We start from the raw sequence: 228891 nt of genomic DNA on the forward strand, positions 1-228891 counted from the left end.
CGCCTGCGCGGACCATGACGATCGGGGTGTGGACGGGGGCTTAGGCTCGGCGGTCGGGGTGGACGGTTTTGGTGAGGATGGTGGTGTCGCGGCCGATGACGTGGGAGGAGTGGCCGACGATGAGGGGGTCGGGGCCGATTACCACATGCTCGTCCTTGTTGGGGTAGGGCAAGGTCGACAGGAAGTGCTGCATGCAGTTGAGCCGGCCGCGCTTCTTGTCGTCGGACTTGATGATGACCCAGGGGGCGTCGGCGGTGTCGGTGTAGAAGAACATCGCCTCCTTGGCTTCCGTGTAGGCGTCCCACTTGTCGAGCGACGCGAGGTCGATGGGCGAGAGTTTCCACTGCTTCAGCGGATCGTTGCGCCGGTCCATGAAGCGGCGGCGCTGCTCGTCGCGGGTGACGGAAAACCAGAATTTGAAGAGGCGGATGCCGGAGCGGGCGAACATCTGCTCCAGCATGGGGCACTCGCGCATGAACTCCAGGTATTCGGTCGGCGAGCAGAAGTTCATCACGCGTTCCACGCCGGCGCGGTTGTACCAGGACCGGTCGAAGAAGACGATCTCGCCCGCTGCCGGCAGGTGCTGGATGTAGCGCTGGAAATACCACTGGGTGCGCTCGCGCTCGGACGGCTTTTCCAGGGCGACGACGCGGGCGCCGCGCGGGTTGAGGTGTTCCATGAAGCGCTTGATGGTGCCGCCCTTGCCGGCGGCGTCGCGGCCCTCGAACAGGATGACGACCCGCTCGCCGGTGTCGCGCACCCAGTTCTGCACCTTCAGGAGTTCCACCTGCAGGCGCTCCATCTCGCGCGCGTAGACCTTTTCGGTGAGCCGGTCGTCGTAGGGGTAGGCGCCGGTCTCGAAGGCGCGGCGGATGGCATCCGGATCGACCTTTACGCGGCGGAGGGCCTCCATGCGCTCGGTGCGCATGCCCTTGCGGGTCTGGGGCGGTTGGCTCGCGAGATCGGCCGCGGCGCCGGCGATCGACCGCGCGCCATCGGCCTCGACCGGCGCGACGGGCTCGGCGCCCGGGGGAATGAGGATCTCGGTGTCGACGGTGTCCATGGCGGCCTCCCAGATGGGCGATCGCGCTGGCTTGCCGGGCTGATCGGCCCAGGGCGTCGGATCGCTGTTGCCGCATGATGGCGCGCAACCGTTATCTTAGCGGTAAATTTCGGGATGCCGATCGTCCGGGCGAATGCTTAGGCGGCAAGGGATGTGTGATAGGTTGTGCACCGCGCGGGGGTGAAGGGATGAGCGGCGCACCACACTCCGCCGTCATGGTCCGCGAAGGCGGACCACCCACGCTTTGGAACGGGGCGGGAAGGGGATGCGTGGGTGGTCCGCCTGCGCGGACCATGACGATCGATGCGGGAGATCGGCGCTGGAGATGGCTCCGGCAACGTGGCAACGGCTTTTCGTCCGGCCCCACCTCTCAGGGCGCGCCCTGCTCCAGCACCTTGACCACGCGCATGGCGTCGCCCTGTTGGCAGATGGAGACGAAGAGGGGCTCCATCTCGGCCTTGAGGCGGGTGCCGACGGGGGCGGCGGCGTGGGTGAGGCCTTCCAGAGCGAAGAGGTGGCCGTCGCTGGCCTGGAAGAGCGGGCATTCGATGCCGCCCTCCACGATCTCGCCCGTCAGGACCTGGGTGTCGGCCGGCTGGTCCATGGAAATCTCCGCGGTGATGCGGCCGGCATGGTGCGCCCCGAAGCGTTGACGGACCGTTGGCGTTCTGGCCGCCGTTGCGGGCGGGCGGCGCTCAAGGGCGGCGGACAGGCGGGCGGCGGGTCAGATCGGCTGGTCCAGCAGGCCGGCGACGAAGGACTCGGTGCCGGCGGCGATGCGCTCGCGCCGCTTACGCTCGGCCCGCAGGATGGACTGGAGGTCGGCGAAGGCGCCCTGGAGGTCGTCGTTGACGACGATGTAGTCGAAGTTCGGCCACTGCTGGATCTCGGTGCGGGCGTTCCGGAGCCGCTTCTCGATGACGTCGGCGGCGTCCTCGGCGCGGCGCATCAGGCGCGCCTTCAGCTCCGCCATGGTGGGCGGCAGGATGAAGATGGAGACGACGTCGGTCGGCATCTTCTCGCGGAGCTGGGCGGCGCCCTGCCAGTCGATGTCGAAGAGCACGTCGCGGCCGGAGGCGAGCGCCTGCTCCACCGGCGGGCGGGGCGTGGCGTAGAGGTTGCCGTGCACCTCCGCCCATTCCAGGAGCTCGCCGCCCTCGCGCATGGCGTGGAAATGGGAGGGCTTGATGAAGGTGTAGTGCACCCCGTCGACCTCGCTCGGCCGCCGGTCGCGGGTGGTGACCGAGATGGAGAGGGTGATGTCCCGGTCGGTGTCGAGGAGGAGGCGCGAGAGCGTGCCCTTGCCGGCGCCGGACGGCGAGGAGATGACCAGCATCACCCCGCGCCGGGCCATGGGCACCCGCTGGAAGTCGGACATGGACCCGGAAGACGGACTGGCGGTCATGGGCTTACTCGATGTTCTGCACCTGCTCCTTGAACTGGTCCACCGTCGCCTTGAGGGCGAGCCCGATGCGGGTCAGCTCGGTGTCGTTCGACTTGGAGCAAAGCGTGTTGGTTTCGCGGTTGAATTCCTGGGCGAGGAAATCGAGCCGGCGGCCGACCGCGCCGCCGGCGCCGAGAAGCGCGCGGGCCTGGGCGACGTGCGCGGCGAGGCGGTCGAGTTCCTCGCGCACGTCGGCGCGGGTGGCGAGCAGCGCGGCCTCCTGGTGGAGGCGCGCCGGGTCGATCTCCTCGCGGGCAAGGAGCACGGCGAGCTGGTCGAGGAGGCGCGCCTTGATGGCTTCCGGCGTGCGGGCCGGCAGCGCTTCGGCCTCTGCGGCGAGCGCCGCGATCGTGTCCACCTGGGCGCCGAGCACCCGGCCGAGCGCGGCGCCCTCCTGGCGGCGGGCCTCGACGAAGTCGGCGAGGGTCTCCTCGAAGAGGGCGAGCGCGGCGTCGGCGAGCGCCTTCAGGCCATCGTCGTCCGGCGCGGCGGCTTCGACCACCTCCACGACGCCCCGCACGTTGAGGAGGCCGTCGAGGGACGCGGGCGCGACGCCGGGCGTGTCGGCGTAGAATTGCGCGGTGCGGATGAGGGTGTCGAGGAGCGCGGTGTCGATCTGGTAGGCCCGCCCGCCCCCGTCCCGCGCGACGGTGAGGCCGGCCGTCACCGAGCCGCGGGCGAGGCGCTCGCCGGCAAGGGCGCGGGCGCGGGCCTCCACGGCGTCGAAGCCGGGCGGGACGCGGAAGCGCAGGTCGAGGCCGCGTCCGTTGACGGAGCGGATCTCCCAGGCGATCCGCCACGGCTCCAGGCGTCCGTCCCGTCGGGCGAAGCCGGTCATGCTGGTGAGCGCCATGGTCGGGGCCAATCGTCTAGGGTGGCGGCGTGGAGGTCCCTGTGGTGCCCGTCCATGTGCCACAGGCGCGGCCAACCGGCAAGGCACCGGTGAACACGCGCCGCGCCGCCCGCGCGGATCAGCGCCCGCGCGAGACCCGCTCGATCTCGGCCCGGACCAGGCGCTCCACGATGCCGGGCAGGTTCTCGTCCAGCCAGGACTTCAGCATGGGGCGCAGCATCTCCTTGACGAGATCGTCGAGGGTCTTGGCGTTGTTGGAGAGGATGGTGTGGGTGAGCGAGCCGAACGCGGCGTTGACCGACGCGCCGGTCTGGCGAGAGACCAGCGGCTCGGCCGGCTCGTCCAGGTCGTCGGACGCCATGGCGGGCTGCGGCTGGGGACGCTGGCGCGGCGGCGGGGCGACGGGGGGCTCGGGCTCCACGTCCATGTCGAAGGGCTCGGGATCGACCATCCCGGCCATGTCCATGTCCATGGCTTCGGCCTCTGGCTCCTCCTCCGGATCGGCCGGCGGATCGACGAAGGAGACGTCGGCCTCGTCGGGCATCAGGCCCTCGACGAGTTCCAGCGGGTCGTCGTTGGCGGACGAGGGCTCCGGCTCGGATTCCACGAGCTCCAGCACGTCCTCGTCGTCCTCGGCGTCGAGCTCGAGCACCGGCTCGTCGCTGTCGTCCTCCTCGGAGAAGAGCTTGTCGAGGTCCTCCTCGGAGATCACCTCGCCGCCATCGTCCGGCAGGGTGTCGGGCAGCGTATCGGGCGGAGGAACCGGCTTGGCGGCGGCCTTGGACTGAGGCGCGGCGGCCTTCCCGGCCGGCGCGGCGGCGGCAGCCGGTGTCTCGTCCGAGATGATCCGACGGATCGAGGCCAGGATCTCTTCCATCGAGGGTTCCTGGGACGTGTTCGCCTTCGCCATGCCGCTATCTCCACACACCGCAACAGACCGAACCGCCTGTTCCGGCTGCCCGCCCACTGGTCGCGCGCCGATCAGCGGGCCTCCGCGATGATTCGGCTCACTCCTGAAGTATATCAATTCCTTAAGGAACTTGATGCGCCCATGTGCGGACGTGCGGCGTTATCCCCGGCGGTCAGCGACCGTCGGGGGTGCGCAGGCCGATCCACTTGTCGCGCACCTGCTGGTAGTGCGCCTCCGGCTTGTAGGTGGCGACCTGCAGGCCGAGCGACTGGCTGGACAGCCGGCCGATGGAGGCCAGCACCGAGTAGCTCGCCACCACCTGATCGCGCTCCGCCTGCACCTGGGTGATGCGGGCGGAGATGACCTCGGCCTGGGCGTTCAGCACGTCGAGCGTGGTGCGCTGGCCGACGCGCTGCTCCTCCACGACGCCTTCGAGGGCAAGACGCGCGGCCTCCACCTGGCTGCGGGCGGCGACCGACTGGGAGCGGGCCGATTCAAGGCCCGACCAGGCGCCGACGAGCGCGGCCTGGACCTGGTCGCGGGCGCTGTCGATCTCGATCTTGCGCTGGCCGAGGGTCTCCTTGGCCTGACGCACCCGGGAGTAGACCTGACCGCCCTCGTAGATCGGGATGGACAGGCGGCCGAACACCTGGGCGCTGTTGCCGGTCGACGCCTGGAAGCCGTCCTCCCAGTCGCGCTGGGCAGTGGCCTCCAGCGAGACGGACGGCAGCAGCTCGCCCTCGATGATCTTCACGTTGAAGGACGCGGTGTCGGCATTGTAGACGGCGGCCAGGATGGCCGGATGGTCGGTGCGCGACGCCCCGATGGCGGCGTCCAGCGACCGTGGCAGCAGCTTGTCGACGGCCTTGGCGGGCTTCAGGTTCTTCGGCGCGCGGCCGATCACCTGGATGTAGACGCCGCGCGAGGACTCAAGGTTGGCGAGCGCGGCCGACACGTCGGCGCTCGCCGAGGCGAGGCGCGCCTCCGACTGGGCGACGTCGGTCCGGGTGCCCTCGCCCACCTGGAAGCGATCGCGCGAGGCGCGGACCTGTTCCTCCAGGAAGCTGACGTTCTCGCGCAGCAGGCTGAGGATGGCGCCGTCGCGCACCACGTTCATGTAGGCCTCGACCGCGTCGAGCAGGGTGTTCTGCTCGGTATTGCGGAGCGATTCCCGCGAGGCCTTCACCGACGCCTCGGCGGCCTTGGTGCCGTTGACGGTGCGAAAGCCGGAGAAGATCGGCTGGGTGATGGTGATGCCGGCCGACGCGGAGCGCTGCTCGAAGCCCCGGCTGTTGGACGCCCCGAGGTTGGCGAAGGCGTTGATGGACGGCCGGTAGCCGGACAGCGCCTGCGGCACCTCCTCGTCGACGGCGCGCGTGGCGGCACGCTGGGCGTTGAGCGTGGGGTTGTTGGCGTAGGCGGCGGCGAGCGCTTCCGACAGCGTATCGGCGCGGAGCGGGGACGCCGTCAACATAGCGACCAGCGCGGCGGAGACGAGCAGAATTCTCTTCGACACGGCAGACCTCTCGGGACGTCGGGCCCCCCAATCGGTCCCGACCTTCGCGCACCGGACGTCGACAGGGCGGCGCACGCGGATTCGTCAGTCTGAGAAGAGCCCGGATTGCCGGTGAAGTTCAAGCGCGGAGCGATTAATCAATGCTGCGGTTCCGATGAAAGCGGCCGGATGCGGCACTGCGGCCACATCGTCAGGGCGTGTGCGGGGGGCGCGGACAAGTGCAAGCCGGGCGCAGTTAAAAGCGGGTCCGTGCGGCGAATCGCACCGAGCGCACGCGCGACGGCCGGGATGGTTCCACCGGTCGGGCGATGCGCACGGGTTCGCGCCGCCGCAGCCACCGGGCCGGCGCGGTGGGCCTCGGCCCGCATCTGCGGACGGGGCCGGTCGCAGGGTCTGTCGCCGCCCGGTGGGACCGGGCGCGCCGGGCGATCGGCCTTCAGAACTCGAAGGCCGGCTCGCGCTGGAAGCCGGGGAGGAGCGGCACGGCGGCGTTCATGAGGACGCGACCGCTGACTTCGGGTCCGCTGCGGGTGTAGAGCATAGCCCGCGCGGCCTGGCCGAGGCCGACCGTCACCAGAAGACGGCCGCCGTCGGCGAGCTGGTCCGCGAGCGCGTCGGGAAGCACTTCCACGGCGCCGCTGACGAGGATCACGTCATAGGGCGCGCGGGGCGCCCAGCCGGCGGCGAGCGGGCCGGTGACGACCTCCACGGTGTGGATCCCCTGGCCGGCGAGCGCGGTGCGGGCGGCGGCGGCGAGCGCCGCGCCATCCTCCAGCGCGACCACGGCCTTGGCGAGGCGGGCGAGCAGCGCGGCCGTGTAGCCGGTGGTGGCGCCCACTTCCAGGACGGTGTCGGTGGCGCGGATGTCGGCCTGCTGCAGAAGGCGCGCGGTGACCATGGGCTGCAGCATGTAGCGCGGCACCGGATCGGTGCCGACGAGCAGGTTCTGGTCGATGTAGGCGAGTTTCTGGAGGGCTTCCGGCACGAAGGCCTCGCGCGGGACGCCCAGCATGGCGTCGATGATCCGGTGGTCGGTCACGTCGTTGGGCCGAACCTGGCCATCGACCATCTTCGTACGCAACGTGGCTGTGTCGACCATCGCCGATGTCCTCAAGGTGAGCGCGCGCTGCCGATCCCTTAGCCCTCTCGCAGGCGCGAGACAAGAGGCTCGGCGGCCAGGAGAAGGCCGCCGACCGCGCGTTCAGCCCCCTTGCCTCCCCACCCGTTCTCGCCTAATAGGTCGAACTTGTGAGGCCACGTGGCGGAGTGGTTACGCAGCGGATTGCAAATCCGTCTACGGGGGTTCGATTCCCTCCGTGGCCTCCAGCACTCCTTCCCGACATTGCCCGCGAATTTCACCTAGGCTTCCCTGCGGCATAGCTGGGCAAGTGGCGGTGCGCCCCCTCCCCTCGTCGTGTTCTGTAAAGCGCAAAATTGATTTGCACTGCGCGCAATTTCAGATGGCAGCAACAACCAAAGTTTGAAATTGCATCGAACGGTGCTTTCATCGGGTTGGGTAGATGACCTGTGAGAGTGGTGATGAACAACGACGAACGTTATGTCAGAGAAAAGCTGGTTGAGCGGTACATTCGGCTTAAGGACGCTAGCACGGAAGCGCAGGTTGGTTGGGGACGCTGGCTCGTCGGCTCACTAATCCTCGTGCACGGTGGCGCTTTGGTAGCGCTCTCGCAAGGAGAGCGGGTGACCACGGCGATGATGAAGGACGGCGGCATATGTTTCGCTGTTGGGATCGTTTTGGCGCTCGCCAGCGGTTTCGCCGCTTGGATGAATTTCACCTTCTCCATCGATCTTGCGGACGATTGGTCGGATCCGCGCCTAGTCACAGATGCGACTCGCGAGTTCTCCATCAAAGGGCACAACGTTAAACTTATAACTACACTTTGGGCGTCGGCGCTTTGCGGTGTTGGCTCTGTTGCTTCATTCGCAATAGGTGGTTATCGAGTTTACAGTCTGATCAGTCCGTAGTCGTAAAGAGGCTCAGCTCTGCCGGTCGCCTCCGCGTCCAATGACGATGTGTTTCCCCGCCGAGGCTCGGCTGTGCAATAGTACGTTGAGTTCTGATCGGCGTGTTTGTCGCCGTGCATGCCCGCAATCTCCACTCCTAGTCGGAGCCTCGTGCATGCCCGTTTCTGTCGACACTGTTCCAGTCCTTGTTGTCGTTCTGATCGCAGGATTCGGCCTCATCCTCCTTGCCGCCCCCATCCTCCTTGCCAACTGGCGTCATGCGCCGGAGGTCGCCTGGCTCGTCCTTCTGATGGCCGCGTTATGCGCCGTCGTCGGTTCCCTCACGGCGCCCGCCTGGCGGGACATCATCCTCGTCGTCGGGTGGGGCTTCTGTGCGCTGATCGCGTCCGTCTCGCACGTCGCAGGCCCCCTTCGCCTCATTGCCGCGGCCCGCACTCGCGTCCCCGTGGACGACACCCGCCGCGACCCGCTGCCCTGATAGGGCGCCCGCGCCTGACCTCTAGCCAACGAGAAAGGCTGCATTTACGTCCGTTCGGCGCCTCGCTGCGTAAGGACGGGGGACGAAGAGGAGATGGTGTGACCTATCTGGCAGCCTATGGGGCCGCGGCGGCGGTGTTTCTGGTGGTGGACGGGCTGTGGCTCGGGGTCGTGGCGCGGCGATTCTATGCGGATCAGTATGGCGAGATGCTGCGGCCGAAGCCGCGGCTGGGCGCGGCGGCGGCCTTCTATCTGGGCTATCTGGCGGCGCTCATCTGGTTCGCGGTGCTGCCCTCAGAGGGACTCGGAGCCGGCGCGGCGGCGCTGCAGGGGGCGCTGTTCGGGGCGGCCTGCTATGGCACCTATCATTTCACCAACCGCGCCACCCTGCACCGCTGGCCGATCCCCGTGATGGTGGTGGACATCGCCTGGGGTGCCGCGGTGAGCGCGGCGGCGAGCGCCGCCGCGGCGGTCGCGGCGGCGGCTGTCGGCTGAAGGGTTCAGGCGGCCGTCAGGGGCGCGGAGGGCCGCTTTCCGGCTCGCCGCGGGAGTGGAGGTGCCCCATCCGGCGCGAGGCCTTGCGGTTGCGCCACCAGCGGACGATCCACACCTCGCTGCGGCGCCGGACCCGGCGGGCGATGGCGAAGTCGATGGAGAGGATCAGGAGGCCGACCGGCACCATCCAGAAGCCGAGAATCGGCAGAAAGCCGACGAAACCGCCGATGAGGAAGAGAATTCCGATGGCGATGCGGAGCGGCCGATACCGAGGGACCGGAAACGAGCGACCATTCAATTTCACACGAGGCATGGAGTTTCCCAAGCAAACCGCCATGCCCCATATGGGCGTGCGCCGGCTCCGCTTCCAGTGCCCCTGGCTGGGGCCGGTTCATCACCCGAAAAGGGGTTTGCAAATCCGAACCCCTCTGCTATACGCACCGCCACAGCTGATCCGCGATAGCTCAGTTGGTAGAGCGTTCGACTGTTAATCGAATGGTCGCAGGTTCGAGTCCTGCTCGCGGAGCCACCTTTTTCGAGAAAAGACCCGGCCGCCCTTGAGGGGCGACCGGGTCTTTTCCTTTGCGGGATCTGGTGCTGTTGCGGCCCTGGTCTTCATGATGCGCCTATCGGACCACGGCGGATCCTCGCTGCCTTTCAGGGCGCGCGCGGAACTACGATGCGGGTGGGCCGCGGCAAGTGCGCACGATCCGCCCTCCCGCCCGCCTCAGGAGCGGCCAGTTCCGCGGAAGGCCGCCGCGAGGCCGCCGAGCGCCGGCGGGGCGTAGAGCCAGCCGCCGCCGCGCCGTTCCGCCAGCTGCCGGAGCGCCAGCGAGGCCGCGATGGAGCCGAACACCAACGCCGGGAGCAGGAGGTAGCCTGCGCCGCGCGGCAGCGCCTCGGACGGAAGACCGAGGAGCGCCAGGGAGAGGACGAAGGGGTGGGCGAGATAGATCGGCAGCGTGTGGCGGCCGAGGAAGCCGACCACCGCCTGGACGGGCGCCAGACGGGTGACCAGTTCGGCCACCCGGCAGCCGATCACCAGCCCGATCAGACAGAGCGTGACCCGGACGAGCCCGAGCGGGAGGCCATCCAGGTCGAAGCGGATGCCGATCAGGATCCCGTAAAGGACGCCGAGGCCGGCGATCAGCGCCAGCGGCACGTCCGTCACCCGGGCGGCGATCCGGCTGCCGTAGAAGCAGCCGACGAGGAAGAAGACGTAGTACTGCAAGGTGCCGAGGTAGGCCTGGCTCGTGACCGGCGCGAAGCCGCCGAGGGTCGCGATGGAGACCACGAGGGCGGTTCCGATCACCAGCGGGCGCGGCACGCCGGCGAGCGCCTTCGTGGCGACCACATAGAGGCCGAGCGCCAGGATGAACCAGATCTCCGAGGCGGGCTCCACGAGGTTGGCGGCGAATTCGGTCATCACGGGGCTGTCGGTCACCCCCAGGCTGCGACGGTGCAGCGCATGGAGGATCGACCAGGTGACGAACAGATAGGCGAGCAGCCAGACCCGGCGGGAGAGCACGGCGCGCCAGTCCTGGGTGATCAGGCGCTGGGCCAGGAAGCCCGAGATGGCGAAGAAGACGGGCATGCGGATCGGCCCGAACAGGTTGTTGACGAGCCAGAAATGGTGGTTGCCGAGGTCTGCCTTCTCCAGCTGGATCGTCGCGTGGAAGAAGACGACAAGAATGATGGACCCGCCGCGCGCAACGTCGAGCCAGGCCAAACGCCCGGAATCAGCCATACGCAATAAACTCCTGAACAACGCACACCGGACCCGGTCGGCAGGACGGGGTCGGCGGCAGCCATGCCCGCCGGCCGAGCGACAGCCGCCCAACGGCGGCCGCAGCCGTCGCTGTCGACGGCCGACCGATCCGGGCGCGCCCGCCACCCCGATCCTGAAAACCACGACGCCCGAAAAGGAGCACCGTGTTGCAAACGGCCGGTCCGGTGTGTTGTTCCCGATTTTTCACTTGGAGTCGGATCGGCGGCCGGCGGCCGGGGCCGCCGAAAGGGGCGCCTGAAACGACGAAGGGCGCGTCCTTGCGGAACGCGCCCCTTGGCAAGAGTGGGATCAGGAAGCCTGTCGAGGGCCGCGCCGTGGGCCGGTCAGCCGACCTTGGCGAAGGTGTCGTCGAACGAGTAGCCGGCGCCTCGGACGGTGCGGATCGGGTCGCGCTTGGCGGACCGGTTCAGCACCTTGCGCAGGCGGCCCACGTGGACGTCGACGGTGCGCTCGTCCACGTAGACGTCGTGGCCCCAGACGCCGTCGAGCAGCTGCTCGCGGGAGAATACGCGGCCCGGCGAGCGCATCAGGAATTCCAGGAGCTTGAACTCGGTGGGGCCGAGATGCAGCTCGCGGCCGCTCCGCCGCACCCGGTGTGTCTCGCGGTCGAGCTCCAGGTCGCCGAGCGACAGGACGGACGACAAAACCTCCGGCTTGGCGCGGCGCAGGATGGCGCGGATGCGCGCCACCACTTCCGGCACCGAGAAGGGCTTGACGATATAGTCGTCGGCGCCGGTGCCGAGGCCCCTCACCCGCTCGGATTCCTCGCCGCGGGCGGTGAGCATGATGATGGGCACCCGCTCGGTTTCCGGCCGGGCGCGGAGGCGGCGGCAGAGCTCGATGCCGGAGAGGCCGGGCAGCATCCAGTCCAGGAGCACCAGATCCGGCGTCACCTCGCGCAGACGGATCTCCGCGTCGTCACCTCGGAAGGCTTGCTCCACCTCGTAGCCTTCGGCCTCCAGGTTGTAGCGCAGCAGGAGGCTGACAGGCTCCTCGTCCTCGACGATCAACACCTTCGGCATCGAGATGGTCTCTCCCAGGATCGGGCTTGCGCCCGACAGGCTCTCTCAGGACCGGGCGCACGCCCGACAGGTAGTCTCAGGACCGGGCACGCGCCCGGCCGGCTTTTCTCAACGAAGGGCACCGGGACGGCGGACGCCCGTCAGGGCGCCACGCTCTCCATGCTGGTGTTGTCCGACTTCGGGCGCTCGTCCTCGAACGCGTGGCCGGTGACGGCGTAGTGCACGGTTTCGGCGATGTTGGTGGCGTGGTCGCCGATGCGCTCGATGTTCTTGGCGCAGAACAACAGATGCGTGCACTGGGAGATGTTGCGCGGATCCTCCATCATGTAGGTGAGGAGCTCGCGGAACAGGGACGTGTAGAGCGCGTCGATCTCCTCGTCGCGCTCGCGCACGACGGAGGCCTTGGCGTCGTCGCGGGTGGTGAAGGCGTCGAGCACGTCCTTCAGCTGCTCCAGGGCGATCTCGGCCAGGTGCTCCACGCCGACGATCAGGCGCTTGTGCACCACGGCGCCGTTGATGGCGACCACGCGCTTGGCGATGTTCTTGGCGAGGTCGCCGACGCGCTCCAGGTCGGAGGAGATGCGCATGGCGGCGACGATCTCGCGCAGGTCCGACGCCATCGGCTGGCGGCGGGCGATGATCAGGATGGCCTGTTCCTCGGCGGCGCGCTGCATGGCGTCGAGCCGCATGTCTTCGGCGATGATGCGGTGGGCGAGCGACTCGTCCAGCCGGGTCAGGGCGCGGATGCTGTCGGTGACCAGGTGCTCGGCGAGACCGCCCATCTGGGCGATGCGGCTGGCGAGGTCGCGCAGCTCGTGCTCGTAGGCGGAGATCGTATGTTCCATGACTGTCCCCTTCCGGGATCCTGAACGGGTGGGGCGGGTCAGCCGAAGCGGCCGGTGATGTAGTCCTGGGTCCGCTTCTCGATCGGGTTGGTGAAGATGTGGTCGGTCGGACCCTCCTCCACCAGGACACCCAGATGGAAGAAGGCGGTGCGCTGGGACACGCGGGCGGCCTGCTGCATGGAATGGGTGACGATGATGATGGTGTAGTTGGCGCGCAGCTCGTCGATCAGCTCCTCCACCTTGGCGGTGGCGATCGGGTCGAGGGCCGAGCACGGCTCGTCCATCAGGATGACGTCGGGAGACACCGCGATGGCGCGGGCGATGCAGAGGCGCTGCTGCTGGCCGCCGGAAAGGCCGGTGCCGGGCTCCTGCAGGCGGTCCTTCACCTCGTTCCAGAGCGATGCCTTCTGAAGCGACGAGGAGACGATCTCCTCAAGGTCGGCCTTGGACTTGGCAAGGCCGTGGATCTTGGGACCGTAGGCCACGTTGTCGAAGATCGACTTCGGGAACGGGTTCGGCTTCTGGAACACCATGCCGACGCGGGCGCGGAGCTCCACCACGTCGAGGTCGGGATCGTAGATGTCCCGGTTGTCGAGGGTGATCTTGCCCTCCACCCGGGCGCCCGCGATGGTGTCGTTCATGCGGTTGATGCAGCGCAGGAAGGTGGACTTGCCGCAGCCCGACGGGCCGATGAAGGCTGTCACGGCGCGGTCCGGGATGTCGATCGACACCCCGAAGAGCGCCTGCTTGGCGCCGTAGAAGACCTTCACGTCCTCGCCTTTCACCTTGACCGGACGCGGGGCGGCGTCGGGGGTGCGGACGGTCTTGAAGGTCTGGGTTTCGCGCGGCAGTTCAGCGACGGTAGCCATGGATCTTTACCTCTTGAATGAGGAGTTCGGTGTGCGGCGAGCGGATTACCAGGTCCGCTCCAGCCGCTGGCGGAGGAAGACGGCGATGCCGTTCATGACGATCAGGAAGCCGAGCAGCACCAGGATGGCCGCGGACGTCCGCGAGACGAAGCCGCGTTCCGGGCTGTCGGCCCAGATGAAGATCTGGGTCGGCAGCGCCGTGGAAGCCTCCAGGAGACCGCCCGGCGGAGAGGTGATGAAGGCGTTCATGCCGATGAGGAGCAAGGGGGCGGTTTCGCCGAGCGCCTGGGCGAGGCCGATGATGGTGCCGGTCAGGATGCCCGGCAGCGCCAAGGGCAGCACGTGGTGCATGATCACCTGGTGCTTGGAGGCCCCCATGCCGAGCGCCGCCTCGCGGATCGACGGCGGCACCGCCTTCAGCGACGCGCGGGTGACGATGATCATCGTCGGCAGCGTCATGAGGGCGAGCACCATGCCGCCGACGAGCGGGGCCGAGCGCGGCAGGCCGAAGAAGTTGAGGAAGACCGCCAGACCGAGGAGGCCGAACACGATGGACGGCACGGCCGCGAGGTTGTTGATGTTCACCTCGATAAGGTCGGTCCACCGGTTCTTCGGCGCGAACTCCTCCAGATAGATGGCCGCCGCGATGCCGATCGGGAAGCTCAGCACGAAGCAGACGAGCAGCGCGTAGAAGGAGCCAGTGATGGCGCCGGCGAGGCCGGCAAGCTCGGGGAAGCGGCTGTCGGCGTTGGTGACGAGCTCCCAGTTGAACGGAGCCGCCACCCGGTCCTGCTCCACGAGGCGGTCGAACCAGGCGATCTGCTGGTCGGTCACCCGGCGCTGGTTCTCCGGCACGTCGCGGGAGATGGCGCCCTTGTTGAGCTGGTCGAAGGGGTCCGACGACGGGACCGTGAGGGTCAGCGTGCCGCCGATCACCGACGGGTTGGCCAGCACCGCGTCACGCACCATGAACTGGGCGTTGTTCGTGATGATCTCGCCAAGCTTGCGCTGGTCCGGCGGCGTGGTGACCTCCGGGAAGATGTCCAGGAGCGCCTGCCGCACCACGTTGCGGTAGTTGCCGGCGGCCGGATCCTCGGCCTTGACCCACTCGGCGCGGATCGGGAAGTCGAGGGTGACCTTGGTCTGCACGAAGGCCAGGTAGCCGGTGCTCGCCAGGGAGACGATCAGAAGGCCGAGAAGGCCGATGGCAGTGGTGATCGCCGCGATCCCGTAGAACTGGAGGCGACGATCGGCGGCGTAGCGGCTCTTGCGACGAGCGACCGCGGTTTCGGAGGACCACTCGACGGGTCCGCGCAGGGAGATGTCCGACATGATGGCCTCCGTCTCACTCGTACTGTTCGCGGTACTTGCGGACAATGCGCAGCGCAACGATGTTGAGAACTAGGGTGATCAGGAAGAGCACCAGGCCGAGTGCGAAGGCCGCGAGGGTCTTGGGGCTGTCGAACTCGGTGTCGCCGATGAGCAGGGTGACGATCTGCACGGTGACGGTGGTCACGCTGTCGAGCGGGTTGAAGGTGAGCGAGGCGATAAGGCCCGCCGCCATCACGACGATCATGGTCTCGCCGATGGCGCGGCTGACGCCGAGGAGGATGCCGCCGACGATGCCCGGCAGGGCGGCCGGGAGCAGCACCTTGGTGATCGTCTCGCCGGGCGTCGCGCCAAGGGCGAGCGAGCCGTCGCGCATGGAGCGGGGCACCGCCTTCAGGGCGTCGTCGGAGAGCGACGAGATGAAGGGCAGGATCATGATGCCCATGACCGCGCCGGCCGCGAAGGCGCTGTTCGGCGAGATCGGAATGCCGACGAGGCCGCCGGCCTCACGCACGGCCGGGGCGACCACCAGGATGGCGAAGAAGCCGAACACCACAGTCGGCACGCCAGCGAGGATCTCCATGATCGGCTTCACCACCGCGCGGACGCCGTCACCGGCGTACTCGACGAGATAGATGGCCGTGAAGAGGCCGATCGGGGTGGCGACGGCCATGGCAATCAACGAGATCAGCAACGTGCCGGCAAAGACCGGGACCGCGCCGAAGGCGCCGGCGCCGGCGATCTGGTCCGGCCGAAGGGCGATCTGCGGCTCCCACTTCAGGCCGAAGAGGAATTCGGTGATCGGCACAAGACGAAAGAAGGCCGCGGCTTCGTAGACGAGCGAGGCGACGATCCCGGCCGTGGTGAGGATCGCCAGCGTGGAGCAGAAGATCATCAGCCCGGACACCACGCGCTCGAAGTTGTTGCGCGACCGGAACCGTGCCGAGAGCTGGTTGCGCGTGAACGTGAGCGCGGCGACCATCAACGCGAGAAGGACGACGACGAGCGCCCAGTCGGCGATCACATCCAGACGGGTGAGCGTGGCCGCGGCCTCGACGATCTCCGGCGAGGGTTCCGAGAACATGCGACCGCTCGCCACGTTCTTGATCTCGGAGAGGTAGAGGCTCATCTGCGCGGTGCTGGCGCCGGCCGTCATGCTTTCCGGCAGTCCACCGAGAACCATGCTTTCGACCACCTGGCTCTGCAGCGAGACCCATATCAGGACCAGGATGAAGGCCGGAACGCCCACCCAGGCCGCCACGTAGGCGCCGTGGTATCCGGGAAGCGAGTGCACCTTGGGGCCGCCGGCGGTGATGAAGGACGCACCCTTGGCACGCCCCATCCAGAAGCCGACCAGCGTCACTGCAATGATTAGAAGGAACGCATATCCGATCATGGTGCGTCATCACCTCGGAAGGGGGGCGTATGTCAAGACGACAAACCCGCCCCGGCGAGCCGGGGCGGGTCGAACCGCCTGGATGGCGGATTACTTGGCCGGAGCGGCCATCGCGGTGGCGTTGGCCACGGCCTGACGGATCTCTTCGCGCTTGGTCTCGTCGAGCGGGATGAGGCCGCGCTCGGCGAGGTAGCCGCCCTCACCGAAGGACGCCTCGGAGACGTACTCGTTGAGGAAGTCCTCAAGACCCGGGATCACGCCGCGGTGCGCGTTCTTCACGTAGATGAAGAGCGGACGGGACACGGCATAGGAACCGTCGGCGATGGTCTCGGTCGACGGGGCGACGCCGTCGATCGGGGTGCCGACCAGCTTGTCCTGGTTTTCATAGAGGAAGGAGTAGCCGAAGATGCCGAGCGAGTTCGGATCGGCCTCGAGGCGCTGAACGATCAGGTTGTCGTTCTCACCGGCTTCGATGAACGGGCCGTCCTGGCGCATGCGCTCGCAGACTTCCTTCTTGGCGTCGGCCTCGAGGGCCTTGATCGCCGGGAAGGCGTCGCAGCCCGGGTGCATGACGAGTTCGACAAAGGCGTCGCGGGTGCCCGAGGTCGGCGGCGGGCCGAACACGGTGATCTGGGTGGCCGGGAGCGACGCGTCGATCTCGTTCCACATCTTGTACGGGTTGTCGACGATCTGGCCGTCCTTCTCGACCTTCGAGGCGAGCGCCTGGAAGATCTGAGCCTTGGTCAGGCTGACCTCGGTGCCCGACCGGGCGTGAGCGATCGACAGGCCGTCGTAGCCGAGGAGGATCTCGGTCACGCTCTCGACGCCGCCGGCCTGGCAGGCTTCGAACTCGGACTTCTTCATGGCGCGCGAGGCACCGGTCACGTCCGGATGGTCGACGCCGACGCCGCCGCAGAAGATCTTGAAGCCGCCACCGGTGCCGGTGGACTCCACGACCGGCGCGGTCTTGCCGGTGGCGTTGGCGAACTGCTCGGCGACAGCCTGGGTGTAGGGGAACACCGTGGAGGAACCGACAATGCGGATCTGGTCACGAGCCTGAGCGGCGGAGGCGACCGTCAGGGCCGCAGCGGCAAGCGCGATCGCGCTGGCGGTGTTGATGAGCTTCACGGGACAACTCCCTGTCTTTGTACTCGGCGCGATCCCTGCGGCCACGCCTGTTGCATGGGTGTCCTAGGAGGGGCAGGAAACACGACGATGAAGCTTCGATGACATTTCCATGACACCCGTCGGCCCCGCCTTCGGGCGCGCGGAGGCCCTCTGGCGCAAGGGCTTGTAGCCGGCGCAGCGTTTCGGCGGCGGACTGGCGAGCCGTCTTTGCGGGAAACCGCCGGGTGCCAAGCGGGTTGGCCGCGCCGGGACGATGCGCGGTCGCGGCGGGCAGTGCGCCGGCGTTCCGGCGTCAGGGGGACGGGAGCGCGAGCGCCTTCCGCGGTCCGGCGGCGGCGGACCGGTGCGTCACGAAGGGCAACGCGGAGGCGAGCCAGGCCGGGCGCACCTCGTGGCCGCCGTCGTGGCGGCAGAAGGTGACCGGGCCGCGTCCGCACGGCGCCGAGACCACGCAGGCGATGCCGGCGAGCGTGACGGGCGGCGCGGGATCGGCTTGGCAGTGGGCGCGCGCCTTCAGGACGTCGAGGCTCTCGGCGGTGTCGCCCTGGTGCCAGCGGCTGCCGATCGCCCGTCCGGCGAGCGGAAAGGTGCGGTCGGCGGTGCCGTGGAAATGGACGAGTGGCGGCGGCATGGCCGGACAATCCGCCGCGGCCGGCAGCGGATCCCAGAACACGCCCGCGAAGGTGACCGCGCCGGCCACCCGGTCCCCCAGGCGGCAGACCGCGTACCAGGCCATGGAAGCGCCCTGGGAGAAGCCGCCGACGACCACCGCCTCGGGGCCGAACGCGAACCGGGCCTGAAGGTCATCGAGCACGGCGGCGGTGACGGCGAACTCGTCGCGGGCGTCCGAGGGCGCGTTCGGGTGCGCCCAGGTGCCCTCGGCGCCGTCGACGGCGGCGAAGGCGAAGCCGGCGTCGTGCGCAGCGTTCACCAGGTCGCGGTGGCGCATCTGCGCCTCGGCGGAGCCCTTGTAGCCGTGGAAGAACAGGTAGACGCCAGCCGCCCTCCCCTCCGACGGCAGTTCGATGCGGTAGGTGGCGCTTCCCTTCACCGCGCACGGAACCGGGCCGCCGCAGGGGGGGCGGGGTTCTTCGGCGGCAGTCGCGGTCGTGAGCCCGGCGAGAAGGAGCGGGGCGAGCAGGCGGGCGATCCGGATCAGTCCCATGGCGTTTCCCCTTCCGCGCGGGCGCGGCATGACGACGGCGGCGACGGCCTCAGCCCTTCCAGGGCGAGGCCTTGAACCAGCGGACCGCGTAGGCGACCGCCACGAGGACGGCCATGCCGGCGAGGTTGCCGGCCGCGACGGTGAGGCCGGTGCGGCCGGTATGGTCGAGCGCGATGCCGATGACCTGCGCGGTCACCATGCCGGCGACGAACACCGCCAGGGACTGCTGGCCGACCACCGAGATCACGGTGACCGCCGGCCCCTTCAGGCGCCGCCCGCCCTCCCCCACGAGGTGCACGGCCAGATAGGCGAGCGCCAGGAAATGGACGAGACGGAGGAGGCCGAAGGTGGTCTTGTCGGTGAGCGGGCGAAGGGTATTCGCCGCCTCGGCCAGGACCGGCACCGCGTTCAGCGCCACGTACCACGCGAAGGGCACCGTGGCGATGACGATGACCGCTGCGAGCGCCATCAGGGCGGGCGTGCGGGGCGGCGGCACCAGGGTGCGGCGCATCAGGAAGAAGCCGAGGAAGAAAAGGAGCTGCCAGCCGAACGGGTTGAAGTACCAGGGCCGGTCCGACCAGGGCTCGGCGGGGAGGTTCACGCCGGCCTGCGCCATTAGCCAGATCGCCCCCATGGCGACGAAGGGCGCCGCCCGGTGCAAACGCTCGAGGCCGAGCATCACCGGCATCAGGGCGAGGATGACCAGGTACATGGGCAGGATGTCGAAATAGTTGGGCACGTAGCTGAGCGTCAGCAGGCCGAGGAGCTGCGGACCCGGATCGTCAAGGAAGGGCATGAGGTTGAGGCTGGACGGGTAGCCGGTGCCGTCCGGCTTGGTGCCCGCGGCGACCATCAGGGCCACCACGACGACGAAGACGAGCACGTGGGTCCAGTAGACCTGCCAGATGCGGTGGGCCGTCCGGCCGATGCCCATCAGGAAGCCGTCGCGGTCGTAGATGCGGCCGAAGGCGAGCGCCGACGCCATGCCGGAAAGGAAGACGAACATCTCCGTCGCGTCGGAGAAGCCGAAGCGGGCGGGAATCCACAGGATCCACGGGTTGTTCGGCACATGGGCGATGAGGATGATCATCATGCCGATGCCGCGGAAGACGTCGAGGCGCGGGTCGCGCGGGCGCTTGGCCGTGGGCGCGGCGGGCGGCCGGGCGGCCTTGAGGTCAGAAGGCGTCTTGGTAAGCATCGGCATCGAACCGGCAGGCGATCAGGGTGAAGCGGTCGCGCGTCGGCGCGGCGGCGAGGGCATCGCGAAGGGCGACGGTGGTGTCGACGGTGACGCCGTGGCCGCCGAAGCCCTCCGCGACCTTGGCGAAATCGGTGGCGCCGAGCGTCACGCCGGCACTGGCAAGCCCCGCCGCGCCCTGCTTCAGGGCGATGAGGGCGAGGCTGAGATCCTGGAAGAGCACGATGGTGAGGGGCAGCTTGAGGTCGCGGAGCGTGGCGAGCTCGCCGATGCCCATCTCCAGGCCGCCGTCGCCCATGACGGCGAACACCGGCCGGGACGGGTCCGCCACCTTGGCGCCGATGGCGAGCGGCAGGGCGGCCGCCATGGTGCAGAAGCCGGCGGACTGGAGGAGCGCGAGCGGCCGCGTCGCCACCCACTTCTGCGACAGGAGGATGCGGTGGGCGCCGCTGTCCACCGTCACCACGGCGTCCGGGCCGGCGGCGGCGTTGAGGGCGTCCACTATGGCGTGCGGGCCGAAGCCGGCGGGGGTGGCGAAGCGCTCGGCGAGCATCCGCCGCGCCGCCGCCGGCTCGCCGCCGGGCCAGCCGGCGCGCGGCTTCACACGGGCGGCGAGCGCCGGCAAAGCGGCGCCGGGGCGGGCGGCGAGGCGCAGGCCCGCGTGGTGCATGGCGTGGTCGGCGGGGGTGCCGGTGATCTCCACGATCCGATCGGCCGGCGCCGGGTCGAGCCAGCCGAGCCGCATCTCGATGGGGTCGTAGCCGACGAGGAGGACGAGGTCCGCGTCCCGGATCAGGCCGAGGAGGATGCGGTCGGCGATGGGCGAGAGGCCCGCGCCGCCAAGGGCGAGCGGGTGGTGCTCCGGCACGAGGCCCTTGGCCTTGTAGGTGGTGAGGATGGGCGCGCCGACCGCCTCGGCGAGCGCGAGGAGCGCGCCGCCGGCGCCATCGCGGGCGGCTTCGAGGCCGGCGAGGATGACCGGGCGCGACGCCGCCGCGATGCGGTCGGCGATGCGGCCGATGGCCGGGTCGTCAGCCGCGACGGCGGGGCGGACGACGGCCGGCGGGGCGACGGGTCCGCCGCCCATCTCGGCCATCGCCGCGACGGCGGGCGAGAGGTCGAGGTGCACCGGGCCCATGGGCTCGGCGAGCGCGAGGGCGAGGGCGCGGGCGACGGTCGCGCCGACGCTCTCCGGCTCGATCTCGAAGCTCGCCTTGACGAGCGGGCGGAGCATGGCCGCCTGGTCGATCACCTGGTGGGTGTAGCGGGCGCGGGTCGAACGGTCGACGACGCCGGAGATCACGACCAGCGGCACGTGCTCCTGGGCGGCGTCGGCGATGCCGTTGACCGCGTTGGCAAGCCCCGGGCCGACCGTGGTGACGAGAAGGCCCGGCGCGCCGGTGGCCGAGAAGGCCCCGGCCGCCATCAGGGCGGCCGCGGTCTCGTGGCGGGCAAGGTGGAAGGGGATGCCGGCCTGCTGCAGCCCGTCCACCAGGGTCACCACCTCGCCGCCGGGCATGCCGAAGGCGTGGGCGACCCCGTGGGCCTTCAGCGTGGCCGCGACCGTGTCGGCAATCCTGGTCATGTGGTTCCCCCCTCCCCCTCGTCGGCGTCAGCCGGCGGTCGATTCGCGCCAGCGGACCACGTAGGCGACCGTCAGGCCGAAGATGACATGGCCGACGAGCGAGGCCCAGGTCAGCGGGATGAAGCCGAGGAAGGCCGGCAGGCCGGCGATCAGGTGCGCCATCACGTAGAGGGCGAAGATCCAGAGGCCGATGCCGAAGCCGATGCCGGTGAGCACCAGCGGCAGCGAGGGGAAGATCATCCGCTGAAGCGGCCGGGCGATGAAGAGATAGCCGATCGGATAGAACACGACGCCGACCACGAAGTGGATGAGTTCGGCGACGAAGCGGCTGGAGAGCCCGAACACCGACTGGACGAGGCCGGCCGGCTCCAGCGGACCGCCGACGAGCAGGGGCGTGACGCCGCGGGCCCAGACCTCCCAGGCGATGTCGGCGGCAAGGCCGGCGGCCAGGATGGTGATGACGAGCGACGAATTGAAGGCAGGCAGAAGCGGGCGCGAAGGCGCCATGGGCATGGTGTTCATGGTGGTTCCCCGATTTTTTGGCTTAGGTCGTCAGGCGTGCCGGGCGGTTTCCATGGCCCGGCGGTCGATCGCGGCGATCAGATGGTCCTCGGCCTTCAGCTTCCGTCTCGCCGCGCGGATGCGGAGCCGGGCCGTGTCGTCCCCGCACCGGCAGGCGACTTCCGCCAGGGCCAGCACGAAGAGATCCCGTTGGGCGTTGCTGCCGCCGAGGCGGGGCAGCGCCAGGGCCAGACGGTCGAGCGACACCCGGTCGCCCCACGCGTCCATGCCGAGAATGATGCGGGCGAAGGGCACGCCCACCTCGCGGGCGACCGTCGCCTGGTCGCCGGTGCCGGCGGCCTTCGCCTCCAGCGCGGCCACCACGTCGGCGGCGGCGCGGTCCTCGCCGAGCGCCACGAGGGCGATCAGCGTGTGGAGCGCCGCGAAAACCAGGGTGGAGTCCGTGCGCCGCTTCAGCGCGATGTCGGCAAGGTCCTGCCAGCGCTCGCCCACGTCGACGCCGCGGCGGTCGAGCCGCCAGAGGAGCGAGACCGCGTTGGCAACGTCGCGGAAGTCGTCGGTCGGCGTCGGCCGCACCGCCTCGTCGTAGAGCGCGAGCACACCGTCGTGGTCGCCTTCCTCCAGGCGCAGAAGCGCCAGATGCCAGGCCATGTGGAAGGAGAAGTTGTTGCAGCGGGTCCAGTTGGGCCGCCCCTCCTCCAGCCAGGCGATGCCGGCGGCGGTGTCGCCGCGCATCTCGTGCACGTGGCTGACGGCGTGAAGCCCCCAGGCGTCGTCCGGCTGCAGGGCGACGGCGCGCCGGCCGAAGCTCTCGGCCGCGTCGTAGAGGCCGTGCTCTTCAAGGCCGAAGGCGTGGCAGCCGAGGAGGAAGCCGGCCGCCGGGTCGTCCGGGCGCCAGGCGGTGAGCATGCGGTCGCTCGCCGCCAGCATGCCGGCGGCGTCGCCCAGCATGAAGCGGAGCGCGTTGGCGATCTTGAACGGCAGGAAGGTGGCGGGCCGGTCGGCGAAGCCCTGGTCCAGGCGATCCGCCGCAGCGGCAAACCGCCCGGCTTCGGCGAGCGCCAGAGCCTCGACGAGCACGCGCTCGTCCGCGGTGCCGCCGTCCTTGGCGGCGAGCGCGCCGCGGGCGTCCTTGAGGGCGGCGCCGGCCGCCGGCACCAGTTCCTCGCGGGCGAGGATGAGATTGGCGAAACCCTTCAGCACGTGGGCGGGCACGTGGTTCGGGTCCGCCGCCAACGTGCGCCCGACCGCCGCTCCGGTGGACGGCCGGTGCGCGCCGAGACCGTGCACCGCCTCTTCGAACGCGGCAGTGGCCGCGCCGGCGGCGCTGCTGGTCTGGAGAGCATAGCTGTCGGTGATCATCTGCGGCGGTCCTTCCCAAGCGGTTGCGGATCCTCGTCCGTCAATCCCAGCGCGGCCGCCACGGTCGCCGGCACCTCGGCCCGAAAGCTCGTGGCGACGAGGTGGCGCGTCGTCCTCAGCCCCTGCACGTAGGTGCGGCACTCCCGGCAGATCGTCAGGTGGCCGGCGACGGCGAGGCGGCCGGATATCGGCATCTCCCCGTCGATGTAGGCGCTGGCGACCTCGGGAATGTCTCGGCACTTCGGCACGGGAGCGGTGTCCTTCACCAGGATCGGATCAGGATCGATCCACCCGTAAGTCTCTGGCGAAGGCCCATCCGTTACGAAGCCGGCGATCACGCTTCTGCGAGCCGGCCGTCATCCGCCGCGGGCGAGATCCTCGATGGCGGAGCGCACGCGGGCGCGGGCCCGGTGCAGCAGGATGCGCTGGTTCTCGGCGGTGAGGCCGAGGAGGTCGCAGGTCTCGCCGGCGTCGCGGCCCTCCACGTCGCGCATGATCATGACGCTGCGCTGGGCCGGCGGGAGGGTTTCGATAACCGCGCCCACGTGGCGCCAGAGCTCGCGCCCGGCGACGATGCGCTCCGGGTCGAGCCCGTCGAAGGAGACCGGCGGCTGCACCCAGTGGCCGTCGGCGGCGAACCGGTCGGCGGAGACGGCCGGTCCGAACTCCTCCTCGGCGTCGACGCTGTCGGCGAACGGCACGTAGCGACCTTCGCGGCGGGCGTGGGTGCGGGCCTTGTTGAGGAGGATGGCGATGATCCAGGTGGAGAGCGCCGAGCGGCCGTCGAAGGCCGCGATGCTGTTGACCACGGCGATCCAGGTCTCCTGCGCCACATCCTCGGCCGTCGCCCGGCTGCCGACGATGGTCTGGGCGAGACCGACGAGCGCCGCATGGTGGCGCGACACGAGCCGGCGGAGGCTTTCCTTGTCCCCCCGCTTCAGCGCCTCCAGCATGGCGCCGTCCGCGTGGATGCGGACGGCGAAGCCGGCGGCGGCAATCCAGAACACAATCGTCATCGGCGAGCCCCCTCGCACCCAACCACACGGACGTCGGCGCCGGGCCGGGACCGCTTCTCGGATTCGTGCCGTCATCGTTGCGAAGAAGTGTGACACGTTTCAGGACGCCGCCGCGTCACAAGGCTGCGACGCCGGCCGGGCGTCCCGGTGCCGTCGCCGTCATCGGCGCGTGTGCGACGGGTGTGGCCGGAACGGGCGTGCGGATCCGGCGTTCGCCGTCGAGACCCGCCTCTCGCCGACAAGGATCCCCGCCCTGATGTCCGACGTGCCCCTCCGCCTCGGTTTTCCCGTCAAGGTCATGGCGCGGCCGGATCTGAAGTCCAACGACAGCCGGCGGGCGGCCAACGACCCGCATCTCAGGACCTCGCTGGAGCACGTGAACGCGATCCTCGACCACCTCGCCCGGCACCGCATCTCCATGTACCGGATGTCGTCGGACCTGGCGCCCTACGCCACCCATCCGGACATGCCGCGCTTTCACGGCATGGTGCGGGAGAGCGCCGCGGAGCTCTCCGCGGTCGGCCGCAAGGCGCGCGACCTCGGCATCCGGCTCTCCTTCCATCCGTCGCAGTATGTGGTGCTGAACAGCCCGGACCCGGACCTTGTCGCCAAGAGCGCCTGGGACCTCCTCTCCCAGGCGGAGATGCTGGACCTGATGGAGCAGCCGCCGGAGGCCGTGCTGGTGATCCACGTGGGCGGCACCTACGGCGACCGGCAGGCCGCCAACGTACGCTGGGTGGAGACCTTCAAGGGCCTGCCGGAGCCGGTGCGCCGGCGTCTGGTGCTGGAGCACGACGACCTGCGCTTCAGCGCGTCCGACACCTTGTGGATCCACCAGCATACGGGCGTGCGGCTGATCTTCGACCACCAGCACTTCCTCTGCCTGAACCCGGACGGCCTCGACATGCGCGAGACGCTGGCGGCCATGCTGGCGACCTGGCCGGCGGACGTGCGGCCGAAGGTGCACTTCTCCTCGCCACGGACGGAGCTGCGCGCGTTGAAGCGCAAGGATCCCAAGACCCGCAAGGTGACGACGCGGCTGGTGGCGCCGGTCTGGACCGGGCACGCGGACTTCTGCCAGCCGTTCGAGTTCATCGCCTTCATGCGCCGCGCCGAAGGGCTGACGTTCGACGTGATGCTGGAGGCCAAGGCTAAGGACCTCGCCCTGATCCGCCTGCGCCCGGATCTCCTGCGCTATGCGCCCGACGTCGCCGCCCGCTTCGGTCTGGTGCCTGCGGAGGCGGAAGTGCTCGCGGCCGAAGAGGCGAGCGTGCTCGGCAACGGCGAGGACGACGAGGCGGCGGCCTGACGGAACGGCGGCGGGGCGGCGCCGTTCTGGGTATTCTGACGACGGAAGGACGATCCGATGACCAAGACCTTCAAGCCCGGCGACAAGGTGGAGTGGGACTCCTCCGGCGGCCACAGCGTCGGCACGGTGGTGAAGAAGCAGACCACGCCGACGAAGATCAAGTCGCACACGGTGGCGGCCTCGAAGGACAATCCGGAGTATATCGTGAAGAGTGACAAATCCGGAAAGAAGGCGGCCCACAAGCCGGAGGCGCTGAAGCGCCACTGAAGGATTCGGCGTTTGCGATCTTCACGCACGCGTTGAGGACGACCATGCCGCCGCCGCTGCCGGCGACCCGGACGGCCTCTTGGTCGAACCGGCGCCGCCAGGGCTCTCAGCCATCTTCTGAAAAGAGAGTGCCGGACGGCGCCCGGGGGCGTCGTCCGGCCGATCGATCAGGCGGCGTCGAGCGCCTGGGCGAGGTCGGCGACGATGTCGTCCGGGTGCTCGATGCCGATCGACAGGCGCACGTAGCCCGGCGTCACGCCGGAGGCCGCCTGCTCGGTCTCGGTCAGCTGCGAGTGGGTGGTGGAGGCCGGGTGGATGGCGAGCGAGCGCGCGTCACCGATGTTCGCCACGTGATAGAACATCTTGAGCGCGTTGATGAACCGCCGCCCGGCGTCCTTGCCGCCGGCAAGCTCGAAGCCGAGCAGCGCGCCGTAGCCGCCCTTCAGGAGCGCGTCCGCCCGCCGCCGCCGCTCGCCGTCCTGCAGGCTCGGGTGGATGACCGCCGTCACCTTCGGATGGGTGGAGAGGAAGGCGGCGACCGCCTCCGCGTTGCTGTTGTGCTGGCGGATGCGCAGCGGCAGCGTCTCCAGGCCCTGGATGATCTGGAAGGCGTTGAACGGGGAGATCGCCGCGCCGAGATCGCGCAGGAGCCGGACGCGCGCCCGGAGAATGTAGGCGATCGGCCCGAGCGGCTTGGCGGCCTCGGTCCAGACGGCGCCGTGGTAGCTGCTGTCGGGCTGGTTGAGGAGCGGGAAGCGGTCCGGATGCTGGTCCCAGGGGAAGGTGCCGCCGTCCACGATGATGCCGCCGATGGAGGTGCCGTGGCCGCCGATGTACTTGGTGGTGGAGTGCATCACGATGGCCGCGCCGTGGTCGAGCGGGCGGGCGATGATCGGGGCGGCGGTGTTGTCCATGATCAGCGGCACGCCGAGTTCGCGGCCGATCTTCGCCACCTCGGCGACCGGGAAGACGTTGAGCTTCGGGTTGGGCAGCGTCTCGGCGTAGTAGGCGCGGGTGCGCGCGTCGGTGGCGCGGCGGAAGTTCTCCGGGTCGGATGGGTCGACGAAGCGCGCCTCGATGCCGAACTGGCGGAAGGTGGCGGCGAACAGCGTCCAGGTGCCGCCGTAGAGGTCGGTGGAGCAGACGAAATTGTCGCCCGTCTCGGCGACGTTCAGGATGGCGAACGTGGACGCCGCCTGGCCCGACGCGAGGGCAAGCGCCGCGACGCCCCCTTCGAGCGCAGCGATGCGCTGCTCCAGCACGTCGACCGTCGGGTTCATGATGCGGGTGTAGATATTGCCGAGCTCCTGCAGGGCGAACAGCCGGGCCGCGTGGTCGGCGTCCTGGAACTGGTAGGACGTGGTCTGGTAGATCGGCACCGCGACGGCGCCCGTGGTGGGATCGGCGCGGTAGGTGCCCCCGTGAAGGGCGAGCGTTTCCGGGTGGGACGTGGTGCTTTCGGCCATTGGTCGGGCTCTCGTACTCGGGCGTCGCGACGCGGTCGGCCCGAAGGGCAAAGCCGCGGGGCATGGACGCCGGTGGCGCATCCGGCCGGACGGCCGGACGCAGGCCGCGCAGTCTGCTGAGACCGGCCCGGTTCGAACAGATCGAATCTTCCATTTGTGCCAGTGCCAGCGAGATTTCATTCCAGGGCCGGACAGCAGGGTCTTCGCACCGGGGCTTCGCTCCCCCTTGGCGACGTCAAGCTATGCAGGATACATGTCAGGCTTATCAATTGTGCGGCGGCGTAGTTAGATTATCGCGTAGAACTTCCACGTTAACGCCTTTGCCCGCCTCGATTAAGACGTCATTAAGCAACCCCTGACAGGCTCACCATCAGGTCTCTTCACCGTTTCAGTATCCGGCAAGGGTCGGACCGGCGATCGGACCGCCTCCGAAGGACCGATGAGCGAGGGCGTCGTGCATGCGTGATCACCGGCTCGACATCGTGAGGGGCGTTGCGATCGTCATCATCACGCTCAACCACATCACCGGTCTGTTCACGCTGCTGGCGGACCTCGACGTGGTCCTGCCGTCGCTCACCGACGTGGGCTATACGTCCGCGGCGGAGATCTTCGTGGCGCTGTCCGGCTACATGGTGGGCCTTGCCTACATCGGCCGGCCGGACATGGTGCGGAAGGTTCTCTCCCGCGCCGGAAAGCTCTACATCGTCAATCTCCTGCTGTTCGCCGCATCGGCCGCGATCGTCTATTCCAGCACCCGCGAGCTGCAGGAGGTCACGCGCTTCCTCTACGTGTTCGAGACGGAGGCCTGGAAGGCGGCCGTCCGCGCCGTGGTGATGTTCGCGCCGCCGGCCTTTCTCGACGTGCTGCCGCTCTACACGCTGCTCCTTCTGGCGGTGCCCCTGATGGCGCTGCTCCTGGCGCGCTCCACGCGCCTGTTCGCGGCGGTCTCGGTCACCGTCTACGCCATCACGCAGGTCATCCTGCATCTGGACGGCGCGGTGTTCCCGTTCCACCGGTTCGACTGGTACTTCAACATCTTCGCCTGGCAGTTCCTGTTCTTCGGCTTCATGGCCCTCGGCCACCGGCGGCTCCACACCGCGGCGCTCGACTGGTTCGCGCAGGACCGCTGGCGGTCCTTGGGCGCGCTCGCCGTCTTCGCCCTGATGGGCGTCCTCTATCGCCTCAACGCCGGCGGCGACGTGGAGGTCATGCCGATGACCGACAAGACCGACCTGGAGCCGCTCCGCCTCCTCCACAACGCCCTGACGATCACCGCCATCCTGGCGCTGGTCGCCCTCATTCCGCGGCAGGCGGAAAACGCCGCGCTCCGCGCCCTGGTGATGGTCGGGCGGCAGTCGCTGAACGCCTATGCGGCAAGCGTCGTCCTCACCTATGCGGCGGCCGTGGTGTGGCTGGCGGCGGCGCCGCACACGGTCGGCTACACGGTCGGCTATCTCATGGCGTCCGCCACCGTGCTGGCGCTGGTGATCGCGGTTGCAATGCAGCGCTCCGGCACGTCGCTCGCCGTCCTCTGGGACGGTCCGCCCACGCCGGATCTGGTGCACCGGCCCGCCGAGGCGCGGCCGCTCCGACGCCACCTCGGCGCCCCTCTTCCCGTGCACGCCGCCAAGCGCCGGGACCGGGACGAGACGTCGCGCCACTTAGGTCCCGGCCGGGGCGCCTGAGCCCCCGGCCCGCGGCCGATCTCTCCCCGCGTTAACCACGTCCGACGAAGCACCGGTCTATCATGCGGCCGCGCTTGATCTCGCTTTCCGCTGAGCAGAAAATGATAACTATGATATGCTTCAAGGCTGCGGGTCCGCGCGCCCGAACCATCGCGCCCACGCCGCTCACGATCGACAGCTCTCTTTCGTCATGGAGCGAGAACGGCCATGGCGCCTGCGTCTGAGGCTCTCCGGGCTGTGGCCCTCTCCTGGCAGGCGAATTGGCGGCCGGCGCTGATGGTGCTCGTCCCGCTCATCGCGACGGCCGCGGTCTGGCTGCCGGACATCTTCTCTCTTTTCGGCATCGTTCCCTTCGTGGTGCTGGTGATCGGCCTCGCCTTCCTTCTCGGCCACTTCGCCGAGGAGCGCGGCCGTCTCCTGGAGGCGAAGGTGCTGCGCGCGTCCGGCGACTGGCACGGCGTGCTCCTCCTCCGCCACCGCGACGGCACGATCGAGCCGGAGACCAAGGCCCGCTACCATGCCTTCCTGTCGAGCCGGGGCTTCGTCATCCCGACGCCGCAGGTGGAGGCCGCCGGGCACCTGCAGGCGGACCGGGCCTATCTGGAGGCGATCGGCTGGCTGCAGCGGCGCATCGAGGACCCCCTGGTCTTCCCGGACGTAACGGCGCACCGGGAAGCCTATCGCTACCGGCTGCATCTCTATGCCCTGAAGTCGATCGGCTTCGGCGTCGCCGCATCGTGCGTGGCGATCAACGCGGCGCTCATGTACCGCTATTTCTTCGTCGAAGGCCTGGAGTTCTGGGCCGCGTTCGGCCTGGCCCTCGCCTGCTTCCTGGTCGCCTCCGGCTGGCGGTCGGCGGTGCGGCGGCGCATCGTGGAGCACGCCTCCCAGGCGCTGGCGCTGACGGTGCTGGCCCAGTGCGACGTCCTCGCCGGCTCGATCGCGGCACAGCCCAGCGAAGCGATCGACGAGGACTACTATCAGACCTACGGCAGCATGGTCGACGTCTGATCGGCGCCGGTGCCGGGCTTGACTGCCGCGGCGCCCGCTCCCGGTGCCCTGCCTAAAAAGCGGCGCATCGCCGGGGTTTTGCCGTTTTTCCAGTCTTTGGTCGGTGTTCGTCAACCCGTACGCGCGGCTGCGTGTGGCGCCGCGGCCGTCCTCGTGCGAGGGATCCGGTCGGCGTCGGCACAAAGCCCAGAAAATCCGAACCGGAGCAGAATGACGAACGCGAGGGGCAGACACGACCCCGATCAACCGCCTGTCATTCGTGCGCGGCTTCTGGCTTATGCGGCCGCGCTGGCCGTGTTCGTGCTGTCCGCCTACATGGCCGCATCCATCCGTGCCGCCGACGCGATCCAGCGCGAGACCGAGCTTGCCCGGGCGGCGAGCCGGATCGAGGGCCGCGTCCGCGACCACGTCAACCTCCTGCACGCGGTGGCGGGCCTGTTCCGGGTGGAGAACAACCTGGTCAGCCGCGAGATGCTGCTTCGCTATCTGGACGCGATCGACGTGGAGGGACGCATGCCCGGCATCCAGGGCATCGGCTTCGCCATGGCGATGAACCCTGCCGTCCCCGGACCCGCCAGCCGGGCGATCGCCGACGCCTACGGCGTGACCGTGGCGCCCTGGCCGCCGACCGATCTCGCCGTCCGCTTCCCGATCGTGCTCCTGGAGCCGTTCGACGACCGCAATCGGGCGGCCCTCGGCTTCGACATGTGGAGCGAGCCGGTTCGGCGCGAGGCCATGCGAACGGCCTGGATCGAGCGGGCCGCGCGCGCCTCCGCGCCGGTGGAACTGGTGCAGGAGATCGACGAGGAGAAGCAGGTCGGCTTCCTCATCTACATTCCGGTGTTCCAGGACCGGGCGCTCCGCGCGCACCCGGATCCGGAGATCCTCGGCTTCGTCTATGCGCCGTTCCGAGCCGGCGACCTCCTCACGCGCATCCTTTCCGCCGGCCCGCTCGGCGTGCGGGTGCGCGCGCGCGACGCCGGCGCGGGACCCGGCGGCGACCAGACTCTGCTCTTCTCCAACGTGGAGCCGGACGCGCTCGACACCGCCGTGTCGCGGATCATCAACGTCGCCGGCCGGACCTGGCTTCTGGACCTCACCGAGGAGCCCGGCGAGGGTCCGGGCACGTTCGACCCGCCGCTCATCGTGCTGGCGCTCGGAGGCGCGCTGTCCCTGGTGGTGCTCTGGTCCGCCCGGGCCCAGGCGCGGCAGGTGGCGGCCTCCGAGGCGCTCGCCCGGAAAGTGCGCGAGGCGGCGGACGAGAAGGACCTGATCCTCCAGGAGATGCGCCACCGGCTGAAGAACGCCATCACGCGCATCCACGGCATCGCCCGGCTGACGGCCCGCGGGGCGAGCGACGTGCGCGACTTCCTGGACGTGTTCGGCGGGCGCATGCAGGCGATGGCGGCGGCGCAGGATCTGCTCGGCCAGTCCCAGTGGCAGCGGACGACGCTGCACGACCTCGTTGAGAGCGAGCTCGCCCAGATCGGCGCGGTGGAGCCCGACCGCATCCTGGTGGACGGACCGCCGGTCGACCTCGACGAGAGCGCGGCCCAGGCGGTGGGGCTCGTCGTGCACGAACTTGCCACCAACTCCACCAAGCACGGCGCGCTGGCCGGCGACGGCCGGCTGGACGTCCGCTGGCGCGCGACCGCCGCCGGCGTGGAGATCCTCTGGACGGAGCACGGCACCGCGACCATCGCGACGGCCGCGCCGAGCGGCTTCGGCTCGCGGCTGATCGACACGCTGGTGAGGGCGCAACTCGGCGGCCGCTGGTCGCGCGTGGCGGACGGGCCGGTGCTGACCGTCACCATCGACTTCCCGCTGGCCCATGCCGGCGTGAGCCGGGAGCGGCCGTCCCCCGGCCAGGCGTCCGCATCCCTCAGCGCCGCGTCGCCACCTGCCCGGCCGCCGACAGCACCAGGATGATGATGAGGCCCTGCACGATGTCCTGAAGCCCGGGCGGCAGGCCGGCGATCTGCATGGTGGTGACGATGAGGATGAGGAACACCGCGCCCAGCAGCGTGCCGAAGGCCGTGGCGCTGCCGCCGGCGATGAGCGTCCCGCCGAGGACGACCGCGCCGACGGACTGCAGCAGGTAGCGCTCGCCGAGTTCCAGGAAGGCGCCGCCCGAATAGGCGGAGAGCAGCATGCCGCAGGCGGCCGACAGGATGGCGCTCCACAGAAAGGCGATGGTGATGGTGCGCCCGGTGCGGATGCCGGCGAGGCGCGCGGCGTCGAGGCTCTGGCCGACGGCGGCGAGGCGCCGGCCGTAGGCGGCCCGCGCGACCGTGTAGCCGGCGATCAGCGCGACGGCCCCGGTGATGAGCAGCACCACCGGGATGCCGGCGATCCTGCCCGTCGCCAGGTAAGCGAGCGTGTCGGCGGTGCCGGACGTCTTTACCTGCCGGTTCGCGAGGAGGGTTGCGGTGGCGAGGATGTAGCCGGTCGCGAGCGTCGCAATCATGGCCGGGATGCGGACCACGACGACCAGGAAGGCGTTCGCCGCGCCGGCCGCAAGGGCGGTGCCGAGCACGGCCGCGAGCGTCAGTGGCAACCGCGCCTCGTCGCCGCCGGAGACCGTGACGGTCACGTAGGCGGCGAGGGTGACCACGCTCGGGATGGAAAGGTCGATGTTGCCTCGCCCGGTGGTGACGACGAGCATCTGCCCGAGCGCCGGCAGGAGCAGGAAGGACGCCGACACTGCCACCCCGGCGAGGCTGTGCAGGCTGAACCGGTCGGTCATGCCGGCGAGCAGCGCCCAGAGGACGGCGATCCCGATCAGCGGCCAGATCCATCGCCGCTCGGCGGTGAAGCGGTTGACGCTAGCCAGCATGGCCGGACCGTCCCGCCGCGAGGCCGCGCAAGGTGAGGATGAGGATCAGGAGGCCGCCTTGGACGGCAGCGTTGAAGTCCGTGCTGATGCCGAGCGAGGCAAGGAAGGCGCCGATCAGCGACAGCGCCACGGCGCCCGCCACCACGCCCGCCGGCGCGATCACGCCGCCGATGAGCTGGCAGCCGCCGATGACGATGGCGGCGATGCTGAGAAGGGTGAAGGACGAACCCGCGTTGATGTCGCTGGACCCGTTGGTGGCCGTGAGGAACAGGCCGGCCGCGGTGGCGAAACCGCCGGCGATCAGGTAGCGCACCATGGCGTAGCGGCGCGGCTGCCAGCCGCCGCGCGCCAGGGCCTCCGGGTTGCTGCCGAAGGCCCTGAGCACGGTGCCGAGGGGCGCCCGGTCGATGGCCACCGCCACGGCGCCGGCAAGGAGGATCAGGACCAACGGCGTCGGCACGCCGGGCACGGAGACGGACGCGACGGCGGCAAGCCAGGGCGGTGCCGCGCCGCCCGGCGACGGCTGCAGGGTGAGGCCGAGCCCGGCCCAGATGAAGGAGGCGCCGAGGGTGACGACGATCGCCGGGATGGCGCGCGCCTGGATCAGCCAGCCCATCAGCGCGTAGCCGACGAGGCCGCCGGCGAGCCCTGCCCAACCGATCGCCGGCGAGACGACCAGGAGCGTGGCGCTCACCACGTTGACGAGGCCCGCGAATGCCCCGGCGCCGAGGTCGATCTCGCTGCCGCCGACCACGAACATCTGGGCGAGCGCGATCAGCACGAGGGCGACCGCGGGGGTCAGCAGGAGGTCGATGCCGAAGCTGGAGGCGACCAGCGGATTGATCGACGCCATCACGGCGAAGATGCCGGCGAGCGCCACGAAGGGCACGGTCTGGAACAGGAAGGCGATGGGCCGCGGTCCGGGCCGGTTCCGCGCGTCGCCGGCGACGGCCTCCGCCGGCGTGAAGGAGGCGGCGATGAGCGCCTCCTCGGTGATCTCCGCGCCGACGAGTTCGCGGACGATGCGGCCGTGGGCGAACACCAGCACCCGGTCGCATTCGAGGAATTCGGCATCCTCGGTGGAGTGCCAGACGACGAGCCGCGCGGCGGCGGCGGTCTCCGCCGCGACCACGTAGAAGTCGCGCTTGGCGCCGATGTCGACGCCGCGGGTCGGGTCGTCGAGGAGCACGATGTCGGCGTCGTCGACGAGGGCGCGGGCGAGCAGCGCCTTCTGCTGGTTGCCGCCCGACAGGTCGAGGATGCCGTTGTCGAGGCGGCCGGCGTCGAGGCCGAGCCGGTCCGTCCACGGCCGCACCCGGGCCTTCAGCTCCGGGCGCGAGACCGGCTTCAGCGCCGGCCAATGGGCCACCCGGCCGATGGCCGCGTTGTCGAGGACGCTCCAGAGCGCGAACACGCCCTCCCGCCGCCGGTCGCCGGAGACGAAGCTGGCATCGCCAAAGCGCTTTACCGGGCCGTTCTTGTCCGGCTCGAAGATGGCGTGGAGGAGCGGACGCTGGCCCGACCCTTCCAGCCCCGCGAGGCCCACGATCTCGCCGGCCCGCAGATCCACCGGCCGGCCGAGCGGCGCGGTGACGTCTCCGTCGATCCGCACCCGCACCGTGGCCCCGGCAAGGGCCGGCGCGCGTGTCCGGCGCGCGGCCGCGGCGGCGCCCGGATCACCCATGGCCTCCACGAGGCGCGCCACCGACGCGTCGGCGGCCCGGTCGTCGCGGACGAGACGGCCGTTGCGCATCACCAGGATGCGGTCCGCCACGTCGACGATCTCGCCGAGCTTGTGGCTGATGAAGACGACCGCGAGGCCATCCGCGGCCCGCCGGCGCACATAGGCCTGGAGCTGACGGCTGCGTTCCGCGTCGAGCGAGGAGGTGGGCTCGTCCAAGATGAGGAGCTTCAGGGCCGGGTCGCTGGCGGCGCGGACGATCTCCACCATCTGCCGCTGGCCGAGGCTGAGGCCGGCGACCTGACGGCCCGGATCGATGCCAGCGTCAGGGAAGACGGCGGCGAGCCCCTCGGCGGCGAGCCGGCGGTAGATCGTCCGCCAGCCGGGTCGGGTCCGGGTGAGGCCCGGCTGCTCGATGAAGAAGTTCTCCGCCACGCTGAGGTTCTGGCAGAGCGACAGCTCCTGCCAGACGATGCGGATGCCGGCCGCATGGGCGGCGCGGGGCGTGTAGGCGGAGAAGTCCACCGGGCGGCCCTCGATGGCGAGCGTGCCGGTGTCCGGTTCCGTCGCGCCGCAGAGGATGCGCATCAGCGTGCTCTTGCCGGCGCCGTTGGCGCCGACGAGGCCAATCACCTCGCCGGGGCGGATGGCGACCGACACGTCGGCGTTCGCCCTTGTGCTGCCGTAGGTCTTGCCGATGCCCGAGAGGGCAACAAGGGCCGGTGCATCGGACAAGGCCGGCGCGGCGCGCGGCGAAGAGACGGGCGCCGACTGGGGCGGCGTGGTCAGTTGCATGCGACGGAGGTCCTGCGGTCGTGGGTCGACCGCCGCGAGAGGCGGCGGTCGGGGTCCAGGGATCGGGGTGACCGGCGGTCACGCTCGGCGCGTGCCGTTCGGACCGGTCCGACCATCACGGGCGGACGGCCTGATCGGCCGGCGCCCGTGCGGGCTCGGTGTCAGTTCCCGGCTGCGGTCAGCAGGTTCTCCTGCACCCACTCCTGGCTGTAGGAGGGGCTGATGATGAAGCCGGGCTGCAAGTCCTTGGCGGACTCGGCCAGGTTGGCCGGATCCACCACGGCCACCGGCATGGTCATGGTGTTCGGCGGCGTGGCGCCCTTGACGATCTCGTAGGCGAGCCAGAAGGCGGCGCCGCCGATGCCCGGCGTGGTGTTCATCGAGGTGGTCTTGTAGCCGCTCTTCTCGGCCTCGCCCGCCCACCAGAGCACGAAATCGGAGCTGCCGCCGCCCTCGATGACCGGCAGCTTGTCCGCGTAGGGCCCGCCGTACTGAACGAAGGCCTGGGCGATGCCGTAGTCGTCGCTGCCGCCCTGCCCGAGCACGGCGTCGACCGTGTCGAGGCTCGGCAGCACGTTGGCGATGGCCGACTGGGCGACCGAGGCCGTCGCCTGGCCGTAGACGGTGGCGACCACCTTCACGTCCGGATGGGCCTCAAGGACCGCCATCTGGGCGTCGTACATCAGGTTGTCCGGCCCGGAGCCCTTCACGCCCCGCACCACGATCACGTTACCCTTGTTGCCGATCAGGTCGAGGGTCGCCTCGGCCTGCTGTGTCTTGTAGGCGGTGAAGTCGAAGCTGAGCTTGTAGGCGCAGTCGGCGGTGAGCAGGCTGTCGAAGGCGATCACCTTGATGCCGGCCGCGCAGGCCTTCTCGGCAAGGCCGTTGAGCGCGGTCTCGGAGGCGGCGTTGATGGCGATGGCGTCGACGCCGCGCAGGATGAGTTCGGCAAGCTGGCTGTTCTGCTGGTTGACGCTGCCGTCGCCGTTGAGAACCACATAGTCGGCGATCTTGCCGTCCTTCTTGGCGGCCTCGGCGGCCTCCTCGAAAGCCTCCACCATCTGCCGGCGCCAGGTGTTGCCGTAGAAGGAGTTGGAGAGGGCAATCACCGGCTGGTCGGGTGAGGCTTCGACCGCCGTGGGGCCGCTGGCGGCAAGCGCGGCCAGGATGGCGAGAGCGGACAGTCCTTGCTTGGTCATGGTGTTTCCTCCCGAAAGGAAAGGCCGGCGGTCTTCGCCGCGCTTGGGCCTGGTTGGTTCAGAACCAACGAAACTGGTTATACCAGTTTGCGCTTGGTTTGCCAGCTGTGATGGCAAGAAAACAATGTTTCGGCCATATTCTGCATCCTTCCCGCCGACAACTGGTATGAACTCACCGCCCGGTTTCGGCGGTGTTGGCAGCGGCGAGGATCGCCGAGAAATAGTCGTCGTCGCCCACCTGCCCGCCCTTGAAGGCGATCTCCAGCCCGTCGACGGCGGCATCGTCGCTGTGGGCGCGGCAGAGCGGCGAGCCGGGGGACTGGGGCAGCGGGACGGCGAGTTCCAGAGCGTAGAGGCCGAGTTCCTGGAGCGCGTGGCTGGAGGTGTCACCCCCGGCCACCATGGCGCGGCCGAGGCCGGCGCGGCGGACGAGGGCCGCCAGGATGCGGCCGAGCGCGCGGCCGACCGCGTGTCCGGCCGACGGATCCGCCGATCCGCTGTCGCGCGCGTGGTCCGGCGCCCCGAGGGCCGTGTAGGCGACGACGCTGCGGCCGCGCGCCAGGATGGCTTCGCCCGCCCGGATCGCCGCCTCCACGACGGCGCCGGCATCCGGACCGGCCAGAAGGGCATGGTCCAGCGGCAGGCCTTCGAAGCCGTGGGCGAGGGCGTGGCGGATCTGGCGCTCGGTCGTGGGCGAACAACTGCCCGACACCACCGCCATCCGCGCCGCCGGCCGCGTGTCCGTCGCCGGCACCACCAGGGCGTCCGGGTCGTCGCTCCAGACGTGGTTGAGGGCGTACTCCACCCCGGAGGAGCCGACCACCAGGCGCGCCCGGTCGCGCAGGCGCCAGAGGTGATGGCCGACCCGCGCCTGGGTGACGGCATCGAGCACGTCGAAGAGCACGATTCCGGCGGTCGCCGCGATGGCGTCGACGGGCGCGTCCGCGGCGGCCGGCTGCAGCCGCGTCGGGTCGACGAGGCCGACGGACCGCTCGGTCTGGCCGGCAAGGTGCAACCGGAGGTCCGCCTCGTCCATGGGGGTGACCGGGTGACGGCGCATCACCGGGTGCCGGTCGATCCGGAAAGTCTCGCCCCGGAAGCCGGCGAACAGGGTGCCGAAGGCGGTGTAGCGCTTCAGCTGCGGCGCGCCGACCACCACCGGCACCATAGGCTGGTCGAACACCGCCGCGCCGATGTCGATCGCCCGGCCGATGCTGCCGATCGTGGGGCTGCTGTCGAACGTGGAGCAGATCTTGTAGTGGCAGATCTCCGCGCCCGTGTCGCGCATCCATCGGAAGACGTCCGGCAGGTGGGCGTCCATCCAGGCGGGGGACTCGCTGCGGCTGGTGCCGGCGACGCCGACCGCCGGCCGATCGCCGAAGCGGGCGGCTTCCTCGGCGGTCGGCAGGCGGGTGAAGAGGACGGTCGGCAGCCCCCTGGTGGCGAGCGCCTCCATCACGTCCGTAGAGCCGGTGAGGTCGTCGCCGTAGAAGGCCAGACGCGGGCGGCCGGTCATGGGCGAAGCATCCCCGGACCGGCGAGACCGAGGCCGTACGGGCCGATCGCGACGGTGCCGTCGTGTGGGTGGGGGGCCGGCAGGGCGCCGGTTCGCCAAATCTCGACGGTGGTCTCGTCGATCACCGCCACGAGGCCGAGGGCGGGATCGAGGGCGACCACGGCGGGCTCCGGCGTGAGGTTGGCGAGGACGACCGCCCTCCCCTCCGCCGTCTCGGCCCCCACGGCGGCGACCCGGCCCGGCGCGGCCGACACGACCTTCAGGCGCGGCGCGCCACCGAACGCCGCCAGCGCACGGACCGCGTGGTAGACCGGGCGGACGGACGGCGTAGGCGTTGCGCCAGCCTCGACGACAAGGCCGAACGGCCCGGTGAGGGCGGAGAGGGTCAGCCCCTCCAGGCCCGCGTCGGCGGTGGCGGCGGCATAGCCGATGGCCCAGGCGGCAGCGAAAAGGCCGTCCTGGCGCGGATCCGCCTTCGCCATGGTCAGGCGGCGGCGCACCGGATTGTCGGCCGTCCGGGAGCCGTAGGGGTTTTGGCGCATGCCGATGGTGGACGGGCCGATCCGATAAGGCGCACTGCCGATGAAGGCGCGCGTGGAGCGGGTGACGAAGGGCAGTGCCTCCAGCGTCTCCATCACGCTGCGGTCGTCGGCCGCGTGGACGATGGCGACCGTCGTGTGGGTGACGAAGTCGAGCCGGTCGACCGGCGGGCGCTTGCGGTTGAGCTCGGTGAAGGTGCTGATCATGCCGCCGCCGAGGCGAAGTCCCGGAAAGGCTCGGCGGGCGGCAGCGTAGACGTCCGCGAGCGGCGGGCAGTCGGGCCAGCGGCTGCCGGGCGGCGTGCTCTTCAGGTCGACCGCCGGCGAAACCACGACGGCGGAGAGCGCGAGACCGGCTTCGCGCACCCAGGCGGCGACGGCACCGAGTTCGGCGTCGAGGTCGCCCAGGCAGGGCACGACGCATTCCAGCGTGAGCATCGCCCCACTGTCGCCGACCGCGCGCTTCAGGGCGGCGGCGGCGGCGCGGTCATGACCGGCGGACGGATCGAAGTGAAGGAGCAGGTGCTGGGGCGCGATCGCCTGCAGGAGGTCCGCGTGGGCGCGCGTGGCGGCGGCCTCCTCCGGCGTCAGCACGAGGCCGATGGCCGGCACCGTGCCGTCGACCGCGCCGAGCGAGATCGACACGGCCGCCGTCTTGGTGTCCCCCGGCGCGGGCCGAACGGCGTTGGCCGCCGAGCGAGCCGTGTCGCGCCGGACGGTGAGGGTGATGGTCTGGCGGTTCGGGGCGTTGGGCTCGACGGTGTAGGGCCACGGCAGCGCCAGCGGACGGACGTAGGTCTTGTAGGAGGCGTCGGTCCAGTTGCGCTGGTCCTCCATCTCGAAGGTGTCGCCCTCCATCCGCGTGGTGGCGGAGAGGCCCTCGGTCACCCGGTGGGTGATGGCCCGCATGGACAGGAAAGGTTGGGCCGGATCGATCAGGTCGGGAAAGACCGCGTGCTCGACCGAGCCGTCCACGTGCTCGACGGTGACCGGCGTGCCGGCCACCCCGACGATCGGGTGGAGGATGTTGAAGCCGCAGCGGTTGGTGGCGAACGGCCGGTCGGTGGTGGCGACCGCGTCGAACACCAGCGTGCCGTCGGCGGTGCCCTCGATGCGGACGGCGACCGTGAGGACGGCGCCGGACCGGCCGGTGCAGACCGCCCGGTAGCGCACGTCGAAGCGGTCGGCTCCCTCCTCCACGGCGAGATCGTCGAGGCTCGGCTGGTAGGTGCCCCAGTCCTCGTCGCGGACCAGATAGGCGATGGCGCGCAGCACCTCGTGGCCGTCGTAGCGGATGGCCCGCAGGTTGCCGGCCGAGAATTCCGCCGAGAGCGGACCGGCGGCAAGCACGCGGAGCAGCGGTTCCGGCTCGGCGGTTCCGGTGCGAAGGCGGAGGAGGTCGGCTTGGGTCACGCCGTCACCTCCGAAAGGGCGACCGGGCGGCCGGTGCGGGCGCCGAGATAGGCGGCCTCCACCAGGGCGAAGGTCTTCAGGTTGTCGCGTCCGGAGGTGTCCGGCTCCCGGCCGCTCGCCAGGCAGTCCGCCCAGTGCGCCTCGATCCGGTAGACGCTCTCCTGGATGACGTGCCAGGGCTTGGCGGCGAACGGCAGCACCGGCGGGGCCGCGTCGGTCACCGTGCTGCCGTCCGCGGTGGTGACGACGAGGCGGTAGTCGCGTTCCAGGCGGATGGTGCCGGCGCTGCCGTCCACCTCCACCAGCGTCTGGGGAAAGAGTTCCTCCTCCAGGCGCGAGGCATAGCTGCAGTCGACCACGCTGGTGACGCCGCTTGCGTGGTCGAGGAGCATGGTGGCCACGTCTTCGCCGCGGATGCGCGGGTTGATCCGCCGAGTGCGGGCGGTGACGCTTGTGGCGTCGCCGAACAGGTAGCGGGCGATGTCGAGGATGTGGATGCCGAGGTCCTCGATGATGAAGCGCTCCCCCTCGGCGAGATAGGGCTGGCCGGCGAAGACGTCGTAGGCGGACCGGAACGAGACCCGGCCGAAGAAGGGCGTGCCGATCCGCCCCGCGTCGATCGCCGCGCGTACCGCCCGGATGGGCGACTGCCAGCGGAAGTTCTCGTGGATCATCAGCGGCACGCCGGCGGCCTCGCAGGCTTCCACCATGGCGCGCGCATCCGCGTAGGTCGGCGCGATGGGCTTCTGGCAGATCACCGGAATGCGCGCGGCCGCCGCCATCTCCACCAGCGCCCGGTGGCTTGCGACGGTGGTGGCGACGTCCACGAAGTCGAGCCGCTCGGCGGACAGGAGCGCGGCGGCATCGGCGTAGCGGCGGGCGATGCCGAAGCTGTCGCCGACGGCGGCGAGTCGGGCCGGATCCCGGTCGCAAATCGCCACGATCTCGACCGCGTCGATCATCCGCCAGGCATGGAGCTGGTTGACGGCGAAGAAGCCGCAGCCGATCAGGGCACCCTTGAGCCGGGCCATGGAACCGCCCTCCCCGCTCAGGTGATCCGCCGGATCGACGCGGCGATCTCGTCGGGCTCGAACACCCGTCGCCAGTCGTCGCGCATCAGCACCGGCTTGCCGAACTCGATCGCCTTGTTGCAGGCATCGGAGAAGACGCCGTCCACCTCGCCGAAGATGACCGCGCCGAGCACGTTCATGTGGCCGAGGAGGAAATCGCGGGCAGCCTCGCGCGGAACGCCGCGGGCGACCACTTCGTCCATGGCCTCGCGCATGACGACGAGCAGGCTGGCGCAGACGGTTTCGGAAAGGCCGGGCTCCAGGAGCGCCATCTGCTCCACCGTGATCCGGTGCGAGCGCATGACCGGCGCCCAGATGATCTGGGCGATCTCCTCGCCGAGGGCGTAGGCCTCCTCCGGACCCTGCATCAGGGCGCTGACGATGTGCTGGCGGGCGGCGACGCCGCCGAAAAAGTCGCGCTTGGCGGCCATCTCGGTCTCGTCGTTGAAGATCGGCGGATGGCACGGGTGGGTGACGAAATAGGTGAGGTCGCTCCGCGCCGGCAGATGGCCGGCGAAGGGAGCCGCCGCGTCGAGCACCACCACCATGGTGCCGGCGCGCATCGACGGCTCCAGGCGCGTGGAGACGGCCCGGATGGCGGTGTCCGGCACGGCGAGGATCACCACGTCGGCGCCGATGACGGCGGCGGGGCCGTCGGTGCAGGCAAGTCCGTAGGCGTCCGCCAGCCGGGCCCGGCCGGCGTCGCTGATCTCCACATAGCGGACGTCGAAGTGACTGTCCTTCAGCTTGCCGGCCAGCCGGAACCCCATCTTTCCGCCGGCGCCGATGAGCGCGATCGTGGTCATGTCGTGTCGACCTTCCTGGTGTTCTCGTGTGGTGCGGCGCCGCTCGGGGCGCCGCGTCAGGCCTCCGAGAGAGGCCGGATGGTGCGCTGTTCCAGCCGCTCCAGGATGCGCGTGCGCAGCCCGTCGATGGCGACGGCGAGGAAGATGATGGCGGCGGTGACGAGCGGATAGATGTACGGATCCGCATTGATGATGTTGAGGCCGTTCTGCACCGTCTTGATCAGGATGGCGCCGAACACGGTGCCGGCGACGCTGCCGCGCCCGCCGAAGAGGGACACGCCGCCGAGCACGGACGCCGCGATGGCGGCGAACTCCACCTGGTCGCCGTACTTGGGGCCGACCGCGCCGATCTGGCTGATGGTGACGAAGCCGCCGATGCCGGCGCAGAGCCCGGCGATGACGAAGCAGGCGAGCGTGATGCGCTCCACCGGCAGGCCGGCCTTGCGGGCGGCCTCTGGATCCTCCCCGACCGCGTAGACCTGACGGCCGAACGGCGTCTGGTGGAGCACCACCCAGGCGAGCGCGAACACCACCAGGAAGGCGAGGATCGCCGACGGGATACCCAGCAGGGCGGTCCGGTTGAGGTCCGTGATGGCGTCCGGGAACATCAGCATGCGGGTGTTCGACAGCCACATGGCGATGCCGCGCAGGATGAACAGCATGGCGAGGGTGACGATGAAGGACGCGACCCCCAGGCGCGTCACCACGAGGCCGTTGACGAGGCCGATCATGGCGCCGCCGACCGCGACCGCCGCAAGGCCCACCGGCCAGGGCACGCCGGTGAAGTAGAGGGCGAGCACGCTCGCCGTCAGGTACATGCTGGCGCCGACGGACAGGTCGATGTGGGCGATCAGGAGCACGAAGGTCATGCCGATGGCGAGGATCGCGATCGGGGCGGCCTGGATGATGATGTTGCGGAAGTTGGCGACGGCCAGGAAGCGGTCGGACATCAGCCCGAAGGCGACGAGGAGCACCACGAACAGCACGTAGGGGGCGTTCTGGAGCAGGAGGAGGAGCAGTCGGCTGCCGATCTTCATCACGCCACGTCCCTTGTGCCGGTCCGGGTGCGGGCGACGGCGACGCCGGTCGCCGCCGTCATGATGGCCTCGCGGTCGAAGCCGGGGCCAGGGCCCGGAGACCGTTCGAACCCGCCGGTGAGTTCGCCCCGGCAGAGGGTGAGGATGCGGTCGGAAAGGCCGATCAGCTCCTCGATCTCCGAGGAGATGAGGAGGACTGCGCTGCCGCGCTCCACCAGCTGGTTGATGATCCGGTAGACCTCCTGCTTGGCCCCCACGTCGATGCCGCGGGTCGGCTCGTCCAGGATGAAGACGGCGGGCTGGCGGAGCAGCCACTTGCCGATCACCACCTTCTGCTGGTTGCCGCCCGAGAGGTGCTTGACCAGCGTGTCGGAGACCTTCTCGGTCGACAGGTGCACCGTGCGGGCCATGCTGACGGCGGTGTCCACCACCTTGCGGCCGTCGACGAGCCCAAGGGCGCCGGCGACGGCGGGCAGCGACGTCAGCACCATGTTCTCGGCGACGGAAAAGCCCATGAGGAGGCCCTCCGACCGGCGGTCCTCGGTGAGAAAGGCGATGCCGGCCTCCATGGCGGTGATCGGCGTCGGGTTCTCCAGCGGCCGGCCCGCCACCGAGATGCGGCCGCGGGCGAAGCGGTCTAGGCCGAAGATCATGCGGGCGAGTTCGGACCGGCCGGACCCCATCAGGCCGGCAAGGCCCAGCACCTCGCCCGCCCGGATCGAAAAGCTGATCGCCTCCGCGACGCCCGGTTGACTGAGGTCCTCCACCACGAGGGCCTCCTCGGCGCGGGGCCGGACGGTGCGCGGCGGAAACACGGTGTCGATCGACCGGCCCACCATCATGGCGATGATGGCCGGGACCGACAGGTCCTGCCGCCGCCCGCCGCCGGCGAGCGCGCCGTCGCGCAGCACCGTCACGTGGTCGCAGACCGTCATCACGTCTTCCAGGGCGTGGCTGATGTAGATGATGCCGATGCCGCGCGCCTTCAGCCGCGCGATGATGGCGAACAGCCGGTCCACCTCACGGCGGGTCAGGGAGGTGGTGGGCTCGTCGAAGATGATGACCTTGGGGCTGCGGCCGAGGGCCTTGGCGATCTCCACCAGTTGCCGCTCGCCCTGGGAGAGACGGGCAACGGGGGTGCCGGGCTTCAGGTCGAGGTTCACCTGGGCGAGCAGGTCCTCGGTGCGCCGGCGGATCGCCGCCCGGTCGATCAGCGGGATCAGGCGCGAACGGCGGGGGAAGCCGTCGATGAAGAGGTTTTCCTCGATGGTGAGGTTGGGAAAGAGATTGAGCTCCTGGTGGATGAAGGCGATGCCCGCCCGGATGGCTTCGCCCGGCCCGGCGGGCGCGTAAGGCGCGCTGTCCAGCAGCATGGCGCCACCGTCCGGCTGGTGGACGCCGCCGAGGATGTTCATCGTGGTCGACTTGCCGGAGCCGTTCTCGCCGACCAGCCCGAGCGCCTCCCCGGCGCGAAGGCTGTAGCCGATGCCGTGGAGCACGCGCACGCCGAAGAAGCTTTTGGTGAGGCCGGCGACCTCCAGGAGCGGCGGCGTCCTTGCGGGATGGGAATCCGTCACGGCCGGTCTCCTCAGCGGGTCGCCATCAGGCGGTGGCGCAGGGTGTCGATCATGGCGGCGAGGAGGATCACCCCGCCCTTGATGATGAAGATGGCGAAGAGCGATGCGCCGAGGAGCTTCATCGAGGTGTCGAGCAGGACCAGAAAGAGGACGCCGAACACCGTCCAGAGCACCTTGCCCTTGCCGCCGAAGAGGCTGGTGCCGCCGATGACCACGGCGCCGATCACGTCGAGGAGGATGTTCTCCCCGACGATGGGCGAGCCGGTCTGCATGCGGCTGACGTACATGACGGACGTGATGGCCGCGCAGGCGCCGGAGATCATGAAGGTGATCAGGATGGTGCGGGCGACCGGCACGCCGGAGATGCGGGCGGCCTTCGGATTGGCGCCGACCGCGTAGATGTGCCGCCCGAGCCGGCTGCGCGACAAGGTGAGGTGCGCGGCCACCGCGACGGCGACGGCGATCAGGACCGTGACCGGGACGCCGAGGACGTCGCCCTCGGCGATTGCCGTGAAGCCGGCGGGCAGGTCCGCGATGGACGACGAGGCGGAGTGGAAGGTGGTGTACCAGATCGCCGCGCCGGCGAAGAACATGCGCGTCGCCAGCGTGACGATGAAGGACGGCATGTTGAGCCGCGTCACCGACAGGCCGTTGATCGCCCCGATGGCGAGGCCGACCAGCAGCATGGCGAGGATCGCGCCCGGCACCGCGAGGGGCGAGCCGGCCAGATAGCCGCCGGTGCCGGTCATCACCGACGCGCCGACGACGGCCGCCATGGAGATGATTGCCGTGACAGAGAGGTCGATGCCGGCGATCACCAGCACGAAGGTCTGGCCGATCGCCACCACCAGCAGCGGCATCATGTCGGAGAGCACGTTGGCCGCCACCTCGGCGGTCAGCATCTCCGGCACGAACGGATAGACGGCCGCAAGATAGAGCGCGCACAAGACGAGGGTGAAGTATTCCGACAGGACGAGCCGCGCGAGGCGCAGGTGTCCGGTCGGCCGGGCGCGGGCGCGCTCCACGTCCACGGGCGGGACTGCCGTCATCCTGGATCTCCGTCCGATCAACCGAAGGCACCGGCCTGAAGGGCCGGTGGCGCCCCGCACGGTTCAGGCGCGCGGGGGCCGCCGGGCCGGCCCTGCCCTCGGAACGAAGGCGGGCCGAGCCCGGGTCAGGGAGATCCGGTCAGCCGGCGTTCTCCTTCTTCCAGAGAACGTAGCCCCACATCTCCTCCTTCTTCTCCTCCAGGTTGTCCTGGGTGATGGCGAAGCCCGGATCGAGCAGCAGCTTCTCGACGGTCTTGCCGGCCTGGAGATCGAGGATGGCCTGGATGGCGAGTTCGGTCTCGTAGAAGAGGTTCTGCACGCCGCAGGCGTCCATGAGCTTGTCGTTCATCAGGCCGTAGGCGGCGGGAAAGCCGTCGAAGCCGGTGAAGATCACATGGTTTTCCGCCCCGATCGGCGCCCACTTGTCGGCGGCCTTGAGGGCCTGGGTGATCTGCGGGATCAGGAAGTCCGACGAGGTGAACACGAAGGAGATGTCCGGGTTCGCCTGCAGGGCGTTGGTCAGGCCCGCGAAGGCGGTGTCGGCGTTCCACTCGGTCGGCACCCGGGCGACCACCTCGACGGCGTCCGGAAACTGGCCGACCGCCTCCTCGAAGCCGTCGCGGCGCTGGATCGCGTTCGGGTCGCCGAGGTCGCCGATCAGGATGGCGGCCTGGTGCTTGCGGCCGCTTTCCTTGGCCACCTTGCACGAATGCAGTACGGCCTCGCGCGCGATCTTCTGGTTGTCGGCCTGGATGGCCACCGAGAAGGCATCCGACGGGGCCGGCGGACGGTTGAAGTGGACCATCGGGATATTGGCGGCGTTGGCGGCCTTGATGGCCGGAATGACGGCATTGCTGTCCGTCTGCACGATGATGATGCCGTCCACCTTTTTGGCGATGGCGGCCCGCACCTGCTCGAACTGCTTGTTATCGTCCTGGTCGGAGATGGCTTCCATGATCTGGAAGCCGCGCTTCTCCAGGTCGTCGCGGATGATCTGGATGCCGGCAACCCAGAACTCCGAGTAGAGCCCGTCGAACAGGACGGCGATCGTCTTGGTGCCCTGCGCCTTCACGGCGACGGTCAACCCGCTCATGGCGGCGACGCCCATCAGCGAGGCCACGGTGAATTCGCGTCTCGTCAAAGCCATTGGTGATTCCTCCCTGGGAACGGAGCGGAGCCGTTTGGTCGGCCCCCGGCGCCTGCGTCCCTCCCGGAGCGGGCACTCTCTTCCGGCGCTCACGAGCGCAAGACGGACGTTAGGTCATCACATATGTATGGTCAAGAGAGCAGCGCGGACTTATGGTGGTGCGATCAACTGACCGCGGTCATTGTGCGCTCCCTCACTGCCAATTATGAGTAGGGCTGGTGCCGCCAGGACGAGGGGAGACAGGACTTTGGAACCGATCCGCAAGCGCAAGCTCTATCAGGACGTTTTGGATCGGCTGATCCTCGCCATCTCGACCAAGGAGTTTCCGCCGGGCTCCAAGCTTCCGTCCGAGCGCGAACTGATGATGCTGATCGGCGTCGGCCGGCCGGCGATCCGGGAAGCCATGCTGTCGTTGCAGCAGATGGGGCTGATCAAGATCTCCCACGGAGAGCGGGCGCGGGTGATCAACCCCACGCCGGAGGCCATCATCGACCAGATCTCCAGTGCCATGATCATGATGCTGGCGACGAATTCGCGCGGCCTGGAGGACCTGAAGGAAGCCCGGGTGCTGCTGGAGACCGGACTGGTGCGCCAGGCCACCCGCAACGCCACCGCCCACGACCTTGACCGCCTGGCCGCCGCCCTCCGCACGCTGCAGGACGCCCGCGGCGATCACCAGCGCTTCGTCGCCGCCGACATGGCCTTCCACGGCATCATCGCCGACATGGCCGGCAACCCGCTGATCGCGGCCGTCGCCAAGGGCATGCTGGAGTGGCTGTCGCGCTTCAAGCGGGACATGGTCTCCGTGCGCGGCGCCGAACGGGTGACCGTCGACGAGCACGAAAAGCTCTACAAGGCGATCGCCGGCGGCGACGCGGATGCCGCCGCGCAGATCATGACCGACCATCTCACCCGCGCGAGCGCGCTCTACAGCCAACTCGGCGTCGACTTCGGCAAGGACCGGGACACCTGAGCCGGCCGTCGGACCGCAACAGCGATATGGAGACGCTTCTCCACCGCAGGGTCTCAACTGGTCTGATGACATCACGTGTTTGTCGTGCTAGACAGCGAAGGTCTTCGAGCGCGGACGGATGAGTGCCTTGTCGGATCGTATTGTCGCCACGTACCGGATCGAAACGCGCTACCCCCTCGCCGAAGCCGCGGCCGCGCTGGCGGGAGAGCAGTCGAGCGGGACCTTCCGCCCCATTGCGGGCGAGACGCCCGACCTCCAGGCGCGGTACGGCGCCCGGGTGGAGTCCATCGAGGACCTCGGTACCGTGGCGGCCCCGTCCCTCCCCCATGCGCGCGGACCGAAGGCAAGGCATCCGGCCGCCGCGCCAGGACCGGGTCCGGTCGGCGTCGAGGCGGGCGACTTGCCGCGCGTCGGCGAGGTTCGGGTGTCCTGGAACCTGGAGAACACCGGCACGAACCTGTCCGCCGTGTGGGCGACCGTGCTCGGCAACCTGTTCGAACTTCACCATTTCTCCGGCCTGAAGCTTCTCGACCTCGCGCTCCCGCCTGCCTTCTCGCACGCCTATCCGGGGCCACGGCACGGGGTGACGGGCACGCGCGCCCTCACCGGCGTGCCGGGCGGAGCGGACGGGCGGCCGGTGCTCGGCACCATCGTCAAGCCGAGCGTCGGGCTCAGCCCGGACGAGACGGCGGCGCTGGTGGACCAGCTGCTCGCCGCCGGGCTCGATTTCGTCAAGGACGACGAGCTGATGGCCGATCCGCCCCATTCGCCCTTCGCGGAGCGGTTCGAGAAGGTGATGCGCGTGATCGATCGCCATGCGGACCGGACCGGCCGCAAGGCCATGTACGCGGTGAACATCTCCGGCGACCTCGACGGCATGCTGCGCCAATTGGAGACCGTGGAGCGGCGCGGCGGCACGTGCGTGATGCTGGTGCTGAACGCGGTCGGCCTTGCCGGCGTGACCGCCGTGCGGCGGCAGACGACCGGCGTCGCCATCCACGGCCACCGGGCCGGCTGGGGGCTCTACGACCGGTCGCCGGCGCTCGGCATGAGCTACCCGGCGTTCCAGACCTTCTGGCGCCTTGCCGGGGTGGACCACCTGCACGTGAACGGCCTCGGCAACAAGTTCTGCGAGCCGGACGACAGCGTGATCGCCTCCGCGCGCGCCTGCCTGACGCCGCTCATCCCGCCGCCGGGCCGGCCCGACATCGTGATGCCGGTGTTCTCGTCGGCGCAGACGGCCGTGCAGGCGGAGGAGACCTATCGCCGGCTCGGCTCCAACGACCTCATCTTCTGCTGCGGCGGCGGCATCATGGCCCATCCGGGCGGCCCGGCCGCGGGTGTCCGCAGCCTGGTGGAGGCCTGGGACGCCGCCAAGGCGGGCATTCCGGCGCGCACCTATGCGGCGACTCATCCGGATCTTGCCGCCGCGCTCGACGCCTTCAGTTGACCGTCGCACGGCGCGACAGACGCCGGCGACACCGATCCAGTGGGAGGAAACCAGTCATGACACTCTCGATCGCCGTTCTCGGGTCCGGCGGCAAGATGGGCTTCCGGGTGACCAGGAAGCTGGTGGACGCCGGCTACGACGTGCGGGCGGTGGAGATCGGCGAGGCCGGCCGCGCCCGCCTGGAGACCGCCGGGATCCGGGCCGTGTCGGCCGAGGAGGGGGTTCCGGGTGCCGCGGTCGTGGTGCTCGCCTTGCCGGACAACATCATCGGCAAGGTGTCGCGGGAGCTTTCGCCCATGCTCGCCGCCGGCACCATGCTGCTGATCCTCGACGCCGCCGCGCCCTATGCGGACGACCTGCCGAAGGACCGACCCGACCTCACCTATTTTGTCGGCCACCCCTGCCATCCTCCGCTCTTCAATGACGAAACCGAGTGGGACGCGCGGCACGACTACCACGGCGGCATCGCCAAGCAGTCGATCGTCTGCGCCCTGATGCAGGGGCCGGAGGCGCACTATGCGCTGGGCGAGGAGGTCTGCCGGGCCATGTGGTCGCCGATCATCCGGGCCCACCGGGTGAGCGTGGAGCAGCTCGCCATCCTGGAGCCGGGGCTCAGCGAAATGGTCGCCATGCCGTTCGTCGACACCATGGTGGAGGCCGTGGAGGAGTGCGCGCGCAAGTACGACATCCCGCGCGAAGCCGCCATGGACTTCCTGATCGGCCACCTGAACGTGGAGATCGCCATGTGGTTCGGCTTCTCGCCGAAGGTGCCCTCCGACGCCGCGCTCCGGCTCATGCGCTTCGCCAAGGGCGTGGTGGTGAAGGAGGACTGGCGCGACGCCCTCACGCCCGCCAAGGTGCGGGAAGCCTCCGAACTCATCGTGCGGAGCTGACCGGCGCCACGCGCGCCGGAGCGGCGGCGAGGCGGGCTGCGATGACGAGCCGACCCTTCCCGGTGTCCACGGCCCTCTTCGACGGGCATCCGATGGCGCTGGCGATCGACGAGATCGCCCGCGCCGGCGCCACCCACGTGGAGCCTGCCTTCATCCACGGCTACGTGGACTTCGACGAAACCGCCTTCGCCGACCCGGCCGCCGATACCCTTGCCCGGCGCGTGTGCGACGCGGGCCTCGCGGTGGCAGGCGTTTCGGCGCACATCGACCTCGGCGAACCGGACGCCGGGGCCCTCCTCGCCCGGCGGATCCGCTTCGCGTCGCGGCTCGGCGCGCGGGTGCTGATCACCAACGGCGGCCGGACCGACCGGCAGGGTGCGGTGCTTGCCACCATCGCGGACGCCTTGCCGGCGCTCCAGGCGGCCGGCGTGGTGCTGGCCCTCGAGAACCCCGGCCATGGCAGCGGCGCGCTGATCGGCTGTGGCCGCGACGGCGCAGCTCTCGTCGCCGAGATCGGCGATCCCCTGGTGCGAATGAATCTCGACGTCGGCAATGCGGTGACCTACGCGGGCGGCCGTCTGGATCTCGCGGCGGACGTGACGGCGGCGCTGCCGGCGATCGCCCACGTCCACCTGAAGGATGTGGCGACGGCCGGCCCAGACTACGTCTTCACCGCCCTTGGCGACGGCGACGTCGGCTACGGCCGCCTCTGGCCGCTGCTCCAGACGCTGCCGTCCCACGTGCCCTTCGCCCTGGAACTCCCGCTTCGCCTGGACCGGCCCGGTCGGGCCGACCCGGTGCGCCGCGCGCGCGCCCTGCCGATCGATGCCATCCGGGCCGCGCTGGCGCTCTCGCTGGCGCGGGTGGCGGCCTGGAACGACGCGGCGGACGGCTGACGGCCTGGACCTTCCGACGCGGGCCGCTCATTCTCGGTGGACGAACGGGCTGCGGCTCATCTCTTGCCCGCGCCCGCCTGCCCTCCTGTCCGGATCGCCCGCCCTTGATGAGGACCAGCGTCCCCCGCCCCGCCGTCGCCTCCCTCTATGCGGACACCGCGCCCCCTGCCCCGCCGACCGCGCCGCTGGCCGGCCGGACGACGGCGGCGGTCGCCATCGTGGGTGGCGGCTTTACGGGGCTTTCGGCCGCGCTGCATCTGGCCGAGGCCGGTGTCGACGCGGTGGTGGTGGAGGCAAGCACCATCGGCTGGGGCGCCTCCGGGCGGAACGGCGGGCAGGTGAACCCGGGCCTCAAGTGGGATCCGGACGCGCTGGAGGCGCGGTTCGGGCCGGACCTCGGACAACGCATGGTGCGGCTCGGGGATGGCGCGCCGGACCTCGTGTTCGACCTCGTCGCCCGGCACGGCATCGCCTGCGGCGCCCGGCGCGGCGGCACGGTGCGGGCGGCGGTGTCGCGGCGCTCCGAGGCGGACGTGCGGGGCTACCAGCGCCAGTGGGCCGCGCGCGGCGCCGACGTGGCGCTCGCCGACGCCGACGCCATGGCGGCGCTGACCGGGACGACCGCCTACCCGCTCGGCGCCCACGACCGGCGCGGCGGGCAGGTGGATCCGCTCGCCTACGCGCGCGGCCTCGCCACGGCGGCCATCGGGGCCGGCGCGCGGGTGTTCACCGGCACGCCGGCGACCGGCCTTGCCCGGCGCGGCGACGGCTGGACGCTGGCAACGCCCGGCGGCACGGTCGAGGCCGGCCGCGTGATCCTCGCCACCAACGGCTACAGCGACGACCTCTGGCCGGGGCTGCGGCGGAGCGTGATCCCGGTCCACTCCTCCATCACCGCCACGGCGCCCCTGCCGGCGGACGTGGCGGCGGCGATCCTGCCGGGCGGCGCGGTGCTCTACGAACTGTCGGCCGCCTACGCCTACTACCGGGTGGACGGCGCCGGGCGTTTCCTGATGGGCGGGCGGAGCGTTCTGAAGGAGACCGCCGACCCGCGCGACTATCGCGGGCTGCGGGCGCATGCCGTGCGGCTCTTCCCGGCGCTCGGCGACGCGACCTGGACGCACCAGTGGAACGGGCAGGTGGCCGTCACCCGCGATCATCTGCCCCATGTGCACGAGCCGTCGTCGGGCCTCATCGCCGGCCTCGGCTACAACGGCCGCGGCGTCGCCATGGCGACCGCCATGGGCCGCATGCTCGCCCGCCGCGCGGCGGGCGGAGGGCCGGAGACGATCGACCTGCCGGTCACCCCTATCGCGCCCATTGCCCTCCACAGGGCCTGGCCGCTCGCCGTGAAGGCGCGGCTCCTGCTGGACGGCGCGCGGGAGCGGCTGGGGGTGTGAGGCCACATGGGGGCAGCCGGGAGACCATCCACGGCTTGTGCGGCGCGAAAAGCGTGGCATAAGGGCGCCGAACGCCGCCCTCTCCCGTTCCGCATCGTCGAGCCGCCATGATCCGCCTGGAAAGCATCTCCAAGTCGAACAGCCACCGCATCCTCTTCATCGAGGCCTCGGCGACGCTCCAACGCGGCGAGAAGGTGGGGCTGGTCGGCCCGAACGGGGCCGGCAAGACCACGCTCTTCCGCATGATCACCGGCGAGGAGCAGCCGGACGAGGGGCAGGTGTCGGTCGACCGGGGCACCACCGTCGGCTACTTCAGCCAGGACGTGGGCGAGATGGCCGGCCGCAGCGCCGTCGCCGAGGTGATGGAGGGGGCCGGCCCCGTCAGCGCCATCGCGGCCGAGATGCGCGCGCTGGAAGCCGCCATGGTGGACCCGGACCGGGCCGACGAGATGGACGCCGTGATCGAGCGCTACGGCGAGGTGCAGGCGCGCTACGAGGAGCTCGACGGCTATTCGCTGGAGGGCCGCGCCCGCGAGGTGCTGGCCGGCCTCGGCTTTTCCGAGGAGATGATGGACGGCGACGTGGGCGGCCTCTCCGGCGGCTGGAAGATGCGCGTCGCCCTCGGCCGCATCCTCCTGATGCGCCCGGACGTGATGCTGCTCGACGAACCGAGCAACCACCTGGACATCGAGAGCCTGATCTGGCTGGAAGGCTTCCTGAAAGGCTTCGACGGCGCCCTGATGCTGACCTCCCACGACCGGGCCTTCATGAACCGCATCGTGGACAAGATCGTGGAGATCGACGCCGGGTCGCTCACTACCTATTCGGGCAACTACGAGTTCTACGAGCAGCAGCGCGCGCTCGCCGAAAAGCAGCAGCAGGCCCAGTTCGAGCGCCAGCAGGCCATGCTGGCCAAGGAGATCAAGTTCATCGAGCGCTTCAAGGCGCGCGCCTCCCACGCCGCCCAGGTGCAGAGCCGGGTGAAGAAGCTCGACAAGATCGAGCGGGTGGAGCCGCCGCGCCGCCGTCAGGCGGTGAGCTTCGATTTCCCGCCCGCGCCCCGCTCCGGCGAGGACGTGGTGGCGCTGAAGCGCGTGCACAAGCGCTACGGCAGCCGCACCATCTACGAGGGGCTGGACTTCATGGTGCGCCGGCGCGAACGCTGGGCCGTGATGGGCGTCAACGGCGCCGGCAAGTCCACCCTCCTGAAGCTCGTCGCCGGCACGACGGAGCCGGACGAAGGCACGGTGGCGGTCGGCGGCAGCGTGAAGATGGGCTATTTCGCCCAGCACGCCATGGAGGTGCTGGACGGCGACCGCACCGTCTTCCAGTCCCTGGAAGACGCCTTCCCGACCGCCGGCCAGGGGTCGCTCCGCACCCTCGCCGGCTGCTTCGGCTTTTCCGGCGACGACGCGGAGAAGAAGTGCCGGGTGCTCTCCGGCGGCGAGAAGGCGCGGCTCGTCATGGCCAAGCTCCTCTACGACCCGCCGAACTTCCTGGTGCTGGACGAGCCCACCAACCACCTGGACATGGCCACCAAGGAAATGCTCGTGGCGGCGCTCGCCGCCTACGAGGGCACCATGCTCTTCGTCAGCCACGACCGCCACTTCCTCGCCGCCCTCTCCAACCGCGTGCTGGAACTGACGCCCGACGGCATCCACCAGTACGGCGGCGGCTACCTGGAATACGTGGCCCGGACCGGCCAGGAGGCGCCGGGGTTGAGGGCGTGAGCCCTCACGCCCCCGTCACCCGCCAGATCACGTCCCCCACGTCGTCGGCGACCAGGAGCGCGCCGTCCTTGCCGATCGCGACGCCGACCGGGCGGCCGTAGGAGAAGCGTTCGTCGGGGGCGAGGAAGCCGGTGAGGATGTCGCGCGGGGGGCCGGACGGGCGGCCGTTCTGGAAGGGCACGAAGATCACCTGGTAGCCGCTGAGCGTGCTGCGGTTCCAGGAGCCGTGCTGGCCGATGATCATGCCGTCGCCGAAGCCCGGCAAAGTGCCGGCCGGGTGCCAGCAGAGGCCGAGCGAGGCGGTGTGGCCGCCGAGCGCGTAGTCGGGCGTCAGCGCGGTGGCGACGAGGGCGGTATCCTGCGGCACCCGGTCGTCGACGATGCGGTTCCAGTAGCAGTAGGGCCAGCCGTAGAAGCCGCCGTCCACCACGGAGGTCAGGTAGTCCGGCGGGGTCTCGTCGCCGAGGCCGTCGCGCTCGTTGACGACGGTCCAGAGCGTGCCCGTGGAGGGCTCGAAGGCGAGGCCGACGGGGTTGCGCAGGCCGGACGCGAAGATCCGGACCGTACCGGACGAAAGATCGTGCTCGTAGATGGCGGCGCGGCCCTCCTCGGCCTCTCTGCCGTCCTCGCCGATGTTGCCGAGCGAGCCGACGCCGGCGTAGAGCCGCGTGCCGTCCGGGCTGACGATGAGGCTCCGCGTCCAGTGGCCGCCCGGCTTGAAGGTGGAGATCCGGCGGGCCGGGCCAGTCGGCCGGTCGGCGCCCTCGGAGAAGGCGTAGGCCATCACGCCGTCGGTGTTGCCGACGTAGAAGGTGTCGCCGACGCGGGCCATGCCGAACGGCTGGTTGAGACCGTCGAGGAAGGTGTCGCGCCGCTCCGCCCGGCCGTCGCCGTCCGCGTCCCGCAGGCGCGTGATCCGGTTCGGGCTGCGGCCGACGGCGGCGGCGCGCTTCATGGTGCTGATCATGGCGTAGTCGAAGAGGCTCTCCGCCCGCCCCTCCTCCTGCAATGCTTCGGCGACGAGCACGCTGCCGTCCGCCATCACCTCGATCCAGCGCGGGTGCTTCAGGCCGGCCGCGAAGGCGTTGACCTTGAGGCCGGGCGCCGCGACGGGCGCCTCGTCGCCCTTCCAGCCGCGCGCGGTCGGCATCTTCAGGGTCGGCAGCATGCCCTGGGATTTCGCCGCCGGGATGGTCGGAGCGGTGCCGACGGCCTGCAGCGAGGGCACGCCGGAGAGGCGGCGGACGTGGAGCATGGCGCCGCCCACGAGGGCGACCACGCGGGCGAAGGGTCCGGACAAATCCATCAGGCAAGACCTCGGGGGACAGGACGCGAATCGGCGGGCGCGGACGATGCGGCGGCCGACCCCGCGGAAAACCCGCGCCATCGGCCCGCCTCGGCCGATCGTCCACGGGCCGGCAGGGTCGCGACGCTGAAAGATCCGGCCGCGCGCGTCAAGGCCAGCGGATGCATGACGGACGGCAGGCGGAACCGGGTGACCGGCGCCGCCTGCCCTGTGCTTGATCAGTCCCCGTGCCTATCGGCCCCCGGGCGGGTCAGCCCTTGTGGTGCACCGGCTGCAGGCCGTAGACCGGCGTCGGGATGCCTTCCATGCGGGCCTTCAGCTGCAGCGACAGGAACTGCGAGTAGTGGCGCGACTGGTGCAGGTTGCCGCCGTGGAACCAGAGCCCCTCCTGCTGGGTGGGCTTCCACATGTTGCGCTGCTCGCCCTCCCACGGGCCCGGGTCCTTCGGCGTGTCGGAGCCGAGGCCCCAGACCTTGCCCACCTTGTCGGCGGTCTCCCGGTCGACGAGGTCGGCGACCCAGCCGTTCATGGAGCCGTAGCCGGTGGCGTAGACGATCACGTCGGCCGGGACCTCGCGGCCGTCGGTCAGCTTGACGCCCGTCTCGGTGATCTCCTCCACCTGGCCGCCGACGAGCTTGATCTTGCCGTCGATGATGAGCTGGCTCGCCCCGATGTCGATGTAGTAGCCGGAGCCGCGGCGGAGGTACTTCATGAAGAGGCCGCTGTCGTCGGCGCCGAAGTCGAGCTGGAAGCCGGCCTTCTCGAGCGCCGCGTAGAAGTCGGCGTCGATCTCGCGGATCTTGTCGTAGACCGGCTTCTGGAAGGTGTGGAGGATCCGATAGGGCACAGAGGCGAAGACGAGGTCCGCCTTGGCGGTGGTCATGCCCGCCTGGAGCGCCCGCTCCGAATAGAGGTCGCCGAGGCCGATCTCCATCAGCGGGTCGGATCGCACGATGTGGGTGGACGAACGCTGCACCATGGTGACGTCGACGCCGTTCTCCCAGAGGGCGGCGCAGATGTCGTGGGCGGAGTTGTTGGACCCGATCACCACCACCTTCTTGTCCTTGTAGCGGTCCGGACCCGGATGCTGGGACGAGTGGTGCTGCTCGCCCTTGAACCGCTCCATGCCCTTGAAGGACGGGACGTTGGCCTTGCCGGACATGCCGGTGGCGAACACGAGCTGCTTCGGCTTCAGGACGATCTCGCGCCCGTCCCGCTCCACGACGACGGTCCACTCCTTGGCTTCGTCATCCCACTTGGCGCTCTTGGCGACGGTGCTGGTCCAGTAGTTCAGCTCCATCACCTTGGTGTACATCTCCAGCCAGTCGCCGATCTTGTCCTTCGGGGCGAACACCGGCCAGTTCTTCGGGAAGTCGATGTAGGGCAGGTGGTCGTACCAGACCGGATCGTGCAGGCAGAGCGACTTGTAGCGCTTGCGCCAGCTGTCGCCCGGCCGCTCGTTCTTCTCCACGATGATCGTCGGCACGCCGAGCTGGCGCAGGCGTGCCCCAAGGGCGATGCCGCCCTGGCCGCCGCCGATGATGAGCACATAGGGCTGCGTCGTGAAGCCGAGGGTGGCGGCCTCGTCCTCCCGCTCCTCCTTCCAGGTCTTGGCGCCGACGTTGATGCCGTGCCTTGCGCCGAGCGGACGGGTGAAGCCGGCCTTCTCCTCAAAGCCTTTCAGCTCCACCATGGTGGTGAGCAGCGTCCAGATCAGGCCGTCCTTCAGGCGGATCAGCCCGTAGCCGCGGGCGACCTCCGTCTCGAACGTGATCCAGGCCTCGGTGACGCCGCCGCCCTCCGTCGCCTCGGTGCCGTCCGCCACCTGCCAGCCGCGCGGCTTCACCGTCGGCAGACAGTGGACCAGCATGTCGCGGACCTGATCCGGGCCCTCCACGGTCTTGATGTTCCAGGTGAAGGTGACGAGGTCGCGCCAGTAGCATTCGGCGGCGAACAGGCTCACCGCCTCGTCGATGGCGCCAGCCTCCAGGGCACTGCCGAAGCGCTCCAGGAAGGCGTTCACCCGGGATGTGGGCGTGGTGTCGAGCATGGATGTCCTCCCGTTTTGGTCTTGGCGGCAGCTCCTCCAAGCCGCCTCAAGACCCGAGATGGCAACCGCCGTGCCAACCGGCGCGAATTCGATTTTCGTTCTGGACGAACAGCTTAGACGACCGGGTGAATGTCCGGGCCGTGGCGCGCGCCACGGCGTTCGCCACAGGTGTGGCGCCACAGGTGGGCACCGTCCGGCCTGATCGCGTCAGGCCCCGCGGGCCTTCCGCAGGCGGCGGTGGACCGTCGTGCGGTCAACGCCGAGGCGGCGGGCGAGTTCGGAGACGTTGCCGCCGCAGGCGGCGAGTTGGGCGTGGAGACCATCCGGCGCCGCCGTCACCCGCGCGCCGGGCCGGGCGGGCGGCGGCGCGGGGGCAAGGCCCTGAAGCTGGTCCGGCAGCACGGCGACGGTGATCTCCTCGCCGTCGGCGAGGGCGGCGGCGACCCGGAGGGCGTTCGCGAGTTCGCGGAGGTTGCCCGGCCAGCCGTGGGCGCGGAGCGCGCGCAGCGCCGGAGCCGACAGGTGGCGCACCTCGCCGGTCTCGCGACCGATGCGGGCGAGCACGTGCTCGGCGAGCCGGTCGAAGTCCAGGCGCTCGCGGAGCGGCGGCAGGCGGAGGGTGGCGGCGGCGAGGCGGAAGTAGAGATCCTCGCGGAAGCGGCCATCCGCCACCAGCGTCTCCAGCGCGTGGTGGGAGGCGGAGATGAGGCGGAGCCGCACCGGCACCGGCTTGTGCGCGCCGACCGGCACCACCTCCCCTTCGGAGAGGACGCGGAGGAGCCGGCTCTGCAGCCCATAGGGCATGTCGCCGATCTCGTCGAGGAAGAGCGTGCCGCCGTCCGCCGCCTCGATCAGGCCCATCCGCCCGCGCGGGGCGGCGCCGGTGAAGGCGCCCGGCGCGTAGCCGAACAGCTCGGATTCGATCAGGTGCTCCGGGATGGCGGCGCAGTTGACGGCGACGAAGCGGCCCGGGCTCGGCCGGCTGTCGTGGATGGCGCGGGCCAGATACTCCTTGCCGCTGCCGGTCTCGCCCTGGATCAGGATGGGGATGTCGCGGGCGGCGAGCTTGGCCGCCTTGGTCTGCACCGCCTCCATGGCGGGATCGCCGAAGCTGAGGTCGCGGAGCGCCTTCGGCATGGCCGGGCGGGCGGACGGCAGGCCGCGGAAGCTCGCAACCGGGGCGACGGCGCTGGCAAAGAGCGCCAGACCCGACCGGGTGCGCACCAGCCGCTCCCGGTCCGGCCGACCGCGCATGAGGCGCGGCAGATCGTTGACGTCGAGGTCCATGAAGCGGTCCACCGGCTGACCGACGAGGGCGGGCGTCTTCAGGCCGTCGAGGCCGAGATAGCCGGCGAGCGCCCGGAAGCCGCCGTGCGTCATGCCGGTGATCCGGCCGCTCCCGTCGAGGGAGAGCGCGCAGTCCGGGTCCACGTCGAGGAAATCCGGCGAGCGGGACAGGCGCAGCACCCAGTCGTTGCGGGTGCGCGCCATAAGGTTGGCGAGTTCGATCCGCCGCGCCGTGGCGGAGACGAGGTGCAGCGCCAGCTTCTGGCTGGCCTTGGCGGTGGGCGAGCGGAGCTGGGAGATGTCCAGCACGGCGGTGAGGTCGCCGAGCGTGTCGAAGATGGGCGCGGCCGTGCAGGTGAGGCCGATGTGCGTGGTGTCGAAGTGGTCGTCCTGGTGGATGATCACCGGCTTGCCCGAGACGATGCAGGCACCGACCGCGCACGTGCCGGCGCGCTGCTCCGACCATTCGGAGCCGAGATAGAGGCCGGCCTTGCGCAACTGGTTGTCGAAGGTCGGATCGCCCATGAAGTCGACCGTGACGCCGCGCGCGTCGGAGAGCAGCAGCACGTAGTTCTGGCTCGCCACGTGGCCGAACAGAGCCTCCAGGCCCGAGCGGCCGATGCGGATCAGCTCCTCGGCCTGTTCCCGGTGCTCCTTCAGGGTGGTCTCCGGCACGATGTAGGCCTCCTGCCCCCGTGCCGGATCCAGCTGGTAGTCGTTCACGCAGCGCAGCCACGACTGGACGACCGGCTCGTCGCGCCGGCTCTCGCTTCCCATGGCCACGCGCGCGATCTCCTCGATGTGCGAACGGGTCGACACCATCGCGCGCTCCTCCCGGTGCGAGTGTGGCACCAAGGCGCTGCGCCGGCAAACGGCGCGTAGGCGGATGCGCATGGAACGAGCGGCGCCGGCTTGATCTCTGTCAAATCGACTGGACAGACGAATTGTTAACTTGTCTGGACAGTTGATGGGAGGCCCTGATGCGCATCGTCTTCATCCACCCGAATTACCGCTCCGGCGGCGCCGAGATCGCCGGCAGCTGGCCGCCAGCCTGGGTCGCCTATCTGACGGGATCGTTGCGCCGGGCGGGCTTCGACGACATCCACTTCATCGACGCCATGACCAACGACCTCGACGATGCGGCCATCACCGAGCGGCTCGGCGCGCTGAAGCCGGACGTGGTGGGGGTGACGGCCATCACGCCCTCCATCTACGCGGCCGAGCGGATCCTGGAGATCGCCCGCGACCGGGTGCCGGGGGCGCTCCGCGTGCTCGGCGGCATCCACGCCACCTTCATGTACCGGCAGGTGCTCTTGGAGGCGCCGTGGGTGGACGTGATCGTGCGCGGCGAGGGCGAGGAGATCCTGGTGGCCCTGATGCAGGCGGCGGCGGCGGGACGCTGGCCGGCCGACCAGCGCGCCATCAAGGGCATCGCCTTCCGGGTCGGCGACGAGATCGTGGCGACCGAGGCGGCCCCGACCATCAAGGACCTGGACGGCATCGACCCGGACTGGTCTATCCTGGAATGGCCGAAGTACACCTACATCCCCCTCGGCGTGCGCGTCGCCATCCCCAACATGGCGCGCGGCTGCCCGTTCACCTGTTCCTTCTGCAGCCAGTGGAAGTTCTGGCGCGACTACCGGGTGCGCGACCCGAAGAAGGTGGTGGACGAGATTGAGCGGCTGGTGAACGACTACCAGGTCGGCTTCTTCATCCTGGCCGACGAGGAACCCACCATCAACCGCAAGAAGTTCGTGGAGTTCTGCGAGGAGCTGATCGCCCGCGACCTGCCGCGCCGGGTGCAATGGGGCATCAACACCCGCGTCACCGACATCTACCGCGACCGCGAGCTCCTGCCCTTCTACCGCAAGGCCGGCCTCGTCCACGTCAGCCTAGGCACCGAGGCGGCGGCGCAGATGAAGCTGGACCGCTTCAACAAGGAAACCACCGTCGCGCAGAATAAGGAGGCCATCCGGCTGCTGCGCGAGGCCGACATCCTGGTGGAGGCGCAGTTCATCGTCGGGCTCGACAACGAGACCGCCGAGACCCTGGAGGAGACCTTCCAGATGGCCTGGGACTGGCAGCCGGACCTTGCCAACTGGGCGATGTACACCCCCTGGCCGTTCACGCCCCTGTTCCAGGAGATGCGCGAAAAGGTCGAGAACTTCGATTTCTCCAAGTACAACTTCGTCACGCCCATCCTGAAGCCGCAGGCGCTGACGCGCGGCGAACTGCTCGACGGGGTGATGAAGAACTACCGGCGCTTCTACATGCGCAAGGCGCTGTTCCACTATCCCTGGCGCGGCACCGGCTACCGGCGGCGCTACCTGCTCGGGTGCCTGCGCGCCTTCCTGAAGGCCGGCGTGCAGCGCACCTTCTACGACCTCGGCAAGACCGGCTACTGGGGTCCGCAGACCAAGGGGTCCGCCCACTTCGACTATGACGCCAGCCGCACCCTCGCGGAAGCCGAGACCGACGACTGGGAGGCCGCCGCCGACCGGGCCGCGCGGGCGGCCGAGCGGCGCGAGGCGATCCGCCAGCAGGGCAAGGCCCGGGCACAGGAGCGGGCCGCAGCGGCACGCCAACCCGAGGGCGACGTGCTCGCGGCCGGGGCGATCGAGGCCGTGGCCGTCCGGGCCTGCGGCGGCGGCACCCGCCAGATGGACGAGATCTGACATGGCCGGCGACACGACCGGCCGGACGACCTTCCGGCCGGGCGAGCCCACGGACGCGCGAACGGGCCGGATCGGCCCGAACGCGATCCTCCAGCTCCTTCCCGTGCTGGAAGCACGGGGGGGTGACGCGCTTTCGCGCGCCGTCCTGGCCGACGCTGGCCTCGACAGAGCGCCTGCAGCGGACGCGATGGTGGACGAGCGGGTGGTGGCCGCCGTCCACCACGCGGTGCGCGCGCGCCTTGCCGGGGACGCGCGCGCCGTCGCCGTGGAGGCCGGCCGGCGGACGGCCGACTATATCCTCGTCCACCGCATCCCACGGCTCGCCCAGGCGGTGATCCGCATCCTGCCGCGGGCCGTCGCGGCCCGCATCCTCGCCCGGGCGATCGCCGCCCACGCCTGGACCTTCGCCGGAACCGGCCGCTTCCGCATCGCCGGCACCCGGCCGCTCGCCTTCGAGATCGCCGACAACCCGCTGATCCGGGGCGAGACGGCCGCCGCGCCGCTCTGTGACTGGCACGCCGCCGTGCTGGAGCGCCTCTTCGGCGCCCTCGTCGATCCGGACGCCCGCGTGGTCGAAACCGCTTGCGCCGCCGCCGGCGCCTCGGCCTGCCGCTTCGAGCTGCGGACCGCGCCGGGCCGGCGCAAGCGCCCGGCACGCGCAGCGACGTCACGGTCCGCCCCGGTCAGCACGCCGTTTACCAGCGGGTGATACCATCCGCGCGGAGGGCGCTTTTCGCCAATCCCCAGACCGGGCCCCCGCATGACATCGGACGCTGCCACCCCAACTGCACGCCGCCCCAATCGGCTCGCCCTCCTCGGCGCGGCGACCTCCGGGCTTCTCCTCCTCCTCGCCGGGGTGGCCCTGGCGCAGGACCACGCGGAGGTCTCTTCCGACGTCCTCGGCGGTCTGTTGCACGGGACCACGCGAGCGATCGAGATCGCCGGCATCGCCGTCATCCTGATCGGCGGGATCGCGGCCACCGGCCTCTACCTTAAGCGCCTGATGGCCGGCGACGGCGGACCGGACAGCTTCAAGGCCTACCGGTCGAGCGTCGGTCAGGCCATCCTGCTCGGTCTGGAGTTCCTGGTGGCCGCCGACATCATCGGCACGGTCGCCATCGAGCCGACCCTCGACAGCCTAGCGGTGCTCGCCGGCATCGTCCTGATCCGCACCTTCCTCAGCTTCTCGCTGGAGGTGGAGATCGACGGCCGCCTGCCCTGGCGCAAGGCTGACGCGGAGAAGGCGGCGTCGTAGCGAAGGGGCGACGCCCGATACCCGAAGCGGAACGATGCCGGGACAGGTCGGTTCGACAGGCAGCGGCCTTGCCGCACTGACCCGAACCCCGGAGCCGCCGATGAGCTACGTCCGCTTCGCCGCCATGATCACGACGTCCACCGTCGTGATGTACGGGCTCATGTACCTCAACACCTATGCGTTCGAGCACGTGCGCTTCAGCGAAACGCGGCTCTACATGGCGCTGGTGATGGGCGCGGCGATGGCGGTGATCATGCTGGCCTTCATGCTCGGCATGTACCGGCGCCGCGCCCTCAACGCCGGCATCTTCGTGGGCGCCGCCGCGGTGTTCGTCCTGGCGCTCTGGCTGGTGCGCAGCCAGACCACGGTGGAGGACGAGGCCTACATGCGGGCGATGATCCCGCACCACTCGATCGCCATCCTCACGAGCGAGCGGGCGAACATCCGCGACCCGCGCGTCCGTGAACTCGCCGACCAGATCATCAAGGCCCAGCGCCGCGAGATCGGCGAAATGGAGGATCTTCTGAACGCGCTCTCCGCCGAGCCCGTGCCGGCGGACGCGCCGATCCTGCCCGCGCGCCCATGACGGACGCGCGGCCGGCGGCGGTGTCAGGCGGCGGCGCGGGACATCCGCGCGGCCTTGGCGCGGCGCACGGCCTCACGGAAGGCTTCCGGCGTCTGGAAGCTGCCCGCGAAGCGCATGTCGAAGATGCGCTGGATCTCGGCGGGTACGGCACGCTCGAATTCGGTCGTCACGGCTTCGGCGGAAGAAATCCGGGCATCCATGGACGCTGTCCTCCCCATCCTCGTCCCTCTGAGGACCCGCAAAATCGTAGCCGGCTTCGATTCTTGCAAGCGCTGAATCGAGTTCTCCACGATTGTCTTAACAAATTTTCCTCATCGGCCGCCGAAAGGCCGGCCGCCGGCCGAGCGCCGGCAGCCGTTCGGGCCTTGCTCAGCCTCCAATTCATCCCTGCAGGCGCTCGAACAGGATGGCGACGGCCTCCGCGCCGGGGTCGGCATGGCCGCGCAGCTGTTCGGCGTTGATGTAGGTGGAGCGGCCCGCCTTGGCGCGCACCATCTGGGCGGTGGCGTTGGCCCCCTCGCGGGCTGCCCGGGCCGCCGCCGGCAGGCCGCCCTCGGCGAGACTGGCGAGGGCCGGGTGGAGGGCGTCCACCATGGTGCGGTCGCCGAGCTGGGCGCCGCCGATCTCCTGCATGCGCTGCAGGCCGGCCTTCAGCGCCTCGGTGAGCGACAGGCCGCTGGAGGCGGCGTCGCCCGCCGCGGCGAAGAAGATCGCCAGGAGCACGCCGGACGAGCCGCCCATGGTCTGGCTGAGCTCCAGGCCGATGGCCCGGCAGAGCTGGGTGTGGTCGGCGAGCGGCAGGTCGTCCATCACAGAGAGCAGCGAGCGGGCGGCGCCGGCGAGCGTCGACCCGGTGTCGCCGTCGCCGGCCTTGGCGTCGAGCTGGTTGAGGAGGGCTTCCGCGCCGATCAGGATCTCGCAGCAGCGGGTGAGGAAGGCACGGGTCGGCGCGTGGGCGGAGGGCAGCGGCTTGATGGGCTTCAGCCCGTCCGGCAGGTTGACGACCTCCACCGGCGTCAGCCGGCTGATGCCCGGCCAGGCGGCGGGCCCGCAGGGCGCTTCCAGGGCGGCCAGATGGGTGCCGTCGGCCGGGTAGACCGACACCGAGAAGCCGCGCATGTCGAGCGACGTCATCATGGCGGCCGGGCCGATCACGTGGCCGATGCGGTCGGCGATGGGCGAGCGGGCCAGCTCGTAGAGCAGCACCTGCATCTCCAGCACCGAGGCGCCGCCGAGATTGTTGATGAGGACGGTGTGGGGAACGCCCGGCCGCATGAAGGGCGAGAGCTTCTCCGCCACCATGGCGACGGCGCCGCGCGCGTCCACATAGTCGACCTGCTCGACGCCCGCCTCGCCGTGGATGCCGAGGCCGAGCTCCGCCTTGCCGGCCGGGATGCGGTCCTCCTTCGGGGCGCCCGGCACCGTGCAGGTGTCTAGCGACATGCCGATGGAGTGGATGCCGGCGATCACCTGTTCGGCCGCCGCCGTGACGGTGGCAAGGTCCGCCCCGCTGTCGGCGAGCGCGCCGGCGATCTTGTGGACGAACAGGGTGCCGGCGACGCCGCGCGCCTGCGGCAGGTCGGGCAGGGCCACGTCGTCGTCGACGATGACGACCCGCACGTTGAGCCCGAAGGCGCGGGCGCGCTCGGCGGCGAGGCCGAAGTTCAGCCGGTCGCCGGTGTAGTTCTTCACGATCAGGAGGCAGCCCGCGCGACCGGTGACGGCCAGGATGCCGGCGAGTACCGCGTCCACCGACGGGCTGGCGAACACGTCGCCGCACACCGCCGCCGTCAGCATGCCCGGTCCGACAAAGCCGGCGTGCGCCGGCTCGTGCCCGGCGCCGCCACCGGAGACGAGCGCCACCTTGGAGCGGTCCCAGTCGGCGCGCACGACGACGCGGATGTGCGGGAAGCCGTCCAGCCGGGCAAGTCGGCCACCGGAGGCCGCCACCAGCCCGTCGATCGCCTCGGCGACGATGTCTTCCTTCTTGTTGATGAACTGGGTCATTTGTCCCCCCTTCTTTTGCTTGGCTCATGGCGTTCGGACGTGTCCGACCGTCATGAGCGTAACGGCCTGACCGGCCGGCGCCCGGTCGGGCTTGCCTGCGCTCGTCACGTCCCGACAGGTCGGGACGTGACGAGCTTGGTTTCATGGCACCCTGGCGCCGGAGGCGTCGAAGTAGAACGGCCGCTCGGGCCGGATCCTGACGATGTCACCCGTGGCGAGCGGCGTGTGCGGTTCGGTGACCGTCACGATGGCGTGGCTGCGGAAATCGAGGTGGAGCCGGGTCTGGTCGCCGAGGCGTTCCACCCGGGTGACCACGCTCTCCTCCCCCTCCCCCTGGCGGATCTGCTCCGGCCGAAGGCCGATGGTGCGCGCGGCGGGCGGCGCCCCGGCGAAGAGATCGGCCGGCAGGAGGTTGATGCGCGGCTGGCCGAGCCGGCTCGCTGCGTAGACGCTGACCGGATTCTCGTAGATCTCGCGCGGGCTGCCGACCTGCACGAGGACGCCCTCGTCCAGCACGCCGACGCGGGTCGCCATGGTCATGGCCTCGATCTGGTCGTGCGTCACGTAGAGGAAGGTCGCGCCCGTGTCCGCCTGGATGCGCTTCAGCTCGATGCGAAGGTCCGCCCGAAGCTTCGCGTCGAGCGAGCTCAGCGGCTCGTCCATCAGGTAGACCGCCGGATTGCGCACCAGCGCCCGGCCGATGGAGACGCGCTGCATCTCGCCGCCGGAGAGCGCCGTCGCCCGGTTGTCGAGCTTGTGGGCGATCTGCAGCGTCTCGGCCACCTGCCGCACCTTGCGCTCGATCTCGGCGGGCGGCGTGCGCAGGATCGGCGACTTCAGCGGAAAGGCGAGGTTCTCCCGCACGGTGAGGTGCGGGTAGAGCGAATACTGCTGGAACACCATGGCGACGTTCCGCTCGGCGGGCGACAGGTCCGTCACCCGTCGGCCGCCGATGTGGATGTCGCCCGCGTCCGGCCGGTCGAGGCCGGAGACCATGCGCAGCACCGTCGTCTTGCCGGCGCCAGTCGGCCCGAGCAGCACCACGAACCCGCCGTCCGGCACGGTCAGCGACACCTGGTCGAGGGCCGTCACCGCGCCGAACGTCCTGGTGACCGCGTTGAGGACCACGTCAGCCATGACCGAGCACCCTTTCGTTGGCGGCGGAGCGGAGGGCGGCGCCGTCCGTGCCGCGGAACACCGTCAGGGTGCGCGCGTCGAAGCCGAGGCCCGTGGTCTCGCCGGGGCGCACCACCCGGTCGGAGGCAAGGCGCGCCTTCACCTCGCCGTGGGGCGTGCGAAGCGTCACGATCTGCGTGGTGCCGAGATATTCCGCGGCGATCACCTCGCCCCGGTATTGCGCCCCGTCGTCGAGGCGCACGTGCTCCGGCCGGACGCCGAGCACCAGGTCGCCGGACGCGCCCTCCCGCGTCACCGGCACGTCCACAGGCACGCCGCCGAGGTCGATCCGGCTGTCTCCGGCCGCCACCGTGCCGGGGAAGCGCAGCACGTTCATGGGCGGCGAGCCGATGAAGTTGGCGACGAACAGCGTCGCCGGCCAGTCGTAGATGTCCTGCGGCACGCCGAACTGCTCCACCACGCCGTGGTTCATGACGACGATCTTGTCGCCCATCTGCATGGCTTCCAACTGGTCGTGGGTGACGTAGACCGTGGTGGCGCCCATGCGGTCGTGGAGCGCCCGCAGCTCCTCCGCCATGTGCTCGCGGAACTCCGCGTCGAGCGCGCCGAGCGGCTCGTCCATGAAGAAGGCCTTCGGCCGCCGCACGATGGCCCGGCCGAGCGCCACCCGCTGGCGGTCGCCGCTGGAAAGGCCGCCGACGGGCTTGGCCAGCATAGTCTCGATGCCGAGGATCTTCGCCACCTCCATCACGCGCGCCTTCGTGTCGGCGCGGCTCATGCCCTGCGAGCGGAGCGGATAGCCGATGTTGCCGCCGACGGTCATGTGCGGATAGAGCGCGAACATCTGGAACACGAAGGCGATGTCACGCTGGCTCGCGCGCTTCTGCGCCACCTCCTCGCCGTCGATGTAGATCTCGCCCGCGGTCGGCAGTTCCAAACCCGCCATCATCCGGAGCGTCGTGGTCTTGCCGCAGCCGGAGGGGCCGAGGAGCATGAAGAACTCGCCGTCCTCGATGGTGAAGGTCGACGACCGGACCGCCGTGAAGGCGCCGAACTCCTTGCGGAGGTTGTTGATTCTGATCTGCGCCATCGGTCACTCCGGGAACTTGCCGACGATCATGAAAAGGATCGTGCCGGTCAGCGTGACCGTGAAGGACCAGCTGTAGGCGGCCATCAGAAAGGGCTGCATCATCATGAAGACGCCAAGGGCGATGAGGAGCGAGGCCACCATCTCCCATTGGCCGCGGCGGAAGCGGACGAGGCCGGTGAGGAAGGTCGTCATTTGCGCACCGCTCCGAAGGTGATGCCACGCAGGAGGTGCTTGCGCAGCAGGATGGTGAACACCATCACGGGCAGCAGGAAAAGCGTCGCGCCCGCCGCCACCGCCGGCCAGTCCTGGCCGCCGATGCCGATGATGGTGGGGATGAAGGGCGGCGCGGTCTGCGCCTGGCCGGAGGTGAGGAGCACCGCGAAGGCGTACTCGTTCCAGGCGAAGATCAGGCAGAAGATGGCGGTCGAGGCGATGCCCGTGGCCGCCTGCGGCAGCACCACCTTCCAGAACGCCTGGAAGCGGGTGTAGCCGTCGATCAGCGCCGCCTCCTCGTACTCCACCGGGATCTCGTCGATGAAGCCCTTCAGAAGCCAGACCGAGAGCGAGAGGTTGACGGCGGTGTAGAGCAGGATCATGCCCGCGTGGGTGTCGGAGAGCCCGGCCGCCCGGTACATGAGGAAGATCGGGATGGCGACCGCGATCGGCGGCATCATGCGGGTGGAGAGGATGAAGAAGAGGAGATCGTCCTTCAGCGGGATCTTGAAGCGCGAGAAGGCGTAGGCCGCGAAGGTGCCGAGGAAGACCGACAGGAAGGTGGAGCCGAAGCCGATGATGACCGAGTTGAGGAAGCGCTCGCCGAACCGCGACGGCCCGACGATGGTCTGGTTGTTCTCCGCCACGATCCGCTCGTACCAGGTCTCTGGCGGGTTCGCCGCCAAGGCCTCCGGCGTCGCCCGGGTCTGCGTGGTGAAGAGGTTGACGTAGCCCTCCACCGTCGGCTCGAACAAAAGCTTCGGCGGATAGGCGATGGCGTCCGACGGCGACTTGAAGCCGGTCGCGATGATCCACACCAGCGGCATCAGGGCGACGAGGGCATAGAGCGCCACGAGCGTGCCGGCCACCCACTTCTGCGTGGGCGAGGGTTCGGTGACGGAAAAGCTGCTCATCTCTGCTTCACCCTGTTGAGCGCCTTCACGTAGATCGCCGCGAGGCCGTAGACCGTGACGAAGAGGATGATGGCGTAGGCGGACGAATAGCCCGTGCGCCACTTCTCGAACGCCTCGCGCTTCAGGTTGATGGAGGTCACCTCCGTGAGGGAGCCGGGGCCGCCGCCGGTCAGCTGCACCACGAGGTCGAACATCTTGAAGTTCTCGATGCCGCGGAAGAGCACCGCCAGCATCAGGAAGGGCAGCACCATCGGCACCGTGATGGTCCAGAACTGCCGAAACGGGGACGCCCGATCGCACTCGGCCGCCTCGTAGATGCTGTCCGGAATGGACCTGAGGCCCGCCAGGCAGATCAGCATCACGAAGGGCGTCCACATCCAGGTGTCGACGATCACGATCGACCAGGGCGCCAGCGAGACGTCGGCGATCATGGAGAAGCTCGACGGATCCTGCCCGGTGAGGAAGCCGACCGCGTAGTTGAAGAGGCCGATCTGCGGCTGGTAGAGAAAGGTCCAGAAGTTGCCCACCACCGCCGGCGACAGCATCATCGGCAGCACGATGATGGTGGTCCAAAGATCGTTGCCGCGGAACTTGCGGTTGATCAGCCAGGCGAGCCAGAAGCCGATCACGATCTGCAGGAAGAGCGTCCAGAACAGGAAGTGCGCGGTCGCCTGCATGGACAGCCAGATGTCGGTGTCCGTCAGGATGCGCGTGTAGTTCTGGGTGCCGACGAAGCGGATGTCCTCGTTCGGCCGGTTGACCCGGAAGTTCGTGAAGCTGAGCCCGATCGTCCAGATGAGCGGGAAGATGTTGATGGCAAGCAGGAGGACGATCGTCGGCCCGACGAAGATCCAGGCCAGCGCCCGGTCCGACAAGCCTCTCACGCCACGGGCGAGCCTCTGCGGAGTCGCCTCTGCCAGGCGATCCATCGCTACCTTGGACATCGGAGGTCCTTTTCCACATCACGCTTGGTCGGAAAACGCGCGGGACCGGGCTGGCTCCAGCCCCGCGCGGCTCTGACGCGCGCCCCCATGGGAGCGCGCACCCGTCGGTTGCCTGCGCCGCTGATGCGGCGGGGGATCACCCGCGCCGCACCCGCGGCGGGGCGGCGGGATCAGAGCTTGCCTTCGTCCTCGAAGACTTCCGTCCAGTCCTCCACGAGGCCGTCGAGGGCCTCCTGGGCGGTGCCGTTGCCGGCCACCACATAGTCGTGGACGCGCCGCTGCATGGGCTGCAGCAGGGAGGCGTAGGCCGGCTCGGCCCAGAAGTCCTTCACGATGGCCATGCTGTCGAGGAAGGTCTGGGCGTAGGGCTGGCTGGTGGCGAAGCTCGGGTCTTCGACCACCGAGCGGAGCGCCGAGTAGCCGCCGACCGACCACCACTTCTTCTGGACGTCCGGCTGCGCGAACCACTGGATGTAGGCGAGCGCGGCGTCCTTCTCGTCGGTGTTGGCGACGACCGAGATGCCCTGGCCGCCGAGCTGGGCGAAGTGCCCGTTCGGGCCCGGCGGGTTGGGGAAGTAGCCCGACTTGTCGCCGCCGACGGTCGGGTCGGCGTGCACGCCCGGCCAGATGAAGGCGAAGTTCATCTGCATGGCCACCTGGCCCGACTTGTAGGCGTCGATGTTCTCCGACATGTACCAGTCGGAGGCGCCCGGCGGGGTGCAGCAGTCGTAGAGCGCCTTGTAGAACTCCAGGCCCTTGGCGGCATCCGGCGAGTTGACGAAGCCGGCGAGGTCGTACGGCTTGTCCGGGTTCTCGTACTTGAAGCCGTAGTTGTAGAGGATGTTGGTCACCCCCATGGTGATGCCTTCCGAGCCGCGCTCCGTGTAGAGGGCGGCGCCGTAGACCGTCTTGCCGTCGATCTCGCGGCCCTGGAAGAACTCGGCGATGTCCTTCAGCTCGTCGAGGTTGGCCGGCACGCCGAGGTCGCGGCCGTACTTGGTCTTGAACTCTTCCTGAAGCTCCGGACGGGAGAACCAGTCCTTGCGGTAGGTCCAACCCACCACGTCGCCGAACGCCGGCAGCGCCCAGTAGTTGGGCGTGTTCTTCGGCCACTGCGCGTAGCCGACCACGGTGGCCGGAATGAAGTCGTCCATCTTGATGCCGTTGGCATCGAAGAACTCGTTCAGCTTCAGGTACTGGCCGTTCTCAGCCGCGCCGCCGATCCACTGGCTGTCGCCGATCAACAGGTCGCAGAGCTTACCGCCAGAGTTGAGCTCGTTGAGCATGCGGTCGGCGAAGTTCGGCCAGGGCACGAACTCGAAGCTCATCTTGTGGCCGGACTCCTTCTCGAAGTCCTTGGAAAGCTCCACGAGCGCGTTGGCAGGGTCCCAGGCGGCCCAGCAGAGCGTCAGGTCCGCGGCGCTGGCCGAGGCCGTGGAAAGCCCGATGCCGGCCAGGCACGTGCCGGCGGCTGCCAATGTGGCGAGATGTCCTCTCATCACGTACGTCCTCCCCTTTTGCGTTCCGCGTCTCCTCGCGCGGATGGTCACCGCAACAGTCTTAAATGAGGTACGAGCCTCAGTGCAATAAAATTCTGAGGCACGTACGTCAAAGACCGTTGCGGTCGGCGTGGAAAACCGACAAAAAAGGCAGATGGAACGAACGGAAAGCGCAATGCGGCCCACCACGAAGGATCTTGCGAAAGCCGCGGGCGTCAGCCTTGCCACGGTGGACAGAGTGCTGAACGGACGGGCTGGCGTGCGCCGGGAGACGGTGGCCGCCGTGAACGACGCCATCGAGAAGCTGGGCTTCGTGCGCAACCTCTCGGCCGCCAATCTGGCGCGCGGCCGCACCTACCGCTTCCGCTTCCTGCTGCCGAAGTCCGGCGACCTCTTCATGGACAGCATGATCGCCCACATCGAGGAGGCCCGGCATGCCTTCGCGGCGGAGTTCGTGGACGTCGGCTACCGCCGCGAGATCGGCAGCGACCCGCACCAGATAGCCCGGGTGCTCGCCCAGATCGACCCGGACACCCTCGACGGCGTCGCCCTGATGGCGCCGGAAGCGCCCCAGGTGCGCGACGCCACCTCGCGGTTGCGCGAACGCGGGGTGCACGTGGTGCAGTTCGTCTCCGGGCAGCCCGGCGTGCGCGAGGCGGATTTCGTCGGCGTCGACAACCGCGCCGCCGGCGCCACGGCGGGCCGAATCATGGGCCGCTTCTGCGGCGGGCGGACGGGCGCGATCCTGATCGTCAGCGAGACCATGAACGCCCGCGACAGCCTGGAGCGCCGACACGGCTTCGACTTCGTCGTCGCCCGCGACTTCCCCATGCTCACCGCCCTCCCCACCCTGGAGACACACGGCGACGCGGAGCGGGCCCGCGCCATCATCGCCAAGGCCTACGCCACCCACGGCGCCATTATCGGCGCCTACGTGCTGAGTTCGGAGGCCCGGCTGGCGCTGGAGGCCATCGCCGACGTCAGCGATCCCTTGAAGCAGGTGATCATCGCCCACGAGCGCACGCGATTCTCCGAGGCGCTGCTCCGCAACGGCCAGCTCGACGCGGTCATCGCCCAGAACCCCGGCCACCTCATCCGCAGCGCCCTTCGCGTCCTTCGCGCCCGCTGCGACGAACGCGAACCGATCGCCTCCCAAGAGGACATCCGCATCGAGATCCTCCTGCGCGAAAACCTCGGCGACTGGTCGGAAGAGACCGACCGGGCGAGGCACCCGTCTTAACCGGCTCGTGAAGATAGGACCTGTCCGACCTTCACGAGCCCGCCCTCACCCCACCGGCGCGCTGTCGGCGACGATGCGGCCGTCCTCCAGCGTCACGATGCGGTCGGCGCGGTCGAGGATGCGGTTGTCGTGGGTGACCATCAGGGTGGTGGTGCCGCGGGTCTGGCCGAGCCGCTTCAGGACGTCCACCACGTTGAGGCCGCTCTCCCGGTCGAGGGCGGCGGTCGGCTCGTCGGCGAGGATCAGGTCCGGGTTGCCCACGAGGGCGCGGGCGATGGCGACGCGCTGCTTCTGGCCGCCGGAGAGGTTGGCCGGCAGGTAGTCCATCCGATCGGCAAGGCCGAACAGCGTCAGCGCGTGGGCGGCCGCGGCCCGCTCCGTCGGCCCATCGGCGCGGCCGTGCACCATCAGGCCCATCAGCACATTCTCAATGGCCGTCAGGCTTTCGTGGAGGTTGTGCGCCTGGAAGATGAAGCCGAGCCGTCGCCTGAGGGCGATCAGCGCGTCGGACCGCGCGCCCTTCAGCTCGTGGCCGAGCAGGCGCACCGACCCGTCCTGCACCTCGCGCAGGCACCCCACCAGGGTGAGCACCGTCGTCTTGCCCGACCCCGACGGCCCGACGAGCGCGGTGAAGCTGCCGCGCGGGATGGTCAGCGTCACGTCGTGGAGCGCCTGCTTGCGCACCTCCCCCGCGCCGAACCAGTGGTTAACGCCGCGAGCGACCACCGGAGCGTCCTCTGTCATCGCGGCCTCCCTCAGAACAGGTCGGCGGGATCGGCCGCCGCCAGGCGACGGGTCGCGATGGCGCCCGACAGGGTGCTGAACACGATGGTGCCGATGAAGACCGTGATCGCCATGCTGGCCGTCATCTGCAGCGGCAGCGTGGTGACGCGCCCCATGACGGTCAGGATCGTGGTCCCGACGACGAAGCCGGGCACGAAGCCGAGCACCCCGAGGATCAGCGCCTCCTCCAGCACCACACCGAGGAAGAAGGTCTGCGGATAGCCCATGGCCTTGAAGGTCGCGTATTCGCGCAGGTGATCGGCCACGTCCGTGGAGAGCACCTGATAGACGATGACGAGCCCGACGAGCACCCCGATCACCACGCCGAAGCCGAAGATGATGCCCGTCGGCCGCTTGGTCTGCTGGTAGGTGAGGTCCTCGTCGGCCGCCGCCTCGAACGTGCGGATGCGCAGGCTCTTGTCGGAGATGAGGGCACCGAGCCGCGTGACCACCCGCTCCGGATCGGCCCCTGGCGCGATCTTCAGGAGGATGTGGTCCGGCGCCGCCGAGCGCCGGGCTGGAAAGAGCGTCAGGAAGGTCTGGTCGGAGACCATCATGTAGCCGTCGCCGCCGAACCCGCCGCCGCCTGCGAACGTGTCGTGGAGGGTGACCGTATCGCCCGAGACCTCGAACGTCAGTGGCGTCTGCGGCCGGATGGCGGCGGCCTCGTCGCGCGGCAGCCCCCGGGTGAAGCGGTCGAGAAGCCCGGCGTTCTGAAGCTCCAGCACCTGCGCCTTCGCGGCAATGGCCGGGTCGAGGAAGCCGGGCAGCGCCGGGTCGATGCCGAAGGTCGTCAGCACCAGCGCCTTGTCGGCCCGCTGCCATGTGACGTTGGCGATGAAGAGCCCCATGCCGGCCGTCACCTCCGGGTCGGCCAGCGCCTGCAGCAGCCATTGTCGCGCTACGTTGCCGCCTTCGGTCAGCGTGTTGGCGTCCGGCGCCGAGATCATGATGTCGGCCTGGAAGAAGGCGTAGGGCCGGAGCGTCGCCGACGCCATGGAGTTCATGATGCCGAGCTGCACGAACACGAGCACGTTGGCGAAGGCGACGCCGGCGATCGCCGAGGCGAAGCGCGTCTTCGAATGGGTGAGCTGCAGCCAGCCGATCGGCAGGCGCCCGAAGAGGCGCGACAGGAGCCGGCTCAAGGGCTCGCCTCCGCGCCGGCGGAGACCTTCGTCCCCGCCCCGGCCCCGGTGTCGATCCTTGCGATGACCTCCAGGTTCACATAGCGGGACGCCGCCTCCGACACCGCCGGATCGAGCGCCACGATCACCCGCACCACGCGGGCGTCCGTGTTGGCGGCGGTGTCGTCGGAGACGAGACCCTGCCGCCCGACCGTCAGGCCGATCGACTGTACCTTGCCTTGGAAGGTCCGGCCGAGGGCCGTCGCCACCAGCTCCACCGGCTGGCCGGGCGCGACCTGACCGATGCGGTCCTGCCAGATCTCCGCCTCGGCGGTCATCCGGTCGGTGAAGCCCATCTCCATGATGCCTTCCGCCGGCGGGCGCTCGCCGGGTGTGGCGTGGATGTCCAGGATGGTGCCGGTGATCGGCGCCACCACGGCCGCGCGGGCGAGGTCCCGCTTGGCGCGGGCAAGCTCCGCTTCAGCGGCGTCGCGGTTGCGGGCGGCCACGATCACGTCCGGCTGCTCGTCGAGCGCCACGGACGTGTAGCGGGCGAGCGTCGCCTCGGTCTTGCGCACCGCCGCCGTCGCCTGAAGCTCAGCGGCCGCGGCCGCGTCGAGAGTGGCGCGGCTGGCGACGGCGCGGGCGAACAGCTCCTCCGTCCGCGCCCGGTTGGCCTTCGCTTCCGCCTCGGCGGAGAGCGCCTGGTCGAGCAGCGCCTGCGTCTCGTCCCGGCTGTTGCGGACGGCGGCCACCGTCTGGGCGAGCGCGGCATCCTTGACCGCGAGGTTGGCCTCGGCGAGGAGCACGGCGCTTTCCAGCACGTCGGCGTTGTCGAGATGGGCGACCGGTGCTCCCTTCTCCACCCGGTCGCCGACCGCCACCAGGATCTCGGCGATTCGCGCGTCGCCAGCCCCGTAGGGCGCCGCCACGATGGAGACGTCCCCCTCCGGCATCAGCCGGGCGAGCCCCACCACGTCGGTCGCCCGCATGGTCTCCACCATGTCGCGCGGGATCTCGATGTCGGGCGGCAGGGCGATCGGGGACGCGGAGCCGGCGCCCGGCGTCAGGCCGGTCAGCTCGTAGAAGCGCTTCAGCCCGGGCGGCTGAAAGTACATGCCGAGCACCGCACCGGTGAACATGAACAGCGGGATGAGCAGCACCAGGAGAAAGCGCTTGCGGAACAGCCGCCGCCTTCCGTGCGCCGAGGCCCCGCCCGCGTCGTGGTTCACCACCACCAACGGCAGGTCGTCGTCAGGCATGCGATCCATGGCCCCAATCCCCCTCGCCGTCCGGACCTTTCGGCATCCATAGCGGAAGCCAGCCCGAACCATATGCCGAAGCGGTCGCGGATTGTATCAAGCGGTCGCACGGATGCGATCTCTTCCAGGTCTGCGCAATGCGATCCGCCAGCAGACCCGGAGGGCGTGTTCTTGGAAGCCTGCCCGGAGGACGTGCAGGTGCTCAACAATGCGATCTGGACCAACCTGAAGAAATGAGGCGCGCCGGCTCAGCGCCGGCGCAGGATGGCGGCGGCGAGCGCCGCAGGGTCGGCGGTTCCGCCGGTCCGCCCGAAGAGCGCCGCGTCGAGCGCCGCCGTCTCCCGCCCGGTCGTCGGCAGGCCGAGGTCGCGGCGGCGGCGAAGGTGGCGCTCCGCAGCCCGGCGCAGCGCCACGAGGTCGCCGGACCGGGCGGCCCGGCGCACCGCCCACCGGGTCGGATCGACCGGCGAGAGCCGCCGCAGCGCGCGGACGACGTCGCCCCACCGCCGCCGGGTCCGCCCCGTGGCGGCACCGGCGACGCCGACGAGAAGCCCGAGGCCGACCGCGATCGTGGCCGCTCGGACCTGGCTGTCCGGCAGGCTGTCCGCGCCGCCGAGGTTCTCGCCGAAGCTCACATAGCCGAACGGGATGGCGGGGATCTCGGCGCGGCGCATCTGGCGCGCGACGGTGTCGAACCAGGGGATTTCCACGGCGGGGAGCACGCCCGGCTCGCCGGTGCGCGGCCTGAGGTTCCATTCCCAGGTGACGGTGGTGACGGGCCCGTCCGGCGTCGGCCGCGTCTCGCGGATCTCCGGGGCGGCGAAGGTGATGAGCCAGGGCTCGCGCATGGACGGGCGCGGCGGGAGCTGCTGCGGCAGCGCGCCCTCGGCCCGGATCACCACCCGCCGCACCAGGGTCTCGCCGTCTCTCAGCTCGCCGGGCAAGGCCGACAGGCTGTCCTCAACGGTGAGATTGCGGGCGGCGAGTGGGGGATGCTCGGCCGGGAACGGCGCCACCGTCAGCGTGACCGCCTCCGCCGTCACCGGCCGCGGCTCCCGGCCCTTCGGCCCGCCCATGACCGTAAGTTCGTGCACCACGGGGCCGATTGTCAGCGCCCCGGCGCGGCGGGGGTAGACCGCGACCCGCCGCTCGAACACCCGAACAGTGCGGCCGTCGATCCTTTCCTCGCGCCACTGGTCGCGCGCGACCTGGATCCAGTCGTACGCGTCCGAAGACGGAAACGTGAGCTTCTCCAGCGTGATGAAGCTGGTGTACTCGCCCCGGACGGTGACCATCACCATCTCGCCGGCCACCGGCGCGACGTCCGGCACCAGGATGCGCAGCGTCTCGGCGCGGGCGGCGCCGGCCAGCAGCAGGAAGAGTATCGCAAGCCGGATCACCATGGGTCACCCTCCTCGGGGCGGAGGAGCCCGAGCGCGGCGCGGCGCTCGTGTTCCTTTTCCAGACGCAGGCGCAGGAACTCTCCCGGATCGTCCGCGATCGTGTCGAGCCAGGCGTCGGTCGCCACATAGCCCCGCGCCTCGATCGGCTTCTTCCATTCCGGGTCCGGTGTGCTCGGCAGGGCCGCGCCCGTCACCGCGCCGGTGAGGCCGCCAACAGCCGCGAGCCGCCCCGGCGCGACGCTGTCGCCGCGAACCTTGACCACCATCGCGTCCACCAGATCGCGGACGCGGCGGGCTTCCGCGTCGGCCGGGTTGGCGAAGAGGACCGCGTCCAGGTAGGCGACCGACAGGGCGTGCTGGCCCGTGGCGGCGAGCGTCAGCGCGCGGTTGAAGGTCTGGCCGCGCCCGGCGCCGGCAAGCACCGCGTCGGCCGCCGCGTAGTCGCCGTCCCGGTAGAGCGCCAGCCCCTTCGCAGCCGGATCCTGGATCAGCCCGGCGGCGCCCGGAACGCCCGCAAAGAGCGCGAGCCGGCCGAGGGCCGCCGGGCCGCCGAGCGCCATCAGGGCAAGGCCGGCCGCCGCCATGAGAGCCACGCGCTTCATCGGCGCCTCCGGAACAGGGCGAGGAGGGGCAGGACGGCGAAGCCGGCGACGGCTGGGCCGAAGTCGCGGAACCTGAGGGCCGACAGCGCGGGATCATCGCCGAGCGACCCCGAACCGGCGAGGGCCGCGAGCACCGGGCCCGACGCGCGCGCCGGCGCCGCGGTGGCGGCGATGTCCGCCAGCGCCGCCGGATCGCCGCCGCCGCTGGCCGATCCGTCGAGCGTCAGGGCGAGCAGGCGAACGCCGTCGCCGGTGAGGCGCTGCGCTTCCGCCACGGCCGCCGCATCCAGCCCGCCGCCGTCGGAGATCAGCACCACGGCGGCGTCGCGGCTGCCGTCGAGCATGCGCCGGGCGAGCGCGAGGGCGCTGGCCGGCCGGCTGCCCTTGTCGGGCATGATCCCTGGGCCGAGCACGGCGATCTGGCTTTCCAGAGTGGTCGGATCGGCCGTCGGGGCGGCCACGTCGTAGGCCTCGCCGGCGTAGAGAATGAGGCCGACCGGCCGCCCCTCCACCGCCGACAGGATCTCGGCCGCCGCCGCCTTCGCGTCGGCGAGCGCCGGGCCGTCCGTCACCGACGGCGACATGTCGAGGGCGATCAGCACGGCGCCGGTTCCGGCGAGTAGCGGCGCGTCGGACCGCGGCAACGCCGGGCCGGCAAGGCCCGCGGCGATGAGGGCGGCGGCCGCAACGGCAGCGAGGCCGCGATGGCCGCCGCCGGCCTGGAGGTGGCCGAGCGCGCGCATCGCCGCCAGCATGGCCGGCGGCATCACGCGCTCCCAACCGCCCGCCGACGGGCCGCGCCGCCACAGCCAGATCGCCAGGACGGCGAGCACCGGCAGGACCGCGAGCCACCAGGGCCGGAGGATCACGAACTCGCTCATGGCGACCGCCGTACCGCGAGGGCGAAGACGAAGGCGAGCGCCGCGCCGCCCGGCCACATCCAGAGGTCGCGCCAGACTTGAGTGGGCGGTCGGCGCATGGGGTTGGGCTCCAGCCGGTCGAGGGTCCGGGCCATCGCCTCCAGGTCGGCCATGGTCCGGACACGGAAGCTCTCGCCGCCGCCGGCCTCGGCCACCGCCCGCAGCGTCGCCGCGTCCACCGCGTCACGCGATTGCGGCTGGCTCTCCAGGTCCTCCGGGCCGAGCGCGATGGTATGCACCCGGATGCCGTGGCGGCCGGCGAGCGCCGCCGCGTCGGTCGCCCGCACCTTGCCGGACGTGTCGACCCCGTCGGAAAGGAGAACCACCACCTTGGCGGTCGCCTCGCTCGCTGTCAGACGCTTGGCGGCGAGACCGAGCCCGTCCGAAATGGCGGTGGAGCGGCCGGAGATGCCGATCTGGGCCGTCTCGATGGCGGTCGCGACGGAGTTGACGTCGAAGGTCGGCGGCTGCGCCACATAGGCCCGGTCGCCGAAGACCACGAGGCCGATCCGGTCGCCCCGCCGCGACCGGACGAAGCCGGCGGCGACGCGCTTGACCGCGTCGAGGCGCATGAGCGGCTTGCCGTCGAGCATGAAGTCCTCCGCCACCATGCTGCCGGAGAGGTCGATCGCCAGGATGATCTCGCGGCCGGACGCGGTGACGAGGTCCGTCGTGGTGGCAACGCGCGGACCGGACAGCGCAACGACGAGGGCCGTCCAGGCAGCGACCAGCAGCAGCGTGCCGATCCGGTCGTCGCGCGCACCGGCCGGGGCGGACGCCGCGAAGGTGCCGGACGGCACGGCGAGCGACGCCGGCGCGTCCGCCATGGCGCCAAGGAGACGCTGGACCAGGAAGGGCAGCGGCAGCAGGAGGAGCGCCAACGGAAACGCGAGGCTCATCGGCGCACCCGCCGGGCCGCGAGCGCGATCCGCTCGATCTCCGCGTCGGACACCGTTGGCCCCGCTCGGTAGGCGGTCGACCGCAGTTCCTTCGGCAGGTGGCCGAGCACCCGCGCGACGGCGAGCGCGCGCTCCTCGGCCGGCAGCCCGCGCGAGGCGCGGATCCGGGCGCGGCGGGAGGGGGCGCGGACAAGGAAGGGCGCGATCAGCCAGACCAGAAGGGCGCCGAGCACCAGTCCGGCGCCGAACAGCGCCAGCAGATCGGAGGGCTGCAACAGCAGCATGGACGGGGGCAGACGGCCGGCCGGGAGAGCGGCGATCAGGTCAGCTTGCGTCGGCGTCATCGGCGGTCACCTGGAGGACGACGTTGAGGGTGCGGAACCGCGCCGAAAGGGCAGCCGTATCGAGTGCGGCCAGCCGGGCCACGCGCCCTGCCCCGCCGAAGCGGATCGGGAAGGCGCCGGCCGGCGGGCCGATCTCGATGGGATCGAGCGGCAGGACGATCGCCACCCGCCGGCGGCGGGCGAGGCGGGCGAGCGCCGCCTCGTCGTCCGCCGCGACGCCGTCCGGCCCGGTGGCGAACAGGATCTCGGCGCCCGGCGGCGCGAGGCGGGCCGCCCGGACGAGGGCACCGGTGAGCGCAGGAACGGCCGGACCCGGGTCGACGTCGCGCCCGGCACCCGGCCCGTCGAGCGCGCGGTCGTGCAGGGTGGCCAGCATGTGGGCGATCCGCCCCATCTGGTTGGCCCCGGCGGCGAACGGCAGGCTGCTGGCGCCGTGGGCGTCGACGACCATGGCCGACACGGCGGCGCCGCGCGCCACCGCGCGCCAGCCGCGCCGCGCCAGGGCGCGGGCGGCGCGCACGGACCGGAGGTCGGGCCCGGTGCCCCAGAGCATCGACGGCCGGAAGTCGGCGATCAGCAGAACCGTGTCGTCCCGGTCCTCGTGGAAGGTGCGGATGTGCGGCTGGCCGGTTCGCGCCGTCGCCGCCGGGTCGATCCGGCGGGCGTCGTCGCCCTCCACGAAGGCGCGGATCTCGCGAAGGTCCATGCCGGCGCCGGGCGGCTTGCCCGGTACGGCGCCCGGCCGCCGGGTCGCCGGGCGGTGCCGGCCCCGATCGGGCGCGACGTCACGAAGGGCCATGAGGTCCGCGGCCGTCACGCGAAGGCCCGGCGCATGGGCGACGGCGCTCACCATGGCTCCACCGCGGTCAGGATCTCGGCGACCAGCGACCGGCCCGTCCGCCCTTCGCCGATCGCCGCCCAGGTGGGGACGAGCCGGTGGGCGAGCGCGTCCGGCGCCAGCGCCGTCACGTCCTCCGGCAGCGCGTAGTCGCGGCCCTTCAGGAAGGCGCGGGCCTGGGCGGCGGCGGCGAGCGCAAGCGTGCCACGCGGCGAGATCGCGTGCTCCACATACGCGGCGACCACGCCGCCCGGCCGCGAGGCCATCACCAGCCGCACGATATAGTCCTTGAGCGCCGGCGACAGGTGCACCTCCGCCGCCTCGGCGCGCGCCTTGTGCAGCGTCTCGGCGGTGACCTGCACGGCATCGAGCACCGGCGGCGAGGCCCGCTCCGCCGACACGAGGTCCAGGATGGCGCGCTCCTGCTCGGCTTCCGGCAGGCCGAGCGAGAGATGGAGGAGGAAGCGGTCCATCTGGGCTTCGGGCAGCGGGAAGGTGCCCTCGTGCTCGATCGGGTTCTGGGTCGCCACCACCATGAAAGGGTCCGGCAGCCGCCGGGACACCCCCGCCGTGGTCACCTGGCTTTCCGCCATCGCCTCCAGAAGGGCCGACTGGACCTTCGGCGGCGCTCGGTTGATCTCGTCGACGAGCACCAGCGCGTGGAAGAGCGGGCCGGGCATGAACTCGAACGAACCGGTTTCCGGCCGGAACACCTGGGTGCCGGTGAGGTCGGCCGGCAACAGGTCGGGCGTGCACTGGATGCGCGCGTGGCTGCCCGGCAAGTGGGCGGCGAGCCGCTTCACCGCGCGGGTCTTGGCGATGCCCGGTGGCCCCTCGATCAGCACGTGGCCGCCCGCCAGCAGGGCGACGAGCAGCCGTTCGACCATCTCCTCGTGGCCGATCAGGCCGGTGGCGACATCGGCCCCGAGGCTGGCGATCGGGTGAATCATCGTGTTCATGCGGGCGGTCTCCCTTTCCGGCGGAGAATGGGCCGGCGCGCGCGGCGTGGCCAGAGACGCCCTCCCGGGCGATCCGGGAAGATCGCCCGGACGCGGCGGGACAAGGCGGCTCGAGGGCTCAGGTGGGCACCCGGGCGGTGGCGCGCATGCCGCCCTCGGCCGGCTCCAGCGCGAAACGCCCGCCGAGCGCGCCGACCCGCTCCTGGATGCCGAGGAGGCCGAAGCCGTCGCCGATCGGCACGTCGGCGCGCATGCCGCCGTCATCGGCGACCACCAGCACGATCTCCCGCCCCACCGCGACCGAGAGGGCGATGCGCGTCGGCGCGCCGTGGCGGATCGCGTTGGTCAGGCATTCCTGCGCGATCCGGTAGAGGCTGAGGGCAAGGTCGTCGGGCACCCCGTCGAGATCGCCCTTGGTGTCCATGACGAACCGCACGGCCGGCACGCGGGTGCGCCAGTTCGCCACCAGCCGCTCCAGCGCCGGCCGCAGCCCGAGTTCGTCGAGATCGGGCGGGCGCAGGCGCGACAGTTCGGCCTTCAGGCTGTCCATCATCTGGCCGGTGATCTCGGCGATCCGCTCGCCCTCCCCGGCCGTGCTCTCGCCGGATTGGGCGACGGCGGCTGCCAGCGACCGGGTCGCGGTCAGGCACTGGCCGAATTCGTCGTGGAGTTCCCGTGCCAGCGCCCGGCGCTCGTTCTCCTGCACGGTGAACAGCCGGCGCGTCAGGTCCGTGCGGGCGTCGCGGGCTTCCTGAAGCGCCTCGGCCGTGTCGTTCAGCGCGAGGCTCAGGCTGTCGAACTCGGCGACGCGCAGGCGCGGCTGGCGGGTGGAGAAGTCGCCGCGCTGCAGCCCCTCGATGCCGCGGAGGATGGTGCGGAAGGGGGCGAGCAGGCGGGCGATGACGACCCCGGTGAGGAGCGCGCCGCCGACCGCCATGCCGATGGCGACCCGCATCAGGTCGCCGGCCCGCTCCCAGGCGCGGGTGGTGATCACCGCCGGATCGGCGAAGGCCGTCACCCGGCCCTCGGCAATGGTGCGCGTGCGCACCGGCACCGTGACCGGCTCCGGCACGAGGCCGGTGCGGTCCGCGAGCCACACGAACCAGCCCGGCGCCGCGGCGTCCGCCACCAGATAGGGGCCGCAGCGGCGATGGGTCGGCTGGTCCTCGGACCCGAACTCCACGCAGATGCCGGGCGCGATCAGCGTCCAGGCGGGAAACTGCTGCCAGTCGCGGAAGACGGGTGTCGGCGCGACGCCGCCGAAGGCGAGGCCGACGAAATCCGGCCGGGCGTCGATGGCGACCGCGACCCGGTTGGCCGTCTGGTCGGCGTCCCGATGGGCCGCCTCGGCCGTATCCCAGAGCACCCAGCCAGCCGCCGCCACGACGGTCACCAGGCCGGCGGCCAACATGCGGAGCACCAGTTGAGGCAGGAGCCCGCGGATCATGGCGCTTCGGTCAGCCCGGCCCGCTGCGCTTTCAGCACCAGGTCGGCATCGCCCGACGCGTTCAGCTTCAGCCGGATCTGCGAGAGGTTGTTCTGCACCGTCTTCGACGAGAGGCCGAGCCGGTCGGCGATCGAGCGGCCGTTCATGCCGCGCGCCAGCATCGTCAGGATCTCGCGTTCACGCGGGGTCAGCGACGCCATGTCGTCGCCGCCGAGCGAGGTGTGTGCGATCTCCTGCGCCATGTCCGACGACAGCACCCGCCGCCCCGTCATGACGGCCTTGATGGCGCGGACGAGTTCCTCCGGGGGGCTGCTCTTCGACACGAACCCGCGGGCGCCGGCCGCCATCGCCCGCTGGGCGAACACCGCACCCTGGTGCATGGAAACGACGATGATCCGCGCGTCGGGATCGCGCGAAAGGATCGCCTGGACGGCCGGCAAGCCGCCGGCGCCCGGCATCGACAGGTCCATCAGGACCACGTCCGGCCGATAGTCCCTGAACGCCTCCACCGCCGTCTCGCCATCGCCGGCCTCCGACACCACGGCCATGCCGACCTGGCGCTCCAGCAGCCGGCGAAATCCCTCCCGCACGATGGGATGGTCGTCGACGAGAAGTATGCGGATCAAGGACATATATGAACGATACAGGGGTTCGCCGCCGGCACAACGGGGTGAATTGATGCAGCCGCGGCCGCTTCAGCGCCAGGAGAGGCGGCGCGCGATCAGCGGCGTCGCGATCGCCATGGCGGCCGCCGAAAACAGGCAGGCCGGCAGGAGGCCGAACACGTCCACCACCGGGGCTACGAGAGCCACTCCGGCGGACTGCGCAACGAAAAGGCACGTGGCGAAGAAGGCGACCCCGGTTCCCCGCGCGTCCGGCATGATCTGCGTCGCGTGGAACTGCAGCGGGTTGTGAACGAGGTAGAAGCCGAACCCCATCAGGGCGATGGCCAGCGGCATCGACCAGAGCGCGGGCGAGAGGCCGAGGGCGAGAAAGCCGACCGCCATCACCGGGCCGCCGACGGCCATCAGCCGGGCCGGGCGGAAGCGTCGGATCAGCCGGCCGACGAGGCTGGTGTAGACGATCCCGCCGAGCGCGAAGAAGGCGAGGATCAGGCCCACGGTGCCGAGGTCGATGCCGAAGCGGTCGTGGAGACTGGCGCCCGCGAAGGCCAGGACCCCGAACACCGCGACGCCCTCCAGGACGACCGCGCCGAGCACCAGATACGCATAGCGGTTGCCGACCAGCTTCAGCACCTGCGCGAGCGGATTGCGCGGCGGCGCGGCGGCCGGCGCGTCGACCCCCGTGAACCGCGCGCCCCAGGCGAGCGCGCCGGCGACCACCAGGAAGCAGGCCGCGAAGGCGAGGAGCGCGGCCCGCCAGCCGAAGTGCTCGGTCAGAATACCGCCGATCACCTGCCCCATCAGTCCGCCGGTGATGGTGCCCATCATGTAGCGGGCCATCACCGTCTGCCGCTCCGCGACCGGCACCTTGTCGCCGATCCACGCCAGGGCGAGCGGCACGATGCCCGCCGCCGCCGCGCCCGCGAAGAGACGTGCGGCGGTCAGTTGTCCGAGCGTCACCGCGAGGCTGGCGACGGCGCTGGCGAACGCGCTGAGAAGGCAGAGCGCGAAGATCAGGCGGTACTTGCCGAACCGATCGCCGACAAGGCCGATCGCCAGCTGACAACACCCGTAGCCGAGCGCGTAGGCGGTGATGACGGCCGACGCCTGCCCCACCGTCACGCCGAAATCGTCGGCGAGACCGGGCAAGAGGGTGTCCATCGCGCGCAGGTTCACGCTGGCGGCGAAGCCGGACGCGGAGAGGATCAGGACGGCCCGCCCATGGTCGACGGTCGACGCGGCGGCCGTCACGGACGGATCGCCCTTGAGGGAACCGGCGAACGGCCGAGCCGCCCGGATGGAGAGCGGGAGACCTGCCGCGAAACTGCGTGACGGATGGTCATTCTGCACACGTTCCGAGCATGGACAAAAGCAATCCAATCTTCAGCGTCCGCCCTTTGACTTCGCGCCAGTCGGACGATTTATAAAATAGTTTATAAAATCCAGGAAGCGACGGCGTGGCCGAGTGCAGTCCTGATTTGCAAAGCATGTCTCGTCTTTTGCCGATGCGCAGTCCCCGCACGGCGGCTGGCGAGGTCCTGTCGAAAAGGAACCGTCCATGCGCAGCCATCGTCCTCTCGCGCTTCTCGGCGTGATCAGCCGCCGCACCGTTCTCCTTGCAGGAATCGCGCTTGCGGCGGCCTTTACGCCGGCTGCCGCCGTTGCCGCCGACAAGGCCGCGACGATCGTCCTCAGCACCACCGACCAGGACGTCAGCTACCAGCCCTACGGGCCCCTCGCGGCCCAGCTCGGCTATTTCGCCGAGGAAGGCCTCGACGTCACGATCGAGACCGCCGGCACCAGCGGCCAGGTTCTGCAGCTGGTCCTGTCCGGCAAGGCGCAGTTCGGCATGGTGGGTCCCGACAGCGTCCTCCTCGCCGCCGCCAAGGGCGACGTGCCGATCAAGATGATCTACGTGCTCATCCGCAAGAGCATCTACACGGCGGCGGTGAAGCCGGACTCGCCCATCCAGGACTTCAGCGGCCTTGCCGGCAAGGTGGTCGGCATGCCGGCCCTCTCCACCACGCTGGAGGCCTTCACCAAGATCCGCATGACCGACGACGGCGCCCCCGGGCCGGCCGCCAGCATCATCGAGACGGGCTATGGCGTGACCTCTATGGAGGCGCTGAAGTCCGGCACCATCGACGCCTTCATCGCCTGGCCGGGCCTCTTCGCGGCCTACCAGAACGCGGGCTACGACATCCGCCTGCTGCCCTACGGCGACTGGCAGAACGACTACTACGGCATCGGCCTTGCCGCCCGCGAGGACTACATCGCCGCCAACCCGGACGTGATCGACACCATCGCGCGCGGTCTCGCCAAGTCGGCCGTCTTCATCAAGACCAACCCGGAGAAGGTGGTCGAGACCTTCTGGGCCACCTACCCGACCCGCGCGCCGCTGCCGGGCGAGGACGTGGAGGAGGCGATGACGAAGGAGATGCGCATTCTCGGCGCGACCATCGGCCAGATGCGCATCGACGAATTCCCGCTCGACTTCATGTGGGGCTCGCAGGACGCCGCCACCTGGCAGCGCCACTACGACCTCCTGAAGAAGACCGGCCAGATCACGACGGATTTCGATCCGACGAAGTTCTTCACGAACGACTTCAACGAGAAAGCCAACGCCTTCGACCGCGCGCCCATCGTCGCGTCGGCGGCCGAATGAGCGCGCCCTCTCCGGCGTCTGCGCAAGGTCAGGCCGCGAAGGCGAGCCCCATCCATGTCTCGGCGGTGACCAAGGTCTTCAAGACCCGCACCGGCGACGAGGTGCTGGCGCTCGCCGACACGACCTTCAAGATCGCGAGCGGCGAGTTCGTGTCGATCGTCGGGCCGTCCGGCTGCGGCAAGTCCACGGTGATGCGCATCATCGCGGGGCTGATGGAAGCCTCCAAGGGCGCCGTACTGCTCGGATCGAAGGTGGTCACCACGCCATCGCCCGAGATCGGCATCGCCTTCCAGAAGGCCGTGCTCCTGCCCTGGCTTCCGGTCGCCCGCAACATCGCCCTGCCGGCCGAGTTGGAAGGCCGGATGGCCAAGGCCGAAATCGACGCGCGGGTGGACCGGCTGCTGGAGATGGTGCGCCTCAAGGGCGCCGGGGGCCGCTACCCCGGCGAACTCTCCGGCGGCATGCAGCAGCGCGTCTCGATCGCCCGCGCGCTGATGACGGAACCGTCCGTTCTTCTCATGGACGAACCGTTCGGCGCCCTCGACGCGCTGACGCGCGAGCATATGCACGACGAGTTGCTGGCCATCTGGGCGGCGAACCGTCCGACCGTGGTCTTCATCACCCACGACATCGCCGAGGCCGTCTACCTGTCGGACCGGGTGCTGGTGATGGCGTCGCGCCCCGGCCGCGTCATCGCCGACGTGCCGATCGACCTGCCGCGGCCCCGCACGCCCGACATCCGCGGCGAGGCCCGTTTCGCCAAGCTCGGCGCCGAGATCCGCGCCCTCATTCCCCACTGACCTCGCCCCACGACCCTCGGAGGGAGCCATGGCCATGACAGGACAGAAGAGCGGGCGCATGTCTCAGCTCTCGGCGACGCTCGCCGACCTGCAGACATCCCGACTCGCCGGCGTGCTCCACGTGGTCGGCGTGCGCATGGTCCAGCTTCTCGGCGGATTGCTCGTCTGGGATCTGCTCGTGCGCGGGTTCCAGGTCGACCCGCGGATCGTGCCCTCGCCGCTGGACGTCCTTGAATCCCTCTGGAACCTGACGATCTCCGGCATCCTCTTCGATGCCATCCGGATCACCATGCTGCAGACGGTGATCGGCTTCGTCATCGGCGCCGGCCTCGGCATCGTGCTCGCCGTGACCCTGTCCGAGGTCAAGATCCTGAAGCTGATCCTGCAGCCCTACATCGTCGCGCTGCAGGCGGTCCCGAAGGTGGCGGTCGCCCCGCTCTTCCTCATCTGGTTCGGCTTCGGCATGGAATCGAAGATCGCGCTCGTGGTCAGCATCCTGTTCTTTCCCGTGCTGGTGAACACGATGGCGGGCCTCGACGCCACCACCGAGGAGCAGTTGGAACTGATGCGGGCCTATCGGGCGACCCGGTGGCAGACGCTCGTCCGCCTGAAGGCCTATGTGGCCCTTCCCTTCGTGTTCGCCGCCTTCGAGGTCTCCCTGGTCCTCGCCCTGACGGCGTCCGTGGTGGCGGAGCTCCTCGGATCCGGCACCCTCGTCGGCCTCGGCACGCTCATCAAGATCTTCGACGCGCGCATGAACTCGGCCGGCATCTTCGCCGTGCTGATCGTGCTCTCCGTCCTCGGCGTCGCCCTCCACGCCCTGGTCATCGCCGCCTCGCACCGCTTCCTTGCCTGGAGCCGCCCGCTCTGAGGCGGTCCCGCTCGACACCAGGCTTCCCCGTCGCACACAGGAAAGGACCTCCGGCATGTGCCAGTCCGAAACCATGCATCTGGCTGTCGACTGCTCCTTCATCCACACGGACCATCTCTGGGCGCAGCCGGGATCATGGGTCGGCTACCACTACTACGGCCCGGACTTCTACGAGGACGTCGCCCGCACCGCCCAGCGCGGCTGTTTCGACATGATCTTCTTCGGCGACGCGGCAGAGACGCCGGAGAACTTCGGCGGCAACTACGACGTGCCGCTCCGGCAGGGCATCCGCTGGCCCAAGCACGACATGATGCCGATGATCCCCTACATGGCCAAAGCCGCACCCAACCTCGGCTTCGGCATCACCATGTCGACCACCTACCACCACCCGTTCCACGTGGCGCGGCTCTACTCCTCCCTCGACCACGTCACCGGCGGGCGGATCGCCTGGAACGCCGTCACCTCCGCCTACAAGAACGAGGCGGCGAACTGGGGCTATGACGTGATGATGCCGGCCGCCGAGCGCTACGAGCGGGCGCGCGAACACATGGCCGTCGTGCTGGCGCTCTGGAACAGCGTGGAGGCGGACGCCATCGTGATGGACCGGGAGAAGGGCATCTTCGCGGACCCTTCCAAGGTCCACCTCATCAATCACGAGGGCAAGCACTTCCGGGTTCGCGGGCCGCTGCCGGTGCTGCCCTCGCCGCAGGGCCGCCCCGTGGTCATCCAGGCCGGGCAGTCGCAGGACGGCATGAACCTCGCCTCCCTCCATGCCGACATGCAGTTCGTCTCCCGCCGCACCCTGAAGAGCATCGGCGAGCACCGGGCTGTTCTCGACGATCTCACGGTCAAGCACGGCCGCAGCCCGCGCGACCTCGGCGTGTTCTGGTCGGTCCGCGTCCAGGTCGGCGACACCCGGGAGGACGCTATCCGCAAGGAGCGGCGCTTCCTCGATCATCTGCCGGACAACGCCGGCCTCATCGAGCTCTCCTTCCTCTACGGACTCGACTTCGCGAAGTTCGACGGCAAGATGCGGCTCGGCGATCTCCTGGAGGTCGTGCAGCAGCAGCAGGTTCACTGGGGCACCTTCCAGGAGCTCGTGAAGACCGAAGGGGCGGAGACCACCCTGGAGGAGGTCGGCCGCCGCTACATCGCGGAGCGCTCCAACTACGTCGTCGGTTCTGTGAAGGACGTCGCCGACCATCTGGAGGCTGTTCACGAGGCAGGTGGGCGCAACGGCGGCATCATCCTGGCGAAGAGCTTCGACGCGCCGGGCATGCTGCGCGACTTCGTCGAGATGGTGGTGCCGGAACTCCAGCGTCGCGGCCTCATGCGCAAGCGCTATAGAGAGACGACCCTGAGGGGGAATCTCAACAGCTAGACCGGTCGCCCCAGGCCGGCGAAGGGGGGACGATGGCCAGCAACAGCCGCATCGCGGGCCTGGACGACCGTGGCGCCAGCCTTGCCGATCTCAACACGCCCGTCGCGCGTCTGCGCGGCGACGGCATGCGGCGGCAGACCCTCAAGCAGTTCGCCCGCGAAGGCATCCTGGCGGCGATCCTGCGCGGCGAGGTGAAGCCCGGCGAGAAGCTGCTCCAGAAGGAGCTGGCGGATCGCCTCGGCATCAGCATCACGCCGGTCCGCGAGGCCCTGAACGAATTGAGCGCGGAGGGCTTCGTGCATCTCGATCCGCACCGCGGGGCGGTGGTGCGCAAGATGAGCGAGGCCGAGATGGTGGAGATGTCGAGCATCCTCTCGGCGTTGATCCCGCTCTCGGCGAAGCTCATCGCGGAGAACATCACCGACGCGGAGCTGGAACACGCGACCGCGTTGCAGGACGAACTGGAACAGGTGACGGACGTGACCGAGTTCGTGCGGCTCAACCGGGTCTTCCACAACTTCCTGACCGACTGCGCCCGGGCCCCTCGCCTCGCCGGCATCATCAACCCTTTGCGCGACTCGCTCTCGGTCATGCTGAACATCACGGTCCGCCGCATCGACGACCGGCTCAACCAAGCGAACAGGGAGCATCGCGATCTTCTCGCCGCGCTCGCCGCCCGCGACGTTGACGCCACCATCGCGGCGATGACCGAACACATGCGACCGAATCGCCAGGCGATCCGAACCTTCTTCGAGGACCAGGCCCGCCCGTTCGCGCGCTGACAACCCCGGCGCGCGAGGGCTTTACCAGACGGAATGCGGCGGACACGAAACGCCGCGCGATTCATCCAAAGACCCTCACCGCACCGGAGCGCGCCTGACCATGTGCTTATCGGAAAGCCTTCACTTGGCCATCGACTCGTCCTTCATCCACACCGACCATCTCTGGTGCACGCCGGGCTCCTGGCACGGCTACGACTATTATGGACCGAGCTTATACGAGGACCTCGCCCGCATCGCGCAGCGCGGCTGCTTCGACATGATCTTCTTCGGCGATGCGGCCGAGACGCCGGAGAACTTCGGGGACGGCTACGCCACGCCCCTCCGGGAGGGCTATCGCTGGCCGAAGCACGACATGATGCCGATGATCCCCTACATGGCCATGGCAGCCCCGAACCTCGGCTTCGGCATCACCACGTCGACCACCTACCACCACCCCTTCCACGTGGCGCGGCTCTACGCCTCGCTCGACCACGTCACCGGCGGCCGAGTCGCCTGGAACGCGGTGACGTCGGCCTACAAGAACGAGGCCGCGAACTGGGGCCACGACGTGATGATGCCGCCCGCGGAGCGTTACGAGCGGGCGCGCGAGCACCTGAAGGTGGTGACCGACCTCTGGGCCAGCGTGGAGGCCGACGCCATTCTGATGGACCGGGAGAGCGGCGTCTTCGCCGACCCGGCGAAGGTTCACCTCGTCAACCACGAGGGCAAGTATTTCAAGGTCCGCGGCCCGCTGCCCTGCCTGCCCTCCCGCCAGGGCCGCCCGGTGCTGATCCAGGCCGGCCAGTCCGAGGACGGCATGAATCTCGCCGCCAAGTATGCCGACATGCAGTTCGTCTCGCGCCGCACCACCCGGAGCATCGCCGACCATCGGGCACATCTGGACGCCCTGACGGTCCAGCACGGCCGGACCCCGCGCGACCTCGGCGTGTTCTGGACCGTCCGCGTCGTCGCCGGCGACACCCGCGAGGACGCGATCCGCAAGGAGCGCCGCTTCCTGGAGACGCTGCCCGACAATGCCGGCCTCATCGAGCTCTCCTTCCAGTTCGGCTTCGACTTCTCCAAGCTCGACGGCCGGATGAAGCTCGTCGACATGGTCGACCTGATCCGGTCGCAGCGCACCTACTGGGGGCCGTTCCAGGAGCTCCTGAACACCGAGGACCCGAACACTGAGATCGAGGATCTCGGCCGCCGCTGGATCACCGAGCGGTCCAACTTCGTGGTCGGCAGCGTCAAGGAGGTGGCCGATCACCTGGAGGAGGTGCACGAGGCCGGCGGCCGCAACGGCGGCATCATCCTGACCAAGAGCTACGCCGCCCCGGGCGCCCTTCGCGACTTCGTGGAACTCGTGGTCCCCGAACTCCAGCGCCGCGGCCTCGTGCGCAAGCGCTACACCCACGACACGCTGCGCGGCAACCTGAACAGCTGAAGCGGACTGCCGGACGACGAAGCCCGGCACCCACCCGGCAAACCCTCCCCGATCGGGGAACCCGCGGACACGGCCCATCGACCCCATACGCAGGCCCACGCCAGCTCACTTGATCCTGCAATGTTATAACGTTACGTTGCTGCCGAACAACGACCCACGAACCAGCGCCGTCGGGTGCCGATTCGAAACCGAGGGTCGGTCCGGCGATGGAGCGGAGCGTGACGGGGCTGCAGTCTGGGCTGGTGCGGCATGCCGGGGAGGCGCCCGAACGCATCCCGGTGCTCGTCGTCACCGGCTTCCTCGGGGCCGGCAAGACGACCCTCGTCAACCGCGTCCTCGCCGATCCGGCCTTTGCCGACACCGCGGTGATCGTCAACGAGTTCGGCGATGTGGATGTGGACGGCGATCTGGTGCGCACCGCGCGCGGTGACCTTCTGGTCTCCACGACGGGATGCATCTGCTGCACCGCGTCCTCCGACATCCGCGCCACCCTGTTCGACCTCCACGAGACGGCACGGGCGAGGCTGTCGCGACCGTTCGCGCGGGTGATCGTGGAGACCACGGGCCTTGCCGACCCCGCCGCCGTCATCAACGCCCTGACGCCGGGCGCCCTCCCCGCCCATGGACTGCGCGACCACACGGTCGCCCGCCGCTTCCGGCTTTCCGCCGTGCTCACCCTGGTGGACGGCGTGACCGGCGACCTGGCGCTCGACCGGCACCTGGAAGCGGTCAAGCAGATCGCCTTCGCCGACACGGTGCTGGTCACCAAGACCGATCTCCTCCGGGATCCTGCGAGCCGCCGCGACCGCGACGCCCTGTTGGCGAGGATCGGCGAGATGAACCCGTCCGCCACCCTGGCGACGTCGTTTGACGCGGCGGACCTCGCCGCGCTGTTCGACCGTCACTATGCGCCGGATCGGCTCGGCGGCGACGCGGAAGGCTGGCTTGCCATCGACCGGCTGACGCGCCCCGATTCCGGACCGGGCGCGCAGGCGGCGCGGCCAGATCCGGACGGCCCGGGCATCCCCGGCCGCCACGCCGACGACATCGCGGCCGTGGTGCTTCGCCATCCCGGCGTCCTTTCGCGCACGACGCTCGACGTCTTCCTGACGCTGCTCCAGAGCATCGCCGGCGCCGAGGTTCTGAGGGTCAAGGGCCTCGTGGCACTCGTTGACAACCCGGAGCGGCCGATCGTCGTCCACATAGTTCGCCATGTGATCCATCCGCCAGTCCGCCTCGATCGATGGCCCTCCGTGGATCGGACCAGCCGCCTCGTGGTCATCGGACGGGGCATTGATCCGGACGGCTTGACGCGCGTGTTCGCCACCCTCGCCGAAAGAGCGCCCCGGCCCCACGCGGTCCCGGGCGGCCGCCTCGGCCTTGCCCTCGCCGGTCTCGCGGCGGCGGCGGGTCTGGCCGTCGCCATCCCATCCTTTTCAACCGCTTCCGCCGATCCGTCAGGCACGCCCGCATCCCTGGAGATCCAGAAATGACCGACAGCATTCCCGTCACCGTCCTCACCGGCTACCTCGGCGCCGGCAAGACCACGCTCCTCAACCGCATCCTCACGGAGACCCACGGCAAGCGCTACGCCGTGATCGTCGACGAGTTCGGCGAGGTCGGCATCGACAACGACCTCGTCGTGGACGCCGACGAGGAGATCTTCGAGATGAACAACGGGTGCATCTGCTGCACCGTGCGCGGCGACCTCATCCGCATCATTGAGGGCCTGATGAAGCGCAAGGGCGCCTTCGACGGCATCCTGATCGAGACCACCGGCCTCGCCGACCCGGCGCCGGTGGCCCAGACCTTCTTCGTCGACGAGGACGTGCGCCGGAACACCCGTCTCGACGCCATCGTGACCGTGGTCGACGCCCGCCATCTCCTGCAGGAACTCGACGAGGCCCACGAGGCGCAGGAGCAGATCGCCTTCGCCGACACGCTGATCCTCAACAAGACCGACCTCGTGTCCGCGGACGACCTCGCCGCCGTCCGGGCCCGCATCCGCGCCATCAACCCCACCGCCACCATCCGCGAGACGACCCGCTGCGACGTGCCGCTCGACGCGGTGCTCGGCCGCGGCGCTTTCAGCCTGGACCGCATCCTGGAGGTGGAGCCGGAGTTCCTCACCGAGGAGCACGCCCACGCGCACGACGACCACGTCACCAGCCTGTCGCTGACGTCGGACGCCCCGCTCGATCCGGACGTCTTCCTGCCGTGGATGCAAGAGGTGGCGGCCAAGCTCGGCACCGACATCCTGCGCATGAAGGGCATCATCGCCTTCCAGAACGATCCGGACCGTTTCGTCATCCAGGGCGTCCACATGCTCCTCGAAGGCGATCACCAGCGCCCCTGGAAGGACGGCGAGCCGCGCGTCTCCCGCCTCGTCTTCATCGGCCGCGACCTGCCGAAGGACGTTCTCGCCGACGGCTTCGCCAAGGCGGTGGTGAAGGAGCCGGCGGTTCATTGAGCTTCGCCAATCCCTTCGCGCCGAAGCCGCGCGGCGTCCTCGGCGACGTCGCGCGGGTGAAGGCTCTGGTGCGCGACGTCCTCGGTCTTCCCGAGGCCGTCGGCGTCACCGTGTCCGAGATCGTCTGCCGCGATCCGGTCTGCCCGGGGCTGGAGACCGTGATCCTGATCATGCCGCCCGGCGCGCCGACGCGGCACATCCGGATTCCCGGCCCCCTTGCGGCGGTGACGCGGGATGCCCTGGCCGAGGCCCGCGCGACGCCTGAGGGCTCCTGACAGCTATCTGCCCGCCGTGATCGCCCCCCGTCACGCGGCCGCCGAGGTCCCGAGCGCCAGAACGGCGTAGCGGGCCACCTTGCCCGCCGCCACCAGCGGCACGAAGGTCCGCAGCGGCTCGCGCAAAGTCCCGGCCACCACGGTGAGCGGGTCGCCGATGACTGGCATCCAGGCAAGAAGAAGGCTCCAGCGTCCCCAGCGCCGGTACCAGCCCTCCGCCCGCGCCAACGCGCCCGGCGACACCGGGAACCAGCGACGATCCTTGAAGCGCTCCAGGCCGCGTCCGAGGACCCAGTTGATTACCGATCCCATCACGTTGCCGACGCTCGCCACCGCCACCAGCAGCCAGGGCGCGACATCCCCGGCAACGATCAGCGCCACCAGGAGCGCCTCCGACTGAGCCGGCACGATGGTGGCCGCCAGGAGCGCGGCCGCGAACAGACCGGCGAGCGAGGCGACCTCCGTCACGGCGCACCGTCGAAAGGTGGCCGGTAAAGCCCGTCCCCGCATCGCCGCATCACCGGTCCCGGGACCGTCACGCCGGGTGATCTATGTCTCAAGCGAATTTTCATACGCAGCCTTGAGGCCATGTCAGATCCAGTTCCCGGCAAGCAGGGGGTTGGTTGACCCGAAGGGCCGGCTCCCCTTGAGCGAAAGAAAGCGGGTGTCTCGGCCTGAAGCCTCCGCTGCGGCGACCGTAGCAAAAGAACGATGTCAGTCATGTCAGGTGCACCAAACTGATTTATTAAATGTCCAGCCTGTGGTTACGCTTCGGCATGGGCCTTCGCCGCGCGTCGCCATCATTCAAAGCGGGACACCGTCCATGCGTTTCCTCACGATCGCACTCGCGTCCGCGTTGGCCTTGACCGGCGGCCTCCAGGTCGGGGCGGCCTTGGCGGAGGGTCTTGATCCCGCCCAGCCGCTCTGGATGCGCACGCCGGCGATCTCGCCGGACGGCAGCACCCTCGCCTTCACCTATCGGGGCCGGATCCACACGGTCGATGCCGCCGGCGGCGAGGCGAAGCCGCTCACCGATCCGCAATTCCGCTCCACCGATCCCGTCTGGGCGCCGGACGGCAAGTCCATCGCCTTCTCCGCCGACGTGTTCAACGCGGGCGACGTCTACACGGTCCCGCTGGACGGTGGGGAGATCCGGCGGCTGACCTACGGCGGATTGCTGGACCTTCCGCTCGCCTTCACCCCGGACGGTTCGGACGTCATCGTTTTCGCGTCGGGGACCGCCCCGATGAACGCGAACTTCATGGACGGGATCAGCCGCTTCTTTCCGGGCAAGGTGATGTCGGTGCCGGCGAAGGGCGGGCGGGAGCGTCCGTTCATGCCGGTTCCGACCCGCCAGGCTTCGCTGTCGAACGACGGCAAGCTCCTCGCCTATGCCTCCGTCGGCTCGCTGGAGGTCACGGTCCGAAAGCGCCAGATCTCGGACGGGACGTCGGACATCTGGATCTTCGACCGAACGACCGGCCGCCACCGCCAGCTCACCCACCACCGCTCCAACGAGAAGAGCCCAGTCTTCTCCGCGGACGGACGGTTCGTCTACTACACCGCCGAGATGCCGGCGAACGGCGAGGTCGACGTCGACGCCCAGCCCGTCAGCACCAACGTGTGGCGGATCCCGGTCGACGGCGCGGCGGCGCCGGAGCAGCTGACCTTCCACGACACGCTGCCCGTGCGCGGTCTTTCGATCAGCCGCGACGGCACCCTCGCCTACGGCTACGACGGCGAGATCTGGACCTTGGCGCCCGGCGGCAAGCCCGCGAAGGTGGCCGTCAGGATCGCCCAGGGCACGCTGGCGACGGGCCGCGAGCCGGTGGACGCGAACGATCAGGTCACCGAGGTGGCCGTGTCGCCCGACGGGTCCGAACTCGCCCTAATCGCCCGCGGCGACGTCTTCGTCGTCCAAGCCGCGACCGGCAAGACCCGCCGGATCACCGACACGCCTCAGGCGGAGCGCTCGGTGGGGTTCTCGCCGGACGGCCGCAAGCTTCTCTACGCCTCCGATCGCCAGATCGACTGGGACCTGTTCGAAAGCCGCATCGTGCGCGCATCGGACGCCGGCTTCGTCGAGGCGGCGGAGATCGAGGAGACCGTTCTCCTTGACACCGAGACCGATCTCCTTCAGCCGCTCTATTCGCCGAAGGGCGACAAGGTGGCCTACCGCGACGGCCGGAACGCGCTGCACGTCCTCGACATCGAGAGCGGGCAGACCAGCGAGGCCCTCCCCGACAGCGCGTCCTATTCCTACAGCGAGGGCGACCTCAGCCATGCCTGGTCGCCGGACGGCCACTATCTGACGACGTTCACCGGCCTGGAGATCGGCAACTCGGAGGTCGAGGTGATCGAGGTCGCAACGGGCCTTCGGCACGACATCTCGCGGAACGGCTTTGCCGACAAACGGCCGCTCTTCAGCCGCGACGGCGCGATGGTCTACTGGACGTCGGACCGGTTCACCACGCGTCAGCTGGACGACCAGACCGCGACCGGCGACGTGGTCGGCACCTTCCTCTCGCGCGAGGCCGCCAAGGCCTTCGCCGACCGCAAGCCGATCGTCCCGGGAGCACCGGACTTTGCGGGCGCGCCGGACCGCACCCTGCGCCTCACGGGCCTGTCGCAGACCGTTCTCTTCACCGATCTCGGCGCCGACGGGGAGACGCTGACCGTCGTGTCGACGCTGACTGGCGCGGACCTCTTCGGCTACGCCTTCGACATCCGCACCGGAGCCGCCAAGCCACTTTTCCAGGCCGCCGCCACCGGCACGGAGGCCTTCGCGGTCGATCGGGACGGCAGGACGCTCTACGTGACCGGGGCCGGCAAGGTCGACGCCTACGATCTCGCCACCGGCGCCGCCAGCGCCATCCCCTTCGACACCACGGCCCCGCGCGACCTTCGCGAAGAGATGGCCTACCTGTTCGACCACCAGTGGCGGCTCGTGCAATCCAAGTTCTACGACAAGGCCATGCACGGCGTGGACTGGCCGAAGATGCGCGGCCTCTACGCCAAGCATCTGCCCCACATCTCCCATTGGGAAGACTTGGCCGAACTGGTGGCCGAGATGCAGGGCGAGCTCAACGCCTCGCACATGTTCTCCAGCTTCAAGCCGGACGAGCCACGCTGGGACCGGATCGGGATGCTCGGTCTCTACTACGACCGGGACCACGCCGGACCGGGCTTCAAGGTCGCCGGCGTGCTCGACGGCGGGCCGGCCGACGCGCCGGGCAGCCTGCTGGTGCCGGGCGCCGTTATCATGGCGGTGGACGGCGTGACCATCGGGCCGGACGCCGAGATCGGGCCGCTCCTCAACGGCAAGATCGGCAAGACCGTGCTGCTCGGCGTGGCCGCGCCGGGATCGGGCTTGAACTCGATGGCCGAACAGACGGTCACGCCCATCGACGCCGACGCGGAGGCGCATCTTGCCTATCTCCGCTGGGTGAAGCAGCGGCGCGCGATCGTGGAGACGCTCTCCGGCGGCCGGCTCGGCTACGTCCACGTCGCCGCCATGAACGACTTGGAGATGCGCAAGGTCTTCGGCGAACTGCTGGGCCGCTATGACAAGGCGGAGGCCGCCGTGATCGACGTCCGCTTCAACACCGGCGGCTTCCTGCACGACCAGCTCGTCACCTTCGTGACCGGGCGGCGGCACTCCGGGCTGTTCACCCGCAACGGCGCGGATCTCGGCCTCTCGCCCTACGACCGATGGGCAAGGCCAACCGCGATGGTGCAGAACGCGTTCAGCTACTCCGACGGATCGATCTTCCCGGCCTACTACAAGATCGAGGGGCTCGGTCCCATCGCGGGCGACCGCGTTCCGGGAACCGGGACGGCGGTCTACGGCATCCCGCAGCTGGAACCGCGCCTGGAGTTCGCCGTCGCCCAGCTCGGCTTCCGCACCAAGGAGGGCCGGTTCTTCGAGAACAGCGAGATCGTCCCGGACATCCTCGTGCCGACCGACCCGAATGCCCTCGCCCCGGACCACGACCCCCAGTTGGAGGCCGCGGTGAAGGCGCTCTTGGAGACGCTCGATCGCAAGTGAGAGCAGCACGTTGGGCGCGTCTGCCCACGCCGAGTGTGAGACCCTGGAACCGCCCGGAAGGTCGATCACCGCACCGGTGTCCCGCTTCTGGCGGACCATGGACTGGTGACCGGCGGCAGCCTCGATCAGCCACTCGCGCCTGGCCGCCGACCGCGCGTCGGTTAAAGGGGCGCTGTGCGTGCCAACGCCGAAGGTCTGGGCGACCATCTGGGCGCAGTCTTGGTTGGCCACCGAAGGTGCGCGCGAATCGGCGATGATCCGCCGTTCAGCTTTCGCATTCGGGGTCACCGACCTGATGATCCTCCATATAGTCGCAGCCCAACACCGGAACGGCGACGCCGGCCTCAGCTTGGCTGTGCGCACCGATCACGCGCAGGACACGGCCGGCGTAGCCCACGAAGGCGGGTCATACGGAGGCTTAACGAACTGTGGCCGGTTGCACGATCACGGTGGACCGCTAGGGTTGCGTGCCGGTGCACGCATCTGGGCTCAAGGCGCTGAACTAATTGGCAGAAAGAAGATTGGCTGGGGGACCTGGATTCTAATCCTAGGCGTCCTAAGTCACTGACAACGCTAAAACCTATTGCCTTTCAGCCCCTTACAAGCCACAACTGTTACGGCTGACTGTTACGGCTTGCAGGAACAGACGGGGCACACATGGCACTCGCGACCAACCTCACCCGGCGATCCGGATCGAAGAACTACTACGTGCGCCGAGAGGTGCCGAAGGAGCTTCAGCCGATCATCGGCAAGCGCGAGGTTTGGGTGTCGACCGGCACGTCGGACCCCCGTGAGGCCAAGCGCAAGGCCCGCGCCATCCACGACCGCCTGGAGGCCGAATGGGATGCTGCCCGGCCCCGGACCACCTTGACCGACGACGATATCGAGCACGCCGTGTGGACCCGGTATCTCGCCATCCTGGAGACCGACGAACGCTTCCGGACCGAACTGCCGACCGACGAAGACCTGGATGACGTATGGGCCGAGCTGACCAAGGACTATGACGACGACGACCTGGAGGCCTTCCGCATCCTCCGGTCGCTTCGTGACGCCGCCACCGAAGACCGCGACCGGCGCCTCGCCCGTCTCCGGACCCTGAACACGGCCTTGACCACCAACGAGACACGCCCCGTCCGCGACGTGGTCGACGCCGTGCTCGCCGAGCAGCGCGTCGAGATCCACCGATCGGACCCGGCACACAAGAAGCTCTCGCACCACCTGATGCGGGCCGAGCGGGAAGCCCTCGCCCGCACCTTCGAACGCGACAAGAACGTGTTCCACGGCAAGCCCAAGGACCCCGTCGTCAAGCCGCCGTCGCGGCCACACATCGCGGCCTCGCCCGACGAAACCGTAATGGCGATGTTCGAACGCTACGCCCGTGAGAACCCGAACAACGTCAAGCCCGACACCCTCGCCCAGGCCCGCGCCGCCGTGCAGATGTTCGCCGACTTCGTTGGACCGAAGTTCGCCGCGACGGCAATCGACAAGAAGGCAGTCCGCGACTGGAAAGCCCTCCTACTCGACTACCCGGTGAAGGCCAGCGAGACCAAGGCGTTTCGAGGCCTCGGCCTCCGTGAGATCATCGAAGCCAACAAGACGGAGGGAAAGCCCGCCATCACCCCGCGCACCGTCAACCGCTACCTCTCCGGCCTGTCGGCCTTCTGCGACTGGTTGCGGGTGAACGACTACATCCCCGCCAACCCGTGCGACGACCTACTTCTCAAGGTCGACAAGAGATCCAAGCGCCGCCCGTTCACGACGGACGAACTCAACAAGCTATTCCGCGCGCCCCTCTTCACCGGCTGCATGTCGGAAGACCGGCTGCACGTGCCCGGCAACCTCGTTATCGATGAACACGAATATTGGCTTCCGCTCGTCATGCTCTTCAGCGGCGCCCGCCCCGCCGAGATCGCCCAGCTTCTCGTCACAGACGTTCGGCAAGAGCATGACCACTGGATCATGCACATAACCACCACGGCCGACGAAGACGACGACCGCAGCGTGAAGACCGCAGGCAGCATGCGCGTGGTGCCGGTTCACTCCGAACTGGTGCGGCTTGGCTTCATCGGCTTCCGGAACCGGCAAGCGGACAAGGGCGAGAAGCGGTTGTTCCCCCGCGCCGAGCGCAACAAGCGCGGCCAGATCGCCGCCGACTTCTCCCGCGCCTTCACCCGGCAAGTGCTGAAGGGAATAGACCTGGAGGACCCAGGCCGCTTGTCGCTCTACAGCTTCCGCCACGGCTTCATTGACGCCATCCGCCGCGCCGGCCTCCTGGATGAGGCCTTCGGTTTCATCGTCGGCCACACCAAGGCAACGACCACCGGCATCTATGGCACCCTGCCTCAAGGCATGCTGACGCAGCGCATCGAGATTGTGGAGAAGGTCGCCTATCCCGGCCTAGACCTAGCTCATCTTTATAGATGATTCTTACAATGTAAGTATTGAGCATGCATGCGTTGCCTGATATCCTATTGGCAGTTTCGTCAATAGGATGCAGGCGTTGGACCTCAAGGACTTCAAAAACCGAATTCTCGGCCGCGCCGCGCCTCCGGTTGAGGAAAAGGCCGCGCCGGCGTCGTTCGGCTTCGAACAGTTCGCCTTTCCGGCGGTTGCGTCTGGCGTGTCCGTTGGTCCGCAGAACGCGATGCGCGTTCCCGCCGTGCTCCAGGCCGTGCGTCTCATTTCCTCGACCGTCGCCTCGCTTCCGGCCCGCGTCTTCGTTGGCGGCACCAATGGCGTGAAGACTGAGGACGCCACGCACCCCGTCTTCGACCTCCTGCATTCCCAGGCGAACCCCTGGACCCCGGCGCCGCGCTTCTTCGAAGTCCTCACGGTCGACGCCCTTCTTCATGGCAACGCCTACGCCCTGGTGAACCGAGTCAACGGTCGCGCCGTGGAGCTGCACCGCCTCGCCCCTGGCACCGTGTCGCTTGAGCTGGACCTCTACAGCGGCGAACCGCGCTACCGTGTCGGCGACAACCGCGCCCAGCGTGTCTATGCCTGGTCCGACATCATCCACGTCGCCGCCCCCACGCCGGCCTATGATGGCGTGCAGGGTGTCAGCCCCGTGCAGCTCGCCCGCGAAGCCATCGGCCTCGCCCTCGCCTTGGAAGCGCACGCCGCCCGACTGTTCGCCAATGGCGGACGCCCGTCTGGCGTCTTGACCGTGCCGAAAAAGCTGGACCCGGAGACAGTGGAACGCATGGGCGCCTCGTGGCGTGCCACTCACGGCAACGGCAACAGCGGCGGAACCGTTCTTCTAGAGCACGGCACCACCTTTCAGCCGCTCGCCTTCAAGTCTGTTGATGCCGAATACATGCTTCAGCGCGAATTCGCGGTCACTGAGATCGCCCGCGCCTTCGGCATTCCGCCGACGATGCTTTTCCAGCTTCAGCGCGGCACGCACCACAACACCGAAGAGCTGCACCGGCAGTTCGTCGCCCAGACCCTCGCCCCATGGCTCCGCGCTTGGGAAGGCGCCCTTGAGCGCGTCCTTCTCACGGACGCCGAGCGCCCCACCACGAACATCGAATTCGACACCGCCGTGCTGGTGGAAGCGACGCAGACGCAGCGCGCCGAGATCGCTTCGACCTACCGCGCCGCTGGCGTCATGACCGGCAACGAGATCCGCCGCACCCTCAACCTTCCCCCGCACGCCGAGGGCGACACCCTCGTTTCGCCGCACGTCGCCACCGCCGCGCCCAAGGCCGAGGCAGACGAGCCGGCGCCCACCGAAGAGACCACCAACGATGAATGACGACGACAGCACCGCCGTGACGCTGTTCTTCGGCGACGGCACCCGCCGCTTCAACCTCTCGGCCGACGTCATGCCGGAGCTTGAAGCCCAGTGCGGCGGTATCGGCGCCCTGGTCTACCGCTTCCACGCCCGGCCGAACGTCTCCTTCACGTTCGCCGACCTTCTGACCGTGCTTCGCCTCGGCCTCATCGGCGGTGGCACACCGCCCCAGGTCGCCGCCCGGATTGTGGACACCTACGCCGCCCGCCGGCCCGTCGTGGAAAGCTTCCCGGTCGCCCTCGCAGTGCTCAACAGCAAGTGGTTCGGAGCCGCAGCAACCGAGGCCGACATCGCCCAGGCCGAGGCCGACGCCAAGACCGACGACGCCCTTTCCAACTCGATTGCCGAAGGCAACTGACGTGACCAACTTCCTGGAGCTGAAGACCTCCATCACCGTTGACGACGAAGGCCTGGTTGCCGGCATCGCATGGCCGTTCGGCACGCCCGACCGTGTCGGCGACGTCATCACGCCCGGCGCCTTCAAGGGCGCCCGCGCCCCGCTTCCGATCCTCTTCGGCCACGACCCCAACGACCCTGTCGGCACATGGACCGAGATCACCGAGACCGGCGCCGGCCTCCAGGTGAAGGGCCGTCTCCTGATTGACGACGTCGCCCGCGCCCGCGAAGTCCGCGCCCTGGTGCGTGCTGGCGCTGTTGGTGGCCTGTCGATCGGCTTCTCTACCAAGAAGGCCGCCCCCCGTCGTGGCGGTGGCCGAACCATCACGGACCTAGAACTTGTCGAGATTTCGCTTGTGACGGTCCCATGTCATCCAGGCGCCCGCATCACGGCCGCCAAGGACGCCGCAGCTACGATCAAGATCGCTGAGGCTATTCAACGCGCTGCGGCGCAAATCAAGGGAACCTGAATACTATGTCGTTCGCTTACAAGCCGGACCACTTCGGCGCCATCGCACTCAAGTCGGCCGAGGATGACTCGGACATCATCACCAAGGCCCTCGGCGATCTTCAGGCGTCCGTCACGGACAAGCTTGCCGCCGCCCAGGCCCGTATGGATAAGCTTGAGGCCAAGCTCAACCGCCCGGCGATCGTCACGGACACCAAGGCCGGCGACGACCTGGAGCTGAAGGCGTTCGCCTCCTACCTCCGGACCGGCCGCGTCGAGCACGACCTCAAGGCCCTCATGGTCTCCGCCGGCTCCGGCGGCATCCTCGCCCCGGACGCCTACCGCGCCACGGTGCTCCAGAAGGTGGCCGAATTCTCGCCGATCCGTGGTCTCGCCCAGACGGTGCAGATGAGCGGCGCCCTCCTGGAGATCCCGCGCCTTGTGGATGAAGTGCCGGTCGGCGAAGTCGCCGAGGGCGGCACCAAGCCGGAGGCCGAGCCGAGCTTCGAGTCGATCGACGTCAAGCCGTTCGAGAACGCCGTCATCGTGCCGGTTTCCCAGCACCTCGTGGAAGACGCCGCCATCGACATCCTGTCGTTCGTCGCCAACCACCTCGGCACCAAGTTCGGCCAGCGCGAGTCCCGGAACTTCGTTCTCGGCAACGGCACCACCCAGGCCGAAGGCGTGCTCACCTCGGCCGAGATTGGCGTGTTCAACGCCGCCGACGTCACGATCACCGCCGACGACCTGATCGACACCTTCTATTCGATCAAGTCGCCCTATGCGGCCCGTGGCGCTTGGCTCATGAGCCGGGGCACCATGGCCGCCGTGCGCAAGCTGAAGGACACGGACGGCGCCTACCTCTGGCAGCCGGCGCTTGCCTCTGGTCAGCCGCCGACCCTTCTCGGCCGCCCGGTCTATGAGGCCGTGGACATGCCCGCCGTCGCCGCCAACGCCACCCCGATCGTCTTCGGCGACTTCGCGTCCGGCTACCTCATCGCCGATCGTATCGACCTCCAGATGGTCACCGACGCCCTCACCGGCTTCAACACTGGTGTCGTGAAGATCGGCGCCCGCCGCCGTGTCGGTGGCCGCGTCATCCTCGGCGAAGCCCTCACCAAGCTGAAGCTCGCCGCTTCCTAATCAAACCCAACCAGATGAGGCCCTGCACAAAGCAGGGTCTCACTCTATGGAGCGAATTCAGTGGCTAACACGACTGCAAATTCCAAGTTCTACATCGGCCCGGTGAACAGCACCGCCGATGACGCGACCACCTATGCCGCGCTGACCTATACCGAAGTCGGCGAAATCATGGACCTCGGCGAACTCGGCGACGAAGTCGAGATCGTCGAATACGAAACCATCGGCGACGCCCGCAAGAAGAAGCTCTCCGGCACCTTCGACGGCGGCACCCACGAAATCACCGTCGCCAAGACCGCCGACGACGAAGGTCAGCTTGCCGTCACCCAGGCGCAGACGACCCGTGGGAACTACGCCTTCAAGCTCACCGAGCCCTCCGGCGAGACGACCTATTTCCGGGGCATCGTTGCCACCGTGAAGAACGTCTATGGCGAGGCGAATTCCGTCGTGCAGCGGAAGATCACGATCGCGGTCAACTCCCGCCTTGTCGTGGTGGAGCCGGCCTGATGGCACGGTTGGCGGCAGACGAGTTTGTCATCAAGTGGGGCACCGAGACGGTGCGCCTCCGGCCGACCTTGCGTGCCGCCACCATCCTCTGTCGGCGCCACGGTGGCGACTTCCGCGCCATCGTCGCCGGCGTCCTCGCCGGTAACGTGACCATCATCGCCGACGTCATCCGCACCACGGTCACGAAGCCCACGACCATCCCGGACGTCTGCCTTTCGCTGCCCAAGCGCGCCATCGAACTCTGCACGGCGCCTGTCTTGGAAGTCGTGCTTGCCATGGCTGGAATCGATCCCGCCGCCAAGGACACCACCCCGGCCGAGAAGCACACCAAGGCCGAGGCCGTCTCATACGAAAACCACTTCCGGCGCCTCTACCAGATCGGCACCGGCTGGCTTGGATGGACCCCGGAAACCACCTGGAGCGCCACGCCCGCAGAGCTTGAGGAAGCCTTCCTCGGCAAGGCCGAGATGCTTCGCGCGATCCACGGCGGCGAAGACCCCACGGCACCCCAACCCAAGCTTACGGTCGCCGACAAGTTGGCCCGGTTCAAGGCCGGCGCCGTTCGCGAGAAGCCCGCCCGCACCCCCACCGGACCGGCCATGCACCGGCCCGCGACCGTCTGAAAGAGAACCACCCATGGCCGACCGCTACGCCAACCGCCTGCCCTCGCCGACCTTTCCGGCCCGTCGTATTCGCCCGGTGACCTTCTCGGACACTGAAGACTTTCCGCACGGCCCGGCCCGCCTTCTCTGCACCGAAGGCAGCGTCATCACGTTCCTGCCCGTCGACAACCCGGACGACGAGCCGATTACCATGTCAGTGACCTACCGGAATTCGCATCGAATTCTGCCGATCATTGTCCGTCGCGTCTTCGAAACCGGCACCGATCCTTTCATGGTCGGGCACGTCTACGCCGTGGAGGAATGAACGTGCCGACGCGCCCGCCTAGAATCTGTTCGTGCGGCAAGCGCGTCCCGTCCGACGTTCGGTGCCGCTGCGAGATCGAACGCGACAAGGACCGCCGCGCCCGCGCCGAAGCCTCCAGGCCGAGCGCCCGCGAACGCGGCTACACGTCGAAATGGGAAACAGCGCGCGCCGGCTTTCTTGCCAAGCATCCGAAATGCTTCCGCTGCAACGACCCGGCGACCGTTGTCCATCATTCCGTTCCGCACCGTGGGGACAAGGCCCTTTTCTGGGATCGCTCCCTATGGCGCCCGGCTTGCCGCGCCTGCCACGACGGTCCGCTCCAGTCGATCGAAAAGGGAGGCCGAGGCTAATGCTCCAGACCTTCAACCCGCCCGTCGCCCCGTCTGTCGGCGGCACCGTCAAGCCCAAGGTCAAGGTGCTCAAGTCCGAATTCGGCGACGGCTACACCCAGCGCACCCGCGACGGCCTCAACCACATCCGGCAGACCGTGGAACTCGTCTGGTCCGTCCTCACCCGCGACGAAGCCAACCAGATCATCGGCTTCCTACACGAGCACGGCGGCACGACGCCGTTCCTATGGAGCTATTTCGGCGACACCGAACGCAAGTGGACCTGCGACGACTGGAGCACCACGCCCATCTCCGGCGGCTATTGGTCCGTCACCGCCAAGCTCGAACAAGATTTCAGCCTGCAATCATGACAGCCCACGCCCTTCCCGACAGCTTCATCAACTATCCAACCAACGATATCAACCCGGCTGAAGCCGAGCGCGCCAAGAACCTATGGTGTGCCGTCATCGCTCAAGCGCTGTTGGATGCTACTTCTACACTGACACCCAGCAGCGGCGGACAAGAAATACTTCAAATCAGAGAAGCGCAAAGCTGGTTCCTACACGCCGGCAAAGATTTCAGAACTGTCTGTGATCTTGCGGACCTAGACTGGCGGCAAGTCCAGAAGCACGCCATTCAGCAAATGAACGAAGCGCCGGCAAAAAGTCAGATACGGAACGAGAAGATAGAACACGACGGCAAGTATCATACCCTCAGAGAATGGTCCCAGATTACCGGCCTGCCAATCAAAATCATTCGCTCAAGACTTAAAGCCAAATGGCCGATTGAGCGTGCTCTTACTGAGCAGTTAAACAAAGAACGCCAGGAAATCACTTACAACGGCGCATCGCGCACCTACACAGAGTGGTCACAGGTCACCGGAATTCGTAACCACACGCTTCGAAATCGGATCAGAGCTGGTTGGACCGTCGGCCAAGCCCTTGGATACGAACCTCGCTGAACACCAACAAACATTGTCAAAAACCGCATGACACTGCTATTTTTGACATGTAGAATAGATGCATATGAGAACAAACCCCGGGGGTAGTCGACAATTCTACCTAGGGGTGTCCGGACCGGCGGGGACCCGTCGCACAAGTTTTTCTCAGTTTGAGTTTTTCAACGGTAAGGGAATACCACATTGATCGTGACCAAGGCAGACCTTGAAGGACACATGCGTTGGGCAGGCGCGGACCCCGATCCGTCGCACGCGCTCTTCCTGGAGGCCGCGCACGACCTTCTGGACCCCTATTTGGTCACGAAGCTCGCCACCTACCGGCAGACGGACGCCGAGCCCGGCGACACCTCGCCCGAGGCACCCGCGCACTTGAAGCTCGCCCTTCTCATGACCGCCGCGCACCTCGCCGAGAACCGCGAAGCCGGCACCGTTCCCGACGAAGCAATCCTGTTGATCACGAACCTTCGGAACTGGAGCTTCTAATGGCACGTGGTCGCGACCTCGCCCGCCTCAGTGCCAAGTTGGACCGCATCCCGCAGCGCGTCCGCGAAGCCCTGGAGCCGGCCCTTCTGAAGAGCGCCGATGAGATCGCCTCGGCGATGCGCCGTGTCGCGCCGGAGGACGAAGGCGACCTGATTGAGTCGATCACCGTCACGCCGCCCGGCTCCACCACGCCGCCCAACGCCATGGGTGGAGCGCAGCTTGTGCCGGAAGGCGCCGTCGCGGTCACCGCCGGCAACACCGCCGTTCGCTATGCGCACCTTCAGGAATTCGGCACCGAGCGCATGGACCCCAACGCCTACTTCTTCCCGACCTATCGCCTTTACCGCATCCGCGCCGCGCGCCGCATCACCCGCGCAATGCGCAAAGCCATCAAAGAGGAATTCAACAAGTGACCGAAGACACCACCCACGTAGAGGCCCGTGTCGCCGAGATCATGGCGGCATACGACGCTTTCGCCGAAGAGGCCTACACCCTCAAGCCGGGCGAAGAGCACGGCAAGCTCATCCCGGTGACGACCGATGACGAAGGCGCCCCGCTGGTGTCGCTCTACGCAGTCGCGCTTCGCCGCCGGACCGGCGATCTTCTCATGCAGGGTTACCGCGTGGCGCACTACGGCGACCGCTCGCCCCTGATCACCCGCATCGCTGATACGACCATTCCGGCTGAATACCTGGAGGCCGCCGCGTGACCATCGCCGCGTTCGCCCTCCAGAAAGCCGTGCGCGCCGCCCTGGTGAACAGCCCGGCCGTGTCCGCCCTGGTGCCGGCGAGCGCCATCATGGACAAGGGCGCCCGCCCTGAAGTCTTCCCGGCCATCGTATTCGGCCTCGCCGACACCATCGCCGAAGACCTTACGCTTAACCGCAACCATTTCCGCGTCGTCCTCGCCCTGCACGTTTGGTGCAGGGAAGAAGGCCGCGAACAGCTCTACGCCATCCTTCAGGCCATCCAGGAGGCGCTTACCCAAGGAATCGAGATCGATGACTTTCAGCTTGTGGACCTTCCCCCTGCATCCGTTCGTGCATCACATGGTGCATCTGGCGATTACTCTCACGGCCTCGTGACGGTCGAAGCCTTGCTTGAGAAGCGCCCATGAAAGCCGCCCGCCTGGACCGATCCGTCACCATCGGCCGCCCCACCGTCGCCCTGACTGATTCCGGCGCCACCGTTGCCGGCGCCCTTGAGGACGTGCGCACCCTTTGGTGCGAGCTGGTCAGCAAGGAAGCCGCCGAGGCACAGCGCGAGCACGGCGCTTCTACCGAACGCACCATCACCATCCGGACCCGGTTCGTCGCCGGCCTCGCCCCCGGCTGGAGCCTGACCTTCGACGGTAACGAATACAACGTTACGGCAGTCCGCGAACTCGGCCGCCGCGAGCTTCTGGAGATCGTCGCCGAGAGGACCGGCCCATGAGGGGCGAGCGTCCGCACCAGATCGTTGACGGTGGCGCCAGCACGTTCACCACCGTGCCGAAGCCGCCGGCCTGGCTGTCGAAGGACGCTAAGGCCGAGTGGAAGCGCGTGGCGCCGATCCTGGTCAACGAGCGTAAGGTGCTCACCGTCGCCGACCTCGTGTGCTTTCAGAATTACTGCCTCGCCGCTGGAGAAGTGGCCGAGGCCTCCAGGATCATTGCGGCCGAGGGACTGACCATCGGCGGCAAGAAGCACCCAGCCGTGACGATCCGCAAAGACGCCATGAACCAAGCCCGGCTTCTCGCCAACGAACTCGGCTTGACGCCCGTCTCCAGGTCGCGCGCCCCGATGCGCGAAGCCGCCGACGACGGTCTAAGCGACGCCCTCGGCCTATGACGACAGATCCGTATCCGCATTGGCTCTTCGATAACTCGCCGATCCCGGACCCCCTCGGCCACGGCGAGCGCGCCGTGCAGTTTCTCAAGTCCCTGATCCACCCCAAAACCGGGCGACCGTTCGAACTGCACTTGTGGCAAGAGCGGATCGTGCGACGCATCTACGGCCCCGTGCACACCGCCGACGTGATCGACGCCGATGGCGTTCTGATCCACCGTGCCGGCGAGCGCGAAGTTCGGAACGTCGTCATGTGCGTGCCGCGTGGCGCCCGCAAGACCACCCTCGGCGCCGGCCTCGCCCTCTACCACGCCGTCTCTCACGCCCGCGTCCCTGGTGGACAAGTCATCCTCGCCGCCTACGACCGCGCCCAGGCCCGCATTGCCTATGACGAAGCGCTCGGACTGGTGCACGCCTGTCCGCCGCTCCAGGCCGCAACCCGCATTCGCGGATCGACGCACGAAATTCTGCACCCGAAATCCCGCTCCGTCCTCAAGGCCGTGTCGTCCGACGCCAACGCCCAGAACGGCAAGACGCCGAACTTCGTGCTCTTCGATGAGATCCACGCCTGGAACAAGCGTGACCTCTACGACATCCTTCGGACCGGCCTCGGCAAGACCGCGAACACCCTTTCTCTGGTCATTTCCCAAGCCGGTCGCGGACAAGACACCCTCGCCCACGAAGTGTTCGACTACGCCCGCCGTGTCGCCCGTGGCGAGATCGACGACCCCGGCACCTTGCCAATCCTTTTCGAGACGGCACCCGACGCCGATTGGCTTGACGAGAAGGTGTGGTTCCGCGCCAACCCCGGCCTAAAGCTTGGCTATCCGAATCTTGCTTCACTTCGGCAAGAGGCCCGTGAAGCCCAGCACCGGCCCGCGCTCCGCGACAAGTTCAAGAATGACCATCTCTGCATCTGGTTGGATCGCAGTTCGTCGCCCTTCGTGGAAATGTCCGTCTACGACGAAGGCGCCGACCCGTTCGACCTCGCCGACATGGAAGGGCGCCCGTGCTGGATTGGTGTCGACCTGTCGTCTTCCCGCGACCTGACTTCGATTGTTGCCGCATGGCCGCGTGACGACGGCGGCTTCTACGTGCATCCGTGGTTCTTCTGCCCTGACGACAACGTCGCCGATCGAGAGAACCTTTCCGGCGCACCCTATCGGCGGTGGCGTGAGCAAGGCGCCATCATCACCACGCCCGGCACCACCATTGACCTCGCCACCGTCAAGCAGACGATCCGCGACATCGCCAAGCGCTTCGACGTGCGTGACATCGGCTTCGACCCCTACTTGTCGCACGGCATTCTCGGCGAGCTTCAGGACGAAGGCTTGCCGGTCCGCGAATTCCATCAACGCCCGTCGACCATGATGCCGGCGATTGCCACCCTGGACCGCGTCGTCAACGCCAAGCAGCTACAGCACGGCGGACATGAAATCCTCCGGTGGAACTTCGCGAACGTCGAAGTCGAAACGAACACCATGGGGCACAAGGTGCGCTTCAGCAAAGGAACGCGCCGCGACCTCTGTATTGACGGCGCCGTCGCAACGGCAATGGCCGTTCAACTCGCCCATACCGGCGACGACGGACGCATGATCTATCTGGACAAGAAAGCACGGCCGAACGGCTTCATCGTATTCTAAGGGGAAATCATGGCTACGGAACAGGAACAGCTTGTTGTCTTGCTTGAGGCACGCGTCAACAACTTTGAAAAGCAGCTTCAGCGGGCGAACAAGGCCGCGAACTCCAATTTCGGTGCCGTGGAAGACCGCGCCGCCCGCATGGGCAAGCGCCTGGAGCAGACCATGGGCGACGCCGCCAAGCGCACCCAGGACCACATGCGTCAAGCTCTCCGGCCCGATGAAATCAAGAACCTTCAGTTTCAGTTGAACGACATCTTCACGTCGCTTGGCTCCGGTTCTAGCATCCAGCAAGTCCTTATGCAGCAGGGAGGCCAGATCACCCAGGCACTCGGCAATCAGGGCGCTGCTGGTGCCGTGAAAGGACTTGGCACCGCGCTTCTTGGCATGATCAACCCGGCAACGCTGGCGATCTTCGCCATCGGCGGACTTGCCACGGCTGCAACCTCCTACTTCTCTTCTTCGACCACAGACACCGCCGCCTTGAATGCGCTTCTCCAGGAGCACGGCGAACTCATTGGGCAGATCAAGCAGCGCTACGGGGAAGCCGCCGCCGGCCTCCAGGATTACAGCGCCGCGTCCGTCACGACCATGATTGCCCAGGCCACGATCCAGCTTGAGGCGTTCAAGGGCATGGTCGCCGACACCGCGTCCGACGTCTCCGACTTCGTTTTCCAGAAGTCGTTCTCGCAAATCGACCTCGGCGCGATGCAGGAGAACCTGAATATCTTCAACCGCTTCCGGGACGCGTCCGAAGCGTTCAAGGCGTCGATCGCAGCCGGTGAACCGAACGTGCGGCGCTACGCCGACGCGATCGCGCGGCTCTATGTCGATCCGGCGACGACGGAGAGTCAGAAGGCTATCCTCAAGACCCTTATGGACATGATCCAGCCGGCTACCGAGGCCGACGCCAAGGTCCGCGCCGTGTCCGACGCCCTGGACCTGATGCGCGGCGCCGCATCGAACGTTCCTGGTGCCATGTCCGGCGCCGCCGGAGGCATCTATCAGGTAGGCAACGCAGCGTCCGACGTCGTCGGACAGGTCGCCGCGCTCACCCAGGCACTCGCCAACCTGTCGCGGATGGGATTGCCCGACCTCGGCGCCGAGGCCAAGGCCCTCCAGGAGTATCGGACCGCCGTCGCCAACGCGGGCGGCACCGAAGACATGCTCGCCGCCCGGCAGCAGTATGACGCCGCCGTCAAGCGTCTCCGTGACCGTGAGCTTGAGCGCACCACGCCCAAGCCGACCGTGAACCCGACCCGCGACCTCCGATCCGACCGCATCCCCGGCCTGGACCCGGAACCCGCCCGTGGTGGCGGTGGCGGTGGCCGTGGTGCCTCGGCCGCGTCCGCCGATCGCGAGCGCGCCGCCGTGGAGCGCGTGCTTGAGGCCCTGGAGCACGAACGGCAGACCCTCGGCATGACCAACACCGAGCGCCGCGTCGCCAACGAACTCCGTGCAGCCGGCAAGGGCGCCACTGAAGCCGAGCGGGAAGCGATCCAGCGGAAGGTCGAAGCCCTGGAGGCCGAGAAGGCAGCCACCGAGCAGGCGAGCGCCGCCCAGGAAGAAATGGGCGCCCTCGCCAAGAGCGTCTTCAGTGGAATGATCCAGGACATGCGCAACGGCGCCTCGGCAGGCGAGATCCTGACCAACGCCTTGAACAAGATCGCCGATAAGCTCTTGGACATGGCAACCAACACGCTGTTCGACGGCCTCTTCGCCGGTCTCTTCGGCGGCTTCGGTCTCCCCATGTCTCCGTTCGGCGCCGGTATCCCGCTCTTCGCCGAGGGCGGCTTCACCGGCTCCGGTGGCAAGCACGAACCCAAGGGTGTCGTGCACGGCGGGGAGTATGTCTTCTCCAAAGAGGCGACCAACCGCCTAGGCGTTGGTAACCTGGAGTCCCTTCACAAGCGCGCCAAGGGTTACGCCTCCGGCGGCTACGTCGGCACACCGGCCTTCGGTTCCGGCAACGTAGTCGGCCGCGCCGGCCTGTCTGGCAACCGCGCCACCGGCACCACGAACTTCGCCCCCGTCGTGAACGTGAAGGTCGAAGGCGGCTCCCGTGGTCCGGAGGCCGACGCCTCGCTCGCCCAGCAGATCGGCGCACAGGTGCAGCACCAGATGCGCGCGTTGGTGATCGACACCATGCTTCACGAAAGCCGCCCCGGCGGACTTCTCTCCCGGCGATAAACCGCTTGCGCCATCCGTATATATAGCATATGCTATTTCTGTCGATGGGCTGGCAAATCCCTTCGATGAGCAACAAGGCCGGCACCGATGCAAAAGGGGTGTCGGCCTTTTTTTCACCCCCAGCTTGTGACGCTGGCTAATGTGTTTCCACAGGGTGATTTCTACATACACATCTTGCAATCGGCCCCAGGCCATGCGAGCATTATGACGCCGCAAGACACCGGCACGCACCCAACGAGGTGCACCGCACACACAGATCCCTGAAGGACGCGCTTTGGCCCTCTACGGTCAAACCGCGTGTGTGCGTGTGTCTAATTCCGACACACACAGAGGACGCCGTCGAAACACAATAAAAAAGCCCCGCAGTTGACGCTGCGGGGCGGGGTAGTCTTACTTGGTTAGCAACGATTATACTAATGATTCCGCGCCGCAAACGCAAGCGGAAACAGCTAAAAACATCACCGCATCGCTCGCCGATCTTTCCCGGTCGATCGCCGCCGATCGCCCGATGGTTGCCGACGCTATCGACGCCGAGCTTGACGCCCTAGTGGTGGAGCTGAAGGCCGAGGCACCCGTCGACGACATCGACGCCATGCTCGCCGACCTCGACATGACGAGCGAGGCCGTTCACGTCCCGGCTGAAACCCCGATCGAGCCGGACGACCTCTCCGACGAGGAACTGAAGCGTCTCCTGGATGACCTCTACATGGGTCCGCCCGGCACCCATTACCCCACTTGGGATGAAGAGCAGGCCGCGTCCGAAGAGCCCGTTCCGGCGCCCGTGGAGCCCTCCAAGCCGCTGGACAATTTCCCGACAAAGGCACGTCGGCGCCGTCGTCGCTCACAGATCCGCAGCCGCGAAGACCGCAGGATTCTCCCGGATTTCAACGCCGGCAAGAAGGCGTCGAAGTTCGTCGCCTCGGCGCGTTCAGTGCACGAAGTTTCCTCTCATCACACCGCCCCCTCTACCACCCTCCCAAGCACCACAAGCACCACAAGCACCACAAGCACCCCAAGCACCCACCCCACACCCACCAACGAGAAGACCAACACCACGGGCGGGCCGACAGGCCCGACCGAAAAGCCTTCCCGCTTACCTGCCTCTTGGCGTCACCAGACCGATGACCTCAAGGTGCTTGCCTTCAACCGTGCCCTGGACACCGCCGACACCAAGCCCCACGCCTTCACCATCAACATCAACCCGGGCATTGAAGCCCGCCTCCGTGCCGCCCCAGACGTTGAGCGTGGCAAGCTGCAAGAACGCCTCGGCCTCTATCTGAAGCGTGTCCTCGGCGCCCCGCGTCCCTTCTGGTTCGCCCTGGAGCTTACCAAGGCAGGCAGGCTTCACGTGCACGGCGCCGTTGGTCTCCGGCCCGACGACCTCCACGACAACGTCGCCGCCGCCCTCGCCCAGGCAGGCGGCAAGTGGGCACACAAGGCCGGCGCCGAGCACCAAGTGCACCTTGCGGCCGAATGGTGCCTGGATGGATGGGCGATCTACTCCCTCAAGGATGCCGCCCGTGCCCGGCGCACCCTCGGCCTTTCCTCCGTCGTCTCATGCACCCAGGACGCCCGCCGCCGTGGCCGCGACCTTTGGGAGGCAGTCCGCGCCGACGTGCTCGCCAAATCCACACAGAAGCCCGCCCGCGCCCGCAAGCCTTCCCCGGCCACCAATACCGCAGCAAAGCCGAACGCCCGCCTACAGTCTTCTAAATCAAAACCTGCACCATCAACGCTTATCCGGCGCCACGCACAGACCTTCACCCCAACCCTACACGTTAACGATTCAGTCAATACTGACTTACAACCTAAGCGCTTGCCAAATCACCCGAACGCAGTCTATCCAGGAACTGTTCCAACCATGGGGGCACACCATGCACACCGCACTGATTACCGTATCCGAACTGACCGATGTTCTCGCCGGCCTCTCTCAGATGACGCAGCTTCGGAGCAACGGCTTCTGGATCACTACCGGCACGCACGACACCTTCGGCGCCGTGGTGGCGACGCTTGGCTTTACCGGCACCACCGCTTGTCTGGTCTCGGCCAAGCCCTTCCGGCCCCCGCTGCCCGACAGCATCACGCGGCTTCTCCAGACCCAGCGCGACGCCCTGGAGGGCGACAGCCACTAAGGGGACGACCCGGTAACGAAAGTCCCGTTACCGGGTTGACCACCACATGCGCAGCGCATACAAGACGGTAACGTGATAACCGTTACCAAGGAAGCAAGCCATGCCACTGACACCGGCCGAGAAGCAGAAGCGCTATCGCGACAGGCAGCGCGCCAAGACCACTACCGTTGCGGACCTTGAAAGCCGCGTCGCCACCCTGGAGGCCGAGCTTGCGTCCCTCAAGGCCGAGTTGGTGAAGGTCGCCGCCCTGGTATCGGGCGCCACCGTTCCGGCCCCGGCTTCCATCGGCGCCGCCGTCGTCAATGCCCTGGTAACGTCACCGGAGGCGCCGCCCGCCGCCGCAACCGCAACCGCCGTTCTAGATGCACCGATTGAAAAGATTCTAGATACACCGATTGAACAAGATGAGTTTCCAAACGAGCTGCATCTTGAAAAGCTTAGAGATGTATCCGTTCAGATTGAAGAAATGCTCGCTGGCGAAGAGGTTCGTGGAGTAAATTTGGCGTTATCCAGGCTGAAAAAGATGTTTGGGCATCTGCCGAGCGATCAAATGCTTGAGGAAGCAAATAATTATGTCGATGGTTTAGGTTCTGGATCAATCGGAGAATTTGAGCAATATTGGGAGGAAGCTTTTTATACGCTGGAAAAAGAACATGCAAAAGAGAAGAAACGAGCTGCCGCAAATCTTAAGCGCAAGCTTGAGAAGGAGGAAGCCGCCCGTAAGAAGGAGGAAGCCGCCGCCGTCAAGAAAGAAGAGCGCGCAGCGAAGAAGGCAGCTTCCGCCAAGCCCAAGCCCGCACCGGAGCCGGTCGCCGAGCCTACCACCCAGGCCGACGCCACCCGCTACGACACGGACGACAAGTGGGGCATGTTCTGACTAACGCTACGACGCAATGCCAAAGCATAGGGCGCCCCACCGGGCGCCCTTCCTTGTTGGTGCGGCGAGCCACCCGCCCGGCGCATCGCCTAGCAGCAAGCGCTGGAGCCGTGACACCCGGCTGACTGTTACGGCCTCTTCAACCACCCTAGGTGTAAGCCATTGATTTTAAATCGGAAATTGGAATTGGCTGGGGGACCTGGATTCGAACCAAGACTAACGGAGTCAGAGTCCGCTGTTCTACCATTAAACTATCCCCCAGCGGGATCCGCGGCGTAGCCGGGACCGGTGGAGCCCTCAGGGCTCGCCGGCAGCGCCGTTCTGGTACTCCATCGACTTCTGGCTGTCAACGCACCATCGGCCGCTTCATGACGGTCCGGCGACAGGCCGCCGGGAGCGGCACGGGGATGGCCGGAGCAGCAGTCCGGCGGGTCGGCGGCGGGTGTTCGATCGCGTTCATCCATCTTTAACCCAGGGCTTCAAAGAAACGCCCGAACGTCCCTGCGCGCCGTACCGAAACGGCTGCCCGGGACTTATCATGCTGTCTCGTTCACGCGCCAAGACGCTCTTCCACCCCATTGCCCGGAAGAGCCAACGAACACCAAAGCGTCGACCTCAAGAGACGATCCTCGTTCTGTTTCGAACCTGCGGGACACGCATTCATGCCGCGCGTCGATTTTCCTGACCAACTTTCTCTTCTTCCTCACCTGGAGGGCCCGCACGGAACCGATCTCCTGCGCGTCCTTCGCCTCCTCCTCACCGCCGTGGAACTCTCCGGCGACGAAGGCTTGCGGTTGACAAAGGACTCGCCGCTTGTTGGTTTGGCCCGAACCCTGGTCGGCGGCAGCGGTGCCGGCCATCACACCACGCGGACTGCCATCATGGCGCTGCGCGATCTGGTCTGGCGCGTCGACAGCGCCCGATCGCTTCTGGAGCAGCGGCTGGACGCCGCCGGCCGGGTCGAGCTCGCAGCCCTGTTGACGACCGACGACATTCACGTGTTCCTCAACCAGGAGCCCTGACCGCCCTCGCCCCGACGGGTGCGCCGGGCGATCGGCCCGGCGGAACCCGACTTCGGAGACGATGGACATCATGACGAGCGTAACGGCCGGCGCCGCCGACACGATGCACACCGAGGTGGCGCGGCGACGCACCTTCGCGATCATCTCACATCCGGACGCCGGCAAGACGACCCTGACCGAGAAGCTGCTCCTGTTCGGCGGTGCCATCCAGCTCGCCGGACAGGTGCGCGCGCGCGGCGAGAACCGGCGCACCCGGTCGGACTGGATGAAGATCGAGCGCGACCGCGGCATCTCGGTGGTGACTTCGGTCATGACGTTCGAATATGGCGGCAACGTCTTCAATCTGTTGGACACGCCGGGTCACGAGGACTTCTCCGAGGACACCTACCGCACGCTGACGGCGGTCGATTCGGCCGTCATGGTGATCGACGCGGCGAAGGGCATCGAGGCGCGCACGCGCAAGCTCTTCGAGGTCTGCCGCATGCGCGACATCCCGATCGTCACCTTCATCAACAAGCTTGACCGCGAGGCGCGCGACCCGTTCGAGACCCTCGACGAGATCGAGAAGACCCTCGCGCTCGACACCGCGCCCATCACCTGGCCGGTCGGCTCGGGCCGCGACTTCATCGGCACCTACGACCTGCGCTCCGCCCGCACCCGGCTGATGAACGACAAGTCCGACGACCATTCGGACGAGATCGGCGACAACGCCCTCAATGCTCTCCTCGCCGACCGCCACCTGTCGGGCCTTCGCGAGGAGATCGACCTTGCCCGCGAGGGGACTGCGCCGTTCGACCTGAAGGCCTTCCGGGAAGGACACCTGACACCGGTGTTCTGGGGCTCGGCGCTGCGCAACTTCGGCATCAAGGACCTGCTCGACGGCCTTGCGTCCTTCGCGCCGCCACCGCGCGATCAGGCCGCGGACGTCCGGACCGTGAAGGCCGAGGAGGACCGGATGACGGCCTTCGTGTTCAAGATCCAGGCGAACATGGATCCCAACCACCGCGACCGCATCGCCTTCATCCGCCTCTGCTCGGGCAAGCTCACGCGCGGCATGAAGGTGCGCCACGCCCGCACGGGCAAGACCATGGGCCTGCACACGCCGCAGTTCTTCTTCGCCCAGGAGCGCCAGCTCGCCGAGACCGCCTATGCGGGCGACGTGGTCGGGATCCCGAACCACGGTACCTTGCGGATCGGCGACACGCTGACCGAGGGGGAGGATCTGACCTTCATCGGCGTGCCGAGCTTTGCCCCGGAAATCCTGCGCCGCGTCCGCCTGGAGGACGCCATGAAGGCCAAGAAGCTGAAGCAGGCGCTGCAGGAGCTCGCCGAGGAAGGGGTCGTGCAGGTGTTCCGCCCGGTCGACGGTTCGCCCGCGCTCGTCGGCTTCGTCGGTGCGCTGCAGCTCGACGTGCTGCAGAACCGGCTCGACCAGGAATACGGCCTTCAGGTCGGCTTCGAGGCGAGCCAGTACAACATGGCCCGCTGGGTCGCGGGGGCGGAGAAGGATCTGGCGGACTTCCTCGCCTCCAACCGCTCGTCGCTGGCCGAGGACGTGGACCTCGACCCGGTCCTTCTGGCCACATCCGGCTATGCGTTCAACTACATCAAGGACAAGTGGACGAAGATCCGGTTCACCGACGTCAAGGAGGTCCAGGCCCGTCGGACCGCGGCCTGAGGCCCCTCTCCCGCCTGCGGCTCGAATGCAACACAAGGCAGGCAAGCGATAGGCTCAGCCTTCGTTGTGGCTTGAACCGCCGGAGTCTGTGACGGATTCTGAACGCCTGACCCTACCGCGTCGCATCACCATCGGGTGCGCCGCAATACAGGTTGCGGATTGGCGCCGCGGGACGTAATCCGATCGGGGGCGAAGCTTTGTGAACGCTGGTCGATCCGGGTTGATCAGCTTAGGACCAGTCGCGGCGGGCAGGGTGTTCGTCGACCGAATGGCATACCTTCCGAACGGGGTTCCATGACGAGCGTACTGCGCGACATTGCGATTGTTGGCTATGCCTGCCGTCTCCCGCAGGCCGACACGGCTGGCGACTTCTGGTCCATCCTGGAACGCGGTGCCTGCGTCGTCTCCGAGATCCAGCCCGATCGCTGGTCGCTGAACCGATTCGGCCATCGGGACCGCAAGGAGGCCGGCAAGAGCTACACTTGGCGCGCGGGCCAACTCGACGATCCGTTCGGCTTCGATCCCACCTTCTTCGGCATCTCCCCGCGCGAGGCGATCCAGATGGATCCGCAGCAGCGCATCCTGCTGCAGGTCGTCTGGGAGGCGCTGGAGCACGCGGGCCTGCCCGCCGCCAAGCTCGCCGGCAGCGAGACTGGCGTCTATGTGGGCGCATCCAGCGTGGACTATTCCAACCACTTCGTGGTCGATCCGTCGGCCATGGACATCCAGATGATGACGGGCAACACCCTGTCGATCGTCTCCAACCGCATCTCCTACATCTTCGACCTGAAGGGCCCGAGCTTCACCGTCGACACCGCCTGTTCGTCCTCCGTTGTGGCGCTGCACGAAGCGCTGGAGGCGATGCGGTCCGGCCGGATCGACACCGCCATCGTGGGCGGCGTCAACATGCTGCTGTCGCCCTTCGCCTTCGTGGGCTTCTCGCGCGCGTCCATGCTGTCGCCGACCGGTCTCTGCCGGGCGTTCGACGCGGACGGGGACGGCTATGTGCGCTCCGAAGGCGCAGTCGCGTTCGTGCTGAAGACGGTTGAGGCGGCCCGGGCCGCCGGCGATCCGATCCGCGGCGTGCTCGTCGGCTCCGGCATCAACTCCGACGGCCGGACGGTGGGGCTCTCCCTGCCGTCGACCGACCAGCAGGCGGCGCTGCTTCGCCACGTCTACGACCGCTTCGAGATCGACCCGACCGCCCTCGCCTACATCGAGGCGCACGGCACCGGCACCCGCGTCGGCGATCCCGCCGAGGCGGAGGCGCTCGGCGCCATCCTCGGGCGGCGGCGCGGCGACCGGCTGCCGATCGGCTCGGTGAAGACCAACATCGGCCACCTGGAGGCGGCCTCCGGCATGGCGGGCCTTCTGAAGGCCCAGCTGATCCTGGAAAAGGGCATCATCCCGCCCTCGCTCCACTTCAACACGCCCAATCCGGACATCGCCTTCGACGACCTCAACATCGAGGTGGTCACCGTCGCCCGGCCACTCGCCGAGACCGGCGCGCCCCTGCACGTGGGCGTCAACTCGTTCGGCTTCGGCGGCGCGAACGCCCACGCGGTCCTGCGCCAGCCGGCACCCCACGAGGTGGCGCGCGAGCGCATTCCGGGCAAGCTCGCGCCGCTCGTCGTCTCCGCCCAGTCGCCGGATGCACTGAAGACCCTCGCCGCCGCCTACCGCGCCGAAATCGAAGGCGCCGACACGTCCGGCGTCGCCCGCATCGCCAACGCCGCCGCCTTCCGCCGCGACCGCCTGGACCACCGGCTGGTCGTGCTCGGCTCGACGGCGGAGGAGATGCGCGCCGGCCTCGACGGCTGGCTCGCCGGCGAACGGTCGACCGCCCATGTCTCAGGCCGCGCGACGGCCCGCGTGGCGCCGGTCGCCTTCGTGTTCTCCGGCAACGGGTCCCAGTGGGCCGGCATGGGCCTTGCCGCCTACCAGGGCGACGCGGCCTTCCGCACCGCCTTCGACACGGTCACCCGGCTTTTCATGCGGGTGGCCGGCTGGTCGCTGCTGACGACCCTCTACTCGGAAGATCTGGAAGCCGACATCGAGCGGACCGAGGTCGCCCAGCCTCTCCTCTTCGCCATCCAGGTGGCGACGGTGGAGGCCCTCGCGGTGCGCGGCCTGAAGCCCGACATGGTGGCCGGTCACTCGGTCGGCGAGGTTGCGGCCGCCTGGGCGGCGGGCGCCCTGTCGCTGGAGGCGGCGGTCTACCTCATCCACGTGCGCTCGACACAGCAGGAAGTGACCCGGCACCTCGGCGGCATGGCGGCGCTGCTGACCTCCGCGGCCGACGCCCAGAAGGCGATCGCCGAGGCGGGCCTCGGCGACGTGGAGGTCGCGGCCGACAACAGCCCGCGCTCCATCACCCTCTCGGGTACCAACGAGCAGCTCGCGGCCTTCGGCAAGCTCGCCAAGAAGAACCGCTGGGCGCTGCGCAAGCTGAAGCTCGACTATCCGTTCCACTGCGCCCTGATCGAGCCGATCCGCCAGCCGCTGGTCGACGCGCTCGCCACCTTGCAGCCGCACGAGTGCCGCCTGCCCTACGTGTCCGCCGTGACGGGCCAGCGGGCCGATGGCGCCGCGCTCGGGGCGGACTACTGGTGGCGGAACGTGCGCCAGCCGGTGCTTTTCCGGCAGGCGGTGGAGACGCTGTCCGAGCTGGGCGCCAAGGTCTTCGTGGAGATCGGCCCGAAGCCGGTCCTGCAGACCTACGTGACCGATACCCTGGCCGCAGCCACCCGCCCCGGCGTCTCGGTCCCGAGCCTCGACGTGGCCGACACCCTCGGCAGCGATGTGCTCGGCGCCATCGTGGCGCGCGCCTTCGTGGCCGGCGCCCATGTGGAGGAGACCCGCTTCTTCGGCATTCCGGCCACCATCTCGGTCGACCTGCCGCGGTATCCCTGGCAGAACCAGCCTTATCGGATCGATCACACCGACGAGGCCGCCGACATCTTCGGCGACGGCGACGACCACCCGCTGCTCGGCTTCCGGGTGCGGCGCGGGACCGGCCCGTGGATCGCCGGCATCGACACGGACCGGATTCCGTGGCTCGCCGACCACAAGGTCGAGGCGTCCACGGTGTTTCCGGCCGCCGGCTTCGTGGAAGCGGCCCTTGCCGCCGCCCGCGAGACGTTCGGCGAGGGGCCGATCGAGATCCGCGACCTCGACATCCTCCGTCCGCTGGTTCTGGAGGACGGCGAGCCCGTCGAGTTGCGCACCGAGGTCGATCCGGACCACCACGTGGTCGAGATCGCCAGCCGCCGCCGCCTCAGCGGCGACGACTTCGCGCTTCACGTGCGCGCCCGCATCGCCCGCCCGCCGGTCGCCACCACCCCGGCGGAGCCGATCCCGGCCGCGACCGAACCCGGCCTCGACGCCGCGGCGCTCTATACGCTGACCCGCCGCTTCGGCCTCGACTACGGCCCGGCCTTCCGTCGCGCTGCCGCCGTGGCGCCGATCGGCGACGACGCCCTTCACGTGGTGCTCTCGGCGGATCAGGCGGAAGCGCTCGGCGACGCCGCCATGGTGCTGCACCCGACCCTGCTCGACGCCAGCTTCCACGGCCTCTTCTACCTCATCACCCGGTCGTTCGGCGCGGACGGCGAGAGCGCCTTCCTGCCGGTCCGCATCGGATCCCTGCGCGTGTTCGTGGCCGGCGCCACTCCGGCAGGCGCGCTGGTGCGCGTGGTGAGGGCCTCGGCCCGGTCGGTGGAGGCGGTGTTCACCCTCGTGGCCGATGACGGTACGGTGATCGCCCGCGCCACCGGCGTGCGCTTCAAGTCCGTTCGTCTGACGCGGGCAAGCGATCCGGACGACTTCGTCTACTCCACCACGGCGGTGCGCCTGCCCGAACCCGGCGAGTCGGTTGACCTGCCCGCCCTTTGGGCGGATCCGGCCGCGCGCCTGGAAGCGCTTGGCCTTGCTGCGGCGGAGGCGGACGATCTCGACGACGGCGCGCTCCTGGTCGACGCCGGCAGCCGGGCGCTCGCCTTCGAGACCCTCTCGGCGCTCGCCATCGACGGGCGCCTCGACCGGGACGGACTGGTCGCCAGCGGCCGCGTCGCCCCTTCGGCGCTTCCGCTCCTTAACCGCCTGCTCGACGCCCTCGACGAGGACGGCGCCCTGGAGGACGCGGGTGTCGACGTCCGCCTGTCCGCGGAAAGCCCCTACCCTGCCGCCGATGCGGTGATCGCCACGCTGGTGGCGGCCCATCCGCAGCGGATCGCCGAGGCGACCGCGCTCGTCCGCCTGCAGGCGGACCTGCCGCGCCGGCTCTCTTCGGGTCTTGCGAGCGACGGGTCGCCCCTCGGCGCTGGTCTGCAGGAGCATCTGGACTCCTCCGCCCCGGCCGGTGCGCCGCTGAACACGGCCGTCGCCGCGGCAACGCTCGACATGGTGGCGGCCTGGCCGGCGGACCGGGCGCTCTCCGTCCTGCTCGTCGGGCCGGAATCGCCGGCGCTCGCCCGCCGTCTCGCGGCTTTCGACCACGTGGGCCGCATCGTCGTCACCGATCCTTCGCCGACCCGGCTCGATCGCATCCGTCTGGACCTTGCCACCGGCGGGGTGGTGGAGGTGGTGGACGCGGTGGACCTCGGCAACGCGGGCGGCGCGCACCGCCTGTTCGACCTCGTGGCGACAGTCGATCTCCTCGGCCGCAGCGACGGTGCGGTGGCCCTCCAGGGGCTCGCCGCGCATCTTTCTTCGGGTGCCATCCTGATCGCCGCGGAAGCCGACCCGAGCCTCTTTGCCGACGTCACCCTCGGCCAGTCCGAGGCGTGGTGGCAGGACAGCGTGGATCCGCGCTTCCCGGTTGGCGCCCGCCGGACAGCCGACGGCCACCGGGCCATGCTGTCGTCGCTCGGTTTCAAGCCCGCGGCCGTGCTGCCGCTCGCCAGCGCGCAGACCCGCGGCACGATCGTCGTCGCCCACGCGCCGCTCCGGACGGTTCCGGCCCCGGCCGCGCCCCTCGATCCGATCCTCATCCTGATCGACCGGGATCCGGCGAGCCGCGCGCTCGCCGACGCCCTTGCCGCCACGGTGGCGAGCGAAGGTCGCCCGGTGCGCGTCGGCGTCGCTCGTCCGATGCCGGACGGACGCGTGGTCGTGGAAGCGGCGGACGCCGGGTCGGACGCCGACCTCCGCGCCATGATCGCCGGCACGGTGGTCAAGGATCTGGTCTACGCGCCGTCGGTGACGACCGCGACCGGCGATCCGCTCGCCGCCGCCGAGGCGCGGATCATGACCCTGCACGGGGTCCTCAACGGCGCCATGAAGCCGCCGGCCCGGCTCTGGGTGCTGGCCCCCGGCGGATCCGGCGCGGGCGGCGACGGACGCGCGGTGCGGCCGGTGGAAACCGCCGTCTGGGGCCTCGGCCGGGTGGTGATCAACGAATATCCGGATATCGAGACCCGCCTGGTGGACCTCGCCGTCGCCTTCTCGCCGGCCGAGGCGGCCGACCGGATGGCGCGGCTGATCGCCGATCCGGGTCCGGAGCGGGAGATCCTGATCGACGAGCGGGGCACCGCCGCCATTCGCCTGCGGTCCGGCCCGTCGTTGGTGGAACCGGCCCTTGCGGCCGCCATCGAGGGTCCCGTCGGCCGTGTGCTGTCGATCGAGCGCCAGGGCACGCTGGACGGTCTCGTCTGGCATTCGGCCGCCCGCAAGGCGCCGACCGGTGACGAGGTGGAGATCGAGGTGGCCGCCGCGGGCCTCAATTTCCGCGACGTCATGTGGGCGCTCGGGCTCCTCCCCGAGGAGGCGCTGGAGGACGGCTTTGCCGGCGCGACCCTTGGCATGGAATGCTCCGGCGTGATCACCCGCGTCGGGCCGGACGCGCGGCGCTTCAAGCCGGGCGACCGGGTCATCTCCTTCGCGCCCGCCTGCTTCGCCACCCACGTGCTGGTGGCCGAAAAGGCGCTCGCCCCGGTGCCGAGCACGGTGGACCTGGAGGCGGCCGCCACCATCCCGGTGACCTTTCTCACCGCCTGGTACGCGCTCGTGGAACTCGCCCGGCTGGACGAGGGCGAGACCGTCCTCATCCACGGCGGCGCCGGCGGCGTCGGCCTCGCGGCCCTGCAGATCGCCCTGTCGCGCGGGGCCCGGGTGATCGCAACGGCCGGATCGCCCGACAAGCGGCGCCTGCTCGCCATGCTGGGTGCGGCGCACGTGCTCGACAGCCGGTCCCTGGCTTTCGCCGACGAGGTGATGGCGCTGACCGACGGCAAGGGCGTCGACGTGGTGCTGAACTCCCTCTTCGGCGAGGCCATGGAGCGTTCGCTGGAGGTGCTGAAGCCGTTCGGCCGCTTCGTCGAGCTCGGCAAGCGCGACTACTACGCCAACACCCGCGTCGGCCTCCGGCCGTTCCGGCAGAACCTCTCCTATTTCGGCGTCGACGCCGACCAGCTGCTCACCCGCCGGCCGAAGCTCACCGAGGCGCTGTTCCGCGACCTCGTGGCGGCGTTCGAGGCGGGCGTGCTGACCGCCTTGCCCTACCGCACCTTCGCGGCCGAGCGGATCACCGAGGCCTTCCGGCTGATGCAGCAGTCCGGCCATATCGGCAAGATCTTGGTGCTGCCGCCGGACATCCCGACCCCGGCGACGGTGAAGCCCGTACGCGTGAATGGCGACGGCACCTACCTGGTGGCGGGCGGCCTCGGCGGCTTCGGTGTGGAGACCGCGCGCGCCCTGGTGGCCCGCGGGGCGCGGTCGATCGTGCTCGCCAGCCGGTCCGGCGCCGTCTCGCCGGTCGCCGCGGAGGCGATCGCCGCCATGGAGGCGGCGGGCGCCACGGTGACCGTCAGCGCCACGGACGTCACCAGCGGCCCGGCGGTCGATCGTCTGCTCGCCCGGATCCGGGCCGAGATGCCGCCGCTGAAGGGCGTCTTCCACACCGCCATGGTGCTCGACGACGCGCTCTTCCAGAACCTCGACGCGGCGCGCATGCGGGCCGTCATGGCGCCGAAGATCGCCGGCGCGGCCGTCCTCGACGCGGCGACGCGGGCGGACGATCTCGACCTCTTCGTGCTCTACTCGTCGGCCACCACCCTCATCGGCAACCCCGGCCAGGCGCCCTATGTGGCCGCCAACGCCTACCTGGAAGGTCTCGCCCGCGCCCGTCGCGCCGCCGGCCTGCCGGCGCTCGCCATCGCCTGGGGCGCCATCGCGGACGCCGGCTATCTGGCCCGCAACGCGGACGTGAACGACATGCTCTCCATGCGCCTCGGCAAGCAGGCGCTGACCGCCAAGGCCGCGCTCGGCGGGCTCGGCCTCGCGCTCGACGCGGGCCTCGACCAGCCGGTGCTCGCCTACGCGCGGATCGACTGGGCGGCTGCCCGGCGCGAGCTCGCCATCATGGCGACACCGCTCGTCACCCGCGTGGCGTCGGCCGGCGCGGGCGCGGAGGCCGAGAGCGCCGGTGACGGCCAGCTCGCCACCCTGATCGAGGGGCTCGACAACGCCGCCGCCGTGCGGCTCGTCACCGAGCTCCTTGCCGGGGAGATCTCGCGCATCCTGCGCCTGCCGGCGGAGGACATCGACCCGGCCCGGCCGCTGACCGAGATCGGCATGGACAGCCTGATGGCGCTGGAGCTGCGCATGGCGGCCGAGCAGCGCTTCGGCATCGACATCCCGCTCCTGTCGCTCGCCAACGGCGCGGCGCTCGGCGACATCGCCCGGCGCATCGTCGACAAGGCGGGCGCGGCCGAGGGCGAGGACGTCTCCGCCGACAGCGAACTCGCCGCCGCCCGCCACATGGGCGAGGATCTGGACGACGAACTGACCGCGGTGGTGAACGCCATCGAGGTGCAGGCGACGAGCGTGAAGAGGCTGACCGGCTGATGGACGAGAAGCGATCCTACGGGGGCATGTCCGGCGCGGCCAAGGACGCCCTGATGGCCGGGCTCCGGCAGGCGAGCCAGAACCGCCGGCCCCGCGCGGCGCAGGCCGCGCCCGCCGCTGCGCCGGCCCGCAAGCCGGCGTTCGACTTCTCCACCCTCGACGACTACAAGCAGCTCCGCATCCAGCGGGCGGCGGCCGAGATGATGGGGATCGAGAACCCCTTCTTCCGCGCGCACGACGGCCTTGCCAACGGCACCAGCCGGATCGACGGCGCGCCCTACATCAACTTCGCCTCCTACAACTACCTCGGCCTCAACGGCCACCCGGCGGTGGTCGACGCCGCCAAGGCGGCGATCGACCGCTACGGCACCTCCGTGTCGGCGAGCCGCGTGGTGGCGGGCGAACGGCCCATCCACGGCGAGCTGGAACGCGCGCTCGCGGCTGTCCATGGCACCGAGGCGGCCGTCACCTTCGTCAGCGGTCACGCCACCAACGTCACCACCATCGGCACCCTGATGGGGCCGAAGGATCTGATCCTCTTCGACGCCCTCATCCACAATTCGGTCGCCGAGGGCGCGCGGCTCTCCGGCGCCGCCCGGATGACCTTCCCGCACAACGACTTCGCCCACGTGGACGACGTGCTCACCAAGGTGCGGCACCAGTACGACCGGGTGCTGATCGTGGTGGAGGGCCTCTACTCCATGGACGGCGACCACCCGGACCTGCCGAAATTCGTGGACGTGAAAAGCCGCCACGATGCCTGGCTGATGGTGGATGAGGCCCATTCGCTTGGCGTCCTCGGCGTAACCGGCCGCGGCATCCACGAGATGCAGGGTGTCGATCCGGGAAGCGTCGAGATCTGGATGGGCACCCTGTCGAAAACGCTCTCCGGCTGCGGCGGCTATGTGGCCGGGTCGGCCGCACTGACCGAATACCTGAAGGTGAAGGCGCCCGGCTTCGTCTATTCGGTGGGCCTTGCGCCCGCGCTCGCGGCGGCGGCCCTTGCCTCGCTGCAGGTGATGCAGGCCGAGCCCGAACGGGTGACGGCGCTCCACGCCAACGGCAGGCGCTTCGTGGAGAAGGCCCGGGCCGCTGGCCTCGACACGGGCCTTTCGCTCGGCTACGCGGTCGTGCCGGTGATCGTCGGCGACAGCGCCCAGGCGGCGGTGCTGGCCGACCGGGTGTTCAAGCGCGGCCTCAACGCCCTGCCGATCATCTACCCTGCCGTGCCGGAGAAGGCCGCGCGCCTGCGCTTCTTCATCACCAGCATCCACACCGCGGCCGAGATCGACGAGGCCGTCGCCATCACGGCGGCGGAGCTGAAGGAGATCACCCGCGCCGGCTCGGTGCTCCGCCAGCTCGCCGCCCGCTGAGGCGGCGACGCGCGTCCGCTCAGGACGTCGCCAGCAGCGCGAAGTGAGCGACCAGCGTCACGGCGAGCGCCCGGAAGGCGAGGCCGACCAGCCGGTACTTGGTCCGGCAGATGGCCGACAGATGGGTGATGTTGGTGCGGTACTCCTCCTTGAGGAAGCCGAGGTCGCCGCGCGCCTCCGCCTCCTTCAACGGACCGGCGACCGCGTCCCAGTTGCCCCAGAAGAGCGACGAACCGCCCGCCCGCCGGCGCGGCATCACCACCAGGATGGCCGCCATGGCGGCGGTGAGCAGCGACACCGCCGCGATCGCCGAGAGGCCGATCACCAGCGGCGGCGCGCCCACATAGCGGTGGACGGTGAACACCTCGCGGGCTTCCGACGACCAGATCAAGAGCGCCAGCATGAAGGTGAAGATGTAGGCCGCCTTCTGGTCGGCCCCCCGGACCTGATCGTAAAAGGTCCGGTTCACCTCCTTGAGGTGATCGAAATAGTCGTCTTCCACCGCCATCCCGCCTGCCCCCTCGACCGAAAGGCACCACCGCGACCGTCCCGGAACGGCCGCGCCGCCGGTGAGGACCGAGTGCCCCGAAAAGCCGGATTCCTAGCAATTGACAGCCCCTGGTGGGCCTCTTCTATTGATCCGACTTATAGGCGATGACTGAACATAATCCATCATGCATGCGACATACTGGGGCGTTTTTCTGGCGACCGTCGTCGCCGCGTCGTCGGCGCTCGCCGACGTCGTTCCGCGGCCGGATCCGAACGCCGGCGCGGTGATCGCCGTCAAGACCGGCGAGGAGATCACCTTCGTGGACGCGCCGGGCTGGCGGTCCGTGGACCCGACGCAGGTGGTGCTCACTGGCGACACCTTGCGCACCAACGCGCTCGGCCAGCTCGCCATCCTGTTTTCCGACCGCACCCAGGTGCGCGTCGGCCGCAACACCACGCTCGTCGTCAAGGACGTCCAGCCGGGCGGCGACGCGCGGCTGGAGCTCCGCCAGGGCGCCATCTGGGCCCGGGCGCTCCGGGGCGGCAGCGGCGTGACGGTCGAGACGCCCGCCGCCGCGGCGGCCGTGCGCGGCACCGACTGGTCGCTCACCGTCGGGCCGGACGGGCGCACCGCCCTCATCGTGCTGGAGGGCGCGGTGGAGCTCTTCAATCCGCAGGGCTCCGTGCTCGTCCGCGAGGGCGAGGCGGCGACCGCGGCCATCGGCGAGGCGCCGACCAAGATCGTGCTCGTCCGCCCCCGTGACCGGGAGCAGATGCAGTTCTACGTCACGCTTCGGGGCGCCTTCACCTTCCTGCCGGCGACCGCCCTGCCCTCGCGCGGGATCGTCGCCGACGCGCGCCGCATCGCGGCCACGCCGGAGAGCCTGCGCACGCCGGAGGACCTCGTCCGCGCGGCCGAATACGCGGTGTCGCTCGACGGCGTGGAGGCGGCCGCCGTCGCGGTCGCCGCCGCGCGTCGGGCGCCGCTCGGCCCCGCGCTCGCCGCGCGGCTGGACCTCGTCGAGGCGCTCGTCCTCGGCTCGCGGACGCGCTACGCGGAGGCCGCCCGGCTGTTCGCCCGCGCCCTCCCCCGGCTCGATCCAGACCGGCGCGGCGTCGCCGCCTACGGCGGCTACATCGCCCGCTCGCTCGCCGATCCGAGCCGGGCCGAACCGCCGCCGGCGATCCGCGGCGGGGGCCCCTACTCGGCGCTCGCCGAGGCCTACATCGACGGCTACGTGAACGGCACCCCCGCCGCCATCCGGCGGCTGACGGAGGCCGAGGCGCGTTTTCCGAACGAGGCGCTGCTGCCGGCCGTCCGCGCCCAGTTCGCCCTCCTCGACGGCGACCGCGTCCTGATGAAGGCGGCGGTGGAGCGTGCCGTGGCGCTCGATCCGCAGAACCCGGTGACCCTCCTGGCCAGGGCCCACTATCGCCTGGAGTTCGAGCGGGACCTGGAAGGCGCAGAGGCGGACCTCCTGGCGGCGCGCGCGCTCCAGCCGGGCGGCAGCTCGATCCACGCCACGCTCGGCTCGCTCCATGCGGAGCGCGGCGCCTATCGGGAGGCCGAGGCCGCCTATCTGGAGGCATCGGCGCTCGAACCAGAGGACGCGCTTCCGCACGCCAACCTCGCGCTCATCTACCTGGAACAGAACCGGCTCGAGGAAGCCAAGGCCGCCATCGACCGGGCGCTGGCGCTCGACCCCTCCTTCCATGTCGCCTACACCGCGCTCGGCCACTATCACCTTCGGCGCGGCGAGACCGCGCTTGCCATGGAAAACCTCCTGAAGGGCTCCACCGCCAATCCGGCGGAGACCGGCGCGCTGCTGCTTCTGGCCGCCGCCGCCTACCAGACCGGCGAACGGGACGCGGCGCTGCAGGCGGTGGAGAATGCCGGCCGGCTCGACCCGTTCGAGCCTTTGGCCCCCACCTTCGCCACCAAGCTGGCGCTCGACGAGTATCGGGCCGACGACGCCATCCGCAACGCCCGCGAGGCCGTGCGCCTCGCACGCGGCCGGGGCGGCGACTACGCGTCCCTGGCGGCGAGCCGCGAGGAGGGATCGACGGTCGCCGAGGCCTTCCGCCTGCTCGACCTCGACGCCTGGGGCCGCTACTACGGCACCGCCGTGTTCGACCCGTTCGAGGCGGGCGGCTATTTCGACGAGGCCATCGTCGGCGCCGCCAACCCCTTCGTCGACGACCTGACCTACGGCGCCGCCCTGCCGGACCCGGGCGCCGGCGCCAAGGCCCTGTCGGCCCTGACCCAGGGCCTCGCGCTCGACCCTCTGGCGATCGCCTCGCCGCGGCGGCGGGTCCAGATCATCCGGGCGCCCTTCCTGGAGGCGAGCGCCGGCGCGGGCCTCATCGCCGGTACGGACACGATCTCCCGCAGCGGATTCGGCGAAATCCAGGGCTTCGCCCAGCACCCCTTCCCGGTCAGCGTCTACGGCACCCTGGAACGGCGGATCGACGACGACACGGACGACACCACCACGGTGGGCGGCAACGGGCTCAGCGGCTCGGTCTTCCTCGGCGCCCAGCCGACGCCGGACGATCGGGTGCTCGCGATCGGCATCCTCACCGACGGCGACACGCCTTTCGTCGGCTCGGACGCGGACCCCAACCGCTTCAACGGCCGCGACGCCACGATCGGTCAGGGCGTGTTCGCCTGGAGCCACAGCTTCGGCCACCACAACGTGCTGACCGCCGCCGTTTCGGCCACCACTGCCGAACAGCGGACCCGCCAGTTCGGCACCCTCGCCCTTGGACCCACCACGGTGATCGCCCGCGACACCACGGACGAGGACTCCGACACCCTCGTGGGCTCGCTCGCCCATGCGGTCGGCTTCGGCCCGGTGACGCTCCGCTACGGCTTCGACGCCGGCATCCTGAAAACCACCCGCCAGCTCACCCGGGCGCTCTACCTGCCGGACCCGATCGACATCGGCGCCAGCCGAACCGACGAATCCTACCGTCTCGGCCGCGGCTTCCTCGACGTCCTCTACCGGCCGACCGACGACCTGGAGGTGGAAGCCGCCCTCTTCGGCGTGCTCCTCGACGGCGCGGACACCGACGTCGCCCGGCTGGAGCCGCGCATCGGCGCCGGCTGGTCCTTCTATGAGGGGCAGTCGATCCGGGCCTTCGCCATGCGCGAGACCAGCCTGCCCACCCTCGTTACCCTGAGCCCGGTGAGCGTGGTCGGCCTGCAGCCGAACGAGCCCTCGATCGCCGTCGGCGGCGCCGTCTCCACGGTCGGCCTGCGCTGGGACGCGGAGTGGACCGAGCGCTTCTTCACCTCGGTGGAGTACCAGCACCAGTCGCTCGACGACGTGAGCCTCACCATTCCCCGCTCGCTCGACACGATCGCGTTGTCCGACGGCACCATCGACCGGGTGTCCGTCACGGCCAACGTGTGGCTCGGCGGCGGGTTCGGGGCCTTCGCCACGGCCGCCTATGCCCGTTCGGACAACGGCTTGGACGACCCGGCCTTTGGCGACGCCATCCCCTTCGTGCCGGAAACGGCCGCCAAGGTCGGCGTCACCTACGTGCATCCGGCGCGGGTGAAGGCGAGCCTTTCGACCACCTGGGTCGGCGAGCGGCAAGGCGACCTCGCCGGCACCGACCTCGACCCGTTCGTGACGGTGGACGCCACCTTGTCCTGGGAGCCGTTCGACCGGCGGGTGCAGTTCGACCTCTCGCTCTTCAACATTCTCGACGAGGACTTCGAGCTCGCGCCGGACACGCCCGGCTGGGGCCGGACGGTGGTCGGCCGCATGGCCGTGCGGTTTTGAGCGGGGCGGGCGCGGCCCGGGGCGGGCGGCGGCTGAGGGACGTGGCTGCGGCCGCCGCTGTCGCCGCCCTCGCCGCCGGCCTTCTCACCGCCACACCCACCTGGCGGCTGGTGGACGCCCGGCTCTACGACCTCGCCGTGACGCTCGTGCCGCCCACCCCGCCGGACGATCTGGTGATCGTCGCCATCGACGAACCGTCGTTTTCCGACGTCGGCATCCAGTGGCCCTGGCCGCGGTCGCTTCACGGCCAACTGGTGGAGGCGCTCCGGGCGGCGGGTGCCAAGGCCATCGGGCTCGACCTCATCTTCGCCGAACCGTCTGCCGATCCGGCGGAGGACGACCGGCTCGCCGCGGCCCTCGGGCCCGACGTGGTGCTGGCGGCGGACGAGACGCTGATCGAGACGCCGCAGGCCTCCAGCGTGATCCGCACCGAGCCGCTGCCGGCCCTGACGGCGAACGGCGCCCGGGCGGGGCTCGCTTCCGTGCTCCTCGACGGCGACGGCGCCGTCCGCCGGATGCCGCCTTACGAGGACAGTTTCGCCCGCGTGCTCGCGACGGTCGGCGGCGAGACGGCGGGGCGGATCCCGCCGGGGGCGATGGTGCGGCCGTTCGGCCCCGCCCGGACCGTGCCGACCGTTTCCTACTATCAGGCGCTCGACCCGCAAAGCTTTCTGCCGCCCCGGTTTTTCGACGGCAAGGTGGTGCTGGTCGGGCTCAGCCTGCAGTCGGCCGCATCGGCCGAGGACGGCGGCGCGGACGCCTTCGCGTCCTCCTTCACCACCCTCACCAACCAGCTGACGCCCGGCGTGGAGGTGCAGGCGACGCTGTTCGATGCGCTGCGCTCGGGCCGGCTTGTGACGCCGCTGTCGCCGGCCGGCGTGTTCGCCCTCGTGCTGGCGGCGGCCGGGTTGGCGGGCGCGATGGTGCTTCGAAGCACGACCTGGCGGACGGTCCTCGCCGGCGCGCTGGTGCCGGTCGGCCTCGTAGGTGCCAGCGGCGTGCTCCTGACGGCCGGGTCCGTGTGGGTCTCGCCGGCCGCGCCTGCGATCGCCGCGCTTATGACCCTCGCCATCCAGGCAGCGCGCGATTTCGTGGCCGAGCGGCGCATGCGGCAGATGGTGACGCGGGCCTTCCAGCACTATCTGGCGCCGGACCTCGTCGACCGGCTCGCCCGCGACCCGGCCGCCCTGAAGCTCGGCGGGGAGCGGCGGACGCTCACCATCCTCTTCTGCGACGTGCGCGGCTTCACCTCCATCGCCGAGCGCATGAAGGACGATCCGGAGCGATTGACGAGCCTGATCAACCAGTTGCTCGACCCGCTCTCGGCCGAGGTGCTGAAGCGCGGCGGCACCATCGACAAGTATATCGGCGACTGCGTGATGGCCTTCTGGAACGCCCCGCTTGACGATCCGGACCACGCGGTCCATGCGGTGGAAGCCGCCCTTGCCATGGTGGAGGCCGCCGCCGCCTTCGATCGAAAGCTCTCCGGGGAGCGCGATCCCGGCGGTGCGCCGCTGCCCGCCATCGCGGTCGGCGTGGGCGTGAACACCGGCGACTGCGTGGTCGGCAACATGGGCTCCAGCGCCCGGTTCGATTATTCGGTTCTGGGGGATGCGGTGAACCTCGCCTCCCGGCTGGAGGGGGCGTCCAAGGACTATGGCGTGGCGATCGTCCTCGGGGCGGAGACCCGCGCGCGGGTGGAGGGGCGGTTCCCGCTCATCACCCTCGACCGGATCGCCGTGCGCGGACGGAGCGAGCGGGCGCCGGTCTCGACGCCGCTGCCGGCGGGGTCGAGCGCCGACGCGGAGACCCTGGCGCTGCACGAGGGGCTGGTGGCCGACCTCGTGGAGGACCGCCTGGCGGGCGACGATCCGCGCTTCGCCACCCTGGCGGAGCGGCTGCCGATGCTGGCCGGCTACTATCGCCGGATGGCTGAACGGATCGCCGCAAAGTCTTGATCCTTCAAGATTTTTCGCATCCGGATGCGCCCGCGGCGGGTAGGATGTTCTGCCGTCGCCGGTCCTCGGAGATCTGGCGAACGTGGGCTTCCAGCGCCGGATGGCCGGCGAGGAAGCGGTCGAAGTCGCGGCGGGACAGGGCGAGGAGAGAACAGTAGCCGATGGCGGTGACGTCGCCGGAGCGCGGCAGGTGGGTGAGGAGCGCCATCTCGCCGACGACGTCGCCGCGGCCGAGGCGGATCAGCGCGCGGCCGGTGTCCACCTCCACCGCGCCGGACGAGATGAAATAGGCGACGTCTCCCCGTTCTCCCTTTGACATCAAGCGCTTGCCAGGAAGCGCCAGGACCGGCCGCAAGGCCCGGGCAACCTCCCGGCGCTGGCTTTCGGAGAAGGCGGCGAAGAGCGGCAGGCGGGCGACCAGGGTGTCGGTGTCGAGCCCGAGGTCGAGGCTGAGCTTGGCGTCCGCCTCCGCCCGCCGGACCGTGACGGCGCGGGAGAGGTCGCGGTGGACCTCCGCGTTGACGAGGCCGCTGCGGTGGAGGGCGTCGATCTCCTGGGCCTCCAGGGAGAGCCCGAAGCGGGCGAGGAAGCGGCGCTCCAGGGCGTCCGCATAGTCCGGATACTGGAGGCGAAGCGCTTCAAGGGCGCCAAGAACGGCGGTTTTCCGGGCTTTCAGCACCGCCCGGAGGGCCTCGCCGGTTTCCGCGCCGAACACCGGGACCACCTCCCGGTCGACGAAGGGGTCGAGGGCGTCGAGGATGATCCGGGTCATCAGGAGGAGTTCGAACCGGTCCTCCAGCCGCCTGGCGAGCCAGCGCTGGATCTTGAAGGTTGCATAGATCCGGTAGGCGAGATCGTCCCGCCAGGTGAAGGCGAGCGCCTTCAGGGCGGCGTCCCGATAGCCGTCGGCACCGCGCAGACGGGCGGCGTCGAGGAGGCTGCGCGCGCCGGAAAGCAGCCTGTCCACAAGGGCTTGGCTGACCGTGCCGGCGCCCGCGTGGTCGAGCGCGAGGTCCTGCTCGCGCCCGGCGGCGGCGACCAGCGAGAGGGCGAGCCGGTCGTCGACGGCAAGGAGCGAGGTCGCCTCGGCGGCGCCGCGGGCAGCCGTGCTGCGGGCCCGGTAGTCGGCGACGAGGGCCGCCGCCGGGGCCGCGGCGAACTGGTGACGCGCGGCGGTTTCGCCAATCACGTCAGCCACTTGGCCGTACGCGACGGCGACCGTCCGGTCGCGCAGCACCTGGTCGACGGGGGTCAGCCGGTCGAGGCCGAGGCCCCGCATGAGGGGGCGGAGGGTCAGCCCCTGGACGAGGAGGGTGAACAGGGTGAAGCCGGTGGCCAGCACCGCGACGAGGCGGGTGACCTCTGCCGGCATGGCGCTGTTCTCGGTGACGGCGAGCGCGAGCGCAAGGGTGGCGGCGCCGCGCAGGCCCCCCCAAAGGATCACAAGCCGGTAGGGGCGGGAGATTTCGGGGGACAACCTGTAGCGCGCAAGTAAGGGCAATGTAGCGAAAAGTATCGCCCACCGCGCTACAAGTGACGCTACAACGAGCACTGTCAGCAATACGAAGTCGCCCATGTCGACACCGCCGAGGAGTCGCGGGATCAAGATGGATGCAAGAAGAAAGATGAGGGTCGACGCCCAGTAGGCGAGCTGGTCCCAGATGTCCTTCAGGTAGCGCCAGGCGGCAGGGGTGGTGCGCGCCGGTCCGGCGCTCGCCAGCGTCAGCCCGGCGGCCACCACGGCGATGACGCCGGAGAGGTGGAAGATCTCCTCGGCCACCAGATAGGCAAGGTAGGGCAGCGCCAGGCTGAGGGAGACCTCCACCAGCCGGTTGTCGCCGATCGCCCCGATCAGGCCGGCGACCGCCCGGGCGGCGACGAAGCCGACGAGCGCGCCGCCGGCGGGGATGACCACGAAGTCGATCGCCACCAGGGTGCCGTCCATGCCGGGGGCGCCGGTGAGGAGGGCGGTGAAGACCACGAACATGGTGATGGCGGCGGCGTCGTTGAGAAGGCTCTCCCCCTCCACCAGCCGGACCAGCCGTTCCGGCGCGCCCACGTCCTTGAAGATGCCGATCACCGCCACCGGGTCGGTGGTCGCGACGATGCAGCCGAGGAGCAGGCAGGCGACCAGCGACACCCCCGCCAGCGGCCAGAGCGCGAAGCCGATCGCCAGGGTCGCCACCACCACGGCCATCACCGCCAGCATGAGCACCGGCACGATGTCGTCGGCGAGCTGCTGCATGTCCATGCCGAGAGCGGAATGGAAGAGCAGCGTCGGCAGGAAGACGGTGATGAAGACGTCGGACCCGATCGGCGGATCGGCGAAGAAGCGCGCAATCTCGCTGTCGCCCGGCAGCACACCGCCGTGGATGAGCACCGCCGACACCACGCCCACCCCGATCCCGACCGCCGCCAGGATGACGCTCGACGGCAACCGCAGCCACCCGGCCAGCGGCTCGGCCAACGCGATCACCACCAGGAGCCCCGCGAACACGAAGACCAGCGACGGAACGTCCATGCAATGCCCCCCGGCGGCGCCCGCGAGGTGGGGCGATGGTGAGGGGAGTTTTTATATGATGGATGCAGGTGCGCCAATGGGTTGGCACGGAAGAGGGGGCGAGGAAAAGACAACCCGATCCAGCTCATCGGGCCACCACCGGCCTTCGCAGTCACTGGCCTGCTGCAGCCTTCGGCTACGTCTCACTCTTTGCGGGGAAGGTTCAGATGGGAGCCGGCTCGCTTCCATGCTCATCCGGTGTCATCCAAAAGGTCGGCCTCCTTCCCCCCCTCACCTCCCGTCATCCGGCCTTACCTCCGCCTCGAACGGCCGCATCGTGAGGTCCGATAGCCATGGCGGCAGCAGGTTTCCCAGGAAGATGCCGGCGGCGAGGGGGAACGGGAAGGCGATGACGCGGTGGCCGGATTTGAGGCGGTGGTGGATGAGGGTGGCGGCTTTTTCGGCGGGGATTTCGAAGGGGCGGGCGCCGGCGTGGCGGGCGGACATGGGGGAGGTGACGAAGCCGGGGTAGATGAGGGTGACGCCGACGTGGTGGCGGGCGAGCCAGCCGCGGAGCGCGATGCCGTAGCCGCGGACGGCGGCCTTGGTGGCCGAGTAGGAGGGCATGTCCGGCAGGGCGCGGAGGCCGGCGAGGGAGGAGACGAGAGCGATGCGCCCGGCGCGGCGGGCGATCAAGCGCGGGAGCAGCGGCTCCACCGTGTGGAGCATGCCGGCGTAGTTGATCTCCATCAGCCGGCGGCTGACGCCGGGCGCCTCCGGGCCGTGGCCGGGGGTGAGGCCGGCGGAGACGCCGGCGTTGGCGATGACGAGGTCGACGGGGACGCGGGTGTCGAAGGATTCCAGGGCCTGGCGCATGGCGTCGGCGTCGCGGACGTCGACGCGGGCGGTCTCCACGGTGGCGCCCTTCGCGCGGCAGGCGGCGGCGACGGCCTCCAGGCGCGCTTCGTCGCGGGCAATGAGGAGGAGGGTGACGCCGGGGGCGGAAAGTTCGCGGGCGAGCGCCTCGCCGATGCCGCTGGAGGCGCCGGTGAGCACCACGGAGGAGAAGCGGGTCTGCATCAGGGCTTGTCCCTTTCGGCGAGCCATTCGTCGCGGCGGCGGAAGACCGGGTTGGACCGATCCTGCGGGGCGATGGGGGGGAGACGCGCGCCTTCCTCCAGGATGCGGGCGGCGACGTTGGCGGCGCCGATCGCCATGGCGCGCTCGGCCGTAAAGCCGCCGCGCACCTGGGTGGTGTGGGCGAGGACGCGGAGGAAGTCGCGCGCGAGATCCGGGTCGGGCGCCTCGGCCTCCCGCCAGAAGGCGGCGAGCGGGCCTTCGAAGGCGAGGCCGGGCACGTCGTAGACGGCGTTGCCGAGGACGATCAGCGGCCGGCCCTCGCGGATGGCGTTGATGCCGACGGTGGAGTTGACCGTGACGACGCCCTCGGCGGCGCGGATCAGGGCGTCGAGGTCGCCGCCGTCGACCACGTGGACGCGGGCGGGGACACCGGCCGCGCGCGCCTCGCGGGCGATGCGGCGGCGCCAGCCGGCAAGGCCGTTGTCGAGCGGGTGGACCTTGAAGAGGAGGAGATGATCGGCCGGGGCGTTCTGGGCGAAGGAGCGGACGATCCAACGGACGGCGTCGTAGAGGTGCGGGAACGGGCTGTGGACGCGGATCTGGAAGTCGGTGGCAAGCTGGAGGGGGACGAGCCAGGTGGGCTGGTCGCGGGCCTTGAGGTCGGCGAGGACGCGCTCGAGGTGCCGGCGCTCGGCCCTGGCGCGGGCGAATTTCAGGAGCGTCGCGCCGTATTCCACCAGGGGGTGGTGGAGGGCGTGGTGGCGGTAGTGTGGATAGGCGAAGGGGTTGAGGACGACGCTGGAGAGGTTGGTGGCGACATCCCACACCGCATAGGTGAGGAAGCTTGCCGCGGCGAGCGGCTCGAAGGTCGGGTCCGGCAGGCCGGGGGCAAGGCGGCGGATGGTCTCCGGGTCGCGCGGCACGTGGGAGAAGGAGGACATGCCGTCCCGCTCCACGGTCAGCCAGTCGGGGCGGAAATAGCCGTGCTCGATGGCGTGGATGCGCACGCCGCGGCGCTGGGCCTCGGCGATGGCGAGGATCTGGTGCGGCCGGCAGTCGCCGAGGAGGGCGAGGTCGGTGACGGCGTGGTCGTCGAGGACGGCGGCGACGAAGGGGGCGAAGGCCTCCGGCCGGCCGGCGTAGGGGATGACGGTGGAGCCGGGCAGGCGCCAGCAGCGCTCGTCGCCGACGGAGAGGTTGATTCGCAGCACCCTGTGGCCGGCGGCCATCACCTCCGCGCCGACGCGCGCCATGAAGGGCGACGCCGGGCCTTGCAGGAAGAGGACGGTGCGGGAGGTGGGCGGGGCCATCGGCGGACGGAGGGTTCCGGCGGGGATTGCGGGGCGGGCCGGGGTGGCGCGGATCCGGCGGCGCGCGCCGGGTGGCGGAGACGCCGCGCGGGAGCCGGATGGCGCGCCGGACCGGTGCGTCTGTGCGGCTTCGGGCCTATAGCCGATTTGGCCGGAAGGCGCCATTGACAACGCGCGGGGCGACTTCTACCGACAGGCACCGAAGCGCGGACCAGGGTGCGCCGACCGCCAGGCTTCAGGCCAGAGGATTGCATGACCAGGGCTGACGGCCTCCGCACAGTGCTCTTCCTGCAGGGACCGCCGACCCCCTTCTGGGCCGACCTCGCCGACGGGTTCGAAGCCGCCGGCCACCGCACCGTGCGGGTGAACCTCTGCATGGGCGACCGGGTGCTGTGGCGCCGCAAGGGCGCGCACGACTATCGGGGCCGCCTCGCCGCCTGGCCGGCCTGGCTGACCGCCCTCGTAGAGCGCGAGGGGGTGACGGACATCCTCTATTTCGCGGACCGGCATCCCTACCACGTGGCCGCAAAGGCGGTGGCCGAGCGGGTGGGCATCCGGGCCTATGCGATGGAGTTCGGGTATCTCAGGCCCGACTGGCTGACGCTGGAGCGCGGCGGCATGGGGGTCTACTCCCATTTTCCGAGCGACCCGGACACGATCCGCCGCTTCGGCGCCATCGTGCCGCCGGCCAAGACGGCGCAGCTCTACAGCCACGGCTTCAACGAGGAGGCCTGGTACGAGGTGACCTACAACCTCGCCTCGGAGTTCCTGCGGCCGCTCTATCCGTTCTACACCGCCGACAAATACTACCACCCCTTCGTGGACTACCTGACCTGGCTGAAGCGGCTGGCGACCTCGCGGGCGGCGATCCGGCGGGCGAACGCGGTGGTGGAGCGGCTGGAGAGGATGAAGACGCCCTATTTCCTGGTCGCCCTGCAATTGCAGATGGATTACCAGATCCGCGCCAACTCGCCCTACCCGCACCTCTCCCAGATGCTGGACGAGGTGATCGGCTCGTTCAAGGCGAAGGCGGCGGCGGGCGACCGGCTGGTGATCAAGACCCATCCGCTCGACAACGGCTACGAGAACTGGCCGAAGGTGGTGCGCCGGCTCGCCGCCGAGCACGGGGTGGCGGACCGGGTGATCCTGATCGAGGGCGGCAACCTTGGCGTGCTCCTCGCCCACGCCAAGGGCGTGATCGTGGTCAACTCCACCGTGGGGCTGCAGTCGCTCCGGCTCGGCCGGCCGACGAAGGTGCTGGGCATCGCGGTGTTCGACGTGGAGGGGCTGACCCACCAGGGCCCGCTCGACACGTTCTGGCGCACCCCGGCGCCGGTGGACATGGAGCTCTGCGAGGCGCTGGTGCGCCTGATGGCGGCGACCATCCAGGTGAAGGGCTCGTTCTACCAGAAGGCGGGGCGGGTGGCGGCGGTGGCCGAGGTGGTGCGCCGGGTGGCCGAGGACCGGGTCAACCAGCCCGGCGCCTACGTGGACGACCTGCCGCGGATGGACAAGGCGCGGGCGATGGGCGTGCCGATCCGGTAGGGGGTTGGGGGGCGCTCGTCTCGCGGTCTGCGGGACGCGGACCATCGACGCTTTCCTCGGCGCAAACCGGCGGACCCCCTTCTACCGTCATCCCGACGAAAGTCGGGATCCAGCCGACAGCGGGCGCGTGCCGGGACGGTGCGGGTGATGGGAGGGACGGTTGGGCCCCGGCTTTCGCCGGGGTGACGACCTTGGGGACGGATGGCGGGAACGGGGCAACCGCACCCTCGCCCGTCACCGCACCCTCGCCCGTCACCGCACCCTCGCCCGTCACCGCACCCTCGCCCGTCACCGCACCCTCGCCCGTCACCGCACCCTCGCCCGTCACCGCACCCTCGCCCGTCACCGCACCCTCGCCCGTCATGGTCCGGTTCATCCGGACAAGCGACGCTTGTTCCTGGGGCTGACGAATGCGTGGGTGGTCCGGATGAACCGGACCATGACGATCGTGGCGGCTCTCGTGCGCACGCCCCTCCCCCGACCATCCACTCCCCGACGCCCCCTCCCCGTCAGATGACGTAGTCGTGGGTTTCCAGGTACGCGACGATCTGTTCGGCGAGGTCCTCCGCCGTGCCGCTCGTGGTGTCGAGGCGGAGTTCGGGGGTCTCGGGGGGTTCGTAGGGGCTGTCGATGCCGGTGAAGTTCTTGATCTGGCCCTGGCGCGCCTTCTTGTAGAGGCCCTTCGGGTCGCGGGTTTCGGCGACGGAAAGGGGCGTGTCGACGAAGATCTCCACGAACTCGCCTTCGGCCACCAGTTCGCGGGCGAGGCGGCGCTCGGAGCGGAAGGGGGAGATGAAGGAGACGAGGACGATGAGGCCGGCGTCGACGAAGAGGCGCGCGGTCTCGGCGACGCGGCGGATGTTCTCCACCCGGTCGGCGTCGGTGAAGCCGAGGTCCTTGTTGAGGCCGTGGCGGATGTTGTCGCCGTCGAGCGTGTAGGTGTGCCGGCCGAGGGAGTGGAGCTTCTTTTCCACCAGGTTGGCGATGGTGGACTTGCCGGCGCCGGAGAGGCCGGTGAACCAGAGCACCGCCGGGCGCTGGCCCTTGAGGAAGGCGCGGGACTGCTTGGAGACGTCGAGCGCCTGCCAGTGGATGTTGGTGGCGCGGCGAAGGCCGAAGGACACCATGCCGGCGCCGACCGTGAGGTTGGACAGGCGGTCGATGACGATGAAGCCGCCGGTGTCGCGGTTGTCGGCGTAGGGGTCGAAGGCGATCGGCTCGGAGAGCGCGACGTTGACCACGCCGACCTCGTTGAGGGCGAGGGTCTTCGCCGCCAGCTTGCTGAAGGTGTTGACGTCGGTCTTGTGCTTGATCTCCGTGATCTGGCCGGAGACGACCTTGGTGCCGAGCTTGAAGAGGTAGGAGCGGCCGGGCAGGAGCGGTTCGTCGGCCATCCAGATGAGGGTGGCGGCGAACTGGTCGGAGACCTCCGGGCGGTGGTCGGGCGTGGTCAGCACGTCGCCGCGGGAGATGTCCACCTCGTCGGCAAGCGTCAGGGTGACGGCCTCGCCGGCCTGGGCTTGAGGCTGGTCGCCGTCGTAGGTGACGATGGCCTTGACGGTGGAGGCGCGGCCGGACTTCGCCACCACGATCGGATCGCCCGGGCGGATCAGGCCGGTGGCGATGGTGCCAGAGAAGCCGCGGAAGTCGAGGTTGGGGCGGTTGACCCACTGGACCGGCATGCGGAAGGGCTTTGCGAGCGTGTCGTCCTCCACGTTCACCGTCTCCAGGTGCCGGACGAGGGTCGGGCCGTCGTACCAGGAGAGGTTGGGGCCGGGGTCGAGCACGTTGTCGCCGAAGCGGGCCGAGAGCGGGATGGGCCGCAGCGTCTCGAACCCGAAGTCGGCCGCGAAGGCGCGGTACTCGGCGACGATGCGGTCGAACACATCCTTGGAATAGTCGACGAGGTCGATCTTGTTCACGGCCAGCACCACGTGGCGGATGCCGAGCAGGGAGACGATGAAGGAATGGCGCCGCGTCTGGGTGAGGATGCCGTGGCGGGCGTCCACCAGGATGACAGCGAGGTCGGCGTTGGAAGCGCCGGTCGCCATGTTGCGGGTGTACTGCTCGTGGCCGGGGGTGTCGGCGACGATGAACTTGCGCAGGTCCGTGGCGAAGAAGCGGTAGGCCACGTCGATGGTGATGCCCTGCTCGCGCTCGGCCTCCAGGCCGTCGACCAGGAGGGCGAAGTCGATGTCCTCGCCGACGGTGCCGTGGCGGCGGCTGTCGCGCTCCAGGCTCTTCAGCTGGTCCTCGAAGAGCAGCTTGGTGTCGTAGAGGAGCCGGCCGATGAGGGTGGACTTGCCGTCGTCGACGGACCCGCAGGTGAGGAAGCGCAGGAGGCTCTTCTTCTCGTGGCGGGCGAGATAGTCGGTGAAGGCGGCGACGTCGAGGGTCGCCAAATCGGGGGCTTCGGAAGCGCTCATCAGAAATAGCCCTCCTTCTTCTTCTTCTCCATGGAGGCGGCCTCGTCGTGGTCGATCAGGCGGCCGGACCGCTCCGACGTGCGGGCGAGCAGCATCTCGCGGACGATCTCCGGCAGGGTCGCGGCGTCGCTCTCCATGGCGCCGGTGAGCGGGTAGCAGCCGAGGGTGCGGAAGCGGATGCGGCGCATTTCCGGCGTCTCGCCGGGGTGGAGCGGCAGGCGGTCGTCGTCCACCATGATGAGCATGCCGTCGCGGTTCACCACCGGGCGCTCGGCCGCGAAGTAGAGCGGCACGATGGGGATGGCCTCGCTGAGGATGTATTGCCAGATGTCGAGCTCGGTCCAGTTCGACAGCGGGAAGACGCGGATAGATTCGCCCGGCTTGACGCGGGCGTTGTAGAGCTTCCAGAGCTCCGGCCGCTGGTTCTTTGGGTCCCAGGCGTGGGTCTTCGTGCGGAAGGAGAAGATGCGCTCCTTGGCGCGGCTCTTCTCCTCGTCGCGGCGGGCACCGCCGAAGGCCGCGTCGAACCCGTAGCGGGTGAGCGCCGCCTTGAGGGCGTCGGTCTTCATGACGCCGGTGTAGACGGACGAGCCGTGGGTGAAGGGCGTGATGCCGTCGCGCACGCCGTCCTGGTTGGTATGCACGATGAGGTCGAGGCCGAGGCGCTTGGCGGTGTCGTCGCGGAAGCGCACCATCTCGCGGAACTTCCAGGTGGTGTCCACGTGGAGGAGCGGGAACGGCGGCTTGGACGGGTGGAAGGCCTTCATCGCCAGATGAAGCATCACCGAGGAGTCCTTGCCGATGGAGTAGAGCATCACCGGGTTTTTGAACTCGGCGGCGACCTCCCGGATGATGTGGATGGACTCCGCTTCCAGACGCTTCAGGTGCGTCAGACGATTGGCAGACACGACATTCCCCTCGGACCCCAGGGCGCCGGCGCGAGGCGGCCGGCGGCAGTGGCTTGAGGGATACATGGCCGGACGGGGAGGCCACAAGGTCGCCGGCCATCGCGCAAGGCCGCTTCGGAGAATAGTTTTCCGACGTTGCCGGGGGTGTTGGAACGCGGCCCGCGCGGGTGGCCGGCGGACCGGCGCGGACGCGCCTGCACAGGTGTCAGGCGAGGCGCGGCGCGCGGGCTGGCTCCGGGTGGTGGCCGAGGGCGGCGGCCATCAGGGTGCGGGTGTAGGGATGCTGCGGCGCGTCGAAGATGGCTTCGGTGGGACCGGCCTCCACCACCTTGCCGGACTTCATGACGAGGATGTGGTCGGCGATGGCGCGCACGACCGCGAGGTCGTGGCTGATGAAGAGGTAGGAGAGGCCGTAGCGGGCCTGCAGGTCGCGGAGGAGATCGACGATCTGCTTCTGCACCGATCGGTCGAGGGCGGACGTGGGCTCGTCGAGCACCACCACCTTGGGCTTCAGGATGATGGCGCGGGCGATGGCGATGCGCTGGCGCTGGCCGCCGGAGAACTCGTGCGGGTAGCGGTTGCGCGTGGCCGGGTCGAGGCCGACCTCCTCCATGGCGGCGACGGCCCGCCGGTCGCGCTCGGCGCCGGAGAGCTGCGGCTCGTGGACGAGCAGGCCCTCGGTGACGATCTGGCCGACGGTGAGGCGCGGGCTGAGCGAGCCGAACGGATCCTGGAAGACGAGCTGCAGTTCGCGCCGGTGCTGGCGCATGGCGCGGCGGTCGGCGTGGGAGATGTCGTAGTGCTCGAAGCGGATCTGTCCGGTGCCGTGGTTGAGGCGCAGAAGCGCCCGCCCGAGGGTGGACTTGCCGGAGCCCGATTCGCCGACGATGCCGATGGTCTGGCCGCGCACGAGGCGGACGGTGACGCCGTCCACGGCCTTGAGGACGACGGGCGGGCCGGAGAGGAAGCCGCCGCCGAGCTTGAAGGCGACCTCCACGTTGCGGCCCTCCAGGAGGACCGGGGCGGTGTCCGGCGGCGGCGCCTTGCGGCCGGTGGGCTCGGCGGCGAGGAGCATGCGGGTGTAGGGATGCGCCGGCGCGGCGAAGAGGGTGGCGACGGCCCCCTCCTCGACCACCTCGCCGGACTTCATGACCACGACCCGGTCGGCGAAGCGGCGGACGATGGAAAGATCGTGGGTGATGAAGACGATCGCCATGCCGAGGCGGGCCTTCAGCTCGGCGAGGAGGTCGAGGATCTGGGCCTGGATCGTCACGTCGAGGGCGGTGGTGGGCTCGTCGGCGATCAGGACGTCCGGCTCGTTGGCGAGCGCCATGGCGATCATGACGCGCTGGCGCTGGCCGCCGGAGAGCTCGTGCGGATAGCTGCGCATGCGCCGCTCCGGCTCCGGGATGCCGACCAGGTGGAGAAGCTCGATCACGCGCGCCTTCGCGGCGGCGCGGGAGAGGCCGCGATGGTGGATGAGCGGTTCGGCGATCTGGCGGCCGACCCGGTAGAGCGGGTCGAGCGACGTCATGGGCTCCTGGAAGATCATGGTGATCTTGGAGCCGCGTATGGTGTTGAGCGCCTTGAGCGGCAGGCCGACCAGCTCCCGGTCGCGGTAGCGGGCGGAACCTTCGGCCCGGCCGTTGGAGGCGAGGAGGCCCATGAGGGCCATCATGGTCTGGCTCTTGCCGGAGCCCGATTCGCCCACGATGGCGACGGTCTCGCCGCGGGCGACGGCGAAGGAGACGCCCTTGACGGCGTGGACGTCGCCGTCGGGGGTGTCGAAGCGGACGTGGAGCCCGGAGACGGAGAGGACGGGTTCGGTCACGTCAGCGGTCCTTCGGGTCGAGGGCGTCGCGCAGGCCGTCGCCGAGGAAGTTCAGCGAGAAGAGCACGAGCGCAAGGGCGAGCGCCGGCCAGACCAGCAGCCAGGTGGCGCCCTCGATGTTGCGGGCGCCTTCGGCGATGAGGACGCCGAGGCTGGTCAGCGGCTCCTGCACGCCGAGGCCGAGGAAGGAGAGGAAGCTCTCCAGGATGATGACGCGCGGGACCATCAGGGTCATGTAGATGACCACCGGCCCGAGGGTGTTGGGGATGATGTGACGCTTCAGGATGCCGACGTTGTCGACGCCGAGCGCCTCCGCCGCCTGGACGAACTCCCGGCGCTTCAGGGCGAGAGTCTGGCCGCGGACGATGCGGGCCATGTCGAGCCATTCGATGGCGCCGACGGCGATGAACATCAAGACGAAGTTCCGGCCGAAGAAGACCACCAGCATGATGACGAAGAAGACGAAGGGCAGCGAGTAGAGCACGTCGACGATGCGCATCATCACGCCGTCGATCCGGCCGCCGAAATAGCCGGCGGCGGCGCCATAGGTGACGCCGATGAGGAGGGCGACGGCGGTGGCGAGGATGCCGATGGCGAGCGAAATGCGGGTGGCGACGAGGATGCGGGCCAGCATGTCGCGGCCGTTGCCGTCGGTGCCAAGGTAGAAGCGCACCTGCTGCACGTCGGCCGTCAGGGTGGCGGAGCGCTGGTCGGGCGCGATGTCGACCACGGCGGCGTTGGTGAAGAGGTTGGAGCGCTCCACGTAACGGGTGATGCGCGGGTCGATCTCGCCGGTCGACGTGAGGGCGGCGCGGGCGATGCCGTCCTCGATGACGACGGCACCGACCTCCACCCGGGCGCGGCGGAGCGTGGCGCGCAGCTCCGGCTCGATCTCCTCGGCGCGCGGATAGGGCTCCAGGCTGGCGGGGACGCGCACGTAGTTGGCGTAGACCGCGTCGTAGGCGTGGGGGGTGAGCGACGGGCCTACGACGGCGAGGACGGTGACGAGGGCGAGGACGACGGCGCTGGCGACGGCAGCGCGGTTGCGCCGGAGGCGGCGCCAGGCGTCCTGCCAGAGCGATCGGCCCTTGCTGGCGGCGGGCAGCGGGGCAGCGGTTTCGGTGACGGACATGGCGGGGCGCCTCAGTCGAGCCGCACGCGCGGATCGAGCCACGCGTAGAGGAGATCGACGATCATGTTGAAGACGACGACGAAGATGGCGATCACCACCACGGTGCCCATGACGAGCGTGTAGTCGCGGTTGAGGGCCGACTGGACGAAGAAGCGACCGATGCCCGGGATGCCGAAGATGGTCTCCACCACGATGGAGCCGGTGACGAGCGCCGCCGCGGCCGGGCCGAGGTAGGAGACGACCGGCAGGATGGAGGCCCGGAGCGTGTGGGTGATGACCACCGAGCGGGCCGGGAGGCCGTAGGCCCGGGCGGTGCGCACGTGGTCGGATCGGAGCGCCTCGATGGTGGCGCCGCGGGTGAGCCGGGCGATGACGGCGATCTGCGGCAGCGCCAGGGTGACGATGGGCAGGATCTTGTTGAGGATCGCCCCGTCGCCCCAGCCGCCGGCCGGCAGCCAGCCGAGCCAGACGCCGAACACCAGGGAGAGGAGCGGCGCCACCACGAAGGTCGGCACGGTGGTGCCGATGGAGGCGGTGGCGACGACCAGATAGTCGGCGAGCGAGTTCTGCCGGAGCGCCGCGTAGACCCCCATGGCGACGCCGACCACGAGCGCGAGGAGGATGGCACCGGCGCCGAGCTGCAGGGAGACCGGCAGGCCGTTGGCGAAGAGATCGCCGACGGAGAAGTCGCGGTAGACGAAGCTCGGCCCGAAGTCGCCGGTGAGGAGGTTGCCGAGATAGCGCAGGTACTGGGACCACAGCGGCTCGTCCAGATGGAAGATCCGGTTGAGGTTCTCCATCACGGTCGGGTCGAGCGGCCGATCGAGGTTGAAGGGGCCGCCGGGGGCGAGCCGCATCATGAAGAAGGACGCCGTGATGATGACGAAGAGCGTCGGAATGGCGCCGAGGAAACGGCGAAGGACAAAGGCGAGCATCGGCGGGCCTCCAGCAGGCGGCGGCGTCGGGCGGATCGGGATCGGTGTGCGATCGGCCCGACGATCCGGGACGCGACGAACGGCGGACGCGGCGCGCGCCGGGCGGGACGCGCGCGCGGTCCGGTGCGGGCCGGGGAGGCGCCCTCCCCGGCCCGGCTGCCGGCCTTACTTGTCGAGCTTCAGGAAGCGGGTCGGGTAGACGTTCATGATGTTGTCCGTCCAGCCGGTCAGCTTCGGCGAATAGAGGGTGTGCGAGGAGTAGTAGAGGAGCGCCAGGTTCGGCGTGTCCTTCAGGATGATGGCCTCGGCCGCCTTGAGGATCTCGGCGCGCTTGGCAAGATCCGCCTCCTGGTAGGAGGAGGCCATCAGCTTGTCGAACTCCTCGTTGGTGTAGTTGGCGTAGTTGAAGCCGGGATTGTTGGACTTCAGAAGACCGAGGAAGCTTTCCGCGTCGTTGTAGTCGGCGATCCAGCCGGCGCGGGCCACGTCATAGTCGCCCTTCTGGCGCAGATACGCGTAGTGGCTGGCCGCGTCGCGGTTGATGAGGGTGACCTCGGCGCCGAGCACCGTCTTCCACATGTCGGCGATGGCGGTGGAGGTGTTCTTGTGGTTCTCGCTGGTGTTGTAGGAAATCTCCAGCTTCAGCGGGTTGCCGGGGCCGAAGCCGGCCTCCTCGATCAGCTTCTTCGCCTCGTCCTCGCGGTCGAGCTGGGCCATGTCCTTGTAGTCTACGGTCGGGCCGTTCTCGTAGTTGGCGGCGCCCGGCGGCACGAAGGAATAGGCGGGCAGCATGGTGCCGGACCAGATCTCGTCGGCCAGGAACTCGCGGTCGATGGCAAGATCGAGGGCGCGGCGGACCTTCGGGTTGTCGAAGGGCGCCTTGTCGGTCTTGATCGGGAAATAGTAGGTGCCGAGGTAGGGCGGCGTGCGGACCTGATCGCCGAACTTCTCGTGCATCTGCGCCATCTGGTCGGCCGGCAGGTCCGAACAGCTGTCGATCTCGCCCGCCTCGAAGCGGCGCACGCAGGCGGCACGGTCCTCGAAGGGGATGTAGTTGACGGTGTCGATCTGCACATCGGCGGCGCCGTGGAAGCGCGGGTTCTTGGCCAGCACCACCTTGTCGCCGGGCGTGGCGGAGACGAGCGTGTAGGCGCCGTTCGACACCATGTTGCCGGGCTTCGACCAGTCGGCCCCGAACTGGGTGACCGAGGGCTGGTGCAACGGCACGGTCGCCTGATGGGTCAGCATCTCGATGAAGTAGGGGGTCGGGCCGTCGAGGACCACTTCCAGGGTGGTGTCGTCGATGGCCGTGACGGCGACGTCCTCGGCCGGACCCTCGCCCTTGTTGAAGGCGAGCGCGCCCTTGATCGGGTAGAGCATGGAGGCGTACTCGGCGCCGGTCGCCGGGTCGAGGATGCGGCGCCAGCCGAACACGAAGTCGGACGCCTTCACCGGGTCGCCGTTGGACCAGACGGCCCCTTCGCGCAGCTTGAAGGTCCAGGTGCGGCCGTCGGCGGAGGTCTCCCAGGAGGCGGCGGCGCCGGGGATGGGCTCGGCGCTGGCGTTGTAGACGGCGAGCGTCTCGAAGAGGTCGCGCATGATGTGCGCCTCGGCCACCGTGGAGGTGAGCTGGGGATCCAGCGTCTCCGGATCGCCGTCGTTGCCGCGGTTGTAGACCACCTCGGCAGCGGCGGGCGCGTACGACGCGCCCAGCATGGAGCCGGCGAGGAGTGCCGCCGCGACGAGGCGCGGCAGGATGGTGAGACGCATGAATGGACCTCCTTCTTCGTGACCGGAGGATCGGCCCAGCCGCGTCTTGGTGCGCGGCCTGCCCCTGACGTGCCGCCCTCCGGCGAGACCCGCACAGCGTAGAACGATCATTTCGTTCGGCAAGCGAATTGTGTGGGCAAGTCGTCGAGATGACGCTAGGTCACAGAAAATGGATCGCTTCTGCCTTATGCAATTGGAATATGATTTCTCGAAACCGCGCTGCGGTTGCGTGCTGTTGCGCAGAGCTGGGGATAACCGCCGTCAGACCGCCGGCTTGTGGTGGGCGGTCCAGTGCCAGGCGATGTCGATGCGGCGAGGCAGCCAGACCTTGTCGTGGCCGAGCACATAGTCGACGAAGCGGGCGAGCGCGGCGGCGCGGCCGGGCCGGCCGACGAGGCGACAGTGGAGGCCGACGTTGAGGAGCTTCGGTGCGCCGGCCTCGCCCTCGGCATAGAGCACGTCGAACGCGTCCTTCAGGTAGGTGAAGAACTGGTCGCCGGTGTTGAAGCCCTGGTTAGTGGCGAACCGCATGTCGTTGCTGTCGAGGGTGTAGGGGATGATCAGGTGCGGGCCGTTCGGGCCCTTGATCCAGTAGGGCAGGTCGTCGGCGTAACTGTCGGACGAATAGAGGAAACCGCCCTCCTCCGCGGCGAGCCGCGTAGTGTGCTCGGAGGACCGGCCGGTGTACCAGCCGAGCGGGCGCGCGCCGGTGACCTCCTCGTGGATGCGGATCGCCTCCATCATGTGGCGGCGCTCCTCCTCGTAGGAGAAGTCCTTGTAGTCGATCCACTTCAGGCCGTGGCTGGCGATCTCCCAGTCGGCCTCCTTCATGGCGGCCACGGCCTCCGGGTTGCGGGCGAGCGCGGTGGCGACGCCGTAGACCGTGACGGGCACGTTGCGGCTGGTGAACAGGCGCCAGAGCCGCCAGAAGCCGGCTCGCGAGCCGTATTCGTAGATCGACTCCATGTTCATGTGCCGCTGGCCCGGCCAGGCGGCGGCACCGACGATCTCGCTGAGGAAGGCCTCCGACGCGGCGTCGCCGTGGAGGACGTTGTTCTCGCCGCCCTCCTCGTAGTTGACGACGAACTGCACGGCGACATTCGCGCCATCGGGCCAGGCGGCCTCAGGCGGCGTGCGTCCGTAGCCGATCATGTCCCGGGGATAGCTGGCGTCCATCGTGCCCTCTCGTCCGTTCGCGCGTGCGGTAACGTCGGACAAGGCAACGGTTTTTGCAAGAGACCTGAGGGCGCAGAGGGCTGCCGGGCGCGATGCCGCCCGGGGGTGGCGACGCCCGTGCGGTCCGGTCCGGCCGCCGGCTCAGCGCATGCGGCGGCGGCGGCGGGCGAGTTCCTCGTCGGTCTCGATCCGGATCGGGATGAGGTGGCCTTCGGGGCGGTCCTCGCCGTCCTGTCCGATGCGCATGATGGCGCTGCCCATGGCGACGCTTGCCAGGGTGACGACGAAGCCGAAGGTCATCAGGGCGACCGGGAGAATGGGTTCCTCGGCGCCCGCCACCAGCGTGCCGAGGCCGCCGACGTTGAGGAGGAGGAGGCCCGCGGCGGCAACGATGCCCGCGACGGTTCCGGCGAGGCCGTTGACGGCAAGGAGGTGAAGCAGGCGATGGCGTCGCATGATCGATGATCCCGCTAGAAGCTCGATGGTCCGTCAACATCCCATGCGCCGGAACGTTCCGTCATCTGCTTCTCTCATCTAGGGGGTGCCGGGCGGTTATCAATCAGCAGACGTGAATGTCGCATGGATCGATTTGGTCGCGGCCGCGTTCACGCTTACAGTCGCGGGCATGGCGGCGTCGGCAAAAGGTCTGGCGCGGCCGCACCCGCATGATCCGGACGCGCTCGAAAGGCGGTCGTGAGCATGGCGAACCTCTACACGAATGCCACGCCACCGACGCCGGACGACGGCGGTGCGCCCTGCCCCGTCACGCGCATGCGCGAACACCTGCGGGTCGCGCGGCCGACGTCAGGCCCGGAGGCTCTGCGGATCCTGAGGGCGGTGTTCCCGGAAACGCGGCTTGCCGACCGGGTGCGCGCGGCGGAATCCGCCGCATCCGGCTTCGCCTGACGGGCGACGCCGCCCGCCACACCGCCCGACGGTCAGCCCATTCAGGACGACGCTGGACGGTTCGCGCCCTCTGGGTTCGAAGCGCGGGGTGCGGTCGTGTCGTCAGGGTCGGCGTCGAGGATGCCCTCGCCGTCGCTGTCGAAGGTCACCTCCTCCTCGCGGGCGTTATGCTGGCGGGCAAGCTGGTTCCAGCGCCGCCAGCCGAACGGGATCGCCGCGAGATAGGCCAGCACGATCGCCGTCAGCATCTCGAACGGGAAGCTGGCGATGAGGCCGACGAGGATCACAAGGGCGACCAGCACCGGCAGCACGTATTCGCGGCGGATGCGGGCCATCCTCTTGCCCGAGTAGGTGGGGATTCGGCTGACCGTCAGGAAGGCGATGAGGATCACGTAGGCGATCACCAGCGGGGCGGCGGCGGGCGGGATCTCGAGCCCGACGAAGGAAAGATAGACCGGCAGGAGCACGATCAGCGCGCCGGCCGGGGCCGGCACGCCGGTGAAGAAATTGCCCTGCCAGGCGGGCTTCTCCACGTCCAGCATGGCGTTGAACCGGGCGAGCCGGAGCGCCATGGCGATGGCGAGCACCAGGGCCGCCAGCCAGCCGAAGGACTTCACGCCGGAGAGGATCCACCCGTAGAGGAGGATGGCCGGCGCGGCGCCGAAGCAGAGGAAGTCGGCGAGGCTGTCCAGTTCCGCGCCGAAGCGGGACGTGGACCGCAGGTAGCGGGCGATGCGCCCGTCGAGCCCGTCGAGCACCGCCGCAACCAGGATGGCGTAGACGGCGATTTCCCAGCGACCCTCGATCGTCATGCGGATGGAGGTGAGGCCCGAGCAGAGGGCGAGCAGGGTGACCGCGTTCGGGATGATCATCCGGACCGGGATGCCGCGAACGGCGCGCCGGCGCTTCGGGCGCGGCGTGTCGTACGGGTCGACGGGCGGGAAGATGGTGGCCACGGGGTGCGATCCTTGCTGGCGGTGGGCGACGGGCGTGCGCGTCAGGTGGCGCGCATGGCGGGGGTGGGCGTGGTGCCGGCGAGGTCGGCGAGCACCGTCTCGCCCGCCACCGCGCGGCTGCCGACGCCGACCTTGGCGACCGACCCGGCCGGCAGGTAGACGTCCACCCGCGAGCCGAAGCGGATGAGGCCGAAGCGGTCGCCGACGGTCAGGCTCTCGCCCTCGCGGGTGAAGGAGACGATGCGGCGGGCGATGAGGCCGGCGATCTGCACGACGCCGACGGCGCGGCCGTCGGGCATTTCCAGGACGACGCCGTTGCGCTCGTTGTCCTCGCTCGCCTTGTCCAGCTCGGCGTTGATGAACTTGCCGGCCCGGTAGGCGATGCGGCGGATGCGGCCGGTGACCGGCGCGCGGTTCACGTGCACGTCGAACACGTTCATGAAGACGCAGATGCGCAGGAGCGGCGCCGAACCCAGCTGCAGTTCCGCCGGCGGAACCGCCGGACCGACCGACGACACCTTGCCGTCCGCCGGGCTGATCACCAGCCCCGGCGCCACCGGGGTGACGCGGACCGGATCGCGGAAGAACAGCGTGCACCAGATGGTGAGCGCGAGGCCGATCCAGAACAGCGGATCCACGAACCAGCCGATGAGCACGGTGGCAACCGCGAAGATGGCGATGAACTTGTGCCCTTCCGGATGGATCGGCGGCACGGCATTGGTGATCGAGTTCAAAATGGACATGTCGGGGCGATCAACGTGCGAGGGGCGTGAAAAGGTCCATCCCTTTGGCATGGAATGGGGGGGTTGGGAAGGCGGGGGTGGGGTCGGGGGTGGAGGGGGATGGGGGCTTGGCGGGGGGCTTGGCGGGGTGGCGAAGCGCTTCCACGACCTGCGTTTGGACGTCACCCCGGCGGACGCCGGGGTCCAACCGTCGGCGGGGGCATTGGCGCCGGTGCGGCGGGGTGCGGCGTCGGCTGGATCCCGACTTTCGTCGGGATGACGGGATTGGGGGGTTGGCGGAGCGCTTCCACGCCCTGCCCATGGACGTCACCCCGGCGGACGCCGGGGTCCAACCGTCGGCGGGGGCATTGGCGCCGGTGAGGCGGGGTGCGGCGTCGGCTGGATCCCGACTTTCGTCGGGATGACGGGATTGGGGGGTTGGCGGAGCGCTTCCACGCCCTGCCCATGGACGTCACCCCGGCGGACGCCGGGGTCCAACCGTCGGCGGGGGCATTGGCGCCGGTGAGGCGGGGTGCGGCGTCGGCTGGATCCCGACTTTCGTCGGGATGACGGGATGGGGGGGTTGGCGGAGCGCTTCCACGCCCTGCCCATGGACGTCACCCCGGCGGACGCCGGGGTCCAACCGTCGGCGGGGGCATTGGCGCCGGTGAGGCGGGGTGCGGCGTCGGCTGGATCCCGACTTTCGTCGGGATGACGGGTGGGGGGGGTGGCGGCTTGCGGGTTGCGGGGCTGTGGCCGCCGTTTCCTTACGCGACCGGATCGTTCGCACTCGTCATGGTCCGGTTCAGCCGGACCAACCTGGGGGGGGTGGCGGCTTGCGGGTTGCGGGGCTGTGGCCGCCGTTTCCTTACGCGACCGGATCGTTCGCACTCGTCATGGTCCGGTTCAGCCGGACCAACCACGCATTGCTGCGGGGGTGGGTGGAAAAAGCGTGGGTGGTCCGGCTGAACCGGACCATGACGAGGTCGAGGCGGTGGTGAGGGTCGGCAGCAATGCGGCCCGAGAGATGCGCGCAACCGTCACTCCCACTGCGCGATCGTCATGGTCCGGTTCAGCCGGACCAGCCACGCATTGCTGCGGGGGCGGGTGGAAAAAGCGTGGGTGGTCCGGCTGAACCGGACCATGACGAGGTCGAGGCGGTGGTGAGGGTCGGCAGCAATGCGGCCCGAGAAATGCGCGCAACCGTCACTCCCACTGCGCACTTGTCATGGTCCGGTTCAGCCGGACCAGCCACGCAGTGCTGCGGTGGTGGGTGGAAAAGGCGTGGGTGGTCCGGCTGAACCGGACCATGACGAGGTCGAGGCGGTGGTGGGGGTCGGCAGCAATGCGGTCGAAGGGATTCACTCAACCGCCATACCCAACCGTACGATCGTCATGGTCCGGTTCAGCCGGACCAACCACGCATTCTTCCCCACGCGCTACGGCCGGTTCAGGACCATTCCCATGAGGGCTCGGAGGTTGGCGGCGGCGTTGTTGCGGTGGGTTTCGAAACGGGCGTGGGCGGTTGGGGGCGCGGTGGGGTCGAGACGGAGGGACCAGAGGGGGGCTATTTCGGTGGGCAGGAAGGCGTAGCGGACGTCGATGATGCGCGTGTCGCCGTCGGTCGCTTCAGCGACGAAGCCGTCGCTGAAGCGGGTGAAGCGGTCGATGTCGCGGGCCTGCTGGGAGGCCGGGTCGAGCCAGGGGAAGGCGCGCGGCACGTCGAGCGTTGCGATGGACGTGCCTTCGATGACCGACGTGGCGAAGCCGGGACGGATGGCGTCCACATGGAAGCGGCCGTCGGCCTCGTAGACGCTTCTCCAGACCACGAGGTTGGCGAAGGTGGGCTTGACCTCCAGCCGCACCACGGTGTGGCCGCGTTCCCGCGCGAGGTGGTGCGCCAGGGCGTCCGCCGCCTGGTGCTGGTAGGCGCCGACGGCGAGGTAGAAGGCGGCCCAGACCAGCGCGAGACGGGCGAGGCGCGGGCTTTTCCGGACGGCTCCGGTGGCGAGCAGCACCAGGACCGGTAGGGTGAACAGCGGATCGACGATGGAGATGATGCTGAAGGAGAAGCGGTGGTCGCTGAACGGCCAGAGGAGGAGCGTGCCGTAGGACGTCGCTGCGTCGAGGAGGCCGTGGGTGCCATAGCCGAGGGTGGTGAACAGCCACAGCCTCGCAAAGCCGATCGTCAGCCAGCGGCGGAAGCAGAGGAAGAGGACCGCCGCGACGAGAAGGCCGCCGACCGGGATGAAGACGAGGGAATGGGTGAACTGCCGGTGGTACTCGAGGAAGAGGAGGCTGTCGGTCTCAGACCGGATCAGCACGTCGAGGTCGGCCGCCATGCCGGCGAGGAAGCCGGCGGCGGCGGCGACGCGCGTCTGGCGTCTGCCCCGCAGGGACGCCGGCAGCGCGGCGCCGATCGCGCCCTGGGTGATGGGATCCATCGCTCACCCGTTGCGGGGGGCGTCGGCGCGGGCGCCGCGGGTGACGATGCCGAGGTCGTCTTCGGCGCGGACGCGCTTCAGGCGCTCTTCCGCCTCGTCGGCCTCGCGCTGGCGCTGCCACATGGTGGCGTAGAGGCCGCCCTTTTCGATGAGGGCGGCGTGGGCGCCGCGCTCGGCGATGCGGCCCTTTTCAAGGACGATGATCTCGTCGGCGTTGACCACCGTGGACAGGCGGTGAGCGATGACGAGGGTGGTGCGGCCGGCGGAGACGCGGTCGAGGGCGGCCTGGATCTCGCGCTCGGTGTTGGTGTCGAGGGCGGAGGTGGCCTCGTCGAGGATGAGGATGGGCGGGCCCTTGAGGATGGTACGGGCGATGGCGACGCGCTGCTTCTCGCCGCCGGAGAGCTTCAGGCCGCGCTCGCCGACCTGTGTGTTGAAGCCCTGGGGCAGCATCTCGATGAAGCCGGCGATCTGCGCCATTGCGGCAGCCTCGCGCACTTCCTCCTCGGAGGCGTCCATGCGGCCGTAGCGGACGTTGTAGAGGATGGTGTCGTTGAAGAGCACCGTGTCCTGCGGGACCATGCCGATGGCGGCACGCAGGCTCTCCTGCGTGACGGTGCGCACGTCCTGGCCGTCGATGGTGACCCGGCCGGCGGTGACGTCGTAGAAGCGGAAGAGGAGGCGCGACAGGGTGGACTTGCCGGCGCCGGACGGGCCCACGATGGCGACGGTCTTGCCGGCCGGCACCTCGAAGCTGACGCCGTCGAGGATCTTGCGGTCGGGGTCGTAGGCGAAGTGCACGTCCTCGAAGCGGACCGTGGCGCCGTCGACCTTGAGCGGGCGGGCGTCCGGCGCGTCGACGATCTCGGCGGGCTGGCCGAGGAGGTCGAACATCTGCTCGATATCGGCGATTCCTTGGCGGATCTCGCGGTAGATGAAGCCGATGAAGTTGAGCGGCACGGCGAGCTGCATCAGGAGCGCGTTGATCAGCACGAACTCGCCGATGGTCTGGGTGCCGGCCATCACCTCGCGGGCGGACATGACCATGCAGATGGTCATGCCGACGGTGAAGATGACGGTCTGGCCCATGTTGAGCCAGGAGAGCGACGTCCAGGTCTCCACGGCGGCGCGCTCGTAGCGGGCCATGGCGGCGTCGAAGCGGCTGGCCTCCATGCGCTCGTTGCCGAAGTATTTCACCGTCTCGAAGTTGAGCAGGCTGTCGATGGCCTTGGTGTTGGCGTCCGTGTCGCTGTCGTTCATGCGGCGGCGGATGTCGATGCGACGGTCGGAGTAGCGGACCGAGAACCAGACGTAGAGAAAGACGGTGACGGAGATGACGGCCAGATAGGTGAGGCCGAACTGCCAGGCGATGATGGCGGCCGAGAGGGCGAATTCAAGGGCGGTCGGCCAGGCGTTGAGGATGGTGAAGCGCACGATGGCATCGATGCCCTTCACGCCGCGCTCGATGACGCGCGAGAGGCCGCCGGTGCGCCGCTGCAGGTGGAAGCGGAGCGACAGGTTGTGCAGGTGCTGGAAGGTGCGCAGGCCGAGGGAGCGCACCGCGTGCTGGCTGACCTCGGCGAAGAGGGCGTCGCGCAGCTGGTTGAAGGCGCTGAGCACGAGCCGGCCGACGCCGTAGCCGACCACGAGCACCACGGGCGAATAGGCGAGGAGCATGACCTGCTGGTCGCGCTCGGCCGGCGCCAGGGCGTCGGTGGCCCAGCTGAAGAAATAGGGCACCGCCACGGTGGCGATCTTGGCGAGCACGAGCGCCAGCACGGCGGCGGCGACGCGCCATCGAAGGTCGGGCCGGTCGTGCGGCCAGATGTAGGGCCACAGGTTGCGGACGGTGGCGAACAGCGCGGCGTCGTCGGCGTTGACGGTGCGGCTGGCGGGATCTTTCGATGATTTCAGCATGCTGGCCTTGGCTGGCAATGCCGGCCAAGGGCGGTCGGCAGGCGGACGTCCGACGTTGAGCAAAAAGCTGCGTCGGATCTGTGAAGGAACCGCCTCCCGCGGACGCGCAGGGACTCATGCCGACGACGCGATCCGCGAGCGGATACGCTCTAGATCAGACTCGCGGCCGGCTTTTCAAGGGTCTTGCCGCCGGGACGAGGATCGCCCCGGCCTGAAGCGCTCAGGGTGTGGACGGCGCCGGCGCGATGGCGGTCCAGGCGGCGTCTCCTTCCGGCAGCACGAAGACCTGCCCCGGATAGATGAGGCCGGGGTTGCGGATCTGATCCGTGTTGGCCTCGTAGATGGTGGAGTACCGCACGCCGTAGCCGTAGAGCCGGCGGGCGATCCGCCAGAGGTTGTCGCCTCGGCGGATGATGATCGTCTTCGCCGAGCCGACGCGCGCCTCCCCGGCGGAGCCGGAGCCGGCGGCCGCGAGGGTGGAGCCGCCGCCGGCGATCTCCATCGGATCCTCGGCCTGCTGGAAGACGACCTCGGACCGGGCCAGCACCGTGCCGTCCGGGGCGACCTGGTCGACGCGGACGGTGTGGTCGCCGGGCGCCAGGGTGCGGGCGGTCTCCACCAGCCAGCGGGCGTTCTCGTCGGCGGCCGCGTCGGCCACCGGCTCGCCGTCCACGTAGAGGCGGACGGTGGCGCCGACGGCGGCGGACCCGGCGGCGTAGAGGGTTCCGGCCTCGGTTTCGACCGCCTCGATGGTGACGGCGAGCGGCGGCGGCGGCGCGGCGGGCTCCGGCGCGGCGGCCGTCTCAGGGGCGGGCGCGGCGGGGGTTTCGGCGACGGCAGGGTCGGGGACGGAAGGCGGCGTCGCGGGGGTGGCGACGGACGGGGCCGGTAGGGTTGCGGGCGCGGGTTCTGTGGCCGGCGCGGGTTCGGTGGTGGGCGCGACGGCGGCGGGGGCGGTTGCCGGGGCGGTGGGGGCGGTTGCCGGGGCCGCGGGCGTCATGGCGACGGCGGTCTCGCCGCTGCCGGCCGGCTGGCCTGCCACGGCGGTCTCGCCGCCGGCCGGCGCGTCGATGGCGCCCTGCGGGACGCTGGCAGCGATTTCCGAGCCGGCGCCGGCGGTGGAGCTGGCGACCGGGTCCCCGGCGCTGGCTTCGGCCGGCGACGACGGAGCGGCGGTGTCGGCCGTCGCGGTCTGCGAATCGGGGGCTGGCGCGGGGGCGGATGCAGCCGGCGCGGCTGGTGCGGGCGGAGCCGCTGCGACCGGGGTGTCGGGCGCGGCGGGAACGGCTTCGGGCGAAGCCGCCGCGACGGTGGGATCGGCTGCGGCAGGGGCAGGCGCGGCGGGAGGCGGCGTGGCGGGCGCGGCGGCGACGGGGATCTCAGGCTCGGGCGGCGGCGGGGCGGCGGCGGCTTCGGCGGCCTCTTCCACGGGCTCCAGGGTGGAGGGCTCGACGCCGGCTTCGCGCAGCTTCTCGCGCGCCTCGTCGAGGCCCGGTACCTGAAGCACGGTGCTGGCGGAGCCGGGCTCGTTGAGGACGACGAGGACTTCGCCGGTGCCGTCCTCCGGCACGGAGACGGCGACGCTCTGTTCCGATTCCAGGGTACCGCCAGCGGGATTGAGGCTGCGCACCCGAAGGTCGTGGGCGCCGGCCTTCAGGGGATCGGAGAGGACGATCGCCCATTCGCCGGCCGCGTTGGCGGTGCCGGTGGCGATGACCACGGCGCCGGAGAGGATTTCCACCGTCGCCTCGGGCACGCCCTGGCCGGCGATCACGGCGTCGCCGGTCGGCTCCACGCGGACGAGGTCGAACACCGGCACGATGGTGCGGGCAGGCTTGGTTTCGGGGACGACGGGCGTGGCGGGCACGGACGAGGAACCGGCCGTGGCGGACGGGTCCGCGGCCTGGTCGGCCGGCGGCGCGTCCGGCATGAGGCCGGCGACCTTCAGGGCATCGTCGAGCGCGCCCGATCCGTAGCCGTAAAGGAGCGCGATGACGGCCAGCACCGCCGCCGCGAGCGCAACCCTTTGTTCCTTGGTCATGTCCCGTTCCGTTGCCCCGCCCGCCACTCACGGGCGCCCCAGCAAAACACCCGTATGGCTCGCGGTTTCTGCCCGGACGCGGAAGCGGCCCCTGGCCCTCGGCCTGCGGCGGCGGAATGCCGCCGGCCCCACGCGCCCGACCGGTCTTCCGAACGGGACGCGCGTTGGCGCGCCATCCCGCCCTGATACTCCAAAACAGCTCACGGCACTTGCGTGTCGACTTAAGTCAAATGCTTATACCGACCGCAAAATCGTCACAAGCGGGCCGAATGTTGCATCGCGCTTTCCACCCTTGACCGTTGCCGCAAGGGCGCAGCGCGATTTCGGCCGCAAGGCCGGTCCCGCGCCCATTCGCGCCCTTGCATGCGCTCCGGCGCCCGTGCGGGCGGTCTTGACGCCCCCGGCGAGCCGATGCGACATGAGACCATGGCACACGTCTCCAGCATCTGCGTCTTCTGCGGTTCCTCCACCGGTCGCAATCCCCTCCACCTCGCCGCCGCCGAGACCCTCGGCCGGACGATGGCCGAGGCCGGCATCCGCCTCGTCTACGGCGGCGGGTCCATCGGCCTGATGGGCGGGGTGGCGAAGGCCGTGCTCAAGCACGGCGGCGCGGTGACGGGCATCATCCCGGAGTTTCTCCTGCGCAAGGAGATCATGCTGGAGGGCGTCGACGACCTCCACATCGTCGACGACATGCACACCCGCAAGCGGATGATGTTCGAGCACTCGGACGCCTTCGTGGCGCTGCCGGGCGGCGTCGGCACGCTGGAGGAATTGGTCGAGCAGATGACCTGGGCCCAACTTGGCCGGCACAAGAAGCCGATCGTGCTCGCCAACATCGCCGGGTTCTGGGAGCCGCTGCAGGTGCTGCTCAGCCACATGGCCGACGAGGCCTTCATCCGGCCGGGCTACGAGGTGAAGTACCTGATGGCGGCGCGGGCCGAGGAGATCGTGCCGATGGTGCTCCAGGCGGCGGCCGGTCAGGCCGAGGCGGCGCTGGAGGGCGACCGGCGGAGCCTGGAGAAGATGTGAGGGGGCGCTTGGATTTGGGGGAATGCGTGGGTGGTCCGGCTGAACCGGACCATGACGGTCGGGCGGGTGGGGATCGGGTGAGCGTGTACTGCGGCCGGGCTGGGGCGCACTTTCGTTAGGAACTCAACCTCGTCATGGTCCGCTTCAGGCGGACCAGCCACGCTTTTGAGCGGCGCGACGGGGGAATGCGTGGGTGGTCCGGCTGAACCGGACCATGACGGTCGGGCGGGGGATGTGGCACCGGTCGGGTGAGTCCATGGTTGCCGTCGCCCTGCAAACCGCGCCTCGATACCCTCGACCTCGTCATCCCGACGAAAGTCGGGATCCAGCCGGCGTCATATACCGCCTCACCCGCGCAGGAGTCGCCGCCGACGGTTGGATCCCGGCGTGCGCCGGGATGACGACCGAGGGACGCGCGGTCCGGCCCGTCAGGGCGCTCTGCACACACCGTAACTCGAACCCTCCATCGTTTGTGAGTCTTGCGCGGACCATGACGGTCGGGCGGAGGATGTGGCACCGGTCGGGTGAGTCCATGGTTGCCGTCGCCCTGCAAACCGCGCCTCGATACCCTCGACCTCGTCATCCCGACGAAAGTCGGGTTCCAGCCGGCGTCATATACCGCCTCACCCGCGCAGGAGTCGCCGCCGACGGTTGGATCCCGGCGTTCGTCGGGATGACGACCGAGGGACGCGCGGTCCGGCAGCCCGCTTTCCATACACCTTAAATCCGATCCTCCATTGAAGTGGATCCGCGCGGGGCATGACGATCGGGCTGGGACGGTGTACCGGTGGTGTCCCCTGCCCTCCTCGCGCAAGGCCCCGATCATGACCTATCTGTTCGATCCGCACCCCGTCGTCAGCGTCCCGGTGGTCGGCACCGCGGCGCGGTTTCCGGTGCGCCGGGTGTTCTGCGTGGGGCGCAATTATCGCGACCACGCCCTGGAGATGGGCCACGACCCGGACCGGGAGCCGCCCTTCTTCTTCACCAAGGACGCGACCACGCTCGTCACCGACGGCGGCGCCTTTCCGCTGCCGCGCGCGACCGGGGAGGTGCATCACGAGGTGGAACTGGTGGTCGCCTTGAAGGCGGGCGGGGCGGACGTGCGGCCGGAGGAGGCGCTTTCGCTCGTCTGCGGCTACGCGGTCGGGATCGACTTCACCCGCCGGGCGCTGCAGGCGGAGGCCAAGAAGGGCGGACGGCCGTGGGACACGGCGAAATCGTTCGACGGGTCGGGACCGGTGTCGGCGATCGTGCCGGTGGAGGCCGTGGGCCATCCGGCGGCCGGGGCGATCTGGCTGGACGTGGCGGGCGCGCGCCGGCAGACGGGCGATCTTTCCCAGATGATCTGGAGCGTGCCGGAATTGATCGCCCACCTCTCGGGGTTGTTCCGGCTGGAGCCGGGCGACCTGATCTTCACCGGCACGCCCGCGGGCGTCGGGCCGGTGGCGGTGGGCGAGACGGTGACGTGCGGGGTCGAGGGCGTCGGCGCGCTGACGGTGGCGGTGGTCTGAGGGCGCCATCGGGCGCCTGTCGCCCTCACGATGGCGGCGAGCTAACGTCCGTAGCCGGGCAAAAAATTTGTTGAGGCGGCGAAGAGGCTCAGGCGGCGAAGAGGCCGGGGGATCGGAAGTGCAGGTGGGCGCGGTCGCCGAGCGCCGGCACGGTGCGGTCGTGCGGGGCGAGCGCCTCGACCTCCGCGTCGGTGCCGTCGAGCCGGACCGAGAGGCGGCGCGACGAGCCGGAACGGTGGAGCGAGGTGACGGTGCCGGAAAGCCCCTCTCCTTCGCCGGCAAGGCCCACGTGTTCGGGGCGGACATAGAGCACCGCCGGGCCATCGGACGGGCGGCGCGCGTCGGCCGGCAGCGGCACGGGCCGGCCGCCGAGGAGCGGGACGCCGTTGCGGACCTCCACGGGGATGCGGGTCGCCTCGCCGATGAAGTCGTAGACGAAGGGCGAGGCCGGCCGGTCGTAAATCTCCTCCGGCGCGCCGATCTGCTCGATCCGGCCGTTCGACATGACCACCACCCGGTCGGCGAGGTCGAGCGCCTCCTCCTGGTCGTGGGTGACGAAGAGCGTGGTGTGGCCGGTCTGGTCGTGCAGCTGGCGCAGCCAGCGGCGGAGTTCCTTGCGGACCTTGGCGTCGAGGGCGCCGAAGGGCTCGTCGAGGAGGAGCACCTGAGGCTCAATGGCAAGGGCGCGGGCGAGCGCGACCCGCTGGCGCTGGCCGCCGGAGAGCTGCGCCGGATAGCGCTTGCCGAAGCCGCCGAGGTGGACGAGGTCGAGGAGGGTCTCCACCCGGCGGGCGATGTCGGCCTCGGCGGGACGGCGGGCGCGCGGCCGGGCGCGGAGGCCGAAGGCGATGTTGTCGGCGACGGTCATGTGCCGGAAGAGCGCGTAGTGCTGGAAGACGAAGCCGACGTTGCGCTCTCTGACGGACTTCAGGCTGGCGTCGGTGCCGCCGAAGAAGACCTGCCCGCTCGAGGGGAAATCGAGCCCGGCGATGATGCGCAGGAGCGTCGTCTTGCCGGAGCCGGACGGGCCGAGGAGCGCGACCAGCTCGCCGGACGCGACGGCAAGATCGACGCCGTGAAGGGCGGCGGTGTCGCCGAAGGCCTTGGTGATCTGGCGGATGTCGAGGTCCATGAAGGGCTCCGAGAGGGCGGGTCGGGCGCGGGCGCCGGGGTTTCGGGCCTGCTGCGGCGCACAGCACGCTGTCGATGCAGGCGAGCGGAGCCGGCGCGGGCAGCGAGTGTAGGGGAAAGGCCTTGAGATGGAAGGACGGCCGGACGCCGGATCGGGATGGGCGGCGCAATGCGACGGTTTGTTTTCGCGGCGACGTGAGAAAATCGTTCCGCCGGGCAGAGACGATCGCCATCCTCAGCGTCCGGGTGGGTGACATGGGGCGCGTGGGTCCGGAGGGACGGCTTTGACGTGGGATGCGGGCTATCGGTCGGTCGAGGATGTGCTGGCGGCGATCCGGGCGGCGGGTCGGTCCGTGGCGGCGGGCGGGCCGGCCGGCGGTGGCGGTGCGGCCGCGTCGGTCGCGGCGACCGAGATGGTCGCGGCGACCGACACGGTCGCGGGGGCGGATCTGCCGTCGGAGGATGTGGCGCGGGTGGCGGGATGGGCGTTGACGGCGCTGTCCACCGTGGGCGCCGGGCCGGACGCGCCGCTGCCGCTGGACCCGCCGCCGCGGCGGGTGCGGATCGGCGATGCGCTCGGGGACGGCTGCGATGCGGTGGCCGAGCCGGAGGCGGTGGAGGCGGCGTTCGGGTCGGTGGCGGCGGTGATGCCGGTGGGGCCTTACGAGGCCGTGCGGCGGCGCGGCGAGGATGCGCGGGCAGGCGACGTGCTGGTGCGGGCCGGGTCGGTTCTGACCGGGCTGCGGCGGGCGGCGCTGGCGGCGGGGGTGAGCGCGGTTGCGGGCTTGGGCGAGGTGGTGGCGGGGAATGCGGCGGGCGGCGGTTTGGTGCGCGGGTCGGACCTTGCGCCGCCGGATCCGGCCGTGCTGGCGGCGGCGCGGGATCTCCTGGGCGGCGCGGGGGTTCGGGTGGTGGTGTCGGCGGATCCGATGGCGGATGCGCGGGCGCTCGCGGCGGCCGGCGCGACGGTGGCGGCGGCACGGATCGCCATGCGGCCGGGCAGCGAGACGGCGCTGGTGATCGCGGCCGGCGAACCGGTGCTGGTGGTGCCGGCGCTCCTCGACGCGGTGGCGGCCGTGCGCATCGGTCTTCTGGACGCGCTCGGCGAAACCGGGCAGGAGGAAGCGCCGGGAGCCCTCACCGGCCGCGTGACGTCGCAGGTCGGCATGACGGATCTCGTGCTGGTGGCGCGCGCGGGCGAGGACTGGACGCCGCTGGCGACCGGCACGTGGCCGCTTCGCGCGGTGCTGACGGCGGACGGCTGCCTGGTGCTGCCGCCGTCGAGCGAGGGGCTGGCTGCCGGCACGACGGTGCGGCCGCGGAGCCTTGAGGGTGAGACCTGGTGACCGACAGGGACCGGATGACCGAGACGACAGGCAAGACGGCGCACGACATCGCACCGGGCGGAAGGGCGCCGGACGGATCGGCGCGGGCGGGTCAGCAGGCGGACGGGCCGGCGAAGGCCGGCGGGACGCGAGCCGTCGGGGCGCCGGACGGGCCGGCGGCTGGGGGCGTTGGGCTGGCGCAGGATCAGTTCCTGTCGGTGGTGTCGCGCGACGAGGCGGCGGCGCGGTTCCGGGCGGCGCTTCGGCCGCGGCCAGTGGGCACCGAGATGGTGGCTCTCGCCGACAGCCTCGGCCGGGTGCTGGCGGCGGACGTGGCGGCGCCGGTGGATGCGCCGCCGTTCGACCGCGCCGTGGTGGACGGCTTCGCGGTGCGGGCGGCGGACCTGACGGGCGCCAGCGAGGCGGCGCCGGTGCGGCTGCGGCTGACGGGCGAGACGATCGCCTGCGGGGTTTCGCCGACGCGGCCGGTGGCGACCGGCATGGCGGCGACGATCGCCACCGGCGGGCCGATCCCGCGCGGGGCGGACGCGGTGGTGATGATCGAATGGACGGAGCCGGACCCGATCGAGGCCGGCGTGGTGCGCGTGGGACGGCCGGTGCTGCCGGGGCAGAACGTGTCGTTCGCCGGCAGCGACATTGCGCGCGGCGAGATCCTGATCCGCCGGGGCAGCCTGATCGGGGCGCGCGAGATCGGCATGCTGGCGACGGTGGGGCTCGCGTCCGTGCCGGTGGTGCGGCGGCCGGTGGTGGCGGTGCTCTCCACCGGCGACGAGCTGGTGGCGCCCGGAGAGGCGCTGCGGCCGGCGGCCGTCTACGACGCCAACGGGCCGATGGTGGCGGCGGCCGTGGCGGAGAACGGATGCGTGCCGCTTCTCCTCGGCGCCATTCCGGACGACGCGGCGGCGCTGCGCGCGGCGATCGACGACGCGTTCGAAAGGGCCGACGCGGTGATCCTCTCCGGCGGGACATCCAAGGGCGCGGGGGACCTCACCTACCGGCTGGTGGCGGGCCTCGGGGAGCCCGGGATCGTGGTGCACGGGGTGGCGCTGAAGCCCGGCAAGCCGCTGCTTCTCGCCGTCGCGGACGGCAAGCCGGTGGTGGTGCTGCCGGGCTTTCCGACCTCGGCCATGTTCACCTTCCACGACCTGGTGGCGCCGGTGCTGCGCCTGATGGCCGGGCTGCCGGAGCGGGCGGAGACGACCGTGACGGCGACCCTGCCGGCGCGGGTGCCGTCGGACCTCGGGCGGACCGAGTTCGTGATGGTGTCGCTGATCGCGCGCGGCGGCGAACGGCTCGCCTACCCGCTCGGCAAGGGCTCCGGCGCGGTGACGGCCTTCGGGCGGGCGGACGGGTTCTTCTCCATCGACGCGCTGGCGGACCACGCGCTGGCCGGCGCGACCGTGGCGGTGACGCTGCTGTCGGGGTCGGCGGAGGCGCCGGATCTGGCCATCGTGGGGAGCCATTGCGTGGGGCTCGACGCGGTGACGGGCGTGCTCGCCGACGGCGGCTGGACGAGCCGGGTGGTACCGGTCGGCAGCCTCGGCGGGCTGGCGGCGCTGAAGCGGGGCGAGTGCGACCTCGCCCCCATCCACCTGATCCATCCGGAGACGGGCCGCTACAACGTGAACCACCTGGATCCGGACATGACGCTGATCCCCGGCTGGCTGCGCCGGCAGGGCATCGTGTTCCGCGCCGACGACGGGCGGTTCGCCGGGCGCGACCTCGACCAGGTGCTGGCGCTGGTGGCAACAGTGCCGGACCTTCTGATGGTGAACCGCAACGCCGGGTCCGGCACGCGGCTGCTGATGGACCGGCTCCTGAAGGGGCTTCGGCCCGCGGGTTACTGGAACCAGCCGAAATCGCACAACGCGGTGGGCGCGGCGGTGGCGCAGGGCCGGGCGGACTGGGGGCTCGCCATCGAGCCGGTGGCGCGGGACAACGGGCTCGGCTTCCTGGCGGTCGGGCCGGAGCACTACGACTTCGCGGCGCGGACGGCGGACCTGGATCGGCCGGCGATGGCGGCGTTCCGGGCGGCGCTCGACGATCCGGCGGTGGCCGAACGGCTCGCCGCGCTCGGGTTCACGCGGGCGAACGGCAACGGCGTCAGCGGTTGAGAAGCACCTGTCCGGCTTCGGACACGTCGTAGCCGCCGAACTCCTCCGCCCGGGCGGCGAAGCGCGGCTGGCGCATGAAGGCGAAGAGCGCCTGCGGGCCGGGCTCGAAATAGCTGCGGCGTTTGAGGACGAGGTCGAACCGCTCCCAGACGAGGGGCAGGAAGTCGAGCCCGTGGGCGTCGGCGACGCTGCGCGGGGCGATGCCGCAGTCGGCCCGGCCAGCTCTCACCGCGTGGGCGAGTTCGGAGCCGGTGGCGGCCGGCGGGCCGGCGACGGCGATGACGTCCGCATCCCGCCCGGCGCGCTTCAGCATGGCCTCCAGGAGGAGTTGCGCGCCGGCGCCGGGCTGGCGGACCGCGAAGCGGAGGTCGCGGTCGAGCGCCTCCACGATGCTCTCCACGCCCTTCGGATTGCCGGCCGGCACCACGAGCCCCTGCTCCCGGCGGGCGAAGCCGATCACGACGGCGTCGCTGAGCGCCGGCTCGGCCGAGACGAGCGCCGCGTTGGGCGAGACGGTTTCGTCGGCGGCGTGGAAGTGGATGGCGGCGATCTGGGCGTCGCCCGCCGTCAGCCGCTCCAGGCCGCGGGCGCTGCCTTCCGCCAGGATGGCAAGGCCACAGCCGGATTCGCGCACGGACCATTCCAGGAGAAGGTCGTGGCTGCCCGCCACGATGGGCGGCGGCTGGGCCGCCGTGAAGCCCGCGGGCGTGACCATGCCGGCGTTGAGCCAACTGTCCAGGGCCGAACGAGGGAACAGCCACTTGCCCGTGACCTTGGTGCACGGAATGGCGCCTTCGGCCACCAGTTCGTAGAGCTTGCGCTCCTTGATCCTCAGGTAGTCGGCGGTCTCTGCGGTGGTGAAGTAGACATCCTGGAGCATGCGGCAGGAACCATCAGTGGCGTCTGGACGGAAGCAGGCGGCGGGGCCTCCGCCTGATCGAATCACCGTCGAAGCGAACCGGGGGACCATCAGTTTCGGGCAAAGTTCCCATCAGGAGAATGCGATAAATTTCCATCATGCAAGCAGTTTCCACTACCTGCGCGCTTATGGACTCTGCTCCCGGCGGTCGGCGCGTGGTGTCAGGGCGCCACGGGTCTGACGCGGGGAAAGCGGGCCCGGGCCTCCAGGTCGTCAAGGTCCATGTGATTGCGGATGTAGGCGCGGCTGGCGTCCTGCGGCGGCTGGTAGTCCCATGGCGCAAGGGTGCCGATGGTGAGCGCGCCGACCACCAGATGGCGGCGGCGCTGGCTCTCGCGGACGGCGGCGTCGAGGGCCTGAAGGTCCCAGCGGGCGGCCACCTCGGCACGGAAGGCCGCGACGGTCTCCGCGTGGGCGGGATCGGCGGCCAGGTTGGTGCGCTCCAGGGGATCGGCGGCGAGGTCGTAGAGCTGGTCCGGGTCGGCGGGGCTGTGGACGAACTTCCATCGATCGCGACGGATCATCAGAAGCGGCGCGACGGCGCCCTCGGCGAGATATTCGCCGATCACCTCGTCGTGGCCGCCGCGTCCCTCGCAATGAGGCAGGAGGCTGCGGCCCTCCACCGGCGTGGCGAAGGGCATACCCTCGCCGCCGGTGGCGAGGTCGACGAGGGTCGGCAGCATGTCGACCAGGGAGACGGCGGCGGGAACGCGCGCCGGCGCGAAGGCGCCGGGGGCGTGGACCACGAGCGGCACCCGGCAGGCGCCCTCGAAATAGCTCATCTTGTACCAGAGGCCGCGCTCGCCCAGCATCTCGCCGTGGTCGGAGGTGATCATGGTGACGGTCTTGTCGGCAAGGCCGGTGGCCCTGAGGGCCCCCATGATGCGGCCGACGTTGTCGTCCACGTAGGTGATGGCGCCATAGTAGGCGCGGCGGGCGGCGCGCACCTGTGCTTCGGTCACCTCCACGGCGTCCATGTCGCAGACCGCCCAGAGCCGCTTCTCGTGCGGCGTCATGGCGGCGCGGTCGAGCGGCACCTTCGGCAGGTCGATGGCGTCGTTTGGATAAAGGGTCCAGTACTTTTCCGGGATGGCGAACGGGTCGTGCGGGTGGGTGAGCGAGACCACGAGGCAGAAGGGGCGCGGATCGGTGCCGCGCACCTGGTCGTAGATCGCCCGCTCGGCGGCGAAGACGACCTCGTCGTCGAAATCCATCTGGTTGGTGCGCACGCACATGCCGGCGTCGGTGACCGAACTCATGTTGTGGTACCAGCTCGGCCGGTCGTGCGGGCGGTCCCAGTCAGGCGTCCAGCCGAAGTCGGCGGGGTAGATGTCGGTGGTCAGACGCTCCTCGAAGCCGTGCAGCTGATCCGGCCCGCAGAAATGCATTTTGCCAGACAAGATCGTGCGGTAGCCGGCGCGGCGCAGGTAGTGCGCGAAGGTCGGGATGTCCGAGCGGAACTCCGAGGCGTTGTCGTAGGCGCCGGTCTTCGACGGCAGCCGGCCGGACATGAAGACCGCCCGCGACGGCGAGCAGAGCGGGCTGTTGCAGTAGGCCGCGTCGAACACCACGCCCTCGGCGGCAAGGCGCGACATCACCGGCGCCTGCACCAGTGGGTGGCCGTGGAAGGGCAGCACCGCGGGCGCCATCTGGTCGGCCATCACGATGACGATGTTCATGCCGCGGGTGGTCATGCGGGCGGGTCTCCGGTGGGTCAGGGCGCCGGCTGCGCGATCCGTAGCGAATCGGTGAAGGCTCCGGCTGCGCAGTCTTGTGGGATGATGCGTGTGCATGTGAGACGGGCTAATCTGGCCCGTAAAGCGGTCCCGTTCTCATGGACCCATGCGTGGAACTCATGCGACTGTCGCTCCTAAGATCACGCCTCAACGAGATCGCCGTGTTTGAATGCGCGGCCCGGGCGGGCAGTTTCAGCGCGGCCGGGCGGGAGCTCGGCATGACCCAGTCGGCCGTCAGCCACCATATCGCCGCGCTGGAGGCGGACATGGGCGTGCGCCTGTTCGACCGGATCTGGCGCGGCGTGGTTCTGACGGACGCCGGGACGCAGCTGTTCGGCAGCGCGCGGCTGGGGCTGGACACGCTCGCCAAGGGGATGGACGACGCCCGCGCCGCCGGCCGGCGGGCGCAGCTGACGATCCTGACCGACTTCGCCTTCGCGGCCTTCTGGCTGATCCCGCGCCTCGCGGATCTGAGACACGTGGTGGGCGGCGCCGACGTGCAGGTGGTGACCACCCAGGAGGCCCACTTTCCGGCCGGCGGGGTGGTGCATGTGGCCGTCCTCTTCGGCACGCAGGCGCCGGAGGGCTGGACGTCGGTCCGGCTCGTGGACGAGTGGGTGGCGCCGATCGCCAGCCCCGCGCTCGCCGCCGAGATCGGGACGGGCGGTGCCGCCGCGTTCGCGGACGCGCCGCTTCTCCACCTGGAATCGGAGCGGGCGGACGCGTGGCTGACCTGGCGCAGCTATCTGGAGCGACTGGACGCGCCGACGGTTCGCCGGGCGGCGGACTTCACCTTCAACAACTATCCGCTGCTGGTGCAGGCGGCGATCGGCGGACAGGGCGTCGCGCTCGGCTGGCGGTCGCTTTCCGACGACCTCGTCCGGCGGGGGCTGGTGACGCCGGTCGGCCCGGCCGTGCATGTGCCGGAGCGCGGCTACGACATGATGGTGCCGGACCGGTCGCCGCATCCCGTTCCGGTGGCGGCGTTGCAGGCCTGGATGATCGAGGCCTTCACGGAGCCGGCGCGCGCGGGGGCCGCGGCGGACGGGTGAGCATCACGCACCGGGACCGAACTTATCGCAGCCGACGGGGTTGGACGCCAGACGGGACACTGCCGACCACGGGAGGACCGCACGATGACCCTCACTCCGTTCCTCGCCATGGCGGGGCTGACGCTGGCCATGGCGGCGGCGGCCGCCCATGCCGATCCGCTGGGCGATCTTACGTGGGACAAGCGCGTGCTGGTGGTGCTGACAGCCGGGACCGGCGAGGCGCTGGACCAGCAGGCGGCGCTCTTCAAGGATGCGGAGAACGGCTTTTTCGAGCGCGACATGGTGGTGTTCGCGGTCGTCGGCGCCAGCCGCATCCGGCCGCTGTTCGGGCCTGCCCCGAAGGTGGACCCGGCCGCCGTGCGCGCCCGCCTCGGCGTGCCGCCCGATGCGCCGTTCGAGGCGGTGCTGATCGGCAAGGACGGCGGGGTGAAGTGGCGCGCCGAGGCGCCCGTGGCGCCGGCGGCGGTGTTCGGCGTGATCGACGCCATGCCGATGCGCCAGAACGAGATGCGGCGGGACGAAAGCCGCCGTGGACAAGGGTCCGCGGGCGGAACCGGCACGCCCTGACGCGGCCGGATCCGCCTGGACGCGGACGGCGCGGTTGTGGAAGGCAGGCGGTTTCGGTCCGTGCGCCACACGAACGATCCGGTGCTGGGGTACAAGGTTCAACAGGGCCTTGAGTCGCGAAGGGGAATTGCCGCATGCGAACGGTCACGCTCAACGACGGCACGGTGGTGCCGGCGATCGGCCAGGGAACCTGGATGATGGGCGACGCGCGCAACCGCGCCCGCGAAGTGGCGGCGCTGCGGGCCGGGCTGGACCTCGGGATGACGCTCGTCGACACCGCGGAGATGTACGGCGACGGCGACGCGGAGGACCTGGTGGGCGAGGCCATTCAGGGGCGGCGCGACGGCGTGTTCCTCACCTCCAAGGTGCTGCCGTCGAACGCCGACCGGCGCGGCGTGGCGCGGGCCTGCGAGCGCAGCCTCAAGCGGCTGAAGACGGACCGGCTGGATCTCTACCTCCTGCACTGGCGGGGCGGCACGCCGCTTGCCGAGACGGTGGAGGCGTTCGAGGCGCTGATCCGCGACGGCAAGATCCGCCGCTGGGGCGTCTCCAATTTCGATGTCGCCGACATGGAGGAGCTGGAGGCGCTGCAGCCGACGGTGCCGCCGGCCACCAACCAGGTGCTCTACAATCCCGACAACCGCGGCGTGGAGTTCGACCTGATCAGTTGGCAGCGGGCGCGCGGCATGCCGGTGACGGCCTATTCGCCGGTCGGCCAGGGCGGCAAGCTCCTGTTGTCCCGCGCACTCTCCGCGGTTGCGGCCCGGCACGCGGTGTCGGCGGCGCAGATCGCCATCGCCTGGGCGATCCGCCATGGCGACGTGATCGCCATCCCGAAGGCCAGCACCCTCCCCCACGTGCGGCAGAACGCGGAGGCGTCCGACATCGCGCTGACGCCGGAGGACCTCGCCGAGATCGACGCCGCCCACCCGCCGCCGCGCCGCAAGCGGCCGCTGGAGATGCTGTAGAGATCGGGCGCTCGGGGGTGCCTTATGGGACGGCGGACGGAGATCGACGCGGCGCTGGGGCGGCTCGCCCCCAAGGTGCCGGCGTTCGAGCGCGGCGTGATCGTGGACCACGCCATGGACAGCCGGGGCCTGAAGCCCGCCTCGGCGGAGACGGCCGCCTGGCTGTCGCTCGTCGCCTATGTGCGGCACACCTTCACCGATTATGACGACCTGCTCGACGAAGGGTTCGACCGGGAGAGCGCCCGGCACTTCGTGGCGGACGCCATGGACGCGGTGCTTAGCGACTGGGGCGTTCGGCGGAGCGTGGCGGACGGGGTGGACGCGGATCCGGACGACGACGAAGAGGATGCCGAGGACGAAGACCGGGCGTGAGGGCGGGTGCTCTCAGCCGATGGTCGCGGCGAGGACGCGGAGCCAGTTCTCCGTGCCGAGGCGGGTGAGGAGCGCGTCGTCGTAGCCGTGGGCGCGGAGCGCGTCGATGAGCACGGGCAGCCCGGCGACGGAGCCGATGGCGCGCGGGATGAGGGCGCCGTCGAAGTCGGATCCGAAGGCGACGCGGGTCTCGCCGACCCGCTCGATCAGCGCGTCCAGGTGGCGGATCATGGGCTCAAGCGGCGTGTCGCTGCGCATGGCGCCGTCGGATCTCAGGAAACAGGTGGCGAAGTTGAGGCCGACGAGGCCGTCGCTGTCGCGGATGGCGTCGAGCTGGCGGTCCGTCAGGTTGCGGGCCGAGGGTGTGACCGAATGGGCGTTGGAGTGGGAGGCGACCAGCGGTGCCGTGGTGAGCTGCGCCACGTCCCAGAAGCCCTTCTCGGTGATGTGCGAAAGATCGACCAGGATGCCCATGGCGTTGCAGGCGCGCACGAGGCGCTTGCCGGCATCCGTGAGGCCGGGGCCGGTGTCGGGCGAGGACGGGAAGCGGAAGGGGACGCCGTGGCCGAAGGCGTTGTTGCGGCTCCACACCGGGCCGAGGGAGCGCAGGCCGGCGGCGTGGAGGACGTCGAGGAAGTGCAGGTCGGTGTCGATCGCCTCGCAGCCCTCCACGTGGAGGACGGTGGCGAGCGCGCCGCGGTCGATCGCGGCCCGGATCTCGGCGGCGCTGACGCAAAGGGCGACGGATCCGTTGGAGGCGCGGACGATCCGGTGGAGGAGCGACACCATGGCGACCGTGCTGGCGCGGGCGTCGTTGAGCGAGAGGACCGGCGGCAGCGGCAGGTCGTAGCCGCCGGGCACCATGCTGTTGGCGTTGTCGGCGAGGGCGCGCGGCGACGGCGGGAAGACCGCGAAGAGGCCGCCGACCATGTGCCCGTCCCGGGCGCGCGGCAGGTCGAGCTGGCCTTGCGTGCCGCCGTCGAGGAAGAGAGCGACCGGATCCTGCGAGGGCGTCAGGTAGAGCCGGAGGAGAACGTCGTTGTGGCCGTCGAAAACCGGAATGGGAGCGGACATCGGGCGCTTTCGGTTGGCCGGCCGATCACCACCCGCGCCCTTCGGCGACCGTCGCCGATACGCTGGCGACGGCTTGCGGCGTGAAGGGGGACGGCGCCCGGCCGGACGTGAATCGATGGGCGGGCCCGCTCGCGTGGCCGCCTCGTGCGGGGCCGATCATGGGTGATCCGTCCTCCGGCGGCAACCGTTCCCGTGCGGGCAGGTGCCATGCGGCGGCCGTCAGCGACCGCGTGACACGGGCGGCGACCGGATACCCGGCGCCCGGCGGAGGACCCGGACGTCACTCGCGGCGGAGCGCCTCGATCGGGTCGAGCCGGGCGGCGCGGCGGGCGGGGAAGTAGCCGAAGGCGACGCCGACGAGGGCGGAGAACAGGAAGGCGCCGACGACGATGGTGGGATCCACGTCGAACGGCAGCGACAGGCCTTGCGCCGCCGCGAAGGCGAGGCCGAGGCCGAGCAGGATGCCCACCAGCCCGCCGAAGAGGGAGAGCACGATCGCCTCCACCAGGAACTGGGTGAGCACCTGGTGCTCCAGGGCGCCGATGGCGAGGCGGATGCCGATCTCGCGGGTGCGTTCGGTGACCGAGACCAGCATGATGTTCATGATGCCGATGCCGCCGACAACGAGGCTGACCGCCGCCACGGCGCCGAGGAGGCCGGTGAGGACGGTGGTGGTGGCCGTCATGGTCTGGACGATCTGGCGCATGTCGCGGACGGCGAAGTCGTCCTTCTCGCCGGCCTGGATGCCGCGCCGCTCGCGGAAGAGATCGGTGGTCGCCGCCTGGACCTTGGCGGTGTCGACGCCGTCGGCGGCGGAGATCAGGATGGTGGCGACCGTGTTGGTGCCGGAGAGGCGGCGCTGGAAGGCCTTCAGCGGCATGACGATGGTGTCGTCCTGGTCGGAGCCGCCGGCGGACTGGCCTTTGGCGGCGAGGACGCCGACCACCTGGCAGGAGACGGTCTTCACCCGCACGGCGGCGCCGACCGGGTCGGCGATGCCGAACAGCTCCTTGCGGACGGTCTCGCCCAGAAGGCAGACGGCGCGCCCGCCGCGTACCTCGCTGTCGAGGAGGTTGCGGCCGAGGGCGACGGTCCAGGCCTGGGTGGCGATGTAGTCGGCGGTGGAGCCAACCACGGTGGTGCTGCGGCTTTCCGAGCCGTAGACGACCGTGGCGGTGGTCCGGCTGACGGGCGCCACCGCCTGGATGCCGCCGACCTGGTCGCGGATCGCCTCGGCGTCGGACACCGCGAAGGCGCGCGCCTCCAGGCTCGGGGCGCCCGGACCGCCCTGCCCCGGCGTGACGAAGAGGAGGTTGTTGCCGAGGCCGCTGAGTTCGGCGGTGATGCGGGCGGTGGCGCCGTTGCCGATGGTCACCATGGCGATGACGGCGGCGACGCCGATGACGACGCCAAGCACGGTGAGGAAGGAGCGCAGGAGGTTGCGCCGGATGGCCACGAGGGCGAGGAGGAGGGCTTCGCCGAGCATCAGCGGGCAAGGACCGGCTGGCGCCGGTCGTCCTCGATGCGGCCGTCCTTGAAGCGCACCATGCGCCGGGCGTGGGCGGCGATGTCGGGCTCGTGGGTGACCATGATGACGGTGATGCCCTGGTCGCGGTTGAGGGCGGTGAGAAGGTCCATGATCTCGCCGCTGGTGCGTGTGTCGAGGTTGCCGGTGGGCTCGTCGGCAAGGAGAAGGAGCGGGTCGGTGACGATGGCCCGGGCGATGGCGACGCGCTGCTGCTGGCCGCCGGAGAGCTCCGACGGGGTGTGGTCCTCGCGGCCGGCAAGGCCGACCCGGTCGAGCGCGCGGGCAGCGAGGTCGGCACGCCGATCGGCCTTGACGCCCCGGTAGACGAGCGGGAGCTCCACGTTTTCGAGCGCGGTGGTGCGCGGCAGAAGGTTGAAGCCCTGGAAGACGAAGCCGATGAAGTTGCGGCGAAGGAGCGTGCGGCCGTCCCGGTCGAGGCCGCCGACGGGCACGCCGTCGAACAGGTAGTCGCCGCCGGAGGGGGTATCGAGGCAGCCGAGGATGTTCATGGTGGTCGACTTGCCGGACCCGGACGGGCCCATGATGGCGACGAACTCGCCCTGGCGGATCTCAAGGTCCACCCGGGCGAGCGCCGTCACCTCCGCCTCGCCGCGGCCGTAGACGCGCGAGACGTTGTGAAGGGCGATGAGCGGCGGGGGGAGCGGGCCGGCGTCCATGGTCGGTCCGTCACTGGGTGGTGTAGTCGACGACGGCCCGGTCGCCGGGCTTCACGTCGCCGGAGCGGATGACCGTGAGCCGCCCGTCGGTGGAGCCGATGGTGACCGGCACCGGCTCGGGCGCGCCGCCACGATCGACGTAGAGGATGCGCTCGCTGCCGGCGACGGACGGCGGCCTGGCCTCGCCGCCGGCCGGCGGGCGGGGCATGAAGAAGCGGAACAGGCCGGCGTTGGCGCCGCCGTCCGCGGCACTTTCCGGCGGGGTGAAGCGGAGGGCGGCGTTGTCCACGAGGAGCGCGTTCTCCACGGTCTCCACCACGATGTCGGCGGTCGCCGTCATGCCGGGGCGGAGCGACAGGTCGCTGTTGTCGACGGTCAGGAGCGCCTTGTAGGTGACGACGTTCTGGGTCGTCTCCGAGGCGTAGCGCACGTCGCGGATGACGGCCGGGAAGGTGCGCTCCGGATAGGCGTCGACCGTGAAGGTGGCAGCCTGACCGATGTCGACGCGGCCGACGTCCGCCTCGTCCACGTCGACGCGGAGTTCCATCTGGGCGAGGTCCTCGGCCAGGGTGAAGAGCACCGGCGCCTGGAGCGAGGCGGCGACGGTCTGGCCGGGGTCGACGGAGCGCGTCAGCACCACGCCGTCGATGGGCGAGAGGATGCGCGTCTTGGCGAGGTTGGTCTCGGCGACGCGAAGGTCGGCGGCGGCGACGGAAACCTGGGCGAGCGCGCTGCGGCGGGCGGCGACGGCCCGGTCGTGGGCGGCGCGGGCGGTCTCCAGTTCCTGGCTGGAGATGACGGAGCGCTGCTGAAGGACGGTCTTGCGGTCGAGGTCGCCCTTTTTCTCGGCGATCGTGGCGTCCGCCTCGGCGACGTTGGCCTCGGCTGCGGCAAGCTTTGCGGCGGCGCTCTCCACGGCGGCGGCGAGCCGGTCCGTGTCGAGTTCGGCGAGGACGTCGCCCTTGGCGACGCGGGAGTTGTAGTCGACCGCCACGGTTCGGACGGTGCCGGACTGCTCGCTGCCGACCTCCACCTGGTTGGTCGGGTAGAGCGAGCCGGTGGCCGTGACGGTGACGACGAGGCCGCCTTGGGTCACGGGCCGGCTGGTGTAGGTGGTGACGGGGACGCTGCGGGTGGTCCACCAGGCGGCTGCGCCGCCGACGAGGCCGAGAATCACCAGCGTCCAGAAGATCCGGCCGGCGATCTTTCGCGGGCGACGGGCGCGGGCGGCGCGCTCCAGAACCTCCTTCACGCCCGGCCGGGCCTCGGCAATGGGCGGGGCCGTCTCCGACGAGACACCATGACGGGCGTCGCCCGGAGGGGCGCCCGCGCGGGGATCGTCCGGCGGGGTGCCCTTGCGGGCTTCGGGGCGAAGATCGGTCACCGTCATCACGCGTCATCCACTGCCGACAGGCCGGCTGGCATTGAATATGGGGACGGTGCCAGATCCGGCGACGTCGCGCCCATGTCCATGTGTAACGAGGTTTCACGGGGGTTCGCCCCGAGATGGATCAAGTGGATGGCCGGCGTGCCGGAAACCCGGTAAGGAACGCGCCGAACCCATCCGCCGCCGAGCAGCCGCCGGATACAAAAATCCGGATCGGCTCCTCGGGACAGACGAGGTGCGGCGGGATTTCCCGCGCGCCGGAGACCCGCGCCATGACCGGATCGACGACCACCACCCCTGCCCTCGACCGCCTTGCGACGGCGCGGCCCTTCCCGACCGACGCGGACCTTGCCGCCGCGGCGGCGGATCCGGACACGCTGGTGGCCGCCGTGATGGGGGTGCTGGACGAGGCGGTGCGGACCGGCGAAACCCTGCCGGAGGAGGAGCGCCTGCTCATCTTCGGGCTCGCGGCGCTGTCGACGGTCCCGTCCCGCCCCCGCCTCTTCGGCAACCTGTTGGTTGCGCTGCGGCTCAACCCCTACGTGTTCGCGCGGATCTATGGCGATGTCGCCGACAGGGCGATCCCGGCTCTTCTTGCCGCGTTCTATGTGGAAACCGAGCACGATCTGCTTCTGACCACGCTCAACCGATCCGCGCCCTTCTATGTGCTCGTTCCCGCGCTGAGGGTGGCTCAACGGGTGGCGTTCGACGGGCGTTTGGACCGGACGGCGCTCGACGACCGGCTGCTCCAGACCATGAACTGGTCGTACGACGACACCGACGAGGCCGTGTGGGAGGCCATGGAGGACGCCATCACGGCGCTCGGGCTGCCCCGGTCCATGGCCCGCCTGCGAATCGCCCTCAAGACGGTCGTGGCGGACGGCGACGCAACCATGGGCCAGTTGGAGACGCGCCATGCGGCCGCGCTCCGCAACCCGGCCGATCCCGCCGCCATGGAGGCGGACGGGCTTCTGGCTCTCGATCATCCGGACACGAGGGACGCCCTGTTGGGCGTCTACGCCCGACCAGAGGCCGTGGAGTCGATCGGCCGGTCGCCGCTGGATGTGCCGGTGGCGGACCTGAACTGGCTCGCCGGCCAGTTGCTCCGCGTCGCGCCGGAAACCGGCATGAGGCTGGGGGAGTTGATGGGCTTCTTCCACGGCCTCGCCGTGGCGCCGCTGACCGTGCCGGAGGACGAGTGGTTTCCGGTGCTGATGGTGGGCGTGGACGATGTTCCATTGCCCCAGGTCGCGACGCGGCCCGAGGTGGAGGCGCGCATGCGGGCGATCGCGTCGGCCTTCCTGGCGGCGGTGACCGACGAGGTGGATGCCGGCGTCGAGACGATGGATGCCGCCGACTTCGAAGGATCGACTGGCGAGGAATGGGCGACGGGCTTTTCCATGGCGCTTGCGATCGACCCGGACCGTTGGGCGGAGTGGCTGACCGACATCGGCGCGGCGGACCTCCTCGGCCTCGTGGCCATGCTCGCGACGCCGCCGGGGCAGCGGCGTTCGGGCGGGCTGGACGACATCGACCGGGCCATGGTGATCGCCAACATGCCCGTCGTCCTGACCGCCTTGCGCCGCACCCGCATGACCGACGTGCCGTTCGATCCGACGGTGATTCCCCGGCCGGAGAGCGCGATTCCCAAGGTCGGGCGGAACGACCCGTGCCCGTGCGGCAGCGGACTGAAGTACAAGAAATGCCACGGCCGCTGAGCGCCGGACGCACGCAGGCGTGAAAGGCGCGCCGGAAACCAAAGCCGCCGAAATCCGTTTGGTCTGAGAAACCTTCGGCAACGTGCCGGGATTGAACGGATAATCGGACCAGGCTCATCATGGGTTCCCCGCGCAGAGGAAAATTGCTCGCCATCGACGGACGGACCGTCCATGTGATCGAAAGCGGGTTCGGCACCCCCGTCGTCGTGCTGCATGGCTGCGGGAGTATCGCCGAGGAGATGATGGGCGCGCTGGAGCCGCACGCGGCCGGGCTGCGGCTGATCGCGCTCGATCGTCCGGGCTACGGCTTCAGCAGCCCGCTGACGGGCGATGCGGGGCCGGCCGCCCAGGCCGATTGGCTTCGCGACGTGCTCGACGCGCTGGGGCTGGAGACGGCGGTGGTGCTTGCCCATTCGCTCGGCTCGGCGACGGCGCTGTCGTTCGGCCTGCGCCATCCGGAGCGGCTGACGGCGCTGGCGCTGATCGCCCCGTTCTGCCGGCCGACGGACCATCCGGCCATGCCGCTGATGCGCGCCCTGACCACGCCGGTGATCGGCGACCTCATCCGCCAGGCCGTGCTGCCGCACCTGGTGCCGCTGATCGGGCCGGGGCGGCTGGCGATGGCACTCGCGCCGGACCGGGTGCCGGACTATCTCATCGACTTTCCCTTCGCCCATGTGGCGCAGCCCGTGGCGACCCAGACGATGGCGGCGGAGCTGATCGCCTTCAACAGCCTCGGCCACGAGGCCTGGGCGGAAATCGCGGCCGTTCGAGCGCCCGTGGCGGTGATCGTCGGCGAGAAGGACACCATCGCCGAACCGGTCCGCCATGTGGACTGGCTGACGTCGCTCCTGACCGGCGCCGAGGTGACGGTGTTGCCGGGCGTCGGCCATACGCCGCACCACGCGGATCCGCGGGCGGTGCTGGACGCCTTGCACCGGCTGATCCACCGGGCGATCGGCGAGGAGGACGAGCCGGATACGGACGCGGGGCTGACGGAGCGGGTGCCGGCGGCGGTCGTCTGATCGGACCACGGGATGCCGCCGCGCGATGGGGACGCAACCCCGGCGCTCGCCGGTCGTTGGACGGGGACGGGCCGCTGATGGCGGACCGTCGACCTGAACGCCCGCAACCCGATGGGAGAGCCCGATGACCCAGTATTGCGTCGTCCGCCGCGAGTACGTGAACCACACTCTGGTGGACGAGGCCGTGTTCGACGGCTTCGACAGCGCCAGCGAAGCGGAGGCACGGGCCAACGCCGAGGACGCCAGCCGCGCCTACCAGTTCTACGGCTTCGACGAAGCCGGCGGCTACTGGTGGGGCAAGAACACCGGCAGCAACGAGTTCCGCTTCACGGTGGAGCCGGAGGGATCGCTGGTCACCGCGAAGACCGTCTGACGGCGCTGCGACCGGCATCGGAAGCTGAAGCCAAGCCTTTGGCGCCGCATGAATTTTCCAATCCGAAAATGCCCCCTCCCGGGGAACGAAGCGCATCGCCAGCCCTTTGGTGCGTGACCGGCGCGCGGCTTTGCCCTCGCCTCTCCCCGAACCGAAAAGGATTTGGCCATGAGAGCTCTCGTCTGGCACGGCAAAGAGGACATCCGCTGCGAGACCGTCCCGGATCCCACGATCGAGGAGGGCCGCGACGCCATCATCAAGGTGTCGAGCTGCGCCATCTGCGGATCCGACCTGCACCTCTACAACGGCTTCATGCCCGGCATGAAATCTGGCGACATCATGGGCCATGAGTTCATGGGCGAGGTGATGGAGGTCGGCAAGGACAACAAGAAGCTGAAGGTCGGCGACCGCGTGGTGGTGCCTTTCACCATCGTGTGCGGCGAGTGCGACCAGTGCCGGCGCGGCTTCTTCTCGGTCTGCGAGCGGTCGAACCGCAACGCCAACCTCGCCGAAAAGGCGTTCGGCCGCACCACGGCCGGCCTCTTCGGCTACACCCACCTGACCGGCGGCTATCCGGGCGGACAGGCCGACTATGTGCGCGTGCCCTATGCCGACGTCGGGCCGGTGAAGGTGCCGTCGAGCCTTTCCGACGAGCAGCTTCTCTTCCTCACCGACATCTTCCCGACCGGCTGGCAGGCCGCCGTCCAGTGCGAGATCGAGCCGACCGACACGGTGGCGATCTGGGGCTGCGGACCGGTGGGCCAGATGGCGATCCGTTCGGCGGTGCTCCTGGGCGCCAAGCAGGTGATCGCCATCGACAATGTGCCGGAGCGCCTGTCCATGGCCCGCGCGGGCGGGGCCATCACCATCAATTTCGACGACGAGAGCGTGATGGAGCGCATCGACGAACTCACCGACCGCAAGGGGCCGGAGAAGTGCATCGACGCGGTGGGCCTGGAGGCGCATGCCTCGCGCTCGCTCGACAGCATGGTGGACCGGGCCAAGCAGGCGGTGATGCTGGAGACAGACCGGCCGCACGTGCTGCGCGAGATGATCTACCTCTGCCGGCCGGGCGGCGTGCTTTCCGTGCCGGGCGTCTACGGCGGCTTCCTCGACAAGATCCCGTTCGGCGCGCTGATGAACAAGGCGCTGACCGTGCGCACCGGCCAGACCCACGTGAACAAGTACATCCACGACCTGCTGCGGATGATCGAGGAGGGCAAGATCGACCCGTCCTTCGTGATCACCCACACGGTGTCCATGGAAAAGGGTCCGGAGATGTACAAGACCTTCCGCGACAAGGAGGACGGCTGCATCAAGGTCGTCATCAAGAACTGAGGAGACGGCCATGACCCATCATCGGACAGACTACGGGATGGACCCGCGCGCCATGGCGACGGGGCTCGGCTGGTTCTCCATCGCCCTCGGCGCCGCGGAGCTTCTGTCGCCCGGATCCGTGACCCGCTTCCTCGGCCTTCGCGGCACCGAACCGGTGGTGCGAACCTTCGGCGTGCGCGAGGTGGCGACCGGGATCGGGCTTCTGACGGCGCGCGATCCGGCGCCGTGGCTCTGGGCACGGGTGGCGGGCGACGCGCTCGACATCCTCACCGCCTCGACGGCGCTGGAGCGGCACAACCCGCAGCGGGGCAACGCGGGCCTCGCCCTCGCCTCGCTGATCGGCATCACCGTGCTCGACGTGATGGCGGCGCGCGCCGCCCAGGCGGACCGGCACGAGCGGACGAGCCGGGTCTACGACTATTCCGACCGGAGCGGCCTGCCCCGCTCGCCGGACGCCGTGCGGGGAACCGAACGGGCCACCGGCGAGACGGAGGACGAGCGCTGGCCGCGGGCCGCCGTGGGTGGCGCAAGCCACGGCGCCGGCCTGGAGGACGGGTCCGAGCCGGCCGCATCAGACCGAGGACGGGTGTAGATCCCGCGGTATCCGATACCGACAATGCAGCGAGCGGCCGGCATCCGCCGGCCGTTTCCACAGGGTTCAATCGGCCGCTTCGGCCGGCACCGCCGGGTGGTTGGTAGACGGCGAGGCCGCCACGTAATCGGCGCCGAAAGCGGTGAGCAGGCGGTCGCGAAGCGCGTCCATGCGCCAGACCGGGGCGTCCGGCGGCGGCAGCAACGTCGGGGCGAAGCCCCAGTCGGCGATCCGGTTGAGAACCGCCGGGTCGCTGGCGAGGATGTGGACGGGCACGTCCCGCGTGGCGCCCTCCCCGGTGACGAGCGGCGCCGGCTGGTGGTCGCCGAGGATGATCATCACCAGATCCTCGCCGCCGAAGGTCTCCGCGTAGGAGATGAGGTTCGTCAGCGCGTATTCGATCGACAGCCGGTACTGGGTGCGCACGCGCGCGGTGTCGCGCCAGACCACGTCCGGCGGATCGCCGCGGAGCGTCATCGGGTCGAACACGGTGCCGTCGCCGACCGCCGTCCAGGGCACCATGTCGGGCAGCGGCGTCCACGGCGCGTGGCTGGAGATGAGGGCGATCTCGGCCATCAGCGGGCGCCGCGGACCGGGCTTGCGCTCGCGGGCGTGGAGCGTGGCGAGCGTGTACTGGTCCGGCATGGTCACCCAGTCGAACGGGCGCCCGCGGTAGCCGAGGTCGGCGGCGGCGTAGATGGTCTCGTAGCCAAAGGTGGTGCCCTCCGGCCACGGCATGGTGATCGCCGGCATCACCGCCACGGTGCGCCAGCCGGCCTTGTCGAAGGCGTCCACCAGGGTGAAGCGGTCGCTGGCGATCAGGCTGTCGTAGCGCTGCTGGTTGCCGATCCACAGACCCGACAGAACCGTGCCGTGGGCAAGCCAGCTCTGGCCGCCGACCGTGGGCGAATCCAGGAAGGCGCTCCGGACGTCGATGCCGGCGGCGGCGAGGCGGGCGTCTCCGTCGCGAAGGACGGTGGTGACCTCGGACGCGAAGAGCGGGTTCTCCAGCGCGTCGCGGCCATAGCTTTCCACAAAGACGAGGAGCACGTCCTTGCCGGCGAGACCGGCGAGCAGGCGGTCGGCGGGCACGTCGTCGAAGGCGTCGATGGCGGCGACCTCGCGGAAGGTGTCGAGGTCGGCGAGGCTGACGCGGGCGCGGGCGATGCGGTCGACCACGAGCCGGCTGGCGTCGGCGCTCGCCAGCGGCTGACCGGGGGCGAGGCGCACGTCCGCGAAGGAGAGGAGGCTCCAGGCGGCGGCGGTCGCAAGCGCGCCGAGCGCCGCCGGGCGGCGGTGCCGGCCGACGATCCGGGCAAGGCGGAGCGTGGCCCAGAGGGCGAGGCCGAGGATGGCGGCGACCGCCAGGACGGCGAGCGCCACCGCCGCATAGGCTCCCGCCGGCCCCAGCGTGCCGGTGAGAAGATTGAGGGCGGACGGCAGGATGTGCCAGTCGAGCACCGGGTCGAAGGGGCGCGCGAAGGCGGTGCGGGCACCCATGTCGGCGATCGACAGGATCGCCGTCGCGCCGATCGTCAGGCCGGCGATCGCCGCAAGCAGCAGGCGGATCCGGTCTGCCGCGAGGGCCAGCAGGAGAACGAGAAGCGCGGCCTCGAGCGGGACGCGCAGGAAGGCGTACGGCGTGATACGCTCCACCGCATCCGGGAGAAGCAGCGCGATGAGGATGAGGGTGATCGCCGCGACACCGGCGACCGTAGAAGAGAGGGACCGTTCCGATCGCCCGTCCCGGCCGGGGTGGCGGGCGGGGCTCCGGTCCATCCTCTTGTCCTCCCGATGCATGACTGATGATCTCCCCACACTCCGCAGATGATCCGAATATCCGGCCCCGGCGCAAGGGCTTCCGCATCCTTGGCTGGACGGGATGGCGATGGATCGCCGCCCCTCTCCTCCTCGGCGCGGTCGCGGTCGCGGTCGATCCGGCGGCGCTCGGCGCGGCGCTCGCCCGCACCCGGCCCGAGATCGTCGCGCTCGCGGCGGTGGTGGTCGCCCTGCAGATCCTCGCGTCCGCGTGGCGCTGGCGGTATACGGCGGGCCGCCTCGGCCTGGACCTGCCGTTCGCGACCGCGGCGGCGGACTATCACCTTTCCAGCCTGCTCAACATGGTGTTGCCCGGCGGTGTCGCCGGCGACGCGCTTCGGGCCCTTCGTCCGCGGATCACGGCCGATGGACGATCCCCGCTGCGGGCGGCGATCCGGTCCGTGGTGATGGAGCGGATGGCCGGCCAGGTGGCGTTCGCGGCCGTGGCGGCCGGCGGGCTCGCGGCCGCGACGGTCGCCGGGCTGCCGGGCGTTCCGAACGGCGCCGGGGCGCTGGTGGCGGCGGCGCCCGCGACGATCGCGGCGGGGGCCGGCCTGGTGGCGATCGCCGCCCGGCTGGGACCCACGCCGGTGCGGGACGGGCTTCGCGACCTCGGGCCGGACCTGCGACGGAGCTTCTGGACCGGCAACGCCTTCTGGGTGCAGGCGGCCGTCAGCCTCCTGATCGCGGCGAGCTACGTGGCGGTGTTCTGGCTCTGCGCCGAGGCCCTCGGCGCCCCGTTGCCGGCGTTCGGCGTGCTGGTGCTGGTGCCCCTGGTGCTCCTCAGCATGCTGGTGCCGCTGTCGATCGGCGGCTGGGGGGTGCGCGAGGCCGCGGCCGCCGCGCTCTGGCCGCTCGCCGGGCTTTCCGCCGCCGAAGGCGCCGCGACGGCGGCCCTCTACGGGATCGTGGCGATGCTCGGGACGGTGCCGGGCCTGGCGGTGCTGGCGATCCGCCGGCCGGGCGCGCATCAGCCCGGCGGCAGCGAGGCGTAGACGTCGCCGGACGGCGCGTCGGCGGCAAGCGCCGCCAGGGTGGCCCGCATGGCTTCCGCCGATTGCCAATCGGCGTGGAGGAAGCGGTGGATCTCCCCCTCCGTGCGGTTGAACCGGTAGGGGCCGAGGGCGGCGAGCCGGTCCAGGCAGGCGAAGGCGAGATCGCGGGTGGCGGGGAGATACTCGAAGGCGACCACCGGCACGGCGGTGGAGAGGCCGGCCAGAATGTCGGGCTCGTACCCCTCCACGTCGATCTTCACGAAGGCCGGCCGCCCGTGCGCGGCGATCAGCGCGTCGAGCGTGACCACCTCCACGTCCACAGTCTCGTCCCAGCGAACGGCGGCGAAACCGTCGGTCCGGGACACCGCGTCGATCCACGGGCGGCTGAGGGTGGAGACGGTGGGGTGGCGGCGGCTGACAGCGAGCGGCAGACGGCCGGGCGCCGCGCCGGCGGCGGCCTGCAGCAGGGTCATCCGGTCGGCGGGAAGGATCCGGCCAAGGAGCGCGTGGAGCCTCGGCTGGGGTTCCAGCGCCACCACGCGGGCGCCGAGCCCGTGGAGGACGCGCGCGCGGTTGCCCACGTGGCTACCGATGTCGAAGGCGAGATCGCCTGGGCCGACGAAGTCCGCGTAGAGGCGGCGGAGGGTGCGGGTCTTCCAGGGCTGGCCGTAGTAGACGGCGAGCGAGCGCGCGATGCCCGCGTAGGCCGGCAGCGCCTCCATCACGACGCGGGATCCCGGCCCATTGCGGAGACCCGGGCGCGCGCCAGGTGACGGATGTCGGTGCCGAACGACCAGGTGAGCGCGGCGAGCGCCAGGGCGGCGAGCGGCGCGCCGAGCGCGGGGCCGACGGGCGGCATCATCAGGACGGCGAGCACGGCGCCCTGGAGGACACAGACCGCCTTGCGGCGGAACGAGGGCGGCAGCGGACCGGCGAGCCAGGGCCAGAGCGCAGCGGCGGCCACGAAGGCATAGCGCATCAGGCCGATGCCGAGGGCCCAAAGGCCGGCCTTGCCGGTGGCGACCGCCAGGGCGCAGAGCACCAGGATGGCGAAGGCATCGGTTTCCATGTCGAAGCGGGCGCCGAACGCCGTCTGCGGGCCGAACCGCCGCGCAAGCCAGCCGTCGACCCCGTCGAGGAGAAGGCCGGTGACGGCAAGGCCGGCGAACATCCAGGCGAGCGCTTCGGACGCGGTGCCGGCCATCTGGTCCACCAGGTGACCCGCCATGAGCGCCGCGAGCATCAGGCGCGCGAGCGTGACCATGTTGGGCAGGCCGAAGGGCCGCGCGGGCTCCGACGTGACGGCGACCAGCAGGCCGCCGCCGGTTGCAACCGTGAGCGACGCGAGGGCGCCGACGACGCCCGCGCTGGTGAGCGCCGCAAGGCCGGTGGCCGCGACGGCGACGAGGATGAGCCCGAAGAGAAGGGGCCTCGCCCGATCGGTGGAGGCCAGGGTTCCGGTGGTGAACGAAGACAGAGACGACATGATTGCAATCAGAACCGAAGTGTTCGCCTGGAAGGGTTCTGGAGCGCGTCCTCCCTGACGGAATTGTCAGGTCGGAAAGTGCTCCAGAGTCAATGGCCTGGAACGATCAAGTCATGCAACTCGATCGGAGACTGTTCTAGTGCGCCGCCGCCCGGCGGCAAACCTCATCGAGCCTGCACATATCTCTTCTGACTTGCATTGCACCAAGCCGTGATCACGTGCTGCATCGCACACAGGTTCGAGAGCAAACCGTTTTTTCCTCGTATGAATATATCGAATTTTTTCTTCAAAACACTACATCCGGTAAAGGGTCGCTAACCAAAACCAGCGTCAACTGACTGCGTTTGGCGAGGGGGCCTAGTTCGGATCGCTTCGGATCCGGTGTCTGAGGACCAGGGAAGGATCTCTGTTCACCCAAGCTGTTTCGCGTTGATGTGGTGGTCGAGTGATGATGCTGATCTCTGCAAGTACGGCACTGGTTGGAATCTTGGCGGGTCTTCGTCTGAGCGCCGCCGGAACGATCCTGGCGGCCGGCATCGGCGCCGTGGGAGGCACGGCGGTGCTGATCGGGCTCTACGGGTTCGCTGAGGGGGGGCTTACGGCGCTGGCGGCGATTGCCGCGTTCAACGTCGGGCTCGGAACGGGCTACGGGGCGCGCACCATGCTCCGCGCACGGTCGCGGCGGGCCATTCGGGCGAAAGCCGAGGCGGCCGGCGCCCACACGGCGGGTGCCAGCATCGCGCACTCCTGACGAGGCGCGGCGTCGGTCAGGACGTGGGCGGCGCAGCCGTGCCGGCGAGGTTCACGCGCTCCCAGACGCGGGCGTCATGCCCGTTCTGGATCGTGTCGAACCGGATTCCCGACCGGTCCCAGGTCCGCACCCGCCGCGACAGGTTGTCGAGAACCAGATCGCCGCGGTCGGTTCGCACCACGAGGACGGCGTGATATTCGCCGCTCCGCAGGTGGCCCGTCGCCATCCTGAGGGCGCTACTAGGCAGGCCGAGGCGGATCAGCATCTCCCGCTTGGCGAGCGCATAGTCCTCGCAATCGCCCGACCGCCCGCCGACCTTCCAGTTGTCCGGCGCTCCGGCCTTCTCGGCCTGCGGGCGGATCGCCTGGTTGACCAGCCGATGGGCGCGCTCGACCAGAGCGAGCGTGGCGTGGTCGAGCCGGACGGCGCCCCTGCCGTCGGCGACGAGGCGGCCGGCGCGGTCGGTGCAGATCTCCGGCGACCGACGACACAACATGGTGAACCCCCACGGCTCGTGGGCCGTGCCATCCACCGCGAGCTGCGTGGTGAGGGGCAACGCGGGCAGGCTTTTCGGCGGCGTGACGAAGCCTGCGCTCGCCCGATCGACGACAAAGGCCGCGCCGGCCAACGCGGCCAGGACAAGCGTCACCCCTACCCGTTTGCGCACCATCGCCCCCTCCGGTCACGGTCACGTTCCGGGCAAGCATGATTTATATGCAGCGCACATCATAATTAGGGAAAACGCTTAGCCGCCTAGGCGCCGCCTCGATTCCGCCAGAGAATTCAGGGAAACAGGCCGTGGAACCGCCAAGGGCGCCCATGTGTTGACTGCCCGACCGTGTCTTTTGGGAGACTCTTGCTTCCAATTGGAATGATCCCGGACAGGTCCATGGCGGCGAAGCGGATCAAGACTTCGCAGCAGTCGATCGACGTCGGCACCCGTGGCCGGGCCCGCCATGCGGCCCGGCGGCGCCATCCTCATGTAATTCCATGGGTACGCCCCTGTAACAGATGCGGTTTTTTCTATGAGAATACCACGTGTTGCGTTGCAACAATTTTAGCTTTATCTTATGGATATCGGGACTGGCGGGGCGTATGGTGCCTGCACCGAGTCACCTCACCTGTTTCCGGTATCCATAGATCATCCTGCCGTCCGATCGGACCGAGTGCCCTTGATGCAAATGCGGTTAACCGACCCGTCCTGACACGTGCGTCAAGCCGATGTTTCGATTGCTTTTCGATCCAGGGCTAACATACTGTTAAAGGGCGAGTTGATGGTTGTTTACCGTATCGCAACATTGGTTATCGATTTGTCTAATTGGCCTTCCGCGTTCTCCGCGGGCTCTGGTGGGTCAGACCACTGAGCTTGTTATTTTTCTGGAGTTCGAAATGCGTTCAAAAGAGCAAGCCAGCTCGTTGAAGCGGTTCGCGAACCTTTTACTGACCATGCCGACGGTTTTGTCGGCCCGTACCTCGGAAATACCGGCCGTCGGTCTGGCCCACGCCTCGGCTTCGGACTCCTCTGGTCCGGAGACGTCCCTTTCTGTGATCTGGCAGCCCCAGGGCGAGAAGCGCGCCCGGAGCAGCCGTCCCATCGGGTCGACCGGCACGTCCGCCCGTCGCTCTCCCGCGCAGCACCATCCGGTGCGTGCCGCCGAGCCGGTGTCGACGATCGTCGGCACGGCGCGGCCCTGGCAGCACGGCCTGAAGCGGGCCATGGACTTCAGCCTCGCGCTTGCGGCGCTGATCGCCCTCAGCCCCCTGCTCCTCACCATCGCGCTGATCATCAAGACGACCAGCCGCGGGCCGGTGTTCTTCAAGCAGTACCGTGTGGGTCTCGGCAACAGCCAGTTCGAGATCTACAAGTTCCGCTCGATGTTCACCGAGCGATGCGACCTGACGGGCGTGTCGCAGACCACGGAGAACGATCCCCGTGTGACGCCGATCGGCCGGTTCATCCGCAAGACCAGCATCGACGAGCTGCCGCAGTTGCTCAACGTGCTGAAGGGTGACATGTCGCTGGTCGGCCCGCGGCCCCACGTCGCCGGCATGCTGGCGGGTGGCGTTCCCTACGAGGAACTGGTGGCGAACTATCCCATGCGCCATGCCATGCGGCCCGGCCTCACCGGCCTCGCGCAGGTGAACGGCTTCCGCGGCCCGACCACCGACGCCACCAAGGCGCGGCTGCGGGTGGAGTATGACCTGGAGTACATCCGCCGCTTCTCGATCGCCCTCGACCTGCGCATCATCCTGCGCACGGTTTGGACCGAGTTCCTCTCCGGGTCCGGCTACTGACCGGTCGGAAAGGCCGATGCCTTTAGGCAGGCGGTGGGTCGGGGAACGAGGTGGCCGGTCCGCCCCCGGGCGGTCCGGATAAGGTTGCGCCGAAGGAAGCTGTCGTCTCGGTTGCCGCAATGGCGAACAGGGTCGTCGGGGCCGGGTGTCGGAGAATCGCGGTCGCGGTGAACGGGACCGGATGTTGAACGATGTGGACGGGGCCGCGTGGCCCCGTTTTTCGTTCGTGCTGCGCCGGGCCCATCGCCGCTTCAAGACCAGAATCGGTGCGCCGCGGCCGGGGAAGGATGTGACCGGTTCCGCACGGTCGTTGATCGGCCGGCGGCATGCTAAGAAGCAGCCTGTCATGATCTGCGGACAGGCAAGGGTCGAAGCGTGCGCTACCTGATCACCGGCACGGCCGGCTTCATCGGCTTCCATCTGGCGCGGCGGCTTCTCGACGAGGGGCATTTCGTCACCGGGTTCGACGGGATGACGCCCTATTACGACATCGCCCTGAAGGAGCGGCGCGTCGCCATCCTGGCCCGATCGAACGCCTTTCGTCCGATAATGGGGATGCTGGAAGACAGGGCGGCACTCGACGCGGCGGCGGATGCGGCGGAGCCGGACGTGATCATCCACCTCGCCGCCCAGGCGGGGGTTCGCTACAGCCTGGAGAACCCGAAGGCCTATGTGGATTCCAACCTGACCGGTTCGTTCCACATGCTGGAACTCGCCCGCCGCCTGAAGCCGGCGCATCTCCTGCTGGCGTCCACCAGTTCGGTCTATGGTGCCAACCCGAGCATCCCATTCCGGGAGACGGACGACACCGCGCGGCCGATGACGCTCTATGCGGCCACCAAGGCTTCCATGGAGGTCATGGCTCACGCCTATGCCCACCTGTTCGCCATCCCGACGACGGCCTTCCGCTTCTTCACCGTCTACGGCCCGTGGGGACGGCCCGACATGGCGCTGTTCAAGTTCGTCGACGCCATCACCCGCGGGGAACCGCTGGAGATCTATGGCGAGGGCGCCATGCAGCGCGACTTCACCTATGTGGACGACATCGTGGAGGGCATCGTCCGCCTCGCGGCGGTTCCGCCGGGAGAGGCCAATCGGGTGACAGACCCGCCGGAGATCGACACGCTCAGCCCGCTCGGCCCGTTCCGCACGGTGAACATCGCCGGCGGAAACCCGATCGGTCTCCTGGATTTCGTCGACCTGGTGGAACGCGAGGTGGGCCGGCCCGCCCGCCGGGTGATGCTGCCCATGCAGCCGGGGGACGTGCCGCGCACCTTCGCCAGCCCCGATCTCCTGAGGGCGCTGACCGGCTTCGTGCCGGCCACGCCCCTTGAGGACGGCGTGCGGGCCTTCGTGACGTGGTACCGGACCTATCGAGGGCTGTGACGCCCCCGGGCGGGGCGAAAAGGGCGACCCGGGGAAGTTAAGCGCCGTCCAGACCGGCTAGCCGGCGCGGGGATCGGACGACCTGGGATTGCTTTGCCGGCGATCAGAGGGCGCGCGAGAAACCGCGGACCGCCGGGCGGAGCGGTTCGGAGCCGCGATCGGTCGGAAGCGCGTTCGTCGGCATCTCGGACGGAACGCAGACGCCGGCAGGACCGTCCGGGGCGCCGGAGGGCGGCAGGATGGAGCCGGTTCGCACCGGGTCGACCAGCACGGACTTCGGGACGTGCATGTTGAAGGCGGCCGAGGTCGACACCGACGCCAGTCCGAGGACGGCGGATACCAGGGTGACGGTCAGGATGCGGGGGGCCACGGTCTTCTCCAAGGGTCATTTCCTCATGAACCCAAGGGGTAGCAAAACCCTCTAACGGACCGGCAAAACCCGCAGCATCATTTCAAGTCTAAATGTGGCGGCCGCGCTCACGAACCGTTCACCATGGCTGGAAAACCCCGGAATAGCGCGCGTTGACAGGAGGTCGGGCGCCTTCTCCAGCGTCCAGGGGTGCGTCAAGTCCGGGCGAACCCGGACGTCAAGAATTGCGAAGAAGGGCCTGGAGGAGGGCGGGATCAGCCACGGCGAGGAAGTGCGGGTTCGCGAAATCCACGTCCGCTGCCTGCCTGCGCTTGCCATAGGCGAGCGGTTTGCCATCGAAGGTGACCACATGGCCGCCGGCGGCCCGCAGCACCGCATCGCCGGCAGCGGTATCCCATTCCATGGTGCGGCCATGGCGGGGATAGACGTCAGCCCTGCCTTCCGCGAGCAGGCAGAATTTCAGCGACGACCCGACCGACAGGAAGGTGGCGTCCGAAATGGCGGCAAGGAAACGGGCGGTCTCCGCCGAGCCGTGCGACCGGCTGCCGACGACCGCGAGCGCTCCAGCCGGGCGCGGGCGAGCGGTGATCGGCGCGAAAGGGCCGGGTCGGCCGTCTGTGACGCTCGCGGCGAAGGCGCCCTCCCCGCGTCCGCCGCCGTAGAGTCGGCCGAGCGCGGGCGCGTAGACGACACCGCAGACCGGCGCGCCGTTTTCGATAAGGGCGATGTTGACGGTGAACTCGCCGTTGCGGGAGACGAACTCCCGCGTGCCGTCCAGCGGATCGACGAGGAAGAAGCGTTCGCCGATCTCGGCCTGACGCCCGGCGGCGCTCTCCTCCTCGGCAATCACCGGGATGTCGGGGTGAAGCGCCGCGAGACCCTTCAAGATGACGGCCTCGGCCTGCCGGTCGGCCTCGGTCACCGGCGAGGCGTCCGCCTTGTTCTCCACCGCGAAGGCCGTGCCGTAGACGTCGAGGATCACAGCGCCGGCGGCGAGGGCAAGGTCGGCCAAGGGTCGGAAGGACAGCATGCGAAACGTCTCGTTGGGCCCTCGAACGGCGATCGGGAGCGCGGGACCCGACGCGCTCTTCGCACGTGCAGTAAACGACTCTTGCCCAAACCGGAAGTCTCGCTTACCAATGAACCATGCGACGGAAACCGTTTGGTTTCGTGTATTGCGTTGCGTTTCAAAGATCTATTTTTTCGATATTGAACGACGTCGTCATCGCGAAGCGAGAAAATCAACATTTCCGTTCCAGTATCCGGCTCTGCCTGCCACCTGGACGGAAGTCGGAAGACAAGGGTCTCTCATGTTTCCCACGCCACGGCCGGACGTTTTGCCGAATACGCTTGCCTTCGAGATGACACCGCTGGTGAAGCCCACCGGCTTTCGCGAATATGACGCCCGCTGGTGGTTCGGTCATCCTGGCTCGCCGAAGGCGCCGGAACTGAACCTGATGGGCGTGCAGGCGCTGGGCCTCGGGCTCGGCACCTTGCTGCACGAACTCGGCAAGCCGCCGGAAGTCGTGGTGGGTCATGATTTCCGCGGCTACTCGATGGGAATCAAGATCGCCCTCGCCCAGGGCCTGATGGCAGCCGGCTGCACGGTGCACGACATCGGCCTGGCGCTCTCGCCCATGGCCTATTTCGCCCAGTTCGCCCTCGACGTGCCGGCGGTCGCCATGGTGACGGCCTCGCACAACGACAACGGCTGGACCGGCGTGAAGATGGGGTGCGACCGGCCGGTGACGTTCGGGCCGGAGGAGATGGGCCGGCTCCGCGACATCGTGCTCTCCGGCAGCTTCCGGACGGCGCCCGGCGGGGCCTATCGGTTCGTGGAGAACTTCCCGGCCGTCTATATGGACGACCTTGCGAAGGACCGGCGCATCAAGCGTCCGCTGAAGGTGGTGGCGGCGTGCGGCAACGGCACCGCCGGAGCCTTCGCGCCGGAGCTTCTGGCGCGGCTCGGCGTGGAGGTGATCCCGCTCGACTGCGACCTCGACCACACCTTCCCGAACTACAACCCGAACCCGGAGGACATGGAGATGCTCCATGCCCTCGCCGCCAAGGTGAAGGAGACCGGCGCCGACGTGGGCCTCGGCTTCGACGGCGACGGCGACCGCTGCGGCGTCGTGGACGACGAGGGCAACGAGATCTTCGCCGACAAGATCGGCGTGATGCTGGCGCGCGACCTGTCGTCCGTCCACCCGAATGCCAACTTCGTGGTGGACGTGAAGTCGACCGGCCTCTTCCATTCGGACCCAGTGCTGAGAGACCGCCGCGTGGCCACGGACTACTGGAAGACCGGGCACAGCTACATCAAGCGCCGGGTGCGCGAGTTGAACGCCCTGGCGGGTTTCGAGAAGTCCGGGCACTTCTTCTTTAACGCGCCGATTGGCCGGGGCTATGACGACGGGCTCGTCACGGCGATCGCGGTGCTGGAGATGCTGGATCGCAACCCGGACCGCTCCATGGCCGACCTCTACCGTGCGCTGCCGAAGACCTGGGGCTCGCCCACCATGTCGCCGCACTGTCCGGACGAGGTGAAGTACGGCGTGGTGGACAAGGTGATCGCCCGGCTCACCGCCATGCAGGCGGCGGGCGAGACGATCGGCGGGCATCCGATCGTGGACGTGGTGACGGTGAACGGCATCCGGGTGACCACCGACGACGGCACCTGGGGCCTCGTGCGCGCGTCCTCCAACAAGCCGGAGTTGGTGGTCGTGGTGGAGAGCCCCGTCTCGGAGGAGCGCCTGCACGCCATGTTCAAGGCGGTGGACGGGGTGCTGCGCGAGAACCCCGAGGTCGGCGCCTACAATCAGACGATCTGACGGACCGACGCTGTTCGCTCCGGGGTCGCCGTCCGGCGCGGAGCGGACGCACCGTCCAGCGCCCCCGCTCCTTGCGAGCCGGGCCGAAACGCATCGAACGAGATGAGACGATGACAGACATGAAGATCGTGCCGGTCATTCTTGCGGGCGGCTCGGGGACGCGGCTCTGGCCGGTCTCGCGGGACAGCTTCCCCAAGCAGTTCCAGCCGCTGGTGGGAACGCTTTCGACCTATCAGCAGACCCTGAAGCGCGTGTCGGAGCCGACCCTCTTCGCCGACCCTGTCGTGGTGACCGGCGACAGCTTCCGCTTCTTCACCCAGCGCCAGGCCCGCGACGTGGGGGTCAACGCCACGGTGGTGTTGGAGCCGGCTCGCCGGGATTCGGCCGCCGCCATGGCGGCGGCAGCGGTGTTCGTGGAGCGCCGGGCGCCTGGATCGCTGGTGCTGGCGCTCGCCGCCGACCACGTGATCCTCGATGACGACCTCTTCCACCAGGGGATCCGGCTCGGCGCCAAGGCGGCGGCGGACGGCAAGATCGTGGTGTTCGGCCTGGTGCCGAACGAGCCGAAGACGAGCTACGGCTACATCCGCCCCGGGGAGCGCATCGGCGGGGAGGATGACCTCCGGCTGGTGGACGCCTTCGTGGAGAAGCCCAACCTTGCGACCGCGGTGGACTATGTCCAGTCCGGCTATCTCTGGAACTCCGGCAACTTCCTGTTCCGCTCGGACATCATGATCCGCGAGTTCCGGGCCTTCGCGCCGGACATCCTGGAGGCGGCGGAGGCCTCGGTGGCGGACGCGGCGGAGGACGCGGACCTCGGGTTCGTCCGGCTCGCGCCGGCTGCGTTCGAGCGCGCGCGCAAGACCTCCATCGACTACGCGGTGATCGAGAAGACCCGCGACATCGCGGTGGTCTACGGCCGGTTCCGCTGGTCGGACGTGGGGGCCTGGGACGCGATCTGGCAGGTGACGGAGCAGGACGCGGACGGCAACGCCATCCACGGCAACGGCGTGGCGCGCGGGGCCCACAACTGCCTGATCCACTCGGACGGCATTCTGACCGGCGTGATCGGCGCCGACGATCTGGTGGTGATCGCAACCGCGGACGCGGTGCTGGTGGCGCCGAAGAGCCACGCCCAGGACGTGAAGGGCCTGGTGGACCAGCTGAAGGCTGCCAACGTCGGACAGGTCGCGACCCACCGACGCGACTATCGGCCGTGGGGCTATGTGGAGGCCATCGACCAGGGTGCGCGGTTCGCGGTGAAGCGGATCGTGGTGGACCCTGAGGGCGTGCTGTCGCTGCAGCGGCACCATCACCGGTCGGAACACTGGGTCGTGGTGCGCGGCACCGCGACCGTGACGCTGGACGGAAGCGAGCGGATCCTGACCGAGAACGAGAGCCTCTATCTGCCGCTCGGCTCTGTCCACCGGCTGGCCAACATGGGGCGCATTCCGCTGGAGCTCATCGAGGTGCAGACCGGCGCCTACCTCGGCGAGGACGACGTGGAGCGCTACGACGACATCTATCGCCGGACCTGACGCCGGATCATTCGCCCGGCGGGCCGGCGGAACGAAGCCGCCAGGGCCTCCTCGGACCAACGGTGGGGGCCGCGTCAGGCGGCCTCAGCAGCCGGGCGCCGGCTGGGTCGAGGTCTGGCGCCTGGAATCCGATTCCGGGACGCAGGGCCGGCCGGTGTTCGGCGCCGCGCCGAGATAGCGGTTGACCTCGGCATCCCGGTGGAGGTTGCCCGGACGGCGCGCCTCGCGGCGGTCGTCGCGGAGGATTTCCTGCCGCTGGGTTCGCTGGTCGCACGGACGATTGGTGTTTCCGCCGCACTCGGCAGCGACGGCGGGCGCCGAGGCGACGGCGAACGGCGCGACGGCCGCGAACAGCAGGGCGGCAAGGGTCATTCCACGCATCATGATCTCCAACGCCGGCGCTCCTTCCGGGGAACCGTCAGGCGGGTAAAGGGCTGCACTTCATGTGGCCCGCCGCGTTCGGGGACGCAAGACGGCGCGCGGGCAGATGTCGGACCGGGTGCGTGGCGACCGCGCGCACCGGACCCGCACGAGCCTCACGGACCGACAGGCCGGCGCCCGATCGGGCTTCGCATCACCCGATGAACCGCCGGCCGGTCCTGTTGGTTTCACGTCCGATGCGCAAGACTTGGATGCCGGCTGGCACGCATCTTGAATGGATCGCCGCCCATCTCATATGGAAGGGATCACAAGAGCCGCGGCCGGATACACCCATCCTTTTTAATGTTTTGCGGGTAGGCATGGCACTCTCGACTCCTTTTCACCGAGCCAGATCACGACCCTCGTTCAAGTGAGCAGCGACCGGACTGTATGATGTTGCAAGGTCTGATGCGTCGACTGACAAGCCCGGCCGCGGAGGTGGCCCGACGGCGGACCCGCCTGATGCTGCAGGAGCCCTACCCGACGGTCTACGCGATCGGCGACGTTCATGGCTGCCTCACCGAACTGCAGGCGTTGGAGCAGACCATCTTTGCCGATGCGCGGCAGCGGCCCGGCGACAAGCTCATCGTGATGCTGGGCGACTATGTGGATCGCGGGCCGAAGTCGGCCCACGTGATCGACCATCTGCTCGAGCCTTTGCCGGCCGGCTTCCACAGGGTTTGCCTTTGCGGCAACCACGACGAGTTCATGCTCCGATTTCTGGAGGATCCGGGCCGCAACATCGGCTGGCTTGGGATCGGCGGCGACAAGACCCTGCTTTCCTATGGCATTGACCCGGCGAGCGTGCTTTCCGATCCCCGCTCGTCCGATACGCTGTCGGTGCTGAAGGCGGGCATTCCGGAGCGCCACGTGGAGTTCCTGGCGTCGCTCCCGGTGATGCTGGAAGGCCCTGGCGTGCTTTTCGTCCATGCGGGGGTGCGCCCGGAGGTGCCTCTGTCGGACCAGACCGACGACGACCTGATGCTGATCCGCGAGCCCTTCCTGTCGTTCGGCCCCGGCCTGCCCTACGTGGTGGTGCATGGGCATTCCCCGGAACTGGAGCCATCCGTCGGCCGCCTCCGGGTGGGGATCGACACGGGCGCGTTCAAGACGGGCCGGCTTTCGGCGGTGCGGTGGGATGGGCAGATCACCATCATGCGCTAGGGGCATCGCGCTTGCGAATGAGCCATCACTCGCCGTTAATAGTTATTGCAATATATACATTACCTAACGTCCCGGTCGTCGCCCGGATCGGTTAGAACCGACGGGCGGTGCGGCGGGTCGCAGAACAGGACGCGAATGCCCTCTGACATCCGGCGGATCGGCTTGCCGGATGAAAGCTTGCCGACAGTGAGACAGCTTGGAGAGCCTGGAACCATGGACGATCGCAACCTGCGTCTGGACAGCCGCCCGGAGCCTGTCGACGCCCGCCTGGAAAAATTGATCGAAGAGGTTCATGCGCTGCGGGTAGACGTTGCGCAGATCCGCGGATCGGTCGGCAAGTTCGCCACCGCCGAACAGGTCGGCTTCCTGAAGGGCCGGGTCGACCGGCTGCCGACCCTCGGCGGGGTCGCCATGCTGGCGGTCGGCTTCCTGCTCCTGCTCGTGGCGGCCATGCACTACGACGAGATCGTGGCGCTGATCGCGCCGGCGACCGTCGCGACTCCCTGAGGCGATCGCCGGGCGGGGTTCGCTCCGGCCGGCCATGCCACGACCGCTTGCGCGCGGGAGATCCGACCGTCCTGGTCGCATCTCCCGTTTTGTTGCGTTGCGGAATTTTCTGTTGCGGCGCACACTAACCCTCTTGAAGAGAGGGACGGCCATGCGCTTCAGCCAAGACATGCTCACCGCGGAAGAGCGGGACGCCCTTGCCCTTGTGGCGGACGGCGCACAGCTGCCGGCGACCGCGCCCGAAGCCATGCGGTTGATCGGCCTCGGCTTGATCGCGCCGGACGGCCGGCGCATGCGCCCGACGCCGCTCGGCCTTGCATTGCTGGGCGCAAGGCGACCGCTGGACGCCCAGCCACAGGCAAACCGCTAATCGTTTAACCACAACGGCAAGAACTTGACGCCCGTCAAACCGGCGGACGGACGGCTCTGGCGCAGAGGCAGGCCCGCGTTGGGCAGCTAATGCTCTGGCACAGCTTGGATTTTTTCAGCAGGAACCAAGCCTGAGCCTTGGCAGGAGCAAAGTAACGAAAACATCAACAAGACTGCGACCCACATTGACGCTACGATTTGTAGATCTGAATATGTGCATCGTAGATAGTGTTGACGGGATTGATCGAGGCACCGCATCCGATGCTGTCCACGCGTTCGCCAGCCGAACGCGCCGGACCCGATCTCGCCATGTGTTTCCGGACCGCTTTGGCCAAACCGCCAGGCGGGCATCTGCCACACCATTGAACAGCTCGAGTTTCAGCAATGAAAATTGTGATCACCGGCAACATGGGCTACGTCGGCCCGATTCTGGTCCGTCATCTGCGGACGACCTTCCCGACCGCCACCCTGGTGGGCATCGACTCGGGCCTCTTCGGCCACTGCCTGACCGGCACCGGCCTGCCCGAGGTCCTGCTCGACCAGCAGATCTATGCGGACGTGCGTGACGTCACCCCGGACATGCTGGCCGGCGCTGACGCGGTGGTGCTTCTCGCCGCCGTTTCCAACGACCCGATCGGCAACCGCTTCGAGGCGGTGACCGAGGCGATCAACGAGCGCGCCAGCGCCAACATCGCCGCCATGGCCCAGGCCGCCGGCGTGAAGCGCCTGGTGTTCGCCTCCTCCTGCTCGATCTACGGCGCGACCGAAGGCGGCGCCCGCACCGAGAAGGACCCGCTGAACCCGCTGACCGCCTACGCCCGCTCCAAGGTCGCGACCGAGAAGGCCCTCGAGGCAATGCCGCGCACCGGCATGGTGTCGACGGCGCTTCGCTTCGCCACCGCCTGCGGCTTCTCCGACCGCATCCGCCTGGACCTGGTGCTCAACGACTTCGTGGCGGCCGCCCTCGTCTCCAAGCGCATCTCGGTGCTGAGCGACGGCAGCCCGTGGCGCCCGCTGATCCACGTGAAGGACATGGCCCGCGCCATCGAGTGGGCGATCACCCGCGACCCGTCGGTCGGCGGCGAGTATCTGGCGGTGAACGCCGGTTCGGAGCCGTGGAACTACCAGATCCGCGACCTCGCCCTGGCGGTCGCCGAGGCGGTGCCGGGCACCGACACCAGCTTCAACCCCAACGCCCAGCCGGACAAGCGCTCCTACCGGGTGGACTTCTCGCTGTTCCGCAAGCTCGCCCCGGCTCATCAGCCGCTGGTCTCGCTGCCGGTCGCCGTGAAGGACATCTACGACGGCCTGCAGGCGCACGGCTTCAACGACCCGGACTTCCGCAACTCCCGCCTGATCCGCCTGAAGGTGATCGAGGGCAACATGGAGAGCGGCCGTCTCGGCGAGGACCTGCGCTGGACCGTGGACCGGCCGGCGAAGATCGACGCCGCCGCCTGAAGAGGCCGCGATCCTCGCCTTGAAACATCGGACGGCCGGTTGATCCCAACCGGCCGTTCGCCGTCAGGGGCCTCGGCGATGCGGTCGGATCAGGCCCGGGCGCGGGCGTTCGCGTCGGCGAGGAGGCCGTCGAAGTAGGCGATCGTCCGGACCAGGCCGTCGCGCAGCGCCACCTTCGGCGCCCAGCCGAGGTGGTCGCCGGCAAGGGCGATGTCGGGCTTGCGCTGCTTGGGGTCGTCCTGCGGCAGCGGCCGGAAGGCGATCTTCGAGCGGGATCCGGTGAGGTCCACCACCAGCGTCGCCAGGTCCCGGATGGTGAACTCCACGGGATTGCCGAGGTTGATCGGGCCCGTGACGTCCGGACCGGTGGCGATCATGGCCAGGAGGCCTTCCACCAGGTCGTCCACGTAGCAGAAGGAGCGGGTCTGGCTGCCGTCGCCGTAGAGGGTGATCTCCTGACCGAGCAGCGCCTGAACGATGAAGTTGGACACCACCCGGCCGTCCTCCGGGTGCATGCGAGGGCCGTAGGTGTTGAAGATGCGGACCACCTTGATCGGCAGGTCATGCTGGCGCCGGTAGTCGAAGAACAGCGTCTCGGCGCAACGCTTGCCCTCGTCGTAGCAGGAACGGGGACCGATGGGGTTCACGTTGCCCCAATAGTCCTCCGTCTGCGGGTGGACGGCCGGGTCGCCGTAGACCTCCGAGGTGGATGCCTGCAGGACCGGGACCTTCAGCCGCTTGGCGAGGCCCAGCATGTTGATGGCGCCGATGACGCTGGTCTTCGTCGTCTGCACCGGATCGAACTGGTAGTGGATCGGCGACGCCGGGCAGGCGAGGTTGAAGATGGCGTCGCACTCCACGTAGAGCGGGAACGTCACGTCGTGGCGCAGGAGCTCGAACCGCGGTTCGCCGATCAGGTGCTCGATGTTGCGCCTTGTGCCGGTGTAGAAGTTGTCGACGCACAGCACCTCGTGGCCGGCAGCGAGCAGGCGGTCGCAGAGATGCGATCCGATGAAGCCGGCGCCGCCGGTGACCAGATAGCGCTTCGGCAGAAAGCCGCTGGCGTTGATGAAGGGCATCCCCGTCTCCCCTGCCCGGCTCCGGCCTGCCACCGGACAGCGGCGCCACGAGTCGGGATGCGAATTCTCTTTCACTCATTCGCATATTCGTTTCTGGAGAGCCGGAAGTCGAGACGGGATGCGCGGTTTGCCCCGTGCCGTCGTGATCGGCGCGGCGGCGGCGCTTTGGCGGATGCGGTCATGGCGCGGGCGCCGCAAGAGGGATGGACCGGCCGCGAAGGTCTCCCGTCCCTCGTCGCCAGTTCTGACAATCCGAACAGGCAGAACGCACAGATTGCACATGGTTAATGGAAGTTCGGGTGAAGATATTGACGCGCCCGAATACTTCCGTCCACGCCGACCCAACAGCTTGCCGCCATGGTAACCATCCAGCCATTAAACTTCTATTTACAATTGACTTTTCGCATATAACGGCGTCAATTCACCTTACATTCCCAACGGATTTCCAGCGAGCGGTCCAGATGATCTTTCACGAAACACCCTTGGCCGACGCACGCGTCATCGAATTGGAAAAGCGCGGCGACAACCGGGGATTTTTCGCGCGGTTCTTTTGCGAGAACGAGTTCGCGGACGCCGGTCTTGAGACCCATTTCCGGCAGATCAACAACTCGCTGAGCTCCACCAAGGGCACGCTCCGCGGCATGCATTACCAGCTGACGCCGTCGGCCGAGGTGAAGGTGGTGCGCTGCGTCCGCGGCGCCCTGTGGGACTGCATCATCGACCTGCGGGCAGGTTCGCCCACCTTCGGCAAGTGGCACGGCGTGGAGCTGACGGCGGACAACCGCCTTGCCTTCTACGTGCCGCGGGGCTTTGCCCACGGCTTCGTGACGCTGACCGAGGACACCGAGGCGCTCTATCTGGTGAGCGACCTCTACGCGCCCGACAAGGAACGCGGCGTGCGCTGGAACGACCCGGCCTTCGGCATCGAATGGCCGGTGGAGCCGACCGAGATCTCCGCCAAGGACGCGGCCTGGCGCGACTTCGATCCGGAGTGGCACGGCACGGCGGTGCTGGCGGGACAGAAGTAACAGACCGGCTGGGCAGGCTCCGCGCGCGGGCGGGCGATCTGCCGAACACCGGACAAAGGTTTTTTCAAAGGGGCCAAAATGATCATTGTCGATACGGCAATCGCCAAGCGGATGGCGACAGGCAAGCCGATCCTGGTCGGCGTCTACGGCATCGGCTTCATGGGCCGGGGCATGGTGGTGCACTCGGAGCGCCACCTGCCGGTCCTGAAGTTCGTCGCCATCTGCAACCGCAACGTCCAACGCGCCATCGACGCCCTGGTGGCGGCCGGCGTGGACCGGGACGACATCGTGGAGGTGGACACCGACGCCGCCATGGCGGACGCCATCGCCAGCGGCAAGCGGGCGGTGACCGGCAACCCGGACCTGATCGCCCGGTGCGAGGGCATCGAGATCGTGGTGGAGACCACGGGCGCGGTGGAGTACGGCGCCCACGTGACGCTCGCCTGCATCGAGCACGGCAAGGACGTGGTCTCCTTCAACGTGGAGCTCGACGCCACGGTCGGCCCGCTCCTGAAGAAGAAGGCGGACGAGAAGGGCGTGATCCTTTCCGGCGTCGACGGCGACCAGCCGGGCGTGACCATGAACCTCGTCCGCTACGCCCGCACGATGGGCCTGCGGCCGCTGATCTGCGGCAACATCAAGGGCCTGCAGGACACCAAGCGCAACCCGACCACCCAGGCCGAGTTCGCCAAGAAGTGGAACCAGACGCCGGCGATGGTGACGAGCTTCGCCGACGGCACCAAGATGATGGCCGAGCAGGCGATCGTCGCCAACGCCGTCGGCCTCCGGGTGCCGAAGCGCGGCCTGATCGGCCGCGAGTATCAGGGCCACGTGGACGAACTGGTGGACTTCTACGACTACGAGCAGGTGAAGTCGCTCGGCGGCATCGTGGACTATGTGGTGGGCGCCAAGCCCTCGCCCGGCATCTATGTGATCTGCGAGGCGCCGGACGAGCACGCCCGCTTCTTCCTCGACCTCGGCAAGCTCGGCAAGGGGCCGCTCTACAGCCTCTACACGCCCTGGCATCTGATCACGCTGGAGTTCGGCATCTCGGTCTGCCGCGTGGCTTTGCTCCGCGACGTGGTGATCGCCCCGAAGGGCGAGCCAATGGTGGACGTGATCGCCGCCGCCAAGATCGACCTGAAGGCCGGCCAGACCCTCGACGGCATCGGCTGGTACATGACCTACGGCGTGGCCGAGAACTACGACACCGGCCGCCGTGAGCGCCTGCTGCCGATCGGCCTTGCGGAAGGCTGCCGCCTGAAGCGCGACGTGCCCGTCGACCAGGCGATCAGCTACGACGACGTGGAACTCCCGACCGACACCCTCATCCATCGGCTTCGCGCCGAGCAGGACGCCCTCTTTCCGGTGACCTGATCCCATACCCTCGTTTCGAGGAGACATCGTTATGAAGGCAGTCATTTTTGCCGGCGGCTTCGGCTCGCGCCTCAGCGAAGAGACCACGCTCCGCCCCAAGCCGATGGTCGAGGTCGGCGGCAAGCCGATCATCTGGCACATCATGAAGATCTACGAGCACTACGGTATCAACGATTTCGTGGTGCTGGGCGGCTACAAGGTCGACTTCATCAAGAACTACTTCCTGAACTATCACGACCAGTCGTCCGATTTCACGATCGAGCTGGCGTCCGGCAAAATCCGCTGGCAATCCAGCCGGACGGAGAACTGGACCGTGACGGTGCTGGACACGGGCCTCGAGACCATGACGGCGGGGCGCCTGAAGCGCGCCCGCAAGGTGATCGGCGACGAGCGCTTCCTGCTGACCTACGGCGACGGCGTGTCGGACGTGAACATCCACGAGGCGATCGCCGCGCACGAGAAGTCGGGCAACTGGGTGACGCTGACGGCCGTGAGCCAGCCGGGCCGCTACGGCGCGCTCGGCCTGACCGAGGACATGACCCAGGTGCGCGCCTTCCGCGAGAAGGCGGCCGGCGACGGCGGCCTGATCAACGGCGGCTTCTTCGTGGTGGAGCCGGCCGTCTTCGACCTGATCGACGGCGACGAGACCGTCTGGGAGGAAGAGCCCATGGAGCGGGTGATCGAGCGCGGCAAGCTCGGCTCCTACTGGCACAAGGGCTACTGGCAGAGCATGGATTCCGTGCGCGACAAGATGGTGCTGGAAAAGGCCTGGGACTCCGGCAAGGCGCCCTGGAAGCTCTGGCGCTGAAATCCCGAGCGGATGGATTGAATGAGAAAGGGCCCGGAGCGATGCTCCGGGCCCTTTTCTTATGATGCAGTGGAGCGCCGTGATGGGGCCGTGTGTCGGCCCCTGCCCTTTCCGCCTACTCGAACTCGACGCCCTTGGAGGTTTCCTTCCAGCGGGCGAGCGAGCCTTCCAGCGTGTAGCGGTACGGGAAACCGTGCGCCTTCAGCTGGTTGGGGATGACGTTGGTGCTCTGGTAGAGCTTCATCACGCGGGCGCGGTTGATCGAGGACTTCTTGATGCCGAGGGCGTTCAGCACCTCCATGCCGAAGCCGGCGATGAGCATCAGCGAGATCGGCACCGTCGTCTTCACCGGCTTGTAGCCGGCCACCTTGGAGAAGGCGTTGCAGATGTCCTCGGAGGTGAAGCGCTCCTGATGGGCGAAGTTGTAGGTGATCTCCGGATCGCCGCGGTCGCGCATGTAGGCCATGGAGGACACCAGATCCTCCACGTAGCCGCACGACTTGATGGTGTCCTTGCGCCCCGGATAGACGAAGCGGCCGGCCTGCATGAGGCGAGCGAGGCGGGTGAAGTTGCCGCGCTCGGTGCGGCCGTAGATGACCGCCGGACGCACCACCACCAGTCGGCGCTCCGCCGCACGCTCCGACCGCCACAGCCGGTGGACGCCCTCGGCGAGCAGCTTGGACCGCCCGTAGGCGGATTCCGGCTTCAATTCCGAGGTCTCGTCCTTGGGCTCCTCGGAGGGGCCGTAGACCGAGATGGAGCTGGTGAAGACGATGGTGTTCGTCCCCTTCTCGGCCGCGAAACGGCAGACGTTCGTGGCGCCGTGGAGGTTGGTCCAGTAGTACTCCCACTCTTCGTGGCCGGGGGTCGTGTGCACTGCAGCGAAGTTGTAGATCTCGTCCGGCGTGAAATCCACAAGACCGGCTGGTATCGGTTTGCGCACGTCGCTCGTGACATACTCGACACCGTCGACGGCAAAGCGCGGCGGTGCGATGTCGGCGCATACCAGGCGACTGTAGGTGCCGCTCGCCGCAAGGGTCGCCAGCAGGTGCGAGCCGATGAAGCCCGCGCCGCCGAACACGATAGCTGTCGTCATCCAGAAGATCCTCGTACCCCGAATGCGACCGCGGCGGCCTCTCCGCGGCGCATACAATCTCTGATTCAAGGGCGAGCGTATCGCCTGCCCCGAGAAAATCTGATTAACGGCCTATAGATCCATGCGAAGAAAACCACACAATCCCCAGTCAGGCGACTGCATAATCGCACGCGTTACCAAGTCGTTTCGGCTACAAAGCGTTTAGGTTAATGGAAGGAACGCAGCGCTGACCCTCTGAACCCTTGCCGGTGGGCGATCACCCCATGCGAAGACACGGTGAAGAACGCGACGACGGCTCTGCTGAGCCAGTTCACCTTTCTGGCGCGACAGCACCACCCTCCCCTCCACGTGCCGTCACGGCCATGTCGGGAAGGCTGGGCCACGCCCCCGCTGGGCGCCCACGCGCGCGAACCGGCCTGCCTCTCAACCGCGCGTGAGAAGGAAGATGCGCGCCTCCGGGCGGTAGGCCGGCAAGGGATCGGCCCGAAGGGACGGATTGGCTTGAAGAAAGGCTTCGAACGCTTCCTTCTCGCCGATGTCGCCCGTGTCCGACCGCCAGCCCCAATCGTCGAAGATGATCACGGCGTGCGATCCGATGTGCGGCGCGCAGAACCGCAGGACCTGCTCGGTGGCCGAGAACAGGTCGCAATCGATCATGATCACGCTCATCGGGCCGAGGTCGTAGAGCGACCGCGTATCGTCGGTGAGGGTCTCCTCGAACCACCCCTTCACCAGGGTGACGCGGTCGAGATCCACGCCGTTCTTGTCCAAGTAGCGCCGCGTTGCGGTGATGGAGGAGCAGAAATCGCCCGGATGCCACCCCTCCTCGGCGGCGGACGGCGGCAGGCCCTCGAAGCTGTCGAAGCCGATGAGGCGCATGTCGCCATAGCCGGCCTCCTGCACGACGTGAAACGCACAGGTGAGCGACGTGCCCCGGCTGACGCCGAACTCCACATAGGCACCGCGGGGCGGTTCACCCGTCACGGCCTGCAGACGATCGAGGGCGTCGCGCAGGCAGGATGAATAGCTTTCCGCGGGCACCAAAGGCGTCCAGGGTGTCCAGCCCCGGGACCGGAGCTTGGACCAGACCCGCAGGGCGGGACCCTCCAGGCCGATGGAATGCAATGTCGTCTTGGCGATGTCTTTGATCATTCGACCAACATCCATAATAATTTGAGCACCCAGCCAAACGATCAACGTCTGCGACGGCCAGTCGTTGCATGGTTTATTGCTCCTTCCCTCAATTATTTCGGCTTTATCCATCAAATCGGACAAGACGAAACCTTGTCGCCTGCACAGACGCACAGGAGATCAGCAAAATCAGATGCAACGGATACAGTCGTCGTCGCGACACACGTCGTCGACCCGACAACCGTTGCGGTGATTGGCTTTACGGAAGGAGCGCAGGCCCTCGTCAAATCGCTCTGGCGAACCGACGCTGTCGCATCGGGTAGGGCGATGGCATGGGTCGCCAGTCGGGGCAGGACCAGCCGAACGCAGGCACGCAGCGGGCTTAAATGCCGCAACGATGGCCAGGGATCGGCAAACTGCCGCGATCTTGATTGTCCGGCGGATCGGCGGCCGGAAGAGCCACCCGGAATTTCACCGGGTCCTTGTGGATAATGAAGTGTAGCGCCGGGACGGGTTCGAATGCAAGAAGGGACTTTCCGCTTGCAAGGCGTTCCTTGCGCGGGGTTTTTCCACGCTGTCCTGAAAGGGGCCCGGCGGCGATGGACGGACCGTCCCCGGCGCCGCGTTTCCGCGTCTTCGGATCCACAGCCGTCCCGCTGGCTGGGCCGGGCGCGTTTCTTCGCGTTCGCGAAGACCTTGTCGCGCGCCCTATGGAAGGTCACATGTGCGGCATAGATTGTGCGTCGCGGTCGATCGGACGGCGCGGACGGAAGGTCGGCGGCATTCGATATCGGCGGCGTTGGACCGTGATGCGGGTGGCTCGGCACAGGGCGGGGGAAAACGATGTCCCATGAGAAGGGCTCCTGGTGGATGCGCGGACTGACGGTCGGCGTCTGCCTGGCGATCGGCGGCCTGTCGGCGATCTCCGTGCTGCGCGCGGGCGGCACACTGCCGTTGGTGCGGGCGGCGGAGGATCCGCAGGCCTTGCCGACCGAAGCGCTTTCGGCCCTCCTGACGGCTGTGCCGGAGACCTGCGATGGCGCGGCCTTTCCGGCCCGCCGGACCATCCATGGTGCCCTCGCCGACCGGACGGACGCACCCGACGCCGTGACGGACGCCGCCCGCCGCACGGCGGCCCTCGCCGTCGCGTGTTCGCCGGCCGACGGCCGCGCGCTCGCCTGGCACGCGCGTCTCTTAGCCGGAGAGGCGGCCATTCGCGCCGCCCTCCTCTCGCAGAAGACGGCGCCGGCGGATCCGGCGGCGCTGCGGGACCGGGTGGCGGTGTGGAGCCGGACCGGCGGCGACCTGCCGCCTGAAGCCTTCGAGGCGTTCGAGTCCGACCTGACGGTCGTGCTCTCCACATGGGCGGAACCGGACGTGCGAGCCGTGACCCAGGCACTTTCGCCGGCCCACCGATCGGTGCTGGCGGAAAGGATGGCGGCGCTGCCGGCCGAGCGGCGGGATTTGCTTAACCAATTCGGAATTTAGACTTTCTAAGCCATCGAACTCGCTACCGACCTGACCTATTGTGTAAGGTGAATGGTTTCGGCACCGAACAGGCGCCATCAAGACATGAAGGATAGCAACGCGGCCGCGTACGGGCCGTGCGTACCTGTGTATTGCGTGTGTTCGAGGTACTTGCGATGCGTAAGGTTATCGACTGGCTCAGCCGGTTCACGGGTGAAGAGGCCATGCCGGCGCAACCCGTCGAACGCTACCACGCGACCATCGAACCTGACGACGCGGTGGTCTATGCGGTCGGTGACGTCCACGGTTGCCTGGACGAACTCCGCGCGCTGGAATCCCTGATCGTCGAAGACGCTCGGAAACAGTCCGGCCCGGCCTACATCGTCATGGCCGGGGACTATGTGGACCGCGGTCCGAACTCCGCCGGCGTGCTCGCCCATCTGGTCGAACCGGCGCCCGACGGGCTGCAGCGGATCTGCCTTGCCGGCAATCATGACGCGTCCATGCTGGCCTTCCTGAAGAACCGTCGGGGCGACCCGACCTGGATCCGCATCGGCGGGGCCGAGACCTTGCGCTCCTACGGGCTTGAGATCTCGCGCGTCGTGATGGGGCGGTCCTACCTGCGGACGCTGGCGGACCTGGCGAAGGCCAAGGTCCCGGTCGAACATCGCATGTTCCTGGAGACGCTGCGCTGGACCGTCCGGTTCGGCGACTACCTGATCGTGCATGCCGGCCTTCGCCCGGGCGTTCCGCTCCTCGATCAGACCCCCTTCGACCTCATGTGGATCCGCGACGACTTCATCCGGTCCACCGATCCGCTGCCCTACGTGGTGGTGCACGGCCACACGCCGGTGGAGCGTCCGGTGCGGCTGCAGAACCGGATCGCCATCGACACCGCCGCCTACGCGACGGGGCGACTGACCGCCGCACGGCTCAGCCGCGAAGGCGTCACCTTCCTGACCACCCCGGCCATCGGCCTGGAACCCCTGCCGGCGCTTCTCGCGGCCAATCACTGACACCAAGCTCGCAAGGTCCCGACCTGTCGGCACCTTAAGAGTGCAGGCAAGCCCGAACGGGCGCCGACCGGTCAGGCCGCAACGCTCGTGAAGGTCGGACGAGTCCGACCGTCACGAGCCCAGTATGGCACCAGGGGCGCATTCGACGGACAAGACGCCGCTTCGCGAGTCGTTGCGGTGCTTGCGCGACCGCGTACTTCCGGCTTCACTGGGCCGGACGGCGGGGCGTCGGCAACCGTGGACCCAGGTCCCGTGCAGGCGGCGTTGTCCGCCTGCCACGGCCACCACGGAATCGGCTCACCGCGCGTCGGCGCGATCCCACAAGCCAGAATCGATACGTAAAATCGTATACGTTGCGAGCGATACTGTGGGTTCGTTCGAGCGCGGGAGGCGCGGTGTATGGTGATGCGGGACGGTTCTTATCCGCTCGTGGCGGTGGTCACTCCAGTCCGCGACGGCGCCCCCCATCTTGCGGAGACTTTGGAGTCCGTCCAGGCGCAGGACTATCCGGCGCTCCTCCACGTGGTGCTGGACAACGCCAGCACCGACGCGACCCCGTCCATCCTGAAGGCCTATGCGGCTGGGCGTGTGCAACTGGCGGTGTGGCGCAATCGGGAACCGCTCCGCCGCGCCGCGAACTGGGAAACCGCCATCCACCAGATCCCGGCCGAGACCGGCTATTTCCGCCTGCTGGCGGCCGGCGACCGCATGCGGCCGGACGCGATCAGCCGGATGGTGGCCGTCGCCGAAGCGAGCCCGAACGTCGGCGCGGTCGGCACCCTGGTGGCCGGATCCGCCGGCCTCGTGCCCGACTACCGCCTGCTTCCCACCGACCGGACCGTGTTTTCAGGCCACGACATCGCGGCGGGACTGTTCCGTGACGAGGTCAATCCGGTGTGGGTCCGGCACGTGCTGGTGCGCGCCTCGCTCCTTCACCACCGAGCGCCCTATTTCACCCAGACCCTGCACCACGTGGACCTCGACAGCTTCTTCTCGCTCATGTGCGTCAGCGACTTCGGCTTCGTGCACGAGGTGCTCGGCTGGGACCGGGCGCTTCTCTCCGGCACGCGCCCGGACGTCTACGACCCGTCGCTGGTGTTGGAGTGGATGCAGGCGCTGAACCGCTACGGTCCCTTGTGTTTCACCCCGGACGAGTATGCCCGCGTTTCGGCCCGCTTCTATCGGCGGTACACGGACACGCTGCTGACGTGGCGCTACACCGGCCGGATAGACGCGGACGTCTACCGCCAGCATCTCGGCGCCCTGACCGAGCGTGGCCATGCGCCCTCCTTCGGTCGATCCCTGGCGGCGATGCTGAAGAGCGTGCCGCGTTCGCTCCGCATCCGGCGCGGCAAGGCGGGACCGAAGAAGAAGCTGCGGATCGAGCGCACGCCGCACATGCTCCGCGCCGACCCGGCCAGCGCGGCGCCTTGATATGCAGGCGCGTTAGTGTCTTGTGAGGGCGGTGCGCTGTAGATTGCCGGGCGAGAGTCCCGCGCCGACCGGCGCGGACGCATCCATCGTTCGAGCGGGTTCCCCATGGACCAAGTCGAGTGCGTTGTGGTGGGAGCGGGCGTGGTCGGACTGGCGATCGCGCGCGAGCTCGCCTTGAAAGGCCGCGAGGTCGTCGTTCTGGAGGCGGAAGGGGCGATCGGCACCCACACGTCGTCGCGGAACTCCGAAGTCATCCACGCGGGCATCTATTATCCGGCGGGATCGCTGAAAGCCGATTTCTGCGTGCGCGGGCGCCAACGGCTCTACGAATACGCCGAGGCGCACGGCATCAAGCACAACAGGTGCGGCAAGATCATCGTGGCGACGACGCCCGAGCAGGAGCCGCAGCTGGCGGCGATCCTGGCCGCCGGCCAGACCAATGGCGTGACCGACCTGACGCCCATTCCGCTGGCGAAGGCCCGCGAGATGGAACCGGAGGTGCGCTGCGTGGCCGCGCTCCACTCGCCCTCCACCGGCATCATCGATAGCCACGGGCTGATGCTCGCCTTCCAGGGCGAGGCGGAAGACCACGGCGCCATGCTGGCGTTCCACACGCCGATCGCCCGGGCGGAGGTGACGGCCGACGGCTTCCGCGTGACCACCGGGGGCGACGCGCCGACGACGCTCGGCTGCCGCATCCTGGTGAACGCCGCCGGGCTGACCGCCCCGGATGTGGCCCGCATGATCGACGGCTATGACGCGGCACTGGCGCCCGACGCCTACTACGCCCGCGGCGTCTATTTCACCCTGATAGGCGCGACGCCGTTCCGCCGGCTGGTATATCCGATCCCGGAACGCGCCGGCCTCGGCATCCACGTGACCCTCGACCTTGGCGGCCGCGCCCGTTTCGGCCCGGACGTGGAGTGGATCGACGGGATCGACTACCGCTTCGACGAGGGGCGCGCGGCAAAGTTCTACGACGCGATCCGGACCTATTGGCCGGGCCTGAAGGACGGCCAGCTTTCGCCGGGCTACACGGGCATCCGTCCGAAGATCTCCGGACCGAACGATCCAGCGGCCGATTTCATGATCCAGGGGCCGGAGAGCCACGGCGTGCCGGGTCTCGTCCACCTGTTCGGCATCGAATCTCCCGGCCTCACATCGTCCCTGAGCATCGGCGAGACGGTCGGAGGGATGCTCGCGGACGTTTGACCCGGCTGCTGCGGTCGCGGCGTTGTCCCGCCCGGCAGTCGTCCGGGCGCAGTGTCGGTTCGAAGGGGAGGCTCGCCGCCTCCCCTTTTCGTTTTCCGCGCAGGTCCATTTCGGCCGACAAGGCCCGTCCCGGTCTTGTCGGCACACCCAGCGACGGTCGGGTTTATCGCGGCGGCGACCGATCGTCTTCGGCGCGCATTCGCATGCAAACCCGGCCGCCAAGCGCCCAAACGAAAACCGCCTCCGGGCATGACCCGGAGGCGGTGATGGTTCGCTGGTTCGATCGACTGTGGATCAGTCGCCGATCGCCTTGATCGCGTTCCGCGCGTCGTTGATGTCCTGCGGCACGCCCGAGGCGGTCGTCGAGACGCTGTTGACGATGCTGAGGAACTTGACCAGTTCGACCGATTCCGCGTTCGACACGAAGACGATGTCGCCGTCCTGCATCGGGAACTTCTGGATGGTGAAGAAGCCCGCCGGATCGCGGAGGTTGGCGCGGTAGACGACCGGCACCCGCTCCTGGTGGATCTTCGACACGTCGGCGCCGTACTGGGCGACTTCGCGGCGCGGAACCATGCGATAGAGCAGCACTTCCGCCGGATCGGCCTGGTTGTCCAGGAGACCGCGCGCCTCGCCGAGAGCCTCGCTCAGGCTGAGCTCGGATTCCTCGAAGTTGAAGCGGCCCGAGAGGCCGGTGGCGCCGAAGGCCATGAAGGTGCGGCGCTCGCGGTCGACGTAGATCGTGTCGCCCGGGAGCACGTAGACGTTCTCGCTCGGATTGCGGATCACGTCCTCGAAGAGAACCGTGGCCGTGCGGCCGTTCCGCTCCAGGGTGATGTAGGTCTCGATGCCCGGGGTGGCGATGCCGCCGGCACGGGAGATCACGTCGAGGAGCCGCTCGCCGGCCGGGTTGAGTTCCAGCTTGGCGGGCGAGTTCACGTCACCGAGGACGGCGATCTCGGCGGACCGGCTCTGCTGGACGGTGATCAGAACCTGCGGCTCGATCGCGCGGTTGGCGAGGGTGTTCTCGATGTCGGTCTGGACCGTGGAGACGGTCCGGCCGGCGGCCTGGACGCGACCGGCGTAGGGCACCGTGATGTTGCCGGTGCTGTCGACGCGCTGGCTCGGCAGAGTGATGAAGTTGCCCGGACGGCTGCCCGCGTCGGCCGGAATGAAGAGACCGCCAGAACCGGCTTCGAAGATCGACACCTGAACGATGTCGCCGACGCCGAGCGGAAGGTCGGGCGCGTTGCCGCGGCCGACGCCGAAGCCCTTGGCGAGAGAGGAGCGGGTCTCGGCAGACACGTACGGGAGGATCGAGCTGTTGATGTCCACCAGGACATAGTCGACCCCGACGGTCTTGCCAGGAGACGTGAGCCGCTGAGAAGCAGACTTCTCAACTGCCTCGTGCGCAGGGCCGGACCGAGGAAGGGCCGAACAGCCACCAACGGCCAGTACGAGCGCCACTCCGGTCACCCGGACGAGTTCATTCCTTAGCCGCATACCCCACCCATCCTTTGGATCGTTTGGTTGAACTATATAGCATGAGCGGGCTCACGCCATTTCAATGAGTGCCGATCCGGTCGCGAAGATCACTTGAGTCAGCAGTGTTGCGTTCCCGCAACATTAACCCTGTTTTCAAGATCGCTTCCGCTGAAACCCTCACTCCACCTTTGGCCAAGACTGCCGTAGCACACCAACAGAGCTTTGATGTTCTGCGTCCTCCCGGCCACCTCTCCAAGTCTACGTTCGGATTCCAATAATCTATGCAGACCTAAAAAACTCTTTATCGGGGTTTACGACGATGGCCCGAAGCCGTGCAAGCCGAAACAGCACCCTTTGCCCACCTGTTGGTCGACTGATGCACCGACGCCACGCAAAACCGGCATATTTCGCCAGTTTGCATCAGCTGTTCTGACAATATCAGGATGGGGCCGTGTTGTCCGCGACGAAAGGGTCGAAGCCGGAGCGGTTTGGTGTGGGCCGGACTCATGGTGAAGATGAGGCCGACACTTTGAAGCAAAACGATTCTTTTCCGCGCCTGTCGTTGCGTTCCCGCAACATGCGCCGGGCCGTCCGCGGCGCGATGGCGGGTCGGACGCGGTGCGACGTCGGAAAGGGGACGGACCTGCCGGCGCGGCCCTCTCCCGACAGGACCGGGGTGGCCGCGCCTGATGGGTCGGGTCTGCAGGATCGGTCAGGGCGCCTTGGTGTCAGCGCCGTCGGTGCCGACGGCCCGCTGGTCGATCGCCAGCGCGGCGGAGGTACCGAGCACGGCCGCCACCATCAGAAGAGTGGCGGGCGTCTCCACCGAGAGGTCGAGGGCGGCCTGGGTGCCGACCAGCGCCAGGGTGCCGAACCCCAGCATCGAGGCCCAGTTGTGCCGGTGGCGGCGGCGGCAGGCCATGGCGAAGTTCCCCACCAGCGCCACCACGGCGATGACGAGCAGAACCGGAGCAATGAGGCCGAGCGCGAGCAGAGCGGCCACATAGGTGTCGTCCACCCGCCCCCAGGCATCGTTGACGACGCAGGCCGGATCCCGGTAGGCGGCGGACGCGAGGTCGAATGCGCCGAGTCCCGTGCCGAGCAACCAGTTCTCGTGCACGGCCTGCACCACGCCCGCCACGTTGCAATATCCGAAGTCGGCGGTCAGTGCGGTCACGTCCACCTGCGTCAGGGCGACGTAGCCGGCCACCAGGATCACGGCGGACACGGCGACGACCATGGCGGCGCGCCCCATGGTCCGGCGCGCGCTCGGCGCGAGGGCGACGCGCACGTCGTTCGGGCGGCGCGCCGTGACGAGGCCGACCAGGATGAAGACCGCAAGGCCGACACCCGTCGAGATCATTCCCGACCGTGACTGGGTCATGGCAAGGGCGGCGACGGTCAGCACCAACATGCCGGCATAGACGAGGGCGCGGCGCTCGCGCTTGCGCACCGGCCGCCAGGGATCGAACACCCGGGCGATCGTGTCCAGCCACTCATGGCCGTACATGGACCGGGCCACCTGCCCCGCCTGGGCGAGCACCGCAAGCCCGAGGAAGGTGGCGGCGGCGTTGCGCTCGCCGAAAATGGTGCCGAGATCCTCGAACGCCACCTTGACCGGGCCAAGCTCGAGGCCGGGCGGCAGGAAGCGCAGCCGCAGGAAGGAATAGAGGGCGAGGGCAACGCCGAAGAGCGCCAGGAACACGACCACCTTCTTGGCGGTCTCGTCGTTGCGGCTGATGGAGAGCACGGCGATGAAGAACAGGAAGGGCGCGATCGACGGCCCGAGCGCCGCCATGCTGTCCGCCGGATCGAGCGCCACGCTCTGCCGCTCGACGGCCACCAGATCGCCGACGGCCTTGAAGGCCGGGTTGGCGAACGGGGCGCCCGGGCTGAGCCAGCTCTGCCAGAGGATGTAGGCGGCCAGGACCACGGCGGCGGCGAGCGCGAACCGGCTGAGGCCCGCGGCCCGCGGGTGCTCGCCGATTCGCAGGTAGACGATTGCGGCGAACACCGAAATGGCCACGGCCAGCCCGTCCGAGGCGATCTGATGGAAGACGCCCTGCGGCAGGATGCCGAGCGCCACGAATCCGACGACGACCGCCGCCAGGACAGTCTGGGACATGTCGGCGGTGCTCGAGGCCGCCCGTTCGGAAGAGGTCAGTCTTGTCATCGCCAGGCGCTTGTCCATCAACAGGAAATCTGTCGCAATCGGGCGTCCGGGCCACGATCGCCATCTCTCAACGGGTGCCGGTTCGGCAAAACGCTGACCGGTCGCCCTCAAGATCCTTTGAAGCCGCGGCGCGTCAACACCGACCGTAGCCGATCCGTCCTTATGAAATCACGGACGGTTGAGAAAAGCATTAAGAGGATCATTCTTATGCATATATTACCGCAAGGGCGGCCGGCGCTGATCGTCGCGGGTGAATCGTCATATATGTTCCCTCAGGCAAATATAGAGGCGTCGCGGTGACTTGGCGTTATTGCCCGCAGGCTTAAATGTTCATTTAGCGTGTTGTTGCCAAATCGCTGCCGCATTTCTAAAGCATGGGAGTGCGTTTACTAATCATAGCCACCGCGTATGACGCACTGCACGCGCGCGAATAGTGTGCTATGAAGGCGACGTCGGACAGGAACCAGGACCGGATTGGCAGATTGGTTCGCTAGGCTCGCTTGTTTTGACATCGCGTCCGAGTGATTGAAAAAGGCCAAGCGGGTCCGCCGCTCGCCTCACTCCGCGTCAGGCGGGTTCATTGGTCTTCGAGAGAGGTCGCATGCTGAAAGAAGTCGATCAGTCCGCTGGGTTCGACGTGATCCCGAACGCGGACGCCGGCGGCACCTCGCTCGACATCGACTGGCTTCTTGCCGCCGCCCGGCGGCAGATGAAAGTGGTCGGTCTGGCGACGTTGATTGGCCTGCTCCTTGGCACGGCCTATGCGATCACCGCGACGCCCGTCTACACCGCCAAGACCACGGTGCTGATCGACGGCCTGAAGACGAACGCGCTGACCGAGCTTGAGCGGAGCGCCGACTTCCTGCGCGAGAACGGCGGCGTGGAGAGCCAGGTTCTCGTCATCAAGTCCGAAAAGATCGCCAACGCGGTGATCAACGAGCTGAAACTGCTCGACGATCCCGAGTTCACCGCCGACATGTCGAGCGTTGTGGACCGGGTGAAGAACACGATCCGCGGCGCCATCACGGCCCTTTTCACCATCGGCAGCACGAACCAGTTGCCCGACGGCGCGGAAAACTTCCTGAGCCGCCGGCTCGCCATCGAGGCGCTTCTGGCCAGCACCAACGTGGAGCGGCTCGGCAACAGCTTCGCGATGGACATCAGCTATACGTCGCCCTTCCCCTACAAGGCCGCGCAGATCGCCAACGCGATCGCCGACGCCTATCTGGAGGACCAGCTCGGCTCCAAGTACGACGCCACCCGGCGGGCGAGCGAGTGGCTGGAAGTCCGCATCCAGGAGCTGAAGCAGCAGTCGCTGACGTCCGAGCTGGCTGTGCAGAAGTTCAAGGCCGAGAACAATCTCACCGCCAGCCAGGGCCGCCTGCTCAGCGACCAGCAGCTCTCCGAGGTCAACAACCAGCTGATTCTCGCCCAGGCGGAGCGCAGCCAAGCTGAGGCACGCTACAACCGGATCCGGGGCATTCTGGACCGTGGCGAGATGGAAGCGGCGATCTCCGAATCGATCTCCAACCCGGTGATCATCGACCTGCGCACCAAATACCTCGCCGCCTCCAAACTGGAGGCGGACATCACCTCCCGGCTCGGGCCGGAGCATCTCCAGGCGGTGAACCTGCGCAACGAGATGCAGGAATACAACCGGCTCATCTTCGACGAACTCGGCCGCATCGCCGCCAGCCTTCAGAGCGAGGTGGAGATCGCCCGCGCGCGCGAGGACTCGATCCGGTCGGGCCTTGCCGGGCTGGTCGGGCAGAGCTCGGAGACCAACCAGAGCCTCGTCACCCTGCGTGAGCTGGAGCGGGAGGCGCAGACCTACAACCGCCTCTACGAGGACTTCCTCGCCCGCTACCAGGAGTCCCTGCAGAAGCAGTCGTTCCCGGTCAGCGAGGCGCGCATCATCACGCCGGCCACCCAGCCGCTCGGCCCTTCGGCGCCGCAGAAGGGCATGCTGGTGTTCGGCTCGCTCTTCCTCGGGTTGATGGTGGGCGCAGGCATCGGAGCGCTTCGCGAGTTCCGCGACCGGGGCTTCCGCACCGGGCAGCAGGTGGAAAACCTCGGGTTCGAGTTCCTGGGGTTCCTGCCGCGGTCCGGCCCGGCGCCGGGCGCGGAGAAGACCGCCGCCAAGGGCCTCGGGGCGTGGTTCGGCAAGAGCAAGACCGCACCGGCGCCCGCGACCCCGGCGCGCCAGCCGCTCGCCGATCTCAACCTCAACACCGTGCACATGGAGTACGCGCGCAACCGCGCCCGCAGCCCCAACCCGGTGCCGCCGATCATGCGGCGGGCGACCCTCGCCCCCCTGTCGCGCTTCTCCGAAACGCTGCGCGCCACCAAGGTGGCCATCGACATCGCCACCGTGGACCAGCGGCCCAAGGTGATCGGCATCGTGTCGCTGCTGCCCGGCGAGGGCAAGACGACCGTGTCGAAGAACCTCGCCAGCATGATCGCCCACCAGGGCGGCCGCACGCTTCTGATCGACGGCGACCTGCGCAATCCCGGCCTCAGCCGGGCCCTCGGCGCCACCGTGGACGTGGGCCTCTCCGAGGTGCTGCTCGACCAGGTGACGTTCGAGGACGCGCTGCTGATCGAACCGGACACCGGCCTGTCGGTGCTGCCGGTGTCGGGCCGCCAGCGCATCACCCATTCCAGCGAGCTCCTCGCCTCGCCGGCCATGCGGTCGCTGATCCGGGAGGCCGGCCGCTCGCACGACTACGTGCTCGTCGACCTGCCGCCGATCGGCCCGGTGGTGGACGCGCGCGCGGCGGCGTCGGTGTTCGACGGCTTCGTCTATGTGATCGAGTGGGGCGCCACCAGCCGCAGCTCCGTGCGGCGCGCCCTTCAGGCCGAATCCGCGATTGCGCGCAAGTGCATCGGCGTCATTCTGAACAAGGTGGATTCGGAGACCATCAACCTCTACGAGACCACCGCCTCGGCCTACTACGACCACGCCCGCTACAGCGCCTACTACCGCGATCCGCACTGAGAGGACGCGTCATGGACGAACACCAAGGGGCGGCGCGGATCACGCGCCGCCCCTTGGTGTTTTGTACCTTGTGGGGAATCGCCGAAGGGTTTCGGTCAGGCGGCGGTTTTCAGGACGGCGGTGTCACTGAAGCCGGTCGGGTCGATGAGCCGCTGGATCACGTCGGGCCAGGTCAGCGGGCGCACCGGTTCGAAGGCGGCCGCCGGGTCGAGCGCGGCGCGGAAGGCCGCCACGATGGATGCCGGATTCCCCGGTTCGTAGCCGAACCGGCCGCGATGGCCGCCGGCCGCAAAATCCGGACAGACCGCCGGAAGGCCGAGATGGCCGTACTGCATCAGCTTCATGCTGGAATCGGACAGGTAGCCGGATTCGTGATCGCGCCGGTAGGGCGCGACGCCGACGGACGCGTGCTTCAGATAGGGCACCGTCTCGTTGAAGGGCAGGCGGCCGATCTCGCGCAGGTTCGGATAGGTCGCCCCGAGCGGCGGGGTGCCGATCAGGTGGAAACGGACGTCCGGGAAGGCTTCCGCCGCGGTGGTGAACACCTGCCGGTCGAACAGCATGGACCCGACCGTGACCACGTTCTGCCCGGGCTTGTAGGGATTCGGCGCCTCCGCCGCGAAGGCCGTCATGTCGACGCCGTGCGGGATGAAGTAGATCGGGCGGCCGAAGCCGGCGAAATGCGCCGCCATGGCGCGGGCCACCACGACGATCGCGTCGATGCCCGCGCGGTCGCGGAAGAGCATGCGGTCGATATGCGGGTGCGCCTTGACGGTCTCGTGCAGGTCGGACGCCAGATAGACGATCGCCGCCTTCGGGGCGACCCGCCGGACACGGCCGACGAACGCGGCGCTGAGGCCCGACTCCACGATGATCACGTCGGCTGCGTTCGCGGCGTCGTCGAGCGCCTTGCAGGGCCAGTTCACCCAGGCGTCGAACATGCGGTTCATGATGCCCTCGACCGGGCCGAGGCCACGGCCGAACGGGTGCACCGTCGTCTTCCAGAGGTAGGTCTCGATCCCGTCCACGGTCTCCCAGCGGTTGGCCCGGTCGTTCAGGTCCGCCCGTCGGTCGCCGACCATCAAGGAGAGATTGCTGAAGCCGACGGAGACGAAACGTGAGGTCCAGCCGGCGTCGCGGAACGCGTCTGCGATGAAATGCATGTTGACTCGCCACCCGGTCCGATAGTCGTGACGGGACAGGATGAGGACGGACCGCGACATACATTCATCTCCAGGGTCGACGGCGGGCCCCTTTGGCGAGGCAACGCGTCGTTTGACTATGCTCTACATACAATAATACCGCGATACGGCTGAAATGCAGCGATCCTCGACAGGAGGTCGCGGGTGTGCCCGAACGCGCGCCGTCGCGGCCGATCCGACGCGGCTCAGGCTCTCCGTCCCCTTGCCATCCAGGTGCGATGCCCTCTATCGCAGCTCGACGAGCAGATTGGTCTGGGGCTTGTCGCCGGTGCGACCGTCCGGCTCGACGCTGAAGTGGTAGTCCCCCCACCATGCGCCGGCCGCCCAGTAGCTCCAGCCGATCCAGACGTCCCGGTTGTCGCTCATATACTGCAGCATCGCCCTGCCCTCCGTCAGCCCATCCTTATGGCTGGCGAAGCCGAACTCGCCGAGGAAGCCCTTTACCTTGTTGGCGCGGGCCCAATCGGTGAAGGCCTTCAGGCGTGTCGCGCCGGACCCCCGCACGGTGGCGCCGCTGGTGCCGGAGCTGTCCGGGTCGAGATACTGGTGGACCTCGAAGGCATAGTTGTTGGCCGGGTCCTTGACGTTGATCATCACCGTGTCGTTGTCGCTGGTCACCCACGAATGGGCGCCGCTCCAATAGGACCCCGAGACGAGGACGAGTTGGCGCGCGCCGGTCTTGCGGATGGCCGCAATTGAGGCGTTCGCCGCCACCAGCCACTCGCTGGCGGTCTGGATATTGGGCTCGTTCATCAGGCCGTAGATGACGTTCGGCTTGTCCTTCAGGCGCCGCGCCACCTCCGCCCAGGCGTCGGCGAACGCCTTGGTGGCCTTCCGGTCGCGGCCGACCAGCGCGCCGCCGTCCATCATGCCGTACTGGTGGAAATCGATCAGGATGTAGGTGCTGGACCGGTAGGCGCGGGAAATGATCCGGGCAAGCTCGTTCCAGTCCGCCGTCCGCTTGCGATAGTTGGACTGGGGGCCGAGCAGGCGGTGGGTGAGCACGGGCACGCGGATGACCCGGAACCCCTTGCCGGTCCAGTAGTCCAGTTGCTCGTTGGTCGGGTAGACGTAGTCGAAGTTCATCCGCTTGCCGTCCGGATTGAACTCTCCGCCGGCAATGTTCACCCCGGTGATCCAGAGGTTGGGCTTCGATTGGCCGACGGCAGACGCCGCCGGCAGCAGCGCGAGTGCGAGGCCGAGCAGCAGGCCGGCCTTGGGGAGGCGCAGCCACCGGCTGAGGCCGGCGGAAATCCGAGCAGGGTCGAACGACATGGCATTCCTCACTGATGCTCCGGACGCATCGGCGCCTTGCCGAACACCCGAACGGACGGCCGTCGCGCCGCGACACCGGCGATCACCTGCCGCGCAGCGGCAAGTGCCGGTTCACGCGCCAGAACACCATAGGTGAACCAGAGCAATCCAGCCGTCTTGATGGAAAAGAGTGAATTGCTGACCAGAAGATTCAGCGCAATGTAAAGACAGACCGCGTGGAGAAAGATAACCGACGAAATGTTTTTGTACTTTATGTTAAATGCGATCATGCACCAGAGGATCGCCACACCGAAGATCGACTGGCTGTAGAGGAGATAGGCGAGGCCGCTGTCCATCACCTGGTAGGCGGAGCCGGGCGTGAGGCCCATCAGGTTGACGAAGCTGAAGTTGGTGATGGCGTTGTAGCTGAAAACCAGGCGACCCTTGAAGGTGTCGCCGTCATACTGCCAGCCGAAGATCAGGATGGCGGCGAACACCAGGATCACCACGCCCGGCAGATAGAGCGCGTTGGCGTAGCGGGGCAGGCGCAGGGCGAGCCAGCGGGTGGCGATCACCATCAGGATCGTCACGGTGGCGAACCGGCCGTCGCTGCCGACGAGCACCATGAAGGTGCTGATCACCAGGAACCAGCGGGTCCGCCGGCTGAGGTAGCTCCACAAGGCGACCGTGATCATCGACACGATGACGCAGTAGTTGCCGAGCGACACCGGCTCCAGGAACACCGACGACAAGCGGTGGATGTCGAGGAAGCCCATCAGGAAGCGCTCGCCCGGCCGGGAGGCGCTGGCGAACAGGTTGGAGCCTTCGTTCCAGAACTGCTCCTCGGAGAAGCCGCGGGTGTCGATGTAGTAGCGGACGATGTTGAAGACGTTGCCGTAGCTCTCCGGCGCGATCGCCTCGTAGAGCATCACCAGGAGCACGATCCACTGCAGGCGCACCAGGACGCGGATCACGTCCTGGCGGGTGGCGGTGAGGCCGAGGATGATGAAGATCGGGATCAGGAGCACGTCGCGGGCAAGTTTCGGATCCACCGTCCCGCCGGCAAGCCCGAGGAGGATGTTCACCCCCAGGAAGAAGGCGGCGAGCAGGATCCAGAGTTCCTTGGCCTTGGTGATCGTCCGGCAGCCGATCGCGACCGCATAGGCGAGAAGGATCGCCTCGCAGGCGATCACCATCGCGGGCTTCACCGGGAGGATGTTGGCGTTGAGAAAGGCCAGGAACGCGTTGAACACCGCGGCCCCGATGATGATGAGGCTGAAGTGGTCGATGCGGATGTGAGGGATGGAGACCGACCGGCGCGCAAGTCGGGGCGTCAGTCCGGCGCGCATGCCTGATCCTTCTTCTCTGAGCGTCACCCGTGGGCGCAGGCCCCTGAGGACCGCCCGAACGATGGCCGTCGAAAATCCGCCCCCGTCGGGGCCATGGAATGGATCGGTTTTACAGCATATCCGCCGCCGGAGCCACCCGCCTTCCGCGAACGCGGTGAAGAACGCCCGCGCGCCGAGGGTCGACCCTGGTCTGTCCGGACGCGGATGGGGGGAGCCCGATCTTCCGAGCCGGAGCTCAGTGGCCCTCGATCATCCCGGCCGGGACGGAGACGCCGAGGCCGATCGGCCCGTCCGGGCCGATGGTGTAGGCGACGGCGATCCCGACGATCATGATCGATCCGTCCACCGTGGCGAAGATGGGCGACCCGCTTGCGCGGCCCTTGAGGTCGCAGTCGTGGAAGAAGATGTCGGGCTGCTGGGTGAGGCCGAGGATGTGGCAGTTGGTCTGCACGAGCAGGTGGGACGGCTTGTCGTGATGGTATCCGGCCAGCATCACGGTCCGCCCGACCAGCGGCTCCAGGGAACCGCCGTAGACCGTTGCCGGCCGCTTGTCGCCCGTCCGGGTGCCGCGCCGTTGGACGACGACGGTCGCCCAGTCGTTCTGCCGGTCGGGAAAGGGATTGCCGGTGGAGATGTCCGGGCGCTTGTGCGTGCTGCCCGGCACGACCTGGACGCCCTCGTAGAACGAAAGGAAGCGGCCCTCGTGATATCCCGCCAGGAAATGCAACTGCCGGGCGCCGTTCGGCTTTCCGGCAAGCCCGTTGACGCAGTGGCCGGCCGCCAGGATGCGGTCCGGCCCGATCAGCGTGGCGGAGCAGAACCCGCCGGTCTGGAGATTGAGCCGCCCCACCGCCGTCAGCGGCCATCGATCCGGCCGCGTCGGGACGCGATCATCCGCACCGATCACGCCCTCCTGGGCCATCGCGCCAAAAGAGAGGACGGTCAGGATCGCGCCGAGGACTGCTCGCAGGATTGCCATATATGACACCTCTTTTGATGCGACGCACCTTGGCCCGCGGCACCGCCATACGCAACCTCCCACCGGTGACGGCGTGCTGATTGCGCCGTAAGTTCACCCCTGGACGCGGCTATGCCGGCCGCCCGGTCCCGATCGGCGAGCGAGATTCCCATGAAGACCATCGTGACGCTGACCCTCAATCCGGCCATCGACGGCGCCGCGGAAGCCGACACGGTGCGGCCGACCCACAAGATTCGCACCAGCAACGAGCGCTACGCGCCGGGCGGCGGCGGCATCAACGTGAGCCGGGTGATCCAGACCCTCGGCGGCGAGGCGATCGCGGTCTATCTGGCGGGTGGAGCCACCGGGTCGGTGCTGGACGAACTGCTCGACGCCAGGGGAATCCGCCGTCGGCGGATGCCGATCGTCGATCACACCCGGGTCAGCCACGCCATCCTGGAGCGGTCCACCGGCCTTGAGTACCGCTTCGTGCCGGAAGGTCCGCTGGTGAGCGAGGCGGAATGGACCGCCTGCCTGTCGCTGGTGGACACCCTGGACTGGGACTTCCTGGTGGCGAGCGGCAGCCTCGCCCGGGGCATTCCGGACGACTTCTATGTCCGCCTGCAGGCTGTCGCGGCGCGTCGCGGTGGCCACGTGGTGCTCGACACGTCCGGCCCGGCGCTGCAGACCGCGCTCCGGCACGGGGGCTTCCATCTGGTGAAACCCTCGGTCGGGGAGTTCGAGACCTTGCTCGGCCGGACGCTTGAAACGCCACAGGCCGTCGCGGCCGCCGCGCGCGAGCAGGTGCGGGCCGGCGCGGCCGCCATCCTCGCCGTCACGCTCGGCCACGAAGGCGCGGTGCTGGCGACCGCCGACGAGGCGCTGTTCATGCCGGCGCCGGACGTGGTCGCCCGGAGCGCCGTCGGCGCCGGAGACAGCTTCGTGGCGGCGATGACCTTCGCGCTTGCCACGGGCCAGTCGGCCGCGGACGCCTTCGCGCTCGGCGTGGCGGCCGGATCGGCCGCCGTGCTCTCGCCGGGCAACGATCTCTGCGCCAAGCCGGACGTCGACCGGCTGTTCCAGATCACCCGCCACGCGGCGGTGGCCCTCTGACGGTCCGAATCGGTCCCGCCGTCGTCCTGCGGAATGGAATTCTCCGGCAGCGCCGTTGGCCGGGATGCCGTCACGAAAGATGGCAAAAGGATGGAATTGACTTAGTCGACCAGAATGATCGAGAATAAGGAACGGTTAACGATCGACCTGGAGACGGTCCGTCATGTCCAGCCTTCATGCTCCGAGCAAGTCTGTCGCGCTGGTGTCGTCCATCCCCGGCCGGACGCCGGTTGACGCGAAACAGCGCCGCCGGTCTGCCGTGGACATCAGGGCATTGCGCGATCTCGCCCTGGTGGCGCTCGCGTTCGGCTTCATCGCCGCCCTCACTTTCGGCTTCCCCCTGCCCCACTGATCGAAGGCGCTGGCGCGTACCCGTCAGATCTCCAGGATCGCGAACGCTTGTCCGCCGGGCTTCTCGATGTGGCTTGCCACGTTGTAGACCGGCACGCCGCCCGGCGTGCGCCCCTCGAACCGGCCCCGGTGGGCGTGGCCGTGCACGATGGCGTCGACGGGGAAGCGGTCGATGGTCTCGGCGAGACGCGAGGAGCCCAGGAAGGGAAAGATCTCCCGCGGCTCCCCCTCGACGGTCTCCTGGATCGGGGCGTAGTGGAGAACCACCAGTGAGCGCTTGGCCTTCACGCCGCGCATGGCGATCTCCAACTGCATGGCCTCGCTCATCGCCTCGGCCACGAAGTTCTTGATCGCCGGCTCGCCGAAGCTGCCGAGCATGCGCGTGCCGAACCCGCCGGCGAAGCCCTTGGTGCCCACGAAGCCGACGCCGTCGATCTCCGTGCTGCTGCCGTCCAGGAGTTTCAGGCCTGCCTGGCAGAGGATCGTCTTCACCTCGTCGACTTTTCCCGCCTCGAAGTCGTGGTTGCCGAGCACCCCGACCAGGGGAATCGAGCAGGCACGAAACTGCTCGGCCAGACGCTCCGCTTCCTTCGGTGTGCCGGTGTCGGTGAGGTCGCCAGCAAGGACGAGCACGTCCGCGGACCGGGACGCGTCGGCGAACAGGTCCCGGATCAGGCCCATGTCGCTGGTTTCCTTGACGTGAATGTCGCCGACCGCCGCGATCCGCAGTTTGCGGGCCTCGGCCTTGTCTCCGTCGATCGCCGTCAGTTCAACCATTGCGCCACTCCCCCTCGCCGCCGACATCCGCGAACCCCCACTTCTCCACCGCGATCGCATAGTCCACCCGCGACAACATCCGGCCGCGACAGACCTTCATGTCCGGCGGCGGCAGCGACATCTGATGGCGCAGCCGGTCAAGGAGTTCGTCCATCAACCAGCGCGGAATCCGGTCGCGCTCGGTGGGGTAGATCCAGCGGAAATTGATGAGGTGGGTGAGCAGCACCTCCCAGTGCAACTCCATGTAGTTGAGGAGCCGATGCCAATCGATGGCCTCGTTCTGCTTCAGGATCACATGCGCCACGTCCGCCCCGTCGTACCGGTGGCGGAGCTGGATGAAGGCCTTCGACCAGATCAACTCGGTCGGACCGACGATCCTGACGGTGCTGCCGAACACGTCGACCTGGCGCGCGTCCTCGAACCAGGCATCGTTCACCGGCATGGTGCCGTTCGACGACGCGAAGATCACGTCGAAGAAGAGTTCGCCCTTGTGGACCTTCCCGAGCCAGCGCTCGTCCTCGATGGTGACGGCGTAGCCGAGGTCCTGGAAGTTGGAAAGGATGCGCGGATAGTCGCCGGCCTTGCAGAAGACGTCGAGATCCTTCGTGTCGCGGACGATACCCGTGTAGGCGCTCACCGCGTAGGTGCCCGCCAGAAGGAAGGGCAGACCCATCTCGGACATCTGCCCAAGGGCGGTGACGTAGAAGGCCTCCGCCTCCGGGTTCGTCAGGTGCGGCGCGGCCGCAGCTTGGATGACTTGAATGGGAGCCTCCTGCGGCCGGAGCGATCCACGTCGCCAGCGAACCATCGCCGCGATGCGTGCTCCAGGTTGCTCGACCCGACGCCGTGCCAGACCGCCGGGACCTTGCCGTCGGATCCGTCACCGTGCCGGTCGCCCGGACCGACCCGGCCGGTGCTGTTCCCATCAAGTCACGGACGCGGCTTCAGGTTCCGCGACGCCGGGGGAGCCAGACGGACGGTCCGCCCCCTCCCCCCGTCCGGTCAGATGCGCTGCCCGCCCATGTACTGGCCGAACACGCGGGCGAGGAAGAGCACCCCGTCCACCAAATAGCGCCGGTGGAGCCGCTTGGGCTCCAGCAGCATCCGGAACAGCCATTCCAGGCGGTTGCGCCGAAACCACTCCGGCGCCCGCGGCTTGGTCTCCGACACGAAATCCAGGAAGGCGCCGACCGCGAAGGCGACGGAGCAGCCGGTGGCATCCGCATGAAGGGCGAGCCAGTCCTCCTGCTTCAGGTTTCCCATGCCGCAGAAGAGCGTGTCCGCCCCGGACTCGCGGATCTGGGCGACCACCTCGGCGTCCTTGGCCGCCCCGAAGTACCCGTCCCGCACGCCGACGATGTCGTGCTGCGGGTAGCGTTCCTTCAGCGTCACGGCGGCGGCCTCGGCCACACCGGCCTCGCCGCCGAGCAGGAAGATCTTGAGGGCTCGCCGGGTGTTGGCGAGATAGGCGGGGCAGAAGTCGGTCCCGTTCAGATTGTCCGGGAAGGTGGACCCGAACAGCACCTTGCTGGCGATGTCGACGCCAAGGCCGTCGTTCAGCACCAGCGAGTTCGCCAGCAGGACCTCCCGGTCTGGGCGCCGCCGGATCAGGTTGAGGAAGTTGGCGTTGGCGAAGTAGACCCTGAGGGCTTTGCCGCGGCCATGGGAACGATCGATGTAGTCGACGGCCTGATCGGACGAGAAGGCCGCGATCTTGACCCCCAGCACCGACCGGGTCTCGATCCCCAGCACCTGCCGGTAGACCGTTTCGACCTCACGCACAGCGGAACTCATTTCAAACAATCGCGCGCTCGCCTCCAGTCCGGTTCGGGTGGTGCTGAAATCGTCGATCGAGTCCCAGATCGACAGGATGCGCCGGGCGGCCTCCGCCGGCGTGCTGAAGTCGACCAGGCTGCCGTAATTGGTCTTGGCCACCAGCGCGCGGTAGGGCGGAATGTCGTTGAGGAAGGGGTAGAGCCCGGCGGCCATCGCCTCGACGGCAGCGATGCCGAATCCCTCGTACTCCGATGCGCTGAGGAAGACGGAGCAGTGGGCCATCAGCGGGCGGATCTGCTCGTTGGAATAGCCGACCGCCAGCACCACCCGATCGGCTATGCCGGCCGCGTCGACCAGCGACTGCACATAGCGGCCGTCCAGGTCGTCGTTGCGACCGACGATCGCCAGCCGCCAGTCCGGATCGATGGCCAGCATTTCGCGGAAGGTCTCGATCACTCGATCGATCCGCTTGTTGTGCGAGAATCGGCTGATGGCGATGGCGTACTTGGTCTTGGAGGCGGCGCTCGCGTCGACGAACTTGTCGATGTTCACCCCGTTCGGAATCGTCACGATCCCTTCCGGCCGAATCGCCCGGAAGGTCTCCCGGTCCTGTTCGCTCACGCAGATCACCGCCGCGTAGGAGCAGATCGTCGCCCGGCTCACGGTTCTGAAGTAGATCTTCTTCAGAAAGCCGAACCGGTCGGTGTGGAAAAAACCACCATGGGTCGTCACGACCAACGGTAAACGCTTGAAGAAGCCCAGCAACCCGAAATAGTCGAATGCAAAATCGATTGCATGGACATGCAAGATGTCTGCGCCGTTCAGGTGCATAGCCATGGCTGGCGCGAGCGGATAGCGCCGCGACCCGTAGAACGGCACGCGCACCACCTCGACCCCGTCGATCGTCTCGGTCCGCTGCAGCACTCGACTGACATCGGCAAAGCTTCGGTTCAACGTAACGACACGGACGCAATGCCCCGCCCTGACCTGCGCCGTCGCGAGGTCATGCACAGCAAACTCGAGACCTCCAGCCTGAGGCAAATATTGCCGCACAACATGGGTAATTTTCATACAACCACTCTGGTTCCGTCGTATGCCTACTCCACAAACAAGCTTTAAAGCATCCTCTTCATCAAAAATGCTGATATGAAAACTGCTTGATTACTGAAAAGCGAGACAAAATCGGAATAGTAACCCGCCGGCGGCGTGCTTCGTTTGATGGCGGTCACCAATAAACTCCCGAACGACTAACTTCAAGGAATGATGCTGGTTGAGCGATGTGTCGGGCTTAAGGCAAACCGCCACGGCCGTGGCGCGAGAGGAACCAGGGATGCGGCGGCGGGTTCCGAAGGACACGTCGGATGGAGGCATCCATGGACGATCAAACGATGCTCTGGCGGATGAGTGTCGCGGCGCTCGGCGGCATGGTGCTGGGGCTGGATCGGGAACTGCGCGGCATTTCGGCGGGCCTGCGCACCCACGCCCTGGTCAGCACCAGTTCGGCCATGATCGTGATCTCGGCGCTTCTGATGGCGGAGGAATTCCATTCCGAGCGCGGGATGAACACCGACCCGCTCCGTGTGATCCAGGGGCTCGCCCAGGCGATCGGTTTCATTGCGGCGGGCGCGATCTTCGTGGCGAACGGCAGCGTGCGGAACCTGACGTCGGCGGCGAACGTCTGGCTGGCCGCGGCGGTCGGGATCGCGGCCGGCGCCGGGCAGTTTTCCCTGGCAGGGTTCGGTGTCGCCTTCGGCGTGGTGCTCCTCGTCGTGGTGCGCGTGTTCGAGACCATGCTGCCGCGGCGGACGCGCCGCTCCGACCAGGACCTGGACGACGGCGGCCCGGAGGGCGCCAAGGCCGGGCGTGGGCGGCAGGTTCGGACCGGTCCAAGGTCCGGCACGCGCGAGGACGCAACGGACCCCTGATCGGAGGCGCCGGTCCCGGAGGTCGGAGAGTGCCGACGCCGGCCAAACACGGCCGGCGCTGGTCGATCGCGCCGCCCTGCCCGCCACGGGGTGCAAATCCGGCCCTCTGTTGCATTTTGGACATGCGATTCTGCCGTCCAATGATCTGCCAGAGACTTGGCCGGCGCAGCGCTTCAGCTTTCGTTCGTCCAATCACGCGTCCACGATATCCGCCACTTCGTCCGAACCGAAGAAGACTGCGTAGATTGCTGTCCTCCGAAAGATGACGACGGGAAATGCGCGTATCGACGCTGCAGAGTGGGTTTGAGAGCGTGCATGGACACCGGGGGGCAAAATAACGCCTGTTCGGGCCGATTGGTTCCACACGAAGGTATTGCCGATCATGCTCTGCCGCATTCTGGCTTCACTGGCCGCGCTCACCCTTTTGCCCGCCGCCGCATCCGCCGGCTCCCTGGACACCCGCGCCTTCGACAGCGCGGCGCTCGGCGGTCCGCTGACCGCCATGGTGTACACCCCGGACGGGAACCCGCCGGTCGGGGGCTGGCCGGTGGTCTACCTGCTGCACGGACACGGGGGCACGGAGCGCTCCTGGACCGACCTCGGCGACATCGAAGCCACGCTCGACCGTCTGATGGGCGCGGAGGGCAGCCTGGACCCGGCGCTGGTGGTGATGCCGCGGGCCGAGAACAGCTGGTATGTGGACAGCCGCGCCGTTGGCGGACCCGGCGATTACGAGACGGCGCTGGCACGAGACCTGCGGCTTGCCGTCGAGGCCGACTACCCCGTGCGCA

195 protein-coding genes, 3 tRNA genes and 1 other annotated feature (1 of these 199 only partly in view) are annotated in these 228891 nt (G+C 69.1%); of the genes, 94 read left to right on the top strand and 104 right to left on the bottom strand.

The window, feature by feature from the left end; genetic code table 11:
• Positions 1-40: 40 nt before the first annotated feature.
• The 7 genes from ppk2 to BUQ68_RS02535 form a co-directional block, all read right to left on the bottom strand.
• Positions 41-1063, bottom strand: a complete 1023-nt coding sequence (ppk2, locus tag BUQ68_RS02505; RefSeq protein WP_083656172.1) for a polyphosphate kinase 2 — start codon at positions 1061-1063, stop codon at positions 41-43.
• Positions 1064-1433: 370 nt separating this feature from the next.
• Positions 1434-1667 (bottom strand): hypothetical protein, encoded by a 234-nt coding sequence (locus BUQ68_RS02510; RefSeq protein WP_075214379.1) that lies wholly within the window; start codon positions 1665-1667, stop codon positions 1434-1436.
• A gap of 120 nt (positions 1668-1787) precedes the next feature.
• A complete protein-coding gene (gene gmk / locus BUQ68_RS02515; protein ID WP_425349486.1) occupies positions 1788-2468 on the bottom strand; it encodes a guanylate kinase in 681 nt (226 codons plus the stop codon).
• 4 nt (positions 2469-2472) lie between these two features.
• Positions 2473-3360, bottom strand: coding sequence for a YicC/YloC family endoribonuclease (locus BUQ68_RS02520; RefSeq protein WP_075214381.1), 888 nt, complete (start codon positions 3358-3360; stop codon positions 2473-2475).
• Between the two features lie 118 nt (positions 3361-3478).
• Entirely contained in the window at positions 3479-4270 is a 792-nt protein-coding gene (locus BUQ68_RS24420) for a PopZ family protein (RefSeq protein ID WP_075214382.1), read from the bottom strand.
• Between the two features lie 172 nt (positions 4271-4442).
• The gene (locus BUQ68_RS02530) at positions 4443-5786 is read right to left on the bottom strand and encodes a TolC family outer membrane protein (protein ID WP_245293144.1); all 1344 of its coding nucleotides are present in this window, start codon (positions 5784-5786) and stop codon (positions 4443-4445) included.
• 436 nt (positions 5787-6222) lie between these two features.
• Positions 6223-6885 (bottom strand): protein-L-isoaspartate O-methyltransferase family protein, encoded by a 663-nt coding sequence (locus BUQ68_RS02535; RefSeq protein ID WP_075214384.1) that lies wholly within the window; start codon positions 6883-6885, stop codon positions 6223-6225.
• Between the two features lie 153 nt (positions 6886-7038).
• On the opposite strand from BUQ68_RS02535, the gene BUQ68_RS02540 reads away from it, so the two are divergent.
• The 4 genes from BUQ68_RS02540 to BUQ68_RS24130 all read left to right on the top strand — a co-directional run bounded on the left by BUQ68_RS02540 (position 7039) and on the right by BUQ68_RS24130 (position 8744).
• Positions 7039-7112, top strand: a tRNA-Cys gene (locus tag BUQ68_RS02540).
• 213 nt (positions 7113-7325) lie between these two features.
• Positions 7326-7772 carry a hypothetical protein gene (locus BUQ68_RS23175; protein ID WP_139315126.1) on the top strand — a complete coding sequence of 149 codons (447 nt, stop codon included), beginning with the start codon at positions 7326-7328 and terminating at the stop codon, positions 7770-7772.
• A 154-nt stretch (positions 7773-7926) separates the two neighbouring features.
• Positions 7927-8250, top strand: coding sequence for a hypothetical protein (locus tag BUQ68_RS24125; protein WP_075214385.1), 324 nt, complete (start codon positions 7927-7929; stop codon positions 8248-8250).
• Between the two features lie 98 nt (positions 8251-8348).
• A complete protein-coding gene (locus BUQ68_RS24130) occupies positions 8349-8744 on the top strand; it encodes a DUF2177 family protein (RefSeq protein WP_075214386.1) in 396 nt (131 codons plus the stop codon).
• A gap of 16 nt (positions 8745-8760) precedes the next feature.
• On the opposite strand, the gene BUQ68_RS02555 is transcribed toward BUQ68_RS24130, so the two are convergent.
• Positions 8761-9057 (bottom strand): PGPGW domain-containing protein, encoded by a 297-nt coding sequence (locus tag BUQ68_RS02555; protein ID WP_342586978.1) that lies wholly within the window; start codon positions 9055-9057, stop codon positions 8761-8763.
• 140 nt (positions 9058-9197) lie between these two features.
• Between BUQ68_RS02555 and BUQ68_RS02560 the strand changes: the two genes are divergently transcribed.
• Positions 9198-9273, top strand: a tRNA-Asn gene (locus BUQ68_RS02560).
• Positions 9274-9471: 198 nt separating this feature from the next.
• Here the strand turns inward: BUQ68_RS02560 and BUQ68_RS02565 are convergent.
• The 14 genes from BUQ68_RS02565 to BUQ68_RS02630 all read right to left on the bottom strand — a co-directional run bounded on the left by BUQ68_RS02565 (position 9472) and on the right by BUQ68_RS02630 (position 23970).
• Positions 9472-10491, bottom strand: coding sequence for an acyltransferase family protein (locus tag BUQ68_RS02565; RefSeq protein ID WP_083656175.1), 1020 nt, complete (start codon positions 10489-10491; stop codon positions 9472-9474).
• Between the two features lie 365 nt (positions 10492-10856).
• Positions 10857-11555: a phosphate regulon transcriptional regulator PhoB gene (gene phoB, locus BUQ68_RS02570; RefSeq protein WP_075214389.1), complete on the bottom strand. Its 699-nt coding sequence runs from the start codon at positions 11553-11555 to the stop codon at positions 10857-10859.
• A 140-nt stretch (positions 11556-11695) separates the two neighbouring features.
• Entirely contained in the window at positions 11696-12400 is a 705-nt protein-coding gene (phoU, locus tag BUQ68_RS02575) for a phosphate signaling complex protein PhoU (protein WP_075214390.1), read from the bottom strand.
• A 38-nt stretch (positions 12401-12438) separates the two neighbouring features.
• Positions 12439-13269, bottom strand: coding sequence for a phosphate ABC transporter ATP-binding protein PstB (gene pstB, locus BUQ68_RS02580; protein ID WP_083656177.1), 831 nt, complete (start codon positions 13267-13269; stop codon positions 12439-12441).
• A gap of 45 nt (positions 13270-13314) precedes the next feature.
• Positions 13315-14601, bottom strand: a complete 1287-nt coding sequence (gene pstA / locus BUQ68_RS02585; protein WP_075214391.1) for a phosphate ABC transporter permease PstA — start codon at positions 14599-14601, stop codon at positions 13315-13317.
• A 13-nt stretch (positions 14602-14614) separates the two neighbouring features.
• Positions 14615-15994 carry a phosphate ABC transporter permease subunit PstC gene (pstC, locus tag BUQ68_RS02590; RefSeq protein WP_075214392.1) on the bottom strand — a complete coding sequence of 460 codons (1380 nt, stop codon included), beginning with the start codon at positions 15992-15994 and terminating at the stop codon, positions 14615-14617.
• A 90-nt stretch (positions 15995-16084) separates the two neighbouring features.
• Positions 16085-17122, bottom strand: a complete 1038-nt coding sequence (locus tag BUQ68_RS02595; RefSeq protein WP_075214393.1) for a PstS family phosphate ABC transporter substrate-binding protein — start codon at positions 17120-17122, stop codon at positions 16085-16087.
• A gap of 292 nt (positions 17123-17414) precedes the next feature.
• Positions 17415-18287 carry a CE1 family esterase gene (locus tag BUQ68_RS02600; protein ID WP_075214394.1) on the bottom strand — a complete coding sequence of 291 codons (873 nt, stop codon included), beginning with the start codon at positions 18285-18287 and terminating at the stop codon, positions 17415-17417.
• Between the two features lie 49 nt (positions 18288-18336).
• The gene (locus BUQ68_RS02605) at positions 18337-19485 is read right to left on the bottom strand and encodes an OpgC family protein (protein ID WP_075214747.1); all 1149 of its coding nucleotides are present in this window, start codon (positions 19483-19485) and stop codon (positions 18337-18339) included.
• Entirely contained in the window at positions 19463-21070 is a 1608-nt protein-coding gene (locus BUQ68_RS02610) for a thiamine pyrophosphate-binding protein (RefSeq protein WP_075214395.1), read from the bottom strand. Before BUQ68_RS02610 ends, BUQ68_RS02605 begins: the two co-directional genes overlap by 23 nt.
• Before the next feature lie 27 nt (positions 21071-21097).
• Positions 21098-21583 carry a hypothetical protein gene (locus BUQ68_RS02615; RefSeq protein WP_095407272.1) on the bottom strand — a complete coding sequence of 162 codons (486 nt, stop codon included), beginning with the start codon at positions 21581-21583 and terminating at the stop codon, positions 21098-21100.
• 39 nt (positions 21584-21622) lie between these two features.
• Positions 21623-22954: a tetratricopeptide repeat protein gene (locus BUQ68_RS02620; protein WP_075214397.1), complete on the bottom strand. Its 1332-nt coding sequence runs from the start codon at positions 22952-22954 to the stop codon at positions 21623-21625.
• Entirely contained in the window at positions 22951-23202 is a 252-nt protein-coding gene (locus BUQ68_RS02625; protein ID WP_139315127.1) for an anti-sigma factor family protein, read from the bottom strand. The genes BUQ68_RS02620 and BUQ68_RS02625 overlap by 4 nt, the downstream gene beginning before the upstream one ends.
• Before the next feature lie 108 nt (positions 23203-23310).
• The gene (locus BUQ68_RS02630; protein WP_175577715.1) at positions 23311-23970 is read right to left on the bottom strand and encodes an RNA polymerase sigma factor; all 660 of its coding nucleotides are present in this window, start codon (positions 23968-23970) and stop codon (positions 23311-23313) included.
• 256 nt (positions 23971-24226) lie between these two features.
• Between BUQ68_RS02630 and uvsE the strand changes: the two genes are divergently transcribed.
• The gene (gene uvsE / locus BUQ68_RS02635; protein WP_075214399.1) at positions 24227-25279 is read left to right on the top strand and encodes a UV DNA damage repair endonuclease UvsE; all 1053 of its coding nucleotides are present in this window, start codon (positions 24227-24229) and stop codon (positions 25277-25279) included.
• Positions 25280-25336: 57 nt separating this feature from the next.
• Positions 25337-25546: a hypervirulence associated TUDOR domain-containing protein gene (locus BUQ68_RS02640; protein WP_075214400.1), complete on the top strand. Its 210-nt coding sequence runs from the start codon at positions 25337-25339 to the stop codon at positions 25544-25546.
• Between the two features lie 167 nt (positions 25547-25713).
• Here the strand turns inward: BUQ68_RS02640 and BUQ68_RS02645 are convergent, their stop codons facing one another.
• Positions 25714-27012, bottom strand: coding sequence for an O-acetylhomoserine aminocarboxypropyltransferase/cysteine synthase family protein (locus tag BUQ68_RS02645; protein WP_075214401.1), 1299 nt, complete (start codon positions 27010-27012; stop codon positions 25714-25716).
• 458 nt (positions 27013-27470) lie between these two features.
• Between BUQ68_RS02645 and opgC the strand changes: the two genes are divergently transcribed.
• From opgC to BUQ68_RS02660, 3 genes are all read left to right on the top strand, one after another.
• Positions 27471-28697, top strand: coding sequence for an OpgC domain-containing protein (opgC, locus tag BUQ68_RS02650; RefSeq protein ID WP_075214402.1), 1227 nt, complete (start codon positions 27471-27473; stop codon positions 28695-28697).
• A 207-nt stretch (positions 28698-28904) separates the two neighbouring features.
• Positions 28905-29708 carry a hypothetical protein gene (locus BUQ68_RS02655; protein ID WP_139315128.1) on the top strand — a complete coding sequence of 268 codons (804 nt, stop codon included), beginning with the start codon at positions 28905-28907 and terminating at the stop codon, positions 29706-29708.
• Positions 29709-30002: 294 nt separating this feature from the next.
• Positions 30003-31637, top strand: coding sequence for a CHASE domain-containing protein (locus BUQ68_RS02660; RefSeq protein ID WP_175577716.1), 1635 nt, complete (start codon positions 30003-30005; stop codon positions 31635-31637).
• On the opposite strand, the gene BUQ68_RS02665 is transcribed toward BUQ68_RS02660, so the two are convergent.
• From BUQ68_RS02665 to BUQ68_RS02715, 11 genes are all read right to left on the bottom strand, one after another.
• Complete coding sequence (locus tag BUQ68_RS02665; RefSeq protein WP_075214405.1) at positions 31591-32544, bottom strand: ABC transporter permease; 954 nt, start codon at positions 32542-32544, stop codon at positions 31591-31593. The genes BUQ68_RS02660 and BUQ68_RS02665 overlap by 47 nt on opposite strands.
• Positions 32534-35020: an ATP-binding cassette domain-containing protein gene (locus tag BUQ68_RS02670; protein WP_075214406.1), complete on the bottom strand. Its 2487-nt coding sequence runs from the start codon at positions 35018-35020 to the stop codon at positions 32534-32536. The genes BUQ68_RS02665 and BUQ68_RS02670 overlap by 11 nt, the downstream gene beginning before the upstream one ends.
• A gap of 161 nt (positions 35021-35181) precedes the next feature.
• Positions 35182-36219 (bottom strand): ABC transporter substrate-binding protein, encoded by a 1038-nt coding sequence (locus BUQ68_RS02675; RefSeq protein WP_075214407.1) that lies wholly within the window; start codon positions 36217-36219, stop codon positions 35182-35184.
• A 172-nt stretch (positions 36220-36391) separates the two neighbouring features.
• Positions 36392-37735: a four-carbon acid sugar kinase family protein gene (locus BUQ68_RS02680; RefSeq protein WP_075214408.1), complete on the bottom strand. Its 1344-nt coding sequence runs from the start codon at positions 37733-37735 to the stop codon at positions 36392-36394.
• Complete coding sequence (gene apnL, locus BUQ68_RS02685; protein ID WP_075214409.1) at positions 37732-39687, bottom strand: D-apionate lactonase; 1956 nt, start codon at positions 39685-39687, stop codon at positions 37732-37734. The genes BUQ68_RS02680 and apnL overlap by 4 nt, the downstream gene beginning before the upstream one ends.
• Positions 39684-40718 carry a Gfo/Idh/MocA family protein gene (locus BUQ68_RS02690; protein ID WP_075214410.1) on the bottom strand — a complete coding sequence of 345 codons (1035 nt, stop codon included), beginning with the start codon at positions 40716-40718 and terminating at the stop codon, positions 39684-39686. The genes apnL and BUQ68_RS02690 overlap by 4 nt, the downstream gene beginning before the upstream one ends.
• Before the next feature lie 17 nt (positions 40719-40735).
• Positions 40736-41563: a phosphogluconate dehydrogenase C-terminal domain-containing protein gene (locus BUQ68_RS02695; RefSeq protein WP_075214411.1), complete on the bottom strand. Its 828-nt coding sequence runs from the start codon at positions 41561-41563 to the stop codon at positions 40736-40738.
• A 56-nt stretch (positions 41564-41619) separates the two neighbouring features.
• Positions 41620-42600 (bottom strand): ABC transporter permease, encoded by a 981-nt coding sequence (locus tag BUQ68_RS02700; RefSeq protein WP_075214412.1) that lies wholly within the window; start codon positions 42598-42600, stop codon positions 41620-41622.
• On the bottom strand, positions 42600-44177 hold the full coding sequence (locus tag BUQ68_RS02705) for a sugar ABC transporter ATP-binding protein (protein WP_075214413.1): 1578 nt from the start codon (positions 44175-44177) through the stop codon (positions 42600-42602). Before BUQ68_RS02705 ends, BUQ68_RS02700 begins: the two co-directional genes overlap by 1 nt.
• A gap of 11 nt (positions 44178-44188) precedes the next feature.
• Entirely contained in the window at positions 44189-45226 is a 1038-nt protein-coding gene (locus BUQ68_RS02710; protein ID WP_075214414.1) for an ABC transporter permease, read from the bottom strand.
• A 139-nt stretch (positions 45227-45365) separates the two neighbouring features.
• Positions 45366-46373, bottom strand: coding sequence for a sugar ABC transporter substrate-binding protein (locus BUQ68_RS02715; protein WP_083656182.1), 1008 nt, complete (start codon positions 46371-46373; stop codon positions 45366-45368).
• Between the two features lie 247 nt (positions 46374-46620).
• Between BUQ68_RS02715 and nanR the strand changes: the two genes are divergently transcribed.
• The 6 genes from nanR (at position 46621) to BUQ68_RS02745 (ending at position 53715) form a co-directional block, all read left to right on the top strand.
• Positions 46621-47346 carry a transcriptional regulator NanR gene (gene nanR / locus BUQ68_RS02720; RefSeq protein ID WP_139315129.1) on the top strand — a complete coding sequence of 242 codons (726 nt, stop codon included), beginning with the start codon at positions 46621-46623 and terminating at the stop codon, positions 47344-47346.
• Positions 47347-47464: 118 nt separating this feature from the next.
• Positions 47465-48796: a RuBisCO large subunit C-terminal-like domain-containing protein gene (locus BUQ68_RS02725; RefSeq protein ID WP_075214416.1), complete on the top strand. Its 1332-nt coding sequence runs from the start codon at positions 47465-47467 to the stop codon at positions 48794-48796.
• 56 nt (positions 48797-48852) lie between these two features.
• Positions 48853-49689, top strand: a complete 837-nt coding sequence (locus tag BUQ68_RS02730; RefSeq protein ID WP_075214417.1) for a phosphogluconate dehydrogenase C-terminal domain-containing protein — start codon at positions 48853-48855, stop codon at positions 49687-49689.
• A gap of 41 nt (positions 49690-49730) precedes the next feature.
• Entirely contained in the window at positions 49731-50585 is an 855-nt protein-coding gene (locus BUQ68_RS02735; protein ID WP_245293145.1) for a sugar phosphate isomerase/epimerase family protein, read from the top strand.
• A gap of 107 nt (positions 50586-50692) precedes the next feature.
• Positions 50693-51985 (top strand): NAD(P)/FAD-dependent oxidoreductase, encoded by a 1293-nt coding sequence (locus tag BUQ68_RS02740; RefSeq protein ID WP_075214418.1) that lies wholly within the window; start codon positions 50693-50695, stop codon positions 51983-51985.
• A gap of 107 nt (positions 51986-52092) precedes the next feature.
• On the top strand, positions 52093-53715 hold the full coding sequence (locus BUQ68_RS02745) for an ABC-F family ATP-binding cassette domain-containing protein (RefSeq protein ID WP_075214419.1): 1623 nt from the start codon (positions 52093-52095) through the stop codon (positions 53713-53715).
• Positions 53716-53719: 4 nt separating this feature from the next.
• Here BUQ68_RS02745 and BUQ68_RS02750 read toward each other — a convergent pair whose 3' ends face one another.
• From BUQ68_RS02750 to BUQ68_RS02760, 3 genes are all read right to left on the bottom strand, one after another.
• Entirely contained in the window at positions 53720-55021 is a 1302-nt protein-coding gene (locus tag BUQ68_RS02750; protein WP_075214420.1) for a PQQ-dependent sugar dehydrogenase, read from the bottom strand.
• A gap of 250 nt (positions 55022-55271) precedes the next feature.
• Positions 55272-57071: an NAD(P)/FAD-dependent oxidoreductase gene (locus BUQ68_RS02755; RefSeq protein ID WP_075214421.1), complete on the bottom strand. Its 1800-nt coding sequence runs from the start codon at positions 57069-57071 to the stop codon at positions 55272-55274.
• 207 nt (positions 57072-57278) lie between these two features.
• A complete protein-coding gene (locus BUQ68_RS02760) occupies positions 57279-59180 on the bottom strand; it encodes a sigma-54-dependent Fis family transcriptional regulator (protein ID WP_075214422.1) in 1902 nt (633 codons plus the stop codon).
• A gap of 158 nt (positions 59181-59338) precedes the next feature.
• Between BUQ68_RS02760 and bchE the strand changes: the two genes are divergently transcribed.
• The 4 genes from bchE (at position 59339) to BUQ68_RS02780 (ending at position 62874) form a co-directional block, all read left to right on the top strand.
• Positions 59339-61033 carry a magnesium-protoporphyrin IX monomethyl ester anaerobic oxidative cyclase gene (gene bchE, locus BUQ68_RS02765; RefSeq protein ID WP_075214423.1) on the top strand — a complete coding sequence of 565 codons (1695 nt, stop codon included), beginning with the start codon at positions 59339-59341 and terminating at the stop codon, positions 61031-61033.
• A 1-nt stretch (position 61034) separates the two neighbouring features.
• Positions 61035-61742 carry a bacteriochlorophyll 4-vinyl reductase gene (bchJ, locus tag BUQ68_RS02770; protein ID WP_083656186.1) on the top strand — a complete coding sequence of 236 codons (708 nt, stop codon included), beginning with the start codon at positions 61035-61037 and terminating at the stop codon, positions 61740-61742.
• A 51-nt stretch (positions 61743-61793) separates the two neighbouring features.
• On the top strand, positions 61794-62288 hold the full coding sequence (locus BUQ68_RS02775) for a DUF1622 domain-containing protein (protein ID WP_083656187.1): 495 nt from the start codon (positions 61794-61796) through the stop codon (positions 62286-62288).
• A 100-nt stretch (positions 62289-62388) separates the two neighbouring features.
• The gene (locus BUQ68_RS02780) at positions 62389-62874 is read left to right on the top strand and encodes a DUF305 domain-containing protein (protein WP_075214424.1); all 486 of its coding nucleotides are present in this window, start codon (positions 62389-62391) and stop codon (positions 62872-62874) included.
• Positions 62875-62897: 23 nt separating this feature from the next.
• Here BUQ68_RS02780 and BUQ68_RS23550 read toward each other — a convergent pair whose 3' ends face one another.
• The 8 genes from BUQ68_RS23550 to BUQ68_RS02815 all read right to left on the bottom strand — a co-directional run bounded on the left by BUQ68_RS23550 (position 62898) and on the right by BUQ68_RS02815 (position 70678).
• A complete protein-coding gene (locus tag BUQ68_RS23550) occupies positions 62898-63074 on the bottom strand; it encodes a hypothetical protein (protein ID WP_175577717.1) in 177 nt (58 codons plus the stop codon).
• A gap of 181 nt (positions 63075-63255) precedes the next feature.
• Positions 63256-64881, bottom strand: coding sequence for a dihydroxyacetone kinase subunit DhaK (locus BUQ68_RS02785; RefSeq protein WP_075214425.1), 1626 nt, complete (start codon positions 64879-64881; stop codon positions 63256-63258).
• A gap of 141 nt (positions 64882-65022) precedes the next feature.
• Positions 65023-66018, bottom strand: coding sequence for an ABC transporter ATP-binding protein (locus BUQ68_RS02790; protein WP_075214426.1), 996 nt, complete (start codon positions 66016-66018; stop codon positions 65023-65025).
• Positions 66011-67108, bottom strand: coding sequence for an ABC transporter ATP-binding protein (locus tag BUQ68_RS02795; RefSeq protein ID WP_075214427.1), 1098 nt, complete (start codon positions 67106-67108; stop codon positions 66011-66013). Before BUQ68_RS02795 ends, BUQ68_RS02790 begins: the two co-directional genes overlap by 8 nt.
• A gap of 3 nt (positions 67109-67111) precedes the next feature.
• Positions 67112-67300 carry a hypothetical protein gene (locus BUQ68_RS02800; RefSeq protein ID WP_075214428.1) on the bottom strand — a complete coding sequence of 63 codons (189 nt, stop codon included), beginning with the start codon at positions 67298-67300 and terminating at the stop codon, positions 67112-67114.
• Positions 67297-68235 carry a carbohydrate ABC transporter permease gene (locus tag BUQ68_RS02805; protein ID WP_075214429.1) on the bottom strand — a complete coding sequence of 313 codons (939 nt, stop codon included), beginning with the start codon at positions 68233-68235 and terminating at the stop codon, positions 67297-67299. Before BUQ68_RS02805 ends, BUQ68_RS02800 begins: the two co-directional genes overlap by 4 nt.
• Positions 68232-69179: a carbohydrate ABC transporter permease gene (locus BUQ68_RS02810; protein WP_075214430.1), complete on the bottom strand. Its 948-nt coding sequence runs from the start codon at positions 69177-69179 to the stop codon at positions 68232-68234. The genes BUQ68_RS02805 and BUQ68_RS02810 overlap by 4 nt, the downstream gene beginning before the upstream one ends.
• A 170-nt stretch (positions 69180-69349) precedes the next feature.
• Positions 69350-70678: an ABC transporter substrate-binding protein gene (locus tag BUQ68_RS02815; RefSeq protein ID WP_075214431.1), complete on the bottom strand. Its 1329-nt coding sequence runs from the start codon at positions 70676-70678 to the stop codon at positions 69350-69352.
• Positions 70679-70853: 175 nt separating this feature from the next.
• Here BUQ68_RS02815 and BUQ68_RS02820 point away from each other — a divergent pair, with 175 nt between their 5' ends.
• The gene (locus BUQ68_RS02820; RefSeq protein WP_075214432.1) at positions 70854-71918 is read left to right on the top strand and encodes a LacI family DNA-binding transcriptional regulator; all 1065 of its coding nucleotides are present in this window, start codon (positions 70854-70856) and stop codon (positions 71916-71918) included.
• A gap of 45 nt (positions 71919-71963) precedes the next feature.
• Here BUQ68_RS02820 and BUQ68_RS02825 read toward each other — a convergent pair whose 3' ends face one another.
• The 13 genes from BUQ68_RS02825 to BUQ68_RS02885 all read right to left on the bottom strand — a co-directional run bounded on the left by BUQ68_RS02825 (position 71964) and on the right by BUQ68_RS02885 (position 84373).
• The gene (locus tag BUQ68_RS02825; protein ID WP_075214433.1) at positions 71964-72662 is read right to left on the bottom strand and encodes an ATP-binding cassette domain-containing protein; all 699 of its coding nucleotides are present in this window, start codon (positions 72660-72662) and stop codon (positions 71964-71966) included.
• Positions 72663-72673: 11 nt separating this feature from the next.
• Positions 72674-73846, bottom strand: coding sequence for an FtsX-like permease family protein (locus tag BUQ68_RS02830; RefSeq protein WP_075214434.1), 1173 nt, complete (start codon positions 73844-73846; stop codon positions 72674-72676).
• Complete coding sequence (locus BUQ68_RS02835) at positions 73843-75096, bottom strand: HlyD family efflux transporter periplasmic adaptor subunit (protein ID WP_075214435.1); 1254 nt, start codon at positions 75094-75096, stop codon at positions 73843-73845. The genes BUQ68_RS02830 and BUQ68_RS02835 overlap by 4 nt, the downstream gene beginning before the upstream one ends.
• Before the next feature lie 239 nt (positions 75097-75335).
• Positions 75336-76490: a BatD family protein gene (locus BUQ68_RS02840; RefSeq protein ID WP_075214436.1), complete on the bottom strand. Its 1155-nt coding sequence runs from the start codon at positions 76488-76490 to the stop codon at positions 75336-75338.
• Positions 76484-77092 (bottom strand): hypothetical protein, encoded by a 609-nt coding sequence (locus BUQ68_RS02845; RefSeq protein WP_075214437.1) that lies wholly within the window; start codon positions 77090-77092, stop codon positions 76484-76486. The genes BUQ68_RS02840 and BUQ68_RS02845 overlap by 7 nt, the downstream gene beginning before the upstream one ends.
• A complete protein-coding gene (locus tag BUQ68_RS02850) occupies positions 77089-77973 on the bottom strand; it encodes a VWA domain-containing protein (RefSeq protein ID WP_075214438.1) in 885 nt (294 codons plus the stop codon). Before BUQ68_RS02850 ends, BUQ68_RS02845 begins: the two co-directional genes overlap by 4 nt.
• Positions 77970-78911: a VWA domain-containing protein gene (locus BUQ68_RS02855; protein WP_075214439.1), complete on the bottom strand. Its 942-nt coding sequence runs from the start codon at positions 78909-78911 to the stop codon at positions 77970-77972. The genes BUQ68_RS02850 and BUQ68_RS02855 overlap by 4 nt, the downstream gene beginning before the upstream one ends.
• Positions 78908-79255 (bottom strand): hypothetical protein, encoded by a 348-nt coding sequence (locus BUQ68_RS02860; RefSeq protein ID WP_075214440.1) that lies wholly within the window; start codon positions 79253-79255, stop codon positions 78908-78910. The genes BUQ68_RS02855 and BUQ68_RS02860 overlap by 4 nt, the downstream gene beginning before the upstream one ends.
• Entirely contained in the window at positions 79236-80108 is an 873-nt protein-coding gene (locus BUQ68_RS02865; RefSeq protein WP_083656191.1) for a DUF58 domain-containing protein, read from the bottom strand. Before BUQ68_RS02865 ends, BUQ68_RS02860 begins: the two co-directional genes overlap by 20 nt.
• The gene (locus BUQ68_RS02870; protein WP_075214441.1) at positions 80102-81052 is read right to left on the bottom strand and encodes an AAA family ATPase; all 951 of its coding nucleotides are present in this window, start codon (positions 81050-81052) and stop codon (positions 80102-80104) included. The genes BUQ68_RS02865 and BUQ68_RS02870 overlap by 7 nt, the downstream gene beginning before the upstream one ends.
• A 118-nt stretch (positions 81053-81170) precedes the next feature.
• Positions 81171-82499, bottom strand: coding sequence for a histidine kinase (locus BUQ68_RS02875; protein WP_245293146.1), 1329 nt, complete (start codon positions 82497-82499; stop codon positions 81171-81173).
• Positions 82496-83131 (bottom strand): response regulator, encoded by a 636-nt coding sequence (locus BUQ68_RS02880; protein WP_075214442.1) that lies wholly within the window; start codon positions 83129-83131, stop codon positions 82496-82498. The genes BUQ68_RS02875 and BUQ68_RS02880 overlap by 4 nt, the downstream gene beginning before the upstream one ends.
• 63 nt (positions 83132-83194) lie before the next feature.
• On the bottom strand, positions 83195-84373 hold the full coding sequence (locus BUQ68_RS02885; RefSeq protein WP_075214755.1) for an MFS transporter: 1179 nt from the start codon (positions 84371-84373) through the stop codon (positions 83195-83197).
• 307 nt (positions 84374-84680) lie between these two features.
• Here BUQ68_RS02885 and BUQ68_RS02890 point away from each other — a divergent pair, with 307 nt between their 5' ends.
• The 9 genes from BUQ68_RS02890 (at position 84681) to BUQ68_RS02930 (ending at position 93792) form a co-directional block, all read left to right on the top strand.
• Positions 84681-85787 (top strand): ABC transporter substrate-binding protein, encoded by a 1107-nt coding sequence (locus BUQ68_RS02890; protein ID WP_075214443.1) that lies wholly within the window; start codon positions 84681-84683, stop codon positions 85785-85787.
• Positions 85784-86587 carry an ABC transporter ATP-binding protein gene (locus BUQ68_RS02895; protein WP_083656195.1) on the top strand — a complete coding sequence of 268 codons (804 nt, stop codon included), beginning with the start codon at positions 85784-85786 and terminating at the stop codon, positions 86585-86587. The genes BUQ68_RS02890 and BUQ68_RS02895 overlap by 4 nt, the downstream gene beginning before the upstream one ends.
• 28 nt (positions 86588-86615) lie before the next feature.
• Positions 86616-87458 (top strand): ABC transporter permease, encoded by an 843-nt coding sequence (locus BUQ68_RS02900; protein WP_075214444.1) that lies wholly within the window; start codon positions 86616-86618, stop codon positions 87456-87458.
• 55 nt (positions 87459-87513) lie between these two features.
• Complete coding sequence (locus BUQ68_RS02905; RefSeq protein ID WP_083656197.1) at positions 87514-88839, top strand: NtaA/DmoA family FMN-dependent monooxygenase; 1326 nt, start codon at positions 87514-87516, stop codon at positions 88837-88839.
• A 32-nt stretch (positions 88840-88871) separates the two neighbouring features.
• On the top strand, positions 88872-89621 hold the full coding sequence (locus BUQ68_RS02910; RefSeq protein ID WP_075214445.1) for a GntR family transcriptional regulator: 750 nt from the start codon (positions 88872-88874) through the stop codon (positions 89619-89621).
• Between the two features lie 124 nt (positions 89622-89745).
• Positions 89746-91047, top strand: a complete 1302-nt coding sequence (locus BUQ68_RS02915) for an NtaA/DmoA family FMN-dependent monooxygenase (RefSeq protein ID WP_175577718.1) — start codon at positions 89746-89748, stop codon at positions 91045-91047.
• A gap of 218 nt (positions 91048-91265) precedes the next feature.
• Positions 91266-92540 (top strand): CobW family GTP-binding protein, encoded by a 1275-nt coding sequence (locus tag BUQ68_RS02920; protein WP_210215578.1) that lies wholly within the window; start codon positions 91266-91268, stop codon positions 92538-92540.
• Entirely contained in the window at positions 92537-93517 is a 981-nt protein-coding gene (locus BUQ68_RS02925; protein WP_075214448.1) for a CobW family GTP-binding protein, read from the top strand. Before BUQ68_RS02920 ends, BUQ68_RS02925 begins: the two co-directional genes overlap by 4 nt.
• Positions 93514-93792, top strand: coding sequence for a hypothetical protein (locus tag BUQ68_RS02930; protein WP_075214449.1), 279 nt, complete (start codon positions 93514-93516; stop codon positions 93790-93792). The genes BUQ68_RS02925 and BUQ68_RS02930 overlap by 4 nt, the downstream gene beginning before the upstream one ends.
• A gap of 30 nt (positions 93793-93822) precedes the next feature.
• Here the strand turns inward: BUQ68_RS02930 and BUQ68_RS02935 are convergent, their stop codons facing one another.
• The gene (locus BUQ68_RS02935) at positions 93823-94260 is read right to left on the bottom strand and encodes a YqaA family protein (RefSeq protein ID WP_075214450.1); all 438 of its coding nucleotides are present in this window, start codon (positions 94258-94260) and stop codon (positions 93823-93825) included.
• 355 nt (positions 94261-94615) lie between these two features.
• On the opposite strand from BUQ68_RS02935, the gene BUQ68_RS02940 reads away from it, so the two are divergent.
• From BUQ68_RS02940 to BUQ68_RS03030, 19 genes are all read left to right on the top strand, one after another.
• Entirely contained in the window at positions 94616-97840 is a 3225-nt protein-coding gene (locus BUQ68_RS02940; RefSeq protein WP_075214451.1) for a S41 family peptidase, read from the top strand.
• Positions 97841-98497: 657 nt separating this feature from the next.
• Entirely contained in the window at positions 98498-100264 is a 1767-nt protein-coding gene (locus BUQ68_RS02945; RefSeq protein ID WP_075214452.1) for a site-specific integrase, read from the top strand.
• 76 nt (positions 100265-100340) lie between these two features.
• Complete coding sequence (locus BUQ68_RS02950) at positions 100341-101597, top strand: phage portal protein (RefSeq protein WP_175577719.1); 1257 nt, start codon at positions 100341-100343, stop codon at positions 101595-101597.
• On the top strand, positions 101590-101994 hold the full coding sequence (locus BUQ68_RS02955) for a gene transfer agent family protein (RefSeq protein ID WP_075214453.1): 405 nt from the start codon (positions 101590-101592) through the stop codon (positions 101992-101994). Before BUQ68_RS02950 ends, BUQ68_RS02955 begins: the two co-directional genes overlap by 8 nt.
• 1 nt (position 101995) lies before the next feature.
• Complete coding sequence (locus BUQ68_RS02960; protein ID WP_095407262.1) at positions 101996-102502, top strand: HK97 family phage prohead protease; 507 nt, start codon at positions 101996-101998, stop codon at positions 102500-102502.
• A 5-nt stretch (positions 102503-102507) separates the two neighbouring features.
• On the top strand, positions 102508-103623 hold the full coding sequence (locus tag BUQ68_RS02965) for a phage major capsid protein (RefSeq protein WP_075214454.1): 1116 nt from the start codon (positions 102508-102510) through the stop codon (positions 103621-103623).
• Between the two features lie 60 nt (positions 103624-103683).
• The gene (locus BUQ68_RS02970; protein WP_075214455.1) at positions 103684-104127 is read left to right on the top strand and encodes a phage tail tube protein; all 444 of its coding nucleotides are present in this window, start codon (positions 103684-103686) and stop codon (positions 104125-104127) included.
• A 68-nt stretch (positions 104128-104195) separates the two neighbouring features.
• Positions 104196-104750, top strand: coding sequence for a phage tail assembly chaperone (locus tag BUQ68_RS02975; protein ID WP_175577720.1), 555 nt, complete (start codon positions 104196-104198; stop codon positions 104748-104750).
• A gap of 13 nt (positions 104751-104763) precedes the next feature.
• A complete protein-coding gene (locus BUQ68_RS02980) occupies positions 104764-105054 on the top strand; it encodes a spike base protein, RCAP_Rcc01079 family (protein ID WP_075214457.1) in 291 nt (96 codons plus the stop codon).
• 349 nt (positions 105055-105403) lie between these two features.
• Positions 105404-105754, top strand: a complete 351-nt coding sequence (locus BUQ68_RS02990) for a phage tail protein (protein ID WP_075214459.1) — start codon at positions 105404-105406, stop codon at positions 105752-105754.
• Complete coding sequence (locus BUQ68_RS23180) at positions 105751-106344, top strand: hypothetical protein (protein ID WP_139315130.1); 594 nt, start codon at positions 105751-105753, stop codon at positions 106342-106344. Before BUQ68_RS02990 ends, BUQ68_RS23180 begins: the two co-directional genes overlap by 4 nt.
• A 180-nt stretch (positions 106345-106524) precedes the next feature.
• Positions 106525-106824: a head-tail connector protein gene (locus BUQ68_RS02995; RefSeq protein WP_075214460.1), complete on the top strand. Its 300-nt coding sequence runs from the start codon at positions 106525-106527 to the stop codon at positions 106822-106824.
• Positions 106824-107237 (top strand): HK97-gp10 family putative phage morphogenesis protein, encoded by a 414-nt coding sequence (locus BUQ68_RS03000; protein WP_075214461.1) that lies wholly within the window; start codon positions 106824-106826, stop codon positions 107235-107237. Before BUQ68_RS02995 ends, BUQ68_RS03000 begins: the two co-directional genes overlap by 1 nt.
• The gene (locus BUQ68_RS03005; RefSeq protein WP_075214462.1) at positions 107234-107533 is read left to right on the top strand and encodes a hypothetical protein; all 300 of its coding nucleotides are present in this window, start codon (positions 107234-107236) and stop codon (positions 107531-107533) included. The genes BUQ68_RS03000 and BUQ68_RS03005 overlap by 4 nt, the downstream gene beginning before the upstream one ends.
• Positions 107530-107940 carry a DUF3168 domain-containing protein gene (locus BUQ68_RS03010; protein WP_175577721.1) on the top strand — a complete coding sequence of 137 codons (411 nt, stop codon included), beginning with the start codon at positions 107530-107532 and terminating at the stop codon, positions 107938-107940. The genes BUQ68_RS03005 and BUQ68_RS03010 overlap by 4 nt, the downstream gene beginning before the upstream one ends.
• A complete protein-coding gene (locus tag BUQ68_RS03015) occupies positions 107937-108257 on the top strand; it encodes a phage head closure protein (RefSeq protein ID WP_075214463.1) in 321 nt (106 codons plus the stop codon). The genes BUQ68_RS03010 and BUQ68_RS03015 overlap by 4 nt, the downstream gene beginning before the upstream one ends.
• The gene (locus BUQ68_RS03020; RefSeq protein ID WP_075214464.1) at positions 108254-108652 is read left to right on the top strand and encodes a phage terminase small subunit P27 family; all 399 of its coding nucleotides are present in this window, start codon (positions 108254-108256) and stop codon (positions 108650-108652) included. Before BUQ68_RS03015 ends, BUQ68_RS03020 begins: the two co-directional genes overlap by 4 nt.
• Complete coding sequence (locus BUQ68_RS03025) at positions 108649-110292, top strand: terminase large subunit (protein WP_075214465.1); 1644 nt, start codon at positions 108649-108651, stop codon at positions 110290-110292. The genes BUQ68_RS03020 and BUQ68_RS03025 overlap by 4 nt, the downstream gene beginning before the upstream one ends.
• A gap of 9 nt (positions 110293-110301) precedes the next feature.
• Positions 110302-112479, top strand: a complete 2178-nt coding sequence (locus BUQ68_RS03030; protein ID WP_083656207.1) for a phage tail length tape measure family protein — start codon at positions 110302-110304, stop codon at positions 112477-112479.
• A 1093-nt stretch (positions 112480-113572) separates the two neighbouring features.
• Here BUQ68_RS03030 and BUQ68_RS03040 read toward each other — a convergent pair.
• The gene (locus tag BUQ68_RS03040; RefSeq protein ID WP_139315132.1) at positions 113573-113935 is read right to left on the bottom strand and encodes a hypothetical protein; all 363 of its coding nucleotides are present in this window, start codon (positions 113933-113935) and stop codon (positions 113573-113575) included.
• Between the two features lie 418 nt (positions 113936-114353).
• Between BUQ68_RS03040 and BUQ68_RS03045 the strand changes: the two genes are divergently transcribed.
• Positions 114354-114611: a hypothetical protein gene (locus tag BUQ68_RS03045; RefSeq protein ID WP_075214469.1), complete on the top strand. Its 258-nt coding sequence runs from the start codon at positions 114354-114356 to the stop codon at positions 114609-114611.
• A gap of 100 nt (positions 114612-114711) precedes the next feature.
• Positions 114712-115488 carry a hypothetical protein gene (locus BUQ68_RS23555; protein ID WP_175577722.1) on the top strand — a complete coding sequence of 259 codons (777 nt, stop codon included), beginning with the start codon at positions 114712-114714 and terminating at the stop codon, positions 115486-115488.
• Positions 115489-115675: 187 nt separating this feature from the next.
• Here BUQ68_RS23555 and BUQ68_RS03050 read toward each other — a convergent pair.
• Positions 115676-115749 (bottom strand) — tRNA-Gln (locus tag BUQ68_RS03050).
• 401 nt (positions 115750-116150) lie between these two features.
• On the opposite strand from BUQ68_RS03050, the gene BUQ68_RS03055 reads away from it, so the two are divergent.
• The 4 genes from BUQ68_RS03055 (at position 116151) to BUQ68_RS03070 (ending at position 127406) form a co-directional block, all read left to right on the top strand.
• Positions 116151-116510, top strand: a complete 360-nt coding sequence (locus tag BUQ68_RS03055) for a hypothetical protein (protein WP_075214470.1) — start codon at positions 116151-116153, stop codon at positions 116508-116510.
• Between the two features lie 61 nt (positions 116511-116571).
• Entirely contained in the window at positions 116572-118188 is a 1617-nt protein-coding gene (locus BUQ68_RS03060; protein ID WP_075214471.1) for a peptide chain release factor 3, read from the top strand.
• A 294-nt stretch (positions 118189-118482) separates the two neighbouring features.
• A complete protein-coding gene (locus tag BUQ68_RS03065; protein ID WP_075214472.1) occupies positions 118483-126033 on the top strand; it encodes a type I polyketide synthase in 7551 nt (2516 codons plus the stop codon).
• Entirely contained in the window at positions 126033-127406 is a 1374-nt protein-coding gene (locus BUQ68_RS03070; RefSeq protein WP_095407263.1) for an aminotransferase class I/II-fold pyridoxal phosphate-dependent enzyme, read from the top strand. Before BUQ68_RS03065 ends, BUQ68_RS03070 begins: the two co-directional genes overlap by 1 nt.
• 19 nt (positions 127407-127425) lie before the next feature.
• Here the strand turns inward: BUQ68_RS03070 and BUQ68_RS03075 are convergent, their stop codons facing one another.
• On the bottom strand, positions 127426-127914 hold the full coding sequence (locus BUQ68_RS03075) for a Pycsar system effector family protein (RefSeq protein ID WP_075214473.1): 489 nt from the start codon (positions 127912-127914) through the stop codon (positions 127426-127428).
• Positions 127915-128080: 166 nt separating this feature from the next.
• On the opposite strand from BUQ68_RS03075, the gene BUQ68_RS03080 reads away from it, so the two are divergent.
• The gene (locus BUQ68_RS03080) at positions 128081-131686 is read left to right on the top strand and encodes a TonB-dependent receptor domain-containing protein (RefSeq protein WP_075214474.1); all 3606 of its coding nucleotides are present in this window, start codon (positions 128081-128083) and stop codon (positions 131684-131686) included.
• A 41-nt stretch (positions 131687-131727) separates the two neighbouring features.
• The gene (locus BUQ68_RS03085) at positions 131728-133644 is read left to right on the top strand and encodes a CHASE2 domain-containing protein (protein ID WP_245293147.1); all 1917 of its coding nucleotides are present in this window, start codon (positions 131728-131730) and stop codon (positions 133642-133644) included.
• Positions 133645-133648: 4 nt separating this feature from the next.
• On the opposite strand, the gene BUQ68_RS03090 is transcribed toward BUQ68_RS03085, so the two are convergent.
• The 3 genes from BUQ68_RS03090 to BUQ68_RS03100 form a co-directional block, all read right to left on the bottom strand.
• Entirely contained in the window at positions 133649-136165 is a 2517-nt protein-coding gene (locus BUQ68_RS03090) for a cation:proton antiporter (protein WP_075214476.1), read from the bottom strand.
• Positions 136166-136435: 270 nt separating this feature from the next.
• Positions 136436-137224: an SDR family NAD(P)-dependent oxidoreductase gene (locus tag BUQ68_RS03095; protein WP_075214477.1), complete on the bottom strand. Its 789-nt coding sequence runs from the start codon at positions 137222-137224 to the stop codon at positions 136436-136438.
• Positions 137224-138534 carry a capsule biosynthesis protein gene (locus BUQ68_RS03100; RefSeq protein ID WP_075214478.1) on the bottom strand — a complete coding sequence of 437 codons (1311 nt, stop codon included), beginning with the start codon at positions 138532-138534 and terminating at the stop codon, positions 137224-137226. The genes BUQ68_RS03095 and BUQ68_RS03100 overlap by 1 nt, the downstream gene beginning before the upstream one ends.
• Before the next feature lie 252 nt (positions 138535-138786).
• Here BUQ68_RS03100 and BUQ68_RS03105 point away from each other — a divergent pair, with 252 nt between their 5' ends.
• Positions 138787-140079, top strand: coding sequence for a capsule biosynthesis protein (locus BUQ68_RS03105; protein ID WP_075214479.1), 1293 nt, complete (start codon positions 138787-138789; stop codon positions 140077-140079).
• 509 nt (positions 140080-140588) lie between these two features.
• On the opposite strand, the gene cysN is transcribed toward BUQ68_RS03105, so the two are convergent.
• The 8 genes from cysN to BUQ68_RS03145 all read right to left on the bottom strand — a co-directional run bounded on the left by cysN (position 140589) and on the right by BUQ68_RS03145 (position 150713).
• On the bottom strand, positions 140589-142505 hold the full coding sequence (gene cysN / locus BUQ68_RS03110) for a sulfate adenylyltransferase subunit CysN (protein ID WP_075214480.1): 1917 nt from the start codon (positions 142503-142505) through the stop codon (positions 140589-140591).
• Positions 142505-143413 carry a sulfate adenylyltransferase subunit CysD gene (cysD, locus tag BUQ68_RS24140; RefSeq protein ID WP_075214481.1) on the bottom strand — a complete coding sequence of 303 codons (909 nt, stop codon included), beginning with the start codon at positions 143411-143413 and terminating at the stop codon, positions 142505-142507. The genes cysN and cysD overlap by 1 nt, the downstream gene beginning before the upstream one ends.
• Positions 143414-143618: 205 nt before the next feature.
• Positions 143619-145244 (bottom strand): ABC transporter ATP-binding protein, encoded by a 1626-nt coding sequence (locus BUQ68_RS03120; protein ID WP_075214482.1) that lies wholly within the window; start codon positions 145242-145244, stop codon positions 143619-143621.
• Between the two features lies 1 nt (position 145245).
• A complete protein-coding gene (locus BUQ68_RS03125) occupies positions 145246-146376 on the bottom strand; it encodes an ABC transporter permease (protein ID WP_075214483.1) in 1131 nt (376 codons plus the stop codon).
• An 11-nt stretch (positions 146377-146387) separates the two neighbouring features.
• Positions 146388-147311, bottom strand: a complete 924-nt coding sequence (gene oppB, locus BUQ68_RS03130) for an oligopeptide ABC transporter permease OppB (protein WP_075214484.1) — start codon at positions 147309-147311, stop codon at positions 146388-146390.
• Between the two features lie 165 nt (positions 147312-147476).
• Positions 147477-149081, bottom strand: coding sequence for a peptide ABC transporter substrate-binding protein (locus BUQ68_RS03135; RefSeq protein ID WP_095407264.1), 1605 nt, complete (start codon positions 149079-149081; stop codon positions 147477-147479).
• 261 nt (positions 149082-149342) lie between these two features.
• Positions 149343-150257 (bottom strand): allantoinase PuuE, encoded by a 915-nt coding sequence (gene puuE, locus BUQ68_RS03140; protein ID WP_075214485.1) that lies wholly within the window; start codon positions 150255-150257, stop codon positions 149343-149345.
• A gap of 141 nt (positions 150258-150398) precedes the next feature.
• The gene (locus tag BUQ68_RS03145; RefSeq protein WP_075214486.1) at positions 150399-150713 is read right to left on the bottom strand and encodes a hypothetical protein; all 315 of its coding nucleotides are present in this window, start codon (positions 150711-150713) and stop codon (positions 150399-150401) included.
• A 237-nt stretch (positions 150714-150950) separates the two neighbouring features.
• On the opposite strand from BUQ68_RS03145, the gene BUQ68_RS03150 reads away from it, so the two are divergent.
• On the top strand, positions 150951-151163 hold the full coding sequence (locus tag BUQ68_RS03150) for a hypothetical protein (protein WP_139315133.1): 213 nt from the start codon (positions 150951-150953) through the stop codon (positions 151161-151163).
• Between the two features lie 41 nt (positions 151164-151204).
• Here the strand turns inward: BUQ68_RS03150 and BUQ68_RS03155 are convergent, their stop codons facing one another.
• The 5 genes from BUQ68_RS03155 to BUQ68_RS03175 form a co-directional block, all read right to left on the bottom strand.
• Positions 151205-152119: a CDP-alcohol phosphatidyltransferase family protein gene (locus tag BUQ68_RS03155; RefSeq protein WP_075214488.1), complete on the bottom strand. Its 915-nt coding sequence runs from the start codon at positions 152117-152119 to the stop codon at positions 151205-151207.
• 41 nt (positions 152120-152160) lie between these two features.
• Positions 152161-152862 carry a phosphatidylserine decarboxylase gene (locus BUQ68_RS03160; protein ID WP_075214489.1) on the bottom strand — a complete coding sequence of 234 codons (702 nt, stop codon included), beginning with the start codon at positions 152860-152862 and terminating at the stop codon, positions 152161-152163.
• A gap of 1418 nt (positions 152863-154280) precedes the next feature.
• On the bottom strand, positions 154281-155285 hold the full coding sequence (locus BUQ68_RS03165; RefSeq protein WP_075214490.1) for a metal-dependent hydrolase: 1005 nt from the start codon (positions 155283-155285) through the stop codon (positions 154281-154283).
• 3 nt (positions 155286-155288) lie between these two features.
• Positions 155289-157202 carry an ABCB family ABC transporter ATP-binding protein/permease gene (locus BUQ68_RS03170; protein ID WP_075214491.1) on the bottom strand — a complete coding sequence of 638 codons (1914 nt, stop codon included), beginning with the start codon at positions 157200-157202 and terminating at the stop codon, positions 155289-155291.
• A 220-nt stretch (positions 157203-157422) separates the two neighbouring features.
• Positions 157423-159243 (bottom strand): LysM peptidoglycan-binding domain-containing protein, encoded by a 1821-nt coding sequence (locus BUQ68_RS03175; protein WP_075214492.1) that lies wholly within the window; start codon positions 159241-159243, stop codon positions 157423-157425.
• A gap of 426 nt (positions 159244-159669) precedes the next feature.
• On the opposite strand from BUQ68_RS03175, the gene BUQ68_RS03180 reads away from it, so the two are divergent.
• Together BUQ68_RS03180 and BUQ68_RS03185 are read left to right on the top strand one after the other, a co-directional pair.
• Entirely contained in the window at positions 159670-160275 is a 606-nt protein-coding gene (locus BUQ68_RS03180) for an LOG family protein (protein ID WP_075214493.1), read from the top strand.
• 824 nt (positions 160276-161099) lie between these two features.
• Positions 161100-161786 (top strand): fumarylacetoacetate hydrolase family protein, encoded by a 687-nt coding sequence (locus BUQ68_RS03185; protein ID WP_075214494.1) that lies wholly within the window; start codon positions 161100-161102, stop codon positions 161784-161786.
• An 88-nt stretch (positions 161787-161874) separates the two neighbouring features.
• On the opposite strand, the gene BUQ68_RS03190 is transcribed toward BUQ68_RS03185, so the two are convergent.
• Positions 161875-162918: a sulfate/molybdate ABC transporter ATP-binding protein gene (locus tag BUQ68_RS03190; RefSeq protein ID WP_075214495.1), complete on the bottom strand. Its 1044-nt coding sequence runs from the start codon at positions 162916-162918 to the stop codon at positions 161875-161877.
• Between the two features lie 283 nt (positions 162919-163201).
• Between BUQ68_RS03190 and BUQ68_RS03195 the strand changes: the two genes are divergently transcribed.
• Together BUQ68_RS03195 and BUQ68_RS03200 are read left to right on the top strand one after the other, a co-directional pair.
• Positions 163202-164263, top strand: coding sequence for a molybdopterin-binding domain-containing protein (locus BUQ68_RS03195; RefSeq protein WP_075214496.1), 1062 nt, complete (start codon positions 163202-163204; stop codon positions 164261-164263).
• A 14-nt stretch (positions 164264-164277) separates the two neighbouring features.
• Entirely contained in the window at positions 164278-166377 is a 2100-nt protein-coding gene (locus BUQ68_RS03200; protein WP_083656213.1) for a molybdopterin biosynthesis protein, read from the top strand.
• On the opposite strand, the gene BUQ68_RS03205 is transcribed toward BUQ68_RS03200, so the two are convergent.
• Together BUQ68_RS03205 and betC are read right to left on the bottom strand one after the other, a co-directional pair.
• Entirely contained in the window at positions 166367-167257 is an 891-nt protein-coding gene (locus BUQ68_RS03205) for a helix-turn-helix transcriptional regulator (protein ID WP_075214497.1), read from the bottom strand. The genes BUQ68_RS03200 and BUQ68_RS03205 overlap by 11 nt on opposite strands.
• A gap of 200 nt (positions 167258-167457) precedes the next feature.
• Positions 167458-168990 carry a choline-sulfatase gene (gene betC / locus BUQ68_RS03210; protein WP_075214498.1) on the bottom strand — a complete coding sequence of 511 codons (1533 nt, stop codon included), beginning with the start codon at positions 168988-168990 and terminating at the stop codon, positions 167458-167460.
• A 161-nt stretch (positions 168991-169151) separates the two neighbouring features.
• Here betC and BUQ68_RS03215 point away from each other — a divergent pair, with 161 nt between their 5' ends.
• From BUQ68_RS03215 to BUQ68_RS03230, 4 genes are all read left to right on the top strand, one after another.
• Positions 169152-170084, top strand: coding sequence for a LysR family transcriptional regulator (locus BUQ68_RS03215; RefSeq protein WP_075214499.1), 933 nt, complete (start codon positions 169152-169154; stop codon positions 170082-170084).
• Between the two features lie 84 nt (positions 170085-170168).
• Complete coding sequence (locus BUQ68_RS03220) at positions 170169-170651, top strand: DUF4174 domain-containing protein (RefSeq protein WP_083656216.1); 483 nt, start codon at positions 170169-170171, stop codon at positions 170649-170651.
• Positions 170652-170785: 134 nt separating this feature from the next.
• Positions 170786-171619 (top strand): aldo/keto reductase, encoded by an 834-nt coding sequence (locus tag BUQ68_RS03225; RefSeq protein WP_075214500.1) that lies wholly within the window; start codon positions 170786-170788, stop codon positions 171617-171619.
• A 24-nt stretch (positions 171620-171643) separates the two neighbouring features.
• A complete protein-coding gene (locus BUQ68_RS03230) occupies positions 171644-171991 on the top strand; it encodes a DUF2293 domain-containing protein (RefSeq protein ID WP_075214501.1) in 348 nt (115 codons plus the stop codon).
• A 12-nt stretch (positions 171992-172003) separates the two neighbouring features.
• Here BUQ68_RS03230 and BUQ68_RS03235 read toward each other — a convergent pair whose 3' ends face one another.
• The 4 genes from BUQ68_RS03235 to BUQ68_RS03250 form a co-directional block, all read right to left on the bottom strand.
• Positions 172004-173065, bottom strand: a complete 1062-nt coding sequence (locus tag BUQ68_RS03235; protein WP_075214502.1) for a dipeptidase — start codon at positions 173063-173065, stop codon at positions 172004-172006.
• Positions 173066-173345: 280 nt separating this feature from the next.
• Positions 173346-174551 (bottom strand): ABC transporter permease, encoded by a 1206-nt coding sequence (locus BUQ68_RS03240; protein WP_075214503.1) that lies wholly within the window; start codon positions 174549-174551, stop codon positions 173346-173348.
• Entirely contained in the window at positions 174551-175270 is a 720-nt protein-coding gene (locus BUQ68_RS03245; protein WP_075214504.1) for an ABC transporter ATP-binding protein, read from the bottom strand. The genes BUQ68_RS03240 and BUQ68_RS03245 overlap by 1 nt, the downstream gene beginning before the upstream one ends.
• 10 nt (positions 175271-175280) lie before the next feature.
• Complete coding sequence (locus BUQ68_RS03250) at positions 175281-176660, bottom strand: efflux RND transporter periplasmic adaptor subunit (RefSeq protein ID WP_083656218.1); 1380 nt, start codon at positions 176658-176660, stop codon at positions 175281-175283.
• Between the two features lie 269 nt (positions 176661-176929).
• Here BUQ68_RS03250 and BUQ68_RS03255 point away from each other — a divergent pair, with 269 nt between their 5' ends.
• The 5 genes from BUQ68_RS03255 (at position 176930) to BUQ68_RS03275 (ending at position 181703) form a co-directional block, all read left to right on the top strand.
• A complete protein-coding gene (locus BUQ68_RS03255; protein ID WP_075214505.1) occupies positions 176930-178375 on the top strand; it encodes a UPF0149 family protein in 1446 nt (481 codons plus the stop codon).
• A gap of 119 nt (positions 178376-178494) precedes the next feature.
• The gene (locus BUQ68_RS03260; RefSeq protein ID WP_083656220.1) at positions 178495-179400 is read left to right on the top strand and encodes an alpha/beta fold hydrolase; all 906 of its coding nucleotides are present in this window, start codon (positions 178495-178497) and stop codon (positions 179398-179400) included.
• 124 nt (positions 179401-179524) lie between these two features.
• Positions 179525-179773 carry a hypothetical protein gene (locus tag BUQ68_RS03265; protein ID WP_075214507.1) on the top strand — a complete coding sequence of 83 codons (249 nt, stop codon included), beginning with the start codon at positions 179525-179527 and terminating at the stop codon, positions 179771-179773.
• A 168-nt stretch (positions 179774-179941) separates the two neighbouring features.
• A complete protein-coding gene (locus BUQ68_RS03270) occupies positions 179942-181111 on the top strand; it encodes a zinc-dependent alcohol dehydrogenase (RefSeq protein WP_075214508.1) in 1170 nt (389 codons plus the stop codon).
• Positions 181112-181121: 10 nt separating this feature from the next.
• The gene (locus BUQ68_RS03275) at positions 181122-181703 is read left to right on the top strand and encodes a hypothetical protein (RefSeq protein WP_139315134.1); all 582 of its coding nucleotides are present in this window, start codon (positions 181122-181124) and stop codon (positions 181701-181703) included.
• 66 nt (positions 181704-181769) lie between these two features.
• Here BUQ68_RS03275 and BUQ68_RS03280 read toward each other — a convergent pair whose 3' ends face one another.
• Positions 181770-183482, bottom strand: a complete 1713-nt coding sequence (locus tag BUQ68_RS03280) for an alkaline phosphatase family protein (RefSeq protein WP_083656222.1) — start codon at positions 183480-183482, stop codon at positions 181770-181772.
• Positions 183483-183508: 26 nt separating this feature from the next.
• Between BUQ68_RS03280 and BUQ68_RS03285 the strand changes: the two genes are divergently transcribed.
• A complete protein-coding gene (locus BUQ68_RS03285) occupies positions 183509-184516 on the top strand; it encodes a lysylphosphatidylglycerol synthase transmembrane domain-containing protein (RefSeq protein WP_083656224.1) in 1008 nt (335 codons plus the stop codon).
• Here the strand turns inward: BUQ68_RS03285 and BUQ68_RS03290 are convergent.
• Positions 184492-185238, bottom strand: coding sequence for an FkbM family methyltransferase (locus BUQ68_RS03290; protein ID WP_075214510.1), 747 nt, complete (start codon positions 185236-185238; stop codon positions 184492-184494). The genes BUQ68_RS03285 and BUQ68_RS03290 overlap by 25 nt on opposite strands.
• Positions 185238-186002 (bottom strand): CDP-alcohol phosphatidyltransferase family protein, encoded by a 765-nt coding sequence (locus BUQ68_RS03295; protein WP_075214511.1) that lies wholly within the window; start codon positions 186000-186002, stop codon positions 185238-185240. Before BUQ68_RS03295 ends, BUQ68_RS03290 begins: the two co-directional genes overlap by 1 nt.
• A 487-nt stretch (positions 186003-186489) precedes the next feature.
• Between BUQ68_RS03295 and BUQ68_RS03300 the strand changes: the two genes are divergently transcribed.
• A complete protein-coding gene (locus tag BUQ68_RS03300) occupies positions 186490-186753 on the top strand; it encodes a hypothetical protein (RefSeq protein WP_139315135.1) in 264 nt (87 codons plus the stop codon).
• A gap of 16 nt (positions 186754-186769) precedes the next feature.
• Here the strand turns inward: BUQ68_RS03300 and BUQ68_RS03305 are convergent, their stop codons facing one another.
• Complete coding sequence (locus BUQ68_RS03305) at positions 186770-187423, bottom strand: transglutaminase-like cysteine peptidase (RefSeq protein WP_075214513.1); 654 nt, start codon at positions 187421-187423, stop codon at positions 186770-186772.
• A 923-nt stretch (positions 187424-188346) separates the two neighbouring features.
• On the opposite strand from BUQ68_RS03305, the gene BUQ68_RS03310 reads away from it, so the two are divergent.
• Entirely contained in the window at positions 188347-189048 is a 702-nt protein-coding gene (locus tag BUQ68_RS03310) for a sugar transferase (RefSeq protein ID WP_425349496.1), read from the top strand.
• A 375-nt stretch (positions 189049-189423) separates the two neighbouring features.
• Positions 189424-190434 carry an NAD-dependent epimerase/dehydratase family protein gene (locus tag BUQ68_RS03315; RefSeq protein WP_075214515.1) on the top strand — a complete coding sequence of 337 codons (1011 nt, stop codon included), beginning with the start codon at positions 189424-189426 and terminating at the stop codon, positions 190432-190434.
• A gap of 103 nt (positions 190435-190537) precedes the next feature.
• On the opposite strand, the gene BUQ68_RS03320 is transcribed toward BUQ68_RS03315, so the two are convergent.
• Both BUQ68_RS03320 and cysQ read right to left on the bottom strand, forming a co-directional pair.
• A complete protein-coding gene (locus BUQ68_RS03320) occupies positions 190538-190816 on the bottom strand; it encodes a hypothetical protein (RefSeq protein WP_075214516.1) in 279 nt (92 codons plus the stop codon).
• A gap of 205 nt (positions 190817-191021) precedes the next feature.
• Positions 191022-191834 (bottom strand): 3'(2'),5'-bisphosphate nucleotidase CysQ, encoded by an 813-nt coding sequence (gene cysQ, locus BUQ68_RS03325; protein WP_075214517.1) that lies wholly within the window; start codon positions 191832-191834, stop codon positions 191022-191024.
• Positions 191835-192114: 280 nt separating this feature from the next.
• Here cysQ and BUQ68_RS03330 point away from each other — a divergent pair, with 280 nt between their 5' ends.
• Both BUQ68_RS03330 and BUQ68_RS03335 read left to right on the top strand, forming a co-directional pair.
• Positions 192115-193635 carry a phosphomannomutase/phosphoglucomutase gene (locus BUQ68_RS03330; RefSeq protein ID WP_075214518.1) on the top strand — a complete coding sequence of 507 codons (1521 nt, stop codon included), beginning with the start codon at positions 192115-192117 and terminating at the stop codon, positions 193633-193635.
• A gap of 110 nt (positions 193636-193745) precedes the next feature.
• Positions 193746-195173 (top strand): mannose-1-phosphate guanylyltransferase/mannose-6-phosphate isomerase, encoded by a 1428-nt coding sequence (locus BUQ68_RS03335; RefSeq protein WP_075214519.1) that lies wholly within the window; start codon positions 193746-193748, stop codon positions 195171-195173.
• A gap of 84 nt (positions 195174-195257) precedes the next feature.
• Here the strand turns inward: BUQ68_RS03335 and BUQ68_RS03340 are convergent, their stop codons facing one another.
• On the bottom strand, positions 195258-195554 hold the full coding sequence (locus BUQ68_RS03340; protein WP_139315136.1) for a hypothetical protein: 297 nt from the start codon (positions 195552-195554) through the stop codon (positions 195258-195260).
• Positions 195555-196001: 447 nt separating this feature from the next.
• Here BUQ68_RS03340 and BUQ68_RS03345 point away from each other — a divergent pair, with 447 nt between their 5' ends.
• The 4 genes from BUQ68_RS03345 (at position 196002) to BUQ68_RS03360 (ending at position 199091) form a co-directional block, all read left to right on the top strand.
• The gene (locus BUQ68_RS03345; RefSeq protein WP_095407266.1) at positions 196002-196757 is read left to right on the top strand and encodes a metallophosphoesterase; all 756 of its coding nucleotides are present in this window, start codon (positions 196002-196004) and stop codon (positions 196755-196757) included.
• 213 nt (positions 196758-196970) lie between these two features.
• Positions 196971-197264, top strand: a complete 294-nt coding sequence (locus tag BUQ68_RS03350) for a hypothetical protein (protein ID WP_075214522.1) — start codon at positions 196971-196973, stop codon at positions 197262-197264.
• A gap of 151 nt (positions 197265-197415) precedes the next feature.
• On the top strand, positions 197416-197634 hold the full coding sequence (locus BUQ68_RS03355; protein ID WP_075214523.1) for a hypothetical protein: 219 nt from the start codon (positions 197416-197418) through the stop codon (positions 197632-197634).
• 383 nt (positions 197635-198017) lie between these two features.
• Complete coding sequence (locus BUQ68_RS03360; RefSeq protein ID WP_075214524.1) at positions 198018-199091, top strand: NAD-dependent epimerase/dehydratase family protein; 1074 nt, start codon at positions 198018-198020, stop codon at positions 199089-199091.
• Positions 199092-199180: 89 nt separating this feature from the next.
• Here BUQ68_RS03360 and BUQ68_RS03365 read toward each other — a convergent pair whose 3' ends face one another.
• Positions 199181-200170: a UDP-glucuronic acid decarboxylase family protein gene (locus BUQ68_RS03365; protein ID WP_075214525.1), complete on the bottom strand. Its 990-nt coding sequence runs from the start codon at positions 200168-200170 to the stop codon at positions 199181-199183.
• A 461-nt stretch (positions 200171-200631) separates the two neighbouring features.
• Here BUQ68_RS03365 and rfbC point away from each other — a divergent pair, with 461 nt between their 5' ends.
• The 3 genes from rfbC to rfbF all read left to right on the top strand — a co-directional run bounded on the left by rfbC (position 200632) and on the right by rfbF (position 203383).
• Complete coding sequence (gene rfbC / locus BUQ68_RS03370) at positions 200632-201198, top strand: dTDP-4-dehydrorhamnose 3,5-epimerase (RefSeq protein WP_075214526.1); 567 nt, start codon at positions 200632-200634, stop codon at positions 201196-201198.
• Between the two features lie 78 nt (positions 201199-201276).
• The gene (locus tag BUQ68_RS03375; RefSeq protein ID WP_075214527.1) at positions 201277-202575 is read left to right on the top strand and encodes an NAD(P)H-dependent oxidoreductase; all 1299 of its coding nucleotides are present in this window, start codon (positions 201277-201279) and stop codon (positions 202573-202575) included.
• Positions 202576-202606: 31 nt separating this feature from the next.
• Complete coding sequence (rfbF, locus tag BUQ68_RS03380) at positions 202607-203383, top strand: glucose-1-phosphate cytidylyltransferase (protein ID WP_075214528.1); 777 nt, start codon at positions 202607-202609, stop codon at positions 203381-203383.
• A gap of 115 nt (positions 203384-203498) precedes the next feature.
• Here rfbF and BUQ68_RS03385 read toward each other — a convergent pair whose 3' ends face one another.
• Both BUQ68_RS03385 and BUQ68_RS03390 read right to left on the bottom strand, forming a co-directional pair.
• Positions 203499-204479: an NAD-dependent epimerase/dehydratase family protein gene (locus tag BUQ68_RS03385; protein WP_075214529.1), complete on the bottom strand. Its 981-nt coding sequence runs from the start codon at positions 204477-204479 to the stop codon at positions 203499-203501.
• A 423-nt stretch (positions 204480-204902) separates the two neighbouring features.
• Entirely contained in the window at positions 204903-205754 is an 852-nt protein-coding gene (locus BUQ68_RS03390) for a TylF/MycF/NovP-related O-methyltransferase (protein ID WP_139315137.1), read from the bottom strand.
• 285 nt (positions 205755-206039) lie between these two features.
• Positions 206040-206095, bottom strand: a sequence feature (sul1 is cis-regulatory element that is thought to sense ions involved in sulfur or methionine metabolism; They are found in Alphaproteobacteria).
• Positions 206096-206453: 358 nt separating this feature from the next.
• Between BUQ68_RS03390 and BUQ68_RS03395 the strand changes: the two genes are divergently transcribed.
• The 4 genes from BUQ68_RS03395 (at position 206454) to BUQ68_RS03410 (ending at position 210739) form a co-directional block, all read left to right on the top strand.
• On the top strand, positions 206454-207098 hold the full coding sequence (locus BUQ68_RS03395) for a hypothetical protein (protein WP_139315139.1): 645 nt from the start codon (positions 206454-206456) through the stop codon (positions 207096-207098).
• A 155-nt stretch (positions 207099-207253) separates the two neighbouring features.
• Positions 207254-208093 carry a metallophosphoesterase family protein gene (locus BUQ68_RS03400; protein WP_083656228.1) on the top strand — a complete coding sequence of 280 codons (840 nt, stop codon included), beginning with the start codon at positions 207254-207256 and terminating at the stop codon, positions 208091-208093.
• Between the two features lie 405 nt (positions 208094-208498).
• Positions 208499-209527: a glycosyltransferase family A protein gene (locus tag BUQ68_RS03405; RefSeq protein ID WP_210215579.1), complete on the top strand. Its 1029-nt coding sequence runs from the start codon at positions 208499-208501 to the stop codon at positions 209525-209527.
• A gap of 105 nt (positions 209528-209632) precedes the next feature.
• Positions 209633-210739, top strand: a complete 1107-nt coding sequence (locus tag BUQ68_RS03410) for an NAD(P)/FAD-dependent oxidoreductase (RefSeq protein WP_075214533.1) — start codon at positions 209633-209635, stop codon at positions 210737-210739.
• Positions 210740-211033: 294 nt separating this feature from the next.
• Here BUQ68_RS03410 and BUQ68_RS03415 read toward each other — a convergent pair whose 3' ends face one another.
• Together BUQ68_RS03415 and BUQ68_RS03420 are read right to left on the bottom strand one after the other, a co-directional pair.
• Positions 211034-212044, bottom strand: a complete 1011-nt coding sequence (locus BUQ68_RS03415; protein WP_483428770.1) for a polysaccharide biosynthesis/export family protein — start codon at positions 212042-212044, stop codon at positions 211034-211036.
• Positions 212045-212936: 892 nt separating this feature from the next.
• Positions 212937-214349, bottom strand: a complete 1413-nt coding sequence (locus tag BUQ68_RS03420) for a hypothetical protein (protein WP_139315140.1) — start codon at positions 214347-214349, stop codon at positions 212937-212939.
• A 649-nt stretch (positions 214350-214998) separates the two neighbouring features.
• Here BUQ68_RS03420 and BUQ68_RS03425 point away from each other — a divergent pair.
• A complete protein-coding gene (locus BUQ68_RS03425) occupies positions 214999-217395 on the top strand; it encodes a polysaccharide biosynthesis tyrosine autokinase (protein ID WP_083656229.1) in 2397 nt (798 codons plus the stop codon).
• 95 nt (positions 217396-217490) lie between these two features.
• Here the strand turns inward: BUQ68_RS03425 and BUQ68_RS03430 are convergent, their stop codons facing one another.
• The 4 genes from BUQ68_RS03430 to BUQ68_RS03445 form a co-directional block, all read right to left on the bottom strand.
• Positions 217491-218618, bottom strand: a complete 1128-nt coding sequence (locus BUQ68_RS03430; protein WP_075214536.1) for a GumK N-terminal domain-containing glycosyltransferase — start codon at positions 218616-218618, stop codon at positions 217491-217493.
• Positions 218619-218822: 204 nt separating this feature from the next.
• The gene (locus tag BUQ68_RS03435) at positions 218823-219872 is read right to left on the bottom strand and encodes a glycoside hydrolase family 5 protein (protein ID WP_075214537.1); all 1050 of its coding nucleotides are present in this window, start codon (positions 219870-219872) and stop codon (positions 218823-218825) included.
• An 8-nt stretch (positions 219873-219880) separates the two neighbouring features.
• Positions 219881-221200, bottom strand: coding sequence for a hypothetical protein (locus BUQ68_RS03440; protein WP_075214538.1), 1320 nt, complete (start codon positions 221198-221200; stop codon positions 219881-219883).
• Between the two features lie 235 nt (positions 221201-221435).
• Positions 221436-222179, bottom strand: coding sequence for a trypsin-like serine peptidase (locus BUQ68_RS03445; RefSeq protein WP_075214539.1), 744 nt, complete (start codon positions 222177-222179; stop codon positions 221436-221438).
• A 150-nt stretch (positions 222180-222329) separates the two neighbouring features.
• Here BUQ68_RS03445 and BUQ68_RS03450 point away from each other — a divergent pair, with 150 nt between their 5' ends.
• Both BUQ68_RS03450 and BUQ68_RS03455 read left to right on the top strand, forming a co-directional pair.
• Positions 222330-223271, top strand: coding sequence for a 1-phosphofructokinase family hexose kinase (locus BUQ68_RS03450; RefSeq protein ID WP_075214770.1), 942 nt, complete (start codon positions 222330-222332; stop codon positions 223269-223271).
• 163 nt (positions 223272-223434) lie between these two features.
• A complete protein-coding gene (locus tag BUQ68_RS03455) occupies positions 223435-223623 on the top strand; it encodes a hypothetical protein (protein WP_075214540.1) in 189 nt (62 codons plus the stop codon).
• A gap of 23 nt (positions 223624-223646) precedes the next feature.
• Here BUQ68_RS03455 and BUQ68_RS03460 read toward each other — a convergent pair whose 3' ends face one another.
• The 3 genes from BUQ68_RS03460 to BUQ68_RS03470 all read right to left on the bottom strand — a co-directional run bounded on the left by BUQ68_RS03460 (position 223647) and on the right by BUQ68_RS03470 (position 227246).
• The gene (locus tag BUQ68_RS03460; RefSeq protein WP_075214541.1) at positions 223647-224399 is read right to left on the bottom strand and encodes a metallophosphoesterase family protein; all 753 of its coding nucleotides are present in this window, start codon (positions 224397-224399) and stop codon (positions 223647-223649) included.
• Complete coding sequence (locus BUQ68_RS03465) at positions 224392-225207, bottom strand: nucleotidyltransferase (protein WP_075214542.1); 816 nt, start codon at positions 225205-225207, stop codon at positions 224392-224394. The genes BUQ68_RS03460 and BUQ68_RS03465 overlap by 8 nt, the downstream gene beginning before the upstream one ends.
• Before the next feature lie 194 nt (positions 225208-225401).
• Positions 225402-227246, bottom strand: coding sequence for a WecB/TagA/CpsF family glycosyltransferase (locus tag BUQ68_RS03470; protein WP_083656233.1), 1845 nt, complete (start codon positions 227244-227246; stop codon positions 225402-225404).
• Positions 227247-227548: 302 nt separating this feature from the next.
• Between BUQ68_RS03470 and BUQ68_RS03475 the strand changes: the two genes are divergently transcribed.
• Both BUQ68_RS03475 and BUQ68_RS03480 read left to right on the top strand, forming a co-directional pair.
• Positions 227549-228100 carry an MgtC/SapB family protein gene (locus tag BUQ68_RS03475; protein ID WP_083656279.1) on the top strand — a complete coding sequence of 184 codons (552 nt, stop codon included), beginning with the start codon at positions 227549-227551 and terminating at the stop codon, positions 228098-228100.
• A gap of 382 nt (positions 228101-228482) precedes the next feature.
• Positions 228483-228891, top strand: the 5' end (the start) of a protein-coding gene (locus BUQ68_RS03480; protein WP_083656281.1) for an alpha/beta hydrolase. It continues 641 nt past the right edge of the window; only the first 409 of its 1050 coding nucleotides appear in the window; its start codon is at positions 228483-228485; the stop codon falls past the right edge of the window.

Source organism: Mongoliimonas terrestris, from assembly GCF_001927285.1.
Taxonomy (GTDB): domain Bacteria; phylum Pseudomonadota; class Alphaproteobacteria; order Rhizobiales; family Pleomorphomonadaceae; genus Chthonobacter; species Chthonobacter terrestris.

What these genes read in the sequence shown, in the direction of transcription:
- ppk2 (WP_083656172.1), bottom strand. Translation starts at nt 1,063, where the DNA reads ATGGACACCGTCGACACCGAGATCCTCATTCCCCCGGGCGCCGAGCCC.
- BUQ68_RS02510 (WP_075214379.1), bottom strand. Translation starts at nt 1,667, where the DNA reads ATGGACCAGCCGGCCGACACCCAGGTCCTGACGGGCGAGATCGTGGAG.
- gmk (WP_425349486.1), bottom strand. Translation starts at nt 2,468, where the DNA reads ATGACCGCCAGTCCGTCTTCCGGGTCCATGTCCGACTTCCAGCGGGTG.
- BUQ68_RS02520 (WP_075214381.1), bottom strand. Translation starts at nt 3,360, where the DNA reads ATGGCGCTCACCAGCATGACCGGCTTCGCCCGACGGGACGGACGCCTG.
- BUQ68_RS24420 (WP_075214382.1), bottom strand. Translation starts at nt 4,270, where the DNA reads ATGGCGAAGGCGAACACGTCCCAGGAACCCTCGATGGAAGAGATCCTG.
- BUQ68_RS02535 (WP_075214384.1), bottom strand. Translation starts at nt 6,885, where the DNA reads ATGGTCGACACAGCCACGTTGCGTACGAAGATGGTCGATGGCCAGGTT.
- BUQ68_RS23175 (WP_139315126.1), top strand. Translation starts at nt 7,326, where the DNA reads ATGAACAACGACGAACGTTATGTCAGAGAAAAGCTGGTTGAGCGGTAC.
- BUQ68_RS24125 (WP_075214385.1), top strand. Translation starts at nt 7,927, where the DNA reads ATGCCCGTTTCTGTCGACACTGTTCCAGTCCTTGTTGTCGTTCTGATC.
- BUQ68_RS02555 (WP_342586978.1), bottom strand. Translation starts at nt 9,057, where the DNA reads ATGCCTCGTGTGAAATTGAATGGTCGCTCGTTTCCGGTCCCTCGGTAT.
- BUQ68_RS02565 (WP_083656175.1), bottom strand. Translation starts at nt 10,491, where the DNA reads ATGGCTGATTCCGGGCGTTTGGCCTGGCTCGACGTTGCGCGCGGCGGG.
- phoB (WP_075214389.1), bottom strand. Translation starts at nt 11,555, where the DNA reads ATGCCGAAGGTGTTGATCGTCGAGGACGAGGAGCCTGTCAGCCTCCTG.
- phoU (WP_075214390.1), bottom strand. Translation starts at nt 12,400, where the DNA reads ATGGAACATACGATCTCCGCCTACGAGCACGAGCTGCGCGACCTCGCC.
- pstB (WP_083656177.1), bottom strand. Translation starts at nt 13,269, where the DNA reads ATGGCTACCGTCGCTGAACTGCCGCGCGAAACCCAGACCTTCAAGACC.
- pstA (WP_075214391.1), bottom strand. Translation starts at nt 14,601, where the DNA reads ATGTCGGACATCTCCCTGCGCGGACCCGTCGAGTGGTCCTCCGAAACC.
- pstC (WP_075214392.1), bottom strand. Translation starts at nt 15,994, where the DNA reads ATGATCGGATATGCGTTCCTTCTAATCATTGCAGTGACGCTGGTCGGC.
- BUQ68_RS02600 (WP_075214394.1), bottom strand. Translation starts at nt 18,287, where the DNA reads ATGGGACTGATCCGGATCGCCCGCCTGCTCGCCCCGCTCCTTCTCGCC.
- BUQ68_RS02605 (WP_075214747.1), bottom strand. Translation starts at nt 19,485, where the DNA reads ATGCTTACCAAGACGCCTTCTGACCTCAAGGCCGCCCGGCCGCCCGCC.
- BUQ68_RS02610 (WP_075214395.1), bottom strand. Translation starts at nt 21,070, where the DNA reads ATGACCAGGATTGCCGACACGGTCGCGGCCACGCTGAAGGCCCACGGG.
- BUQ68_RS02615 (WP_095407272.1), bottom strand. Translation starts at nt 21,583, where the DNA reads ATGCCCATGGCGCCTTCGCGCCCGCTTCTGCCTGCCTTCAATTCGTCG.
- BUQ68_RS02620 (WP_075214397.1), bottom strand. Translation starts at nt 22,954, where the DNA reads ATGATCACCGACAGCTATGCTCTCCAGACCAGCAGCGCCGCCGGCGCG.
- BUQ68_RS02630 (WP_175577715.1), bottom strand. Translation starts at nt 23,970, where the DNA reads ATGACGATTGTGTTCTGGATTGCCGCCGCCGGCTTCGCCGTCCGCATC.
- uvsE (WP_075214399.1), top strand. Translation starts at nt 24,227, where the DNA reads ATGTCCGACGTGCCCCTCCGCCTCGGTTTTCCCGTCAAGGTCATGGCG.
- BUQ68_RS02640 (WP_075214400.1), top strand. Translation starts at nt 25,337, where the DNA reads ATGACCAAGACCTTCAAGCCCGGCGACAAGGTGGAGTGGGACTCCTCC.
- BUQ68_RS02645 (WP_075214401.1), bottom strand. Translation starts at nt 27,012, where the DNA reads ATGGCCGAAAGCACCACGTCCCACCCGGAAACGCTCGCCCTTCACGGG.
- opgC (WP_075214402.1), top strand. Translation starts at nt 27,471, where the DNA reads ATGCGTGATCACCGGCTCGACATCGTGAGGGGCGTTGCGATCGTCATC.
- BUQ68_RS02655 (WP_139315128.1), top strand. Translation starts at nt 28,905, where the DNA reads ATGGCGCCTGCGTCTGAGGCTCTCCGGGCTGTGGCCCTCTCCTGGCAG.
- BUQ68_RS02665 (WP_075214405.1), bottom strand. Translation starts at nt 32,544, where the DNA reads ATGCTGGCTAGCGTCAACCGCTTCACCGCCGAGCGGCGATGGATCTGG.
- BUQ68_RS02670 (WP_075214406.1), bottom strand. Translation starts at nt 35,020, where the DNA reads ATGCAACTGACCACGCCGCCCCAGTCGGCGCCCGTCTCTTCGCCGCGC.
- BUQ68_RS02675 (WP_075214407.1), bottom strand. Translation starts at nt 36,219, where the DNA reads ATGACCAAGCAAGGACTGTCCGCTCTCGCCATCCTGGCCGCGCTTGCC.
- BUQ68_RS02680 (WP_075214408.1), bottom strand. Translation starts at nt 37,735, where the DNA reads ATGACCGGCCGCCCGCGTCTGGCCTTCTACGGCGACGACCTCACCGGC.
- BUQ68_RS02690 (WP_075214410.1), bottom strand. Translation starts at nt 40,718, where the DNA reads ATGGCCCGGCTCAAGGGTGCCCTGATCGGCTGCGGCTTCTTCGCCGTC.
- BUQ68_RS02695 (WP_075214411.1), bottom strand. Translation starts at nt 41,563, where the DNA reads ATGACCACGATCGCGCTCATCGGCGCCGGCGGAAAGATGGGGTTCCGG.
- BUQ68_RS02700 (WP_075214412.1), bottom strand. Translation starts at nt 42,600, where the DNA reads ATGAAGATCGGCAGCCGACTGCTCCTCCTCCTGCTCCAGAACGCCCCC.
- BUQ68_RS02710 (WP_075214414.1), bottom strand. Translation starts at nt 45,226, where the DNA reads ATGACGGCAGTCCCGCCCGTGGACGTGGAGCGCGCCCGCGCCCGGCCG.
- BUQ68_RS02715 (WP_083656182.1), bottom strand. Translation starts at nt 46,373, where the DNA reads ATGGCTTTGACGAGACGCGAATTCACCGTGGCCTCGCTGATGGGCGTC.
- BUQ68_RS02725 (WP_075214416.1), top strand. Translation starts at nt 47,465, where the DNA reads ATGAGTGCCTTGTCGGATCGTATTGTCGCCACGTACCGGATCGAAACG.
- BUQ68_RS02730 (WP_075214417.1), top strand. Translation starts at nt 48,853, where the DNA reads ATGACACTCTCGATCGCCGTTCTCGGGTCCGGCGGCAAGATGGGCTTC.
- BUQ68_RS02735 (WP_245293145.1), top strand. Translation starts at nt 49,731, where the DNA reads ATGACGAGCCGACCCTTCCCGGTGTCCACGGCCCTCTTCGACGGGCAT.
- BUQ68_RS02740 (WP_075214418.1), top strand. Translation starts at nt 50,693, where the DNA reads ATGAGGACCAGCGTCCCCCGCCCCGCCGTCGCCTCCCTCTATGCGGAC.
- BUQ68_RS02745 (WP_075214419.1), top strand. Translation starts at nt 52,093, where the DNA reads ATGATCCGCCTGGAAAGCATCTCCAAGTCGAACAGCCACCGCATCCTC.
- BUQ68_RS02750 (WP_075214420.1), bottom strand. Translation starts at nt 55,021, where the DNA reads ATGGATTTGTCCGGACCCTTCGCCCGCGTGGTCGCCCTCGTGGGCGGC.
- BUQ68_RS02755 (WP_075214421.1), bottom strand. Translation starts at nt 57,071, where the DNA reads ATGCTCGACACCACGCCCACATCCCGGGTGAACGCCTTCCTGGAGCGC.
- BUQ68_RS02760 (WP_075214422.1), bottom strand. Translation starts at nt 59,180, where the DNA reads ATGGTGTCGACCCGTTCGCACATCGAGGAGATCGCGCGCGTGGCCATG.
- bchE (WP_075214423.1), top strand. Translation starts at nt 59,339, where the DNA reads ATGCGCATCGTCTTCATCCACCCGAATTACCGCTCCGGCGGCGCCGAG.
- bchJ (WP_083656186.1), top strand. Translation starts at nt 61,035, where the DNA reads ATGGCCGGCGACACGACCGGCCGGACGACCTTCCGGCCGGGCGAGCCC.
- BUQ68_RS02775 (WP_083656187.1), top strand. Translation starts at nt 61,794, where the DNA reads ATGACATCGGACGCTGCCACCCCAACTGCACGCCGCCCCAATCGGCTC.
- BUQ68_RS02780 (WP_075214424.1), top strand. Translation starts at nt 62,389, where the DNA reads ATGAGCTACGTCCGCTTCGCCGCCATGATCACGACGTCCACCGTCGTG.
- BUQ68_RS23550 (WP_175577717.1), bottom strand. Translation starts at nt 63,074, where the DNA reads ATGGATGCCCGGATTTCTTCCGCCGAAGCCGTGACGACCGAATTCGAG.
- BUQ68_RS02785 (WP_075214425.1), bottom strand. Translation starts at nt 64,881, where the DNA reads ATGACCCAGTTCATCAACAAGAAGGAAGACATCGTCGCCGAGGCGATC.
- BUQ68_RS02790 (WP_075214426.1), bottom strand. Translation starts at nt 66,018, where the DNA reads ATGGCTGACGTGGTCCTCAACGCGGTCACCAGGACGTTCGGCGCGGTG.
- BUQ68_RS02795 (WP_075214427.1), bottom strand. Translation starts at nt 67,108, where the DNA reads ATGGCGCAGATCAGAATCAACAACCTCCGCAAGGAGTTCGGCGCCTTC.
- BUQ68_RS02800 (WP_075214428.1), bottom strand. Translation starts at nt 67,300, where the DNA reads ATGACGACCTTCCTCACCGGCCTCGTCCGCTTCCGCCGCGGCCAATGG.
- BUQ68_RS02805 (WP_075214429.1), bottom strand. Translation starts at nt 68,235, where the DNA reads ATGAGCAGCTTTTCCGTCACCGAACCCTCGCCCACGCAGAAGTGGGTG.
- BUQ68_RS02810 (WP_075214430.1), bottom strand. Translation starts at nt 69,179, where the DNA reads ATGTCCAAGGTAGCGATGGATCGCCTGGCAGAGGCGACTCCGCAGAGG.
- BUQ68_RS02815 (WP_075214431.1), bottom strand. Translation starts at nt 70,678, where the DNA reads ATGAGAGGACATCTCGCCACATTGGCAGCCGCCGGCACGTGCCTGGCC.
- BUQ68_RS02820 (WP_075214432.1), top strand. Translation starts at nt 70,854, where the DNA reads ATGCGGCCCACCACGAAGGATCTTGCGAAAGCCGCGGGCGTCAGCCTT.
- BUQ68_RS02825 (WP_075214433.1), bottom strand. Translation starts at nt 72,662, where the DNA reads ATGACAGAGGACGCTCCGGTGGTCGCTCGCGGCGTTAACCACTGGTTC.
- BUQ68_RS02835 (WP_075214435.1), bottom strand. Translation starts at nt 75,096, where the DNA reads ATGGATCGCATGCCTGACGACGACCTGCCGTTGGTGGTGGTGAACCAC.
- BUQ68_RS02840 (WP_075214436.1), bottom strand. Translation starts at nt 76,490, where the DNA reads ATGGTGATCCGGCTTGCGATACTCTTCCTGCTGCTGGCCGGCGCCGCC.
- BUQ68_RS02845 (WP_075214437.1), bottom strand. Translation starts at nt 77,092, where the DNA reads ATGAAGCGCGTGGCTCTCATGGCGGCGGCCGGCCTTGCCCTGATGGCG.
- BUQ68_RS02850 (WP_075214438.1), bottom strand. Translation starts at nt 77,973, where the DNA reads ATGAGCGAGTTCGTGATCCTCCGGCCCTGGTGGCTCGCGGTCCTGCCG.
- BUQ68_RS02855 (WP_075214439.1), bottom strand. Translation starts at nt 78,911, where the DNA reads ATGAGCCTCGCGTTTCCGTTGGCGCTCCTCCTGCTGCCGCTGCCCTTC.
- BUQ68_RS02860 (WP_075214440.1), bottom strand. Translation starts at nt 79,255, where the DNA reads ATGACGCCGACGCAAGCTGACCTGATCGCCGCTCTCCCGGCCGGCCGT.
- BUQ68_RS02865 (WP_083656191.1), bottom strand. Translation starts at nt 80,108, where the DNA reads ATGGTGAGCGCCGTCGCCCATGCGCCGGGCCTTCGCGTGACGGCCGCG.
- BUQ68_RS02870 (WP_075214441.1), bottom strand. Translation starts at nt 81,052, where the DNA reads ATGAACACGATGATTCACCCGATCGCCAGCCTCGGGGCCGATGTCGCC.
- BUQ68_RS02875 (WP_245293146.1), bottom strand. Translation starts at nt 82,499, where the DNA reads ATGATCCGCGGGCTCCTGCCTCAACTGGTGCTCCGCATGTTGGCCGCC.
- BUQ68_RS02880 (WP_075214442.1), bottom strand. Translation starts at nt 83,131, where the DNA reads ATGTCCTTGATCCGCATACTTCTCGTCGACGACCATCCCATCGTGCGG.
- BUQ68_RS02890 (WP_075214443.1), top strand. Translation starts at nt 84,681, where the DNA reads ATGCGCAGCCATCGTCCTCTCGCGCTTCTCGGCGTGATCAGCCGCCGC.
- BUQ68_RS02895 (WP_083656195.1), top strand. Translation starts at nt 85,784, where the DNA reads ATGAGCGCGCCCTCTCCGGCGTCTGCGCAAGGTCAGGCCGCGAAGGCG.
- BUQ68_RS02900 (WP_075214444.1), top strand. Translation starts at nt 86,616, where the DNA reads ATGGCCATGACAGGACAGAAGAGCGGGCGCATGTCTCAGCTCTCGGCG.
- BUQ68_RS02905 (WP_083656197.1), top strand. Translation starts at nt 87,514, where the DNA reads ATGTGCCAGTCCGAAACCATGCATCTGGCTGTCGACTGCTCCTTCATC.
- BUQ68_RS02910 (WP_075214445.1), top strand. Translation starts at nt 88,872, where the DNA reads ATGGCCAGCAACAGCCGCATCGCGGGCCTGGACGACCGTGGCGCCAGC.
- BUQ68_RS02925 (WP_075214448.1), top strand. Translation starts at nt 92,537, where the DNA reads ATGACCGACAGCATTCCCGTCACCGTCCTCACCGGCTACCTCGGCGCC.
- BUQ68_RS02940 (WP_075214451.1), top strand. Translation starts at nt 94,616, where the DNA reads ATGCGTTTCCTCACGATCGCACTCGCGTCCGCGTTGGCCTTGACCGGC.
- BUQ68_RS02945 (WP_075214452.1), top strand. Translation starts at nt 98,498, where the DNA reads ATGGCACTCGCGACCAACCTCACCCGGCGATCCGGATCGAAGAACTAC.
- BUQ68_RS02955 (WP_075214453.1), top strand. Translation starts at nt 101,590, where the DNA reads ATGAATGACGACGACAGCACCGCCGTGACGCTGTTCTTCGGCGACGGC.
- BUQ68_RS02965 (WP_075214454.1), top strand. Translation starts at nt 102,508, where the DNA reads ATGTCGTTCGCTTACAAGCCGGACCACTTCGGCGCCATCGCACTCAAG.
- BUQ68_RS02980 (WP_075214457.1), top strand. Translation starts at nt 104,764, where the DNA reads ATGGCCGACCGCTACGCCAACCGCCTGCCCTCGCCGACCTTTCCGGCC.
- BUQ68_RS02990 (WP_075214459.1), top strand. Translation starts at nt 105,404, where the DNA reads ATGCTCCAGACCTTCAACCCGCCCGTCGCCCCGTCTGTCGGCGGCACC.
- BUQ68_RS23180 (WP_139315130.1), top strand. Translation starts at nt 105,751, where the DNA reads ATGACAGCCCACGCCCTTCCCGACAGCTTCATCAACTATCCAACCAAC.
- BUQ68_RS03000 (WP_075214461.1), top strand. Translation starts at nt 106,824, where the DNA reads ATGGCACGTGGTCGCGACCTCGCCCGCCTCAGTGCCAAGTTGGACCGC.
- BUQ68_RS03015 (WP_075214463.1), top strand. Translation starts at nt 107,937, where the DNA reads ATGAAAGCCGCCCGCCTGGACCGATCCGTCACCATCGGCCGCCCCACC.
- BUQ68_RS03020 (WP_075214464.1), top strand. Translation starts at nt 108,254, where the DNA reads ATGAGGGGCGAGCGTCCGCACCAGATCGTTGACGGTGGCGCCAGCACG.
- BUQ68_RS03025 (WP_075214465.1), top strand. Translation starts at nt 108,649, where the DNA reads ATGACGACAGATCCGTATCCGCATTGGCTCTTCGATAACTCGCCGATC.
- BUQ68_RS03030 (WP_083656207.1), top strand. Translation starts at nt 110,302, where the DNA reads ATGGCTACGGAACAGGAACAGCTTGTTGTCTTGCTTGAGGCACGCGTC.
- BUQ68_RS03045 (WP_075214469.1), top strand. Translation starts at nt 114,354, where the DNA reads ATGCACACCGCACTGATTACCGTATCCGAACTGACCGATGTTCTCGCC.
- BUQ68_RS23555 (WP_175577722.1), top strand. Translation starts at nt 114,712, where the DNA reads ATGCCACTGACACCGGCCGAGAAGCAGAAGCGCTATCGCGACAGGCAG.
- BUQ68_RS03055 (WP_075214470.1), top strand. Translation starts at nt 116,151, where the DNA reads ATGCCGCGCGTCGATTTTCCTGACCAACTTTCTCTTCTTCCTCACCTG.
- BUQ68_RS03060 (WP_075214471.1), top strand. Translation starts at nt 116,572, where the DNA reads ATGGACATCATGACGAGCGTAACGGCCGGCGCCGCCGACACGATGCAC.
- BUQ68_RS03065 (WP_075214472.1), top strand. Translation starts at nt 118,483, where the DNA reads ATGACGAGCGTACTGCGCGACATTGCGATTGTTGGCTATGCCTGCCGT.
- BUQ68_RS03070 (WP_095407263.1), top strand. Translation starts at nt 126,033, where the DNA reads ATGGACGAGAAGCGATCCTACGGGGGCATGTCCGGCGCGGCCAAGGAC.
- BUQ68_RS03075 (WP_075214473.1), bottom strand. Translation starts at nt 127,914, where the DNA reads ATGGCGGTGGAAGACGACTATTTCGATCACCTCAAGGAGGTGAACCGG.
- BUQ68_RS03080 (WP_075214474.1), top strand. Translation starts at nt 128,081, where the DNA reads ATGCATGCGACATACTGGGGCGTTTTTCTGGCGACCGTCGTCGCCGCG.
- BUQ68_RS03090 (WP_075214476.1), bottom strand. Translation starts at nt 136,165, where the DNA reads ATGGACGTTCCGTCGCTGGTCTTCGTGTTCGCGGGGCTCCTGGTGGTG.
- BUQ68_RS03095 (WP_075214477.1), bottom strand. Translation starts at nt 137,224, where the DNA reads ATGCAGACCCGCTTCTCCTCCGTGGTGCTCACCGGCGCCTCCAGCGGC.
- BUQ68_RS03100 (WP_075214478.1), bottom strand. Translation starts at nt 138,534, where the DNA reads ATGGCCCCGCCCACCTCCCGCACCGTCCTCTTCCTGCAAGGCCCGGCG.
- BUQ68_RS03105 (WP_075214479.1), top strand. Translation starts at nt 138,787, where the DNA reads ATGACCAGGGCTGACGGCCTCCGCACAGTGCTCTTCCTGCAGGGACCG.
- cysN (WP_075214480.1), bottom strand. Translation starts at nt 142,505, where the DNA reads ATGAGCGCTTCCGAAGCCCCCGATTTGGCGACCCTCGACGTCGCCGCC.
- BUQ68_RS03125 (WP_075214483.1), bottom strand. Translation starts at nt 146,376, where the DNA reads ATGTCCGTCACCGAAACCGCTGCCCCGCTGCCCGCCGCCAGCAAGGGC.
- oppB (WP_075214484.1), bottom strand. Translation starts at nt 147,311, where the DNA reads ATGCTCGCCTTTGTCCTTCGCCGTTTCCTCGGCGCCATTCCGACGCTC.
- BUQ68_RS03135 (WP_095407264.1), bottom strand. Translation starts at nt 149,081, where the DNA reads ATGCGTCTCACCATCCTGCCGCGCCTCGTCGCGGCGGCACTCCTCGCC.
- puuE (WP_075214485.1), bottom strand. Translation starts at nt 150,257, where the DNA reads ATGGACGCCAGCTATCCCCGGGACATGATCGGCTACGGACGCACGCCG.
- BUQ68_RS03145 (WP_075214486.1), bottom strand. Translation starts at nt 150,713, where the DNA reads ATGCGACGCCATCGCCTGCTTCACCTCCTTGCCGTCAACGGCCTCGCC.
- BUQ68_RS03160 (WP_075214489.1), bottom strand. Translation starts at nt 152,862, where the DNA reads ATGTCCATTTTGAACTCGATCACCAATGCCGTGCCGCCGATCCATCCG.
- BUQ68_RS03165 (WP_075214490.1), bottom strand. Translation starts at nt 155,285, where the DNA reads ATGGATCCCATCACCCAGGGCGCGATCGGCGCCGCGCTGCCGGCGTCC.
- BUQ68_RS03170 (WP_075214491.1), bottom strand. Translation starts at nt 157,202, where the DNA reads ATGCTGAAATCATCGAAAGATCCCGCCAGCCGCACCGTCAACGCCGAC.
- BUQ68_RS03175 (WP_075214492.1), bottom strand. Translation starts at nt 159,243, where the DNA reads ATGACCAAGGAACAAAGGGTTGCGCTCGCGGCGGCGGTGCTGGCCGTC.
- BUQ68_RS03180 (WP_075214493.1), top strand. Translation starts at nt 159,670, where the DNA reads ATGGCACACGTCTCCAGCATCTGCGTCTTCTGCGGTTCCTCCACCGGT.
- BUQ68_RS03185 (WP_075214494.1), top strand. Translation starts at nt 161,100, where the DNA reads ATGACCTATCTGTTCGATCCGCACCCCGTCGTCAGCGTCCCGGTGGTC.
- BUQ68_RS03190 (WP_075214495.1), bottom strand. Translation starts at nt 162,918, where the DNA reads ATGGACCTCGACATCCGCCAGATCACCAAGGCCTTCGGCGACACCGCC.
- BUQ68_RS03200 (WP_083656213.1), top strand. Translation starts at nt 164,278, where the DNA reads ATGACCGAGACGACAGGCAAGACGGCGCACGACATCGCACCGGGCGGA.
- BUQ68_RS03205 (WP_075214497.1), bottom strand. Translation starts at nt 167,257, where the DNA reads ATGCTCCAGGATGTCTACTTCACCACCGCAGAGACCGCCGACTACCTG.
- betC (WP_075214498.1), bottom strand. Translation starts at nt 168,990, where the DNA reads ATGACCACCCGCGGCATGAACATCGTCATCGTGATGGCCGACCAGATG.
- BUQ68_RS03215 (WP_075214499.1), top strand. Translation starts at nt 169,152, where the DNA reads ATGCGACTGTCGCTCCTAAGATCACGCCTCAACGAGATCGCCGTGTTT.
- BUQ68_RS03220 (WP_083656216.1), top strand. Translation starts at nt 170,169, where the DNA reads ATGACCCTCACTCCGTTCCTCGCCATGGCGGGGCTGACGCTGGCCATG.
- BUQ68_RS03225 (WP_075214500.1), top strand. Translation starts at nt 170,786, where the DNA reads ATGCGAACGGTCACGCTCAACGACGGCACGGTGGTGCCGGCGATCGGC.
- BUQ68_RS03230 (WP_075214501.1), top strand. Translation starts at nt 171,644, where the DNA reads ATGGGACGGCGGACGGAGATCGACGCGGCGCTGGGGCGGCTCGCCCCC.
- BUQ68_RS03235 (WP_075214502.1), bottom strand. Translation starts at nt 173,065, where the DNA reads ATGTCCGCTCCCATTCCGGTTTTCGACGGCCACAACGACGTTCTCCTC.
- BUQ68_RS03240 (WP_075214503.1), bottom strand. Translation starts at nt 174,551, where the DNA reads ATGCTCGGCGAAGCCCTCCTCCTCGCCCTCGTGGCCATCCGGCGCAAC.
- BUQ68_RS03245 (WP_075214504.1), bottom strand. Translation starts at nt 175,270, where the DNA reads ATGGACGCCGGCCCGCTCCCCCCGCCGCTCATCGCCCTTCACAACGTC.
- BUQ68_RS03250 (WP_083656218.1), bottom strand. Translation starts at nt 176,660, where the DNA reads ATGACGGTGACCGATCTTCGCCCCGAAGCCCGCAAGGGCACCCCGCCG.
- BUQ68_RS03255 (WP_075214505.1), top strand. Translation starts at nt 176,930, where the DNA reads ATGACCGGATCGACGACCACCACCCCTGCCCTCGACCGCCTTGCGACG.
- BUQ68_RS03260 (WP_083656220.1), top strand. Translation starts at nt 178,495, where the DNA reads ATGGGTTCCCCGCGCAGAGGAAAATTGCTCGCCATCGACGGACGGACC.
- BUQ68_RS03265 (WP_075214507.1), top strand. Translation starts at nt 179,525, where the DNA reads ATGACCCAGTATTGCGTCGTCCGCCGCGAGTACGTGAACCACACTCTG.
- BUQ68_RS03270 (WP_075214508.1), top strand. Translation starts at nt 179,942, where the DNA reads ATGAGAGCTCTCGTCTGGCACGGCAAAGAGGACATCCGCTGCGAGACC.
- BUQ68_RS03275 (WP_139315134.1), top strand. Translation starts at nt 181,122, where the DNA reads ATGACCCATCATCGGACAGACTACGGGATGGACCCGCGCGCCATGGCG.
- BUQ68_RS03280 (WP_083656222.1), bottom strand. Translation starts at nt 183,482, where the DNA reads ATGGACCGGAGCCCCGCCCGCCACCCCGGCCGGGACGGGCGATCGGAA.
- BUQ68_RS03285 (WP_083656224.1), top strand. Translation starts at nt 183,509, where the DNA reads ATGATCTCCCCACACTCCGCAGATGATCCGAATATCCGGCCCCGGCGC.
- BUQ68_RS03290 (WP_075214510.1), bottom strand. Translation starts at nt 185,238, where the DNA reads ATGGAGGCGCTGCCGGCCTACGCGGGCATCGCGCGCTCGCTCGCCGTC.
- BUQ68_RS03295 (WP_075214511.1), bottom strand. Translation starts at nt 186,002, where the DNA reads ATGTCGTCTCTGTCTTCGTTCACCACCGGAACCCTGGCCTCCACCGAT.
- BUQ68_RS03305 (WP_075214513.1), bottom strand. Translation starts at nt 187,423, where the DNA reads ATGGTGCGCAAACGGGTAGGGGTGACGCTTGTCCTGGCCGCGTTGGCC.
- cysQ (WP_075214517.1), bottom strand. Translation starts at nt 191,834, where the DNA reads ATGCTGTCCTTCCGACCCTTGGCCGACCTTGCCCTCGCCGCCGGCGCT.
- BUQ68_RS03330 (WP_075214518.1), top strand. Translation starts at nt 192,115, where the DNA reads ATGTTTCCCACGCCACGGCCGGACGTTTTGCCGAATACGCTTGCCTTC.
- BUQ68_RS03335 (WP_075214519.1), top strand. Translation starts at nt 193,746, where the DNA reads ATGACAGACATGAAGATCGTGCCGGTCATTCTTGCGGGCGGCTCGGGG.
- BUQ68_RS03340 (WP_139315136.1), bottom strand. Translation starts at nt 195,554, where the DNA reads ATGCGTGGAATGACCCTTGCCGCCCTGCTGTTCGCGGCCGTCGCGCCG.
- BUQ68_RS03345 (WP_095407266.1), top strand. Translation starts at nt 196,002, where the DNA reads ATGCGTCGACTGACAAGCCCGGCCGCGGAGGTGGCCCGACGGCGGACC.
- BUQ68_RS03350 (WP_075214522.1), top strand. Translation starts at nt 196,971, where the DNA reads ATGGACGATCGCAACCTGCGTCTGGACAGCCGCCCGGAGCCTGTCGAC.
- BUQ68_RS03355 (WP_075214523.1), top strand. Translation starts at nt 197,416, where the DNA reads ATGCGCTTCAGCCAAGACATGCTCACCGCGGAAGAGCGGGACGCCCTT.
- BUQ68_RS03360 (WP_075214524.1), top strand. Translation starts at nt 198,018, where the DNA reads ATGAAAATTGTGATCACCGGCAACATGGGCTACGTCGGCCCGATTCTG.
- BUQ68_RS03365 (WP_075214525.1), bottom strand. Translation starts at nt 200,170, where the DNA reads ATGCCCTTCATCAACGCCAGCGGCTTTCTGCCGAAGCGCTATCTGGTC.
- rfbC (WP_075214526.1), top strand. Translation starts at nt 200,632, where the DNA reads ATGATCTTTCACGAAACACCCTTGGCCGACGCACGCGTCATCGAATTG.
- BUQ68_RS03375 (WP_075214527.1), top strand. Translation starts at nt 201,277, where the DNA reads ATGATCATTGTCGATACGGCAATCGCCAAGCGGATGGCGACAGGCAAG.
- rfbF (WP_075214528.1), top strand. Translation starts at nt 202,607, where the DNA reads ATGAAGGCAGTCATTTTTGCCGGCGGCTTCGGCTCGCGCCTCAGCGAA.
- BUQ68_RS03385 (WP_075214529.1), bottom strand. Translation starts at nt 204,479, where the DNA reads ATGACGACAGCTATCGTGTTCGGCGGCGCGGGCTTCATCGGCTCGCAC.
- BUQ68_RS03395 (WP_139315139.1), top strand. Translation starts at nt 206,454, where the DNA reads ATGTCCCATGAGAAGGGCTCCTGGTGGATGCGCGGACTGACGGTCGGC.
- BUQ68_RS03400 (WP_083656228.1), top strand. Translation starts at nt 207,254, where the DNA reads ATGCGTAAGGTTATCGACTGGCTCAGCCGGTTCACGGGTGAAGAGGCC.
- BUQ68_RS03405 (WP_210215579.1), top strand. Translation starts at nt 208,499, where the DNA reads ATGCGGGACGGTTCTTATCCGCTCGTGGCGGTGGTCACTCCAGTCCGC.
- BUQ68_RS03410 (WP_075214533.1), top strand. Translation starts at nt 209,633, where the DNA reads ATGGACCAAGTCGAGTGCGTTGTGGTGGGAGCGGGCGTGGTCGGACTG.
- BUQ68_RS03420 (WP_139315140.1), bottom strand. Translation starts at nt 214,349, where the DNA reads ATGTCCCAGACTGTCCTGGCGGCGGTCGTCGTCGGATTCGTGGCGCTC.
- BUQ68_RS03425 (WP_083656229.1), top strand. Translation starts at nt 214,999, where the DNA reads ATGCTGAAAGAAGTCGATCAGTCCGCTGGGTTCGACGTGATCCCGAAC.
- BUQ68_RS03430 (WP_075214536.1), bottom strand. Translation starts at nt 218,618, where the DNA reads ATGTCGCGGTCCGTCCTCATCCTGTCCCGTCACGACTATCGGACCGGG.
- BUQ68_RS03435 (WP_075214537.1), bottom strand. Translation starts at nt 219,872, where the DNA reads ATGTCGTTCGACCCTGCTCGGATTTCCGCCGGCCTCAGCCGGTGGCTG.
- BUQ68_RS03440 (WP_075214538.1), bottom strand. Translation starts at nt 221,200, where the DNA reads ATGCGCGCCGGACTGACGCCCCGACTTGCGCGCCGGTCGGTCTCCATC.
- BUQ68_RS03445 (WP_075214539.1), bottom strand. Translation starts at nt 222,179, where the DNA reads ATGGCAATCCTGCGAGCAGTCCTCGGCGCGATCCTGACCGTCCTCTCT.
- BUQ68_RS03450 (WP_075214770.1), top strand. Translation starts at nt 222,330, where the DNA reads ATGAAGACCATCGTGACGCTGACCCTCAATCCGGCCATCGACGGCGCC.
- BUQ68_RS03455 (WP_075214540.1), top strand. Translation starts at nt 223,435, where the DNA reads ATGTCCAGCCTTCATGCTCCGAGCAAGTCTGTCGCGCTGGTGTCGTCC.
- BUQ68_RS03460 (WP_075214541.1), bottom strand. Translation starts at nt 224,399, where the DNA reads ATGGTTGAACTGACGGCGATCGACGGAGACAAGGCCGAGGCCCGCAAA.
- BUQ68_RS03465 (WP_075214542.1), bottom strand. Translation starts at nt 225,207, where the DNA reads ATGGTTCGCTGGCGACGTGGATCGCTCCGGCCGCAGGAGGCTCCCATT.
- BUQ68_RS03470 (WP_083656233.1), bottom strand. Translation starts at nt 227,246, where the DNA reads ATGAAAATTACCCATGTTGTGCGGCAATATTTGCCTCAGGCTGGAGGT.
- BUQ68_RS03475 (WP_083656279.1), top strand. Translation starts at nt 227,549, where the DNA reads ATGGACGATCAAACGATGCTCTGGCGGATGAGTGTCGCGGCGCTCGGC.